At 46.0% G+C, this 223618-nt stretch carries 166 protein-coding genes, 2 tRNA genes, 1 rRNA gene and 11 pseudogenes (2 of these 180 cut by a window edge); 90 read left to right on the forward strand and 90 right to left on the reverse strand.

Going from position 1 to position 223618, the window contains the following annotated elements:
* Positions 1-1271: the final stretch of a DNA helicase gene (locus tag D0A34_19620; GenBank protein ID UNU20789.1), read on the forward strand. 3034 nt of this gene lie to the left of the window's left edge; only the last 1271 of its 4305 coding nucleotides appear in the window; its start codon lies off the left edge, out of view; it ends in the stop codon at positions 1269-1271.
* Positions 1249-2139 carry a hypothetical protein gene (locus D0A34_19625; GenBank protein UNU20790.1) on the forward strand — a complete coding sequence of 297 codons (891 nt, stop codon included), beginning with the start codon at positions 1249-1251 and terminating at the stop codon, positions 2137-2139. Before D0A34_19620 ends, D0A34_19625 begins: the two co-directional genes overlap by 23 nt.
* Before the next feature lie 258 nt (positions 2140-2397).
* On the opposite strand, the pseudogene D0A34_19630 reads toward D0A34_19625, so the two are convergent.
* The 3 genes and pseudogenes from D0A34_19630 to D0A34_19640 all read right to left on the reverse strand — a co-directional run bounded on the left by D0A34_19630 (position 2398) and on the right by D0A34_19640 (position 5180).
* Positions 2398-2982: pseudogene (locus D0A34_19630) on the reverse strand (S-layer homology domain-containing protein).
* Between the two features lie 220 nt (positions 2983-3202).
* Positions 3203-3754, reverse strand: a pseudogene (locus D0A34_19635) (DUF3747 domain-containing protein).
* Positions 3755-4187: 433 nt separating this feature from the next.
* Entirely contained in the window at positions 4188-5180 is a 993-nt protein-coding gene (locus D0A34_19640; protein UNU20791.1) for a ribose-phosphate pyrophosphokinase, read from the reverse strand.
* A gap of 607 nt (positions 5181-5787) precedes the next feature.
* On the opposite strand from D0A34_19640, the gene D0A34_19645 reads away from it, so the two are divergent.
* The 4 genes from D0A34_19645 to D0A34_19660 all read left to right on the forward strand — a co-directional run bounded on the left by D0A34_19645 (position 5788) and on the right by D0A34_19660 (position 10565).
* The gene (locus D0A34_19645) at positions 5788-6246 is read left to right on the forward strand and encodes a GatB/YqeY domain-containing protein (protein ID UNU20792.1); all 459 of its coding nucleotides are present in this window, start codon (positions 5788-5790) and stop codon (positions 6244-6246) included.
* A gap of 374 nt (positions 6247-6620) precedes the next feature.
* Complete coding sequence (locus tag D0A34_19650) at positions 6621-8327, forward strand: serine/threonine protein kinase (protein ID UNU20793.1); 1707 nt, start codon at positions 6621-6623, stop codon at positions 8325-8327.
* A gap of 60 nt (positions 8328-8387) precedes the next feature.
* Positions 8388-9095 (forward strand): ATP-dependent dethiobiotin synthetase BioD, encoded by a 708-nt coding sequence (gene bioD / locus D0A34_19655; GenBank protein UNU20794.1) that lies wholly within the window; start codon positions 8388-8390, stop codon positions 9093-9095.
* Between the two features lie 255 nt (positions 9096-9350).
* Positions 9351-10565, forward strand: coding sequence for an amidohydrolase (locus tag D0A34_19660; protein UNU20795.1), 1215 nt, complete (start codon positions 9351-9353; stop codon positions 10563-10565).
* 128 nt (positions 10566-10693) lie between these two features.
* Here D0A34_19660 and D0A34_19665 read toward each other — a convergent pair whose 3' ends face one another.
* From D0A34_19665 to D0A34_19675, 3 genes are all read right to left on the reverse strand, one after another.
* Positions 10694-11674: an aldo/keto reductase gene (locus D0A34_19665; protein UNU20796.1), complete on the reverse strand. Its 981-nt coding sequence runs from the start codon at positions 11672-11674 to the stop codon at positions 10694-10696.
* Between the two features lie 475 nt (positions 11675-12149).
* The gene (locus D0A34_19670) at positions 12150-13541 is read right to left on the reverse strand and encodes a glycoside hydrolase family 10 protein (protein UNU20797.1); all 1392 of its coding nucleotides are present in this window, start codon (positions 13539-13541) and stop codon (positions 12150-12152) included.
* Positions 13532-13762: a hypothetical protein gene (locus D0A34_19675; protein UNU20798.1), complete on the reverse strand. Its 231-nt coding sequence runs from the start codon at positions 13760-13762 to the stop codon at positions 13532-13534. Before D0A34_19675 ends, D0A34_19670 begins: the two co-directional genes overlap by 10 nt.
* A 26-nt stretch (positions 13763-13788) precedes the next feature.
* Between D0A34_19675 and D0A34_19680 the strand changes: the two genes are divergently transcribed.
* The 3 genes from D0A34_19680 to D0A34_19690 all read left to right on the forward strand — a co-directional run bounded on the left by D0A34_19680 (position 13789) and on the right by D0A34_19690 (position 16789).
* Positions 13789-15060, forward strand: a complete 1272-nt coding sequence (locus tag D0A34_19680; GenBank protein ID UNU20799.1) for an FAD-dependent oxidoreductase — start codon at positions 13789-13791, stop codon at positions 15058-15060.
* A 127-nt stretch (positions 15061-15187) separates the two neighbouring features.
* Positions 15188-15847 (forward strand): DUF2834 domain-containing protein, encoded by a 660-nt coding sequence (locus D0A34_19685; GenBank protein UNU20800.1) that lies wholly within the window; start codon positions 15188-15190, stop codon positions 15845-15847.
* Positions 15848-16039: 192 nt separating this feature from the next.
* Positions 16040-16789, forward strand: coding sequence for a gamma-glutamyl-gamma-aminobutyrate hydrolase family protein (locus tag D0A34_19690; protein UNU20801.1), 750 nt, complete (start codon positions 16040-16042; stop codon positions 16787-16789).
* A gap of 7 nt (positions 16790-16796) precedes the next feature.
* Here D0A34_19690 and D0A34_19695 read toward each other — a convergent pair whose 3' ends face one another.
* The 5 genes from D0A34_19695 to D0A34_19715 form a co-directional block, all read right to left on the reverse strand.
* Complete coding sequence (locus tag D0A34_19695; protein ID UNU20802.1) at positions 16797-16985, reverse strand: CPXCG motif-containing cysteine-rich protein; 189 nt, start codon at positions 16983-16985, stop codon at positions 16797-16799.
* The gene (locus D0A34_19700) at positions 16969-17430 is read right to left on the reverse strand and encodes a cyclase (GenBank protein ID UNU20803.1); all 462 of its coding nucleotides are present in this window, start codon (positions 17428-17430) and stop codon (positions 16969-16971) included. Before D0A34_19700 ends, D0A34_19695 begins: the two co-directional genes overlap by 17 nt.
* A 111-nt stretch (positions 17431-17541) precedes the next feature.
* Positions 17542-19179: a radical SAM protein gene (locus D0A34_19705; GenBank protein ID UNU22377.1), complete on the reverse strand. Its 1638-nt coding sequence runs from the start codon at positions 19177-19179 to the stop codon at positions 17542-17544.
* Between the two features lie 205 nt (positions 19180-19384).
* The gene (locus D0A34_19710; protein ID UNU20804.1) at positions 19385-19906 is read right to left on the reverse strand and encodes a lipoprotein signal peptidase; all 522 of its coding nucleotides are present in this window, start codon (positions 19904-19906) and stop codon (positions 19385-19387) included.
* A 215-nt stretch (positions 19907-20121) separates the two neighbouring features.
* A complete protein-coding gene (locus tag D0A34_19715) occupies positions 20122-20700 on the reverse strand; it encodes a biotin transporter BioY (protein UNU20805.1) in 579 nt (192 codons plus the stop codon).
* 455 nt (positions 20701-21155) lie between these two features.
* On the opposite strand from D0A34_19715, the gene pstS reads away from it, so the two are divergent.
* From pstS to pstB, 4 genes are all read left to right on the forward strand, one after another.
* Positions 21156-22352 carry a phosphate ABC transporter substrate-binding protein PstS gene (pstS, locus tag D0A34_19720; GenBank protein UNU20806.1) on the forward strand — a complete coding sequence of 399 codons (1197 nt, stop codon included), beginning with the start codon at positions 21156-21158 and terminating at the stop codon, positions 22350-22352.
* Positions 22353-22589: 237 nt separating this feature from the next.
* Positions 22590-23546 carry a phosphate ABC transporter permease subunit PstC gene (gene pstC / locus D0A34_19725; GenBank protein ID UNU22378.1) on the forward strand — a complete coding sequence of 319 codons (957 nt, stop codon included), beginning with the start codon at positions 22590-22592 and terminating at the stop codon, positions 23544-23546.
* A gap of 34 nt (positions 23547-23580) precedes the next feature.
* Positions 23581-24477 (forward strand): phosphate ABC transporter permease PstA, encoded by an 897-nt coding sequence (gene pstA / locus D0A34_19730; GenBank protein ID UNU20807.1) that lies wholly within the window; start codon positions 23581-23583, stop codon positions 24475-24477.
* Between the two features lie 125 nt (positions 24478-24602).
* Positions 24603-25403, forward strand: coding sequence for a phosphate ABC transporter ATP-binding protein (gene pstB, locus D0A34_19735; protein ID UNU20808.1), 801 nt, complete (start codon positions 24603-24605; stop codon positions 25401-25403).
* Between the two features lie 231 nt (positions 25404-25634).
* Here the strand turns inward: pstB and D0A34_19740 are convergent, their stop codons facing one another.
* A complete protein-coding gene (locus D0A34_19740; protein UNU22379.1) occupies positions 25635-25805 on the reverse strand; it encodes a phycobilisome degradation protein nblA in 171 nt (56 codons plus the stop codon).
* Positions 25806-26033: 228 nt separating this feature from the next.
* Between D0A34_19740 and D0A34_19745 the strand changes: the two genes are divergently transcribed.
* Positions 26034-26630: a phycobiliprotein lyase gene (locus tag D0A34_19745; protein ID UNU20809.1), complete on the forward strand. Its 597-nt coding sequence runs from the start codon at positions 26034-26036 to the stop codon at positions 26628-26630.
* 23 nt (positions 26631-26653) lie between these two features.
* Here D0A34_19745 and D0A34_19750 read toward each other — a convergent pair whose 3' ends face one another.
* Complete coding sequence (locus D0A34_19750; GenBank protein ID UNU20810.1) at positions 26654-26878, reverse strand: hypothetical protein; 225 nt, start codon at positions 26876-26878, stop codon at positions 26654-26656.
* A 126-nt stretch (positions 26879-27004) separates the two neighbouring features.
* On the opposite strand from D0A34_19750, the gene D0A34_19755 reads away from it, so the two are divergent.
* The 3 genes from D0A34_19755 (at position 27005) to D0A34_19765 (ending at position 28804) form a co-directional block, all read left to right on the forward strand.
* Positions 27005-27763 carry a phycobilisome rod-core linker polypeptide CpcG gene (locus D0A34_19755; protein ID UNU20811.1) on the forward strand — a complete coding sequence of 253 codons (759 nt, stop codon included), beginning with the start codon at positions 27005-27007 and terminating at the stop codon, positions 27761-27763.
* 143 nt (positions 27764-27906) lie between these two features.
* Positions 27907-28110 (forward strand): hypothetical protein, encoded by a 204-nt coding sequence (locus D0A34_19760; protein UNU20812.1) that lies wholly within the window; start codon positions 27907-27909, stop codon positions 28108-28110.
* A gap of 16 nt (positions 28111-28126) precedes the next feature.
* Positions 28127-28804, forward strand: a complete 678-nt coding sequence (locus D0A34_19765) for a hypothetical protein (GenBank protein UNU20813.1) — start codon at positions 28127-28129, stop codon at positions 28802-28804.
* A 236-nt stretch (positions 28805-29040) separates the two neighbouring features.
* On the opposite strand, the gene D0A34_19770 is transcribed toward D0A34_19765, so the two are convergent.
* From D0A34_19770 to D0A34_19780, 3 genes are all read right to left on the reverse strand, one after another.
* On the reverse strand, positions 29041-30006 hold the full coding sequence (locus tag D0A34_19770) for an RluA family pseudouridine synthase (protein UNU20814.1): 966 nt from the start codon (positions 30004-30006) through the stop codon (positions 29041-29043).
* Between the two features lie 196 nt (positions 30007-30202).
* On the reverse strand, positions 30203-31651 hold the full coding sequence (locus tag D0A34_19775) for an ATP-dependent DNA helicase RecQ (GenBank protein UNU20815.1): 1449 nt from the start codon (positions 31649-31651) through the stop codon (positions 30203-30205).
* 337 nt (positions 31652-31988) lie between these two features.
* Positions 31989-32369: a hypothetical protein gene (locus D0A34_19780; protein UNU20816.1), complete on the reverse strand. Its 381-nt coding sequence runs from the start codon at positions 32367-32369 to the stop codon at positions 31989-31991.
* Between the two features lie 6 nt (positions 32370-32375).
* Between D0A34_19780 and D0A34_19785 the strand changes: the two genes are divergently transcribed.
* A complete protein-coding gene (locus tag D0A34_19785) occupies positions 32376-32588 on the forward strand; it encodes a hypothetical protein (protein UNU20817.1) in 213 nt (70 codons plus the stop codon).
* A gap of 170 nt (positions 32589-32758) precedes the next feature.
* Positions 32759-33367: a M23 family peptidase gene (locus D0A34_19790; protein ID UNU22380.1), complete on the forward strand. Its 609-nt coding sequence runs from the start codon at positions 32759-32761 to the stop codon at positions 33365-33367.
* Positions 33368-33630: 263 nt separating this feature from the next.
* Here D0A34_19790 and hflB read toward each other — a convergent pair whose 3' ends face one another.
* Positions 33631-35565 (reverse strand): ATP-dependent zinc metalloprotease FtsH, encoded by a 1935-nt coding sequence (gene hflB, locus D0A34_19795; GenBank protein UNU22381.1) that lies wholly within the window; start codon positions 35563-35565, stop codon positions 33631-33633.
* Between the two features lie 326 nt (positions 35566-35891).
* Between hflB and D0A34_19800 the strand changes: the two genes are divergently transcribed.
* On the forward strand, positions 35892-36437 hold the full coding sequence (locus D0A34_19800; protein ID UNU20818.1) for an NAD(P)H-dependent oxidoreductase: 546 nt from the start codon (positions 35892-35894) through the stop codon (positions 36435-36437).
* Between the two features lie 152 nt (positions 36438-36589).
* On the opposite strand, the gene D0A34_19805 is transcribed toward D0A34_19800, so the two are convergent.
* Positions 36590-36820, reverse strand: a complete 231-nt coding sequence (locus D0A34_19805; protein UNU20819.1) for a hypothetical protein — start codon at positions 36818-36820, stop codon at positions 36590-36592.
* 132 nt (positions 36821-36952) lie between these two features.
* Here D0A34_19805 and D0A34_19810 point away from each other — a divergent pair, with 132 nt between their 5' ends.
* Positions 36953-37675 carry a YgcG family protein gene (locus D0A34_19810; GenBank protein UNU20820.1) on the forward strand — a complete coding sequence of 241 codons (723 nt, stop codon included), beginning with the start codon at positions 36953-36955 and terminating at the stop codon, positions 37673-37675.
* Between the two features lie 59 nt (positions 37676-37734).
* Here D0A34_19810 and D0A34_19815 read toward each other — a convergent pair whose 3' ends face one another.
* Positions 37735-38118, reverse strand: coding sequence for a DUF4346 domain-containing protein (locus D0A34_19815; GenBank protein ID UNU20821.1), 384 nt, complete (start codon positions 38116-38118; stop codon positions 37735-37737).
* A 337-nt stretch (positions 38119-38455) separates the two neighbouring features.
* Between D0A34_19815 and dcm (D0A34_19820) the strand changes: the two genes are divergently transcribed.
* Complete coding sequence (gene dcm / locus D0A34_19820) at positions 38456-39487, forward strand: DNA (cytosine-5-)-methyltransferase (protein UNU20822.1); 1032 nt, start codon at positions 38456-38458, stop codon at positions 39485-39487.
* Positions 39488-39863: 376 nt separating this feature from the next.
* Here dcm (D0A34_19820) and D0A34_19825 read toward each other — a convergent pair whose 3' ends face one another.
* Entirely contained in the window at positions 39864-41672 is a 1809-nt protein-coding gene (locus tag D0A34_19825; GenBank protein ID UNU20823.1) for an aspartate kinase, read from the reverse strand.
* Positions 41673-41965: 293 nt separating this feature from the next.
* Positions 41966-42751 carry a Uma2 family endonuclease gene (locus D0A34_19830; protein ID UNU20824.1) on the reverse strand — a complete coding sequence of 262 codons (786 nt, stop codon included), beginning with the start codon at positions 42749-42751 and terminating at the stop codon, positions 41966-41968.
* 111 nt (positions 42752-42862) lie between these two features.
* Between D0A34_19830 and D0A34_19835 the strand changes: the two genes are divergently transcribed.
* A complete protein-coding gene (locus D0A34_19835; GenBank protein ID UNU20825.1) occupies positions 42863-43522 on the forward strand; it encodes an HAD family hydrolase in 660 nt (219 codons plus the stop codon).
* A gap of 407 nt (positions 43523-43929) precedes the next feature.
* The gene (locus D0A34_19840; protein ID UNU20826.1) at positions 43930-47271 is read left to right on the forward strand and encodes a PAS domain-containing sensor histidine kinase; all 3342 of its coding nucleotides are present in this window, start codon (positions 43930-43932) and stop codon (positions 47269-47271) included.
* A gap of 691 nt (positions 47272-47962) precedes the next feature.
* Here D0A34_19840 and D0A34_19845 read toward each other — a convergent pair.
* Entirely contained in the window at positions 47963-50212 is a 2250-nt protein-coding gene (locus tag D0A34_19845) for a porin (GenBank protein UNU20827.1), read from the reverse strand.
* 164 nt (positions 50213-50376) lie between these two features.
* Between D0A34_19845 and D0A34_19850 the strand changes: the two genes are divergently transcribed.
* Both D0A34_19850 and D0A34_19855 read left to right on the forward strand, forming a co-directional pair.
* Entirely contained in the window at positions 50377-51108 is a 732-nt protein-coding gene (locus D0A34_19850) for a sucrose-phosphate phosphatase (protein UNU20828.1), read from the forward strand.
* Positions 51109-51519: 411 nt separating this feature from the next.
* A complete protein-coding gene (locus tag D0A34_19855; GenBank protein ID UNU20829.1) occupies positions 51520-51873 on the forward strand; it encodes a hypothetical protein in 354 nt (117 codons plus the stop codon).
* An 82-nt stretch (positions 51874-51955) separates the two neighbouring features.
* Here D0A34_19855 and D0A34_19860 read toward each other — a convergent pair whose 3' ends face one another.
* The 6 genes from D0A34_19860 to D0A34_19885 all read right to left on the reverse strand — a co-directional run bounded on the left by D0A34_19860 (position 51956) and on the right by D0A34_19885 (position 61688).
* On the reverse strand, positions 51956-52306 hold the full coding sequence (locus tag D0A34_19860; GenBank protein ID UNU22382.1) for a hypothetical protein: 351 nt from the start codon (positions 52304-52306) through the stop codon (positions 51956-51958).
* Between the two features lie 74 nt (positions 52307-52380).
* Positions 52381-52689: a DUF1830 domain-containing protein gene (locus D0A34_19865; protein UNU20830.1), complete on the reverse strand. Its 309-nt coding sequence runs from the start codon at positions 52687-52689 to the stop codon at positions 52381-52383.
* Positions 52690-53752: 1063 nt separating this feature from the next.
* Positions 53753-54139, reverse strand: a complete 387-nt coding sequence (locus D0A34_19870; GenBank protein ID UNU20831.1) for a response regulator — start codon at positions 54137-54139, stop codon at positions 53753-53755.
* A 421-nt stretch (positions 54140-54560) separates the two neighbouring features.
* Positions 54561-57998, reverse strand: coding sequence for a PAS domain S-box protein (locus D0A34_19875; protein ID UNU22383.1), 3438 nt, complete (start codon positions 57996-57998; stop codon positions 54561-54563).
* Positions 57999-58276: 278 nt separating this feature from the next.
* Entirely contained in the window at positions 58277-60199 is a 1923-nt protein-coding gene (locus D0A34_19880; GenBank protein UNU20832.1) for a two-component system response regulator CreB, read from the reverse strand.
* Between the two features lie 202 nt (positions 60200-60401).
* Positions 60402-61688, reverse strand: a complete 1287-nt coding sequence (locus D0A34_19885) for a chemotaxis protein (GenBank protein UNU20833.1) — start codon at positions 61686-61688, stop codon at positions 60402-60404.
* A gap of 601 nt (positions 61689-62289) precedes the next feature.
* On the opposite strand from D0A34_19885, the gene D0A34_19890 reads away from it, so the two are divergent.
* The 3 genes from D0A34_19890 (at position 62290) to D0A34_19900 (ending at position 66092) form a co-directional block, all read left to right on the forward strand.
* On the forward strand, positions 62290-64869 hold the full coding sequence (locus tag D0A34_19890) for a response regulator (GenBank protein ID UNU20834.1): 2580 nt from the start codon (positions 62290-62292) through the stop codon (positions 64867-64869).
* A 113-nt stretch (positions 64870-64982) separates the two neighbouring features.
* Positions 64983-65348 (forward strand): four helix bundle protein, encoded by a 366-nt coding sequence (locus D0A34_19895; GenBank protein ID UNU20835.1) that lies wholly within the window; start codon positions 64983-64985, stop codon positions 65346-65348.
* Positions 65349-65414: 66 nt separating this feature from the next.
* A complete protein-coding gene (locus D0A34_19900) occupies positions 65415-66092 on the forward strand; it encodes an N-acetylmannosamine-6-phosphate 2-epimerase (protein ID UNU22384.1) in 678 nt (225 codons plus the stop codon).
* Positions 66093-66264: 172 nt separating this feature from the next.
* Here D0A34_19900 and D0A34_19905 read toward each other — a convergent pair whose 3' ends face one another.
* Positions 66265-66624, reverse strand: a complete 360-nt coding sequence (locus D0A34_19905) for a phage holin family protein (protein ID UNU20836.1) — start codon at positions 66622-66624, stop codon at positions 66265-66267.
* Between the two features lie 214 nt (positions 66625-66838).
* On the opposite strand from D0A34_19905, the gene mrdA reads away from it, so the two are divergent.
* The gene (gene mrdA, locus D0A34_19910) at positions 66839-68653 is read left to right on the forward strand and encodes a penicillin-binding protein 2 (protein UNU20837.1); all 1815 of its coding nucleotides are present in this window, start codon (positions 66839-66841) and stop codon (positions 68651-68653) included.
* A 96-nt stretch (positions 68654-68749) separates the two neighbouring features.
* On the opposite strand, the pseudogene D0A34_19915 reads toward mrdA, so the two are convergent.
* Positions 68750-69490, reverse strand: a pseudogene (locus D0A34_19915) (Uma2 family endonuclease).
* Between the two features lie 309 nt (positions 69491-69799).
* On the reverse strand, positions 69800-70831 hold the full coding sequence (locus D0A34_19920; GenBank protein UNU22385.1) for a hypothetical protein: 1032 nt from the start codon (positions 70829-70831) through the stop codon (positions 69800-69802).
* A 103-nt stretch (positions 70832-70934) separates the two neighbouring features.
* Between D0A34_19920 and D0A34_19925 the strand changes: the two genes are divergently transcribed.
* A complete protein-coding gene (locus D0A34_19925; protein UNU20838.1) occupies positions 70935-71870 on the forward strand; it encodes a metallophosphoesterase in 936 nt (311 codons plus the stop codon).
* Positions 71871-71897: 27 nt separating this feature from the next.
* Positions 71898-72380: a hypothetical protein gene (locus tag D0A34_19930; GenBank protein UNU20839.1), complete on the forward strand. Its 483-nt coding sequence runs from the start codon at positions 71898-71900 to the stop codon at positions 72378-72380.
* An 88-nt stretch (positions 72381-72468) separates the two neighbouring features.
* On the opposite strand, the gene D0A34_19935 is transcribed toward D0A34_19930, so the two are convergent.
* Positions 72469-73344 (reverse strand): DNA adenine methylase, encoded by an 876-nt coding sequence (locus D0A34_19935; protein UNU20840.1) that lies wholly within the window; start codon positions 73342-73344, stop codon positions 72469-72471.
* A gap of 274 nt (positions 73345-73618) precedes the next feature.
* Between D0A34_19935 and D0A34_19940 the strand changes: the two genes are divergently transcribed.
* The 3 genes from D0A34_19940 (at position 73619) to D0A34_19950 (ending at position 75410) form a co-directional block, all read left to right on the forward strand.
* Positions 73619-73822 (forward strand): DUF751 family protein, encoded by a 204-nt coding sequence (locus tag D0A34_19940; GenBank protein ID UNU22386.1) that lies wholly within the window; start codon positions 73619-73621, stop codon positions 73820-73822.
* Positions 73823-74164: 342 nt separating this feature from the next.
* A complete protein-coding gene (locus D0A34_19945) occupies positions 74165-74557 on the forward strand; it encodes a PadR family transcriptional regulator (GenBank protein UNU20841.1) in 393 nt (130 codons plus the stop codon).
* A gap of 319 nt (positions 74558-74876) precedes the next feature.
* Complete coding sequence (locus D0A34_19950; GenBank protein ID UNU20842.1) at positions 74877-75410, forward strand: cofactor assembly of complex C subunit B; 534 nt, start codon at positions 74877-74879, stop codon at positions 75408-75410.
* Positions 75411-75748: 338 nt separating this feature from the next.
* On the opposite strand, the gene D0A34_19955 is transcribed toward D0A34_19950, so the two are convergent.
* The gene (locus D0A34_19955) at positions 75749-76072 is read right to left on the reverse strand and encodes a DUF3155 domain-containing protein (protein UNU20843.1); all 324 of its coding nucleotides are present in this window, start codon (positions 76070-76072) and stop codon (positions 75749-75751) included.
* Between the two features lie 389 nt (positions 76073-76461).
* Between D0A34_19955 and D0A34_19960 the strand changes: the two genes are divergently transcribed.
* Positions 76462-77853 (forward strand): sensor histidine kinase, encoded by a 1392-nt coding sequence (locus D0A34_19960; GenBank protein ID UNU20844.1) that lies wholly within the window; start codon positions 76462-76464, stop codon positions 77851-77853.
* Positions 77854-77881: 28 nt separating this feature from the next.
* Positions 77882-78574: a hypothetical protein gene (locus D0A34_19965; GenBank protein ID UNU20845.1), complete on the forward strand. Its 693-nt coding sequence runs from the start codon at positions 77882-77884 to the stop codon at positions 78572-78574.
* A gap of 24 nt (positions 78575-78598) precedes the next feature.
* Here the strand turns inward: D0A34_19965 and D0A34_19970 are convergent.
* The 4 genes and pseudogenes from D0A34_19970 to D0A34_19985 all read right to left on the reverse strand — a co-directional run bounded on the left by D0A34_19970 (position 78599) and on the right by D0A34_19985 (position 93176).
* Positions 78599-79742, reverse strand: a pseudogene (locus tag D0A34_19970) (IS4 family transposase).
* A 741-nt stretch (positions 79743-80483) separates the two neighbouring features.
* The gene (locus D0A34_19975) at positions 80484-82016 is read right to left on the reverse strand and encodes a hybrid sensor histidine kinase/response regulator (protein ID UNU20846.1); all 1533 of its coding nucleotides are present in this window, start codon (positions 82014-82016) and stop codon (positions 80484-80486) included.
* Between the two features lie 43 nt (positions 82017-82059).
* On the reverse strand, positions 82060-87408 hold the full coding sequence (locus tag D0A34_19980) for a GAF domain-containing protein (GenBank protein ID UNU20847.1): 5349 nt from the start codon (positions 87406-87408) through the stop codon (positions 82060-82062).
* Between the two features lie 428 nt (positions 87409-87836).
* Entirely contained in the window at positions 87837-93176 is a 5340-nt protein-coding gene (locus D0A34_19985) for a GAF domain-containing protein (GenBank protein UNU20848.1), read from the reverse strand.
* A 278-nt stretch (positions 93177-93454) separates the two neighbouring features.
* Between D0A34_19985 and D0A34_19990 the strand changes: the two genes are divergently transcribed.
* The gene (locus tag D0A34_19990; protein UNU20849.1) at positions 93455-93697 is read left to right on the forward strand and encodes a hypothetical protein; all 243 of its coding nucleotides are present in this window, start codon (positions 93455-93457) and stop codon (positions 93695-93697) included.
* A gap of 330 nt (positions 93698-94027) precedes the next feature.
* Here D0A34_19990 and D0A34_19995 read toward each other — a convergent pair whose 3' ends face one another.
* Positions 94028-98926, reverse strand: a complete 4899-nt coding sequence (locus D0A34_19995; GenBank protein UNU20850.1) for a CHAT domain-containing protein — start codon at positions 98924-98926, stop codon at positions 94028-94030.
* Positions 98927-99483: 557 nt separating this feature from the next.
* On the opposite strand from D0A34_19995, the gene D0A34_20000 reads away from it, so the two are divergent.
* The gene (locus D0A34_20000) at positions 99484-99678 is read left to right on the forward strand and encodes a hypothetical protein (protein UNU20851.1); all 195 of its coding nucleotides are present in this window, start codon (positions 99484-99486) and stop codon (positions 99676-99678) included.
* Positions 99679-99783: 105 nt separating this feature from the next.
* Here the strand turns inward: D0A34_20000 and D0A34_20005 are convergent, their stop codons facing one another.
* Positions 99784-100074: a hypothetical protein gene (locus D0A34_20005; protein ID UNU20852.1), complete on the reverse strand. Its 291-nt coding sequence runs from the start codon at positions 100072-100074 to the stop codon at positions 99784-99786.
* Between the two features lie 220 nt (positions 100075-100294).
* On the opposite strand from D0A34_20005, the gene D0A34_20010 reads away from it, so the two are divergent.
* The 4 genes and pseudogenes from D0A34_20010 (at position 100295) to D0A34_20025 (ending at position 103149) form a co-directional block, all read left to right on the forward strand.
* Positions 100295-101869: a nucleoside:proton symporter gene (locus D0A34_20010; GenBank protein UNU20853.1), complete on the forward strand. Its 1575-nt coding sequence runs from the start codon at positions 100295-100297 to the stop codon at positions 101867-101869.
* A gap of 262 nt (positions 101870-102131) precedes the next feature.
* Positions 102132-102737 (forward strand): DUF3318 domain-containing protein, encoded by a 606-nt coding sequence (locus D0A34_20015; GenBank protein UNU22387.1) that lies wholly within the window; start codon positions 102132-102134, stop codon positions 102735-102737.
* 47 nt (positions 102738-102784) lie between these two features.
* Positions 102785-103057, forward strand: a pseudogene (locus D0A34_20020) (hypothetical protein).
* A gap of 2 nt (positions 103058-103059) precedes the next feature.
* Positions 103060-103149: pseudogene (locus D0A34_20025) on the forward strand (HNH endonuclease).
* 61 nt (positions 103150-103210) lie between these two features.
* Here D0A34_20025 and D0A34_20030 read toward each other — a convergent pair.
* The gene (locus tag D0A34_20030) at positions 103211-104995 is read right to left on the reverse strand and encodes a glycosyltransferase (protein ID UNU20854.1); all 1785 of its coding nucleotides are present in this window, start codon (positions 104993-104995) and stop codon (positions 103211-103213) included.
* A gap of 114 nt (positions 104996-105109) precedes the next feature.
* The gene (locus D0A34_20035) at positions 105110-106324 is read right to left on the reverse strand and encodes a glycosyltransferase (protein ID UNU20855.1); all 1215 of its coding nucleotides are present in this window, start codon (positions 106322-106324) and stop codon (positions 105110-105112) included.
* A gap of 140 nt (positions 106325-106464) precedes the next feature.
* Here D0A34_20035 and cofH point away from each other — a divergent pair, with 140 nt between their 5' ends.
* Complete coding sequence (gene cofH / locus D0A34_20040; protein UNU20856.1) at positions 106465-107610, forward strand: 7,8-didemethyl-8-hydroxy-5-deazariboflavin synthase subunit CofH; 1146 nt, start codon at positions 106465-106467, stop codon at positions 107608-107610.
* Positions 107611-107654: 44 nt separating this feature from the next.
* Here the strand turns inward: cofH and D0A34_20045 are convergent, their stop codons facing one another.
* Together D0A34_20045 and D0A34_20050 are read right to left on the reverse strand one after the other, a co-directional pair.
* Positions 107655-108296: a Uma2 family endonuclease gene (locus tag D0A34_20045; protein ID UNU20857.1), complete on the reverse strand. Its 642-nt coding sequence runs from the start codon at positions 108294-108296 to the stop codon at positions 107655-107657.
* Positions 108297-108505: 209 nt separating this feature from the next.
* The gene (locus tag D0A34_20050) at positions 108506-108769 is read right to left on the reverse strand and encodes a hypothetical protein (protein ID UNU20858.1); all 264 of its coding nucleotides are present in this window, start codon (positions 108767-108769) and stop codon (positions 108506-108508) included.
* Positions 108770-108984: 215 nt separating this feature from the next.
* Here D0A34_20050 and D0A34_20055 point away from each other — a divergent pair, with 215 nt between their 5' ends.
* Positions 108985-109227, forward strand: coding sequence for an XRE family transcriptional regulator (locus tag D0A34_20055; GenBank protein UNU20859.1), 243 nt, complete (start codon positions 108985-108987; stop codon positions 109225-109227).
* A gap of 31 nt (positions 109228-109258) precedes the next feature.
* Here the strand turns inward: D0A34_20055 and D0A34_20060 are convergent, their stop codons facing one another.
* The 3 genes from D0A34_20060 to D0A34_20070 all read right to left on the reverse strand — a co-directional run bounded on the left by D0A34_20060 (position 109259) and on the right by D0A34_20070 (position 113052).
* A complete protein-coding gene (locus D0A34_20060) occupies positions 109259-110200 on the reverse strand; it encodes a hypothetical protein (GenBank protein UNU20860.1) in 942 nt (313 codons plus the stop codon).
* Positions 110190-111509: an ATP-binding protein gene (locus tag D0A34_20065; GenBank protein ID UNU20861.1), complete on the reverse strand. Its 1320-nt coding sequence runs from the start codon at positions 111507-111509 to the stop codon at positions 110190-110192. Before D0A34_20065 ends, D0A34_20060 begins: the two co-directional genes overlap by 11 nt.
* 304 nt (positions 111510-111813) lie before the next feature.
* Positions 111814-113052 carry an LL-diaminopimelate aminotransferase gene (locus D0A34_20070; protein UNU20862.1) on the reverse strand — a complete coding sequence of 413 codons (1239 nt, stop codon included), beginning with the start codon at positions 113050-113052 and terminating at the stop codon, positions 111814-111816.
* 263 nt (positions 113053-113315) lie between these two features.
* Between D0A34_20070 and D0A34_20075 the strand changes: the two genes are divergently transcribed.
* The 6 genes from D0A34_20075 (at position 113316) to tilS (ending at position 125087) form a co-directional block, all read left to right on the forward strand.
* Positions 113316-114407: a hypothetical protein gene (locus D0A34_20075; protein UNU22388.1), complete on the forward strand. Its 1092-nt coding sequence runs from the start codon at positions 113316-113318 to the stop codon at positions 114405-114407.
* Between the two features lie 228 nt (positions 114408-114635).
* The gene (locus D0A34_20080; protein UNU20863.1) at positions 114636-116393 is read left to right on the forward strand and encodes a DUF3352 domain-containing protein; all 1758 of its coding nucleotides are present in this window, start codon (positions 114636-114638) and stop codon (positions 116391-116393) included.
* A 1216-nt stretch (positions 116394-117609) separates the two neighbouring features.
* A complete protein-coding gene (locus tag D0A34_20085; protein UNU20864.1) occupies positions 117610-121893 on the forward strand; it encodes a CHAT domain-containing protein in 4284 nt (1427 codons plus the stop codon).
* 144 nt (positions 121894-122037) lie between these two features.
* Complete coding sequence (gene ccsB, locus D0A34_20090) at positions 122038-123108, forward strand: c-type cytochrome biogenesis protein CcsB (GenBank protein UNU20865.1); 1071 nt, start codon at positions 122038-122040, stop codon at positions 123106-123108.
* 280 nt (positions 123109-123388) lie between these two features.
* Positions 123389-123814 carry a KGK family protein gene (locus D0A34_20095; protein UNU20866.1) on the forward strand — a complete coding sequence of 142 codons (426 nt, stop codon included), beginning with the start codon at positions 123389-123391 and terminating at the stop codon, positions 123812-123814.
* Positions 123815-123941: 127 nt separating this feature from the next.
* Positions 123942-125087: a tRNA lysidine(34) synthetase TilS gene (tilS, locus tag D0A34_20100; protein UNU20867.1), complete on the forward strand. Its 1146-nt coding sequence runs from the start codon at positions 123942-123944 to the stop codon at positions 125085-125087.
* On the opposite strand, the gene D0A34_20105 is transcribed toward tilS, so the two are convergent.
* Positions 125084-126829: a hypothetical protein gene (locus D0A34_20105; protein ID UNU20868.1), complete on the reverse strand. Its 1746-nt coding sequence runs from the start codon at positions 126827-126829 to the stop codon at positions 125084-125086. The genes tilS and D0A34_20105 overlap by 4 nt on opposite strands.
* A gap of 1183 nt (positions 126830-128012) precedes the next feature.
* Between D0A34_20105 and D0A34_20110 the strand changes: the two genes are divergently transcribed.
* The 7 genes from D0A34_20110 (at position 128013) to D0A34_20140 (ending at position 141999) form a co-directional block, all read left to right on the forward strand.
* Positions 128013-128252 carry a hypothetical protein gene (locus D0A34_20110; GenBank protein UNU20869.1) on the forward strand — a complete coding sequence of 80 codons (240 nt, stop codon included), beginning with the start codon at positions 128013-128015 and terminating at the stop codon, positions 128250-128252.
* A 206-nt stretch (positions 128253-128458) separates the two neighbouring features.
* The gene (locus tag D0A34_20115; GenBank protein UNU20870.1) at positions 128459-129697 is read left to right on the forward strand and encodes a response regulator; all 1239 of its coding nucleotides are present in this window, start codon (positions 128459-128461) and stop codon (positions 129695-129697) included.
* Positions 129698-130394: 697 nt separating this feature from the next.
* The gene (locus D0A34_20120) at positions 130395-130928 is read left to right on the forward strand and encodes a chemotaxis protein CheW (GenBank protein ID UNU22389.1); all 534 of its coding nucleotides are present in this window, start codon (positions 130395-130397) and stop codon (positions 130926-130928) included.
* A gap of 150 nt (positions 130929-131078) precedes the next feature.
* Positions 131079-134171, forward strand: a complete 3093-nt coding sequence (locus D0A34_20125; GenBank protein ID UNU20871.1) for a methyl-accepting chemotaxis protein — start codon at positions 131079-131081, stop codon at positions 134169-134171.
* A 15-nt stretch (positions 134172-134186) separates the two neighbouring features.
* A complete protein-coding gene (locus D0A34_20130; GenBank protein ID UNU20872.1) occupies positions 134187-135026 on the forward strand; it encodes an HNH endonuclease in 840 nt (279 codons plus the stop codon).
* A 148-nt stretch (positions 135027-135174) separates the two neighbouring features.
* On the forward strand, positions 135175-140484 hold the full coding sequence (locus tag D0A34_20135; GenBank protein UNU20873.1) for a response regulator: 5310 nt from the start codon (positions 135175-135177) through the stop codon (positions 140482-140484).
* 264 nt (positions 140485-140748) lie between these two features.
* Positions 140749-141999: an endoribonuclease L-PSP gene (locus tag D0A34_20140; GenBank protein ID UNU20874.1), complete on the forward strand. Its 1251-nt coding sequence runs from the start codon at positions 140749-140751 to the stop codon at positions 141997-141999.
* Positions 142000-142358: 359 nt separating this feature from the next.
* On the opposite strand, the gene D0A34_20145 is transcribed toward D0A34_20140, so the two are convergent.
* Together D0A34_20145 and D0A34_20150 are read right to left on the reverse strand one after the other, a co-directional pair.
* Positions 142359-144512 carry a polyribonucleotide nucleotidyltransferase gene (locus tag D0A34_20145; protein ID UNU20875.1) on the reverse strand — a complete coding sequence of 718 codons (2154 nt, stop codon included), beginning with the start codon at positions 144510-144512 and terminating at the stop codon, positions 142359-142361.
* The gene (locus D0A34_20150) at positions 144466-144648 is read right to left on the reverse strand and encodes a hypothetical protein (protein ID UNU20876.1); all 183 of its coding nucleotides are present in this window, start codon (positions 144646-144648) and stop codon (positions 144466-144468) included. Before D0A34_20150 ends, D0A34_20145 begins: the two co-directional genes overlap by 47 nt.
* A gap of 313 nt (positions 144649-144961) precedes the next feature.
* Here D0A34_20150 and D0A34_20155 point away from each other — a divergent pair, with 313 nt between their 5' ends.
* Together D0A34_20155 and D0A34_20160 are read left to right on the forward strand one after the other, a co-directional pair.
* Positions 144962-149704, forward strand: a complete 4743-nt coding sequence (locus D0A34_20155; GenBank protein ID UNU20877.1) for a helicase — start codon at positions 144962-144964, stop codon at positions 149702-149704.
* Between the two features lie 142 nt (positions 149705-149846).
* Positions 149847-150674, forward strand: coding sequence for a hypothetical protein (locus D0A34_20160; GenBank protein ID UNU20878.1), 828 nt, complete (start codon positions 149847-149849; stop codon positions 150672-150674).
* 151 nt (positions 150675-150825) lie between these two features.
* On the opposite strand, the gene D0A34_20165 is transcribed toward D0A34_20160, so the two are convergent.
* Both D0A34_20165 and queG read right to left on the reverse strand, forming a co-directional pair.
* Positions 150826-151464 (reverse strand): HAD family hydrolase, encoded by a 639-nt coding sequence (locus D0A34_20165; protein ID UNU20879.1) that lies wholly within the window; start codon positions 151462-151464, stop codon positions 150826-150828.
* Positions 151465-151636: 172 nt separating this feature from the next.
* Entirely contained in the window at positions 151637-152572 is a 936-nt protein-coding gene (queG, locus tag D0A34_20170; protein UNU20880.1) for a tRNA epoxyqueuosine(34) reductase QueG, read from the reverse strand.
* 277 nt (positions 152573-152849) lie between these two features.
* Here queG and D0A34_20175 point away from each other — a divergent pair, with 277 nt between their 5' ends.
* Entirely contained in the window at positions 152850-153812 is a 963-nt protein-coding gene (locus tag D0A34_20175) for a Red carotenoid-binding protein (protein ID UNU20881.1), read from the forward strand.
* A 347-nt stretch (positions 153813-154159) separates the two neighbouring features.
* Positions 154160-154594, forward strand: coding sequence for a nuclear transport factor 2 family protein (locus D0A34_20180; GenBank protein ID UNU20882.1), 435 nt, complete (start codon positions 154160-154162; stop codon positions 154592-154594).
* Between the two features lie 345 nt (positions 154595-154939).
* On the opposite strand, the gene D0A34_20185 is transcribed toward D0A34_20180, so the two are convergent.
* From D0A34_20185 to rsmH, 3 genes are all read right to left on the reverse strand, one after another.
* Positions 154940-155362: an anti-sigma regulatory factor gene (locus tag D0A34_20185; protein UNU20883.1), complete on the reverse strand. Its 423-nt coding sequence runs from the start codon at positions 155360-155362 to the stop codon at positions 154940-154942.
* 496 nt (positions 155363-155858) lie between these two features.
* Positions 155859-157532, reverse strand: a complete 1674-nt coding sequence (locus tag D0A34_20190; GenBank protein UNU20884.1) for a response regulator — start codon at positions 157530-157532, stop codon at positions 155859-155861.
* 568 nt (positions 157533-158100) lie between these two features.
* On the reverse strand, positions 158101-159003 hold the full coding sequence (gene rsmH, locus D0A34_20195; protein UNU20885.1) for a 16S rRNA (cytosine(1402)-N(4))-methyltransferase RsmH: 903 nt from the start codon (positions 159001-159003) through the stop codon (positions 158101-158103).
* A 58-nt stretch (positions 159004-159061) separates the two neighbouring features.
* Between rsmH and D0A34_20200 the strand changes: the two genes are divergently transcribed.
* Together D0A34_20200 and D0A34_20205 are read left to right on the forward strand one after the other, a co-directional pair.
* Positions 159062-160246 carry an NAD(P)H-quinone oxidoreductase subunit H gene (locus D0A34_20200; protein UNU20886.1) on the forward strand — a complete coding sequence of 395 codons (1185 nt, stop codon included), beginning with the start codon at positions 159062-159064 and terminating at the stop codon, positions 160244-160246.
* 222 nt (positions 160247-160468) lie between these two features.
* The gene (locus tag D0A34_20205) at positions 160469-161680 is read left to right on the forward strand and encodes a class I SAM-dependent methyltransferase (protein UNU20887.1); all 1212 of its coding nucleotides are present in this window, start codon (positions 160469-160471) and stop codon (positions 161678-161680) included.
* A gap of 51 nt (positions 161681-161731) precedes the next feature.
* On the opposite strand, the gene D0A34_20210 is transcribed toward D0A34_20205, so the two are convergent.
* Together D0A34_20210 and dcm (D0A34_20215) are read right to left on the reverse strand one after the other, a co-directional pair.
* Positions 161732-162376: a hypothetical protein gene (locus D0A34_20210; protein ID UNU22390.1), complete on the reverse strand. Its 645-nt coding sequence runs from the start codon at positions 162374-162376 to the stop codon at positions 161732-161734.
* An 83-nt stretch (positions 162377-162459) separates the two neighbouring features.
* Positions 162460-163593 (reverse strand): DNA (cytosine-5-)-methyltransferase, encoded by a 1134-nt coding sequence (gene dcm, locus D0A34_20215; protein UNU20888.1) that lies wholly within the window; start codon positions 163591-163593, stop codon positions 162460-162462.
* A 175-nt stretch (positions 163594-163768) separates the two neighbouring features.
* Here dcm (D0A34_20215) and D0A34_20220 point away from each other — a divergent pair, with 175 nt between their 5' ends.
* From D0A34_20220 to D0A34_20235, 4 genes and pseudogenes are all read left to right on the forward strand, one after another.
* Complete coding sequence (locus D0A34_20220) at positions 163769-165352, forward strand: ATP-binding protein (protein ID UNU20889.1); 1584 nt, start codon at positions 163769-163771, stop codon at positions 165350-165352.
* Positions 165328-167490, forward strand: coding sequence for a hypothetical protein (locus tag D0A34_20225; GenBank protein UNU20890.1), 2163 nt, complete (start codon positions 165328-165330; stop codon positions 167488-167490). The genes D0A34_20220 and D0A34_20225 overlap by 25 nt, the downstream gene beginning before the upstream one ends.
* A 298-nt stretch (positions 167491-167788) precedes the next feature.
* The gene (locus D0A34_20230) at positions 167789-167998 is read left to right on the forward strand and encodes a hypothetical protein (protein ID UNU20891.1); all 210 of its coding nucleotides are present in this window, start codon (positions 167789-167791) and stop codon (positions 167996-167998) included.
* 38 nt (positions 167999-168036) lie between these two features.
* Positions 168037-168884: pseudogene (locus tag D0A34_20235) on the forward strand (IS630 family transposase).
* 290 nt (positions 168885-169174) lie between these two features.
* Here D0A34_20235 and D0A34_20240 read toward each other — a convergent pair.
* The 4 genes from D0A34_20240 to D0A34_20255 all read right to left on the reverse strand — a co-directional run bounded on the left by D0A34_20240 (position 169175) and on the right by D0A34_20255 (position 172052).
* Positions 169175-169945, reverse strand: coding sequence for a Uma2 family endonuclease (locus D0A34_20240; GenBank protein ID UNU20892.1), 771 nt, complete (start codon positions 169943-169945; stop codon positions 169175-169177).
* Between the two features lie 138 nt (positions 169946-170083).
* Positions 170084-171358 carry a histidine--tRNA ligase gene (locus D0A34_20245; GenBank protein ID UNU20893.1) on the reverse strand — a complete coding sequence of 425 codons (1275 nt, stop codon included), beginning with the start codon at positions 171356-171358 and terminating at the stop codon, positions 170084-170086.
* Between the two features lie 102 nt (positions 171359-171460).
* Positions 171461-171742 carry a hypothetical protein gene (locus D0A34_20250; protein ID UNU20894.1) on the reverse strand — a complete coding sequence of 94 codons (282 nt, stop codon included), beginning with the start codon at positions 171740-171742 and terminating at the stop codon, positions 171461-171463.
* A gap of 34 nt (positions 171743-171776) precedes the next feature.
* Positions 171777-172052: a LuxR family transcriptional regulator gene (locus D0A34_20255; GenBank protein UNU20895.1), complete on the reverse strand. Its 276-nt coding sequence runs from the start codon at positions 172050-172052 to the stop codon at positions 171777-171779.
* Positions 172053-172494: 442 nt separating this feature from the next.
* On the opposite strand from D0A34_20255, the gene D0A34_20260 reads away from it, so the two are divergent.
* Positions 172495-173472 (forward strand): carbohydrate kinase, encoded by a 978-nt coding sequence (locus D0A34_20260; GenBank protein UNU20896.1) that lies wholly within the window; start codon positions 172495-172497, stop codon positions 173470-173472.
* A 222-nt stretch (positions 173473-173694) separates the two neighbouring features.
* Here the strand turns inward: D0A34_20260 and D0A34_20265 are convergent, their stop codons facing one another.
* From D0A34_20265 to D0A34_20280, 4 genes and pseudogenes are all read right to left on the reverse strand, one after another.
* Positions 173695-174183, reverse strand: coding sequence for a gluconokinase (locus tag D0A34_20265; GenBank protein ID UNU20897.1), 489 nt, complete (start codon positions 174181-174183; stop codon positions 173695-173697).
* 222 nt (positions 174184-174405) lie between these two features.
* Complete coding sequence (locus tag D0A34_20270) at positions 174406-175164, reverse strand: DNA-binding protein (GenBank protein UNU20898.1); 759 nt, start codon at positions 175162-175164, stop codon at positions 174406-174408.
* Between the two features lie 75 nt (positions 175165-175239).
* Positions 175240-175858 (reverse strand): annotated as a pseudogene (locus D0A34_20275) (transposase).
* 152 nt (positions 175859-176010) lie between these two features.
* Positions 176011-177333 carry a 3-isopropylmalate dehydratase large subunit gene (locus tag D0A34_20280; protein ID UNU20899.1) on the reverse strand — a complete coding sequence of 441 codons (1323 nt, stop codon included), beginning with the start codon at positions 177331-177333 and terminating at the stop codon, positions 176011-176013.
* Positions 177334-177434: 101 nt separating this feature from the next.
* Between D0A34_20280 and D0A34_20285 the strand changes: the two are divergent.
* Positions 177435-177828, forward strand: a pseudogene (locus tag D0A34_20285) (Uma2 family endonuclease).
* A 116-nt stretch (positions 177829-177944) separates the two neighbouring features.
* Here the strand turns inward: D0A34_20285 and sfsA are convergent.
* A complete protein-coding gene (sfsA, locus tag D0A34_20290) occupies positions 177945-178667 on the reverse strand; it encodes a DNA/RNA nuclease SfsA (protein UNU20900.1) in 723 nt (240 codons plus the stop codon).
* An 81-nt stretch (positions 178668-178748) separates the two neighbouring features.
* On the reverse strand, positions 178749-179921 hold the full coding sequence (locus D0A34_20295; protein ID UNU20901.1) for a DUF3095 domain-containing protein: 1173 nt from the start codon (positions 179919-179921) through the stop codon (positions 178749-178751).
* Positions 179922-179988: 67 nt separating this feature from the next.
* On the opposite strand from D0A34_20295, the gene murJ reads away from it, so the two are divergent.
* Positions 179989-181602, forward strand: coding sequence for a murein biosynthesis integral membrane protein MurJ (gene murJ / locus D0A34_20300; protein UNU20902.1), 1614 nt, complete (start codon positions 179989-179991; stop codon positions 181600-181602).
* A gap of 73 nt (positions 181603-181675) precedes the next feature.
* Here murJ and D0A34_20305 read toward each other — a convergent pair whose 3' ends face one another.
* The 3 genes from D0A34_20305 to moaC form a co-directional block, all read right to left on the reverse strand.
* A complete protein-coding gene (locus D0A34_20305; protein UNU20903.1) occupies positions 181676-181978 on the reverse strand; it encodes a DUF3181 family protein in 303 nt (100 codons plus the stop codon).
* A 64-nt stretch (positions 181979-182042) separates the two neighbouring features.
* Positions 182043-182300, reverse strand: a complete 258-nt coding sequence (locus D0A34_20310) for a hypothetical protein (protein ID UNU20904.1) — start codon at positions 182298-182300, stop codon at positions 182043-182045.
* Between the two features lie 88 nt (positions 182301-182388).
* Entirely contained in the window at positions 182389-182910 is a 522-nt protein-coding gene (moaC, locus tag D0A34_20315; protein ID UNU20905.1) for a cyclic pyranopterin monophosphate synthase MoaC, read from the reverse strand.
* A 78-nt stretch (positions 182911-182988) separates the two neighbouring features.
* Between moaC and D0A34_20320 the strand changes: the two genes are divergently transcribed.
* Positions 182989-183065: transfer RNA gene (locus D0A34_20320), tRNA-Arg, on the forward strand.
* Positions 183066-183211: 146 nt separating this feature from the next.
* Here D0A34_20320 and D0A34_20325 read toward each other — a convergent pair.
* The 3 genes from D0A34_20325 to D0A34_20335 form a co-directional block, all read right to left on the reverse strand.
* The gene (locus D0A34_20325) at positions 183212-184456 is read right to left on the reverse strand and encodes an MFS transporter (GenBank protein ID UNU20906.1); all 1245 of its coding nucleotides are present in this window, start codon (positions 184454-184456) and stop codon (positions 183212-183214) included.
* 154 nt (positions 184457-184610) lie between these two features.
* On the reverse strand, positions 184611-185798 hold the full coding sequence (locus D0A34_20330; protein UNU22391.1) for a glycosyltransferase family 1 protein: 1188 nt from the start codon (positions 185796-185798) through the stop codon (positions 184611-184613).
* A 251-nt stretch (positions 185799-186049) separates the two neighbouring features.
* The gene (locus D0A34_20335; protein ID UNU20907.1) at positions 186050-187774 is read right to left on the reverse strand and encodes a DUF2079 domain-containing protein; all 1725 of its coding nucleotides are present in this window, start codon (positions 187772-187774) and stop codon (positions 186050-186052) included.
* A gap of 53 nt (positions 187775-187827) precedes the next feature.
* Between D0A34_20335 and D0A34_20340 the strand changes: the two genes are divergently transcribed.
* Entirely contained in the window at positions 187828-189066 is a 1239-nt protein-coding gene (locus D0A34_20340; protein UNU20908.1) for a histidine kinase, read from the forward strand.
* 54 nt (positions 189067-189120) lie between these two features.
* Here D0A34_20340 and mutT read toward each other — a convergent pair whose 3' ends face one another.
* The 3 genes from mutT to D0A34_20355 form a co-directional block, all read right to left on the reverse strand.
* Positions 189121-189525: an 8-oxo-dGTP diphosphatase MutT gene (mutT, locus tag D0A34_20345; protein UNU20909.1), complete on the reverse strand. Its 405-nt coding sequence runs from the start codon at positions 189523-189525 to the stop codon at positions 189121-189123.
* A gap of 181 nt (positions 189526-189706) precedes the next feature.
* On the reverse strand, positions 189707-190048 hold the full coding sequence (locus D0A34_20350) for a DUF760 domain-containing protein (GenBank protein UNU22392.1): 342 nt from the start codon (positions 190046-190048) through the stop codon (positions 189707-189709).
* 221 nt (positions 190049-190269) lie between these two features.
* A complete protein-coding gene (locus D0A34_20355) occupies positions 190270-191229 on the reverse strand; it encodes an RNA polymerase sigma factor, RpoD/SigA family (GenBank protein ID UNU20910.1) in 960 nt (319 codons plus the stop codon).
* Positions 191230-191353: 124 nt separating this feature from the next.
* Between D0A34_20355 and D0A34_20360 the strand changes: the two genes are divergently transcribed.
* On the forward strand, positions 191354-191551 hold the full coding sequence (locus D0A34_20360) for a hypothetical protein (protein ID UNU22393.1): 198 nt from the start codon (positions 191354-191356) through the stop codon (positions 191549-191551).
* Between the two features lie 415 nt (positions 191552-191966).
* On the opposite strand, the gene D0A34_20365 is transcribed toward D0A34_20360, so the two are convergent.
* From D0A34_20365 to D0A34_20380, 4 genes are all read right to left on the reverse strand, one after another.
* On the reverse strand, positions 191967-192743 hold the full coding sequence (locus D0A34_20365) for an RNA methyltransferase (GenBank protein ID UNU20911.1): 777 nt from the start codon (positions 192741-192743) through the stop codon (positions 191967-191969).
* Between the two features lie 73 nt (positions 192744-192816).
* Positions 192817-192898 (reverse strand) — tRNA-Leu (locus tag D0A34_20370).
* A 264-nt stretch (positions 192899-193162) separates the two neighbouring features.
* Positions 193163-194251: an alanine dehydrogenase gene (ald, locus tag D0A34_20375; GenBank protein UNU20912.1), complete on the reverse strand. Its 1089-nt coding sequence runs from the start codon at positions 194249-194251 to the stop codon at positions 193163-193165.
* Positions 194252-194354: 103 nt separating this feature from the next.
* Positions 194355-195200: a class I SAM-dependent methyltransferase gene (locus D0A34_20380; protein ID UNU20913.1), complete on the reverse strand. Its 846-nt coding sequence runs from the start codon at positions 195198-195200 to the stop codon at positions 194355-194357.
* A 434-nt stretch (positions 195201-195634) separates the two neighbouring features.
* Here D0A34_20380 and D0A34_20385 point away from each other — a divergent pair, with 434 nt between their 5' ends.
* The 4 genes from D0A34_20385 (at position 195635) to D0A34_20400 (ending at position 200062) form a co-directional block, all read left to right on the forward strand.
* Positions 195635-197173 carry a DEAD/DEAH box helicase gene (locus D0A34_20385; GenBank protein UNU20914.1) on the forward strand — a complete coding sequence of 513 codons (1539 nt, stop codon included), beginning with the start codon at positions 195635-195637 and terminating at the stop codon, positions 197171-197173.
* A gap of 246 nt (positions 197174-197419) precedes the next feature.
* On the forward strand, positions 197420-197881 hold the full coding sequence (locus tag D0A34_20390; GenBank protein UNU20915.1) for a hypothetical protein: 462 nt from the start codon (positions 197420-197422) through the stop codon (positions 197879-197881).
* Positions 197882-197896: 15 nt separating this feature from the next.
* Positions 197897-199111 carry a DUF790 family protein gene (locus D0A34_20395; protein UNU20916.1) on the forward strand — a complete coding sequence of 405 codons (1215 nt, stop codon included), beginning with the start codon at positions 197897-197899 and terminating at the stop codon, positions 199109-199111.
* 231 nt (positions 199112-199342) lie between these two features.
* A complete protein-coding gene (locus tag D0A34_20400; protein ID UNU20917.1) occupies positions 199343-200062 on the forward strand; it encodes a DUF2786 domain-containing protein in 720 nt (239 codons plus the stop codon).
* Positions 200063-200153: 91 nt separating this feature from the next.
* Here the strand turns inward: D0A34_20400 and D0A34_20405 are convergent, their stop codons facing one another.
* Both D0A34_20405 and D0A34_20410 read right to left on the reverse strand, forming a co-directional pair.
* A complete protein-coding gene (locus D0A34_20405; protein ID UNU20918.1) occupies positions 200154-201992 on the reverse strand; it encodes a tetratricopeptide repeat protein in 1839 nt (612 codons plus the stop codon).
* A 26-nt stretch (positions 201993-202018) separates the two neighbouring features.
* A complete protein-coding gene (locus tag D0A34_20410; protein UNU20919.1) occupies positions 202019-203419 on the reverse strand; it encodes an ATP-binding protein in 1401 nt (466 codons plus the stop codon).
* Positions 203420-203552: 133 nt separating this feature from the next.
* On the opposite strand from D0A34_20410, the gene D0A34_20415 reads away from it, so the two are divergent.
* Positions 203553-203870 carry a hypothetical protein gene (locus tag D0A34_20415; GenBank protein UNU20920.1) on the forward strand — a complete coding sequence of 106 codons (318 nt, stop codon included), beginning with the start codon at positions 203553-203555 and terminating at the stop codon, positions 203868-203870.
* 149 nt (positions 203871-204019) lie between these two features.
* On the opposite strand, the gene D0A34_20420 is transcribed toward D0A34_20415, so the two are convergent.
* The 4 genes from D0A34_20420 to D0A34_20435 form a co-directional block, all read right to left on the reverse strand.
* Positions 204020-204580 carry a Uma2 family endonuclease gene (locus D0A34_20420; GenBank protein ID UNU20921.1) on the reverse strand — a complete coding sequence of 187 codons (561 nt, stop codon included), beginning with the start codon at positions 204578-204580 and terminating at the stop codon, positions 204020-204022.
* A gap of 228 nt (positions 204581-204808) precedes the next feature.
* Positions 204809-205525 carry a GUN4 domain-containing protein gene (locus D0A34_20425; GenBank protein UNU20922.1) on the reverse strand — a complete coding sequence of 239 codons (717 nt, stop codon included), beginning with the start codon at positions 205523-205525 and terminating at the stop codon, positions 204809-204811.
* 232 nt (positions 205526-205757) lie between these two features.
* Complete coding sequence (locus tag D0A34_20430; GenBank protein UNU20923.1) at positions 205758-206330, reverse strand: hypothetical protein; 573 nt, start codon at positions 206328-206330, stop codon at positions 205758-205760.
* A 275-nt stretch (positions 206331-206605) separates the two neighbouring features.
* A complete protein-coding gene (locus D0A34_20435; GenBank protein UNU20924.1) occupies positions 206606-206815 on the reverse strand; it encodes a hypothetical protein in 210 nt (69 codons plus the stop codon).
* A gap of 955 nt (positions 206816-207770) precedes the next feature.
* On the opposite strand from D0A34_20435, the gene D0A34_20440 reads away from it, so the two are divergent.
* From D0A34_20440 to aroF, 6 genes are all read left to right on the forward strand, one after another.
* Positions 207771-210419 carry a hypothetical protein gene (locus D0A34_20440; protein UNU20925.1) on the forward strand — a complete coding sequence of 883 codons (2649 nt, stop codon included), beginning with the start codon at positions 207771-207773 and terminating at the stop codon, positions 210417-210419.
* Between the two features lie 66 nt (positions 210420-210485).
* Positions 210486-210740 carry a hypothetical protein gene (locus D0A34_20445; GenBank protein UNU20926.1) on the forward strand — a complete coding sequence of 85 codons (255 nt, stop codon included), beginning with the start codon at positions 210486-210488 and terminating at the stop codon, positions 210738-210740.
* A 198-nt stretch (positions 210741-210938) separates the two neighbouring features.
* Positions 210939-211562, forward strand: coding sequence for a Holliday junction branch migration protein RuvA (ruvA, locus tag D0A34_20450; GenBank protein ID UNU20927.1), 624 nt, complete (start codon positions 210939-210941; stop codon positions 211560-211562).
* A 150-nt stretch (positions 211563-211712) separates the two neighbouring features.
* Positions 211713-211982, forward strand: coding sequence for a 30S ribosomal protein S15 (locus D0A34_20455; GenBank protein UNU20928.1), 270 nt, complete (start codon positions 211713-211715; stop codon positions 211980-211982).
* Positions 211983-212077: 95 nt separating this feature from the next.
* Positions 212078-212551 (forward strand): DUF3464 family protein, encoded by a 474-nt coding sequence (locus D0A34_20460; protein ID UNU20929.1) that lies wholly within the window; start codon positions 212078-212080, stop codon positions 212549-212551.
* Positions 212552-212756: 205 nt separating this feature from the next.
* Positions 212757-213818: a 3-deoxy-7-phosphoheptulonate synthase gene (gene aroF / locus D0A34_20465; protein UNU20930.1), complete on the forward strand. Its 1062-nt coding sequence runs from the start codon at positions 212757-212759 to the stop codon at positions 213816-213818.
* Between the two features lie 307 nt (positions 213819-214125).
* Here the strand turns inward: aroF and D0A34_20470 are convergent.
* From D0A34_20470 to D0A34_20485, 4 genes and pseudogenes are all read right to left on the reverse strand, one after another.
* A protein-coding gene (locus D0A34_20470; protein UNU20931.1) for an ISKra4-like element ISMiva1 family transposase occupies positions 214126-215192 on the reverse strand; the annotation gives its coding sequence in 2 pieces (ribosomal slippage) (positions 214126-215024 and positions 215024-215192; 1068 coding nt in all).
* 268 nt (positions 215193-215460) lie between these two features.
* Positions 215461-215676: a hypothetical protein gene (locus tag D0A34_20475; GenBank protein UNU20932.1), complete on the reverse strand. Its 216-nt coding sequence runs from the start codon at positions 215674-215676 to the stop codon at positions 215461-215463.
* Positions 215677-215884: 208 nt separating this feature from the next.
* Positions 215885-217106, reverse strand: a pseudogene (locus D0A34_20480) (IS1634 family transposase).
* Entirely contained in the window at positions 217093-217326 is a 234-nt protein-coding gene (locus D0A34_20485) for a hypothetical protein (GenBank protein UNU20933.1), read from the reverse strand. Before D0A34_20485 ends, D0A34_20480 begins: the two are co-directional and overlap by 14 nt.
* Positions 217327-217609: 283 nt before the next feature.
* Between D0A34_20485 and D0A34_20490 the strand changes: the two genes are divergently transcribed.
* Both D0A34_20490 and D0A34_20495 read left to right on the forward strand, forming a co-directional pair.
* Positions 217610-218251 (forward strand): hypothetical protein, encoded by a 642-nt coding sequence (locus tag D0A34_20490; protein UNU20934.1) that lies wholly within the window; start codon positions 217610-217612, stop codon positions 218249-218251.
* A gap of 148 nt (positions 218252-218399) precedes the next feature.
* The gene (locus D0A34_20495) at positions 218400-218636 is read left to right on the forward strand and encodes a hypothetical protein (GenBank protein UNU20935.1); all 237 of its coding nucleotides are present in this window, start codon (positions 218400-218402) and stop codon (positions 218634-218636) included.
* Positions 218637-218679: 43 nt separating this feature from the next.
* Here D0A34_20495 and D0A34_20500 read toward each other — a convergent pair.
* Positions 218680-219295 (reverse strand): annotated as a pseudogene (locus D0A34_20500) (transposase).
* 800 nt (positions 219296-220095) lie between these two features.
* On the opposite strand from D0A34_20500, the gene ltrA reads away from it, so the two are divergent.
* The 3 genes from ltrA to D0A34_20515 all read left to right on the forward strand — a co-directional run.
* On the forward strand, positions 220096-221754 hold the full coding sequence (gene ltrA, locus D0A34_20505) for a group II intron reverse transcriptase/maturase (GenBank protein UNU20936.1): 1659 nt from the start codon (positions 220096-220098) through the stop codon (positions 221752-221754).
* Between the two features lie 122 nt (positions 221755-221876).
* A complete protein-coding gene (locus D0A34_20510) occupies positions 221877-222248 on the forward strand; it encodes a hypothetical protein (GenBank protein ID UNU20937.1) in 372 nt (123 codons plus the stop codon).
* Between the two features lie 315 nt (positions 222249-222563).
* Positions 222564-223618, forward strand: a 16S ribosomal RNA gene (locus tag D0A34_20515); it runs 453 nt beyond the window's last position.

Raw genomic sequence — 223618 nt, forward strand, 5'->3', positions numbered from 1 at the left:
AAATTACCGCTCAACTGCAACAGCAGCAACCAACAGCAGCATTACTTGTTGAGAGAAATTGGTGGGAGTCAGCATGGCAAAGTATCCCGACTCAATATCAGCCAGAAGTTCCGAATACAGGATTATTCACCGTAGCTTTTTTAAACAAAATTAAGCGTTTATTCAAAACTTGGCAGCGGAAATTAGAACAAGAAGAAACAGCCCTAAATCGTTCTCAAAACTTTGTGACAGATTGGATTCAAAAACTTCGCAATCCCTCAGAAAAAGACCGAAACGATTTAAAGCAAATTTATATTGACAATGCCAACGTGATCGGCATTACTTGCGTGCAAGCTGCTAGCTTCGATTTTACTAAAAACTTTCCCAGCTTTGATGCAGTCATCATTGACGAAGTTAGCAAATGCACTCCCCCAGAGTTATTAATTCCCGCTTTGAAAGGCAGAAAGTTAGTATTAGTGGGCGATCACAGGCAATTGCCGCCGATGTTTAATCAAAGTACGATCGACGATATTGCCGAAGACATCGGCTGTACCGGAGACGAACTTAGCTTTATCAAAGAATCTTTGTTCAAAGTTTTGTTTGAAAATGCCAACGACAGCATCAAAAAAATGCTGACAACTCAGTATCGAATGCACCCGCAAATCATGGGTGCAATCAATCAGTTTTACCAGCAAAAACTCAACTGTGGCATTCAGGAAGCTGACACCAAGCGCGCCCACAACCTCGCAGGTAGAATCATTCAAGAAAATAATCACATTCTGTGGGTGAAAACGCCCATCGGACAAGGATTTGAAGAGGAAAAACAGGGTACTTCGCGGTTGAATGTCAAGGAGATTGATGCGATCGAGAGTTTGTGCGAACAAATGGAGATAGCTTGGCGGCCCAAAGTTGCCGACGGTGAACCACCGAAAGAAATCGGAATTATCACTTTTTATGCTGCTCAATTAAATGCAATTAAAGACAGAATCGAAGGCGAAAGATTTCCTGCTTTGAGCATCCGCACTGGTACAGTTGACATATTTCAAGGCATGGAAAGACCTGTAATTATTGTCAGCACCGTGTGCAATAATGTTAGGGGCGATATTGGATTTGCTAAGGAACCGGAACGGGTGAATGTGGCATTTTCCCGGGCTCAAGAATTGCTGATTGTTGTCGGCTGCCACGATTTATTTACCCAACAAACAGGTACAGTGGGAAAAATGTATCAGGAAGTTTCAAAAACGGTGCGTCACTGCGGAGGTTTTGTAGATGTTTCTAGCGTCCTCAACTAAACCAATAGACTCGAATTTAAGTTCGCTAGCCGAACAAATTGAGCAACAAAATCCGGGCTTGTCTGTGTTGGCGGCGCGTCAATTCCGCTTTGCAATCCGGCAAACTCCGCTGGAGGTAGCGGTTAGTGAACCGCGCGAGTTTAACGTGTTGGAAGAGTTCATTTTGCGGGCGGGTGTTGAGTTTGAACCTGCGCCAACTTTGAAGGAATTGGCGGATTTGCTGGGGTTGGACGAGATTTTTGTGAAGACTACGGCGGCGACTCTGGTTAGTTTGGAAAGCTTGGAGGTGGCTGAAAATGGGCAAATTGCGATCGCCCCGCAAGGTAGAGATTTTTTCGAGAAAGGTGCGGTTAGTCGATCGCAAATTCAATCAATTTACGCCATTTCCGATCCTTTAAATCAAACTCTTACCTTTAAATTCGATGCTTTAGCGGCAGAATCGGTCAACTTACCCGATTTAGCAGATTTAGTATCCCTCGAACATAAAATTAGCGACCTTGCTAATTTAAGTCTAGCAGAAATCCAGCCGTTAATTCAAGATTCCGGCTTAGGAATTCACGCCCCACAAAACGGCAAAATTGTCTCTGCTTGCGATGTCGTCGGCGACGATTTAGATATTTGGCAAACAGTCTCGATTTTTGTGTTGCTAGATGCGATCGAAAATAAAACTACTATTCAAGTCAGACAGGGAAAGCAAATATTAGAAACAGCTTCAAACTTGCTAAACGAACTTGAATCGCAACAAAAACTTTCCTTGAACGACTTGTGTAAAGTAACCCCAGACATCGCACAGCAAGAATCCGAGACAATCCCCGTCCATAAAAATCCTAAAAAGCCATCTAAGAAGAAACCCAAGGAAACGATATGATGAGGACTAAAGTCCTGATTACCAACGGGTTTATAGTAAGGACTTTAGTCCTGATTAACTGATATCTTGCACCATTCTCAATTACTTGTTTAGGAACGGGCAAGATGCCCGTTCCACAATAAAATTAAGTTTTGTGGAACGGGCATCTTGCCCGTTCTTGACAAGAGTACAACATATAACTATTAACCAAAAAATGAGGTAATTGTGCAATATACTCGGATACCCAACTTCTGGAAGAAGTCGGGTATCTAATTCGCCCTACTGAGCCTTAACGCATTTCAGCACCCACCAAGTAGCCGCCGCCGCGTAATTCCGCTGTGCAGAATCATCGAAAGCAAACCGATCGCCAATTTCCTTAAAAGCGGCAGCAACAGAACAATAAGCAGACATTTGAGTAATAATAGAAGCAACCCAATAATTCTGAGTGTCTGAAAAAGTTTTAGACGGCTCTTTAACAACTACATTCGGCTGCTTTCCCGGCGACAAACCGAATTCCGCCCCTCTTGGCAGCACCGCTATCAATTCAGCGCGAGTGACGGGCTGGGTAGGTTTAAAAGTTCCATGTTGATAGTAGCTAACTATCTTGTTGTTCCGCGCCAATAGAAGTTTTCCGGCACTCCAGCGGGAAATATCAACGTCGCTAAATGGACGGATAGAAACATGGCTAGGAAAGGTGATATTAGCACCTTGTATTCATTTCAAAGATTCCCAAACTAAAGATACCAATTGCTCTCTGGTAACAGCAAGTTGCGGTCGAAAGGTATTCTTTTGAGAAAACCGGGCTACAAACCCAAAGCCCACAGCTTCTTTAATTTCGGAAGCGTAGATATCATCGGTAGCTATCTCCGAATTGTAGAAAAGCCTGTATTGCCTACGGTATTGGTATTTCCTGCGGTATTGGCTGGGGTAATGGCGGCGGTGATGGCTGCGGTAATGGCTGCGGTGATGGCTGCGGTAATGGCGGCGGTGATGGCTGCGGTAATGGCGGCGGTATTGGTATTGGTATTGGCTGCGGTATTGGCTGCGGTATTGCTTCGGTATTGCCTCCGGTATTGCCAATTTCTCCCGGTGCGGATTGATTGGTAGTGAAATAAAAGTGGCCTAATGTGCGGCCTTGGTAAGCTCTTTTACTCAAGCGCCAAGCAGGATCGAGACTGATTTTCATGAAGTCGTTAACATCGCCGTTTGTGCGACCGATAATCACCGATTTACCTTGGTAATCTACCGGAGTTCCCATTAGAAGAACATTGCCATCAACAGTTTCCAAAGTTAGGGTGTATTTTAATGCTAAATCGGTGCCTGCCATGCGAATTGAAAAGCCGTTGCTGTCAGTTGCGCGGCCACAAATACCCGTGAAATCAAAACTAACTAATAATGGATCGACTTTCACGGGATTAGAGCCACTTTCGCTCCAGCATTTTCGCCTGTCAGAGACTTGTTCTAGAATTAGCAATTGGTAGCCGCCGGAAGGGCGGGGTTGGGCGATGACAATTACTCGCTCTTGGTTAATTTCGGTTTCGTCAAAAGTAAATGCTTTAGCCGAACCGATCGCCCCAAGTGTTAAAATTGCTGAACCTGCCAGTGCGGCCACTGTTCGTACAAGTGAATGTTTCATGATTTTTCCCTATGGGCTCCTTATTGTGATGAGACTTATCTAGAATATAAAAAATTCGCCCTCTTCCAACAACAAGATAGAATTTTACCATCTCTTGTTCCGGTGGTACCAAGTGCGAGCGATCGCCGATCGTCACCTTGGTTTGTAGTGAGAACTAAAGTCCGAGCGAATTTTTAGGAGGACTTTAGTCCTCACTACAAAGTTATAACGGTTATTTTACCGAGGAACTTGATAAGCTGTTGGGCATCTAAATTGTATTTTCCGGGCGGGCGGGACGCCCACTCCACAAGAATTTGATGGGACTTGACAGTAAAATTTAGATGTGCCTGGGCTTATTACTTGCGGGAAACGATCGCACTATTGAGCAAAAAAACGGTGCGTTACACTTGGTTAACGCACCCTAAAACAAACATTCAAAAAGCGCCTTTCCTGTCTAGCGGAACATACTGCTAACAGAACTATCTTCGTGAATCCGCCAAATAGTTTCTCCGAGCAAATTGGCTACCGAAAGCACCGTCAACTGCTTAAAACGGTTCTCTTCCGGCACAGGAATTGTATTCGTAACAATTACCTCTTCCAACACCCCGCTAGACAAACGCTCGATCGCCGGAGGCGAAAACACCGCATGAGTAGCACAAGCATAAACCTGCCTCGCACCCTCGCGGCGCAACAATCTCGCACCTTCAGAAATCGTGCCGGCAGTATCGATCATGTCGTCTACCAACACCGCAGTTTTGCCCCTGACATCACCGATAAGATTCATCACTTCTGCCACGTTGTGAGCTTGGCGGCGCTTGTCAATAATTGCCAGGGGAGCATCGCCAAGCTTTTTGGCAAAAGCTCTCGCCCTAGCGACTCCGCCAACATCCGGCGAAACCACAACAATATCCGTCAATTGCTTGCTCGCCAGATAATCCAAAAGCACCGGCGAACCGTAAACGTGATCGAAAGGAATGTCAAAATAACCTTGAATCTGAGCCGAGTGCAAATCCATCGCCAAAATGCGACCGGCCCCAGCTTCCGTAATCAAATTAGCCACTAATTTTGCAGTAATCGACTCTCTTCCGGCCGTTTTGCGGTCAGCCCTAGCATATCCGTAATAGGGGATGACGGCAGTAATTTGTCTGGCCGAAGCGCGGCGACAAGCATCGATCATAATTAACAATTCCATGAGGCGATCGTTTACCGGACAGCAAGTTGGCTGAATCAAGTAAACATCGCAACCCCGAATCGATTCTTGAATTTGAACGTAGAGTTCCCCATCAGCAAACCGCTTGCGAACCATCGGCCCCAAATCTATCCCCAGATAGCGAGCCACCTCTTGGGCGAGGGGAACATTAGCAGAACCGGAGAACAGCCGCAGACGGTCATGAGCGGAAACCGGCGGCTCGGGAAGCGGAAGCGGTAAAGTAGCAGAACGGATCACAGCAGGCCTCTTGCAGGACGTTTATTCCATCGCTATCTTACCATCTGAAACTAGAAATATTCAGCCAATTTTTTAATAGATTTAACTTTCGGGGCGGCCACAAGTGTTAAGTTCGGCGAATTGAATAGGACTTGCAAAAATATGTCCGAGAAACTGGGTTTCTAGCTCACATTCGGCACCCTTAATGGTCACAATCGGTTTTTACTTATTTTTATCCAGCAATAAAACTATGAATTATACTTGGATACCGTATATCAACGTATATATTTTTTATATAGGCATAATTTATTACTTTAAAGATAGAGTTTTCTGCGTAATTATGCTGTGTGACACCCCAGGGTGTGGAATGTGGGATCTAGCGAACTCTGTACTGGCAGAAGTACGATCGCACTTCTGCCCCTGCGTCTAAAAGTTCTGGCGTGAGTCAATTTGGGGCCCAGGCTGGAAGTGGAGCCACCCCAAATTCAGTCGAAAGCCGAAGGCATCCGGGTTCAATGCGATAAAAATGCCACCAACAGGCAATAAACTTGAAAAATACTGTAAAAAAAGTTAAGAATCGGAAGCATACTCCAGATTTTTGATATCGGGCAAAGCAAGGTAGAAATCGATGAGCTTAAGAGAACGCATTGACGAAGAAATCAAAGCAGCCATGAAGTCCAAGGACAAAGTTCGCTTGGAAACAGTTCGTGGCATCAAGAAATTTATTCTCGAAAAAGAAGTCAGCCTTCGTCCCTCCGGCCAAGAGACGCTGACAGAAGCTCAAGAAATGGAAATTTTGATGCAAATAGCCAAACAGCGCCGGGATTCGATCGAACAATACCGCAAAGGTGGCCGCGAAGATTTAGTGGCACAAGAGGAGGCGGAGTTGGCAATTGTTGAAGAGTATTTGCCGCCGCAGATGTCAGACGAAGAGGTGAGTCAAGTCGTTGACGAAGTGATTGCTTCGGTTGGCGCTACTTCTGCAAAAGATATGGGCAAGGTGATGGGCAAGGCAATGCAGCAGCTTAAGGGCAAAGCAGACGGTAACAGAATTCAAGACATGGTGAAAGCAAAGCTTAACAGCTAGTTAGCTCGAACTCAAATCTTGCAGCATTTGCGATCGGCATTTCAGGGGCGGGCTATTCGCACCACAAGAATATGGAACTTTGAACCCAACAGGAATCCAGGCTGTTGCTCAAAGTTGCTCCAACAGTCCTGGACTCATCAACACTAAAGAAACCGGGTTTTTGAGCGGATTTGCGGGTTGCAACCTGTGTATTTTCGTGAAAAAACCCGGTTTCTGACCATCCTTGCGTCCAAGAATGTCAAAAAAATGTAAAATACTAACTTTGGTCGGGACTGGGGACTACAGATAGTGAAGTATGCTCAAGAGCATTAAAGACATAGCATTACTAAGTCTGTGAGCGATCGTCTATTTTTTAACAGTTTCAACTTAAACTTATGCAGCCACCTATTGCTATTGGAACTCTCCTACAAAACCGCTACCGCTTGGTGAATATTTTAGGTCAAGGGGGATTTGGCCGGACTTATTTAGTAGAAGATTTGGGACGGTTTCAAGAACGCTGCGCCCTGAAGGAATTGATTCCGGTGCAAAGCGGGCCTTACGTTTTGGAAAAATCGAAGGAATTGTTTCAAAGAGAGGCGGCAATACTTTACCAAATTGGGCACCCACAAATTCCCCAGTTTCGGGCAATATTTGAAGAGAACCAGCGTTTGTTTTTAGTGCAGGATTACGTGGAAGGGATGACTTACCGCGAACTGCTGCTCGATCGAACTTCAAATGGTCGCAGCTTCACTGAAGCCGAAGTCTTGGTATTTATCCGGCAAATGCTGCCGATACTCGCTCACATCCACGCCCGCGGCATCATCCACCGCGACATCTCCCCAGAAAATATAATTCGGCGGGAAAACGACCAAATGCCGGTGCTGATTGACTTTGGAGTGGTGAAGGAACTCGCCACCAAAGTCCAGTCTCCCGAAGGAACAGCCCAGGCGACAACTGTCGGTAAAATCGGCTACGCACCGATGGAACAGTTGCAAAGCGGGCGGGCCACTGCCAGCAGCGACCTCTACGCTTTAGCTGTAACGGCGATCGTCCTGCTGACAGGCAAAGAACCGCAGGAATTGCTCGATCAAACAACGCTGCAGTGGAATTGGCAGCAGCGAGTGCAGGTGAGCACGGGTTTGGCTTTGGTGCTGAATCGGATGTTGAGTCGCTCTCCGGGCGATCGATATCAATCTGTCAGCGAAGTCGCCCAAGCACTCGACGCCCAAACTAATCCTAAGCCTAGCCAGCCAACTGTACCGCCCGCGCCGCCAGCAGTGGTGCCGACAAACCCTTCGCTAATAGCAACGGTGGCCGTGGGCCGGCCGCCAGAGCCAGCCGCCCGGAGTTCCCCCCCGCCAAACCAGCCAGCCGCCCGGAGCTCCCCCCCGCCAAACCAGCCAGACCCGTTAAGTGAGCCTGCTGGCGACACTTTTTGGGACAATCCCATCGCTGCGATCGGACTGCTGGCGGGCTTAGTAATCTTGACTGGCTTCGGTTCCTGGGCCTTAGTAGGCTCATTTCTCAACAATTCGCGCCCAAAACCCACTCCGACGCCGCCAGCACTTACAAATCCGACGCCGACACTAACTCCGATACCCAACCCGCTACCTTTGCCAACCCCAACCCCGCAACCTTTGGTAACCCCAACCCCGCAACCTTTGCCGGAACCCAGCCCAGAACCTTTGCCGGAACCCAGCCCAGAACCTTTGCCAGAACCCAGCCCAGAGCCTTTGCCGGAACCCAGCCCAGAACCTTTGCCGGAACCCAGCCCAGAACCTTTGCCGGAGCCCAGCCCAGAACCCAGCCCAGCGCCAACTCCGACACCAAAACCGACGCCCGCGCCGACTCCAGCGCCCAAACCGACGCCCAAACCGACGCCCGCACCAACTCCCGCACCCAAACCGACGCCCGCGCCGTCGCCAACACCAGCACCGACACCGGAACCGGCCCCAACACCCGCACCATCGCCGGAACCGGCCCCAACACCCGCACCGTCACCGGAACCGGCCCCAACTCCTGCACCGTCGCCGGAACCGGAACCGGAACCCGCGCCGGAACCCGAACCAGCACCAACACCCGCACCATCGCCAGAACTCTAAACTTCTGGCAAAATTCCCCTAGACTGAGGTTGAGGCCAATTACTTGTTAGCTATTTGCCAATGAACTCGCTGCTAATTGCTGGAACTGATACCGACGCGGGCAAAACTGTTTTGACCAGCGCTCTGGCTGCTTATTGGCAAATGTATTTTCCCGATCGCAGTTTGGGAATTATGAAGCTGTTGCAAACGGGAACGGGCGATCGCGAACTCTACACCCGTTTGTTTTCCCTCGACCAATCCCCCGAAGAACTCAATCCGCTGCACTTTGATGCGCCTCTAGCACCGCCGATTGCTGCGGAACGGGAGGGGAGACATATCGAACTCGAAAAGGTCTGGACGGCTTGGCAAAGCCTCTCGCAGCGCAAGGATTTTGTGTTGGTGGAAGCTTTGGGAGGATTGGGCTCGCCTGTAACGCGGGAACTGACGGTGGCCGATATTGCCAGGGATTGGCGGCTGAGAGGGGTTTTGGTAGTACCTGTGAGGTTGGGCGCGATCGGGCAAGCTGTGGCGAATGTTGCTCTCGCCAGACACACTGGTTTTAAGCTGAGAGGAATTGTGCTCAATTGCGTTAAAGCTTATTCGGAACAAGAAATTGCCGATCTAGCGTCCGTTGATTTGATCCAGTCACTGACTCAAATACCTGTGTTGGGTATTTTGCCGCATTTAGATGACCCGACTGACCTTGCTAAATTAGCTAAAATTGCTTCAGATTTAGATTTAGAGCGGTTACTGCCAGGGGTTAATTTAGTTGCTCAGACTTCTAAATAACCCTATTCTAAACACCTCTGTTTCTCATTCTTCTCTTCCTCTGCGTACTCTGCGCCCTCTGCGGTTCATAAAAAAAATCTCCGGCCCAACTCAGATAGGATTGAAGAAGATTTTATTTTAACCGCAGAGACCGCCGAGACCGCCGAGAAAGAGCAGAGAGAGTATCACAACTTATTCGGGGTTGCTATAATTAGTGATTACCATTTATTAAGTGATTAAATCTAAAACCTAATCAAAAAAAAAGGAGAATAAAACATGGTTTCTACTTTACCGAATTTAACCTCTGTCGATTTATCTCAATTGCGGCTGGAGATTAGAAATTTGCAGCCTCAGCTAGTCGAATGGCGTCGCCTTTTGCACCAAAAGCCGGAGTTGAGTTTTGATGAAAATTTAACGGCGCAGTTTGTATCGCAAAAGTTGCAGGAATGGGGCATAGATCATGAAACTAATATTGCTAAAACTGGTATTGTCGCAACTATAGACAGTGGCAAACCGGGACGGGTTTTGGCAATTCGAGCTGATATGGATGCTTTGCCTATTCAAGAAGAAAATGAGGTGGATTATCGATCGCAGCATGATGGAATTATGCACGCTTGCGGCCACGACGGCCACACTGCGATCGCCCTCGGTACTGTCTGTTATCTGGCCAAGCACAAACACAGCTTTTCGGGTAAGGTAAAATTTATCTTTCAGCCCGCTGAAGAAGGGCCAGGCGGCGCAAAACCGATGATTGAAGCGGGAGTTTTGAAGAATCCTGATGTTGATGCGATCGTCGGCTTGCATTTGTGGAACAATCTACCTTTGGGCACTGTAGGCGTCCGCAGCGGCGCTTTGATGGCGGCTGTCGAAGTTTTTGACTGCACGATTTTTGGCAAAGGTGGACACGGCGCAATGCCACATCAGACTGTGGACTCGATCGTAGTTACAGCCCAAATTGTCAGCGCTTTGCAGGCAATTGTCGCGCGGAACATTGACCCGATCGACTCAGCGGTAGTAAGTGTTGGCAAATTCCACGCAGGCCACACCCACAACGTCATTGCCGATACCGCTCAAATCGGTGGCACGGTGCGCTATTTCAACCCAGCATATCAAGGTTATTTTGCCAAGCGAATCGAGCAATTAATTGCCGGAATTTGTCAGAGTCACGGGGCAAATTACCAATTAGATTATTGTGCCCTTTATCCGCCAGTTATTAATGATTCGAGAATAGCTGAATTGGTACGCAGCGTAGCAGAATCTGTGGTAGAAACTCCTGCGGGAATCGTTCCCGAATGCCAAACAATGGGCGGCGAGGATATGTCGTTCTTTTTGCAAGAAGTCCCAGGTTGCTATTTCTTCTTGGGTTCAGCAAATCCAGAGAAAAACTTAGCTTACCCGCACCATCACCCGCGTTTTGATTTTGATGAAACTGCGTTGGGGATGGGTGTAGAAATGTTTGTGCGGTGTGTCGAAAATTTTTGTGCGATGTAAATCAGTCTTTCAGGGGGGGGCTAGAAGCCTACCCCACAAGAAAATTTAGTTTTTGTGGAACAAGCAAATTCATGTCTGGTGGAACAGGCATCTTCCCTGTTCATGAGAAGGGTACAGCATCTCAGATATTACCGAGTTTGAAAGATATTCTGCACCATTTTCTTATCTACACTCCCCGCCGCCTTATCCAATTCGGCAATCTCCCCGGAGTCTAACTCCCAGCCCAAAGCACCAATATTATCCCTCGCCTGTTCCACAGATTTAGCCCCCGGAATCGGAATAGTTTCTTTGCAGATGCACCAGTTGATTGCTACCTGCGAAACAGTCTTGTTTTTGAATGCCGCTATTTCTCGCAAACATTCCAAAAGCGATCGCATTCCCGGAAGTAGCTGCTTGCACGCCAAACCTCGAATACCTTTAGGAAGAGAGCCATTTTCCGAGTATTTACCCGTCAGCAAACCCAAGGCTAGAGGACTGTAAGCAATCAATTTTATCCCCAATTCATCGCAAACATCTTTCAATCCGAGTTCTGTCACCGGATAGGTAGAAAGTAGCGAATATTGCACTTGTAAAGTAACAATAGGAATTTGGCGATCGCTAAATTTCCGATGCACCCATTTCAGCCGTTTCGGCCCGTAATTAGACAAGCCCACTCCCTTAACCAATCCTTGCTCATAAAGGTCAGCCAAACCGTCCAAAAGAGCGCCCTCTTGCCAAGGAGCGTAATTAGCTGTAGACCAGTGCATTTGTACCAAATCTACATTTTTTCCGAGGCGCGCAGCAGAGGCTTTGCAAGCCGATATCATTGATTGTCGCGTCAGCCTCCAAGGATAAGCAGCCAGTTTTGTCGCAATACAAATACTGTCTTTATTTGCACCTTGATATTGTTGAGAAAACTGCCCCAAAAGCTGCTCGCTGCGTCCGTTTAATTTCCCTGTTCCGTAAGAGTCGCCGGTATCGAATAAAGTGACGCCGTTACTAACACAAAGATTGAAAACGGCTTGCAATTCCTCGTCCATACTTTCATTGTAGCCCCAGAGGAATCTGTTACCCCAGGCCCAAGTGCCGCAGCCCATTTTTGGCAGTAAAATTTTTTGGTTAGTTGGCATTTTTTTGATGGTAGTTATTGGTAATACGGATATTTTATAGGAACATAACTCGGTATCCCCTATCCCCCAGTAGAGCTGTTTTATTCTGCCACGGGCCGCCAGGGACTCAAGTCCCTGTCTAATAGCATAAGTCGGTTAAAACTGAGATGTTGCACCCTTGTCAAGAACAGGCAAGATGCCTGTTCCACAAGAGATGAATTTTATTGTGGAACAGGCATCTTGCCTGTTCCTAAACAAGTAATTGAGAATGGTGCAACATCTCAGTTTTAACCGACTCAAATAGTAATCTCAATTTTCAAAAGTAGAGTTACACATATATTCTGCGCTAACTCTATACAAAAACAGCTTTGATAGAAGTGCTACAGTCGTCTTTAGACGACTTCAGCTATGAGACAGGGGTTTAAACCCCTGTTGGACTGTCGGACTAATGGCACACCCTACAAAATTACCAATGACTGATGACTCTTTAATTCTTTTACGTGGTTGGCGAGGGCGAAGGTGCCGTGTTTTTAATAGGTTGCTCTGGCTTAGCTTTCGGGTCTGGTTTGGGTGGCGCCGGCGGAGGGAAAGTCGCCGCGCGTCTGGGTATTTGTAGCGCTGTTCGGAATGCAGAAGACGGGAAGAAAGCACTAAATTGAGAAAGTCGATGGGCGAGGGGTTCGGGTGCATATTCCCACAAGCTTTCGTAGTAGAAGAAAGCGACGCCTAAGCCGTATCCTTGGACTGCTTGCACCTGAGATTTAATTTGCTGAATCGGTACTGGGTTATTTCTCAAACCTGTCATAATCCCAACTCCGGTGGGAATTTTTTGCTGGGCTTCTTGCATTTCTGGACGGTTAATCTTGTCCACAAATGATTCTAAATTCGGACGGTACACTTGCACGATTAGCTCGTCGGCAATATCCAAACGCACCCAAGCCAGCCAATCTTGTAGGTGATGTTTGTAAGCAAAATCGTAGTAATTGGGAGAAATCGAGAAAATTGCATTGGGTTTGACTGCTTTGACGGCTTGATTTAGCTGCGACATAAAAGCGGTAATTTTATTGGCTCGCCATTGCACCCATGCTGGATTTTGAAAATCTTTTGGGGGAGCTTTTTTGGTTTCTTTGGTATACAAAGCAACTGTGTATTCATCATATCCAAATTCCGACGGCAAACTCATATGATCGTCAAATTGTATGCCGTCGGCGTTATACTGAGTGGTGATTTCTAGTACGAGTTCGGTAATGAATTGCTGCACTTCTGGATGAAAGGGATTGAGCCAAACTACTTCCCCGCCCGCGTCGTTTGATGTTTGGCTGCCGTCCTGTTTTTGTGTCAGCCACTCGGGATGATTTAAGGCTAATTCTGAGGTGGGAGGAGCCATGAAACCAAACTCAAACCAAGGAATCACTAACAGGCCTTGGCGGTGAGCTTTATCAATTAAATCTGCGATCATATCTTGTCCGTCTAACCCTCTGTAAACAAAGGGTTGAATGTCTCTTTGCTGCGCTACATAGCTGGGATACATTGCATAGCCAGAATTCCAGACTACAGGATAAATAGTGTTGAAATTTAACCGCTTTAATTGGCTGACAGCATCTCCTAGTTTGCGACGATCTCTGAGGATGTCTTTGTCGTTTGTCGTCATCCAAACGCCGCGAATTTCCTGGCGGGGTTGCTGGGCGATCGCCGGAATGGAGTTGTTCGCCAGCAATACTATAATGAATGAGAGGGCAAACAGAAGCGGGAAAAGAGTTTTAATCGATCGCTGCCAACTGCGCGGAATGATGCGTAATGTCATAGTTTTGAATGGTGAGTTAGCTATTGAAACACACCCCGGCATAATTTGGTGATAAAATTTGCTCGCTCTACAGTCTACAGCCATTTGCGCGGAATATGGAATAGGTTAAGCGAAATCGGTGGATTGATGTGCTCCGATCGCAACTGAGCTAAGTATAATCTCTGAGACAGAGGGTAAGTGACAGCATTCTGTCTAACTGCTGGGAAATCATTAATTACCCGCTGCCAGCTATCCTTACCGTACTTTGTGGCCCAAGGAGTGCGAGTGCTGTACAATATTGGTGCTGGAATATTTAGATCGAACATCTGTAATTGTGAAACATTTAGTGTTAATGGGCGGCGGTCACAGTCACGCTATTGTATTAAAAATGTTCGGCATCAAACCGCTGCCAGGAGTGCGTTTAACTCTGATTAGCGACGTGCTCCACGCGCCTTATTCCGGGATGCTGCCGGGGCACGTTGCCGGGTTTTACGATTATGATGAATGTCACATCGATTTGCGATCGCTCGCTGAATTTGCCCGGTGTCAAATATTGGTCGATCGGGCGATCGCGATCGACCTTAACAAAAATTTAGTTATTTGTCAAACTCGCCCTCCGGTTAATTTTGACTTGCTTTCTGTGGATATCGGCAGCACTCCTGCGACTTTATCTGTACCGGGTGCTGCAGAATATGCAATCGCCGCTAAACCCGTACCGGAGTTTTTAGCTAGCTGGAATCAGTTAATTTCCCAAAGGCAAAACCCTCCCGAAAAACCGCTGCGGATCGCCATTGTCGGCGGCGGTGCAGGTGGCGTAGAATTAGCATTAAATATGCAATCTCGATTGGGGAAGGAAGAGGGAAGAAGGAAGAGGGAAGAAGGAAGAGGGAAGAAGGAAGAGGGAAGAAGGAAGAGGGAAGAAGGAAGAGGGAAGAAGGAAGAGGGAAGAAGGAAGAGGGAAGAAAAATTAGAAAACTTATCATCAGAAATTCATTTGTTTCACAGCGGTGCTGAATTGATGCAGGGACACAATCAGCGGGCGCGCCGACGCCTTCAAGAAATTCTCATCAGTCGCGGCATTCAATTGCATTTAAAGGAAAAAGTCTGTGCTGTAAAAAAATTTGAGAGGAAAACCAATCCTCAATTCTCTACCGATTACCAAATTTCCTGTAAATCAGGTTTAGAATTAGAGTGCGATCGCATTTTTTGGGTGACACAAGCATCGGCAGCCAATTGGATCAGAGAATCCGGTTTAGCAGCCGACTCAAGCGGCTTTATCCAAGTCAACGATTGTCTACAATCAGTCTCTCACCCCAACGTATTTGCGGCTGGAGATATCGCTGCGATGGTTAATTATCCCCGTCCCAAAGCAGGCGTGTTTGCCGTGCGTCAGGGCAAACCGCTGTTTGAAAATTTGCAGCAGTTTTTATTGGAAAAACCGCTGAAACCCTTTGCACCGCAGGAACAATACTTAGGGTTAATTGGTACTGGGAATAAAAGGGCGATCGCATCTCGCGGATCTTTCATGTGGGAATCACGGTTGTTCTGGTATTGGAAAGATTGGCTCGATCGCCAATTTATGCAAAAATTTAGCAAGGTGCCAAAAACAGGTGATACCAAATAACAATACATTCAAAGCTAACCTTCTCTTCCTCTGTGTCAATAGCGCCATCGGCGGTTAATTTTAAAAAGTATTATTCAAAAACCCTTTAAGATTGTTATAGTAATATCAGAAGTAAAGAAAACTAACTATGTTCAGAAAAATTGGATTTGGGCTGCTTTGGATTGCATTTAGCACCTACGCCTTTGTATTTGCACCACCCAATAGCCCAGACACTATCACACTAATTACAGACCTTTCCACAGGGAAAATAGCAGACATCAACCCTTTAATTGTAGCCTTGTTCTACATCATGGGAGTTTGGCCGCTCATCTACAGTTGCGTCTTATTTGCTGACGGCAGGGGGCAGAAAATACCTGCATGGTTGTTTGCCACTTTATCTTTTGGTGTCGGCGCCTTTGCCTTATTGCCTTATTTAGCCCTGCGCGAAGCGAATCCTGAATTTCCCGGTCATAAAAATATCTTTTTAAAGATATTAGACTCCCGTTTTACTGCCATTGTCCTAACATTGGGCGCTGCTGCTTTAGTTTCCTTTGGGTGGACAAAAGGCGATTGGTCTGATTTTATTGGGCAGTGGCAGACTAGCCGCTTTATTCATGTAATGAGTTTAGATTTTTGTATGCTTTGCCTGCTATTCCCTGCCTTATTAGGAGACGATATGGCGCGCCGAGGAATGCAGAACTCTACCGCATTTTGGCCAGTGACATTAGTGCCACTGTTCGGGCCACTGGCTTATCTGTGCACGCGCAAACCGCTGCCAGAAACTAATACTGAAACTGTTACAAATTAGACAGCAGCGCAGGGAATGCTCAGTTTAATCTAGGAATCACAAGAAATCCGGCAAAAAACAGGGAAGATGCCTGTTCCACAATAACTAAGTTTTATTGTGGGCCGTTTCTCCTAGCCCGCCCATGAAACACTGATTACAAATAGTGCCAAATCTGAGTATTACTCTAATTAATTATCTCCCCGTTTCTAGCAAATGAAAAAATTTCCTATCGTTGGCATCACAACATACAACCGCTGTTCAGCAGGCGAATATCGTTTAAATGGAGCTTATATTGATGCAGTTCAGGCGGCTGGTGGCATTCCGATTTTACTGCCGCCCAATCAATTAGATCCGGCTAGTATTTTTGATGCAGTAGACGGTTTGATTTTTTCCGGGGGCGGAGATATTAACCCCGAACTTTATGGCGGTTATGTCGATCGCACAGTTTACTCGGTTAATGCAGAACGCGACAATTTTGAATTAAACTTAGCAAAGCTAGCTTTGAAAGCTGACATACCGGTGTTGGGGATTTGCCGGGGAATGCAAATGCTGAACGTAGCCAGCGGTGGCAGTTTGGTGATTCACGTACCGGATGCTTACGGAGACGAGGTTAATCACGGATCGGGAATCCCCCCGCGTGCGATCAAGCATACCATTGAAATTGAGCCAAACAGTCGGCTAGCAAAAATTATGGGAAAAACTTCAACAACAGTTGTTTCCTGGCATCATCAAGCAGTGAGGAAGGTAACATCCGATTGGCGAATTGTAGCCGATGCACCTGACACTTTGGTAGAAGCAATGGAACACTGCTATCACCCTTGGATGATAGCAATTCAATGGCACCCGGAAATGTCGCCAAACTGTTCGTTCAACTCTCGAATTTTTAAGGCTTTCGTAGAAGCAGCAGCTTCAAGATTTATGAATTCTACCAAGCCTGGATCCAAGGCAATTCATACATTTTGACAGTCACTTATTCTTGATAGTCAGTATCTATTTCAATATCCAGGGTATCTTCATCTATTCTGACATACAGAACATTCGGGCGACAGCAAACCTGACAATCTTCGATATAAGATTGTTCCATACCACCGCTGATATCAACAAAAGTTGTACTCGGTTCGCCGCAGAAAGCACAGTAATATTCAGCCGTTGTTTGCATCTTTCTCGCACTCTCTTTTTGTGACTTCGTGGCGGTAGCGAAACATATCTGTTAACCGCATTTCCACCCACCAACCTAACAACAAATCCACAATCGGGCCGCCCGGTATCGAAAATGCGATCGCATCTGTCAATCTAGTCTTGCCATTTTCTGAGGTAAACTCGTGTCGGTGAACCCAACGTGCCATCGGCCCCTCAGTTTGTTCATCAACAAACAACCGATATTGTTCGCACTGAGTGTGAGTCGCCACCCATTTTACAGGAATCGGCCCCAATAACAGGCGAAATTCTGATACAGCACCCACATCGAGTCCCCCTTCGCGGCGAATGATTTTCACCGGTTGCCAAGGCGGAGTCAAAAGTTGCAGAATATCCGGCCTTTCGTGAAAGTTCCAGACTGTTTCAACAGTGGCATTAATCAGCGACGAATATTTAAAATTGGGCATTGTATCGTTTGGCTAGACAGTTAAGTGCGATCTTTCAGCATTTGCAGTATTATCCTCTGTATCAGTACAAACAGCAACAGTTAGTTTCAATCTTTTGCATCCCGCTATTTCCTAAGTCGTCAACTGCAAATCCTTCGTCCTAAAATGACTGGTTGCCTCAGCCAAATGCTTCTTCAAAGTCGCCTCCGGTAGCGGCCCTTTTAAATGACTCCAAGGCAAAACCTGATCCAATTCCCACTCTTGAAAAACATAAAAATCCATCTCAGGCAACTGTCCCCGCAACTCCTTAAAGGCCCGCCGATAACTGCCCAAAGTATCGCCGTAATGTCGCACTAATTCCAACAGCCGAGCCAACCGCCGATCGCCCTTTGACAACAAACCCTGAATCACAGACCAGTTATAGCTTTCGGGTCTAAATTCTAAACCCAACTTCCGCAATTCTTTATCTAAAAACTTCAGCCTCTTCTCCGCATCTTTATTCACTCCAAACCACTGAAAAGGAGTGTGAGATTTCGGGACAAAAGTGCTGCATCCCAGAGTCAACCGCAAACCGGGAGCGGCTTTTCTAATCGCCCGCATCATCTCCACCGTCTCCTCTAAATCCTCCATTTCTTCGCCGGGAATTCCCGCCATTCCGTAAAGTTTAATTCCCTTTAACCCGCCCGCCTTAGCATTGATAGCAGCTTGGATAATTTCGTCATTTGTGAGTTTTTTGTTAACGATTTTGCGGAGGCGATCGCTCCCGCTTTCCACCGCAATCGTCACAGATTTGCTGTCTCTGTTTGTCAAGATTTCTGCCAATTTAACTGTCACCGTATTCGTCCGTACTGAAGAAAGACTCAGCCGCACCCCGTCGTATTTCGGATGATTCAAATGATCCAGCAACGCTTCAAATTCCGGGTGCTGAGTGACAGAAGCACCCAACAAACCCAAACGATTAGTCACAGCTAAACCGCGATCGATCGCCGGAATTAGCGAACTCTCCAAACTCGCAGTTCTAAACGGCAAAGTCAGATAACTTGCCAAACAAAAACGGCACATTTCTGGACAACTCCGAACCACTTCCACCATGTAAATATTTTCCCAAGCCGCTTTTTCTGTCACCACAGTGGAAGCAGATAAAGTATTGCCGCGATAAGTCTGTTTTTCAACCATACTGGGAATTCCCGAATCGACAGGCTGAATCGATTTAATACCCTCAGCCGCATCCAGATAAGTTACTTCGTACAAACTGGGGACGTAAACTCCCGGAACTTGCGCTAAATGCCGCAATTTAGTTTGTCTGTCTGCTTTACGGACTTCTTTACAAGCATTAATAAAATTGTCAATGAGATGTTCGCCATCTCCCAGCAAAATCACATCAAAAAAATCGGCAAATGGTTCTGGATTAGCAGTAAAAACCGGGCCACCGCCGAATACGATCGGATGATTATCAGTTCGTTTTGACGCCCAAATCGGAATTTCTAGAGATTCCAATAAATTGAGAATATTTACATAGTCTAGTTCCCAAGAAAGCGAAAATCCCAGTAATTCTGGATCTCGGGGAAGTTGTTCCCGGATATCAGTAAATAAACGGCCCACTTCAATATCCGATCGTACCGCCAAAGTTGCCCACACTATCTGATAGCCGAGACTGGTAATACCCACCGTGTACTCGTTGGGGAAAGCAAAAATAGTCGGGATAGCATCAGCATCGGGCGTTGCTGGGGCAAATAGCAAGCGTTCTTGAGCAAAGGGATTAGGAGTCACGGGCAAATTTAGTTTTAACAATAGGTCTGTTCTGATCTCATTTTAAGCCATTACCAAAGTCATTGTAGGGTGCGTCAGGGTTGAATGTGGCCACCACAAACTAAGAATCTCCCCCCGGACGCACCCTACCGTTAGTTAGCTGTTACATCCGTGACATCCCAATAATGCCAATCCGTTGGCGAACTTCCTTCTTGCTTCTTGAAAGTTACTCTGAAATAGAATTGCGATCGTCCTGAGTTCTCGGAGTAGTCGGAGTAGGCGGTGTACTGTGAAAAGTTGCAATCAGCAAACAGATAATCCCAGCATTAATAAACACATCGGCTAGATTAAATACCGGGAACCGAATGAGCCGAAAATCGATAAAATCTACAACGTGGCCCGAAACAAATCGATCGATCCCATTTCCCAGTGCTCCCCCCAAAATCAAACCGTAGCCAGCTTGTTCCCAGCGGTTAATTCGCGGCCCGAACCAAGCCAGCACCATCAATCCCACACTAACGCCCAAAGACAGCCAGCGCAACCAAATCGCCCCGCCATTGCTGAACATACTAAAAGCGGCACCAGTATTAACCACATAAGTGAAGTGAAACACCCCAGGTAACAGCGGCTGCGTCTGCGGAGGAAGTGTCAAGTCAAAATTTTGTACCACCCAAAACTTAGTCAGGTGGTCTAAAACTAAACTGATAACCGCAGCAATCCAGAACAAGGGATTTCTTTTAAAACGCATGAATTAAGCAATAGAAAATGGGGCATCGGGCATGAGAGAATTTACTCCAATCTCACTTGTCATCGCGAGCAGAATGCAGTGCAGCAAAGCAATCCGAGCCGCAGCGAGATGACTCTCCCGTTTCGCAATGTATAGTATAACCTTATTTTGCACAATTACCCGTTACCTCTTCGTTCTTCCTTCTTCCTTCTTCCTTCTTCCTTCTTCCTTCGCAATTAATAAAACATCAAACGGCGTAAAGTAAATGACAGCACTGCGATCGCACAAACTACCGCCAATTGTCCCGGTAGGGGATAAACCGAATATTTAAGAATCTCATCGAATAAAGGTGTTTTTTTTGCCGGAGGCAGCCAGTAAGTAAAAATTAGATAAATTAAGCCGATCGCGTGCACAGTGAACAAACCGCACAAACAGCTAAAAGCCATAGATTCCAGCCGCGAAGCCACCTTAAAAGCCACCCAGCCGCACACCCAAGCACCAGGCACAAAACCCAGCAAATACCCAAAACTCGCTTCTTTGAGATAGCCGATGCCGCCGCCTTGAGAAAAAACTGGCCACAAAGTTAATCCTAATGCCAAATAGGCAATTTGCGAGAGAGCCGCAGCATTTTTCCCCCCCATGCAGCCTACTAGCAAGACGGCTCCAATTTGATAGGTAACACCTAAAGAGTAGGCCTGAAGTCCTCGATCGTCCCACAACCCAATCGGAATTGTGACAGATGCAGGCAAAAAAGTGCCTCCTATCGTCAGGAGCAAACCAATAACGGCCCAGATTAGTTCAATAGGAGCAGGCATTATAGCAGAAGAAAGAAGGAAGACCGAAGTGGCAATCGACCGTTTATGTTTGTGCAATTAAGAACGTCCTAACCGTCAGGGCGGTTGCTATATCATCAAACAGCATTCGTCAGAATGTATTTGTCAGATGCAAGCTTCAATGCCCGCAGCTTTTAAATTCTTAATACTAGCACTACTGTCAAAATAACCACCATTGTATGGTTTTCTGGTTCTCAAGCCTGGATCTTGTGATAATTTAATGGGGACTTTTTCGCGATCGGGCGATCGACTGCTTGTTTCCGTAGCTATTTCTCTGCCCTATATCTTATAAATCCACAATCGTCAAGCTCATAAATAACATTCATAATATTAATTAATATTAATTTGCGATTAAGTGTAAAGATTCTTAACCTAACCTTTACTTTTGCGCGCTATGCTGATGCGGGACACCCATATAACGCAGATTTTTTATACCTATGCTTTTTCGTCTCAACTTGATTAATCCAAAGCGTCTGACTACAGCAATTACCGTAATGGCGATCGCCCTCAGTGTAGCAGCTTGCCGCAGTGACAGCCCAAACACGAGCAGCAGCCCCAGCCCCGGCGACACCGCAGCATCACCCGGCGCTTCCCCCGTTGCAGCCACGGGCACCGCGGAAAACACCAAACTCGCCCTAGCCTCCGACGTAGCCATCACCGCAGCCGGCGCGTCATTCCCCGCCCCCCTGTACCAGCGTTGGTTTCAAGACTTCAACAAAATCAACCCCAAAGTACAAATTAACTATCAATCCGTAGGCAGCGGCGCCGGAGTCGAACAATTTACCAAAGGCACAGTAGACTTTGGGGCCAGCGACACCGCCATGAAAGACGACGAAATCGCCAAAGTTCCAGCAGACAAAGGCGTCATCTTGCTGCCCATGACAGCCGGCAGTATCGTCATGGGCTACAATTTACCAGACTTAACCGAACCATTGAAACTGCCGCGGGATGTTTACGCAGATATCTTCGCCGGTAAAATTACCAACTGGAACGACCCCAAAATTGCAGCGGCCAACCCGGGCGCTAAATTGCCAGCAGACCAAGCAATCACAGTTGTCCACCGTTCCGACGGCAGCGGTACCACCGCCGTATTTACCAAACACCTGAGTACCATCAGCCCCGACTGGAAAAGTTCAGTAGGCGACGGCAAAACAGTACAGTGGCCCACAACTGGTACTTTTCTCGGTGCAAAAGGCAACGAAGGCGTCACAGCCCAAGTCCTGCAAACCGTCGGCAGCATCGGCTACGTAGAATACGGCTACGCCAAAAACAACAATCTCAAATTTGCATCTTTGGAAAACAAAGCAGGCACATTTGTAGTACCTACCGACGAGTCAGCTTCTCAAGCTCTAGCGACTGTGCCCATGCCGGAAAACCTGCGAGCATTTATCGAAGACCCCGAAGGCGCTCAATCCTATCCAATTGTCACCTACACTTGGATGCTCGTACCCAAAACAGTTGCTGACCCCAACAAAGCTAAAGCAATCGAGGCGATGGTTGAATACGGCTTAACTGAAGGTCAAAAAGTTAGCTCCGAATTGGGCTACGTTCCTCTGCCCCAAAGCGTTAAAGAAAAAGTAGCCGCGGCCGCGGACGGCATCAGCCCAGACTACAAGATTGAGGTTGCCCAATAGTAATTGAAGGAAGACGGAAGACGGAAGAAGGAAGAAGGAAGACGGAAGACGGAAGACGGAAGAAAAAAAGAGAGATATTTCTGTAGGGGCGGGTTTTATCAGAAATATTTGTTGAAAAGTCAGGGGATTAATAAACCCGCCCCTCTTGGATTTTATTTATGGTCTTTCTTTCTGCTTCCTTCTAGCTTTTTCGGAAACAGGCTATTTTCGGCTACTATATATTTGGTTTTTTTTTCTATGATTTCAGATAATAACAGCGCTCAACCACAGAGCCGATCGCGCTCTGGGGCAGAAAAGTCTTTAGACCAAGGCTTTATCTGGCTCACGCGGATTTTGGGCATAGGAGTTGGTGTAATTTTGCTGGTAATCGCGCTCACCGTTGGTTACAGGGCTTTACCGGCGATTCAACAGTACGGTTTGGGCTTTCTATTTGGCAGTAGCTGGAATCCGGTTAAAGAAGAGTACGGCGCGCTGCCGATGATTTACGGGACGATCGTCAGTTCGGCGATCGCGCTCCTAATTGCAGTACCATTAGGAGTAGGGACTGCCATCTTCTTGAGTGAAGATTTTTTGCCGCTGCCAGTGCGTACAGCTTTGGTTTTTTTAGTAGAACTTTTAGCCGCCATTCCCAGCGTAGTCTACGGTTTGTGGGGAATTGCTGTATTGATTCCCATTATTAGCACTATCGGAAAGTTTCTCAACGGTAACTTCGGATGGCTGCCGATTTTTAGCACTCCGCCAGTCGGCCCGGGAATGTTGCCAGCCGGAGTAATTTTGGGAATCATGACTTTGCCCATTATTACTGCTATCTCCCGCGACTCTTTGGTAAGTCTCCCGCCCGAATTGCGGCAAGCATCTCTAGGTTTAGGAGCTACTCGCTGGACAACAATTTTTAGAGTGCTCGTACCAGCGGCTTTTTCCGGCATTGTCGGCGGAATTATGCTCGGGCTTGGTCGCGCCATGGGAGAAACAATGGCTGCAACTCTGTTAATTGGCAATTCCAATCAGTTAAGTCTTTCAGTGCTAGCTCCGGCAAATACTATTGCTTCTTTGATGGCAAATCAGTTTGCGGAAGCCTCCGGGTTGCAAGTAGCAGCTCTGATGTACACGGGGCTAATTCTGTTTATTCTGACATTGATTGTTAATATTTTGGCAGAGTGGATTGTTTCTCAAGTCAGAGCGAAGTATAACTAAACGTTTGCCGCAAATCCCCATACATTGTTGATTTATGTCAAATATCTCATCGGACGATCGCAATCCTTATGCCTCGAATCCAGGCAGTTTGAAGAAGGTTAAAGGCAGTCCGCAATCGCTGTTCAATATCGCGATGACGGTACTAGCAGGAGCCTGTTTAGCAATTAGTCTTTTGCCTTTGTTTGCAGTGCTTTCCTACGTCACCGTACAAGGTTTCAATCGCCTGAATTTAGACTTGTTTACCAAGCTGCCACCTCCGCCCGGACTATCGGGAGGCGGTATTGCTAATGCAATTGTCGGTACGTTAATGACCGTAGGAATTGCTTCTCTAATTGCTGTTCCTTTTGGCGTGTTGGCAGCAGTTTATTTGTCTGAATTTAGCAAAGGCCAAATCGCTCGCTGGGTGCGCTTTGCTACTAATGTCCTCAGCGGAGTTCCTTCGATTATTGCAGGGGTATTTGCCTACGGTTTGTTCGTGGTAAATATGGGAGGTTTTTCGGCAATTGCGGGGGGCGCGGCGCTGGCCGTGCTGATGTTGCCGACGATTGTGCGGACTACTGACGAAGCTCTACAAATAGTCCCGCAAGATATTAGATGGGCGTCGGTTGGTGTGGGTGCTTCTAATTATCAAACGGTATTGCAGGTGGTTTTGCCTGCGGCAATTCCCGCTATTTTAACGGGTGTGACTCTGGCAATTGCTCGCGCTGCTGGAGAAACTGCTCCTTTGATTTTCACGGCGCTCAATTCGCCTTTTTGGCCGGCAGGATTTGATAAACCAACTCCGAGTCTTTCGGTTTTGGTGTACAACTTTGCAACGGTTCCTTTTAAGGCCCAGAAAGAATTGGCTTGGGCTGCATCTTTGATTTTGGTGTTGATGGTTTTGCTGACGAGTATTCTTTCTCGCTGGGCTACTCACAAAAAAGTGTATTGAAGGAAGAAGACCCTTCGACTTGGCGAACGGGTAAAAAGAAGGAAGAAGGAAGATTTTTCCCATCTCCAACTTTCCCACTCTCATCTTCTCCTTATTTTGTAAAATTCGATTGGATAGTTAGCTGTATGATGATGGATTTAGACAAGCAAACCGAAACAGTTTTACGGACAGAAAATATCAATATTTTTTACGGCGGTTTTCACGCGGTTAAAAATGTTTCAATGGAGATTCCTAAAAATCGCATTACTGCCTTGATTGGGCCGTCGGGCTGCGGTAAAAGTACAATTCTGCGATGTTTTAACCGCCTCAACGATTTAGTTAGCGGTTTTCGTTTAGAGGGTAGAATTGATTACCAGGGTCAAAATCTTTACGATCCTGATATTGATGCTGTGGAGGTGCGCCGCAAGATTGGGATGGTGTTTCAAAAGCCGAATCCTTTCCCCAAGTCGATTTATGACAACATTGCTTACGGTGCGAGGGTCAACAATTATAAGGGGGATATGGATGAGCTGGTGGAAAAATCGCTCAGCCAAGCTTATTTGTGGGATGAGGTGAAGGATAAGTTGAAGCAAAGCGGTTTTTCTCTTTCGGGTGGCCAGCAGCAGCGTTTGTGTATTGCTAGGGCGATCGCGATTAATCCTGATGTAGTGTTAATGGATGAACCTTGCGCTTCTCTTGACCCGATTTCTACGATTAAGATTGAGGAGTTGATGCGGGAACTCAAGGAGAAGTATACGATCGTGATCGTTACTCACAATATGCAGCAGGCTTCTCGGGTTTCTGACCTGACTGCTTTTTTCAATGCAAAACTTTCTGACGATGGGAAGCGGTTTGGCTATCTTGTGGAGTGTGATAAGACTGAGGTAATTTTCCAAAGTCCGAAGGAAGAGTCTACTTTAGATTATGTGAGCGGCCGTTTTGGTTGAGTCCCCGACAGGTTAAAACCTGTCGCTACACAAACGAAGTCCCTTTCTAAGAGATTAAAAATATTTAATTTGCTGAGTCTGGTAGCGACAAAAAAAACCACCTAAAACTTTTGTAAATTTAGAATCCCGCTTTCTTGGAGAAAGCGGGATTCTGGATTTTATGATTAAAAGCTCGATCGCACTTTTTGCAGATACAAGCCACTGATTTTTGTGAAGAAATGCTCGAAGAGTTCACATTTTCTTCATCCAATACTTGAACAGGTTTTCTTTGACCATGTTTTGCCGCATAACTTCGAGCAAGTATTCCTGAGCTTGGTCTTGGCTTAACCTTTTGACTTCTTCGCGCAGCACTTGAAGTTTGAACTGCTGTTCCATGCTGAGGCTGGTTGTAGGCATATCCATAAATCGCTCCTCCAGTTTGCTGAGATTGATGCGAAATTGATCGGAATGACGTTTCGCAGGATTTGTTGTGTCTCCTACATTGTAAACTATCATAACATTCCCTTGACAATATGTCCAAAGTAGACATTTTAAGACTAATTTGTGTAGCAAAAGTACATCTAAGTGAGGGGAGCTTTATCATAAAAAGGCGTAAAGACAGGGAAGCCTAAGCCAAAGGAGCTAGTTCGTATGGATGCCATGGAGTTTTTTCAAAGCAGTGCTGGGGAGTGGCGTTCTCAGCGCAGCACTCACCATCTCGCTTTTCGTCAAGCGGAGATTGGGGATTCAAATATTCAGGTAACAGCCCTGGCTGCGGATGACGCGAGAGTCGCGGAGATTTGCAAGATGCACGAAGTCGATCCGAGCCGGGCTGCTGGGGGGGCTTTTGTGACTTGGCACGGCTCGATGGCGTGGGATAAGGATGATGAGAATCATAAAGGGTCTACGGTGTTCGCGATCGTCCCCGATCCTGAAAATCCCCGGCAGGGTTTGATGTTGCGCGAACGGGGCTATGCGGAAATTGTGCCGGTGGCTGGCCGTTTTGAGATGGATGATGAGGATGGGCTGCTGCTGATTACGGAATACGAGACGATGAGTTCGATCGAGCGTTTCTGGTTTGCTAATCCGAACGTGCGGATGCGGACGAGTAGCGTAAAACGCTTTGGCGGTTTCAGCACATCGACTTTTTGTACCGAAATTCGGGTGCAACCAGACTCGGATGCAACATCAGAACCCGCAGCAGCTCAAGTGGCCGCCAGCGAGTTTTATTCGGCTCTGGGCTGGTAATTTGTAAGCTCGTTCCCCAGCTCTTAAGCTCGTTCCCCCAGCTTGCCTGGGAATGCTTGGCGGGAGTCGTTTGCCTCCTGTTTGACGAGCCAGAGCCTCGCCGAGCGACGTTCCTGCCCGCTTCCGGGGAACGAGCCTTCTTTCTGCATAACTTCCCTCTCCCCTCTTCCTTCTTCCTTCTTCCCTCTTCCCTCTTCCTTCTTCCTTCTTCCTTCCCCAAAGTCAACAAATGTTACAGATTGTTGCAAAAATTCAGGAAAATCAGATTTAGATTGCTGGAATCCCCTAATCTGTATGTTGGTTAGTTGTATCCGTTATGCTGGCAGCTCACGGTGTCAACTATTTCTGAAATTTGAGATAACGGAGATTTTAACGTGGCGCTACCTTTATTAAGCTACGCCCCCAAGAGCCAAAACCAGCGCGTTGCTGGTTTTGAAGTGGGGGGCGACGAGCAGCCGAGAATTTTCACAACTGAAAATGTGCTCTCGCCTGGAGACATGGACAATTTGATTTGGGCTGGATATCGCCAGATTTACAGCGAACACCAAATCCTCAAGAGCAACCGCCAAAAGTCTTTGGAGTCGCAACTTAAGTTCGGCCAAATTACTGTGCGGGACTTTATTCGCGGTTTGGCGACTTCTGCTCCTTTCCTAGAGCGGAATTACCAAACTAACAGCAACTATCGGTTTGTGGAAATGTGCGTGCAGCGCATTTTGGGCCGGGATGTGTACAGCGAGCGCGAAAAGATTGCTTGGTCGATCGTAGTAGCCAATAAGGGGCCTCAAGGCTTTATTGACGAGTTGGTCAATAGCGAAGAGTACCTCGAAAAGTTCGGCTATGACACAATACCTTACCAGCAGCGCCGAATTTTGCCTCAGCGAGTTGGAGGGGACACTCCTTTCAATTTGAAGACGCCCCGCTACAGCGAATACCACCGTTCGCAGCTTGGCTTCCCGCAAATCATCTGGCAGACAAGTGTCCGCCGTTTTGTTCCTCAAGAACAGCAGCCGAAGGCTGGCGATCCGTCGAACTATTTGGGTATGGCGCGCAATATGCCCATTCCTACTACTCCGCCGCCGCGCGTGCCTCTGGCTAATATCAATATCGACTCGATGGTTCCCCGTCGCCGGTAATTGATAGTGCCCTGATGCAATTATTTGTGTCGGGCGATCGACTGAATCGATCGGCTTTTAGGCTGAGAGAGTTTTGAGTCTTGAGTTTTGAGGTTTGAGTTTTTTACTAAACTTGGAATCCAAAACTCGGGACTCATAATTTTTTGTCATTAGGAAGAAGGAAGAAGGAAGAAGGAAGAGGGAAGAAGGAAGAAGGAAGAAGGAAGAGGGAAGAAGGAAGAAGGAAGAGGGAAGAAGGAAGAGGGAAGAAGGAAGAAGGAAGAGGGAAGAAGGAAGAAGGAAGAGGGAAGAAGGAAGAGGGAAGAAGGAAGAAAAATAATTCGACCTTTTCTCATTGTCAACTCTAAGTGCATAGGTGCATTTATGCAGCCGCAATATAACGAAGGTGCTGGAAAACCATTGCGCCGCCATGCTAAACAGCTTCGTACCAAAGCCTTATACAGGTACGGTGCCGCGACAGGGCTAGTGTTGTTGCCACTGCTGGTATACGCGGTAGCACCTTTTGCTCCTTTATTTTTGGTCGCAGCTATTGTGATAGGGGCATTAATCGCCCTTCCGTTCATTGAGGACGGGAAAACGTTTTGGAAGTCGTCTCAGAGATTTGACCAAGGGGCCTGTGGTGAAGAAAAGATTCAGCAAGTTTTGGAGTCCCTAATCCAATCTGGATGGATAGCTGAGTACAACTTAAGATTGCCGGAAGTAGGCGATATCGATGTGTGGCTGCGATCGCCTAAAGGAGTCAATTTTATCCTTGATGTGAAGTCTCACTCAACCGTAGTTCTGTTGGATGGGGATGTGCTCAAGCGTCTATCTTACGGGAAATTGAGAGATTTTGAGAAAGATTTTCTGGCACAGATTGCCAAAGAAGTCACAGCTATCAAAAAAGCTAAGAAGTTAACCAAGGTCACTCCAGTAGTTGTATTTAGCGATGCCAAGGTGAGTTTTAGCAACACAAAGAAGATTAGGGGTGCTTACGTCATGGAACTGGGCAATCTGGTGTCAGGGTTGCAAGAACTCGATCGCTCCTATAAAAGTAGATAAGATGGGGAGAAATGAGACAAACCGCTACCTTGATATGTTTGACATCAACAAATTTGCACAGACCAGTAACATCCCAGACTTGCACTAGCATCTAAGTGATACTTGTGCTATTAAAAAAAGTTAAGGTAGAAACAATATCCTGGAGGGAATGTTGAACAAAGCAATCAAGGTAGATAAAATTCTCAACGCCTGATGGCGACTTGCCCTAAAAGCTTTTGTGACTGCTATACCAATTATCAAATATTAGCCCGCAACCGCAATATTTTTAGCAGGGTGTTGAATTGATCGGGCAAAGGTGCGATCGCCTCTATTAATTCTCCTGTTACGGGATGCTGCAATGTCAGCCGCCATGCGTGGAGGGCTTGTCCTGTTAAATTGACGCCGATGGAACGGTTGGAACTGTACATCGGGTCGCCCACAATCGGATGTTTTATTTCGGCTGTATGCACGCGAATTTGATGAGTGCGGCCGGTTTCTAATTGATAGTGCATTAAGCAATAGTTGCCGATTTTTTCTTTGATTTTCCAGTGAGTAACTGCGGGGCGACCGCCTTTTTCTACTGGTACTACTGCCATTTTTTTGCGGTCTGTGGGATGTCGCCCGATGGGTAGGTCTATTGTGCCTGTTTCGCTGTTGGGAGCACCGTAAACTATGCCTAAATATTCGCGGCGGGCGGTTTTGGTTTTGAGTTGGGCTTGCAGGTGTTGGTGGGCTATGTCGGTTTTGGCGATCGCGATCGCACCCGTTGTATCTTTGTCTAATCTGTGTACGATTCCCGGCCGCTGAACTCCGCCTATTTCTGCTAGGGGACAGTGGGCTAACAGGGCGTTGACTAATGTACCGTCTTGGTGTCCGGCGGCTGGGTGGACGACTAATCCGGCTGGTTTGTTGATGATAATTAGGCTGTCGTCTTCGTAGAGAATGTCGAGGGGAATTGCTTCGGGCTGCAAGTTTGTGGCTTGGATTTCAGGTAGGATAATTTGGATGCGATCGCCCGTTTTTACTGATATTTTTTTCGAGGTGCAGGTTTCGTCGTTGACTTTGACGTTGCCTTGTGATATGAGAGTTTGGATTCGCGATCGGGATAAGTCCGGTATCTGGTTTGACAGCCAAATATCTAATCGCTGATTGACATTACTGCGATCGAATTCCTCTGTATTTTCTACTGTGTAAATCTGTGCCGCAGTGTCTGTTTCTATCATTTACTTTTTACTATTTTTTGCCAAGTGTGTAAAGCAAATATGTTAATCATAACATCTGTGAGTTCGTTCGCGAGCGCACCGATACGTCGAAACCCCGGTTTTTTCACAGTAATACTTCCTTTGGGTCTGCAGATTCGGTAAAAAATCCGGTTTCTTGGATGGGAGTGGTTAAGTCGTTTGAGTATAATCGTCAATTCTATCGACAATTATCGCAGTGGCCGCAGCGCATTGATGTAGCTTCCTTGGCAAACCCAAAAGCTTGCAGCAAAAATTGCCACCTGCACTCGCGATGTTTGAGATATTTTGCCATTTCTTCCGCTGCGGTAAAACTTAATTTTTCCGCTTTTTGCTGTGGAGATTTATTGATCGCATAATTAAAAGGATCTTGCCATGTTAATTGTCCGCTGCTGTGCAAGATTGAAAGGGCGAGATCGCTTTCAGGAAATTCACGGGAAACTGCTTCTATATCGCCTTTAACTGGCAGTTTTTTTGCTAATTGCTGAGCTTCTCGGTATTGCGATCGCAATTTATCTTGAAAAAATTGTGCTCTTTGTTTATCTTCAGGATAAAGCAAACCCGTAGGTTCGCTAATCAATGTCAGGGCGATCGCCGATTTGCCGTCGCGTCCGCCTCTACCAATTTCCTGAATGTATTCCGATAATAGCAAAGGTGCTTGAAAGTGAACAACCCACCGGACATCTGGCTTATTAATTCCCATCCCGAATGCTGACGTACAAGTCACGAATTTAAGCTCATTGTTCAGCCAAGCTGTTTCTATTTTTCGTCGTGATTCTGGACTCAAACCTGCATGATATGCTGCTGTTTCATAACCTGCTGCGTCCAACAAATCCGCCAAATTTTCGCTATCTTTTCTGGTGCGGACATAGACTAAACCTGCTTGTTTTTGTCGCTCTTTGATAAAATTTAATAATTGCTGCTTGCGTCCTCTCGGCGTCCAGACAGTCTGCACTTGCAGGTGCAGGTTAGAACGGTACGGACTTAGCAGAAAGGCTTCTGGTTTTCGCAGTTGCAATACATTTTTGATTGTCTGCTGTGCTTCCGGGTTGGCGGTAGCGGTGAAAGCGGCGATCGCAATTTTACTTCCTTCGGGTTTAGCTTTCAACAAAGCCGGCCGCACTGTTCCCAAACGGCGGTAAGCTGGTCGAAAAGTATCACCCCACTGCACTAAACAGTGAGCTTCATCTAATATTAAACCGTTGATTTGGATGTGCGGCTGACTGATAATTTCCCAAACAGGTTTGCTGAGTAACGTTTCAGGAGACAGGTACAGCAATCTTAATTTGTTTTGTTGCAGCGATTGCATAGTTTGTCGGCGCTGCGCTGTAGGCAATTGACTGTGGAGGAGGGAAGCAGGAAGATTGCGATCGCGCAATTCTTGCACTTGATTTTCCATCAGTGCAACTAACGGCGAAACAACCAAAGTTAAGCCTGTTTGCAACAAAGCTGGCAGTTGAAAGCAGATTGATTTGCCACCACCTGTCGGCATAATTATAATTGTATCTTTTCCGGCTAATAAACTACCGACAATTTCTCCTTGGGGTGGTCGAAAGTCGTCGTATCCCCAGATTTTTTGGAAGGCGGCGCGGGCTTGATTTAATGATATTGGTTCTGGTTGGTATTTCATTGGATTTATCCCCAAATCAGACGTAAGGTGAGCAGTGCGTGCCCTACATAATTAGTGAATCTGAGGCCGTAGGGTGCGTCAGCAACAATACGCTCTGTATTTAGCGAAGATTGTACAACTGACGCACCCTACAATAACTATTCTTAAAATTATCTGCGTTTATCTGTGTTTATCTGCCTTACATCTGCGGTTGACCGGCCCTATCAAAGATTTATGTAATTGCTCGTCTATTTTAGATTTTGAGTTTTGGATTTGAGACGATCGTCCATTCTAGAACCCTGCGAATCCCCGAATATCTTCAGCAATCCAAAATCCAAAATCCAAAATCTAAAATCCTTTAAGATTGAGCGTCTCGGCGGCCGAGTTCGTAAACGCCGCCGCCAATACAGGCGATCGTACCCATAGATACCGCCCAACCAGTACCCAGAGACAATTCGACCCCCCAATTGCACAATCCGCCCACAATTAAAAAGGGCAAAATGCTCAACAGCGAAGCGTAAAAGGCATTTTGAGCTTCTCTGGCTTGGCGGGTTCTTTCAAACTCGGCTTCCGAGGTGTAGAGGGATCTCTCGGCAAAATTCATCCAGCGGTTGAGTTGCAGGATTACCCATTCTGTCAGGGGCGACAGACCCCAGTACAGGGCCAAAGACCACAAGGACGCACCGGCGATCGCAGTTGCGTCTATGGCAAAACTAAACGGAAAAATTTCAGTAAGCATTGCTTGATGTTTGTGATGAATATGAGATTTTGGATGTTATCCAAAATCTCCGAACTTAACTATAGTGTCAAGCAAAAGCTTGATCGAATTCAACCGCAGCAGCAATTCCTCGGCCAATTTTTTTTTATCACCCCTGGGCATTTACCCGGAAGCCTTGACACGGGTTTTGGATGGAGTAAGATACACGTTGTTATTAAACTGATTCGCGATCGCGGGTAGAGCTCAAAGCCAATCTTGCAGCGAATTGGCACAACTTACATCTTGCACCCTTCTCAGAAACTGGTCGGAAAGCCCGCCCCTGAAAGCTTTATTGGCATTGGTGCAAGATGTGAGCCTAACAGACAACGCACACTCGCACACACATTTAACTTTGAGCCGTGAAAAAAATCCTGCAAAACTCTAGAGGCCCGCTGACGGCAAAACGCTTTTTTCGTCTCAGACAGATGCTGCTGCTGGCACTTTCGATCGGCATTGTTTTGATCAGCCCTTATTTACAGCAGCAGGTGGTCAAAGCTCAGTCAGGCTTACCAAACAGAGTAGCGACGGGTAATTTGTGGCAAGAAGCTTCTTTTCCAGTCGAAAACTTTGAAACATACACTTCCGCCTTCGGCCCCCGTGGCGGCGATTTTCATTACGGTTTGGACTTGGCCGCCCCGGAAGGCAGCTATATCCGCAATTGGTGGGGCGGGCAAATTGTGGAAGTTTGGGAAGATGGCCGGTGCGGCACTGGTATGGTGGTGCGATCGGGAAATTGGGAACACATCTACTGTCACCTCAGAGGCCGAGTGCTAACAGCTAACGGCGGGCGTTATTATACCGATCGCGAAGGTACCGTGCAAATTTGGCAAGGTCAAACAGTGCCTGCGGGTGCGAGAATTGCCAGAGTTGGGATGACGGGCCGCACGAGTGGGCCTCACTTGCACTGGGGATTGAAGTACGGCGGCCGCTGGGTAGACCCGGCTTTGGTACTTCGGGAAATGTACGCGCAACAATCTTAATTTCTCATTAGTTAGTAGTGATAGCAATCCTCGCATCATTTGTTAATTTCTTACTCCCTCCCCTTCGTAAGGGGAGGGTTGGGGTGGGGTAAAAATTTACGACTCTTGCAAGGATTGCTATAGTAGTCATTAGTAATTAGTTAAAAGTCATTTTTTTTGGTTTGTAGTAAGGACTAAAGTCCTTATTTTTTGGAGAATGAGGAATAAAGTCCTCACTACAAACTTGAATAACTACTGACTAATGACCAATGACTAATGACTCTTTACGTTGGGGCTAACTCTTTTTTGGTCAACTGGGTGTACCGCTCGACAATTTGGCGGAATTCGTCGCCGTCGATCGTTTCTTCATCCAACAGCGCTTCAACAAGTTTGTCTACCAAAGCCCGATTTTCGCGGATTATTCGGCGAGCTTCTTCGTAGCAGTCAAAGGCAATTTCCCGGACTTGCCGATCGATCTTGATTGCCATGTCTTCGGAATACTCGGATCGCGAATTCCAGTTCTGGCCCAAAAACACCTCATTGTTCGGACTTTCCAAAGCCACAGGCCCCAAATCCGACATTCCGTAAAGCGTTACCATCTCCCTCGCGAGACTGCTAACTTTTCTGAGATCACTACCGGCACCGGTGTCGATTTCAGCATCGCCATAAATTTCGGCCTCCGCCGCTCGTCCCCCCAAAGCTACTTTAATTCGGTTTAACAGCAAAGCCCGACTCCTTAAACCTTCGCTGTCGAGCATTTCGTCGTCGAGCACAAAGCTAGTAAAGCCTTCGATGCCGCCGGAACGGGGAATAATCGTTACTTTTTCCACCGGGTCAGCATTTTTGAGCATGGTCGCGACTAGGGCGTGTCCAACTTCGTGGTATGCTGTCATCCACTTTTTCTTGCTGTCCAGCAGCGGGTTGAGGGTAAGCCCGATCGTGATCCGGTCGATCGCGTCGTGAACTTCTAAGTTAGTAATCGTGTCTTTACGACGCCTCGCTGTGAGAATAGCTGCTTCGTTGAGCAAGTTTGCCAAGTCGGCACCGGAAAAGCCGGGAGTGCGACGGGCGATCGTGTCTAGGGCAACTTCTGGGTCGAGTTTTTTGTTGCGGGCGTGAACTTGCAAAATCCCCAAACGCCCTTTGTAACTGGGTAAATCTACCGTTACTTGCCGATCGAACCTGCCGGGCCGCAGCAGGGCGGTATCGAGCACGTCGGGCCGGTTAGTAGCTGCAATCACAATCACGCCACTGTTACCCTCAAAGCCGTCCATCTCTGTCAGCAACTGGTTGAGAGTTTGTTCGCGTTCGTCGTTGCCGCCGCCGATACCAGCGCCGCGCTGCCTTCCTACGGCGTCTATTTCGTCGATGAAGACGATGCAGGGCGAATTTTCTTTAGCTTTGCGGAACAAGTCGCGGACGCGGGAGGCGCCGACTCCGACAAACATTTCGACAAATTCGGAACCGGAGATGCTGAAGAAGGGGACGGCTGCTTCGCCTGCGATGGCTTTTGCCAGCATTGTTTTGCCGGTTCCTGGAGGCCCGATTAACAGAACTCCTCTGGGAATTTTGGCGCCGATGGCGTTGAAGCGTTCGGGTTTTTTGAGGAAGGTTACGACTTCTTGCAGTTCTTCTTTAGCTTCTTCGATGCCTGCTACGTCGTCGAACATCACGCCGGTTTTAGCTTCCATTTGGAAACGAGCTCTGGATTTGCCGAAGTTCATGGCATTTCCTTGAGATTGGGTCGATCGGCGCAGGATTGCCATCAGCACTGCCAAGACTGCAAAAATCACTAGCAAGTTTACTACTAAACTGACTGCGGCGGTGTTGTCGGCTGTTTGTTTGACTTCAAAGTCAATCTTTTTGGCGCGGATTTGCGAGTACAGTTCTCGGTTGTTGTAATCGAAGAGACTAACTGATTGGGTTAGATCGCTTTTTTGATTTTTTAGCCTAACCTTGGCAGTTTTTTGAGTTTCGTCTACTTCGATTTTACTGACTTGGCCTTTTTCTATGTTGTCGATCAGTTGGCTGTAACTCATGGTGTTTGGCGCGCTGTCGGCAAACACCGGGGTCGAGAGCAATATTCCTTGAGAAATCACCAAACTGCCCAGGATGCGCCAAAGATTCCGTCCTGGAATTGATTTTTTAGGATTCTGGCTCGACTTGTCTTTGTTTACAGCTAGATGCCCCAGCCATGCGTGTTTCCAAGAATTTTTCATATTGCTTTGCCCAATGTTGAAGACTGCCAAGATTGACCGCTTTTGGTTTGCTACGTTCATTTATTTTAACAAGATGGCGGGTGTTGGACGGGTTTATCTCTCGCGGGCATCTTAAGAGGCCCCTCAAAATAGCGGCTTGTGAACGATCCGAGTCTGTTTTCCCTGACCGGGCTTATGAGCACTCACCCCTCCTACCCATAACCTTCTGTTCTTCCTTCTATTTTCTACATCGGAAACTTTACTTGACAGTTGCCGATCGAACTTGCTATGTTAATCATACTCGTAATGAGTACGTTTTAGGAAAGCAGTTATTGTTTTTAAGCTTTATGGTAAAAATTGTCGGCATTGGTGGAAGTTTGCGGGCTGGCTCCTACAGCCAGTTAGCGTTGAATGTGGCCGCAGAACGGGCGCAAGCCCTGGGCGCGGAAGTTGAAATATTCGATTTGCGATCGCTCAATCTGCCATTCTGCAATGGTGAGAATGATTATATCGATTACCCCGATGTGGAAAAGCTGCAGAATGCGGTTAAGCAAGCCGACGCCTTGATTTTGGCAACGCCGGAGTATCACGGTAGCATCAGCGGTGCTCTCAAGAATGCCCTGGATTTGATGAGTTTTGAGCATTTGGACGGGAAAGTTGCGGGTGGGATTAGCGTTTTGGGAGGGCAAGTTAACAACAACGCACTCAACGATTTGCGCGTGATTTTGAGATGGGTGCACGCTTGGGTAATTCCCGAACAAATTGCGATCGGACAAGCTTGGAAAGCTTTTAGTCCTGAGGGTAAATTGTTGGATGAAAAACTCTCTGAAAGGTTCGACGAATTTGCTCGGAGTTTAGTAGAAAATACGCGGAAATTGCGAGGAATTTCGTAATTTTATCTCATGACAAATGCAGTCCGGGACGCAACTGCCATAGTCTTTGGCTGCGTCAGTTCCAATAATTTCTCGATTAGAAGAGGTTTTGTCTCTAGCAGAGTACCCTACAAGCTGTAATGTTAACTGTTAACAGTCAACAGTCAACTGAGTTAAAAGGGCATATCGATCATGTCTCCGAAAGGATGGGGTACGTCGATCGGCATTCTTCCGGGTTTTGACTCATATTTGTCTATCCACTTTTTGGCCAATTCCAAAGCTTCCTCCTCAGTCTTGGCATTTTGGACGGCGACGTGGCGGTTGCCGCGACTATCCCAAACCTCGACGTAGAAGACTTTCTGGGATTGAATAATCCAACCTTTATAAGTGTCTGCTGGTTCCATAGTTAGAATCCTAAAATAATCGGGCGGGGAGTTCCAGTGGCGAGCTAATTGTAAATATTGCCCTGCATAAAATGAATTTTACGGGGGTTTCTATAGTATTTTTGGAAAAAAGTCAGTTTTACGGTTAACCTCATGACCCGACTCCTGAAGCAATTATTTAACTGGAGAAAATATCTCCAACCTTTGGCGGCGACGATCGCGATCGCCCTAATCGCATCCCAGATGGCAGTATTGCCGGCATTGGCGACTGGCGTTTACGAAATGCCCGTGTTGTCGGCGGGCGATCGAACTTGGGTGTTCGACAAAGGCGACGTGCTCAGCCGCAGCAGCGAAAGCAATATCAGCAGCGTGCTCGACAACCTGGAAAACAAAACAGGGAAACAAGTCAGGTTTGTCACCATCCACCGCTTAGACTACGGCGAAACGACTGCCACTTTCACCGACCAACTGTTTGAACAGTGGTTTCCCGAAAAAGAAGACCAGACTAATCAAATTTTACTCGTTCTCGACACTGTTACCAACAGCGCGGCAATTCGGACGGGGGAAGGGGTGAAATCCCTGCTACCCGATGAAATTGCCCAGAGTGTAGCTGGGGAAACCGTGCAAGTGCCCCTGCGGGAAGCCAATAAATACAACGAGGCATTTGCGGCTGCAAGTACGCGCATTGCAACTGTTTTGTCGGGCGAACCCGATCCGGGTCCTCCTGAAGTTGTTGACAACATTCAAGTTGAAGGCACGTTTAAAAAAGCTGAAGAAACAGACCAAGGCAATGCCACAGTTGTTGTGGTTGTGCTGTTGGTGTTGGCGACAGTGATTCCGATGGTGACTTATTTCTGGTATCAAGGTTTTTCGTGATCGGGTGCTGATAAATTCGATCGGTTGCCGTTTTGTCAAGAAATTAAGGCAGGGCTGCACTAATCTTGAACGTATTCTCGATCGCTCAACAATGCGATTTCTGCCCGCACAAATTCCCGTCCCAGATAAGCCGCGTGATCTAACATTGTCACCGGACAGGGGCGGGTTTCTTCTAGGATTTTGACGCAAAGTTCTTTGGCGGTTCTGCCGGTAAAAAGTGTGGATTGGGTGCGTTCTACTTTGCCGCGGGCGGGGATGGGTTTACCAGTTTCGGGATCGACGGCGAGGCCGCGATCGTCGATGATGTTGGTGAAATGTTTGGCACAAATTAAGCTGGTTTCGCGATCGAGATAGATGATGAAGTAGCCGCCTGGATCGAGGTCGATGTGGCGTTTGGATAGCTTGTCATCGATGGCGGTGAGATTTTCTAAGGTTTGACTCATGGTTGGTGAAAGGAAGTAAACAATAGCTATATTTTTTTTGCTATTTCTAGTTTAGTCGGCTGCGGGACAAGTTTGGCAGGTTGGTTGGTTGAATGCGGGGGAAGTTTCGGGCGATCGACAATCCCTGCAATTTGCCGATCGCTCCTATGCTAGAGTCGATCGGACTGGACAGAGAAATTGATGAGTTAACTTAAGAGGCGATCGCTGTTAGAGCCCCGACTTTTTCAAGAAGTCGGGGCTCTGGGTATTGTGTTTTTTTAGTCGTTGCTCACTTATATATGATGCAAAATCGGTTATTATTGTATATAGAATTTGTTGGTATTAAAGCTAAGCAAAAATGAAATTTATAGATTTGTTTTCAGGAATAGGAGGTTTCAGACAAGGCTTTGAAAAGATAGGCTTTGAATGCGTTTTTTCATGCGAAATTAACAGCAAATGCCGAGAAGCTTACCAGAAAAATTTCGGTGAGGTTCCTTTTGCAGACATCAGTAACATCAATCCAGCCGATTTAGCCGACTTTGATATTTTAGTCGCCGGGTTTCCGTGCCAACCTTTTAGCATTTGCGGAAAAAAGTTGGGTTTTGAAGATACTAGAGGCACGCTATTTTTCGAGATTTGTAAAATTATAAAAATCAAGCAGCCTAAAGTTATCGTTCTCGAAAATGTCAAGCACTTAATCCATCACGACAAGGGAAATACCTTAAAAGTAATTATTGCCAGTCTTGAAGATTTGGGATACAGGGTGAATTACCAAATGCTGAATGCTAAAGACTTTGGAATTCCTCAACATCGTGAAAGAATATTCATTATTGCAACTCAAGGTCAACCATTCAATTTTTCTCGGCTTAAAACCCAGTTGACTCCAAAACTCAGGGAATTTCTAGACAAGACAGGGGATTTTGAAATATTGGACAAATCCGAGTATACTTTAATTGATTCTCCGAGAAAGCAAGATTCGGGACTTTTGTTTGTAGGTTACAGAAATAAAGGTACTTGGAAAACTGGCGTGAGGCCAAATACAGAACATTTATCGAGGGTTCACAGACAGCCTAATCGCATTTATTCGGTAGAGGGAGTGCATCCCACAATTCCTTCGCAAGAAACATCGGGCAGGTTTTTTATCTACATTCCTGAGCAAGATATGGTAAGAAAGTTGACGCTGAAGGAATGTTACCGTCTTATGGGTTTTCCTGAAGATTTTAAAAGTTATCCAAGTGCGGGGGAAAGTTACAAGCAAATTGGGAATTCGGTTTGTGTACCTGTGGTGGAGGCGATCGCGCAAGAAATATTAAGTCAAAATTTATTGTATGATGAAATGAAGGGATTGCCCAGAGAAATAAATGAATATTTAGAGCTTGCTATTTTCTAACAGCACTTACGCAAGTGTGCCACTCCAATTGACTTGTAAGGTGCGTCAGACGGATTTAGAGAGCGATAAGCGAGGATTTTGGTTCTGACGCACTCTACTAATACAGGACTAAAATTAAATTCCTTAATTCGATCGCCAGTTTCATTTTAACACAGCCTCATGCTGTGAAATTTGCACTCAAAACTCCCATAGTTGACAGTCGATCGATATTTGTATGAACACGGCAGTACGGTGTCCAAATCCGAATACATTTGTAGGGATACACCACTGCTGTGTCCGCGATATTTGCAAGGACACGGCACTGCCGTGTCCCTACCGAAAACCGCCATACAACAACGGATCGGACGCAATCTTAATTCCTGACTGCAAACAATAATTAGGCGGGAACTTGGATTTTTTCGGTGCCGGCAAGTTCAAAGGCTGCGTGAATTGCTTTCAAAGCAGTTACTCCTTGTCCTTCATCCACAACGCAGCTAATTTTAATCTCAGAAGTTGCAATCATTTGAATGTTGATTTGCTGGCGGGAAAGCGCTTCAAACATCTTTGCCGCTACTCCCGGATGCGCTACCATCCCGGAACCGACAACACTAACTTTGGCTATTTGTGTATCGACTGCTACTTCGCCCCATCCAAATTCGGGGGCGGCTTTTTCGAGGGCGTTTTTAGCAGCTTCGGCGTCAATTTGTGCTACGGTGAATGCAATGTCGCGAGTTAATATGCCGTCAATATTGTGACAGCGCTGCGACTGAATGATTGTATCTACGCTGATATTTTCCTCGGCTAAAAGTCCGAACAGTTTTGCTGCTACTCCGGGGCGATCGGGCAATTGGCGAATTGCTAGACGCGCTTGATTGATATCCAACGCAACGGCGCGGACTGCGGGCGGTTTTTGGGATGATGAACGCAGCCCAATAGGGGAGTTGGCAACATCAAATGTTTTGCAGAGTTCGGCAACTGCCCGATCGCAATCTTCGGCATCGATCGCACAACTAACTTTCACCTCGGAAGTGGAAATCATTTGAATGTTAATTCCTGCATCCGCTAAAGTCTTAAACATCTGCGCGGCTACCCTCGGACGACCGATCATTCCCGCACCCGCAATGCTAACTTTAGCTATTGGCCGCTCTTCTGCTTTCACTTCCGGTTCTCCCAATTCTGCGCGAGAATTCTTGCCGAGGGCGGGGATAATTGCATCTGCAACCGCAGTAGCTTGTTGGAGAGATTTTCGCGTCACTGTAAAGGCAATATCGTTAGTATTTCCTTCATGAATTGACTGAATAATTAAGTCTACATCGAGGTTTTGCTGCGCGATCGCACCAAACAACCGCGCTGCTACGCCGGGGCGATCGGGCAAACGCAGTAGCGACACCCCTGCCTGATCTAAGTCAAATTCCACCGCATCCACCGCTGTTGCGAGCTCCAAACCCTCCAAAGGCCGAAGTTTGGGGGGTGGGGACACTACACGGGTACCGGGGGCGTCACTCCAGCTAGAAAGCACTACCAGCGGCACGCCGTAATTCTTGGCAATTTCTACAGCGCGCGGATGCAGGACTTTTGCGCCCAAACTCGCCAATTCCAGCATTTCGTCGCAAGTGATTTCGTCCATCAATTGCGCGTCGGCAACCAAGCGCGGATCTGTAGTCAGAATTCCGGGCACGTCGGTATAAATTTCGCATCTGTCGGCCCGCAGGGCTGCAGCCAAGGCTACTGCGGTTGTGTCGGAACCGCCACGGCCCAAAGTGGTAATTTCCAATTCTCCGGCATCGGCGATACCTTGGAAACCAGCAACCACAACGACTTTACCGCTTTTTAACTGGCTCTGGAGCCGATTCGGGTCGATTCGCAAAATCCGGGCGCGGGTGTGGGCGGCTTCGGTGACAATGCCGACTTGGGCGCCGGTGAGGGAAATTGCGGGCTGTCCCATTTCCTGCAATGCCATGCTCAAAAGTGCGATCGAGACTTGTTCCCCAGTGGAGAGCAACATATCCATTTCCCGCTTGTTGGGATTTGCGGAAATTTCCTTGGCGAGTTTAACTAAACCGTCGGTGGTTTTGCCCATCGCTGAAAGTACGACAACGAGAGAGTTGCCGAGCTGTGCTGTTTTTACTACTCGTCGGGCTACTTCCAAAATGCGATCGACTGTGCCAACCGAGGTTCCGCCATATTTCTGAACAATTAGTGCCATAGGACTTACACAAAAAGTGATGCAATACTTAAGTTAATATACGCAAATTTTTGATAATAACCGATGAATGTTTATATCGTTTCTGAGGAGGCTGCTAGGCGATCGGGTTTTTACAGCACATTATATTCCTAGGGACAGGGCAATGCCGTGTCCCTACCGGAATCTGCGACTTATGCGAATTTAGATTGTTGATTGAAGAATTGAAGAATTGCGAATGACTTATGAAGAACCCAACCCCGATAATCATCTGTCATCCCCAATCTAAAATCTAAAATCTAAAATCTAAAATCGAATTACCGTCCTTCTAACTCTCGCAAACGCGCTTCTAAAGCTTGAATTCGCAACTCAGCTTCTATGCGCCTTTGTCGTTCTTGGTCTGCTTCTGACTGCGCTTGTTCTGCTGCCAATTGGGCTTGTTCTGCCCGCTCTTCGGCGGCCGGCAGCAAATTCCCAGAGGCATCCCACCAGCGCAGCCAAGGCAGTTCTACACCCTGATAAACCCCTTGCCAAATGCCTAATTCCACTCCTATTTGTGCGATCTGGTAATGTCCGCGCTCATTTTGTGGGACTAACTCGAACCGATCTTCTACCAAATGATATACTTCTACTTGTGCCTTTTTGACTTCATAAATGCCGTAAAAAGCAGGTCGAATTATCCGTTCGTAAATCCAGAATTTGCCCTGGCGAGGAGTCCTATCTCTTTCTTCACTGCCATCACCAGAAACAAATTCAAGTACAATCCGAGGCGGCATTAATTCCTGCCACATTACATAGGAGCGGCGAAGATTTCCGTCAAGAGTTGGCGGCACGTCGGGCACGTAAAACCAATCAGGTGCTTCGGCTCCTCTTTCTGGCGGTTCTGGGGGCCTGGCCACTCGCCAGTAAATACCGGAATCTTGACCGATGCAGTATTGTCCGTCGGGATGAATTTGGTCTAAAATGGGTCGAATTGATGTTGTTAACAGGATGCTTTGAGGATGTTCTTGAAAGTTTTTCACAAAAGTACCGTCGGAGTCTGGTAATTGAGTGTGGTCTGGGAAATCTGTGGCTATAATTTCGGCTTTTTCGGTGACACTCATGTTGACCTCTTGAATGTTTAAAGATTATACTTATAAGTGGTGACGTAGAGATTAATAATGCTATTAGGTCATTGGAAACCTCCGATTGCTATATAGAAAGTTTTCAGAAATATGAGTAAGTACAAATTAATTATTTTTGACTTCGACGGCACCTTAGCAATTACTCACAAAGCTATTGTATTTTGCTTTACCAAAACTTTTGAAACTTTCCATATTGCCCCGCCTGCTGCTGATACTATTATAGGTACGATAGGCATCAATTTACCAAATTCTTTTAAAATCCTCCATCCGGCGATCGAGGAAAGCGCAATTCCCGAATGGGTTGAAACTTACCGCTCTTATTATCGGACTGAAGGTGAAAAGCAGGTAGATTTATTTCCCGGGACAAAGCAAATGTTGCAGTTGGTGAGCAAGTCTGGCTTGAGCCTGGGACTTTTTAGCAACAAACACGTTAGTTTTGTTAATTTGTTCCTGAGAACTTTGAAGATTCACAGTTTTTTTGATTTAATTTTAGGTGATAACGGAGAAATAATTCCGAAACCTAATCCGACTGTTTTTCACTCGATTATTAAACCGCTGTTCCCGGAATTGGATAACAGTCAAATTTTAATGGTTGGCGATACAGCGATTGATTTGCTGTTTGCTAAAAATGCTGGGATAGATGTTTGTTGGGCGGCTTACGGATATGGCGATCGCGCTCAGTGTCTCGCCCTAGAACCGACTTTCGCGATCGACGATATTTCAGAACTTGCTGTGTTCGTTCAAAATTAATTTTTCCTCGGTTTGTTTGAGAGAAGAGTTTGAATCATTTAACTAAAAAGTATTTAATTAATTTATTTTTACTAGAGCCGGATGAGGAATTTTTTATTTAATTAAAAAAATAAATGCCCGAACTTGTAATCCGCCCAAACCCTGCCAAGCAAACCATACCAAAGATAGAGTGATCCCTGGAACAGCTATTATAAATTAACAAGTAGGATTCCTTTGAAGGTAGAAGGCACAAGGCAGAAGCAAAGAGGAAAAAAACGAGGGAAGCCAGATTTTTTTTAGGTAGGATTTACCGCCCAAATGCTGCATAATAGCCTTCTAACTTCTGCCTGTGGAAAACAGGCAATTCTGTTAAAGTCTAGGGTGTGCTGCCAGTCGGGATCTACAATAAACTCAATTTATAGAAACTCATGCAGATCGATATAAGCATTCCTTCTGAAACGCTATCGCCGGCTCGTACTGGCGGCACACCGAATTTAATAGAAGAAGTATTTCGGCTGTACGATCGCGCCCTGGCAGCTACCAGCAACGGCATCGCGATCGCGGACGCTACCCGGCCGGACAAGCCTATAGTGTACTGCAACGGGGCTTTCGAGCGGATTACAGGCTACGATCGCAGCGAAATAATCGGGCAGAACTGCCGCTTCCTGCAAGGCCCGGATACCGATGGCGCTGCCGTCGATCAAATCCGTGTGGCCCTGAAAGAACAGCATGACTGCAAAGTAGTTCTGAAAAACTACCGCAAAGACGGCACCCCTTTCTGGAACGAACTCACCATCTCGCCGGTGCGCGACAGCAGCGGGATCGTCACCCACTTCATCGGCGTCCAAGCTGATATCACCGATCGTAAACAAGCAGAAGAAGCCCTCAAACAAGCCGAGGCAAAATACCGCAGCATCTTTGAAAACGCCACCGAAGGCATATTTCAAACCGCCCCAGACGGGCGCTACCTCAGCGCCAACCAGGCACTCGCCCGAATGTACGGCTACGATTCCCCGTCAGAACTGATCGCAAAATGTTCGGCAAAAAACCTTTACGCCGATCGCACCCGCCGCGCTTCCTTCATTGCAGAAATCAGCAAAAATGGCTCCCTGAAAGAGTTTGAGTCCTGCGTCCGCCGCAAAGACGGCAGCACTACCTGGATCTCGGAAAACGTGCGCGAAGTCCGCGGCGAAGGCGGCGAACTCCTTTACTACGAAGGAACCGTCGCCGAAATCGCCGCCCGCAAACAAGCCGAAGCAGCGCTGCGAAATCAACAATACTGGCTGAAAACCGCGATTAACGCCGTGCCCGACGCGATCAACCTCACAGACAGCGAGGGGCGCTGGCTGATTGCCAACGACTGCGCCCTCCAACTTTTGGGCTGGGAAACCTCAGACTACCAGGGTAAAACTACTGCCGAACTAGCTGCCGCCGCCGATCCGAGAGTTAGAGAAATCCTGCTAACTTGGCAGGAAACCGACGAAACCACCTGGGAAGCAGGCACTCTTACCTCCAGCCGCCAAATTGTCTCCTTGCCCACAGGCGGCAGCAATTTGTTTGAAGTGCGGAAAGTGCCGCTGTTCAACCCCGACGGTTCGCGCAAAGGTTTGGCAGTGGCGGGGCGGGACATCACCCAGGAAGTGGAAGCGGACGCAGCTTTGCGAGACAGCGAACAGCGGTTTCGGGCAATTTTTGAACGCGCTGCGATCGGCATGGTAGTCGCTACCCTCGAAGGTGTTGCGATCGCCACTAATCCGGCCTTTCAAGCTATGCTAGGGCGATCGGAAGCTCAACTGCGGGGTGTCGGCCTCGACGACTGCGCGCACCCAGAAGACGCACCAGTTTCGCGCCAGTTGCGCCAACAGTTGGTCGCGGGCTCCCGCGAAGCTTACCAAATCGAGAAGCGCTACCTCCGCCAAGACGGCAGCATCAGGTGGGGACGCCTCAGCGCCTCTGTCATCGACAGCAGTCAGGGAACGCCACAGTTTATTTTGCAAATGGTAGAGGATATTACCGATCGCAAACAAGCCGAGTCAGCTTTGTTCCAAAATGAGGCTAAGTGGCGATCGCTAATTCTCAATAGTTCCGACATCATTACTATTCTCGACGCCAGTGGTCACATTGTTTACGAAAGCCCGTCTGTAGAAAGAGTTTTAGGCTACGAACCCTATGAACTCGCCGGTCAAATTGCTCTCGATTTGATCCACCCGGACGACCTGCCCTCGGTGATTTCCGACGGCGAAAAACTGATCGCAAATCCAGGCGATCCGATCGCCCTAGAAGGTCGGTTCCGGCGCGCTGACGGTTCTTGGTGTTTTCTTGAAGGTGTCGGCATCAACTTGCTAGCAGACCCCGCTGTGAAAGGAATTGTGATCAACTCCCGCGACATGACGGCGCGCAGGCAAGCAGAGTACCGCCTCAGCAAAATCAACGAGTGCTTTTTGGGATTCACCACCGACGCCGCTGAGAACATCCAGCGTCTGACATCCTTAGCCGGCGAGCTTTTGGGGGGAAGCAGCGCCATTTACAGCCGCTTAGGTGGCGGACTGCTGCACGCAATCACGACTTGGCAAGCGCCGCCGGACTACCCGCTGGTCGATCGCGCCGAGGGCCACATCTGCACCGACGTATGCAGCAAAGGAAGCGATCGGGCTGTTGCCATTCCTGACTTGCAGAACACGATCTACGCCCAAACCGATCCCGCTGTCATCCGCTACCAACTGCAAAGCTATCTGGGACAAGCAGTGCGGCTGGGCGACAATTATGTGGGTGCGGTGTGCGTTGTCTACACCGAGTCGATCGCGCCCACAGAAGCCGACTGCAAGCTGATCGGAATTATTGCCGGGGCGATCGGAGTTGAGGAAGAACGGGCCGCCGCCGCCGATCGCGATCGACAAAAATCCCAAGAACTGCAAACAGCTTTGAGCGACTTGCAGCAAACTCAAATGCAGTTAGTACAAACCGAAAAAATGTCTTCCCTCGGACAGGTGCTAGCAGGAATTGCCCACGAAATTAACAACCCAGTTGGCTTTGTCGCTGGCAACCTCTGCCACGTCCGAGGCTACGTTCTAGACTTATTAGAAATCGTACAGGTGTATCGAGAAGAGTACCCGAATCCCCCAGCAAAACTTCAGCAACAAGCCGATGATATAGACTTAGAATTTCTAGCAGAAGACCTGCCCAAGTTGCTCAGTTCGATGCAGACAGGATGCGAGCGCATTGTAGAAATTATTCAAACTCTTCGCAATTTCTCGCGGGCAGACGAAGCTAAAATCAAGACTGCCGACATTCACGAAGGTTTAGAAAGTACCTTGTTAATGTTGAACACCCGGCTGAAAGCCAAGGCAAAATGGCAGGGCATTAAAGTGATCAAAGAATACGGAGAACTGCCGCAAATAAACTGTCATCCCGGACTGTTAAATCAGGTATTTATGAATGTATTGGCAAATGCGATCGACGCCTTGGAAGAAAGCAGCAGCCAAGCCAAAGACACTGCAAATTCTATCTGTCCTACTATTACCATTCAAACTGAAACGATTGATGACAAGAGCATTTTAATTCGGATCAAAGACAACGGTCAGGGCATTCCCGAAGATCAGATTGTGCGTTTGTTTGACCCGTTTTTTACCACAAAACCCGTAGGTAAAGGCACAGGTTTGGGTTTATCAATTTCGCACCAAATTGTCGTTGAAAAACACAACGGCAAATTGCAGTGCCTCTCAGAACCCGGTAAAGGCACTGAATTTATCATCGAAATTCCAATTCGTTGACATCAGGACGACGCTAATCAGGATCTCATGCTTGATATGATGGGTATTTATCCGAATCCGCTTTAAAAACCCCTTGATAAGACTGGTTGAAACCGCTCCTACCTAATCGAAGTTCGAGTCCAGACTGACTAAGAAATCAACGGGGTATTTAAGCCGGATTTGGTATTAGACGAACATGAGAGGCAACAAGTGGTTTGATATCAAATCTGTTAGCATCGTAATTATTCCTACCTCTTCTTTTCATCTGCGGGAATCAGCGCCAAGCCATTGTCATGTGCGGTGAATAAATTCTCTTTTTTTAACCGCAGCTACAGGCAGATAAACACACATTAACGTAGATGAATTCTATCAATTTCGGTTGCACCCTCCATGCGTGAGTGTTGACTGTTGACTGGATTTGACTATTCCGAGGCAACCGGAATTGATATAACACCCTACCCTAACGCGGTAAGGTTTTTCAGGCGTACCTTACATATAGCAGTTTTCAACTTAATCAGGTAATCTACACTCAGGGCCCCCTTACCCATTATTAATGTGTACCTGACTTAACTGAAAAATATTATAGCAATCCTAAATCATTTGTGAATTTCTTACTTCCTACCCTTGGTAAGGGGAGGGTTGGGGTGGGGTAAAAAATTTATGACTCATTGAGGATTGCTATATAATTATGTTCAACTCAGCCCTAATTTAATTAAAAACTAAACTGCGTCCGCAAATTGCCCACAAAAATTGTCGGGTTGTTATCGAAATTATTGGCATTCCAGATCGCATAAAATGCTGGCACGATCGAAATATAGTCGGTGAGAGGCAAATAATAAGTTGCCTCTATTTCGTACTGCGTGCCGCCATTCCCTCCGCCAGAAACCAGAAACCTCCGACCGCCAGTAAAGTCAAAAGGTACTAAATATGACACCGTAAGCAAAGCTCCTTCTTTGAACAAATCGGGAAATGCAAGTCCTAACTGATAAGATTGATTTGTGATCGTGCCGTCGGGTCGGTTAGTCTTGGGAAATATATTGGTTTCGGCGTAGCCATAGCGGCCGAAAAGACCAAAGCGGCGAGTGACTAACCAATCGAAATTGAAACTATAAGTATTCGCAGTCGCATTCCCCACGCGGCCACCAAAACCGTCATCTGCCACACCGTTTAACGGCTTGCTGTTAGGAGATCCAATTAAGCCACCGATTTGCTGGATGTTGGAACGGCTGTACAAAAAGCGCAAATTAGTCCGATCGCTCGGACTGAATGTTAATTCTGCTGTAGTCGTATTTGTCCCACCAAACAAGCCTTGAGACGGATTGGAAGCGGAATTAAAGACGGAAGTGGGCAAAAATTCCGTACTCTCGCCCAAATAGCCAAAACGCAGTCTCAATGCACGGCCGATATCCCACAAAACCAGAGCACCGGCACCGCGTCTGGTAGCGCTTAACAAAGGGCTGTTGTTAGAATTAAAGCTGCTGGCACCCTCTACGAAAAAGTTAAACCTATTGTTGTCAAAGTAGCGGTAGAAATTAATCCTCGGCCCGACTACTACTTGCAAGCTGTTGCTAAGGGGGAACCGATAGGAAAGTTCCCTCAGGACAACTTCATTAGGATTTCCTCCCGCAGTTTGATCGAGAAAAGGAGTGCCGAATGTATTGAAAAAACCCACCGAAGTAAACTGGTTGGCTGGGGAATTGCCGTTACCTACAGCTAGCTGTGTAATCAATTCGTCTTTCCCTGTAAAGGAAGTAGTGAGGGTCAACCAAACTAACTGGCTGAAAGTGATTTCGGGGTCGTCCACTCTCTGCACAATTGGTCTGTTGGTGACAGGATCGCGTCCGGCTACTCGATCGAGCGGAGCAGCGTTTCCATTTGTTGCTTCAACTCGGACTCGCTCGCCCGCAAAAGCTCCAGTCAGGTTAAACCAAGCAAATCCGTTTAATTTAGTCGTAGTTGAAAATTGGTTGGCTTCTAATTCGGCAGTGCGGGCTTCTAAACCATCGACTCGACCGCGCAAAGTAGCTAATTCTGCTGCAAATTCTTCTTGCAATCTTTGCAAAGCAAGTAAATCTTCTCGCTGGACTAAATTACCAGTAGAACCGCCAAGTTGTTTGGTAATTTGGTCTAAGCAAGCGTTTAATCCGGCGGCGAATTCATACCGAGTCATTGCTCGATTGCCTCGGAATGTGCCGTCTGGATATCCCGCAATGCAGCCGTATCTTTCTACTAGGGATTGCAAGGCTTGAAAAGCCCAATCAGTGGGGCGCACGTCGGAGAGTTGGGAAACAGAGGTGACTTGTGCTGCGTCTTCTTGTATGCTGAGGTCATCAGCCGTGCCCGTCTCGCTGCTGATGTCGGCAACTGTGTTGGCTTCAGCAACTTGTTGAGACTGAGGAGAGTTTGCAATTTCTAACTCCTGGGGGGGCAATTCGCGAATTGCCCCCGTTATTTCTGGGGCTGTTGTGGCACGATCGACTGTTGCTATATCTTGTTTGGGTAAAGCACGATCGACTGTTGCTATATCTGTTTCGGGTAAAGCACGATCGACTGTTGCTATATCTTGTTTGGGTAAAGCACGATCGACTGTTGCTATATCTGTTTGAGGTAAAGCACGATCGACTGTTGCTATATCTGTTTGAGGTAAAGCACGATCGACTGCTGCTATATCTGTTTCGGGTAAAGCACGATTCACCCATGCTGCATCTGTTTCGGGTAAAGGGCGATCGACTGCTGAGTTAGTCTCTGCGGTAATCGCCGCTAACGGCGGTATCTCAATCTTACCTGCTGCCAGCGCTGCGTCTGGGTTAGCCTCCGGGACGGCACTCGCTTCTAGCGCAACTTCTGGAGTTGAGGTATCCTGAATTTGAGCTGTTGCTGCGATCGGCCCCAAAGGCACCGCCGCACCAGAAATTAAGAAAGACAGCCAAAAAGCTTTAAGGGAGGTTGAATTATTCACCATACCACTCACACCACTTGTTGAAAATTAAATTTGGCCAATCTTAAACGATAAGCTTGCTTATAAATGTGTTTGGTTTAACAAATTCTTATAAATATTTAAAATTATTTTAGGAAGCAAGCGATTCCCAATCACTAATCACTACGGACTACTGACTAATTCCCAAAATGAAGTTTTTATTAGTTACAGATTTAGACCACACGCTAGTCGGAGATGACGAAGCAACTCAAGTTTTAAACCAGCGCTTGCAATCAAAACGATCGCAAATTTGTTTGGTTTACGCTACCGGGCGTTCTTATGCTTCAACTTGCGAATTAATTGCCCAAAAGCAACTGCTAGAACCCGACTATTTGCTCGCAGGTGTAGGCAGCGAAATTTACCAAGACGGAACCCTGGACTTAGATTGGGCGGAATATCTTTCTCAAGACTGGGATAAAATGGCAATCGCCTCTTTAGCTCAGCAGTTTTCCCAGCTTAAACCCCAATCCCTAAAAGAACAGAATCCTTGGAAAATCAGTTATTGTTTGGAACCAGCAGCAGAAAATAGTTCGACTCTCCAGACTTTGCAGCAAAAGTTAACTGAATCGCGACTACCAGCTCAAATCATTTTTAGCAGCAATCGCGATGTGGATATTTTGCCGAAAACTAGCAATAAAGGCAATGCCCTTACTTATTTACAAAAGCGCCTGCAAATTCCATCTGAGGCAACATTAGTTTGCGGTGATTCTGGCAATGATATCAATATGTTTGAACAGGATGTCCGGGGAGTAATCGTCGCTAATGCTATGTCAGAACTCTTAGAATGGCATCGCGAATGTGGCACTGAAAATCATTATTTAGCAGGTTCTGCTTGCGCTTGGGGAATCATGGAAGGAATGGCATATTTTTGGGAATTTTGATTGCCGAAAATCCGGTTTGGTTTGTAGTGAGGGCTAAAGTTATCATAAAAATCAGAAGACTGAATTCCTCACTAAAAACGCACCCCAAGCACCCCAAGTCCTGCAAACCCTTAAAATATGTTCAGCAATCTCAACCGCGTATCGATCGAAACTGCGAGTTGCGATATCATCAGCGTGTACTGCTTTATAAAACCTAATCGAACTTAACTTTAGTTACCTCAAGCGAGTTGAAGTTTATTTCCTAGCCGTGTTGGTTAGTCGGCTATCCGCCGATCGCCAAAGGTTCTATAGTTAAGTTTAGCGCCTCAACCTAAATTACTCTCTCTAGAAAAACTTATCTTTCTAGATGAAGAAGATGTAGGTTTAGTCTACTATGTGCCCCTTTAGTTCAGTTCGCGAACGCACCGCCACATGGAACAAAATACTTTACCCGTAGAGGTGATTCTCTCTCACCCCCGCCAATATTTAGGTAGCATTCGGCTGGATTGGACGCCACAACCGGGGAACTATCTAGATTTAGAGGGACAAACCTATGCTGTCTTGGAACGCCACCACCGCTATCAACTCAAATCCGGCCGCTACCAACTGCAAAAAATTGCCCTCTACGTGCAGTCGGCCACACCGCCGACGGAAAGAACTTTTGTAAGCGGCATCTGGGTTCTCGGAGATGCTAGCTGCCGTTTTAATGCTCGATCGGAAATTCTGCGCTGTGCTGTCAATCCCAATGGCCCGTGCAACTGCTGCTGCGATTACGAAAAGTCTTGAACCATCGAGTCAGTACACAATTCTACCTCGCCCAACTGAGAGTGCCGAGAATCTCGGCGTCTCCCTCATTTACAAGAAACTATCAAAACCAACTAGCAACTCTCGAATCCAATTTAACTTCTTCAGGCAGGCGGTAATCTATCTTCTGATAGCTGTGCAGCACCTCGCGAATTCCAGTATGAATCAAATTTTCTATGTGCAGCAATTGCTCTGAAGAACAGCGAACCTGAACTGTTTGGTTTGACACACACTCGCCGGAGTCGATCGCAGTATATCTATTAGGAACTCGGCTGAGTACATAAGCAATTAAATCTTGTCGCAATCCCGAAGGCGAAAAAGCTTGTTGGTAGGGGTGCTTCGGATAAGACTCCAAGATAATTTCTACTTCCTCTGTGACTACAGCTAAGGTAATATTGACAAGATTTTTCTGCATTTTCCCCGTCCCCAAACACTCGTTAACTAATATTTTTGTGGCCGTTCTCGATCTCGTCTGATTTCTCATGAATTTTAACCGGCTAATACCGCCAATCGTTCTTCGGTCATCACCAGCTCGCACTCGGAACTTACCTCTTCTATAACCCGCAGCACGTAGCAGGGAATCTTGTCCGATAAAATAGCACTTGGCACCGCACCACTGTGAATTTCTAAGACTGCTTCCGCAGCAGCTTCAAACATCACTCGCTGTCCGGGAAACATCACTCTTTCAAAGTACCAATTAGGAATGTTCCCAATCCGAACCACCTGAACTAGGTTGGTAACATTTGCGTAATAGCACAGAATCTGGTTGTTACCTTTATAAGATAGCTGATCAGACATTTAAAAATCTCCACACTCTTTCAAAACTGACTGAGACTTGACTTGGCCGGTTAGTGGCAATTGCGAGTTGGGCTCTGGACAAAACGACCGACTTATTTGTGGGGTGTTATTCGAGAGCGCGAATCACATCTTCAGTTATTAATTTTTTTACCCTTGAGTTCTCCTGCCAACACTTAGATGACTGGCGCACAAACCCCGTTTTTCCCCGTTAAAAACCGGGTTTTTGTGGTAGGCACTGCCTAACCCCTGACTTATTCAGGCTGGTTGTTCTGTAGCACCAGTTAATCGAAAGTACCGTCACTGCCCCGAACTCTCCTGACAACAGGTTCGCTCTTTGGCAGTGGAATGGTGCTGAGATGGCAGAGACTTTCAACTCAAGAGCTTGGACTAAATATTATCTAAAAAATATGAGGAAATTATGAAGACCATAATTTTTTTTGATAAATATACTTTTGCCGAAGCAGGGATTACAACACTTAGGCAAAAACCGGGTTTTTTACCAAAAAACTTGGCTTAATCTGTGATCCTAGGTTAAAAAACCCGGTTTCTGAGGGAACTCTGCGTAACTCTTGGATTAGCACCCAGAAACCGAGTTTTTTACCAAAAAACTTCGCTGCCTCTGTGATCCCGGCTTAAAAAAAACCGTTCTTGAGGCAAGTGTGCGTAACTTCTGGAGGAGTTATTCTGCCTGTAAATACGGTGATAGCCGATCGGCTTTGCAGGTAACAAAAAACCCCGACTCCCTGAGATCATCTGTAGAACTTCTAGGGAATCAGAGTTTAAATTAACCAATCACCGATCCATCTCAAAGCTAAATCAAAAAAATGAGGAAATTCTGAAAACAGCAGGAAAAACTAGGAATTTCCTGAACGCACAAACCAGGTTTAATAACATAATTGCGTGATTTTTGCAAGAATCCAGGGAACGAGAAAGCGGATTTTTGATCGTCGTCCGGCTTTAAGGCCCCATTAATTCTTGCGTCGGGCTGGGCTGACTTTGTGTGTGTAGTAACGGTTTGAACCGCCGAGTTTGATATGCTATCTGCGATGTATTTTACCCGGGTTTAAAGCAACGGTTCCCAACCCAGAATTTCCGCCACTTGCTGTGCCAAACTCAAAGGATCGAAAGGCTTTGCAATCACCCCCGCTACCCCCAAATCAGCAAATTGGCTCAAATCCATCGCCTGCACCTTAGCCGTCAAGAAAATCACCGGAATCCTCCGAGTAGCCGTATTATTTTGTAGGAAACCAAACAGAGTAAGTCCGTCCATATCCGGCATCATCACATCTAACAAAATAGCGTCAGGGAGGTGAGTTTCAGCTAAAAGCAATCCTTGGCTGCCGTCGGGCGCGCTTAGTACCGTCCAGCCACCTAAATGTTCCAGACAGGCCTGAATCACGCTGCAGAGGTTTTTTTCATCATCGATGACCAGAATGCGCTTTGCTGACATAATTAAAACTCTAATTTTAAATTAATCATGGTAAACCGAAAAAAAACTTACGCACGCTGCCTCATCAACCGGGTTTCTTGACAGATATAGCAGAAGGAAGAAGCAATAAAATTAAGAGTTTCAGCACTTAAGAACGTCCTAATCGAGCGAGGTTGCTATATTTTGCCACTCACCTACTGAAACCCTGACCAGCAAAATCGGGCGTTCCATAATAGCGGGATGATTTTGATTGTTTTGTGGGATGGGCCCATGAGCCCGTCCGGTATATTTTCACCGCAGGCGGGACGCCTAACCCTACTCCCCACAAGCATCATCCTCCAATTGTGCAACGCCAAAAATCGACATATCCGCCTCCCAAAATCATCCTACCCGCGTGGGTTGCCAGGAACTTGAGCTTTCGCGGGCTCTGATCGAAGCAATCTCAAACCTCCAAACTTTTTCCCCCTTCGCCTTCCAACGGTGCGGGCATTGTGAAATAGAAACTGCTTCCTTCTGAGACAACACTTTCGGCCCAAATTCTGCCGCCGTGTTGCTGTACTATGCTGCGACAGATAGCCAAACCCAAACCAGTACCTCCTTTTTGGCGGGAGTCAGAAGCATCGACCTGTTGAAACCGTCCAAAGATTGTTTCTAGTTTATCCGCAGGAATCCCCCGCCCTCTATCTTTGACTTCAAATAAAACCCGATCGCCCAAATCTTCAACCCTGACAGTTACTGTACTCCCTGGAGCCGAGAATTTAATCGCATTGCTCAACAAATTTACCAACAGTTGAACGATCCTGTCGGGGTCAGCCCAAATTTGGGCTGTTTCGGGCATAATCGACAAATCAATGTTACTTTCGGCAGCCAAAGAAAGTACAGCTTCTGCAGACTTCCGCATCAAAACCTGGGCCTCGCACCACTGCTTGACGAGGATAACTTGGCTCGAATCGAGCCGTTCTAAGTCTAGAATATCGTTGACCAAACGCACTAACCGTTCGGTATCGCTCGAAGCGATTTCTAACATCTGTTTGGCAGTTTCCGGTTTATTTTTCAGTACCCCAGCCGCCAGCAAACCTAAAGAACCGCGAATGGAGGCAAGCGGCGTTCGCAGTTCGTGGCTGACAATCGAAATAAACTCATTTTTCATTTTTTCAATTGCCCGACTTTCTGTGATATCTGTGACTGTGCCGACGTGACCAATCAGTTGAGATCTGTCGGAAAAAATCGGAGCTGTTTTAAGCCGACAAAACCGGATGGTTCCGTCTCGCTGGATGTGGCGGAATTCGCAGGAAAATTCCCCATCTAGCGATTGTGATTCCGACCACTTAGACAGAATTAGTTTGATGTCTTCGCGGTGAACAAACCGCATCCAGCCGTTTCCTAAAGCTGCTGTCGGTGTGAAGCCACCAATTGCTTGACAGCGAGGATTTGTATAGGTACATTTCCCCTCACTATCGATTTTGAAAATGCCCACGGGGGAACTCTCGCTCAGAGAGCGAAATAAAGCTTCGCTTTCCCGGAGTTCTGCTTGAGAGCTTTCTAGTTCTCTGGTTCGCTGCAAAACTCGCATTTCTAACCGTTCGTTGAGCTGTTGGAGGGCGGCTTCAGCAAGTTTGCGATCGCTAATATCGCGGTGCACTGATACCCAGTGGGTAAACTCACCATTTTCGTCCGCTATGGGCACAATGCTCATTTCTACCCAAAATTCCGTCCCGTCTTTGCGGTAATTGATCGAGTCAACCCGCACCGGCTGCCAGGTTTCCAAAGCTGTCCGAATTCGATGGAGACTGGCGCGGTCTGTTTTTTGTCCTTGCAAGATGCGGGGCGTTTTGCCCACAACTTCTTCTAGCGTATAGCCGGTCATCCGCGTGAAAGCTGGGTTGACATAAAGAATTCGCGGGCCCGGTTCGTGAATCGGTTCAGCTTCGGTAATTAATACGGCATCGTTAGTGGTGGTGACTACTGATTCCAACAGGCGCAACTGTAATTCTCTAGCTTTGCGATCGGTAATTTCTCTAACTGTCCCCACCATCCGCACTGCATGGCCGGCTTCATTGTAAAAAAACTTACCTTTCCCCTCCATCCAGTGAATGCTGCCGTCGGGCCAAACCACGCGGGTTTCGTGACAGAAATCTCCTCGCTGGGCGATCGCCTGATTTATAGCATTCTCTATACTTTTTAAATCTTCTGGGTGAATGCAAGTTGCAAAACTTTGATAAGTTCCGGCAAAAGTGCCCGGGGTCAACCCAAACAACTCTTCGTGTTCCCTCGACCAAACTAGGCGATTTTTCTGCACGTCCCAGTCCCAAAATCCAATTTTGGTAGCCGACAAAGCTAAGCTAAGCTGCTGATTGGTTTTCCGCAACTCCATGCTAGTAATAGCAACTCGAAGTTCTCGGGCTATTTCGATTTCGCACCGCTGCCAAGGCAAAGATTTTAACCTCACAGTTTCTTGCCACAAGTCAAAGGAGTTGCGAGGAGACAGCGGCCGGTTGCCATCCGGTTTAACTTCAATTTCCCCGTCTGGTTGACCGGCCCAGTTGACAGTTTGAATTGTTTCTGGACGGAACCACAAAATGTAATAATTTTGCATCTCGGACATGGCCAGTACCAGCAAACCGCTAGCAACTTCTTTAAACTTCTCAGATGGCGGATACAGTTTTGATAGAGAATCTGTATGAAAAATATCATTATTTTTTTGAGTTTTTATCCAAGCAATTAAGCTTTCGATTTCTACCAATTCCGGGGTTTTGCCGATGGTTGTTAAATTTTCATTGGCACACACAACTCCACCGGTAGCGCCCACTAGGGTCAGCAATTCATCTGGGGATTTAAGTAAACCTTCTATAAACCAGTGTGATTGAGAAATTTTGGTGACAAATTTATGGCAATTTTCTTTTAAATAAAGTGTATATTCCCAATTTTCGCTATCTTGTTTGTAGCTGAGTTCTAGATTCACAAACTTGGCTAGCAGTTCGCAAGCCTTTCTTGTTTCGTAGCTGACATACTTTCGTGTTTGGTGGTGACACGCGATCAATCCCCAGAGTTTTTTATCTTTGATTAATGTCAAGGTCATGCTAGCACCAATGTTCATGTTTTTGAGGTATTGAACATGGCAAGGGGAAACTGCTCTCAACAAAGAGAAGCCTAGATCCAAGGGGCGACCGGTCAGCGGATTGCAGTGAGGAATGAGTTCTACAGGCTTACAGTTAATATCGGGAATAAACCGAATTAAACTCATGGTGAACAGGTTTCTTGCCTGGGGGGGAATATCGCCAGCCGGATAGTGCAGTCCCAATAAAGGAGCCAAACTTTTTACTTTGTCTTCGGCGACAACTTCTCCCGCACCTGTGGCATCAAATTGATAGACGATCGCTCGATCGAAACCAATCATCCTCCGCACTTCTTCAACTGCTGTCTGACACAGCACTTGCAGGTTTGGTGTTCTGTGGATTTTGTCTATCGGCTCTTGGACTAAATGATAAAAATTGAAAGAATCGCTAGGTTTTGGGGAAACAGCCGACTCGAGTTCAAGAATTACTGCTGAACTAGATTGATGCAGGGTCCCCTGAAAAAAAGACTGGCGGTTTTGACTTTTGAATGATAATCTGATACCGTTAGATTGATGGCAGTCTTCAAATAAAGCTTTTTCTATAGCCTCAATTTCCTCAGTTTCGACAAATTCCTGTAAAAATTTGCCCAAAAGTTCTTCGGGATAAATGCCGATATCCTCAAAAATATTGTTACTAACTTGCAAAATTTTCAACTCAGGAGATTTCAGCACTAAAAGGATGCCATGAGGTTGGATGGCAGCCGGGGCGTAAATTAGTTCGCCGTCGCTGTCATTGAGATTGTCTGTGTCGGAGGGCAATACCATTGCTTTCATCTGATTAATACTTCTCTAAATTAGCCTGTGTTCTTGATCAGCGGGCCAGCATCAATCAAAAGCACCGCGTCGGAATCACACAATCTAACAATCCCTAGTCTGGCTAAGGCTTCCTGATTTGTTTCGTACACGCACTGCATATTTGCTCCTAGTTATCCCATTAAAAAAAAAGAATACAACTGTAGGTACGTGCTCGAAACCCATATCTCATAAGTCATTCCCAGTTATTCAATTCTTTAATTCTTTAATTCTTTAATTCTAAAATGGGATTAGCGCTGTGCCTGAGCCAGTCTGTTTCTGAGTTGAGTTCGCTCCAAACGATTCAAGAGGCGAGCAATTAATTCCGGTTTCACGATCGGCTTGTTCACGTAGTCGTCAGCACCTGCGACAAACATTTGGCGCACTGTTTCCGATTCGGAATGAGCTGTCAAAAATAGCACTGGGAGCTTGCTCCAGCGCAAATCGTTGCGAACTGCCAAACACAGCTCGATACCGCTGTAACCGGGCATCTCCACATCTAAAATTAGCAAATCCGGACAAGTCGTTTCGAGTACCTCCCAGAACTTTTCGGGATCGTCCAAGGTTGTTACTTGAAATCCCCAAGGTTGTAGAATCACTTGCAGTGCAGCCAATAGATGCACGTCATCGTCTACCACCATAACTTTAGCTTCAGCAGGGCCAGTCTGGTCGATTAGTTGGGCGACTGCTTTGAGTATATCTGCTGGGGGCATAGATTTGTGTAAAAAGCCCGAAGCTCCCAAACGAGCAACTTCTATTCGATCGCTCAATTGATTGTGTCCGCTAAAAACCATCACCGGAATTTCGGGCTTTTCACTGCGGAGTTCGGCTAAGAGAGAAAGTCCGTTTTCCTGAGATCGGGAAAATGTCAAATCCAGCAAAATCGCGTCGGGAGGCTGTTGAGAAATCGCATTTCTTGCCGCTTGCGGAGAGTTGGCAACTTCTATCTGGAAGCCGGAACCGGATGCTAATGTTTTCAGTTGATCGCTCCCAAAAGTATCATCATCAACAATCAGCATTCGGCGCTTTTGGGAAACCGCAGGAACCAAATCGCCTTCTGGTTCGGGCGACGGGTGATCGAATATCTGTTTGAGCTTATGCAGAAATCCCTCAATCTGCTGAGCCGTCCCCGGTTTCAAGATGTTTTCAGCCTTGAACAAATGTTCTATCTGGCGTGCAAACTCCGAACCTTTCGGCAGGCCTAACGTTCCCAAAGAACCGACTAATTTGTGAGCTTGAGCCTGGGCTTCCTCGCGCACTTCGCCCTCCAAGCTTCCGTTTTTCAGTTGAGCGATTGCGCGATCAAATATCGCCACCTTTTCTATAAAATTAGCTTTTAAATTGCCCCGCATTTGGGCAATCGCATTCAAGACTTTGAGACGGCGTTCGTCTTTGTTTAATTCCTGGCTCGACCCGCTGGATTCAGTCGATAAAGTCTCTTGAGTTTTAGCAGTTTCTGCCGTTTCCTGCCCAACTTGTTGGCTCTCAATCTCCTCCGGCAGACTTTTGAGCCGATAGCCCAATCCGTACACGGTTTCCACTAAATCTACTGTCATCCCGGCTGCTTTCAGCTTCTGCCGCAGCCCCTTGATGTGAGCGGTAACGGCTTCTTCTTGAGGAAATTCGCCGGCCGACCAAATGCGATCGAGGATGGCGCTGCGACTGAAAATGCGCCGGGGATTTCTCAGGAAAAGTTCTAGCAAATTGTACTCTTTGGGAGTCAGGTGCAGCACTTTTTCGGCATAAGTTACTTCCGTAGTGTCCGGGTTGACTTGCAGTTTTTCCCATGTCAAATTTGTACTCGACAAAGTTGTCTTACCCCGGCGCAGCAAAGCCCGAATTCGAGCGATTAATTCTTCGAGATTAAAGGGTTTGACCACATAATCGTCTGCACCCGCCTCTAAACCTTGCACTCGATCGTTGCTGCTATCTAGCGCTGTCAGCAGTAAAATCGGCATTTGGCAGCCGGACGATCGCAATTTTCGACACAAACTAATGCCGTCGAGTTTAGGAATCAGCACATCCAAAACAATCAGGTCGTAATCGTATGCCTGCACCAAATGCAACGCTGTTTCACCGTCTGCGGCCGCATTCACATTGTAATTGTGAGAGTTCAGCGCTTGAGTCAGCAAACTGACTGTAACTGTGTCATCTTCTACCAGCAGGATTTTCATAAACGTCACCTGTCCTTCCAACTATTTTTGGAATTTTTTATCGGTTTTTGGGGCTAATTAAATAGCCTTTTTACAACTGATTTTAAAAATCCCCACCTTCAGTATAACAAATAGTATTCTTGAAATAGAATAATGGTAAATTATTATTTTACTTTTATTTTTTTTTCCTCTCCAAATACCTCATTAGATTCTGGCTGGGATTTTATGGTTTTTTGGACTTCAGCGCCTGCTGAATTTTTTGAATCAGATATTGCGAGGAATCTTGATGTTTAACTAAGTCTTTCAACTCGGAAACCGCTACTTCGGCGTGTTCTCTCTCTCGAACTAAAGAATCAGCGGTAACATTTTTTATGACTCTCAAAGGTTCTTGGATAGCGGTCAATGAATTGAAATTTTTTTCCGCTATTAATTCTTCCAACTCTAACAGAGCCATTTCTGCGCGATCGATCTTGATCGTCACGGATTTAGCCACATTAGCACCCGCTCTTGCTGCCTCCGTGAGTTCGTGAACTCGAAGTTTAAACCGACTGGCAATTTGCTCCATTTGAGTCCCCAATTCAAAAGTTTTACTTGCCAGTCTGCCAATTTCTAGACTCACTTTGCTCAGACCGCTGGGCTGACTTCCCATTTGATTGGTAACTACAGCTACCTGTACTGCTAAATGCCTGACTTGTTCGATCGCCTCCCGGATGGTTCGGGAAGTGCGGTTAACCGTTTCTAAATCATTAGCTATTGCTTTGCCCACGCCCAAAATTTTATCTGTATTGTTGCAAATAGAATTAGCACCTTGAAAAGTAGCTTGAAATGCTTGGCGACCTTCCGAAGAAATCAGTTTCGCAATCCTCACAAATCGCTGATTCATTTGAGCAATTTCTTCAGCTTGTTTAACCAGTGCCACTTGCTGGGAACTAGGATTGGTATGCAATTTTTCGGTTTGACGTTGTTGAAATTTTAAAAGCTCATTACATTCGTGAACCTTAGCCTGTTCTTGTTGAAGTAGCGCCAAATACTTGTGTCTTTCTACTCGGTATCTTTGAATAACTTTGTTAGCTTGCGCTAAAATTCTCGACTGGGCAATTACCAGAGTTTGAACGTCCAAAAGGCGGTGGCTTTGGTTTTCCATTACCACAATAATCGGTTCATAAATCAAGTCTTTGTGCCTGTTGAAAGAGGCTTGCACGGCATCGTCAACTTTCCAGTTTTCCGAAAGCACCAAAGGCGGAATTCTAATAAAATCTAATAAGGCTCGAATCGGGTGTGACCCGTAAAGTTTTACGCGATCGGGAAAACTCATTTGCTCTCGAAATTTGACGCGAGAAATCATGCCCAATACTTGTGATTCATGAGTAATAATGACTCCCGGCAGGTCTGGTTCTTGCTCAAATCTTTCAGCCACTACCTGTCCTGGAGTTGCAGCGCTCACTTGGAAGTCGTGACACGGCAGATGTCCGATCGTGAAATCGGGGGTGAGTTGAGTTGGATTGCTCATTTACCCGGATAGTGTTAAGTACAAGTTAACAAATTATATATTAATATTATACTGGAATAAGATTGTTGAAAGTAGTCAACGACCCAGCACGGAAGTAACTGGGCTTCGCGCCTAAAACTTCATTTTCAGTTGACCAGCCGGAGACCTTTGATGTCTAGGTTTTGTGAGTAATGACACCAAGCGGATACGTAGGTAGTCCCCTGTTATGTCGTTAAGGGTTAAACATCTTTATTTGGGTTAAGGACGTGCCATTAGCCGAATTAGCTCAGAAAACAAAGGCGCGTGCTAACTTCATCACCCCAGCAATGGGAGTGGAATTCCTTAGTTTCCATCAACAACCCGGTTCACAAACACGACCACAAGCGATCGATTATATAGCCGTATCCCTTCCGCCCGTTTCCTCCTACCGCTTTCGCGCTCGTAAAGCGCTGGATCGGGGGTCACTCGCCCAGAAGAAAGATGACAACTATAGGGAGAAATTAGCTCTCTGGCTCCGGGGCCTTCTATTACCTACTTTCTGACTACTGTCATCTCAAGTCTGTTGGATCGGCCGCGCCTGCTATGTCCCAGGTTCCGTCTTTACAACAGGGGCATTCATATTTTGTTCTTTAAAACAACCGGGAAAATATCTAGATTGAAACCAAAAACCTTAAATAGGACTTTGCCACTAGCAACCTTTGAGGCTGTTTACCAGTTGTTACAGCAAATGGCTGAAATCCCAGGGGCGATTTGGCTGACCGACGATGCGATCGCTGATTCTCAAAATCGGGAAAATTCGTCGGAAAGGTTTGCAGCAGTGATATCAGATCATTTTAGCGCGCTGCTGCGGGGCAATCTATTAGATGAGTTCGCAACAAACGGACACAAGCACAGCGAAAAAAATCTCCATTCGCAATTGAATGTGCAGTTGACTTTCGACCCCGGGGCGATCGCCCATTTCCTGTCTCCCCTCGCAGACAAACTGGCAGAAATAACCCCCGCACCCTCGTGGCAAAAAGACGTTCGCGCCCTCAAACAAGGAATTAAAAATATACAGCCTAACTCGGCCCTTATTCAAAGCGAATTCACCCTAAATTTGCTGGATATTCTAGCTGCCAATGCCAGCCCAAATAATCGCCTGCACCTACACAGCCAAACAGAAATAGAGGGAAAATCAGCGCCCAAAGTTATAGATCCAGAAACGCTACAGAGCCAGATTGCCGAAGCCGTCAATCAATTACAAATTGCCAGTCCCTGCATTTCATTTTGTCAGCCAGTGGAAGATGCTTTGCAGCAGCAGCTCGAACAAGAGCGACTTTTGAATCAGGTGACAACTCAAATCCGCCAGAGTTTGGAATTGCCTGTAATTTTGTCAAAAGCAGTCGAGCGAGTGCGAGAGTTTTTGGAGGTCGATCGCCTGTTAATCTATCAATTTGAAAAAGTGCCAGCGCCCCACAATGGTGAGTTAGCTAAAGAAATACCTGCGGCGGTTTCTGGGTCTGGCGAAATCCAAAAAATTTCCGGGTCTTACTTGTATTTAGGTCGCGTCACCTACGAAGCTTTAGCCAACGATTCTATCTCGTCTGTACTGAATTTTAGTGAAGGCGCGCAGTGTTTTACCAATGGAGTCATTGACAGAGAGAAATATCGCAAAGGCTTGGCTTTGTGCGTCGCGGATGTGGAAACAACTTACTCTTCGCAGCCTTGTTTTTTAGAGTTGATGCGGCGGGCGAAGGTGCGCGCGAAGTTGCTAGTGCCGATCGTAGTTCAAGACGACTTGTGGGGCCTGCTAATTGCCCACCAGTGTACTTTTCGGGAGTGGGAAGAAAGCAAAAAAACTTTTTTGCGGCAAATAGCAGAACATTTGGCGATCGCCATTTACCAAGCCGAACTTTATGCACAAGTCCAGCAGCAAAAGCGCACCTCAGAACAACGCGTAATAGAGCGCACGCGAGAACTGCGCGATGCACTGGTCGCCGCCCAGTCTGCCAGCCTCGCCAAGAGCGAGTTTTTGGCAGCTATGAGCCACGAATTGCGGACTCCCCTCACCTGCGTCATCGGCATTTCCGACACGCTACTGCGGTGGTCTTACGGCAAAGTTGGCAGCAAAGAAGTGCCAGTGCAAAAGCAGCGGCAGTACCTGCAAACTATCCGAGACAGCGGCGACCACTTATTAGAATTAATTAACGATATTTTAGATTTATCGCAAGTAGAAGCGGGAAAAGCAGTATTAAAAATTAGTGAATTTTCACTTTCTAAATTAGCTTCTCAGAGCCTGCACGCTCTCAAAGAAAAAGCTGCGACTAAAGGCGTGGAACTGCTGCAAGAACAGCGGATAAAACGAGAGTGCGATCGCTTTATCGCTGACCCGCGCCGCTTGAGACAAATTCTCTTCAATCTTTTAGGCAATGCGATTAAATTTACTCCCGAAGGTGGGCGAGTCATCCTGCGAGTTTGGGTGACAGAAGATAAAAATCGAACGCCTGCAGTGCGGCAGCCCGGTACTGCACCTGCTGGCAGTACCGCTGTTTTTCAAATCAAAGATACCGGAATTGGAATTCCCGAAAATCAGCGATCGCTTTTGTTTCAAAAATTCCAGCAGTTGGATTCCCCCTACTGCCGCGAATACGGCGGCACCGGTCTGGGATTGGCCTTAACTAAACAGTTAGTAGAGCTTCACGGCGGCGCGATCGAAGTCAACTCTAAAGTTGATGTCGGCTCTACTTTTACCGTTTTTATACCCATCCAAACTCTAGCCAAAGATGAATCCACAAAATTTACCTATGAAAACTCTAATTCATCTTTACCGCTGCATTATTCCTCGCGGGGCAGCCTCGTACTCGTGGAAGAAGATGAAGAAACTGCCATGCTGATTTGCGATATCCTGACAGCCGCAGGACTGCAAGTGGTGTGGATGATTGAAGGTTCGGCGGCGGTGGAACAAATTGAACTTTTGCAGCCAAATGCTGTGATTGTCGATATGCGTTTGCCCGGTATGAATGGCTGCGAAATAATTTACCAACTGCGCCAAAAACCCGCTACTGAAAATATCAAGATTCTCGCTTTAAGCGTTAATGAAATTCCGCCCGATCAGATATCTTTCGTGACGGCGGGAGCTAACGATTGTTTGGCTAAACCGATTCACCCGGAGCAATTGCTGGACAAAATTATTTCTTTAATGGCCGGGATTGGTAATGGGTAATTGGGGAGGGGGCATTGGGGAGGGGGCATTGGGCATTGGGCATTGGGCATTGGGCATTGGGCATTGGGCATTGGGCATTGGGCATTTAATATAAGTGAGTTTTTGAGGTAATTATGGGAAGACCGGATTTTGAGGAATTAGAGGTTTATAAGTTGGCGGAAAGTTTGGCGAATCAGATTTGGGAGATTGTTAAAAAATGGGATTACTTCACAAAAGATATGATGGGCAAACAGATAGTTCGGTCTGCGAATAGTTTCTGTGCTAATATTGCTGAAGGAAGAGGTCGTTATAATGACCAAGATAATCGACGTTTTGTAAAAATTGCTAGAGGCTCTTTGTACGAAACAGTAAACTGGTTAAGATTAGCCTATGCTAGACACCTTATCACCAGCGAAGAAGTAAGCAAATTTAAACCAATTGTCGATAAACTACTACCAAAACTTAACGCTTATTTGAGTTCAATAGGGCACAGGGAATAAATTACAAAAAAAGCCCCATGCCCGATGCCCGATGCCCGATGCCCCATTCCCCATTCGCCATTCGCCATGATTAATTGTCAAATTCCTACAGGATTAATTGTTTCTTGTCAAGCACCTGCTGATTCGCCGCTGCACGATCCGATCGTAATTGCGGCAATGGCTCGAACCGCCATCAATCGAGGTGCATCGGGCGTGCGGATTGACACTCCGGCTCACATTGCAGCGGTGCGAAAACATATATCCGCTCCCATAATTGGGATTTGGAAGCAGCAATTGCCGGGATGCGAGATTTACATTACTCCTCGGTTTGAAGACGCGCGGGCGATCGCCGCTTCTGGAGCCGATATTATCGCCGTTGATGCTACTCTGAGAAACCGTCCTGCTGGTGGCGAAGACTTAAAGACATTAATCGGGCGAATTCACAATGAATTGGGCAAATTAGTGATGGCGGATGTAGATACAATAGAAGCTGCGATCGCGGCAACCGAAGCTGGTGCAGATAGTGTAGCAACTACTCTTTTTGGCTATACTGCCCAGACGGAAAATTTTTCGCCGCCGGGATTTGATTTGCTTGCGGAAATGGTAGAAAAGCTTAAGGTTCCCGTTATCTGCGAAGGCGGGATATCGGCGCCGGAAATGGCTAAAAAAGCCTTGGATTTAGGAGCGGCGGCTGTTGTTGTGGGGACAGATATTACTGGAATTGATCTTAAGGTGACAGCCTATAAGTCCCTGATGGGGAAGTAAGTTCGGCAACGGATTGTTTAACGGATTTAACTAATGTAACGGATGTAACCGATTGAAGGAAGAAGCCAGAAGAAATATTGGGCGATAGAAATCGCTTGTAGGCACACGAAACGCGCCAGCTAAGGATGGGAAATATCCGGCAATTTCAATCGCCCTTTTTCAGGGGAAGTTGCTAAATCAGTGCGCCGTTGATAAAGCTGCTAACTACAGCCAAGGCGATCGCCCCCAGTACCGCGCTCCAAAGGCCCATCCGCAAACTAAATCCTTCAACTAACTTCGCAGCCGAGGCAAAAACAATCACGTTCATGACAAAAGCAAACACGCCGGAAAGCAACCCCAGCGTCAGTAGGTTCGGCACGAAAAAAACTGCTTTCAGAATTGGCAAAATTAAAACGTTCAACATTCCCAAAACCGCAGCGGAAATTACTGCTTTCGGTGTGCTGTCAATTTCTACGCCGATCGGCAGTTGAGAAATTAGCAGCAAGCTGCTGCCCGTCACGAGCCAAGCAATCAAAAAATCGATCGGTTCCACAGCGCCCTTACCTCCTTAACAGTTGAATTGTCAGAAAAACCTGATATGTAAGGTATACCTTAATCAAACAATCCCGCTGATTCGTCTGCCAATCGACAGAATTTATGTCTGTTACTAAAGACTTAGAAGTTATAATTCCTGTATCATCTGCCAAAGAATCCGGATGGGAACCGTATCAACCTGTTAGTTGAATAAAAAGAGCAGATTAATTAATATGGCTGGCGATTTTTCTTTTAACTCTAAAATCCGCTTCGACAAAAATGGCTTGGACAATCCTGCACGGCAACGCAGCCGCTCGCTCCAAGTTATGATTTTTATGCTGCTCGTCACTACCTTGGTGACGCTACCAATATTTCGTCTAGCCGAACTGCAACTGGTACAGGGTGCCTACAACCGACAACGGGCGGAAAATAACCGCATTCGCCCTGTTTCAGTCCCAGCGAATCGCGGTCAAATTTTAGACCGCAACGGCAAAATTTTTGCGGCCAACCGCGTATCTCGATCGGTCTATGTGTGGCCAAAAGAGCGCTCTGCCCAGGACTGGCAAGAGATCGCCGCTACACTGGGCCCGATCGTCAAACTTCCCCCAGCCGAAATTATCAAAAAAATCGATGGAGTGGGCTACAGATCAGCCCTGCCAGTGCGAATTAGTAAAGATATCGATGTCGGTACTTTCGTCGCGTTGGGAGAACAAGCTAATACTTTGCGGGGAGTGGAAATTCGCGTAGAATCGAGCCGAGACAATCCCCACCAGCAATTAGCAGCTCACCTCTTGGGATACGTCGGCGAAGCTAGTTTAGAGCAATTAAAAGCTAATCCTGCATATCCGATGGGGATGCTCGTCGGTCAAATGGGAGTTGAAAAATTAGCCAATTCAACTTTAGAGGGCGTTTGGGGAAACCGTTTAATCGAGGTGAATGCTAAGGGCGAGGAAATCCAAGATTTAGGTGTAAAAGACCCTATTCCCGGCAAACCGGTGCAGCTAACTTTAGATTTAGATATGCAGAAAACTGCGGAAAAAGCTTTGGGCGATCGCTTAGGTGCAGTTGTGGCGATCGACGTAAAAACCGGAGCTCTTTTAACAATGGCTAGTTGGCCGACATTTGATCCCAATATTTTCACCCGCAAGGTAACTCAAAAAGAATGGGATCGGCTGCAAGGGCCAGAAAAACCGTTTTTAAATCGAGCCGTTCAAGGTTATCCAGTTGGTAGCACTTTTAAAATTGTCACTGCTGTAGCCGGGATGGAGTCGGGCAAGTTTTCTCCTGACTCTACTTTGGTAAGTTCTTCTTCAATTAACATCGGCGGAATTTCCTTTAACGAACACGGCGCCGGTTACGGCACGATCGGTTTCCGCGATGCTTTGGCCTACAGCAGCAATACGTTTTTCTATCAAGTAGGCATGGCAGCCGGGCCGGAAGAAATGGCGAAATGGGCTAAGAAAATGGGCATTGGCGGTACTCTTAATTTAGAGCTTTTGGGCTTGGAATCCGCCAATCACGGTCAAGTTCCGATCCCAGCAGAGAAACAGAAAATGTATGGGGAAGATTGGTATGTGGGCGATACGGTAACAATGGCGATCGGTCAAGGTTTGGTACTTTGTACTCCCTTAGAATTGGCTGTGATGGTGTCAACTATTGCCAATGGCGGTTGGCGAGTGCAGCCACATTTGTTGGCTTCTCAAACCAATACGCCTGTTACTCAAAAAATTTCAACAGGTATTAAGCCGGCAACTTTAAATGTCATTAAACAAGGATTGATTGAGGTGGTGAAAAAAGGTACAGGCCGCGGCTTAAATGATGGTACTATTCCTTTAAGTGCGGGCAAAACTGGAACGGTGGAAATGCCCGGTCATCCTGACAATTCTATGTATGTGGGTTTTGCTCCTGCTGACAAACCTGAAGTTGCGATCGCAGTTATAGTTGAAGGCGGCGGATATGGTGCTGTAGCGGCGGCACCAATTGCTCACGAGGTATTTAGAACCTATTTTCAAAAGCAGGGTTTTAAACCTACTAATAAGCCTCTCTAGTCATTAGTTAATTGTTGACTGTTGACTGTTGACTGTTCACATTTTGTCCCATACTTCGATCGCACTATCCTTGATATCTGGGAAAAGTGCGATCGATCACAAATCTTCCCCTACCAATCGTCTCACTTCCACGGTCGATAAATTCATCATTTGCGCTACCTGTTCCAGACTCATTCCAGAATTTAAGAGTTGAGTTACGAGCTGGCGCAATGTTGACTCCGCCGCCAGTCGTCCCAGGTTTTCTTCCTTGTGAGTCTTCACAAACTCACCCGTTTCAGGAACTCTAAACCTCAATTCTCCTGAAACTAGATGCAATTCCAGTCCCAGCACTTCACTGAACAACCACAGCGTATCGAAAGCGATATTGTTGGCTGCAATCGGCTCCTGCTGATTGTTTATCAAACCTACTCCCTGTAAAATCGGATTCAGATAATCTGGCGACGTATCGTACTGAAAATATCCCCTAACTCCCAAAGCCCGATAAATTTCCGGTTTAGTTTGTTGGTCTTTCGTCGGAGTTGTTTGCGAAGTAATTTCTAACACAAAATCGGAACCCCTTCCGCCTTATTCCCAAACTTTATAATTGTCCCTTTTGTGGTTGGCAACTCCAAACACCACATAAATATCCGGAGCAACAACCGCTGGGTTGTTCCCTTGTTCATAATAAATGAAAGAATTAGCGGACACGTAAACATCAGAACCTGCTTGAAAGTAAAGCTTGACAGCTTCTACGCTGTAAGTCATGTAATCGCCCGTGATGTCGCTTTCAGCCATCGGCTATCCGTCGCTGCTGGGATATTCAATTTCTACTTGTTCGACTTGAGTTAAAATTGTTATTTTTCAATTTTCCTCAAAGTTAATTAATTTAATGTCGGGTAAATAAGCGTTCTAAGGTTTCTAGTGAGAACTTCATTCCTAGTAGTTTTATGAGGACTGAAGTCCTCACTACAAACCTATTTAATTGTGGTCGTGACCGCTGACATGATATGATTTAATGCTAGCATTCTGTCGGAGCTTGGAAAAGTTCGATGTTTCTTAAACAAATCAACAGCCGTAAGGTACGCAGGGAGCACGCTACATAATTAGGTTATGCGTCCTGGACTTTAAGGCTGGTAAGATGGTGTACAGATACAGAGTATTTAAATTCTAATTAATCCCTCTATCTAAAATAATCATTTCCGAACCAACAACCGGACTTCTAGCTATTAACTTGCCTTCCATATTCGCAATTTGTAACTTGCTGAAATCGAGTGAGTTAGCCTCCTTCCACATATTCGTTGCTAGCTGATTTTGCTCAGCTTCGCTGAGTGTGTACCAATCTTCAGCGACTTTTACTGTCAAAATGCTGCTGGAAAAATTAGCTTGAACAGACTCAACTAAACTGCCGCCCAGTCGATTCTTAATGTCAGTAACTTGATTTTGAATCGCAGCAATCAGAGACTGTTCGGGCGTCAGCGGTGGCGGTGGGATAATTTCTACTGGTTGCGGTTTTTCCGGAGCCACTAAATCGGGCAACTTGCTTTTGAATTTAGCAGAGATTGGCTCAGATGGTACGATCGCCTCTGGGGGTTTCGGCGTTCCCGGCCCCACAAAATCGTCAAAGGTTGGCGGCGATTGCGGCGCTGCTGGCACAGGCACTTTTGCTACTTTCTCCGGCGGTTTTGCTGAGAAACTGTTGAAAGTTAAACCGACTGCAACGATCAGAATTGCTGCTATGGCGGCGTTTAAAATTGGATCGGAGAGCTTCTGGTTCGTAGATGGTGGCAGTAGCGATCGCACTAGCCGCACTATACTTTGCCAAAGTACACCGACGTTCTCTAAAAAGCTCCCTTCCCTGCGTTGGGATACAGGCTTTTTATCAAATTTTACAGCAACTTTTGGTGGCACGCTGTTAACTTCCGCAGCAACAGCGGGAGGAGTTACTGTTGCTGAGTCAGAAGCGGTGGGCGCGATCGGCTTTTGGGGCTGCAACGGGGGTTCGGCTGGTAATTTTTTGCCTTTTTTTCCCAAATTCCCAATCGAGGCAATCAAAGCATTGATTCTCTGATTTTTGGGAACCGCGCTGCTGGCCTTTTGAGTTTTGCTGCCAGCGGGGGCAGACTTTGCAGCCGAATCAACCTGCGGTGTCGGAGATTGAGACGGTTCTGGAGTTGACTGGTCTAGTTGTTCTTCTGACATTTTCTCTGCCTTGGGGCGTTGCAAATATATCTAAAAGCGATAAATTTTTAGTTGAGCCATCTCAACCTTAATTTATCATTTCATTAGTTGTAACTGAATCAAAATGAGCATCAAACGCCGTCACTTTCTAGTTTTAGGCAGTCTCAGCAGCTTAGGTTTGGCCGGAGTCTGGAAAATGTTTCAGCTTCGGACTGCCTGGGGTACAGAGGCCAACGCTGCTGTGCCTTCTAACGTTGAGGAAGAAAGGGCGATCGTCCCATTGCCGGCCTCACCGCCTATTTTACGCTTTATTTCGGTGGCCGACACCGGTACGGGCGCTGAAGGTCAGTATGCTGTCGCTGAGGCGATGGCGCAATATCACCGGGGAAACCCTTTTAATGTTGCTGTTCTCGCCGGCGACAATATCTACAATAACGGCGAAATTGAAAAAATTAATGCTGTTTTCGAGCGGCCTTATCAGCCCTTATTACAGCAAGGTGTAAAATTTTATGCTTGTCTGGGAAATCACGACATCCGCACTGCTAACGGCGACCCGCAAGTTAAATATGCGGGTTTTAATATGCAAGGTCGCTACTATACTTTTCGCCGCGATCCGGTACAGTTTTTTGCTTTAGATACCAATCACAATGCTGACTGGGAAAATCAGCTTGCTTGGCTGGAAAAAGAGTTGAGTCAGAGCACGGCACCGTGGAAAGTTGTGTTCGGTCACCACCCGATTTATTCCTCTGGCGTCTACGGATCGAATCAATCTTTTATTAAGAGTTTGGCGCCTTTGTTTCAAAAGTACGGCGTGCAGCTTTATATCAACGGACACGAACACAGTTACGAACGCACTCGCTCGATTAACGGTACGACTTATTTAATTTGCGGTGCCGGCGCGGGTACTCGTCCGGTGGGGCGTTCTGAGTGGACGGAGTATTCTGCTAGCCGCCTGAGTTTTGCGACGTTTGATGTCTATGATGACCGGATGTTTGTCAGTTCTATCGGTACTGACAAACGGGTTTTTGACCGAGGGGTGATTCAAGTGCGATCGGCTTAATTCAGATTATATTCAGGAGCCAACAAAATGAATAGGGGTTGTAGAGCCAATAAAACTGGTTTTGTTTTAGAAACAACTGTAGAAGGTACGTTGAGAGGGCACGGATATCTCGAAATATGTCCGCAGTTGCCGAAAAAGCGCAAGCGAGAGTGGCTCTTAATCTCTACTGAAAATCCCAAGCGATATGCTAAACAGGTTTATATCGGGTCTAGCATTTATGAAACTGAAATAAATGTCGATTTTTACATTGTTAATTCCGGTGGATTTCCTTTGGGTCTAATTGTTGAGTGCAAGTGGCAAGAAGACAAAGGTTCAGTAGACGAGAAGTATCCTTACCTCAATTTAAATATTAAAAATTGTTATCAGGTGCCAACTATTGTTATAGTGGGCGGTGACGGTATGAGGCAAGGTTCGATCGACTGGTTTAAAAAACAAATTCCTGACAATCAAAATCTGTTGGCAGTTCACAAGCTCGAAGGTTTCATTACCTGGGCTAACAAATATCTGTAAAAGGACTTACGCAACTTTGCCGCGTGTGGGGCTACCACGTATTGCTCCTACCAAATATGCTTAATTAGAGACTTTGCTTAAGTAAGATTTAAAATGAACGTATTAATAATTCTTTGATTTTTCCGCGTTTAAAACTATTAGAATTAATTCCCCTAGATGCTGAGATTTCCATGAGTTTTGGAAGAAATTTATTTGGGAAGATTTGAGTATCGCTATAATTTTTTTCGATAAAATCGCAGTTAGAATTAGACAGCATAACTTTCACGCCCCGTTCTACAAGTTCTGCAAAAATATCTCTCAGTTTAAGCTGTTCCGATTCTTTGAAATTATCCCGGCTGTAAGTCGTGAAGTTACTGGTGGCACTGATTGGATAATAAGGCGGGTCAAAATAAACAAAGTCTTCGCTGCTTGTAGCAAAATCCAAAATTTCCTCGAATTTTCTGACTTCAATTTGAGCGGGCGCGAGTAAAGATGAAACAGATCGCAGTAAATCTGCTTGACAAATGTTAGGATTTTTGTATCGACCTATGGGAACATTAAATTCACCTTTTGAGTTTTCTCTGTAGAGGCCGTTGTAACAAGTTTTATTTAGGTAAATCAGGCGTGCTGCTTTTTCTGTATCTGTTTTGTAGGAGCGCGATCGCACCCAGTAATAATAATCTTTATTGTCCCTACTATGTTCTAACTGATGCTCCTCTAAAAGTAGAATCAGTTCCTCAACTTTATCCCTGACACAGCGATAAGCATTAATCAACTCAGGATTAATATCTGTTAAAACAGCTTGCAAACCAGGGTGCTGCTGTGCTAAGTAAAAAAATACAGCTCCGCCACCCAAAAAAGGCTCGTAGTAAGTTGTGAACTTTTCAGGAAAATAAGGTTGATATTGTCCAATCAACCTAGTTTTGCCTCCTGCCCATTTCAGAAAGGGACGTGGCAAGACGAAAGAAGGTGCGGCAGCAGACATTTATCTAGAAATAACGGCCCTATAATATTTATCACAACTAGAACTCAATAGAAATACTTCTGAAGTTCTTACCGGAGGTCGCGTGGCATTAAACACGCAGTGCCGGAGCCATCGGCGAAAAGTTTTCGTTAGAATTATATATGTCAGCCTCGGCGGCAAAAATGCCCGATCGCCCGATCTGCAGATTTAGCTTCGGCTGTGCCAAAATTGTCTAACTCGCTCACAAGTGTTACCAGTCAAAGATGGTGCTGTGACACTTTACCCCACCAAGCTCATGCAAGATTTTATTAATAACGTCTCTCGCTACCCGCGCTTTCTCATTACGATATGTCTGGGAATTTTCTTTTTCCTGTTCCAGCAACTCAAACCCCTGCTCGATCGACCGGCAACTGCGATCGCCCTGATTAGTTCGATTGTAGCGACTTTTGTCTTTCTAACTTTTACACTGCGCGCCATGTTAGGCCTGAGTTCGGTTTGAAGCCAAGCTAAAGCGCAAATATCAACGGCAAATTCAGTTAAAACACTAACTTCCAAAGTAACTGCCAACTCTTGCAGGCGATCGCACACTTGACAAGAGTCGCTGCGATAGATTGGAAGAGGAAAAAATTGCGCTAGTTACGGCAGTGCTCCTCAACCAAGGGGCAGGCAAACATTACCGAAGTGCAGGACAAGCCTTTGGGGCCATCAACATTCACTGGGGAAATACTGCACCTCTGTTTCCCCGATGTCCCACTTAATCCTTAGGAAGCGGCATCCCCCGCCCCGCTTTCCTCTCCCGTTAACCTGACGGTATCACGAGAGTTTCCAGCGGATAAGACAGATGAAGTTTGAACATATCTATCAATTTTTTCAAGACCCCCCTCCTGTTTATCTAAACAAGGAACTAGCTGTGTGCTATATTCTCTCGGTGTTATTGCGCGGAGATTCCTACGGTACAGAACTGATTGGCCAACTAGAGAGGGAATTCCCCATCTACCGACTTTCTGATACCGTGCTCTACAGCGCTCTGAAATTCCTCGAAGATGAAGGCGTGATCACCGGTTACTGGAAAAAAGTAGAAGGACGCGGCCGCCCCCGCCGGATGTATCAAATCCTCCCTGAGTGGCGGCACCAAGCTCAAGACCTCGCTCGTCTCTGGCATGAGTACATCGGTCAGGGAAACGGCGCGTCAGAGCGTCGTTCCCGCGCCTTAGAAACTGGTCAGACGGGTTAACCGAGTTTGAATCGGATGCCTACACCCAAGAGAAGCTGGCGCTACTTGCAAAGCGATTTGCCCGATTGCCTTCGCTTTGCTCGATCGCCCGCCGCACAGCGATTAAAGCAGCTACACTACGTCAGGACTTACGCATTGTCACTTGAGAATTAGCGACGATGGGGAGATATGGGAATTGGGTGATGAAGAGCAAAACGCCTTGCTACAAAGCTTTCTGCGAATCTTGGTAAAAAAGTGTCTGCGTAAGTCCTCGATCGCTTTCGTATGTCAAGTTCTGTAAAGTAATAGTAGAGAATTTCAATTACACAAACTTCTACCGATGGATACTGCTGTTCTTCCTTCAACATTTGTGCTAACGCTACTGCTGGCTGTTGGCTTGTTTTTCTTCATCAAGGCTTCAGTCAAAGATCGAATCGAACAAGTCAAGCTGGCTTCCGAGAGCGCCCAAGAGTCACTGTTAGCCGACTTACAACAGTATTTTGCCGATAGAGCTTACCGAGTTGCAGCCGTCGATGCCCCCAACTATAAAGTCACGTTTGAGGGTTTTGTGCGGCCGAGTTGGTTTCTAGCTATTTTTCTAACTCTGCTGAGTGCAGGCGGCGCTCTGTGCTTGGGACTGGTTTTGGGAATGCTAGTTCCCCAACAGGGTCAAATTTTCCTAGCTTTGGTACTGCTGTCCCCGCTGGCGGGGGTATTTTACTGGAAAAAAGCTGGACGCTCTGAGCAAGTCTCCCTCAAACTCGAATCAGTTGCTGAGTCTGGAAGCCAAACCAAGAGCTTTGTTACTGTCAGAGCTCACCGCGATGAACTAGCAGCCATGCAAAAAGCTTTAGATTTGAAACCGCTCGATTAAAAGTTTGACGCGGAACGTTTTTTGATATGCTAGATGCCGTAGTTAGACTTCGAGCTGACAAACCGATGACTCAAGAGCGGCTCTCTCGTTGGCTGTTTTTTTGATCTACTTGTTCGATCGACCAAACAGTCAAAAAAAAACCATTATCGTGAAAGTGCCAATTGTGGCGATCGCCCGTTGCAGCGATCAACCCTGTTGCGATGGCTCCTTATACCCAAATTCCTAAGGACTTTTCGCATAAATTCAGTTGGCACTCTCCAGACAATGAGAACTCTAGCGCTTTTGTTAAAAGAGTTAGAAAAACATTGCTGTCAATGTTTTGAGCTAAACATTTTGATCTATGCGCGACTGGCTGACACCACAGGAATTTTTTCTGTGGTAGCTTCCAACATCACCTTTAAGCTGGGAAACAAGAAATGATTCTCTTCTACGTATTGGGCTCCAAATAAACCTTTTTCAGCCCAGAAGTATCTGTCAGTGGTATGCTCGTTACGCTTGACTAACAGCAAAGCTGGGGGAGCAATGCCTTCAGCATGGATGAACTTGCGAGCGGCTGTTACGGGTTTATCTTCGCCGCTCTCGATGCTATATTGAGGCACACACTCTAAAATTCTGCGTCCTTCTTGTCGGCGGCGACTCTTGCGTTTGCGTCTCCTGGCCAATTTCTTTACCTCCTCTGTGAGCAGACAGTATGAGCAGACAGGTTGTAATGATAGCTACCAAATCCGAGGTCAGTATATCCGTTCTCGCTCAAAAGTTCAACTGTTTTTAATATATCGACATAATCTTAACATTCGTGCCGATCGACAAAAATGTAGCGGTTGTGGTAGGGTGGGCCGCAAGTTCCGGCGAGAGCCAAGCTTGGGGATCGGTGGAAACTACGCGGACGGCGATGCGGGGCAATTTTGGTTCATGAAAGCCCCATGCCTTCAACATAGCTGCCTTCTATTAAAGGGATGAAACCTGAAATCTAGAAGTGTCTCATCAGTAATCGGTGGTCGATCATTTGTAATTTACTTAGAATTCCGTTAGATATCTTAATGTGGCGCTCATGTTAATGCCAGCCAGTTCAGAATTTGTCAAACTTTGCCGCTCGCAGGTGGCCATCGCCGTTAGTTTGGGAGCGAAATTCAGCGCGGTATACCTGACACAAGAGTTGGTAGAAGGCAGCGAAGCAAAGTTAGTGCAGATCGCAGTTTACCCAGAAACCTCAGCCGAATCGGAAGAAAATCAGGGGTTGAGGTTACAATCTTCCGAAAGCTCGACAGTGAAACCGGTACCGCGACTGCTGGCGCCGCCTGTTCTGGCGGAAGAATCGACGGTAGGGGCGATCGCACCCGAGCGACTTCCGGGTAAGGAGCGCAGTTCCCATCAGTGTCAAGGCCCGGAGAATGTGTGGCAGCAGCGCAGGCAAATTGTGACGCCTCTGATACACGAGGGAGCTGTAATGGGACTCCTAGTCAGCGGTAGGCAAGACAGGCCTTGGAACGAGCGAGAGGAGGCTCAGATACAACAAATTGCTCGCACCTTAGCCCTAGCCTGCATTTTAGACCAGCGATCGCAGTGGATGCAGCAGGAATTGGGTACGAGTCGGCAAATCCAGGCTCAGGTTTACGACACGATGCACAATTTGCTGCACCAGTTCAAAAGTCCGCTGACAGCGTTGCGAACTTTTGGCAAGTTGTTAGCGCGGCGGCTGGTACCGGAAGACAAAAACCGCAATGTGGCTTTTAGTATTGTCCGAGAGAGCGATCGGCTCCAAGAGTTGCTGGGCCAGTTCGATCGAACCGTTGACACCGGCGAAGCACATCTAAAACTGCGATCGGGCACTTCAGAAAAAGCAATCTCCAACGTGGAATCAATCCGGCATTCTCCTCTTTCGCTGTCACCTGCTGCCAATTTGCAGGAATCCTGTTTTGTGGCAGAAGTCTTAAAACCGCTGTTAATTTCCGCCGAAGCGATGGCATCTGAAAGGAATCTGAAATTGGTAGCCGACCTAGAGGCGGATTTGCCACCAGTCCGGGCGAACGATCGAGCTTTGCGCGAGGTTTTGAGCAATTTAATTGACAATGCTTTGAAATATACCCCTGCCGGCCGCCAAATTTATATTAAAGTAAGGTACAAAGCAGCGGATGGCGATCGGGCAGGATACAGCCAATTGCCTGCCATAGCAGTTGCAGTCAGCGACACTGGTTCCGGCATTCCCCCCCAGGATTTAGAGCATTTATTTGAGCGGCACTACCGGGGAGAAAAAGCGCAGACCGAAATTCCTGGCACAGGATTGGGTTTGGCGATCGCCCGGGATTTAGTCCGCCAAATGCAAGGAGAAATAGAAGTATTTTCCCCAGTCAATCCTGAATGGCTGCCCTCTGCAGAAACTAATTTATTATATCCAACGGATCGTGGCACTACCTTTGTGGTTTGGCTACCAGTGAATAATTAACGCACTCTATTGCTTAGAGACATTTTTTATGAAGCATCTGCCTTTATTGGATCAAATTCCCAACTTTTCAAATTCTTTAGAATTTTTTAAAAAAAAGTTTTTGTGTGTCCCGTTTTTAGCTGCTTTCAACACTCTGACTGTCCTGATTCTAGTCGCCCTGAGCCTATACGCCAAACTCAACAACCAGGGAGACGCAGTTGAACGCCTGTTTAGCGATCCTTTTAATTTCTGGTTCCCTTACGAAGGCATTCTAACCGGAGTTTCCGAAATCCTCTGGTGTACGCCAGTCGCAATTTGTGCATTTACTTTCGGAGTGTTGCGCCAAAAAGAGCTGCGGAGTCGATCGGGGATATTCTTATTTTTTAGTGCTTTACTACTCGGAGCCTTTTTCCTGGATGACAGGTTTCGGATGACTTTGATTCTTTCTCGGTTGGGCATATCTATCAAATTTATTTATTTGTGTTATGGTACGGCTGTTTTCCTTTACGGAGTTAAGTTTTGGCGATACATCAAAACCACTCCTTACCTGCCATTAGTCGCAGCATTCTTCTTGTTTGCTATCTCACGGTTTGAGGATATTTTTGTGTCTCAAAGTCTAGGAGTACACGCGATGTTAGAAGATGGGACTAAATTATTAGCTCTTCTGAATTTATCGCTGTATTTTTGGCACATATGTCATCAAGAAATCGGGCGGCATTTACGGCAAAGCGAAAAGCGTTGATCCCCTGACGGGGTGACAACCCCGTCAAAACATTGATAAAATCAAGGACATAGCTCTCATACCCCTCTGAAAAAATGGTAGTTTATTACGCCTAATTCTCATTAATTCACTAATAATATCTTGACAAAATTCCATTCCAACCGCCCAACAGTGACCATATAATCCAATCCAAAAACTACTATGGCGACGTATCGAGCGCCCGCACTCAGTTAACCTAGCCACATATTTTTGCACTCCCATTGCCTTGATTTTTTGACCTTGTACGAGCGCACAAGTGTAGGCGAGCGCTATCAATAATATTAAACTGCTTAATCGCTGGTTATTAGCGTGGCTTTTCTCGCTTATTATAACCACCTGTTTTACAATCTTTAAACATCGCTTCAATTCCACTGCGACATTTGAAAGTCTCGATCGATTGCCGTAAATTCCCAACATTCGTCAAAAGATACCAAGCTTCATCCTCCTGGCACCCCCGATATTTGCGCCGCCAATAACCCGCAATATCAAAGTTCCCAAATCCTTTTTGTTTGGTAACTTTTATCTCTGATAAATAAAAGCTGGTTCCCGGCACTAAACCCATGTCAGACAAGCGGATGTAATCTGAACTTTCCTTTTGGATATACCGCTCTTGTTTGACTCTCAGAATAAACTTTACTTGTTTCTGACAGAGCCAGGATGCGAGCTTGACGCTACCAAATTCCCGATCGCCCAATACAATCACTTCATAATCTGATAGTAACTCTAAAACAGGAGTGATTAGAGCTTTTTGTTCGTCAATATTACTACATCCTCTCTTGTCTAGCAGTTGCCAGTATAAAGGGATACTTCGTTTTTCCAAAACCAGGCTAAGCATAAATACATTATGAGTCCGCCCGAAGAGTCCGATCGATGACGAGTTTCAAAGGTTTAGATTTCTGAAACTTAGCTTTCAAGATTTCTTTAACCAGCGGAAACCACAGACTTTCTATTTTGAGGCAGTCTAATTGCAGAAATCTTTGTAAGCTGCGCCTTCGACTCTCAAATTGAATTGGGTAAGGCCTATTGAAGCCAATAATTCAATGCTAACTTGTTTATGGCTTTGTAAGATATATACCAAAGACTTGAGTGTATGGTATTGGGCCGGTTTGAGTTGTTTTTCTAGATGGTTTTGGTAAAATTGAGGAAACATAATTATGTAGATGGGGACACTTAAACAATTCTGACCCCATCTTTTTTTAGCTCAAGTTGACCAAATCCGCCACCAGTGGGACTTTTGACGGGGTTGTCACCCCGTCAGGTTGATCCCCTCAATGATATTACTACAAAAAAAGCCGTTTCTGAATTAGGGTATCACTAAGCAACGCCGGCGATCGCATAAAACCAAAATAATCTCTTTGATTTTGATAGGGCATTGGAAGATCAGCAAATTTTAGAGAGTAAATTAATAATCGGATGGAATGTCTGAGCAACTTGTTGCCTGATTTAGAATAACAAAAAGTTTTGCCTGTCAAACGAGCTATCAGGATGTGTTAATCTTTTATTTACGCGCTCAACAATTCAGCAACCCCCTAATTGATGTATCACCGGGTTCATAGGCTTTAACTATTTTTTTACGAAACTCGATCGAATAAAGTGTTATTTGATCCGCTTATCTACTGAATGCAGTGTACTACATATACATGGAATAGGCTGTATTTTTAGGGCACAGTGGGTAACGCCTCGGAAGAGATTGTTAAAAAATATATTGGAAACCCACACAATTAAGTTAGAAGAAGGTGGCTTTAGCCACAAGGCCTAGCCCGACTTTTGAAGGGGTGGACTTGCTGGGCGAAAAAAGTGTGTCATAATTCAGATTAATTAGCAATTAGCACTTACCCTGTTTTTATGAAACTGAAAACAGCTATACGATCAATTCAGCCCGATGAATTTTCTAGGTCATAGCTAGCGCAAGATTGGTTACTATACAGATAGTAGGTATCTCAATAATAAACTGCGTTCCCTCCTCTGGCGTAGAAATACAATCCAATTGACCGCAGTGTTTTTCTAGCAGAATTTTTTTGCTGATAGACAATCCCATGCCTGTACCTTTTCCTATTGGTTTAGTAGTAAAAAATGGAGTGAAAAGTTTAGCACGAACTTTCTCGGTCATGCCAGCGCCATTATCGGCAATTGTTACCCGAATGCCTGAACCCGTGCTAATGTTCTCCTGCGAACTACCCGGTATGACTTCAGTACGAATCAAAATCTGCGGTTGAAAAACTTTACCATCTTCTCTACTTACCCGCTCTTCTAAAGCATCTATAGCATTCGCTAAAAGGTTCATAAACACCTGATTAAGCTGACCTGCATAACAGGTCACAAGCGGCAATGGACTATAGTCTTTAATCACATCAATAGCAGGGCGATCTGCCCTAGCTTTTAGTCGGTGCTGTAAGATCATCAAACTGCTATTAATCCCTTCGTGGATATCTACTGATTTGATTTCGGTTTCATCCAACCGCGAAAAATTGCGTAGAGACTGCACAATCATACGAATGCGGTCGATGCCTAACTGCAAGGAAGAAAGCAACTTTGGCAAATCGTCCATGATAAATGACAACTCTCCATCTTCTATTGCCTGGAGAATTTCTGCTTCGGGTTGCGGGTAATGCCGTTGGTAGAGATTTAACATATAGATGAGTTCTTTAATATAATCTTTGGCATAGGAGACATTGCCGTAAATAAAGTTAACCGGATTGTTAATTTCATGAGCGACACCTGCAACTAATTGACCAAGACTAGACATTTTTTCACTTTGAACTAGCTGGAGTTGTGTGTCTTGCAGTTCTTGGACAAAATGCTCTAAGGCAAGAGCTTTTTGGTGTTCTTTTTCTTCACTGATACGCAGTGCTTTTTCTACTTGTTCGCGCCGCTCTATTTCTGACTGCAATTTATGACCTAGACAAAAACTTCTCAAAGCTGTTAGCACTGTAGTATATAGCTTTGATGTCGTTAATTCAGTTTTAGTTTTATAGTCATTAATATCGTAATTGATAATAATACTTTTTTCGGGGACTTGGCCGGGTTGACCGGTGCGTAAAATAATTCGCACTAACTGATTCCCTAACACTTGGCGGACATATTTCACAAACTCTAAGCCAGCATCATCCGTTTCCATGATTACATCAAGCAGGATGATAGCCACATCAGGATGTTCTTGAATTAACTCTTTAGCTTCCTTAGCAGAATAAGCATTAATAAATTTTAAAGATTTATTTTCATAAACAAACTTTCTTAAGGCAATATCGGTAGCTGTGTGAACTTGAGCCTCATCATCTACAATCAAAATTTTCCAGCTCTCGGTCGGAGAATCTTCTGATACTTCATCGGCAAAAAATAACTCTTCATCTGAGTTAACTTCATCGGCAAATAACACTTCTTCAGATGATTTTTCCTTTGAAAAGCCGTAAATATTCTTGTCCATTGCTGCTCACCTTTCTGTGTTACTGATGTTTGGATTTAGGAAACTAGGGTTGTGAATCGATTTGGAGGGGTAGCTTAATAATAAATTTGGTGCCTACTCCGAGCTCACTTTTACATTCTATTTCACCCAGAAGTTTTTGGGTAACTAAATTGTAGACAATATGCAATCCCAACCCGCTACCACCCTGACCGCGTTTAGTAGTAAAGAATGGCTCGAAAATTTTACTTAAATTTTCAGGGGGAATGCCTTGACCATCATCGGAATATTCAAATCTAACTCGATTGCCCTCTTGCTGACAATCAAAAGCCAGCTTTCCAGTAGCGCCCGGTTCGTAAGCGTGAATCAGAGAGTTCATCAGTAAATTTGTGACAACTTGGGATAAAGCACCTGGATAAGAATCTATGGCAATCTTGGTGTCTCCTTTAATTTCGATCGAATGTTTGCTATTTCTCAATTTTGGTTTTAATTGGATTAAAATTTCATCCAGATAATTTCTGACGCCGAAAGTTCGTCGTTCTTCGCTAGAGCGATCGACTGCCACTTCTTTAAAGCTCCGAATCAACGCTGCTGCCTGATTTAGATTAGTTAGAAGAGAGTTGCTGCTAGTGGTGGCTATCTCTAAAAATTCTTCGAGTTCCGAGCGTTTCATTTTGCCACTGTTATAAGTAGAAGCAAATTCTGTAGTATGTTCTGCTAAAGCTGACGCAACGGTGACACCAACGCCGATGGGAGTATTAATTTCGTGGGCGACGCCTGCAACTAATCCTCCCAGCGATGCCATTTTTTCTGCTTCCACTAGCTTACTTTGAGTAGCTTTTAAGTTATCTAAGGCGTTAGATAATTCGTGGGTGCGATCGCTGACTAATTGCTCTAAGTTTTGATTGAACTCCTGCAAGTTATTGTAGAGTTGGGCATTTTCAATGGAAATGGCTATTTGGGCCGATAACAATTTTAACAGTTCTAGTCTATCTGTAGTGAAAGCTCCTTCTGTGAGGTTATTTTCTAGGTAAAGAATGCCTGTCAGTTTGCAGGAGTGCAGCAGAGGTGTGCAGAGAATCGATTTGGGTTGAGTGGCTGCTATATAAGGATCGCGGGTAAATTGTCCCTCTTGGGTGGCGTTATTTAAAACTACGTTTTCCTGGGTGCGGATGACGTAGTGGGCGATCGCACTTGCGAGTTTTGGCGTTTCCCCAGAAGCTGCTTCTGCATTGAGGGGATGCGAGCGCAGCACGCTAATTTCATCCTCGTTCACGGAACCTTCAGCCTCGATGGCCCAGTTTCCTGCTTTTTCTAAAATTAAAAATCCTTTTTGGGCGCCTGCATTTTCGATGGCAATTTTCATCAATCTTTCTAGTAGCTTACTCAAAACTATTTCACCTGAAATTGCTTGGGAAGCTTTCATTACTGTGGCTAAATCTAGCGTTTCTCCCAAATTAGTGCTAGTGGTAGTAGGCGTGGTAGTTGTTTTTCGGTTAGCTTTTGTTTGAGTTGTTGTCTTGGCTGATGTTCGAGTTAGTAATTGGGGGTATTTTTCTTCTAAATGCTCGACTTTAGCTACAGCACCCCAAACTTGGTAGCTATAATGAGCGTTTTGCATATAAACTTGGGCGATCGTTTCTTTACCCCATGACAGGTAGAATTTGGCAGCAAGTTCGTGAGCAAGTGCTTCCTCGTTGATATACTCGTTTTCTTTGGCAAGGGCAATAGCCTTGTCGTACATCTCAATCGCTTCTATTTTTTCGTCTAAAACCCGATGCCGTTCTGCCTCTACTAGATAGAATTTGTGCAGATAATTCATTGGAGCATGATGCGCCCAGTTCTGCATTTTTTCTTGATTAGCTTTTACTCTGTCAAGAATACCCTCTTGCTCTGACTGTGGAGTATCATAATACACCGCGAACCTTACTAAAGAATCGTAAAAATGGAAGACAGGAACAACGGGCATTCCTACCATTGCATCTAAATACTTCTCTATTCTAGCAGTATTCTCAATTGCTTCCGAGTAATTTTCCAACCAATAACAAAGTAAAATTTTATTCAAATATATGTATGCAACTCCCACTTTGTCGTTTGCTTGCTCGTACAATGGCAACTTCAGATCCTCATCGCAGGCTTCACCCTTTAGAAGGAAGGGATTTTCACTTTTTCCCAGCAAGTTTAAGGTAGTCTGCCAATAGGTTTCTATATAATTAAGCGCTGTTTTTTGCTTGATTTTATGAGCAGCATCTCTGTAAGTTCCCATCTCTTTTTCAAGGACAGTCAGTTCTTTGCCGCTAAAGTAAGCGAAATAGGAGTACACCATTAAACCATAGCCTGCATATTCTAAATCTCCCGTCTCCAGTCCGCTAGAGTAAACTGATACTAAAGGCTCTAAGGTTTCTCTCAGATTCTCTTTGCAATGTCGGATAAATAGATTTACTATGAAGGCTGTCTTGGCTTTGATTTCTTGAGCATTTAACTTGGAGACTAGACTTAAAGCTAATTGACCGAACTGATAACCTGAGTCAATATCTCCTAAAACTCCACAAAGAAGAAAACCATAATTGGCATAGGCAAAGGGAGAAACGGAAGCATTGCCATATTGGACGGATAAATCTACTTGTTTGCATACCGTCAAGGGCAACAGTGCAGGAGCAACAATGTATGCAGGAGCAAAGATACTTGATAAAAGTTTCATGGCTGCTAGTTTATACGGATCGCTCATTTGAGGCAAGTCAATTAAATCCTCAATTCGCTTCCCGTTCAAAATTGTCGCAGTTTCCCCTACTGCCTGCCCAATATCTGACGGGTTCGGCTCTTGGGGAAACTCCACCCCTAACAGCTTTAAAACTTGTAGCGCTGTATTAACGGCTTCTAGCACCCTGTTCTGTCCCACGTAAGCTTGAATCTGGACTTCATACACTTTTACTGTGTCCAGTAGCGTTTTAGCGCAGTTTTGCACCCTCTCAACAAATCTCAGCATTACTTCAAAATCACCGCTCAAAAAAGCTGTCTCTGCTGCTTCCTCATGCAGCGCTAATGTTAATTTATACTGATAAGTCCAGCTATCTTCTACTAACAGTCCCAACCCTGCTTGCAAATATTTAAGCGCAGACTCATGGGCTGTAGCTGCTTTGGCTTTTTGACCGGCAATTAAATTGAGTTTAGCAATTTCAGTTCGTTCGGATTGATCGGCCACCCCTTCAATTCCTAGATTCAAATGATCGACGATCGCAAATATGTCTTCCGTTCGCTTCTCTGTCGAGGTATTTTGCCAAAGCAGGCGACCGATTTGTAAGTGAACTGTTTTTTTAGAACTTTCCTCAATCAGAGCATAGGCTGCTTGTTGCACGCGATCGTGCAAAAACTTGTAAGTAGTAATGATTAGATGAGACTGAATAATTTCTTCTTCTGTCGTGCCTAATTCAGAAGTGGCTAAAATTAACCCATCTTGGATCGCGGACACTAGCTCTTTAAAAGTTTCGGCGGTAGATTTTTCATTAACAATTGACAGAGTGTTTAAGTCAAAACTATTGCCCACACAAGCGGCTAACCGTAAAATCTGTTGAGTTGAGCCTGGCATCTTTCTCAATTTCCCGACCATCAACTCAACCACGTTATCGGTAATACCTACTGCTTCGATTTCTGAAATTTTCCAATCCCAGCTTCTTTGCTGAAAATGGAAATTTAGTAGTTTTTCTTCATAGAGACTTCTGAGAAACTGATTGACAAAAAAAGGATTGCCTTGAGTTTTTCCAACGACTAACTCAGCTAGGGGTATGACCGCTCCTCTATCTCTACGCACAGTATCAGCAATCAAATTAGCGATATGTTCGATATCTAAGGGAGTTAAGGTAATTTGGTTAATAGTAACATCTTGCTTTTGCAACCCATCCAGCGTCATTATCAGAGGATGCGTGGGGCTCACTTCGTTATCTCGATAAGCTCCAAGTAGAAATAAATATTTCGTTTCCTCATCTGCCATCATTACTTGCAGCAGTTTCAAAGTAGCGGAGTCAGCCCATTGCAAATCGTCTAGAAAAATGACTAAGGGATGCTCGACACAACAAAACACCCGGATAAATTTTTGAAATACTAAATTAAAACGATTTTGCGCTTCCGTAGCACCTAACTCTTGGACGGGTGGCTGTTTGCCAACAATGAGTTCTACGTCGGGAATGACATCTATAATGATTTGACCGTTATCACCAAACGCCGCTAAAAGTTTTTCTTTCCAAGTGGTGAGTTGCGTTTCGCTCTCAGTTAATAGTTGCTTGACTAATGACCCAAAAGCTTTGACAACACCCGCATAAGGAACATTGCGTTGAAATTGATCGAATTTTCCGGCAATAAAATAACCGTTTGCCTTTGTAATAGGTTTATAAACTTCTTGCACTAAGGCGGATTTGCCAATGCCAGAGTAACCCGACACTAACATAATTTCTGTTGGGCCCTTGCTGACGCGCTGGAAGGCTGCTAATAAGGTTTCTATTTCGCGTTCTCTACCATAAAGTTTTTGGGGAATTTGAAACTTATCTGTAATATCTTTTTGGGCGATCGCAAAATCTACAATCGTTCCTTTAGCCTGTAGTTGTTCCAGGCATTCTTCTAAATCTACGATGATTCCCCAAGCACTTTGGTATCTTTTTTCAGCAGTTTTTTCTAACAGCTTCATTACTATATCAGAAACGGCTTTAGGAATTTCTATTTCTGCCTTGATTTCATGGGGCGGTACTGCTTGTTTAGCAATATGCCAATGGACTAATTCCATTGCATCGTTATAATCGCATGGCAGTTGCCCCGTTAGCAGTTCGTAAAAAGTGACTCCTAATGAGTAAAAGTCCGTGCGGTAGTCGATCGCTCGGTTCATTCTGCCTGTTTGTTCCGGCGATATATAGCTCAGAGTGCCTTCTAAAACATTAGGATTTTTTAGGGTAGGATTCTCACGATTTAAAACAGTAGAAATGCCAAAATCTATGATTTGAACTAGGCCTGTTGTCGAGTTAATAATAATATTGCTCGGGTTGATATCTTTATGAATAATATTATGTTGATGAAGGTCGCCTAAAGCTCGGGTTATTTTAATACCGGTTGCCAAAAACTCTTCTAAGGTAAGTTTGTGAGAAGCCAACCACAGGTTAAATGACTTTCCACCAGAATCCTCGAAAATAATAACTAAACTGTTCTGGTATCTTTCTAAGCTGTAGGTTTTAGGTACACTTTCTAGGTTAAGATTGCGTGTAATTTCGTATTCCTGCTTGTATCGGACTAACGAAGCTGGCATCGGATAATCTTGCTTGAGAAATTTGAGAATTACCCGTTGGTTGTCTTGCTTTCTCAATCCTCGGTAAACTAAAGAATTGTTACTTTCATGTATTTGGTTTGTAATCTCGTAGCCAGCTAAGTTAATCATTTTTGCAGCCTATTTTAATAATAAATACACATTTTTTTAGCAAGTATCAATTTCTAAGTAGATGTATCCTCTAATATAAAGACTAGCCTGCACTTGAATCAAAATTTAAATTTCAAATAAAAAAATATTATTTTTTACATTTCTTAAAAAAAGTATAAATAAAGATTTATGTTAGGAGGGATCTCGCTCCACAGCTTCCTCCAAAAGCAGGCAGAACAGAGTGAAGGGATCTCGCCCTTGGCCTTCAGAGGAGATTTGTACGGCTTGTTATAGTTACTAGATCGATCGTCAGATATGCCTAGACCCGCATCTGAGTTAAATCCTTCAGCCCATAGCATTTTTTGAGAGGATTCTTAGTTGAAAAACCGTAAATACTCTTGTCCATTGCTGCTCACCTATTTTTATTAATGAAGTTCTGATTTGGGAAACTACACTTTTGCCTCGATTTGTAGGGGTAACTTAATAATAAATTTGGTGCCTACTCCGAGCTCACTTTTACATTCTATTTCACCGAGAAGTTTTTGGGTAACTAAATTGTAGACAATATGCAATCCCAACCCGCTACCACCCTGGCCGCGTTTTGTAGTAAAGAATGGCTCGAAAATTTTACTTAAATTTTCTGGGGGAATGCCTTGACCATCATCGGAATATTCCAATCTCAGCCGAGCTCCCTCTTGTTGCCAATCAAAAGCTAGCTTTCCACTGGCGCCCGGTTCGTAAGCGTGAATCAGAGAGTTCATCAGCAAGTTTGTGATAACTTGGGATAATGCACCTGGATAAGAATCTAGGGCTATTTTGGTGTCTCCTTTAATTTCGATCGAATGTTTGCTATTTCTCAATTTTGGTTTTAATTGGATTAAAATTTCATGGAGATAATCTCTTACTAAGAAGGTTCGCCGTTCTTCGCTGGAGCGATCGACTGCTACTTCTTTAAAGCTCCGAACTAATGCTGCTGCTTGATTGAGATTGGTGAGAAGGGTGTTGCTGCTAGTGGTGGCTATCTCTAAAAATTCTTCGAGTTCTGAGCGTTTCATTTTGCCACTGTTATAAGTAGAAGCAAATTCTGTGGTATGTTCTGCTAAAGCTGACGCAACGGTGACGCCAACGCCGATGGGAGTATTAATTTCGTGGGCGACGCCTGCTACTAATCCTCCCAGGGATGCCATTTTTTCGGCTTCGACTAGCTTACTTTGAGTAGCTTTTAAGTGCTCTAAGGCGTTGGATAGTTCGTGGGTGCGATCGCTGACTAATTGCTCTAAGTTTTGATTGAACTCCTGCAAGTTATTGTAGAGTTGGGCATTTTCAATGGAAATGGCTATTTGGGCCGATAACAATTTTAACAGTTCTAGTCTATCTGTAGTGAAAGCTCCTTCTGTGAGGTTATTTTCTAGGTAAAGAATGCCTGTCAGTTTGCAGGAGTGCAGCAGAGGTGTGCAGAGAATCGATTTGGGTTGAGTGGCTGCTATATAAGGATCGCGGGTAAATTGTCCCTCTTGGGTGGCGTTATTTAAAACTACGTTTTCCTGGGTGCGGATGACGTAGTGGGCGATCGCACTTGCGAGTTTTGGCGTTTCCCCAGAATCAGCTTTTGCATTCAGGGGAAGCGATCGCAACACGCTAACTTCATCCCCCTTCACCGAACCTTCAGCCTCTATCGCCCAGTTTCCCGCTTTTTCTAAAATTAAAAATCCTTTTTGGGCGCCTGCATTTTCGATCGCAATCTTCATCAACCTTTCCAGCAACTTACTCAAAACGATTTCACCTGAAATCGCTTGAGAAGCTTTCATTACTGTGGCTAAATCTAGCGTCTCTCCCAAATTAGTGCTAGTGGTAGTAGGCGTGGTAGTTGTTTTTCGGTTAGCTTTTGTTTGAGTTGTTGTCTTGGCTGATATTCTAGCTAGGAATTGGGGGTATTTTTCTTCTAAATCCTCAACTTTAGCTATAGCGCCCCAGAGTTGGTAGCTATAATGAGCGTTTTGCATATAAACTTGGGCGATCGTTTCTTTGCCCCATGACAGGTAGAATTTTGCGGCGAGTTCGTGAGCGAGTGCTTCTTCGTTGATATACTCGTTTTCTTTGGCAAGGGCAATAGCCTTGTCGTACATCTCAATCGCTTCTATTTTTTCGTCTAAAACCCGATGCCGTTCTGCCTCTACTAGATAGAATTTGTGCAAGAAATTCATCGGGGCATGATGCGCCCATTTCTGCATTTTTTCTTGATTATCTCGGACGCGATCGAGAATGTCTTGTTGCTCAAGCTGTGAAGTAGTAGGATATATAGCTAGCCGGGTTAAAGAATCATAAAAGGGGACGAGAACGGTATGGATTACTCCCCCAGCACCCAAACAATTCGTTATTTGAGTAATGTTTTCAAGGGCTTGGGAATAATCTTCAAACCAATAACAAAGGATGATTTTATGAAGATATAGATGCTGAAGCGCTACCTGGTCTTTTGTTCGGTGGTGAACCGGTAGCATTTCCTCTTCATCATAGACTTCACCCTTTACCAGACAGGGGTTTTCAGCCTTCCCCATCATCGTTAAAACCGCTTGCCATTGAGCTTTGTGATACTGAAGCCCTGCTTCATGCTTAATTTTTAGGATAGCATCTGTATAAATTGCCATCTCTTGTTCGAGTTGAACAAGGGGTTGGCCAACCAGATAGGCGTGCAAATTGTATATCGGGACACTATAGCCTGCATACTCTAAATCTCCTGTCTCCAAGGCGCTAGAGAAAGTTAACTGCAAAGATTCTAAACTATTTCTGAGAGGTTCTTTCCAATGTCGGATAAAAGTATTAACCATAAAAAGCGCTTTAGCTTCAAATTCTTTGGCATTCAATTTTGAGACGAGATTTAATGCTAATTGCCCGAACTGATAGCCACGCTCAATATCTCCGACAAGTCCACACAAAAGTAGAGCGTAGTTGGCATAAGCCAAAGTAGACACAGGAGCATTACCGTATTGAACTGATAAAATGACTTGTTGGCACGCCACTAAAGGTATGAGTTCTGGTGCAGCAATGTAGACAGAAGCAAATATACGCGATAAAAGCCGCAAAGCTGCCAGTTTATGGCGGTCTGTCATTATAGGTAAATTGATTAAGTCTGAAGGTTCCTTACCACTCCAGATTGCAGCAGTTTCCTCTAGCGCTATCCCAATATCCGAGGGGTTAACTTTGTCTGGAAATTCTACTCCCAATAGCTTTAAGACTTCTAGCGCCGTATTAACTGCTTCTAGTGGCTGGTTTTGAGAGGCATAAGCTTGGATCTGGACTTCATAAACTTTCACTTTGTCCAGTAGCGTTTTAGCTTGTTGCTGCACTCTCTCAACAAATCTCTGCATTCCTTCAAAATCACCTCTTAAAAAAGCTGCCTCTGCTGCTTCCTCATGCAGCGCTAATGTCAGTTCGTAATGATGAGTCCAGCTATCTTTGGCTAAAAGTCGCAACCCTGCTTGCAAATATTCGGTAGCCGCAGCATAAGCCGTTGCTGCTTTGGCTTTTTGGCCTGCGATTAAATTGAGTTTCGCGATTTCATTTCGTTCGGATTCGTCGCTAACCAGTTCAATTCCTAGATTCAAATGATCGACGATCGCAAATATTTCTTCCGATCGCATCTCTGACGAGGTGTTTTGCCACAGCAAGCGACCAATTTGCAAGTGAACTGTTTTTTTAGAACTTTCCTCAATCAGAGTATACGCTGCTTGTTGCACGCGATCGTGCAAAAACTTATAAGCAGTAATAATTAGATGAGACTTAACAATTTCTTCTTCTGTCGTGCCTAATTCAGAAGTAGCTAAAATTAATCCATCCTGAATGGCTGGCAATAGCTCTTGAAACGTTTCGGCGGTAGATTTTTCATTGACTATCGAGAGAGTATTTAAGTCAAAACTATTGCCCACACAAGCGGCTAACCGTAAAGCCTGCTGAGTTGAATCTGGCATTTTTCTCAATTTACCCACCATCAACTCAACGACGTTATCGGTAATCCCTACGGCTTCAATCTCTGAAATATTCCAATCCCAGTTTCTTTGCTGTAAATTGAAATTCAGGAGGTTTTCTTCATAGAGAGTTCTGAGAAACTGATTGACAAAAAAAGGATTGCCTTGAGTTTTACCGACGACTAGCTCAGCTAAGAGGATGACTGAGCCTCTATCCCTACGCACAGTATCAGCTATCAAGTTAGTAATATGTTCGATATCTAAGGGAGTTAAGGTAATGTGGTTAATAGTCGCGCCTTGATTTTGCAGCGCCTCCAGAGTCATGATTAAGGGATGCGTGGGGCTAACTTCGTTATCTCGATAAGCACCCATTAGAAATAAGTATTTTGTTTCCTCATCTGCCATCATTACTTGCAGCAGTTTCAAAGTAGCGGAGTCAGCCCATTGCAAATCGTCTAGAAAAATGACTAAGGGATGCTCGACACAACAAAACACCCGGATAAATTTTTGAAATACTAAATTAAAACGATTTTGCGCTTCCGTAGCACCTAACTCTTGGACGGGTGGCTGTTTGCCAACAATGAGTTCTACGTCGGGAATGACATCTATAATGATTTGACCGTTATCACCAAACGCCGCTAAAAGTTTTTCTTTCCAAGTGGTGAGTTGCGTTTCGCTCTCAGTTAATAGTTGCTTGACTAATGACCCAAAAGCTTTGACAACACCCGCATAAGGAACATTGCGTTGAAATTGATCGAATTTTCCGGCAATAAAATAACCGTTTGCCTTTGTAATAGGTTTATAAACTTCTTGCACTAAGGCGGATTTGCCAATGCCAGAGTAACCCGACACTAACATAATTTCTGTTGGGCCCTTGCTGACGCGCTGGAAGGCTGCTAATAAGGTTTCTATTTCGCGTTCTCTACCATAAAGTTTTTGGGGAATTTGAAACTTATCTGTAATATCTTTTTGGGCGATCGCAAAATCTACAATCGTTCCTTTAGCCTGTAGTTGTTCCAGACATTCTTCTAAATCGGCAATAATTCCCCAAGCACTCTGGTATCTTTTTTCGGCCGTCTTTTCTAAGAGTTTTACTACAATATCAGAAACCGCTTTAGGAATTTCTGGATTAATCTCATGGGGCGACACTGCTTGTTTAGCAATATGACAGTGAACTAATTCCATTGCATCGTTGTAATCGCATGGCAGTTGCCCCGTTAGCAGTTCGTAAAAAGTGACTCCTAATGAGTAAAAATCGGTGCGGTAGTCGATCGCTCGGTTCATTCGGCCTGTTTGTTCCGGCGATATATAGCTAAGAGTGCCTTCTAAAACATTAGGATTTTTTAGGGTAGGATTCTCACAACTTAAAACAGTAGAGATGCCAAAATCTATGATTTGGACTAGCCCTGTTGTCGAGTTAATAATAATATTGCTAGGGTTGATATCTTTATGAATTATTTTATGTTGATGAAGGTCGCCTAACGCCGTGGTTATTTTAATACCGGTTGCCAAAAACTCTTCTAAGGTAAGTTTGTGAGAAGCCAACCACAGCTTTAATGATTTTCCACCACCATCCTTGAAAATAATAACTAAAGTGTTTTGATATCTTTCTAAGCTGTAGGTTTGCGGTACAGTTTCTAGGTTAAGATTGCGTGTAATTTCGTATTCCTGCTTGTATCTGACTAACGAAGCTGGCATCGGATAATCTTGCTTGAGAAATTTGAGAATTACCCGTTGGTTGTCTTGCTTTCTCAGTCCTCGGTAAACTAAAGAATTGTTACTTTCATGAATTTGGTTTGTAATCTCGTAGCCAGCTAAGTTAATCATCCTTGCAGCCTCTTTTAATAATTAATACACGTTTTTTTTAGCAACTTTAAATTGGTAAGTAAATGTACCCTCTAATATAAAGACTAGCCTGCACTTTAAGCAAAATTTAAATTTTAACTAAAAAAATATTAATTTTTACATTTCTTCAAAAAACTACAAATAAATATTTAGGTTGGGAGTCTGAGCGCTCCACAGCTTCCTGCAAAATCCGGCAAAACAGAGTGAAGTGCGATCGCCCTTGAGCTTCCTAGGAGATTGGGGCGTTGCATAATTATAGTATGAATAGGTGGAATCACCATGCAATGAAAGCCAGTGAAAATCAACCCACAGCCGTAAAAACCGTAATAAAAAAGGAAAACAGAAGCACATTTGTGTCAAATCTGGTTGTCAATTTATCGCTGATTATGAATCCCACGCCTGGTTACAGTGAGACGGTGAAACCCGAAGGTATAAAAATGTATGTCAATGGTAGGAATTTTCGCACTATTAACGAATCAAGGGAGTTCATCACATCACCCTAATAACTTGGGTAAGACTTGTGGGAAAACTCCGATCCGATGCTTATCACCCCGAGGTCATTTCAGAAGTCGGTGAACTCGATGAATTACAGACTTATGTAAAAAAAACACACCAAATCTGGCCGTGGACAGCCGTTGACCACTTTGGTTCAGGAATTTTAGAATGGGTATTAGGATATCATCGTTCCGAGACATTTGATAGCGTTTCCGGTTGCATCGGAAACGATATAAGTCCTAAATAAATTACCTAAAATTTCAGGATGTTCCAGTTACTGCACTATTGATACCTTGATTAAGCAACGCCTCTTTTTCCTTCTTCCTTCAACATCTCCATTACCAAGGATTGCCAATCATTGTAAAGGCGGCCCAATAATAAGGATGCAAAAGCACTCGATCGCCCCGCGCCGCAATTTCCGGAGGCAAAGTTAGACTCATAGAAAGCCCTTCGACTCGCAGCATCCCGTCTTGAATCCGCACACGCCCCTGCAGCATCTCCAATTGCGCGCGTCGCAAAGCCTCCGCTTTAATCATCAAATTACCACCGCGTCTGGGGGCCCGCAACTGCCGATAAAACTCAGTCATCAGCCCCAAAGTCCCCTCATCGCTGACTTCCCACAAACTCGCCAAAGCCGATTTAGCACCGCTAGCTACCGCCAAACCCGCAAACCCTAACTCCGCCTCTGCATCGCCCAAAGCGGTACTGCACGCGCTTAAAACTAACAGATTCACTGGCGGTTCATTCCATCGCAACTGCCGCATTTGATCGATACGCAATTTAGTATCCCACAACTGAATGTAAGAATTTTTCGGTTCCCCGGGCTGGAATTCGCTGTGAGTTGCTAAGTGAATGATGCCAAAAGGCCGATTTGCCCGCTGAGCTTGCAAATTTCCGAGAGTAAAATCTTGATTCAAAAATGATTTTCCGCGATCGGGCGGCGCGATCGACTCTAACTCCACCGGTACCGCCGGTAATGGCGCTTTATCTTCAAATACCGACGCCCCCATCGCCAAAATTTCATCATCCGCAATATTGTCGTAGCCGATATCAGTTAAACTCAGACTCGGCATCACGCTAAGGCTGTATTTCTCAACTAAAAAGCCTTTGCCGTCGTGAAGGGCCGCAAACGGCACGCTCCGCAAACCTGCTGCCGGAATTATAATTAAATTGTCAATCTTTAAAGCTGTCAATTCTGCGGCAACTGGCGCAATTAACCACTGATAAAGTTTTTGCGCCGTATCCAAATAACTAATGCTGCTTCTTTTTCGGGGATTAGTTATTTCGCTTTGCAGGGCGTCAGCTAGTTGCAACACCTGCCAGCGCGTTGTCGCCGGAATTAAAACGCGCTGGGGTTGAGCGTTAGCTGTTACTAACACTAATTCTAAATGCTCGCCGTTAGGAACATCGGAAACTTCTTTGCCATCCGGCTGCAACCTCTGGGTCAACTTATTTTCTAAGGGATGAGGGGGCTGGGATGCCAGGTTTGTTCTCACAGGCAATACATTAGATAAATCCTGACTTGCCACCAGTACAGAATCATTTTCTTTGGTGGCGCCTGCATCCGCTCGGCTGACCCAATTCATATAAATAATGGCAGATTTTATCCCAGTAGTTTGTTCATTTTTGCGAAGAGCTTCGTAAATTACCGACATATTACTAATCGGCGTTCTTGCGGGCAAGTCTAGATATTTTTCGTACTCGCGAGTAAAGGTTTGCTCAAATGCTAAAACTCCCGAACCTGCCGCATCTAATCTGCGAGAAGGAGCGAAAATATCCGGGCTAATTTGGGGAGTTTTATATCGAGTTGGCGAGCGCAATTCTACTTGCATAGATGCAGGAAATGACAGCGCAGGATCAGGATTTACGGGGACTACTGGCACTACAGGCGGTGCGGGAATTGGTGCGGGAATTGGTGCGGGAATTGGTGCGGGAATTGGTGCGGGAATTGGTACGGGAATTGGTGCGGGAATTGGTGCGGGAATTGGTGCCCGAGCAGAGGGCGGGCCCGGCGTAACCAGGGAAATCTGATTTGGTAAACTTCCTTGGGTGTAAGTTTGTCCAAAAGAAAAAGTGGGCAAAATGGCGTTTCCCGCGCCAGCATTAATACTTCCCAGGGTTCCATTGTCGATCGCGCCGCCAACTACAAACGGTCGATCGATACCGCCTCCGTGGCCAATTGCGACTGCCCCCGCCCCCGCACCTCCGGCAGTAGAAATACTCGAAGAATTGCCCGATATATCGTTGAAAACATTGTTCGAGCGAAACAAACCGAGTGTTGTCACATTAACGCTGCCACCAGTGCCACCAGTGCCACCTTGAGCATTGATAAAGCCCAACTGAATGTTATCAGTCGCGCTCAGGGAAACGCCTCCGCCGTTGCCGTTTGAAGTGCTGCTGGAGTTAAGATCCAGAGCCGAAATGCCCGATGAAGAGGTGACAGCAATATTTCCGCCGATCGCCCCCGAAGCGTTCAAAGTTCCGGTAGTTAAAGGGCCAGCATTGCTTTGGAGAGCGATCGCGCCTCCTGTGCCCGCCGATGACGAGTCGATCGCACCCGCAGCAACAGTATTCCCCTCAACCCGAATCCTCCCACCATTCGAGGTAATATTACCAGTCCGAACCTCGCCGCTTCCTTGCAGATTCACGCTGCCGCCATCCGTCCTTAAATTACCCTCTAGAAGGACATTTGCTGCCTTGATCTCGGCTCCCAAAGCGGCCGTGCTGTCCCCCCCGAAAATAACAGAATCTCGCGCGTTAAGGCTCAAACTGCGGGCTGTAATTGTGGAAGCAGCCGTCACGTTAGCAGCATCAGCCGAGAGTCGGCCAAACCTCTGAGTTTGACCGACTAGGCCGTCAAAAGTAATGTTGCCGCCAGCCCGCAGCGTCAAATTATTTGCGCGGCCCGGGATGCTGTCGAGGGTATTGGCAAAAGCAATATTGCCCGTAGTGGCGGTTAGGGCGGCACTGCGATCGACTGTGACGTTACTATTGAAAGTCATGTCGCCAGATGTCGCAATATTGCCCGAAACCTGGGTACTACCGGCGTTGACAGTCAAACTAGCAAGCGGTGCAGCTTGACCGACTGTAGCGCCGAACAGCACTCGCTGAGCGTCTAGTCTCAGGGCGCGAGATCCGTCTACGCTACCGGAGAACAGAATGTTGCCGGTAACTTCCGTACTCAAAGCCACGTCAGCATTGAGGGATGCGTTTCCTGTAAAAGTGAGATCGCCACCGGATGTCGCAATGTTGGCGTTGAGATCAGTTTGAGGCGCGTCGAGAGTCAAGCTAGCGCTGCCACTTGTACTCAGGGGATTATTGATCGCGATCGAGCTGCCTTGAAGTGTCAGCGGGCTGTTGAAGGTAATGGGTGCGACGATCGCGATCGACGAGCTGCTACCGTTTTCGCGCCCGATCGCGATCGAACTAAAACCCCCCGCCAAAGCGCCGAGATCCGTTGCCGTCAAATCTAAAATGCCCAAAATATCGCCGATGCCACCGATCCGAATTGCTCGGCTGTCGTTGGGTTGCAAGCGAATTGTTCCCCCCGCACTGCTGACAGAATTGCTGCCGCCCCTCAAGTCAATGCCGTTAGCAGTGAGAGCGATATTGCCACCGTTAGCATTAAGTCCGCCCAGAGAGATGCTGCTGGCGAAAATGTTGATGTTGCCACCTTGAGTCTCAATTAAATCCTTGGGATCATTGACAAAAAACACTCCGCCGGATCTAAATGTTACGCTGTCTCCCGTTATCGCTTGCAGGGAAAGTTGGTTATCGGGCAAGTCTTGGAGGGTGATGTAGCCGGGGGTTTCTAGAACTACGTTGCTGCCGGCCGCCATCTGTTCCAACTGCACTTCTGAGATCGATGTTTCATTCGGTTCTGGTGCCACTTCGAGTCCGCCACCGCTTGATGGCGGGCTGGTGTCGCCGTTACCGCTGACGATCGTAATATTTGCCGGATCGAGGAACAAATTGCCGATCGCACCGTTAGTCGCGCGGGTATCGACCTGTCCTTGGAAAGTTAAAGCATTTTTGCCCGAAACTTCTACTTTTCCGCCGTTACCTGTGGCGATGCCCCCGCGAGCACTAATATTGCCGAAGAAGCGAGTAGTATTGTCTGACCAAATTACCGCAGTGCCGCCATTGCCACGGTCGATCGCGTTGGCTGCGATCGTAGAATCAGGACTAACATAAGTTACCAGTGCGTTCGGCACTGGTTCGATCCCCCGGAAACCGCCTCCGACGCGCACAGTACCTCCGCCGTCAGTCCCGGAAGCATTGATATTTGCGCCAAAGAGTCCAACTTTTTCCCCTAAAATATTGACTGTGCCGCCAGCATTCCCAGAAGGAGCAAATACATTTAAAGAACCCGAGACGATCGCACTTCCCGGAACTGCCGACACTGTTTGGCCGCCAGTCAGTACCAATTGACCTTGTTCGTTAGTCGTTAAACCTGTGGCTGACGCTACGCCCGGACCCGTTAGCAACTGAGGCAAAGAAACCGGGGCGATCGCCGAGTTTTCTGACTGCAAAGACGGAGTAATTTCTAAACTTAATAAATTGCCAACTTGACTGATACGGACTGCATTTTCTCCCTGAACAGCAGCCACAGTAATTTGACCGTTGGGAGCGGATAATTGTCCTGTATTAATAACGGTGCCACCGAGCAAAGTTAAACTTTGCCCGCTGCCAACTGCCAAGTTCCCCGCATTGACAATTGCACCCACTTGTGAATTATTAAAATTAAATTGATTGGGATTCCCCAGTAAAGCTTTGTAATTATTAATTCCTGCCGAATTGAACCAGCGATCGCCGAAACCAATACCTGTAGCAGTTGTCGCCAAAAACGACCCCGGCACGTTTAATCTAGCATTTTGACCGAAGACAATTCCGGCAGGATTCATTAAGAATAAATTCGAGTTGCCACCGCTTACAGAAATCAGACCGTTAATTACGGAAACATTGTCGCCGGAAATCCGGCCTAAAATATTTTGAATATTTGGATTAGTTAGAAAATTAGCTATTTGACCTTCGCTGAGATTAAATTGGCTGAAGCTGTGAAAAAGATTTGCCCCGTTTCCTGAGAGTTGCCCGCCGCTAATGTCTATGCGATTTTGCTCGGACTTAACAACAGTATTCGTGCCGTCAGTAGCAGGAACTACAGGTTGTGATCGCACTGCTAGCGGTAGCAGCCCAAAACCTAATGTCAAAATTAGAGCAGAACGAAAATAGGTCATTGGAGGAAGCCATTAGTCATTAGTCATTATTCATTAGTCATTAAGTAGATCCGCACAAAAAAGCAATAATATCTTGGCGGGTGGAGCCAGTATCTTTACTTGTAAGCAGTTTATTGCTGCACTCACCCACCCTCCCATGTAATGTTTATTTGTAACCACCTACTTAGTCATTAGTCATTAGTCCCAGGAAACAAGGAAAAGCCACTTTCCCATTACCAATTACCAATTCCCGATTACCAATTCTCCATTACCAATTCTAATCTCTTCTCGTTTTGATTTTTTTTGAGCTGTAATGTTCCGCCAAAGTGCCAATAAACTTAAAAAGGTCGATCGAACACCGCCACCCCCGGAGGTCGATCGCACTCCAAAACCACCCGTTGCCAGAATGTCGGAAATCTAAGGGAAATTTTGTATTTATCTGTCGCCAGTGTATTGACAAAATCCCCCCAGAGTCCTATGATGGGAGCACTAATTGGGTGGGACAGCAACAACCCACACCATAACTGGTTCCTCTAATAAAGTTAAAAACAAAATATTGATGCTTTTAGAGACCAACCATGCAAACTCCAGCTTTCCCATTTCTAACTGAACACATAGTAGAGCGGATATTTTCGTCAGGCGAACTGACTCGCGATGACAGACAGCGAATTCAGTCAATGCTCTTAAATGAGTCGATCGGTGAAAATGAATTGAGCTTAATTGAAAGAGTCATGGAAGGCGTAGTCAAGGGAATACTTGACGTGATGAATTAGTTGATAACTGGCGCTAACATATCTAAATGTAGGGTGCGCCTCGGCGCACCTTAGCCTAATTTTAAATAAAATCGAAAATCGAAAATCGAAAATTCTGTCACCGTTCTAAAAATCATCATCCGGGCCGTCATCCGGGTCGTCATCCGAACTCTGATCACGACGCACAAGTTCAGAAGGAGGCCTATCGTTACTCCAGGCCCACCACACGCCATCGCACTGGCAGCGATAAAATTCTTGCCACTTGCGGCGGTTGAACTCGGTGTATACTGGCGATCGGCGATTAATCCAGACCTCAGCGGCATCCGTGCAGCTAGCGCCGCACTTGGGACAGCAAAACTCATTAGCGTGAACCGCCGTCGCAGTCCATTCAGGAGGATGTGGAGCAAAAGCTTCCATGTGTTAGAGTTTCTATCTAAACTGCTGGTAATTACGGCAAATCAAGGGTTGGTAAAGATCCGCAGAGTTCGGAATGACCTAAGCAATGACATCAGTACGCTGTTGAGTGCGTAATTCATCTGCCCGTTATTTTTTTTAGCATTTGCCGTCAGATGAATAGTATAACTGATGTGGTGCAAACCGTCGATCGGCATTCTCAACTATTTCAAGGACTAGCCTCATGTCTATCTACAATCTTATCTCGTTTCTGGGCATCTTTGGCCTGTGTGCGATCGCCTGGGTTTTTTCAGAAAATCGCAAAGTTCAGTATATTCCATGGCGCGTCATCATCTGGGGCATTGGCTTGCAATTAGTCTTAGGATTTTTAGTATTCCTGTTCCCCCCAACTCGCATCGCTTTAGAATGGTTTACTGGCTTACTGGATGGAGTATTCACCGCTGCTGACGCTGGAGCGAGATTTGTATTCGGGAGCAATGTTGTACCGATACCTGGTAAAGATCCGGCAGTTAATTTAGGATATATTTTTGCCTTTAGAGCTTTACCGACAGTCATCTTTTTTTCTGGCCTCATGGCCTTGCTATACAACATCGGCGTGATTCAAATTATCACCGATTTTTTTGCCAAAATCTTTTATAGGACAATGCGGTTGAGTGGCGCGGAAGCCCTCAGCGGCGCTGCTAATATTTTCGTAGGAATTGAAGCGGCCATTGTCGTCAAGCCTTATTTGCCAAAAATGACTCGTTCGGAAATTTGTGCAATCCTCTCTTGCTGTTTTGGGACGGCAGCTTCTTCAACTTTAGCAATTTACGTTAGTTTTCTAAAGCCAGTTTTTCCAAATATTTTAGGGCATTTAGTTTCAGCCTCAATTATCGCCATTCCCGCTTGTTTTGTCCTCTCCAAAATCTTAGTACCGGAAACAGGCGTACCCCTGACAATGGGCGGCATTCCCAAGGAAGAGCCGAAGCCTAAAGGCCGCGAATTTGTGGGCGAAGAAATTTCCGAAAGGGAGGGTGAAGAATTCAAACAAGAGACTGTTGGGGGAGAACCCATCGAACGAGTCAGCCCTTTGGATGCAGCAATTGTTGGCGCCTTGGACGGTGTAAAAATGGCGGTAGCCATTGCCGCTGTTTTGATTTTAATCTTAGGCTTAGTTTCCTTAATCAATCAATTCTTTGGCTGGCTGGCAATTTTGCCAAGTCCAATTGGTGACTTGTTCAAAGTTGTCACCTTAGCCAACATTATGGGAGTCTTATTTTATCCCCTGACGCTATTAACAGGAGTTCCCTTAGAGGACTCTTGGCCAGCGTCAGTAATTATCGGTCGCAGGTTGTTAGAAACAGCCATTCCCCCCTATCAAAGTTTAGCAGAAGCGGGGGCAAAAGGACTGGTGAGCGATCGTACAGTTTTAATTGTCAGTTACGCCCTTTCTGGCTTTGCCCACTTAGCCTCCGTCGGCATATTTGTCGGCGGTACGATCGCCCTAATTCCATCCCGCCGCAAAGACATTTCCGAACTCGGTTGGAAAGCATTATTTGTCGGCACTTTAGCGACAATGATGATCGCTTGCATCGCCGGCACCTTCGACACCGGAGACGCCAGCATTTTAGGCGCTAAAACAGCCCCTGCTGCACCGCTAACAGCCCCTGATTCTCCGAAACCGCTATCCTCCCCAGCCGCGAATTCAAAGCCGTCAGTTGCCCCAGCAATTGCCAGTCCGAAGCCTTCGCCCAACGCCGAAAAAGCGGCTCCGAAAGCTCAAAAATCTCCCTCTCCCGAATCCAAGAAAAACCCTTAATTATCTTTTAGGGACTTGTAGGGGCGGGTTTTACGAACAATATTTAACTCCCGTCAAAACTCTACAGAAACCCGCCCCCACAGAACCAATAACCTACATCAACTTTGATTTTGATCGCATCAGCTCTTGGGTGGGGGCGCGTTTACGAGATTGTAGGTTTTAGGCAATTATTGTCGGTAAAACCCGCCTCTACCAGGCCCTGACCAATATGATTGTTTTTTTATCTAGATGCAATTACCAATTACTAATTCCCCCAAAAATTATGAATCCCGATCCAGAAATTCGCCGCCTGTTAGATGTGATGCCTGCTTCCGGTCGCATGATGTGTAAAATTATTAATAAGCCACAACAATCAACGATAATTGACTGCGATTTTCCTTTGCCTTGGAATCAATCTCGCCCGATTTATATTAATTTTGATTTGTGGCGGCTGCTATCTAAGCCGCAGCGGGATTTACTGCTATTGCGGAATGTAACTTTTCTGTGCAATGTTAAGTGGTTTAAACCGGATATCTATCAAGGTGCGGCTCTGGCGGGAATTGTCGGAACTGTTGTAGAATTGTTGCAGGGAGATGCGATCGGCACTGCGATCGCGGGCGGTTTGACAGGACTCGCCATGACTCGAATTTGGCGCGACAACCGCAGTTCCCAAGTAGAGTTAGATGCTGACGAGGGGGCGATTAGAGTAGCGGGAAGGCGTGGCTACAACGAAGCGGAAGCGGCCGGACATTTGCTTGGGGCGATCGAGGCTGTGGCGCAGATAGAAAAGCGCAGTTTGGATTTTAATGAGTTGATTCGGTGTCAGAATTTAAGAGCGATATCGGGTATTTCTGCGGTGGGCGTGCCCGATAGTATTAGGAAAGATTGAAAAAAACCTAGATATAATCAAGATGGAAACTCATAAAATCCACAACTATGCTAATCCTGCCCCAACTGGAAAACCCGCGCTATCTTCTACCTATAGAAGGAGCTGTCCGAATTGAATTAGTGGAAGGTCTACCAATTTTTAAAGCCTCCACTGCTGTCAAAAATCGCATCCAAGAACTGTTGGACAAACAATAAACTTTGCCCCTCAATCCTGAGGAAGAACAAGAACTCAATCTTTACGAAGAAATCGACGATTACCTGAGTTTTGTCAATCGGACTGTCCGCAATATTTTGTTGGGGCAGATTCAGCCTACTGTGTAGAAATGTCAGCTCGCCGTCAAATCCCTGAAAATATCCAAAATCAAGTTCGTCAGAGAGCAAAAGGTCTGTGCGAATATTGTCATGCCTCCGAGTCATAAATTTATCGATCGATCTCCTTATTCGAGCGAACCTTAGCTGCGGGCGCTCGCCAACTCAGGAACAATGATAAACTTGATATTCATACCCATCCACCGCAGGCAACTCGCGCGATTCAACCTGACATTTTTGTGCTTCTAGATTGACAGGTACGCGAAAATTAACCAACCACAAATCAAGCGGGCGTTCTAATTGACTGAGTGTTTTGTCAAGTGTCCCTGCCGCTATTTCCGGCCCATCCCTTCTGTGATTAGCCAAAAGAAACAGCGGAGAATCAAAGGCTTTAACTTCTTCTTTCTTCCTAACATCCGTTACATCCGTTACATCCGCTACAAAATCCGTTGCCGAACTTCTTTCCCATTCCCACCCTACCCCCATCAACTCTCCTATTTCTACATGAGTCTTTTGAGTAGTGGCAATTAACACGGGAACTTTCGATAATTCGCGGATAATCGGAATTAAAAGGTCTGGTTTGTAATATTTGCGATAGCCGAGATTGGAATTTACTGTGACACCGCTAAAAAAACCCATTGCTAAAATTAGCACCACTGCTTTTTTGCCCGGAACTTCGATCGCCCGTAAATTAAACCATTGAGTTTTTACTGTAGGTGTGTTAAAAATAACCGCCAAGGTTGCTCCTAAAAGCAATATCACCCCCGGAAAGTAGACGAAATTGTATCGAGCCCCGCGAGTTAGGTCAATCCCTAGAATATATGCAAAGCTGAAAAATAGGAAAATTGCTCCTAGCACAAATCCGCAGAAAATAACAGTACCTAAACGAGTATCGGGCGTTGTTAAGGAATTTTTAAAAGCGCTAAACAGGATGGGAAGCACCAATATAAAAAATATTGTCATTGCGATCGCCGATGCAACTACTACTGCCAAATTTGGTGATTCCACGGGCAGCAGAGACATGACAGTGATCCATCCCGCTAAAGCTTGAAAAATCGGCGCGATCCAATTTAAAAATGTGCGATCGCCGCTGACAATCCAATTAGTTAGTTCGCTGCCGTATTTATTGGAAAAAAATACTGGCAGCCAAACTAAACCGCCTGCTAAAGTCCCCATCGCTACTGCGAAAAGCCGCCACAGAATTTGAAATGGCAAAATATTAGGCTTCTGGCTGTTTGACCTTGGCAAATTTTCCTTAACCTCCTGCCAGATTACAGCACTTAATGCTATTGCTTCGGCACACAAAGCCAGTGTAAAAAAGTAGTGAATGGCAATTCCCAAACAGTTAACAACTACCCAAAGCAGCACCGCCCAAATAGGCAGGGGAGCGCGCTGTTGCAGCTTTTTTGCGGCTAAGACTAGACAAAAAAGAGAGGCAATAACTAATAAGATTCCTAAAGTGTAATGGCGAGCTTCTTGAGCGAGATAAATGCCGTAGGGAGAAACTGCCATCATCGCGGCCGCACATTGACCGACTAAACGAGAACTAAAAGCAAATTTGCCCACAAAGTAGATAGCTGGAACTGAAATCACGCCCAATAATGCAGGAAGAGCTCGCCCAATCCAAACTAAACTATCCTCGGTCGGCCCAAACAGTCGCATCCACCAGTGGGCGAGCATAAAATACACTGGTGGATGATTGCTTTCTAGCAGCAAATTGCGGAGCACGTCGGCGGTGTCAGCATCGGGGCGCAATTGTAGCGGTTGTAATAATGTAGAAAGATCGATCGCGCGATCGATCGGCACCCCTCGAAAACTGTTGCCCAAACTAAACACTAGAGTGGAAAACTCGTCTGTCCACAGCGGTTTCGAGTCCAAATTGGCAAAGCGCAAAATAAACGCGATCGCCGTCCACAGAAATAGCAACAACAGTTGTTTGTTCTTAATCATTAATTCAGTCAGCAGTCACTTGTCAGTTGTCAGTAGTCAGTAGTCAGTTGTCATCACTCAACGCCGTCAACAGTCAACAGTCAACAGTCAACGCCGTCAACAATTCCCCATTACCTACTTCACATCCGTCACCCGCCAACTCAGCTTCATGTTGATCCAGAAATTCCACAGAGTCACAGTTGCGATCGCAATTAAATTAGCCAAATATTCATTCATCCCAAAAACATTAAACAGCACATTCACCAGCAGCACATTCAAAATCAAACCCATCAAGCAAATGGTATTAAATTTCAACAGCCGTTTCAATCGCTGGCGCTTTCCTGGCTGCCGCTTAGAAATATCCCCAAAAGTCCACAAATCATTCCACAAAAAGTTACTGATAATTGCCAATTCAGCAGCAACGATCAGACTGCGAGTCAGCTCCCAATTGAGGATATCCCGCAGCACGTACAAAACCCCCATATTCACAAACACGCCGCTGAAACCCACAATGCCAAACCGGAGAAACTTGCCCATCGGCCAGCGGGCAAACCGCAACCGCAGCAAATGTCGCAAATACTCAATATACTGTTTCCAAGTAACTTTGCTCTCGCCTTCTTGCCGCTCCTGAAACACGTAACCCACTTCTCCAATCCAGCGGATATCGCCTCTGCCGAGCACTTCAATCAATATTTTGTAACCAGCAGGATTCATGGTTTTGCCCGCAATGCAAGTGCGACGCACCATAAAATAGCCGCTCATCGGATCGGAAACTCGGCCCACGACTCCCGGCAGGATCACCAACCCCACGGTTTGAGCGCCCCGCGATAAAAATCGCCTGACAACGCTCCAGTCGCTCACCCCGCCCTCGCCAACGTGACGACTCGCAGCAGCTAAATCGGCTCCCCGCTGAATTTCTGCTAAAAGCTGCAATAGCGTCTCCGGGGGATGCTGCAAGTCGGCATCGATGACGCCCAAAACCTCACCCTGAGCGGCTTGCCAGCCGCGAATTACCGCTGTGGAAAGTCCCCGCTCCTCTTCCCGGCGCATTACCCGCAATTGCGGATATTCCGGTGTCAGGGACAGGGCGACTTCCCAGGTGCGATCGGGGCTGTCGTCATCGACTACAATTAATTCGTAGTTGCCGGGAAGGATACCATCGAGCAATTGGCTCAATTTTTCCACAATACTCTGGATATTCCTGCACTCGTTGTAGGTGGGAATTACCAGGGAAAAATAAATTGGCGGTGTGCCTGCGTTTACAAAAGTTGAACCCAAAGTCTGTATAGCAGGAATTTGCAAAGGCCCCGAGGGCACTGGCAAGACCTGATTTGGTTGGTAGCTGCCCATAATTTCAGTGTTCAGAAAGTCAAGAATAGTTTGGTAGCACTTGAGATTGTAAAAGATCGTTCCTCCATAATTGATTAGTTAAAATATAAAAACGCCTTAATTCTAGTCAGTAATTCTGTAATTGAGTTAAAAAGAAAACTGTGGATGCAATTCTCGATCGAGCTTTACAAGGTTATAACATCTCTTCGGCAGAAGCCTTGGTACTTTTGCAGCAAAGAGATCCAGACGCGCGAGCTTCTATTCAAACAACCGCTGACTTGCTCCGCCGCCGACAATCTGGGGATACTGTCACCTACGTTATCAATCGAAATATTAATTTTACTAACATTTGCGAGCAGCATTGCAGTTTTTGTGCATTCCGCCGCGACGAGGGAGATGAGGGCGCTTTTTGGTTAGATGCAGCCCAAATTCAGGAAAAGGCAACTGATGCAGTGCAGCGGGGTGCAACGGAAATTTGTATGCAGGGTGGCTTAAATCTTCAAGCTAAGCTGAACGGCGCATCTTTGCCTTATTATCTGCAATTGGTGAAAACTATTAAGGATAAATTTCCTCAGTTGCACTTGCACGCTTTTTCACCTCAAGAGATAGAATTTATTGCCAGAGAAGATAATCTTACTTTCAGCTATGTAATTTCGGCTTTGCAGGATGCGGGAGTCGGTTCGATGCCGGGAACCGCGGCGGAAGTTCTCGACGATTCTGTGCGACGGGTGATTTGCCCGGAAAAACTAAATTCGGCAACTTGGCTGGAAATTGTGGGAACTGCTCACAGTCTGGGTTTGCCGACAACGAGTACCATGCTTTGCGGGCATATTGAGACGGCCCAACAGCAGGTTTTGCATTTAGAAAAAGTGCGATCGCTCCAACAAACTGCGATCGACCAAGACTATCGGGCACGCATTACAGAATTTATTTTACTACCATTTGTCGGGCAAGAAGCACCGGCACCTTTGCGGAGTCGAGTCGGTCGCGACCAACCAATTTTAGCAGATACATTGTTACTCACCGCTGTATCGAGAATCTTCTTAGGCAATTTGATTTCCAATCACCAACCCAGTTGGGTGAAATTAGGTTTAGATGGAGCTACAGAAGCCCTGAAATGGGGCTGCAACGACATCGGCGGTACATTGATGGAAGAGCACATTACAACGATGGCCGGTGCGGTTGGCGGCAGTTGTCAATCTGTGGAAGATTTGCAAAATGCGATTCGTTCTTTGGGGCGGGATTATCAGCAAAGAGATACAATTTATCGACCTTTAGGGGTTGACAATTTGGCAGGAATTGTGTAAATTTTCGGAGCCGGAGTGCGAAGTGCGTAACGTATCCTACGAGTTTAGCCGATCGCACTTTCAAATTCTTCTAGCGCTTGACAACTTCCTACCTGCAAAGCACGTTCCACTGTAGCAGGAATCAGTTGGGCGATCGCGATTTCTGGAAAATTCGGACTAATATCGGATTCTACATACTCTCCATCTTGCAGCAAATAAATGAGAAGTCTGCCGCTGTCGTAAACCCACACTTCTGGAACTCCAATAATTTTATAGGCATCGATCTTAGTTTTAGAAGTAACATCCGTCTCAATTGCTAAATCCGGCGGCGGATCGTCCGGTAAAAGTCGGCGGCGGTTAATCATCCGCTGATAATTTAGAATATAAAAGCAAGCATCAGGTTCAACTCCTGCTGCACCTTCCCGTTTGAAAGTAGTAGAACCAAAGGGTTCATATCTTCGGCCCGCTGACTTGAGTAAAATTTTTACAATATCGGAAATTAAATCTTTCGGAATTTCGCGATCTAGTAAGGGAACCCTAATTTCTAAGGTACTGTTGTTGTAGGCAATTCTGCTTCTTCGTTTTTCCCCTAATTCCTGCAAAATCGACTCAAATTCCAGCCAAGTTATATTGGGAATAGTTACGACACTACCGGGAGTAAGCTCGATCTGGCTAACGGGTTTGAGCACTGGAGCCATAACAATCATAAGCTGAATAGGGAGCTAGTTGTTAAATTTGTGCCAAGGGCAGGCATGATGCCTACCCCACAAGAAAACTGATTCTTTGTGGAACAGGCATCTTGCCTGTTCTTGATAATGGTACAAGATATCTGTTGAGTGTAGCAGGGGCAACGAGAAGAGATTCGCGATCGCACTTTTGACTGAATTCTAGAAACATCGATCGCACATTTATGACTTCATTGCAGCCGGATTAATTTGACTAACAGACTCATGATTTCTCCCTGTTCCGGTGTAATAATGATGCGATTGTCGGGAATGGCGATCGGATGAGTCCAACGAACAGCTTCCTCGTAGCGCAATGCGTGCAGTTGGTGGATAGTTCGCCGTACCCCCAGCGGCGAACCGATGATGACGTGACGGACTGCTTCGCGATCGCCCTCAAAGGTTTGGTTCGTTAAAACATTGGGCGATGTTTGGTTCGATGATGAATCTTGCAACATAGCTTTGACTAATAATTTTGGATAGGTTTGATGCTTTGTAACGGTAAAACCGCGTACAATAACAAGTTGAAGAAAAGACAGCAATTCCCCTACAGCACAAGTGGCTTAGCTGGTGCTGTCTAATCTCTCTTGCTATAAGCGTAAATGAAATAACGGTATACGTCAACGTATTTAATAAAGCCGTGCATTATTTAACATAAAGTAACAAATAGCCTATGGAAATCTCAGAAAGAGCCGAGCGATCGCCCCTAATGCGCCTGAGAGTTCAGCGGTTTATGACTCAAAAGCAGCTAGCAGAAGCACTTGGAGTTACGGAAGCGACGGTAAGGAATTGGGAATCCGGGCGATCGGTACCGAAGCTAACGCCTGTTCAATACAAGAAGTTGCTAGAGATTCTGCAAATTACCTCTGCTGAATTACCAGACCAATTTGGTTTTCCTAGCGATGCTGATGGATAGAAAATGGAATATTATAATTGAGGCGTTTTATTTAAAGGAACTCATACAAGGTCTTGAAAAAAAAAGGAATATGAGACTTAACATCGCTACTTTGCTCTGAATAAAATCTCCCAATTTCTAACGATAGTTGCTCTCTAAATACCCAATCTTCCCGGCTAAAGTGACCGGATGGCTTAATTTGATGCCAATAATCCTTAGCTTTTTTAATTGTCAGCAAAACTGCAATCGACTGATTCCTATGCGTTTCATCTACAGCATTGTGAAACCGCTCTTTCCACGAAGCCTGAAAGTTTTTAACTTCGGTACAATCCAATCCCGAACAGTAACTAATGCGATCGAACGCTCTCTGTAGGTTTTTCTGTAAATCCAAGTCGCTACAAATTGCATCAGCCATATCCAGATAAATCTTTGCGAGTACCGCAGGATTCCCCTGATAAATCGGCTTGTTACAACAATTGTCAAATATTGCTTGAAGTTCAGGTGTCAGAAAGTATGCTTCTTTATGAATCAAACCTGTAATCCAGATCCGGTGCTTTGCTGCGTTTTGCTCTTTCACCTGCGATTTTTCGTAAAGGTTGCGAAAAATTGCTTCTGTATCGGTAAAAATATAATTGTCGATCGTTTGCAGTTGCAAGTCTAAATCTATCATTGCAAAAAGTCGATCGGGATCTAAATATGAATTAGTGTTATCTTTTTCGTGTAATGTTAAAAGAGTAGAGTAGGTGTCTAATACATCCTTGCGATCGCCACAGTTGAAAAATTCCGGTAACTTCTGTCTCCACCATGTCGGAACGCAAGCCTTATAAAAGTTGGCATCAGGCATTTGCTCCATTGCTTTATAAGCTTGAGGTGACTCTCTACCTTGCGTTTTCCGAATATCACCTTCGCACAACACAACAATTTTGTTTTTAATCCTTGGCGATTGCAGAATGGCCTTGCAATGCTTTTTTAGCTGTTCTGGATTAAGACTCATTTGTAATATTAGATTCTTGTTTGATTAGTTTTGGCTCAATTTCTTTAACATGAGCTGGTGTCAGAGCTTCACACAATGCGTAGGAGTGAGTTGCGAGAATATATTGATTGCTGGGAGCCCACTCTTTGAGGTCTGATATAATTTGATATTGCCAATCTGGATGAAAAGCAATTTCAACTTCATCCATCAACACAATAGCATCTTCTATGTTGCGAGACTTGAGCCATATATAAATGCTGAGTCTTTTGAGTTCGCCGTGACTTAAATCTTCTGGATATAGTTCTATAGCTTCCCCATTATTATACAATTGAAAGTTGACTCCCGAAAAATCTACATCTAAATTTATCCTTTTATTTCCCAACAGCAGATTTAAGTCCTTAATTAGAGTTTGATAGTTATTGCCGTAGTTACCTGTTTTTATCGCTTCTCTGAAATCGCGATCGCGAGCAGCTTTAAATGATTCAATAAGTAGCTCTACAGCAAGAAAGTCATAGGTAAACAAGCCTTGTAATTTAGATCGTGCAGATTCGAGTATCCCGTAATAATTCTTATCTCCGTTACTTGAGTTGCCAAACAAAAATCTTATAAGAGTCGGCGAAAGAAATAGAAAAACTTGCGTGGCTGGAGCTGCCAAAAATATTTTTTGTGAAATTTTATTTAAACAATTTTCTGTTTCTTTCCTATCTATATTATTTAAAATACAGAGTAAAGCTTCATCTTGCTTATTATTTAAATTTCTGTCTGTTGAATAGTTACATATATATCTCATATGTTGTGATTGTAAATATTCAATGATTTTTCCATAAATTTTCTCAAATTTGTCGTATTTTTTATACATTTTTACTATTTCATCTTGACCGTACATATCTGGATCTTGGATTATTTCAAAATCATCAATATCATTTTTAACTTTTTCTAATTGTTTCACACCCGAAAAACAGAGAGCGGTTTCATCGATAGTTCCATTTTTACTGTCTAAAGGTAATAAATTCTTTAGATAAGAATCTTTATAAGAAATGAATTGAAGTTTGACAATTTTTTCTCCATCCCAAATGTCAATAATGGCTAAGACTCTTTTGTCTTCGCCGTCATTAATTTTAAATCCGTGAAGCAGATTTTCTAAAAACGGTTTTTTATCCTCATCAACAGAACAATGCAGCAACACAAAAATTAATTGCAACAGCGTACTTTTCCCGCCACCATTTTGACTACCCAGCGGAAAAATCTTAGGGACAAAATCCTTTTCAAAAGTGATGTCAATATCTTTTAAACCGCGAAAATCAGGAACTTGAACTCGTAGCAAGTGCATAAAAAACTCCTGGTGTTGGGTTGCATTTTTTATTTAAACGCTGAGCCACAATCATTTTAGATTATAACTCACATCTTTTACTATTTTCATGAACAGGCTTTCCGGCCTGTTCCACAACATATTAAATTAATGCTTTTTCGCTGATTCCGGCAGTCCGCCAGGGGTTGAAACCCCTGTCTCAAAGCTAAAGTCCTCTGAAGAGGACTGAAGAACTCATTAGTCCTCTTCAGAGGACTTTCGCTATTAGCCAGGGAATTCATTCCCTGGCGGGCTGGCGGCCTTTCGGTTTAAGCAGGAGATGAGATTAAACCTTAAACTTCTCCACAATTCGTCTCATCGCTTCTTCCACATTCTCCCGACTATTAAACGCCGAAATGCGGAAATAACCCTCGCCCGCGGCACCAAAACCAGAACCCGGAGTTCCCACCACATTGCAAGTTTCCAGCAACTTCTGAAAGAAATCCCAACTCGACAAACCGTGAGGCGTTTTCACCCACACATAAGGTGCATTTTCGCCACCAAAAACCTCGATTCCCGCCGCTGTCAATTTCTCGCGAATAATCGCAGCATTTTCCAGGTAAAAATTGACTAATGCCTGAATCTGTGCCTTGCCAGCCTCCGAATAAACCGCCTCAGCACCGCGCTGCACGATGTAAGAAACACCGTTAAACTTAGTAGATTGGCGGCGGTTCCACAGCTTCCAAATTTCGACATCGGAACCATCTGCTGCTTTTCCAGTCAACGTCTTCGGTACAACTGTCAGCGCGCAGCGAGTACCCGTGAAACCAGCATTCTTGGAAAAAGAACGAAATTCGATCGCACAATCCCGCGCCCCTTCAATTTCGTAGATAGAATGCGGTAAACTCGGATCGGTAATATACGCTTCGTAAGCCGCATCGAAGAAAATAATCGAACCGTTAGCTTTAGCATAATTTACCCAAGCTTGCAAGTGTTCCTTGGTTGCAGTTGCCCCTGTCGGGTTATTCGGAAAACACAAGTAAATTAAATCGACTTTTTTGTCGGTGGGAATTTCCGCAGTAAAATTGTTTTCTGCTGTAATTGGCAGGTAAACTAAGCCGCCGTATTCGCCATTTTCGTTGGCATCTCCCGTGTGTCCAGCCATCACGTTAGTGTCTACATACACCGGATAAACTGGATCGGTAACTGCGATCGTGTTATTGTTGCCAAAGATATCGAGAATATTGCCACAATCGCACTTAGAACCATCCGAAATAAAGATTTCCGAAGCATCAACATCGCATCCCCGCGACTTAAAATCGTGCTCGGCAATTTTCTCCCGCAGCCACTCATAACCTTGTTCCGGGCCGTATCCTTTAAAGGTATCCCGCGAGCCCATATCTTCCACCGCCTTCACCATCGCCTCCCGGCAAGCTTCCGGTAGTGGTTCAGTCACGTCGCCAATCCCCAGCCGGATGATGGGCGCTTCGGGATTCGCCTCCGCAAAGGCTTTCACCCTGCGCCCAATCTCGGGAAACAGGTAGCCGGCTTTGAGTTTGAGGTAGTTGTCGTTGATAGTTGCCATAGTTCGATCGCTACAAATGTCGTAGAATAGCTTACTCCCAATTGTCTCTCTCAAGCAGGAGCAAGTTCGGCAACCAGCAGTGTAGGGGATTTAAGGGATGTAACCGATGGATGTTCGGCCAAGACAAAGATTTTCCCCACTCGCACACTCGAATACTCTGCCAATCCGCCATTACAAGCAATCTGCCTAGTTGCTCGCCAGCCATTGACCAAAAAATCAAATCTGCTTGTATAATCAGAATAGTAGGCAGCGCAGAAACAATTATGGACGAGATCGAGTACGCCAAACTCTATCAAGAACTGGCCGCAATTCTGGATGAGTTGAATTTGGGTTGGGTAGTTCAACAAGTAGCGGATACTGTAGAGATAGGCAAAGTAATAGAAGAGCGATCGCTCAAAAGAAAAACACCCCTGCTCAAGATAGAAGATTATACCGCAAAAGAACAACTTTTGCTGTTAATTGATGCTGTCGAGCAAGCGACTGTGAACACTTCCGAAATGGAAGACGAAATTGCTTATTTCTTGAAAGTAGAATCAGAAACCTCTCCCCTCGGCACAAAAATTACATTTGCGAATTCAGGTGCAGAAACAGCCCAAACAATCGAGTTTACTTCCAGCGTCACAGCCCCCCGTCACAAACAGGCGATCGCCCTCAAGCACTTGCTGGAAAAACTGCCTGCCGGGCCCAGCAACTACGCCATCAATTCCGAAATTAAAAGCAAATTAAAAAGCTCGATCGATCCAGATTTCAACGGACTGGCAGAACAAGCCATAATTTTTGACGCTTACCTATTCACCATCCTGCTCAAAGCAGTTGCGAATGAAGGCGGCAATATTTATTATAACAATGTTTTAGACGACGAAACACCGAAATATTTAACATTTAGAAAAACAGCGGGAAAAATCCACGGAACTGCACATCCATACACTCATGCTGTCGTGGAATTTCCCGACAAACCAGCCCTAGAAGTTCACCTAGGAGTAAAAGTACAAGGTAGAGCCGGAGTTCTGCACAACTGTAACGTTTTAATTTTGTACCAAAAAGAAGCGAATATCTGCCGCTTGCTCAACCGCGAGCCCCGGCACTCGCAAGTAATTTTAGCAGTAAAATCTCAGCACTGCACCTCAGAACTTAAACTAGAAATGGCTGGTGCTTTTATCGGCTTAGCCTCAGACATTCGCTACGAAGGCGGCAGCTATTTCATTTCTAACAGTTACTCCCAACCCATAGCAAAACTGCTAACTACCGCTCGCAAAAAATGGGAACTCAACATTTTTCCTAGAGCCACAAACGATGTCCACCGGCTGATGTACTCGTTTCAAACTATCTTTAAAGACTTTAAGGCCAGAAACTGATTCAGTTAATATCATTTCACCAAAGTCTTGCTACATTTTTTGTGTGGGGTTTCGTTCCACGGGTCTAACCTACTGGCTGATTAAAAAAAAAACTGTTTTTCCGGTAGGGCTGGGAGGGCTAAATTCGAGTTTCCTAGATTGGCCCGGTTATATGTATCGGCTAATGTATCTGTTACATGAGCCAAGAAAATAATCTATCATGTTGCGAGCACCCGAACCTTACGAATAATGTTTAAGAAAGATAAATCTTCCCTGCTGTTTACGATCGGAGCCGCCACACTTCTGATCGGTTTAGGCTTTGTCACCTACTACCTCGTCATCTCCCGTGGGCCCGCCAAAGATTTGCCGGCGGGGGCAACGGTTGTCCCGCAAGATACGATGATGGCCCTCTCCATCAGCACCGATGAATCGCAGTGGAATAGACTGCGAGAGTTTGGCACGCCCGAGTCAAAAGCTTCGTTTGAGAGGTTTTTAAGCGAAATGCGCGATCGCCTCCTCACAAGCAACGGCTACGCCTACCAGCAAGACATTCAACCCTGGGTGGGTAACACAGCAATGGTAGCCTTTCTCCGCAACAAAATAGCTATACCAGCCCCCTCGCCGGCACCCAACGCGCCCCCATCTCCGCCAATTCAACAGTCAGTAGCAATTATCCTGCCAATTGCCAACCCGGTCAAAGCCAAAGAATTATTAACAAAACCCAGACCCCTCAGCCAAGGCAAAATAGTTGAGCGTAATTATAAAGGCGTGCAAGTCACAGAAACTAAAGGCGTACCCGATCGCAATTTCTCCGTCGCGGTATTGGGAACCAAGTATCTAGCAGTCACCACAGATCCTAGCGCTACAGACAGAATAATCGACACCTACAAAGGCGAACCTTCCCTAGCAAAAACCCCTGGCTATGCAGACGCCATAGACAAAATAAAAAGTCCGGGCGCCTTCGGTCAAATCTACGTCAATATGCCCGTTGCCGCCGCCTATGCCGCCGCCAACTCAGCCCGTGAAATTTCGCCAGAAAACCTCGAAAAACTGCAACAAAATCAGGGATTTGCCACCACAGCGACGCTCGATCCAGAAGGGATTGGATTCAAATCAGTCTCTTGGCTAAAACCAGATTCTACCAGAAGGATAGCAGTAGAAAACAATGCTCTAAAAATGGTTAACCGCCTGCCAAACAATACAATAATGATGGTATCCGGCGGCAACTTGCAGCGTTTGTGGCAAGACTACGTATTGGGAGCCGAGGCAAACCCGATTTCCCCGATTAATCCCCAAGTTTTACGCACAGGTTTAAAATCCACTACCGGCATGGATTTAGATAAAGACTTGATGAACTGGATGGCGGGAGAATTTTCTCTATCATTAATACCAGCGCCCGCCCAGAATCCCAGAGACAAATTTGCTGCCGGGTTTGTATTTATGGTGGAAACAAACAACCAGGGCGCCGCCAACAAATCCCTGAAACAGCTTGATGAAACGATGAAAATGAAAGGGTTTAGAGTGGAGGAAATTCAAGTCGGCGGCAAACCGGCGATTAAATGGACATCGCCGTTTGGAGGGATTACGGTAACTCGCGGTTGGATGAACGATGTAGCATTTATGACAGTAGGAGCTCCCATAGTTGATGCGATCGTTCCGGCACCGAAAAGTCCGCTTTTAAGCAGCGAACTGTTCCAGAAAACTGTACGATCGCAACTTAAACCCCACAACGGCAATTTCTTCATCGACATCGAGAGTGCGTTTAACCCGAAAAACCTAGCTTTACCGGAGTTTCCTCCCAGCCAAAAAATGTGGATAGACGCCACGCGGTCGATCGGCGTTACAGCGGCCGTCATTGGCGATCGTACCACCCGTTATGACGCTTTTGTCGGTCTCAAAAAATCCACCCAATCCACTCCTTCACCGCGCCCTGCTTCACCGCGTCCTGCTTCACCGCGCCCTGCTTCTCCCAGTCCCTCGCCCACTGTCCAAACTTCACCCAATTAACTCCTAAATCCTTCCACAAATCCGCCTGCACACCCCCTTAAACACCAACAGGGCGATCGATTAAAACCGAAAAGCAGCCGAGCGAAATCGGCAATAGTGCAGTTGACTACAAGAGGGCAATAGAGCGGGATTTAAGTAGTTTTACTTCACAAAACCTCACACAAAAAAACCCAAAAACCCGGTTTTTTATTTAAATAAACCGGGTTCCTGAACACCCTAACAATTTAAATTACTGAAGAAAAATTTAGAATTCAGGAGCCAGAATCCAGAAGGGATTCTGTGCGACAGGATGGAGAATCGAGGTTTAAAGCCCCCGATTTTAATCGTGGGTCACAAAAAAATATTTCCGTGACCGTTAACCCTCACTTCAGGCATGGGGTATTCTGAATTCAGAATTCTGTCTTCTGACCCCTTCTCATTTCTTCTTTTCATAATTTTAATTTTTGGCAAGTGTATAGTATTTTTTGTTTTGTATAAAATATTTTGGGATGTTTCCGGGTCAGTCTTGGAGGCAGAAACCTAGTTTTTGAACCCCGATACTTCCTTCATACTCTCAATAATAGTTAAAAAACCCGGTTTTTAGGGGTGGGAGTGCCTCTAGGAAGGTCGTTTTTGTTTTTTTTAATATGTCATGCGGAAGAGACAGATCCGATGCCTTTCGAGTTATATTGAGATTGTGGAAAAGATACGCTGAGAAAATTGCAAAAGCAGAGGCAAATTCTACCCATTGACTCCTGAATGCACTGGCAGTCAGAAACCCGGTTGCTTCCTAAATATAGCGTCTTCAACCGTTCCGAACAACCTATGGAGATCGTGGCATTCCTAGTCAGCACCTGTACAACATCGGAACGTGCAGTCAAGCCTCTTAACTGACTACGTTCATCGATGACACTGTGATCTAAATGCCCGCCTTTTGCACTGTCGAAGGCGATTAAGGAACGAGTGGACAGGTTTATAGCTAAGCGTATCGCTTTCCTAACAAGGGAACGTGAACATTGACGATGCAAACCTTACTTAGCAATAAGACCACCAGAATAGCTCACAAATACCCCCTGTAAAAATGAGGGGTAGCTTTCCAATCTTCTACGCAAATTGACCAGACACAGCACAGATGTGCAGATATTTAGTGACACAGCCGTCAACCAACTTTTTTCTACCAAGTCGGTTTCTTTACCTCATTTCTGTGATTTATATTTATTTTACCCATTAAAAACACATGAAAACCGTCACAAATATTCAAAAAAAGTCTAAATTCCTCTCAAAAGCCAGAATAAGCAAACTGACAGTTGCTCTGCAAATAGTCTTAATAAATATTTACTTTTTGCAAGCAAAAGCCGAAGCTCAAACAATTGTTCCAGCGGCGGACGCAACAGGCACTACCGTCACTCCCGCAGCCCAAAACGGAACTCCTGGGCAGCCAAGTCGCTTCGATATTCAAGGCGGAAAATTATCGAGCGATCAACAAAATCTTTTCCACAGCTTTAAAGAATTCGGCTTGTCGGAAAATCAGATTGCCAACTTTATATCAAACCCCAACATTCGCAACATTTTAGCGGGCATAGGCGGCGGCAACCCCTCGATTATTAACGGCTTAATTCAAGTAACCGGCGGCAATTCTAACTTGTTTCTGATGAATCCATCCGGCATCATATTTGGCAACAGTGCTAGTTTAAACGTGCCGGCCTCTTTCACAGCAACCACCGCCACCGCTATTGGATTTGGTGGTTCAAACTCGTTTAACGCCAACGGTAGTAGCACTTACACATCTCTGACAGGCGCGCCGAATTCCTTTACTTTTGGAGCCGATCAAGCAGGGGCAATTATCAGCACGGCAGACTTAGCAGTCAAGTCAGGGCAGAACTTAACCTTGCTCGGCGGTACCGTTGTCAGCACAGGCAGCCTTTCTGCCCCAGACGGTCAAATTACCGTAGCCTCAGTTTTGGGGACAAATTTAGTGCGCGTCAGCCAGCGAGGCAATTTGCTGAGTTTAGAAATCGAGCCGCCCTCAGCGACTAGCAGCACTGAAACAGCGGTAACAGCTTCGGCATTGCCGATCGCATTATTGCCCGAACTGCTCACAGGCATCGGTGAAACAAACGCTACAGGCCTCAGCGTCAATGCCAGCGGTGAAGTGGTACTCACGGCCTCTAACCGAGCAGTAGCTGCGGGGGACGTGGCACTAAAAGATGCAAACGCTCGGGCGATCGACATTCAAGCAGCCAACAGCATTGCAGTCAGCGGAAACCTGACAAGTTCCCAAGGCGGTGCGATCGCCCTAGAAGCTAGTGGTGATATTAGCACTGTCGATATTGACTCCCAATCCGACACCACCGCAGGCGGCAACATCACCGTCACCAGCAGTACAGGAAAAGTAGAAACAGGCAATCTCAACGCAAGCTCGAACGACAAAAACAGCAACGCCGGAGACGTTAGTATTGCAGCACCCTCAAGCAGCATTCAAACAGGGTTCATAGACGCCAACTCCGAAGAAAAACAAGGTGGCGAAGTCACCCTCAACGCCCGCAACGATATCCAAGTAACCCATATCAACACCGAAGGCCGAACAGGCGGAGGAGATATTGACATTACAGCCGGCGGTAATTTCCGAGCTACAGGCACTTTCACAAACGATAACAACTGCTTGTCGCAAGCTTGCAGCATTTCCGCATCCACGACTGGTAGCGCTAATGGTGGAGATATCACCATTCGCCACGGCGGCGAAGCCTCGAACACTCCTTTCGCCGTCGGGCCAGACTATAACAGAGTCAACGGTACTGCTGGCAGCATTGCCACTGGGGGTCCAAAGAAGGAAAATGTGATTACACAGGGAAGTTATTTCAGCCCCGGCCCTCAGATAGTACAGCCGACTCAAATTAACATTACGGCTTCTTCAGTATCGCCAGCACCAACAGCAGCACCAACAGCAGCACCAACAGCAGCACCGACACCAGCGCCAACAGCAGCACCGACACCAGCACCAACACCAGCACCGACGCCAGCACCAACACCAGCACCGACGCCAGCACCGACACCAGCGCCAGCACCAGCACCAGCGCCGGCACCAGCACCAGCGCCGGCACCAGCGCCAGCACCAGCGCCCGCGCCAGCACCAGCACCAACACCAGCACCGACACCCGCACCAGCGCCCGCACCCGCGCCCGCGCCCGCGCCCGCGCCCGCACCCGCGCCCGCGCCCGCACCCGCACCTATCTTTGCACCTGTACCACCGCCGGCACCAGCACCAGCACCCACACCCGCACCAGCGCCGACTCCCCCACAAGCATCCCTACCAGCACCAGCGCCAGCACCAGCACCAGCGCCCGCACCCGCTCCTGAACCAGCGCCAGCACCAGCACCAGCACCCGCTCCTGAACCAGCACCAGCATCCCTACCAGCACCAGCACCCGCTCCTGAACCAGCACCAGCACCAGCACCCGCTCCTGAACCAGCACCAGCACCAGCACCCGCTCCTGAACCAGCGCCAGCATCCCTACCAGCACCAGCACCCGCTCCTGAACCAGCACCAGCACCAGCACCCGCTCCTGAACCAGCGCCAGCACCAGCACCCGCTCCTGAACCAGCGCCAGCACCAGCACCAGCACCCGCTCCTGAACCAGCACCAGCGCCAGCGCCAGCGCCAGCACCGGTCTCAAATTTGCCACCAGCACCGACTATTACTCAAAATCCAGCGGCGGTCTCAAATTTGCCACCAGCGCCGACTATTACTCAAAATCCAGCGTCGGTTTCAAATTTGACACCAGCGCCGACTATTACTCAAAATCCAGCGTCGGTCTCAAATTTGACACCAGCGCCGACTATTACTCAAAATCCAGCGTCGGTCTCAAATTTGCCACCAGCGCCGACTATTACTCAAAATCCAGCGTCGGTTTCAAATTTGACACCAGCGCCGACTATTACTCAAAATCCAGCGTCGGTCTCAAATTTGCCACCAGCACCGACTATTACTCAAAATCCAGCGGCGGTCTCAAATTTGCCACCAGCACCGACTATTACTCAAAATCCAGTGGTTGCGCCTGCTGCTGCGCCGATAAATCTCGCACCGATACCGACACCGGAGATCGCACCCAACCAGCCGCCCAGCACAAATCGTTTATTTTCCGCCAGCTTGCAACAGCAAAACCAGATATCTAATTCCTTGCAACAGCGCAATTCACCTCCCACGTCTCCGAATCTTGAGGCTTCCAAGTTGCCCACCAACGTCGGCGCCGTTATTTTTCCCGTCGAGGAGAGATTTACCAGTGAGTTTGTCGATTACCTAAATTTGCCATCAACAACTGCGATCGCCACCCTAGAAGATGCCCAAAATACCCTTCGCGGTGTCCAACAAGCCACAGGCATCAAACCAGCTCTCATTTATATCAGCTTTGTACCCAGGGGTTCTACAGTCGAGCGGCCTTACAGCAGTTCGTCCATCTTGCGCGTAGAACAGCAAATTCAAGCCTCTGACGAACTGGAAATGATGGTGATCACCCCGGAAGGTGTGCCCGTTCGCCAGCGCATCCCTGGAACCTCTCGCGCCCAGGTAATGGAAGCTGTTCGGAAATTTCGCGATGAACTGACTAATCCGGTAAAGCGCAACACTAAAAGTTATTTGCCCTTGGCTCAGCAACTCTACCAGTGGATGCTAGCGCCGCTCGAAGCAGAACTCCAAGCCAAAGGCATTGAGAATTTATCTTTTATCTCCGATAGGGGGTTGCGATCGATACCGATGGGCGCCCTACACGACGGCAAAGGCTTTCTGGTAGAGCGTTACAGTGTTGGCTCGATGCCGAGTCTGAGTTTGACAGATAGCAGCCCCGCCAATTTCAAAAATACCCAAGTTCTGGCAATGGGGGCGTCGCAATTTCCAGATATGAGTCCTTTACCTGCGGTGGAAATAGAAGTATCGACAATCACGCCGCAGCAGTGGCCGGGTAAGTCTTTCTTGAATGAAGCTTTCACCCTGGCCAATTTGAAATCGCAGCGCCAGCAGCAGCCTTTTGGGATGATTCACTTGGCTACTCACGCCGAATTTCGATCGGGAGATCCTAGCGAATCCTTTATTCAGTTGTGGGAGACTAAATTGCGTTTGGATCAGTTGCGGCAAATGAATTGGCACAGCCCGCAAGTTGAAATGTTAGTTTTGAGCGCTTGCAGGACTGCTGTGGGCGATCGAGAAGCCGAGTTGGGCTTTGGCGGGTTAGCCGTGCAAGCAGGGGTGAAATCGGCTATGGCGACTCTCTGGTATGTCAGCGACGAGGGCAGTTTGGGATTGATGTCGGAGTTTTACGCGCAGTTAAAAACTGCTCCGATTAAAGCAGAAGCGCTGCGGCAAGCGCAATTAGCCATGTTGCGCCAAGAGGTGCGAATTGAAGGGGGGATGCTGCACACTTCTGGTGGGAATCTGCCGCTACCTCCGGAATTGGCAAAGGTGGGGAGTCAGAATTTCTCTCATCCTTATTATTGGTCTGCTTTTAGAATGATTGGCAATCCTTGGTGAGTCGATCGCCCACTCGCACATAAACAACCGTCAACCACTCATAATTGCCACAAAAATTCAAAATCCCAAACCCAAAACTGCCCAACCCCAGTACGATCGATCTAGTTAGCAAAAATAAGTAAAAACACTACCGGAGTAATTTTTATGGATCTGGTCGTACTCCAGAACTGGCTGGACAACATCTCCTTTGCCGTTTTGTTCTCCACAATGCTCATTTACTGGGTTGGCGCAGCATTCCCCGGCATTCCCTACCTGGGGGCCCTAGGCACCGCAGGAATGGCCGTCGCCAACCTATCCATCGCCGCTTTACTCGGTTCTCGATGGATAGAAGCCGGCTACTTCCCCTTAAGCAATCTCTACGAATCCCTATTTTTCCTAGTTTGGGGAATCACCGCCATCCACCTAGTCGCGGAAAACATGAGTCGTTCCCGTTTAGTAGGAGTAGCCACATCCCCCGTAGCAATGGCAATATCCGCCTTTGCAGCCCTGACTCTGCCGGCAACCATGCAATCTGCAGAGCCCCTAGTACCCGCCCTCAAATCAAACTGGCTGATGATGCACGTTAGCGTCATGATGCTCAGTTACTCAACTTTAATGGTAGGAGCGCTACTGGCGATCGCCTTTTTAATCGTCACCCGCGGCCAAAAAATCGAACTCACCGGTAGTTCCTTCGGCACCAACAGCAACCGCAACACCAACTACCGCCTCCAACGCCCTCAAAACCCCGAACCTCAAATTGCAGAAACCAGCGCCGACAGCGCATTAGTTTTCAGCGAACCCTCTTTCAACTCCAACAATAATGGTTTGGGCACCACCGCAGTGCTCGAATTAGCAACCGTTCAAACCCCATCAACCGCCCCAACTCAAACCGCAGAACTTCTCTCGCCCCAGCGATTGAATCTAGCAGAAACTCTTGATAACATTAGCTATCGCATCATCGGTTTAGGATTCCCCTTACTGACAGTTGGCATTATTGCCGGTGCGGTTTGGGCTAACGAAGCTTGGGGTTCATACTGGAGTTGGGACCCGAAAGAAACTTGGGCGCTAATTACTTGGTTGGTATTTGCTGCCTACTTGCACGCCCGCATTACTCGTGGCTGGCAGGGAAGACGCCCAGCAATTTTAGCAGCCACAGGTTTTGTGGTAGTTTGGATTTGCTATCTAGGCGTTAATCTGTTAGGCAAAGGTTTACATTCCTACGGTTGGTTTTTCTAATTCCTGATCCACCAATCAGCTACAGAAGAACAGGATAAGTCAAAGAATCGGGATTAATATCATCTCCGGTTGTAGGGTGGGCAATTCCCACCTTACTCAACCAGCGAGATTCTAATAATTAATTCCCTCTTCCTTCTTCCCTTTTTTTACCCGCTCGCGAAGTCGAAGGGCCTTCTTCCTTCTTATAACTTCGGTCTTCCTCACCTCCGTTACATCCGTTACATCCGTTACAAAATCCGTTGCCGAACTTCCTTCATTCATTAAAATAAGGACAATTAATATGGACGAATCGAAAATATTTCCCCAAGAAAACGATGTTGTGTCTGCCCCTACCAGCGCTTTGATGTATCAATGTACATTCAAAGTCAGCGAATTTATGGCCATTATGCAGTCAAAATTGGTAGACGAAAAATTATTTTCAGACGGTCTGGATTGCGAGCTATTAAGTGCTGGCAAAGACTGGACTAAAGGAAAACTTAGAATGCGTCTGGAGTTCATTCCGCTCGAACCTGAAATCAAAGAACAAAAAGCCCTTCCTGCCGCTGCTGAAAGATCAGACACCGTTCAAAACTACGCCGTAGATACCTCAACTCAAACCGATATAGATGAGCCATTAAATCAATGTGACTCAACACAAATAAGTAATCATTTTCCTATTTCTAGGTATCCAGACCGCGATCCCCAAAGTATAGGAATGTGGAGCTAGGAAGGCAAAGACTGAGAGATTGGGAGAGGGGGATGCTTCCCCTTCTTTGCTCAAAATCCATCGGTTAAATCCAGTACACTGCTCGTTGTCTAACTTCCTTATTTTTGCTTAATGAAAAACTACTCTCATGGCTGAATCTTCCAATTGGATCCACCTGCACGCTCAAGTTCACAGGACGCTGCTTTACCGACAAATATTGCCATCAAATCAGCGCTTGCTAGTAGCAGTATCCGGCGGACAAGATTCTCTGTGTTTAATTAAATTACTCCTAGATTTGCAGCCAAAATGGGGGTGGAACCTAGCGATTGTTCACTGCGATCATCGTTGGCGTTCTGACTCCCAAGCGTCGGCCAATCATGTAGAACAATTAGCTAGAAACTGGGGAATATCCTACTATGTGGAAACAGCCTCGGACATCCCCACAACAGAAGCCGCCGCCAGAAAGTGGCGATATCAAGCTTTAACCGAAATTGCGATCGCCCATAACTACCCCTACATTGTTACAGGCCACACAGCCAGCGATCGCGCCGAAACACTTCTCTACAACCTGATTCGCGGCAGTGGCGCCGACGGACTTTCTGCCCTCACCTGGAGGCGGCCACTGCTCGATTTTCGATTGCCGATTTTAGATTTTAGATTGGGGAATGCCGGCGAAAATCCCAACTCCCAAATATCTGCCGATTTGAGATTGGAAAATCAGGCGGAAAATTCCCAATCGAAAATCCAAAATCTAAAATCTAAAATCTATTTAGTTCGTCCCTTGCTGGAAATAACTCGATTGCAAACAGGTCAATTTTGTCAAGAGCAAAAATTACCAATTTGGGAAGATTCCACAAATCAAAACTTGCAATATAGTCGCAACCGGATTCGAGCGGAATTATTGCCTTATTTGGAAACTCATTTCAACCCAAAAGCCCAACAAGCGCTAGCTCAAACAGCCGAACTCCTCCGTGCGGACGTAGAATATCTCGAACTTGCAGCCAGCGACTTGCTACAGCGAGCAATGTCTCCAGTTGCAGACAGCCCGCAGGTGAATTTTCAACTTCCCGTCAAGTTAAATCGCCCGATTTTGCGGGAAGCACCCCTGGCCTTGCAGCGACGCGCAATGCGGCAACTACTGCAACAAATATTGCCCTCAGCACCCAGCTTTGAAAGCGTAGAAAAACTTACCCACTTAATCGTAGCGCCCAACCGATCGCAAACTGATCCATTTCCTGGAGGAGCGATCGGTCGAGTCGAACACCCTTCGATAATTTTAGATATTAAATTTTAAGCTGTTATCAAAGCCGAAAGGACTTGCCGTAGATCAGAAACTACCCGATCTTGCTCGTCTCCCGTCTGCTGCACCCGATCGAGTTCCCCCGCTACCGCTTCGAGCTTTTGGCGTAGCCCATTCAAATTGTCCTGCACGGGCTGCAACATTTCTTGATAAACATTCACTCTGCCCCAGAGTTGCGCCACTGCACCTTTCTGGTTGAACAAATTCTGCTCTAACTGCTTGAGTTCGTAGCGTTTCGCCTCACTTTCCCCATTTTGGCGGTTGACATTTGCCTCAATTTGGGATACGGCTTCCCGCACCTGCTGAATTTCGTTTTCCAGTCTTTGCAATTCTTGGCTTTGCTGCTGCCGCTGAGTATTGAGCTGTGCCACAATCGGCCCCAAATCAATATCTCCTCGCTCCTGTTTTGGAGCATTAGCAGTACCCAGTCGCCGCCACAGCACCGCCTGATGCTGCTTTAAAACATCTTCCCGTTCCTGCAACCGGAGGCGCTGTCCCACCAGAGTTTCGTTTAACATCTGATAACTTTCGAGTTCATCTGCCATTTCGTTTTCTAAAGCCATGCGATCGTACTCGCTAGCAGCTTGAATTTTCCCTTGCAGTTCCTCGATTGTCTCCCGCTGCAGAGTCAACTCCTCCTCTTGATCGTTAACAAACCGGAACACCTTTTCCAAATCCTCTTGCAGGTGTTGCACCAGCCCCTGTAACTCATCAACAGGCATCTTCTCCAAAGCTGACACATCTACTTTTTGCTCCGTACCAGCAGCACCCGAAGCAGATGCGAGCCTGGAAACTTGCTGGTAAAGCTCCTCAACAGCCCGCACCTGCAAAGACACGGACTGAGCCTGGTCCTGCTTAGCGCTAAGGGTACTTTGCTGCCCTTTAAGCTCCGCCCGAGCTTGCGCCAAAGCTTCTTGAGATTGGTACCACTCTTGCCAGCGGTTTTGGAGGCTCTGATTTTGTCGATCGACCTCTTCTTGTTGCTGTTGAGCTATGCTCTGTTTTTGCTCCAACTGCTGCCAGTGCTGATCCAGAATTGCCTGCTGAGCGCCCACCGCACCAAAAGACTGATTCAGTTGTTCCCGCACCCCTTGGGCCGAAGCAATTGCCCCTCCCAGCTTCTGCATCAACTCCTGAATCCTCTGCGTCTGCTGCTCATCAACTACTGCCCCCTGCGGAACCTCAGACTGCTGCTGGGCCACCCGTTGCTGCTCGCCCCGCAACTGTTCCCAAGCCGTCTCAATTTCCACGCGACTGCGATCGACTTCTTCTCGCAGTCGGTTAGCTTCATCTCGAGTATTTTCAATTTCCGAGCGCTGAGCCTCCAGCCGCTCCAACTCCTCTTCCATTTGAGCTAACTGCTCTTCGCGGGCTTGCATTTCCATTTCCCGGCGATTGAGTTCCTGACTCGAAAACGTCAGAGAAGCCTTCCACTGTTCAATTTCCTCTTCCTTATCCTTAAACTTGTCCTGCAATCGCGAGAAATTTTGCAGAATGCTCACCAACTGGCGGGCCGCCTCCTGAATCCGCTGCACTTGCTTGTTAGCGCTCAACTCAACCAGCACCAGCGTGCCGTCGTTAAACTTATTAGCTTCCTCAACTGGGATCGCGTCATCGCCTGGTACGGCGCTCCAGTTATGTTCGCCCCGCTGACAAGCTAGCAGTTTCAGTTCAGCCTTACCGCCACCGAGACCAAAGCCGCTTCTCTGTTTTTGTACTTCCGCTAGATACAGCACACTAATAGTCCTCTGCTTCGTAAAACCTATCCCAACTTACTTTAAGTTACTTAAAGGCCTAAAAGATAAGTGGTGTTTACTTCCTACGCTGTTGGGTAGACGGCTAATCCCAACATAAGTAGGCTATCCCCCTTAAGCCAAAGGTTCTTGACTAAACATAACACTGCGTGTGATCTTTAGTCAACTTACCTAAAGTAAACAAGTATAGGCAAGTAAGGATAACTTTTTGCCACTTAAGTCTTACTTTTTGGTATCGTTTGCCCAATCGGGGGATAGCATTTTTTTCTAACTTTAGCAGCAATCAGGCATAGCAGGTTCTCACGGGAGAACTTCCAGAAAGTACGGCCGTCGCCAGTTGTCTGGAGGAATGAGAGACCAGTACCAATGCCGCTTGATTAAAGACTAGTAAAACTGCGGAGACTGCCATAGCCCAAACCTGAGAAAGGTCAGTCCTTGAACCTCCCCACGTCTAAAGCCTGGAGATTCTTGCCCACCTTCAAGACGACAACGGGACATTCAAATATCCCTCTCTTGACTCAAAGAACTTTACTTCTCCCGGAGTGCAGACTTGGTGAGTTCTTCATATTTTTAAGGTAACGTGACCTATGCTGCAATTATTTGCCCTTTAACTATTCCGAATTAATCGGATTAGTGCGTTGCCGGGGTTGCTCGCCGTCTAGGATATTTCAATGGGTTGAAAGTTATTCTTTCTCTGGCGAATCGCTCTGTGCCAATTATACCACTGTGGTTTTAGCAACACAATCGTTTCACGAGACTTAAAAGTCCCTACCTACTGGTCGCTAGGTCTAAATCCCCATGTCGTTAGCCCAGGGCTTGCCTCTGGCCTTTCGATTCAAAATTTTGTATTGATTTTACAACGCTTCTTTAGTTATGGGTGGATCGTGAGAAAAGCCGTTGCAGCCCCCAAGCCTGCGCCCTGCTTCGGCGGACTAGGGATTTGAACCGCGCTGCCTTAGAATAGGGTAATGACGCGAGCCTATGACGCTCGCCGCAGGCGAGCAAAAAGGTCGATCGGCACTGAGGGTTTTCCTGACAATTGCCAACCAAGGTTCATTTTGACTGCACCTGATTTTAGGGCTGTGGCAAACCCAAAAAAACCTCGATCGCAACTCATCCAACCCAACAGACTAGCCTCAAGTTCCCATCGGACCTTGATCGGCACTTGCTGCTGGTAGCAGCGGTAAAACCAGAAAATCCTCGGTATTTTGAAGTTGACCTACGCCAAGATGTGTTGGATAAACTGACGGCATACTCAGCCAAAAACTTCAAAACTTTGGCCATCGAAGACTTGAACCAGTCGGGAATGCCAGCGTTGCACACTCGAAGAACCCGTGCAATCGTGCGATGTGGATTCTACGAGTTTAGGCAACAGTGGGAATACAAGGTGAAACTCTACACTTAGAGAAGGCCGCGAGTTTCGCGGTTTCAGCTTGTGGACTGGTAGCGCGACCGAGGAGCGGCAGCAAGTATCGCCCTTTCGTCAATTCCCAATTGTGAGATCGGCATCAGCGCGTAAATTATTGACGGAAACTAAAGTCAATTTTTTCGCCAGCACACAGTCTTTCCGAGCTCAGACGCCAACGGTTTTAAGGAGGACACTTTAGCTGCATGCAGGGAAATTTGAGTGAAATAGACATCCGCAGCATCCTGCAATTGATTGAGTTAGGTCAGCGAACCGGAGAACTGTTCGTAGAGGCCTACACCTCCACCGGCAGCAGCACGGGTACTCAACCTACCCAGCGCTCCCTTGCAGGACAATCCTGGTATGTCTTCTGCTTCAACGGTCAGATTATTTACGCTACCCAGAGTGCGGGCAGTTTGTTTCGGTTGCGCGACTACCTGCGCCGCTACAAAGCAGATACCGCCCTCGACAAAATCCAAGTTCCCTATATGGCATCTACCAATGCCCCAGAATACGGCTACCTATGGGCCCTGCTAGAAAACCACATCCTCACCCCAGCTCAAGGGCGCAACATCATCCAGAGCATGATCCACGAAACCCTATTTGACTTGCTGAGTCTCCACCAGGGTTCCTTCACTTTTGAAATGGGCCCAGCTTTGGCTCCTCAACTGACCAGCTTAGAAATTAGCTCGCTGCTGGCCAAGATTGTCAAACAGGTGCAGCAGTGGAAGCAGTTTCACCCTCACATTCAGTCGCCCAACCAATGCCCGGTGATTTCCGACCCCTCCGAGCTGCGAGTCGCGCTGCCTGTCAATACCTTTAATACTCTCAGACGCTGGGCCGACGGGCACACTTCGATCCGCCAAATGGCGCGCTACCTCAACCGAGACGTGCTCACTGTCGCTAAGGCGATTTACCCATTTGTGCAGCAGGGATTGGTGCAAGTATTTTACGAACCCTCTGTTACCCCGACCAACAACAAAAAAGAATGGTCGTCCCCAGAAACCAAGGTTCCCAGAGTTGTCTGTATTGACGACGACAATATTATTCGCAAAACAGTCGAGTCAATTTTAAATGAATACGGTTACGAAGCTACTACGATCGGCAATCCCCTCCAAGCATTGAGTTTGGTGTTTCAACTCAAACCCGATTTAATTCTGTGTGACATCGCCATGCCGGAACTCGATGGCTACGAAATTTGCGCTATGCTGCGTAGTTCTAGCGCTTTCCGGCAGACGCCGATCGTTATGCTGACGGGCATCGACGGATTTATCGACCGCGTTAAAGCCCGCATGGCCGGAGCTACAGACTTTTACACCAAACCTTTTGGTGAAAGCGAGTTATTGATGCTGGTAGAAAAATATGTGGGACCGGGCTACCCTCGGGTCAATCTCTCGGAAAGATTATTAGACCGCTCACTAGAAGACCAATTAGAAGAAAAATAAATTTTGCACCGATGGCATTATTGGAGCTTTCTTGTACCTGCAGTTAAATCAAGTCTTGGCCGCCACAAAGAGAAAGCTCGCGGACAGGATTGGCGATCGCACCATAAACTAGAATGTATAAATCCGCGCCCTGGCATGAGGGCGTCGGTAAAACTCTGTTCAATTTCTCGACCCAAGTGGGTCTAACACGCTCAAAGTGCAAATATAATATACTTGTTCTCCACTTGCAGCCGCTCCGAAAAACTGATGGGCAGAGCTACTCATTACTAGGTATTTCTGTACAAAGTCAGAGAGTGCATTCTCAGTCTTAAGTGACTCCGTTCATGATTGTCGCGACACTAGCCATGTCAACAACTCCTCGCTAATCCGAGTATCGGTTTAGCATTTATCGCAAAAATTACCCAGAGTTTTACCACTTGAGACGGCGGTGGGAGTACAAAGAGAAGTTTTAGGGGTTCCCAATTAATTGTTCGTAGTCGATTTGAGCTAATTTGTAAGCAAAGGTCGCGCGAATTATTGATTGCAGTCAATTATGGACGGAGCAAATTTATTGCCAAGCACCTCCGGCAGTCGCGCCATTCACCCCTTGGCTGTGTCAAGCTTGGCTGTGTCAAGTTTCGACCATCGAAGTTTCGATCGGGTTCTTCTTGGCGGGAAGCCTCAACAATTTGCTAGAAATGCAGGTGTCAGAATTATGATTAGCGGTAGCCCAGACTTTATATTACCAGGACTAGGGGTAGATCCGGCTCCGGAATTCCAAGAACTAGAAACTCCCGAAGGTGAGCTGCACCTGCGGTTCTACGTTCCTTCGGGGAACGAGTTCGCACTGCCAGCGACAGGGATTAGAGAGGTACTATCCCCGTCCCCAGACCGTATGACACCGATCCCCAACGTTTCCTCTTTGCTTTTAGGTACGCTAAATATGAGAGGACGAGTGATTTGGGTGGCAGACCTCGGCCAATTTCTGGGAGACCAAACACCTCTGAACACAGATAGACCCGAAATCCCGATCGTGGCTGTGGAAGACCAAGACACGATTTTGGGGCTGGCAGTCGATCGAATTGTGGGGATGGACTGGCTCGACGTAGAGCAACTGCACTCTCAGAACAATGCACCAGACGGCATGATTCCATTTCTGAGGGGAGAATGGATGTTAGGTGCACCAGCTCAGAAAGTGCTCCGACTGCTAGATCAAGTGAAAATTCTGCGCTCGGCGCGGTGGGCAGCGTGAAATCGATTTTAGATTTGCGATTTGCGATTTTCGATTGGGGTCTAACCATCAACAGTCACACGACTTGAGGCGGGCATCTAAACATTCAATTCAAGATAATAAAAATCAAAAATCTCAAATCTAAAATCTAAAATCCAAAGAGGGCGGCAAATGGCAACAAGTACCAACTTTCAGCAGGACTACCAACGGGCAGAAGCGGCCTACATGGATGGCAATTATTCAGAAGCCGCAGCCCTAGTTTATCAATTAGTAGAAGATTTTCCCGAAGATCCCAGCGCTCGCCTGCTGTGCGGACACATTTACTGCTACGGACTGCAACAGTATGAGGTGGCGCGGGAACAGTACACGGTTGTGCTAGGCCTGAGTGACGACCCGAGTTTGGTGGAACACGCTCACAACGGAATTACCTACACAGACCAATTTTTATCTGGAGAGCTGCAAACGGAAAATTTCGAGGCTTTGTCTGCTGAAACTGAATTAGAATTCTACCCAGACTTATCTCTTGATGAAGGGTTAGAAGACCCGGATTTGGGACTTTTCCAAGGAAATTCCCCATCCCTTTCCTATAGAAGTCAATCCTCAGACGACATGGAAAACGAGGACTTGGCAGACTTGGGCATGAGTGGCTTGGGGTGGGAAGCAGAAGACGACGATCGCGCCGGCCCTGTCTCAGATTTAACCTCACATTCTAACCCGTTTGCTGGCGACAGCGGCGGAATGGCAGCTTATGCTGAGACCTCCGACTCGCTAGACATAGACGAGTTTGCCGACTCGGACTTTGGAGACCCTTTTGCCTTAGATGATGGAGGGTTTGATGCTGCTGACGTGTCTAGCAGCAAAGTGTCTGGGAAAAGCGGACCTTACTCAGGAGATTCGTTTTCAGAAGCTCCGACTCAGATGCTCAACGGTCAAAGTTTTGCCTCTTCAGAAACCGGGAATTCCTTCGACTCGAACCAACTAGACTCCCCCATCGGGCCCTCGGACAATTTTGGCGAACCTTTTGCTGCGCTCGATTTGCCAGACGAATTCGACGATAACTCCGACTACGACTACCAATCCCCGCCCCAGAGTGGCCAAAATTACGGTCATAACGCACCTCTGGCCGAAGAAGAAGACCCGTTCGCCGAAGCGATGCCCTCGTCGGGTTTCGGGTCTTCTCGACCTCAAAACAAGCAGCCGAATAACGGGTCGGACTACTCGTCAAACTATTCCTTGGCGGAAGACGAAACGCTGTTGATGGGAGGTGCTGTCCCTAACTCTCAAAGTCAAAGGTCGAGCCGCGGACAATTTAATTCAGTCGATCAACCTTCCGCCAACAGCAACGGTTACAGCGACTCGGAACCCCCGGCATTTGGCTCTAGAGACAACTTCGAGTTAGATGCTTTTGATGATGATGCTTTTAGCGATTCTTTCTCTTTCGACGAAAACGAACAAGCGACAGCTTTCGGAGCGTCCGACAAGAACAACAGCGGCTGGTCGTCAAAAGCTGGGAACGCTCAAGAACACAGCGACTTTTTAGACGAATTTGACGAATTTGACGATTTGGGCAATTTGCCGGACTTTGATATCTCAGAAGATGCCACCAGTTCGATCTTGACTAGAGGTAACACCAATTTCGGCAACTCGACCAGCGGCATGATGGGAACGACAGGCAGCAGCCTGGACTTTGACAACAGCGATGGCTCAGCAATTCGGGATGACGAGATATTTAGCATAAACGGCCCGGCTGATGCGTCTGTGCCGAGTTTTGCTCCCACAGAAACAGAAGCGGTCGATACTTCGGTCACGGTAGAACAGGGGGGACTGGCTTTCTTGGAAAATGCCCCTTTGTTTACAAAACAGTTGTACACCGCAATCGGGGCGGGACTGGTTTCTCTGGTAGCTGTGGCTTTCGTCACCAACATTGCCTCCTATCAAGCTCTGCGGCAAGACAAACCCGAGGCGATCGTTTACCTGCGCCAAACAGGCTGGGTAATGACCGCAGCCGCAGGCTTTACGAGCTTTTTAACTTCTTGGGGTATCGGCCAGTTGATCGCCAAGCAGGTACGCAAGTCGTCGGATAATTTGCAAGCTCAGTTCGATGCCGTATCTCAAGGAACTTTGGATGCTCGAGCTACGGTTTACTCGGAAGATGAATTTGGTAAAATGGCTGCTAAATTCAACCACATGGCCAAGGTCATCCAAACCACGATTAGCGATACCAGGCGCAAGTCTGACGAGCAGGAACAGGCAAAAGAAGACTTGCAGCGCCAAGTGATTCGCTTGCTAGACGACGTGGAAGGAGCAGCCCGGGGTGACTTGACGGTGACTGCGGAAGTGACCGCAGACGTTTTGGGTGCTGTTGCTGACTCGTTTAACTTGACAATTCAAAATCTGCGCGAAATTGTCCATCAGGTGAAGCAGGCGGCTCGGGAGGTCAGCAAAGGCGCTACGGATAGTGCTAAGTTTGCGGGCGATTTGTCTTCCGACGCGCTGCGGCAAGCTGAGGAACTGGCGGCAACGCTGAATTCCGTGCAAGTCCTCACCGACGCGATTCAGCGGGTCGCAGAGAGCGCTAGAGAGGCGGAAGAAGTAGCCCGGGGCGCCGCGGCAACGGCTCTGAAAGGGGGCGAGGCTGTGGAGCGGACGGTGGCCGGGATTTTGGAAATTCGAGAAACAGTAGCAGAAACCACCAGAAAAGTCAAGAGGTTGGCAGAAGCTTCTCAAGAAATTTCTAAGATTGTGGCTTTAATTGCGACGATCGCCTCCCGGACGAATTTGTTGGCCCTCAACGCCAGTATTGAGGCGGCGAGAGCTGGCGAAGCGGGCAGGGGTTTCGCGATCGTGGCAGACGAGGTGCGACAATTGGCAGACCGATCGGCGAAGTCTTTGAAAGAAATCGAACAGATCGTGATGCAAATTCAAAGCGAAACCGGCGCGGTAATGACGGCGATGGAAGAAGGGACGCAGCAGGTTATTGAGGGAACAAGATTGGCAGAACAGGCGAAGCGATCGCTTGAAGATATCATTCAAGTAACTAACCGAATTGACGTGCTAGTGCGATCGATTACTGCCGATACTGTAGAGCAAAACGAAACAGCTCGCGCCGTAGCTTCTGTGATGCAGGCTGTCGAGTTGACAGCTCAGGAAACGTCACAAGAAGCGCAGCGAGTTTCCGGTGCTTTGCAAAACTTGGTAGGCGTTGCTCGTGACCTTTTGACATCGGTGGAAAGATTCCGAGTAGAAACAGCAGAAAGACAATAATTAAGTGTCTAATGCTTGTTTTGCTGCCTGATTTACCAGCACGTTGGTCGGACAACGATGCCAGACCAAAAGCAACCTCGCAGTCTTGAAACCGCTGTGAGGCTGCTAATTCAACACCTAAACAAAGTAGGAGTTGCACAGATGGACGATAACAGAGTAGAGGTAATACCGGGCATCTTGGGTGAAGTTAAGCCGACGGGCTGTATTATCTCTACCTTAACTAAATCAAGCAGGGGCTATGGCAATAAAAGACTTAGCATTAACTGTGAAGGGAAAACGTTTACTGTCCACCGTTTAGTATTAGAAGATTCATTAGGTCGGCGGATCAGCTCCGAATACTTTGCTTGCCCTACTGGCGAGGTTCGCAACTCCATTAATCATAACCCTTTGGGGGAAGGCTTTAGGCGGAAAAATTCTCAACCTAGGTTGAAAAAAGGACGTATTAAAAATGTCAGAAGTACATCAGCGCCGAAACCTCAAAAACAACTGCGAGACCAAGAAATAATTCCCGGTATTCGACCCCAAATACAGCCCAACGGCTGCATGATTTGTACCTGGGCTAAAACAAGTGATGGTTACGCCATTAAAGGTACTAAAATTAAGGGCCAAACAAAAAGTTTCTACGCTCACAGACTTGTACGGGAACACAAACTGGGAAAGCCTGTCAAACCCAGTTATTTTGCTTGGCACAGTTGCGACGATCGCGGTTGTATCAATCCCGACCATTTGCGGGAAAAAACCCCCGCCGATAACTCCCGCGATGCCAAGCGAAAAAAACCGCTTTCCTTTCCTTCCATCTGTCCACCGCAAACTAAAACCCGAAAAGGTGCGGGAGATTCGCTATCTTTTAAGTGAGGGCATATCGAAAACAAAAAAAGCCAGGACATTTGCCATATCTCGCAGTCAGATTATTCTCTTGGCAAGGGGCGAGATCTACAAAGAGCTTCTCTAGAATTACTAACATAGACCCAATACAATAACGCTTAAAATCAGGAATAAAACTATGCTGCCGGAGCAACAACAGAGGATAATGGGCTACTTTATTGAGGAGGCAAAAGACCACCTCAATACGATCGAACAAGGCTTGCTGAATCTGCAAACCACGATCGAAGACCCAGAACTGGTCAACGAAGTATTTAGGGCCGCTCACTCTGTCAAAGGAGGAGCAGCTATGCTGGGGCTGACCAGCATTCAGCAAACAGCTCACCGACTAGAAGATAGTTTTAAAGTTTTAAAAGAGTGCAGCGTTAAAGTAGACCAACAGCTAGAATCCCTTTTCCTGCGAATATTTGATACATTACAAGGGCTGTTAGAGCAACTGTCGGGGCCTTTTGGACTGACAGAGGAATTGGGAGAACAGATGGTTCGAGAATTAGAACCAGTATTTGAAGAACTCAACGGGCACTTGGGGGGACTCGTCGGACACGGAGAACACCATGCAGACGATAGCTACGCGATGCCAGTCGCCGAACCAGTTATGGCGGGGATGGGAGTCGGGGCGTTTGCCTCATCAAGGAGTTTTCCGGATTCGCGGTCAGTTTACGCACCTCCGGCCAGAGCAACAGAAGACAGCGCGCTGCTGCTAGTATTTGACTCAGACGTGCCCGCGAGGATGCGGGAACTCCTGCAAGAGTTCAAACAGCCCGAAGGGCCAGAAAGCAGGCGACAACTCAAGAATATTTGTCGGAATTTGCTCAGGGCGGGGGAAGAATTTGAACTGCCTTGCTGGATAGAATTGATCCAAGCTGTATCCAAGGCGATCGCCAACCCAGAAAATACCTACCGCACCTTAGCCCCAACGGTGATCAAAGACATCAAACAAGCGCAAGAACTTGTAATTTCTGGTCTAGAATCGTCGATCGTACCAAGCGCAAAACTTCTGGCGCTGCAGCCTGCTGTTCTGGTTCCAGAAACGGATTTTGAAGATTTGCTGGCCTTCGCTCAACCGAGTAAATCCCGGAAAAATGTGGTTTCTGTTGAGGATGAGGCCTGGGATCTGGTGGGATCGGGCGATGCCCCGGATGGATTGAACAAGTTGCTGCCGACTATTTCTGGGCTGAGTATAGACGAGCTCTTCGACCAACTCGACAGCGGCGACAGCAACGATGACAGTGGCCTTCGATCCGCCCAGTTCGACGATTCCGCCGGATTCGCAGAATCCGATATGGAGACGGGTGCTTTTAGAGGCTCGACCCGCACCGGCCCGGAAGTGGGTGCTGCAGAACTCAACACTTTAGCTGACTTGTTTGACGGCGAGTCCCCGGATCTCGACGGCGCTTGGGAAGAAGAAGAAGACCTCGACTATGCACAGTCTTCTGGGATATCGGCGGCGGGAATGCTGGGGTCAGACGATGACAATTCCGGCGATTTTACTGATTTGTTGTTTGACGAATACGATTCGGAAAGTTCCGAAACGAACACGAAGCCTCCGATTGATGACCTGACGAGTTTGTTTGGGGAGGATTTGCTATTTGGAGAAGAGGCAGAGGGATCGGCAGTAGCTGCCGGTCAGAAAAATGCGGGTTCGAGCCAGCGGTTAACTCGCAAACAGGTTAAAACGGGTAACGGTAGGGGCGGTTTGGAGCGGCGAGACGACACGGTTGCCCCAGCCAGGGGACAAGCTGACGAAGATGCTCTCGGTACGCTTTTGGACGAAGTGGCCGCCCAAACTTCTGCTGGTGTTACAGACAATGCTGATTTCGATAACTTGTTCGGCGATTTAGGCTTATCTGAGGCAACGGGTGTGCCTGCAGTCTCTTCGGAGTATTCCCTGAACTCGGAGGCTTTAGACGGAGAATCGAAGCAGCCTGCAGCAGGGGGGGGCAATAATGATTCAGCGGATGCCGAAGCGCTTGCTCTCCCTGAAATGGATGATTTCGAGTTGTTCTCTGAGCTTGGCGAGGACTCGGATTTGAGCGAGCTGTTAGGGATTACTTCTAATTTCCTTTCTTCAGAAGACGAAGGTACGGAGAACGGGGGCGATCGAGATCAAGCTGCAGGCATCGCACAAAATGAGGAAATGGGCAACATTCTTAACATGACATCAAATTCTGATTTAGATATCTCTGCGGATGAAAACTGGCTAGAAGATGCTTTCGGCCTGGAAGACGAGTCTGTGCAATCGCTCAACCTGGAGCTGGACGATACTGATTTAGATGCGCTGTTTGGGGATATGACCTCGGGTTCGATTTCTGAGGATGAACAGACTGTGCGCGGGCAAGGAGTAGCTACATCCCGAGAAGCGGCAGATTTGGCTGAGCTGTTCGGTTCTGTACCTACCGGTACTGAGTATGACGGAGAAGCTTCGGGGCAAGCCCGTGCGGGTTGGCTGAATGATGGGGATTCACAATTGCTCCGTGCCGGTGTCGGAGTTGATGAGGGCGACTTGGGGAATTTGTTCGATAACAATGGTGCGACTGTTTCCGACCAAGGCTTGGCAAATTCGGCAGAGGTTAAACTTGGGCCTTTGTCCGAGGATCGTCCTGAGTCAGAAATTTCAAATGTCGAATCTGATGAGGGCGCAGCTTTCGATTTCTTGGAGGATATGTTTGCCGAAGGCATCGTGCAGCAGGGCGATGCTGGATCGGCGCCAGATGACGGCGCGACTGTGGATGTGAAGGAGTTGTCTGCCCGGCCTGCCGAGGGTTTGTTCGACGAGGTGGGTGCGGATTTGTTTGATCGAGGCGAAACAGATGCCGCCGGGGAGTCTGAGGGCGAAGATGATTTGTTTGATGCCCTGGAAACGGATTTTTTGAGTGCGGATTTAGAGCCACTCCCTGCGGAATCTCTCGATGGTATGTTTGAGGGCGATGCTGACTTGCTCTCGGCGATGGAAACCGGGGCTACTCTCAACAACGAAGAGTTGGAGGGTTTTGACGATTTGTTGGATTCCCTCGATGCTGAGGTGCTGGTGACTTCGGAACTGACGACGGGCTTTTGGGACGCTGAGGACGAGTCGGCCCAGGCCGATTCCTCGGAGTTGGAAGAGGGGTCGCTGGCAGACTTTTTTGCCGAAGACGAATCAGGCGCTGAGGATGACGAAGGCAATTTTGACGATTTAGAAGCACTGTTAATTGCAGGGGGTGCTGGAGCTGTCATAGCAGCTTCTGGGAGCACAAATCAGAGTCCGGTAAATACAGAAGTTTTCTCGGATCTCGAAGAACTCCTCAGCGAGAGCGCAACTATGCCGGAAATTCCTGCACCGACGACAACTGCTAGTAAAGCTTCCCGCGCTGCAGCCGAGGAGAGCGACGACGAATTTGGCGATTTGGAAAAACTGTTGGAAGATCCCAAGGAAAGTGGCCGCCAAGGGGAAGCCAATATGGGGCCGTCGGCGATCAACAGACCCAGGCGGAATGCCCGCGCGGGCGGGTTCGGCGACCAGACGATGCGGGTGCCGATCAAGCAACTGGATAACCTCAGCAATTTGATGGGGGAACTGGTGGTAAACCGCAACAGTTTGGAGCAAGACCAAGAACGGATGCGGCAGTTTTTGGACAATTTGCTGCACCAGGTAGCGCTACTGAGCGATGTGAGCCAGCGGACTCAGGATTTCTACGAGCGGAGTCTTTTGGAGATTGCTTTGCTGGCAAACCGCCAGGGACACCGATCGGCATGGCGCTCTGAGGATTCGGCCCACACGCGGGAAAGTGCCTGGAGACCAGAGGAAATGGACAGGTTTACTCCTTTCCACAGTTTGGCTCAGGAGATTATTGAGCTGATCGTGCGGGTGCGGGAGTCGGCGGCGGACATTGAGTTTTTGGTGGATGAGGCGGATCAGGTGACTCGCCAACTGCGGCAAGTTACTACTCAACTGCAAGAAGGTTTGACTCGCGCCCGGATGAAGCCGTTTGCGGAGACGACGGACAGGCTGTTCCGGGCGGTGCGGGAAATTGCGATTAAGTGCGGGAAGCAGGCTCAGTTGCAGGTTGAGGGTAAGGATATTCAGATCGACAAGATGATTGTGGATCAACTGTATGACCCGATGACTCATTTGGTGAACAATGCCATTACTCACGGGATCGAACCGCCCGAAGTGCGTCTGGCGGCTGGGAAGCCTGCTGTCGGCAGGATTACGATTCGCGCTTTCCACCAAGGAAACCAAACCGTGGTTTCGGTTTCTGACGACGGGGCGGGAATTGACCCGCAAAGGGTGAAGGCGAAGGCGATTAAGCAGGGTATGCTGACGGCGGCTCAGGCTCAGAGGATGTCTCGCTCGGAAGTTTACGATTTGCTGTTTATGCCGGGTTTCAGCACTCAGGAACAGGCGACGGAGTATGCCGGCCGGGGGGTCGGTATGAATGTGGTGCAGACTTCGTTGCAGGAGATTCGCGGTACTGTGTCGATCGATTCAACCATCGGCAAGGGGACTGTGTTTACCATCCGTTTACCTCTGGTGTTGAGCATTTCTAAGGCTCTGACTTGCATTAGCGATCGAGCTCGCATTGCTTTCCCGATGGATGGGGTGGAGGATATGATCGATGTGCCTCGCGATCAGGTGACGACGGGGGCGGACGGTTTGCCTTGCATTGAGTGGCGGGGTCAAAGCTTGCCGTTCCGGCCGCTGCGGGATTTGCTGGCTTACAACCGCCATTTGGGCCGGGGCAGTGTTTACGGGTTTAATACTGACGATGACATGATTTCGGTGATCGTGCTGCGGTCTGCCGGCAATTTCTTAGCCGTGCAGGTGGATCAGGTTTCGACGGAACAGGAAATTGTGATCAAGCCGTTGGAGGGGCCGGTGCCGAAGCCGATCGGGATTGCTGGGGCCACGGTGCTCGGGGACGGTCGGATCGTCGCGATTGCGGACGTTCTGGAACTGATCGATTTGGCTACCGGAAGGCTGCGGAAGGATGCTGGCGGTACGCTTTGGGATGAGAGCGAGAGGGCTACTAAGGAGGCGGAAATCGAGAAGACTGAGCCGACTGTGCTGATTGTCGATGACTCGATTACGGTGCGATCGCTATTGTCGATTACTTTCGAGAAGTCTGGCTATCGTGTGGAAGAAGCTCGCGACGGTAAGGAAGCTTGGGAAAAGATGAAATCTGGTCTGCCTTGCGATATCGTTTTCTGCGATATTGAGATGCCGAGAATGGACGGTTTGGAACTACTTTCTCGGATGCAGAAGGATGCCGTTTTGTGTGAATTGCCGATCGCGATGCTAACTTCTCGCGGTGCTGACAGACACCGCCAAATGGCTTACAGTTTGGGCGCCAAAGGCTATTTCACTAAGCCTTATTTGGAGGAGCAATTGCTTGATGCTGCTTCTCGGATGTTGAAAGGTGAGGTTGTTGGTGCTCCGGTTGCTGTGTAATGTGTAAATCTGCGTTTCTCTGCGGTGAAAAAAGGTAATTTCTTAACCGCAGATGAAAATGGATTGACGCCGGTTAACGCAGATAATCTCTAATTCATCTGCGTTAATCTGTGTTTATCTGCCTATATCTGCGGTGAAAAAAGGGGAATTTCTTAACCGCAGATGAAGATGGATTGACGCAGATTAACGCAGATTTAGATCGCGCTTTCGGTTTTGGTGGTAGGCTGGGAAAGTGGGGTGTAGCGGAAGGGCGAGGGGTTATTAATGAACGGTGAAGAACTTTTAGAAAAATATGCAGCAGGACAACGCGACTTTAAGAACACACAGTTAAGTGGGGTAGACCTTAAAGGTGCCGATCTGAGTGGGATAAACCTACAGGGTGCTGATTTGACTGGGGCTGATTTGAGTGCTACAGACCTAACAAAAGCGCATCTTTACGGTGCTAATCTGAGTCGGGCATCTCTGACCAGTGCAAACTTGAGTGAAATACGTTGTGATTCAGCTAATCTAAGTTTAGCAGAACTCAACGGTGCAAATTTGAGTAAAGCAAATCTGAGTAGCTCAAACTTGACTAATACTAATCTTGACCAAGCAAATTTGAGTGGGGCAAACCTAACTGCTACTAACTTAAGTAGAGCCTCCTTGTTTCACGCAGACTTAAATAGAGCGGACTTGACTAACGCTAATCTGACTGAAGCCAACATAATTCAAGCAGATTTAACTTCTGCAATTTTAAGTGGTGTAAAACTCTTAGAGGTAAATCTCCACGGTTCTAAACTTAGGGCAGTCAAATTGCCCGAAAGCAATTTGTCAGGAATGAAGTTGATAGATGTAGATTTAAGTGTGGCAAACTTGGCAAAAGCTAACCTTAAAAAAGCTTGCTTGCAAGGCTCGAATCTAGAAAGAGCTAATCTGCGAGGAGCCAATTTAAGTAGAGCAGATTTAAGTAGAGCCAACTTGAAAAGGGCAGACTTAACTGATGCAATAACCTATGGCTGGAATATCGAAAATGCCGACTTAACTGGTGCTATAATGCCCGATGGAGAAATCTACGAGCCAGAAACCTCTGACGCAAAAATCTACCAGCCAGAAAATTCTCAAAAATTATTCCAAAAAGTGATATCTATGACGCGCAAAATTATTCGTACTGACAAAGCACCGGCACCCGTGGGCCCTTACAATCAAGCCATTGCCGCTACGGGCACTATGCTGTTTGTAGCTGGTCAAATTGCGATCGACATTAGACTAAACGATATTGTCTACACCGACGATGTGGCAAAACAAACCGAACAAGTTATGGCAAATCTAGAAGCCATTCTCACAGAAGCCGGCGCTACTTGGTTGGATGTGGTAAAAACTACGGTTTTCCTCAAAGATATGAATGATTTTGCCGCTGTGAATGCGGTGTATGCGAAATATTTTGATGCGGAAACTGCACCGGCGCGCGCTTGTGTGGAGGTTTCGCGTTTGCCGAAAGATGTGTTAGTAGAGATTGATTGTATTGCTGTGATTTGATTTCATCTTCTTTGAGAAACCAGGCTTTTTCAATAAGTCTGGTTTCTGGATATTTTGTTTTTTTTAATATTTATGAGTGATTTAACCGCAGAGGGCGCTGAGGGGGTTGAGGAAGAGGGGAGAGAGATGAATAATTTGAAAGTTTATTTATAGCAACCGCCGAGGGTAAAGTGCGCGAGTGTATTAACTTCTACAGCCGATCGCACTCTTGTCGATCTGTCGCTGTCGCGCACCTACTCCCAAATCAATCTGAAACAATCAGATTTAATCTCAATTAGCAATTAGCAATTACTAATTACGAGTTAGCAATTAGCAATTAGCAATTACTCTACAAGTAATTACCAATTACCAACTGTAAACTATTTATTCAACGCTTCGCGGGCGGCTACCGCTTCGTCGGGATGAATATTCAAGCGGGTCAAATTAATTCGACCTTTATTGTCAATTTCTCGCACTTTGACAATCACTTCATCGTTTACAGCTAACTCGTCTTCCACTTTGCCAACGCGGTAGTCCGCTAACTGGGAAATGTGAATCATGCCTTCTTTTCCGGGCAAAATTTCCACAAAAGCGCCGATCGGAATAATTCGAGTTACGCGGCCGACATACACGTCTCCTGCATTCAACTTGCGCGTCATGCCTTGGACAATGTTGTAAGCCCGCTGAGCTTTTTCGCTGTCGTTGCCAGCAATTGTCACGGTTCCGTCGTCTTCGATGTCAATTTTGACACCAGTTTCTTCGGTGATGGCTTTGATCGTTTTCCCACCTGGCCCAATTACCAAACCGATAAATTCCGGATCGATTTTCAGGGTTAGCAAACGCGGTGCAAACGGCGACATTTCCTTGCGGGGAGTGTCGATGGTTGCCAGCATTCTTTCTAAAATTTGCAGTCTGGCCGGTTTGGCTTGGCGGATGGCATTGGCAATCACATCTAAGGGCAAACCTTTGATTTTCATGTCCATCTGCAAAGCGGTAATGCCGGTGTCGGTACCAGCTACTTTGAAGTCCATATCGCCTAAAAAGTCTTCAATTGCCTGAATGTCAGTCAAAATTCGGACTTCATCGCCTTCTTTAATTAAGCCCATTGCCGCGCCGCTGACGGGTTGGGAAAGGGGAACGCCTGCATCCATTAATGCTAGCGTTGAGGCGCAAACTGAACCCATTGAGGTCGAACCGTCGGAAGAAAGGACTTCTGAAACTACGCGAATCACGTAGGGGAAATCTTCTTTGGATGGCAAAACCGGCAGCAAAGCGCGTTCTGCGAGGGCTCCGTGACCGATTTCTCGGCGTCCGGGCGATCGCATCGGCTTGGTTTCTCCTACCGAAAACGGCGGGAAATTGTAGTGGTGGAGGTAGCGTTTGTCTTGCTGCGGGTGCAAGTCGTCTCCTAAGTCTTGGGCGTCGCCTGGGGTTCCCAGGGTAGCTGCGGACAAGACTTGAGTCAACCCGCGATTAAACAACCCACTGCCGTGTACTCGCGACGGCAGCACGCCTACGCGACAAGAAACTTGTCGCACCTCGTCTAGCTTGCGACCGTCTACACGGACGCCATCATCGAGGATTTGCTGGCGCATGATTTTTTTGGTAACGTCTTTGAAAACGTTGCCGATCGCCTTGCTGTTGGCGGTGGCTGCTAGTTTTACCGGGTCCTCTTCCGAGAGTTCGGCGATCGCAGATTCGACTTCATTTGCCTTAACTTCGTCCAAAGCTGCATTCCGCTGGTTTTTGTCTTGTTCAAATTTAGACAAAATAAAGCGGATTGGGGCTTCAGCGCGATCGCGAATAAAGTTTTCCAGGGCAGAGTCTAGGGATGGCCGTTCTTCTACCACCAAATCGATCCCCAATTCCGCCATAATTTCGCGCTGGGCTTGAATCAAGTCACAGGCTGCTTCATAGCCGAAGTCGATCGCCTCGATGATATCCTGTTCCGGCAATTGGTTAGCGCCGGCTTCTACCATGATTACTCCGTCAGGAGAACCAGCTACCACGAGATCCAACTCGCCTTCTCTGATTTCGCTGTAGGTTGGGTTGATGATGAAATCGTCCCCTACCAAACCGACTCGCACCGCCGCCATCGGCCCGTAAAACGGCATTTTCGCCAGCAGTATCGCCACCGAAGCCCCCGTCACCGCCAAAACGTCCGGTGGCACTTGTTCGTCCATCGAAACCGTTGTGGCTACAACTTGGATGTCATCTCGCAGCCAGCTTGGAAATAGCGGGCGCAGCGGTCGATCGATCAAACGACCAGTCAAAGTCACTTTTTCTGGGGGACGCCCTTCCCGTCGCAAAAATCCACCGGGAATTTTACCGCCAGCGTACAGTCTCTCTTCGTAATCCACCAACAGGGGCAGGAAATCAATTCCTTCTCTCCCCTGCGATCGAGTCGCTGTCACTAAAACCGCCGTGTCACCCGACTGAATCAAAACTGCACCGCCTGCTTGAGGCGCTAGTAAACCAATCTTCAGTCTAATATCCCGTCCATCGAAGGATATTGACTTGTCTATCTCTACCATGTAGCACTGCTTCCTTATCTACCACATTCTTTCTCTGTCGGGATCGTAACATTACCACAGGATGTTTGAGAGTCCGACGCCAAAAGACAGGGATAATCGCCTCGCGATCCACTGTCTGTGTCTGGCTTATAAGCATTTATACTCTAGAATTATTTTTGGCAGTCAGGGGTCGATTCTCCGGTCGATCGCCCGCTAAAAGCCTTCCATAGATGGTACGATGAATTTTCGTTTGGGAATTGGGACGTTGAAGGAAAAAGGAAGAGGGATTTAGTTATCTAGGACAGGGAATAAGCCGTAAGGTGGTTAGGGCGCACCCTACATATACAGGTTCTACCTAAGTCCTGTCTGGCGCAAAATATCCTCGGTTTGTTTTAAATAAAATTTTCATAAATTCCATATAAATGTAGTAGTCAACATCCCACTTAAATAAAAATACCAGGATTAAAAAAATGGCAATTTTACACGGCAGTTGGCTAGTTGAAAATGAGAAAAGTTGCTTATTTATTTGGGGAGAAACTTGGCGAAAAGTTGGGACTATTGACACCATACAATCGGGGAGGCATTTACCGCATCCCTTAGCAATGACCGAAGCTGAATTTAAGACTTTCCTAAATTCCTTGCAGCAGTCGGGAAAACTGGATTGGCAATTACCGGAAACCGCAGAAACTCCCCCGGAAAAAAGCAAAAAAACTAGGCGCTCACCCAAAACTCCCAACGCAGAAATTCCCGCCCGAGACTCCTCAATTCAAAAGGAAATTCGGGCGATCGCACTTCCCACCCAAATCTCAGAAGCGAACGCAAATCTGATGCCGCAGCACTCAGCAGCAGCACTTGAGGAACCCGCTAAAACCGAGGAAATTTACCTTTATCCCTGGCAAGTGGAGGGTTTTTGTCTTAACCCTCAAGCAGCTTTTGTTTTCTTGCAATCACTACCGCTTAACAGCACGGAACCAGACTATTTTGTCGGATCAGATTTGCGTTTTTGGTCTCATATTGCTAGGTGGAGTTTGGATTTGTTGGCAAGATGCAAATTTTTGCCTGGATTGGAGAAACAGTCCGACGGTTCTGCTATTGCCAAATGGCAACCGTTGTTAGATAGTTCTACAGATACACTCCGCCTCGCCACTTTTGTCAAGCAAATGCCCACGGCTTGCAGAACGTATCAATCGAAGGAAGAAGGAAGAGGGAAGAAGGAAGAAGGAAGAGGGAAGAAGGAAGAAGGAAGAGGGGAAAAAGAAGAAGGAAGAGGGGAAAAGGAAGAAGAATCCAGTCAATTGCCTTTAGTGGTGGATTTGCCGATGGGGGCGGAGGAATTGGTGTTAGGCTTTTTGAGTAGTATTGTAGATAGTCAAGTGCGATCTGCTGGTAGCTCTACTTTAGACATCAAAACAGTTTCTCCTGTGCGCGAGTGGCTGCAAGCTTTGCAGCAGGAATCTGGGATTGTGCAAGTAGAAACAGCACCATTGGAAAACTTGGCAACCAAGCTGAGTGCTTGGACTGCACCCCTGCAAAACCAATTATCTCAACAAAGTCAATTTCGCACTTGCTTTCAACTCATACCACCAGCGCCCGGTAAAGCCAACTGGAATTTAAATTATTGCTTGCAAGCAGCAGATGAAAACGAATTTTTGGTGGACGCGACAACTGTTTGGAACAACTCTGTCGAGCGTTTGGCTTATGCGGGGCGGACAATAGAATTGCCTCAAGAAACTTTGCTGAGCGGCTTGGGTTTAGCCTCGAAACTTTATCCGTTAATTGAACCGAGTTTGCAAGCACAGCGGCCTCAATCTTGCCAATTAAATCCGCTGCAAGCTTACGAGTTTATTAAGTCTGTAGCTTGGCGGTTTGCTGATAGCGGATTGGGCGTAGTTTTGCCGCCGAGTTTGACAAAGACGGATGGTTGGGCGAGTCGTTTGGGTTTGAGCATTCAAGCGGAAACTCCCAAAGTGACTCCGGCGAAAGGTGGGTTGGGATTGCAAAGTCTGCTAAATTTTAAGTGGGAATTGACGATCGGCGGACAGCGTATTTCTAAGGCAGAATTTGACAGATTGACCGCGTTGAATTCGCCTTTGGTGGAAATTAACGGCGAGTGGGTGGAGTTGCGCGCACCGGATGTGAAAGCGGCTCAAACTTTTTTTGCCAGCCGCAAAGAGCAAATGACTCTTTCTTTGGAGGATGCTTTGCGTTTGGCGTCGGGCGATACTCAGATGATCGAAAAATTGCCTGTGGTGAATTTTGAGGCTACGGGTCAGCTTCAGGAATTGTTGAATACTTTGAGCGATAATCAAGCGGTAAGTGCGATCGCAACTCCGGCTACTTTCCAGGGACAATTGCGGCCTTATCAAGCCCTAGGAGCAGGCTGGTTAGCATTTTTAGAACGCTGGGGTTTGGGTGCTTGTCTCGCGGACGATATGGGGCTCGGTAAATGCTTGTTACCACAAAGTTTGCTTTTTGTTAATGGTTTTTTACAAAAAGCTGAAAAAATATGGGAAGCTTATGCCGGAAAAACCGAATTCGACGGTGAGGGCTTTTGGTCTGAACCTAACGAGCAATTACTGGTAAATTCCATAAATCAGGAAACAGGCAAAATTGTACAGGCGACTATTCGACGACTTTACCGGCAGCAAGTGCAAGAAAAGTTGCGAACCATCAAACTACAAGATGGTAGCAGCATCACAATTACCCGCCGCCACAAATTGTTAGGACGCGATGGCTGGACAAATGAGCTCAAGGTTGGAGATTATGTTTGCGTTCCTGCTAAATTGTATTGGGAAGGAAAGCCGGAAGATCCTGATTTGGTCAAGTTTCTGGCTTGGCAGATTGCTGAGGGATATGAGCAGCGCGATCGAGCAATACTCACAATAACGCAGAAAGATGTGGCAGTTCTTGAAGAATTGCGTTTCACACTTCACCGTTTAAGCAACAAGTATGGGATAGAAATAAATAATCCTGCTGTTCGTAATCCCGGTAAGCCAAGAGCAGCATATTTAGCTGTGTGTAGTCGATCGTACCAAAGCTTTCTTGAGTCTAAAGGCTACGAGTGGGGAAAGCTGTCAGCCGAGAAAAGCTTCCCGCAATTCATCATGCAAGCCAATCTTGACACCATACGAATTTTTCTCAAAAACTACTTCGATGCTGAAGGATCTGTCTTTCTTAACACGCGAAATATCGAAATTAGCACCGCTTCGCCTTTAATCATCCAACAACTTTCTACACTGCTGCGGCGCTTTGGAATTTGGCTGCGAATCGCCACTAAGCAGAAACGGGCCACCAATGGCAGCGGGATTTTTCGCACCTATTATATTGGCACTTTCGGCGGTAACTCAGCGCGCATATTTTTGCAGGAAATTGGCTTCGGTTATCCCGAAAAACAGCGTAAATTAGAGCAAATTTGCGAATCGGCTTGCAACACCAATGTTGAGGGAATTCCTGCTTCCGATATCGTCGCTCGTGCAGTGGAAATTACAAAATTACCATTGCGCCATTTGGGAATGCACAACCCCGTTTACATCAACGGTTCTCAGGAGTTTTCCCACAGGAGTCTGGCAAGGGTAGTCGCTGGGATGGAAAATATTTTAAATGGGTCGGCCCAACAAGAATACCGTCAGTTAAAGCCTTCAAACTGGACGAATCAGACTCTAGAAGCTTATGCAAATTTAGACACACAACAGCTAAATACAATCAGAGAAGGCTTACAACTTTTTCTAGACCAAGAAGTATTTTATTGCCGAATAGAGGAAATTGAGGATTTTGAGTACAGCGGGTGGGTTTATGATTTTGAGGTGAGCAAGCATCACAATTTTGTTGCCAATAATATCTTGTGCCACAATACTATTCAGCTAATTACTTTTCTCCTGCATTTACAAGAACAAGATTCTCTAGAAGCGCCAACATTACTGGTTTGTCCGACATCAGTATTGGGCAATTGGGAGCGCGAAGTCAAGAAATTTGGCCCGACGCTAAAAGTGTTAGTTCACCACGGAGACAAGCGCGCTAAAGGCAAAGCATTTGCGGCTGAAATTAAAGGAAAGGATTTAATAATTACCAGTTATGCCCTGGTGTTTCGCGATGCGAAGGAATTTCAAGGCATTAAATGGCAAGGATTAGTTTTAGATGAAGCGCAAAATATTAAAAATTCCGAGGCGAAGCAGTCGCAAGCGGTGCGACAAATCGAGGCATCTTTTAGAATTGCGCTGACAGGAACTCCGGTGGAAAATAGACTGCAAGAATTGTGGTCAATTTTAGAATTTCTGAATCCTGGCTATTTGGGGCCGCGCAATTTCTTTCAGCGCCGATTTGCAATTCCGATCGAGAAATACGGAGATCGAGAATCATTGCAGACTTTGCGATCGCTCGTTCGGCCTTTCATCCTCCGCCGCCTCAAAACTGACAAAGAAATCATCCAAGATTTGCCCGAAAAACAGGAGATGACTGTATTTTGCGGGCTGGCGGCTCAACAGGCGGTATTATATCAGAAAATAGTCGAAGAGTCAATAGCTGAATTAGACTCAGCCGAAGGTATTCAGCGCCGGGGAATGATTCTGGCTTTGCTGGTAAAACTCAAGCAACTTTGCAACCATCCGGCTCTTGTGAAAGCAGAAGCTAAGCCGAAAGAATTGGGGATTAAGAGTCAGGAATCGGGGAAATTGCAGCGGTTGGTGGAAATGTTAGAAGAGGTGCTCGCTGAGGGCGATCGGGCTTTAATTTTTACTCAATTTGCCGAATGGGGAAAACTCCTGAAACCGCATCTAGAACAGCATTTAGGGCGAGAAGTTTTGTTCTTGTACGGAGGAATTCGGCAACAGCAGCGCGAAGAAATGATCGATCGCTTCCAGCACGACCCCCAAGGCCCGCCGATTATGATTTTATCTTTAAAAGCTGGCGGTACAGGTTTGAACTTAACCAGAGCAACCCACGTTTTCCACTATGACAGATGGTGGAATCCCGCAGTAGAAAATCAGGCAACTGACCGCGTATTTCGCATCGGTCAAACTCGCAACGTGCAAGTGCATAAATTTGTCTGCACGGGTACGTTAGAGGAGAAAATACACGATATGATCGAAAGCAAAAAAGCTCTAGCCGAACAAGTAGTCAGCGCCGGCGAAAACTGGCTCACCGAACTCGATACAGACCAACTTCGGAATTTACTAATTCTCGATCGCAATGCTATTATAGAAAACGAAGAAGAATAATGTGCTTAATTTTCTTCGGCTTGTACTGAAGACTTCAGCCCTCAAAAATCAGAGGACTTTAGTCCTCACTACAAACCTTCGGACTTCCATCCGTTACATCCGTTACAGAATGCGTTGCTGAACTTCCTTTTTTCTTCCGCTTATGATTGACAGAGAATGGTGGACCCAACAGTGGTTAGATTTAATCAATACCTACCGCTTCAAAAAGCGCTTAGAACGTGGCTGGCAGTACGCGCGCGAAGGTAAAGTTCTCAGCATTAAATTTCCCAATCAAGAAGTAATTGCCATAGTTCAAGGAACCGATCCAAAACCCTATCAAGTTTCTTTAGGACTTGATACGTTGACTGATGAAGATTGGGATTATGTGATTGAAAATATGTCGCAAAGAGCAGTTTTTTCAGCTAAACTCTTAGCAGGAGAAATGCCGCACAATATTGAAGATGTATTTGCAGCAGCAGGCAAAACGCTATTTCCGTTAAGCTTATCTGATATTCGATCGCGCTGTAGCTGTCCTGACCCCAAAAACCCTTGCAAACACATCAGTGCAGTATACTACTTATTGGGCGATCGCTTCAGCGAAGACCCCTTCGTACTATTTCAATTGCGGGGTCGAACCAAAGAGCAAATCTTGACAGCACTTCGTCAGAGACGAGGTACCCAAGGAGAGGAAAATTCCCAACTCAACTCCGGCGAAAATGCCCCCACTACGAATCCTAAATTGCCGAAGGTCGATCGCTTTTGGGAATACAATCAGCAGCTAGAATCATCTTTAGTAGTTATTGTACCGCCACCCAGCAGCGAAACAGTATTAGATATCTTAGGCCCAATTGCCCTCGCAACCGACGGAAAAGGAACCGCTAGCAAATCCTCGCCCGCATCTGACGCACTCAAGCAGCATTTTAACAAAATCTACCAAGCAGTTAGCCAGCAAGCAGTTTTAGCAGCACTGAAACGGGGCGAAGGAGAGTAACATAATTTACTCGCAGAGATGATACTAGGGACTCTGGCTGATAACAAATCAGGCTTTGATACCCCTTTTATTCTTTAGTCCCTCTCTGGTGGAACGAGAGTTTGTGTAGAATAGATTTCAACCGACGAGTCTTACTTTTTGCAATTTCAGTTTACACTTCCCACAAATTACTCATAATCTCTATCAATTCCTGGGGGCGTTTAATCAAAAAATCGGGATTGTGTGCAGCCAAAGCCTCCTGAGAATTAAAACCCCAAGCTACAGCAATTACCTTAATTCCTGTTTTTCGAGCAGCTTCAATATCTCTAATCTCATCTCCCACATAAACGACTTGTTTAGGATTTATATGTTCTGTTTTTAGCCAGCTATTAATAACTTTATGTTTGCCAAAAGTTGAACCAGAGTAAATAAATGTGAAAGTGTCTTGCACACCATTTGTTTCCAGCGAGGCTAAGACGTTTTCTCGGGAATTAGATGTGATAATGCCCAGTTGAAAGCCAAGTTTTTTTAACTCCAGTAAAACTTCTTTAATTCCCGCAAATAATTGAATGTTGGGAATTTCGCTGCGTAACTCTGCTTTCAACCTTCTAATCAACAGCGGGAATTTGAAGATAGAAATGCCAGAATACTGAAGGAGTTGCCAAGAAGTTAAATTGCTCAGTTGAGCGATTTGCTCTTTGGTCGCAGACTTAAAGCCCAATTCGGCTGACAAACGGTTGGTGATGCTCAGGAGAATATCGATTGTATCTGCTAAAGTACCGTCAAAATCAAAAATAATTACTTGGGTCATTGGACAATAGCAAATAAGGAACGGGGAATCATACAATTTTAGATTTTAGATTTTAGATGGGGAATGACTTACTTCATAATGTATTGGCTCTTGGCGAGCCGTACATACCCTACGGTTATTATCTGTAGGGTAAGGTGTCGCCTAAGCACCCTGAGCGCGAACATCTCAACTTTTAAGGGTTAATTTGATTAGCTTTCGCATTTCGCCGCAACATTTCTGGTTTAATGCGCCGCAGCGCCGAAGCTGTAAATCTGCGGTTCCATTCTTCGTCGGAGATGTCGGCTAATTCTGCAAGTGTCGGCGCTATATTTTCAGGATAAGGCTCAAAGTCGGCAACATCAGTTGGTTTAGCAAATCGCTGATTCCAAGGACAAACATCCTGACAAATATCGCAACCTGCTACCCAACCTTGTAAATTAGATCCAATTTCGTCGGGCAATTTTTCGGCTCGATTCTCGATCGTGTGATAAGCTATACATCGATCGGCATTCACCACAAAAGGCTCAGTAATTGCCCCCGTCGGACACGCCTCAATGCAGCGAGTGCAAGTACCGCAATGTTCCGTATGGGGTTCATCGGACGCTAACTCCAAATTAGTCAAGATTTCTCCCAAAAACACCCAAGAACCGTATTCGCGCGAAATTACATTACCATTTTTGGCAATCCACCCAATCCCCGCACGCTGCGCCCACATTTTATCTTGAATCGGCCCGGTATCAGCATAATACCGCGCTTCAATTCCCTCGCCTTGCGATCGCACCCAATTTGCCAAAACCTTCAGTTTTTTGTGCAGGATTTTATGATAATCCCTTCCCCAGCCGTAGCGAGAGATTTTGGCATATTCGGAACCGCCCGGGCGTTGGTGAGGCGTGTAGTAATTGATGGCGACACATATTAAGGACTTAACCTCTGGCATTGCCGCGCGAATATCCTGACGTTTCGGGTTAGCCATCCATGCCATATCCGCCTGATAGCCTTTATTCAACCATGCCTGCAACCTTTGTGCATCCTTGTCAGTGCCCTCGTCTACCAAGGCTATCCCAACCTTGTGAAATCCCAGTTCAAGGGCTTTTTGCTTAACCAAAATGCTGCTAATTGGCGCTTTCATTTGACACCAGGCAAATATTTACCTTTGGTATTGACTATTTTTAGTTTATATGATATGCCAAGCGATTTTAACGATCGGTTTCCTGAATAAACTAATTCGGCGCACAGTCTAGTGACGGCGATCGCAATTTACCAAACCATTCATCATAATTTTATAACTCAGCTATATGTAATTTATATTTGCAATTTTTAACAAAACGTTACATAATTTAATCAAGGGAGCTTGACGTTTCCTAACTCCAGTAGCTCACTACAACCACAAATCCCACAGCATACACATGGCAGTTAGTATTCAATCAGCTCAATCTATTTTCTCCAACATGGAGATTGCTAGCGCTGTTCCGGCTACCACCGAAGCATTTTACAAACTCAGCGTTGAAGACCAACTAGCCTTGCTCTGGTATGCCTACACCGAAATGGGTATTTCCATCACCCCAGCAGCTCCCGGAGTAGCCAGCATGGCGCTTGTTGAAGGCATACTGAGCGAAATCAAGCAAATGTCGCCGGCTGCTCAAAGCAAAACCATGTTTGACCTAGCCAGCAACGCCGACACAACGATCGGGCGGATTTACACTTCCTTGCGCGTCAACACCAAACTCGGTTTCTGGTACGAGTTGGGACAGTTGATGAAACAGGGCCTTGTCGCTCCGATCCCCGCTGGCTATCAAATGTCTCCCGAAGCCACCACAGTTCTAGAAACCATCAAGAAACTAGATCCCAGTCAGCAAATTACCGTACTTCGCAATACCGTAGTTAACATGGGCTATGACCCTGCTTTTAGCCAAGAGTACGGCAAACGCTCAGCCCCCCGCAGCACTCCCACCGCTCCAGAAGAGCGGGTGAAAACCAAAATTGAGGGTATCAGCGAGCAGACTGTCCTCAACTACATCGACTACATGAACGCCTTCGACTTCACCCCAGCCATCGCTTTATTTGCCGAAGAAGGTGCCCTACAACCACCTTTCCAAAAGCCGATCGTCGGTCGCGAAGCTATCCTCAACTATATGCGGGAAGAGTGCATCGGACTGAAAATGATGCCCCAGCAAGGCGTATCGGAACCCACAGAAGATGGCTACCGCCAAGTGAAAGTCACCGGCAAAGTCGAAACTCCCTGGTTCGGAGCGAATGTGGGAATGAACATCGCGTGGCGGTTTTTGTTAGATCCCCAAGGTCAAATTTTCTTTGTGGCGATCGACTTGTTGGCATCTCCTAAGGAATTGCTCAATTTGATCCGCCAATAGAATATCCTTGTTTGCTCTGTTAAACAGGCTTGCCCAGAAACCCAGATGCCATTAGGTGTCTGGGTTTATATCATTTTAGATTTTAGATTTTAAATTTTAGATTCAAGAATGAAAGGATGGAAAATGACAGATGGTATCCGGGCTTGCAGCTTGGCTACACTTGTATTGTTTGAAAGTAGTATTGATTTTGGTCGATCGCTTTGAAAGCTGCGCTCGACGCTCTCCCGTTCCCGGTTCCTCCTTTTTTGGGAGAATTATTTTCCTACCTCTACTTATATCTTTTGAGGGATTTGCTGCGACAAAGAGAATGATTACAGTATACTCATTCATTTGAAATCACTTGTTTTATGACCGCAACAACTCAACCTATTTTAACTCACTCTATAAAGATTCCAGGCATCACAATGCCAGGGATACTGCAATATTTTGAAACTTTAAACGCGGGCGATTTTGAAGCGACGGCTAATTTATTTGCCGATGATGGGGTTCTGCACGCGCCGTTTGAAGATCCAATTATCGGCAGCCTCTTGATCGCCACTTATCTCAAAAAAGAAGCACGAGGAATGCAGCTCGAACCCGAGCAAGGTGTCAGCCAAATTTTAGAAGATGGCAATGTAGAAGTTCAGGTAAGCGGCCGGGTGCAAACTTCCGCATTTGGTGTTAATGTCGGATGGCAGTTCTTGCTCAATTCTGACCAAAAAATCCTTTCTGTCACGGTCAAACTGTTAGCTTCTCCCCAAGAATTGCTAAATCTGCGGTCACAGAAGAAATTAGATGTTTGATAAGGTGTTTCACATTTAAATTGTCTATTTTGGTTTGACCTGTCGATCGCACGTAATAGCTAAAGTCGTGCGATCGACAGGTTAATCGGCTTTTTCTGGCAAGAATGAGGCAGAAACCGGGTTTTTATCCAAATTTTTGGTGAAGTGCCACTCACCGTATAAAAATCCCGTTTCTTCGGTATTTGTGCGATCGGGACTGTACCCCTACAATCTTACAGTCGGGCGTTGCGCGGACGATACTCAACGACAAAGTGGCTGTCACCGCAGCGTGCGACAGACAGCCAAAGCGAGTCAAAAAGTGCATTGCCAATCACTAATCACTCATGACTAATGACTAACGACTAATTAAGATTTTTCCGGCAAACTCGCTTCCAACTTTAGACAGTTGCGACCGTCTATTTGCAAAGTGTAGTCCACCCGATCCATAAGTCTGCTCATAATCAGCCAGCCGTAGCCGCTTTCCTGTTTAGCTTCCGGTCTCGGGGGATTGTAAGTATCCATTTCGTAACCTTTACCGTAATCCCAAATTTCTAAACCAATATCCCTATTTTTTAAATTCAAGCGAATTAACACGGGCAAATTGGGTTGATCTTTGTGAGCATGGCGGATCACGTTAGAATAGGCTTCTGCTAACACCAAGCGCAAACGATTCGACTGACGTGGCCAATCGACGTGCTCTCCTAGCTCTACTTCTAAACTGCTCAGCAACCAATTTTCAACAATTGTTAAAAATCGCAAGTCGCTTGGCACATGAAGCTCAGTATTCATAAAAAAATCCCGTAAGTTTGAAAACCCTGTGTCTTCACACCAGGTATGAAACACGACGCGCCGAATGGATTCGGCCTCAATACTTGTCGCTACTCGGGGGATACCAGCCCTTTCTGTTTAAAAATCAGGCATTCATGATTCGGTAGAAGGCAGAGGTTAAGAGTATATTTGAAAACTTTAGTTATGGGCCTAAAGCCCATTAACAATTGATAATTATACCGAGACTGCAAGCAGCGAGGTATAAAAAATCTGTGTTTCAATCCCTGGCTTTTAAGCGTTGGTTTTTTCTCACGAATGCCTTCTACGTTAACCTTTTACAGGCCTTTAATCCCCCAGGAAAGCGATTCAGGAAACTAGCTGCGCCATCGCCGGCTAGGTTTTTTACTGTTGACGATAACGCCGTCCTTTACAGGACTACTCTGTGGGCCGTCAATCAGCAGGGCTTAAGTTTTTTCGGCTCTCACCCCCGACTATGCGTCGGGAGTCGCTGACAGATTCAAAGAACCTCCAGAGAGAGTATGGTTTGGTCGTCTTCCTGAACCGGATTGTCCGCTCGGATGTGAGCCAACAAATTGTCCAAGTTGAAAGAACCAGGTTCCTGAATCAAGAGTTGCCAAAGCCCTTCTTGTTGTAGCATAGAACGGGTTGGTACACCCCCTGCGACCGCTTCAGTGGTCACGCTAGCTTCAGTAATTCCGTCACTCGTCAGCAGAAATACATCTCCTGACTTTAATTCGATCGTACCTGCTTTGCCTCTCCAAACTGGTAGTATCCCCAAGGGAATGCCACGAGCTTTCAGGAAATTCGGCTCGACTGGCGTTTTACCGCTAGCGGCTTGAGCTTTCACCTCCGAGTGAGACCAAACAATCGGGTAAATGTGACCGGCATTAGCAAACGCGAGGTGTCCCGTTGACGGAGTGTAACGAGCTACAACCATTGTAATAAAATGGTTGTTGCCGATCAGGTCGTCAGACATACTGCTATTCATGTTCTGCATAACTTGATCTGGCTCTGGAGAAACTTCTTGGGAAAGTTCCCGCCGCATCACCGAAATCGCGCTCGCCATAAATAGAGCAGCCGGAACTCCCTTACCCGAAACATCTCCCACCGCTATCCAAATATCCCCTTGGGAGTGGACGTAGACTTCAAAAAAGTCGCCACCAACTTCCCGCGCGGGATAACAGCAAGCTTGCACCCTGACAGTTTCAAAATCCGGCCAACTTTGGCGCAACAAGTTTGTTTGGATTTGGCGAGCCACTTCCAACTCGTTTTGCATCTGCTTGGCTAAATCCAGAGTGCGCTGGTAGAGCTTAGCTTGAGACAGAGCGAGAGCAGCTTGAGCTGCTACACCTTCTATTAACTCTATATCTTCTGCCGACCAAGGGTTAGTGCCGCCAATCTGGGACAAAGCCAGTACCGCCAGCAATTCTTGCTGGTAAGTCAGGGGCACGGCAATCTCAACCGAGTTACCCTGCCCCCCACTGTTTGAGTTCACTTGAGTTTGGCGGGTAGCTACAGCTTGAACCAGCAAATTTTCATCAAAAGAAAAGCTACTGGCATCGTCGGTTTGGGCTTGGTAGGGGAAGGTACTCGGCAATAGTCGATCGCTCTCTACCGGCCGCAGCATACAATAGTTGGCCTCAAAAGTTTGACCTACGGTTTGAACAATAGTTTGTACCATACTAGAGTAATCTAGCGACCCGCGAATCACGCTCATTACCTCATTGAAAAGAGATTCCTTGCGTAAAGCGCGGCGCAATGCAACGCTGCGCTGCTTGTAGTATTTGTAAGTGTCTGAGGCTTGATTGATCACCAACTTGAGTTCTTCTGGATTCCACGGTTTGGTGATGTATTTGAAAACTTGACCTGAGTTGATGGCCTCAACCAAATCTTCAACATCGGTGTATCCCGTTAGCAGAATCCGAATCGTATCGGGAAATCGCTCGACTGTTTTCCCCAAAAACTCGGTGCCATTCATTTCTGGCATCCGCTGGTCAGATATAATCACCGCCATCTCGCCCTGTTCGTCTAGAACTTCCAGGGCGCTGAGGGCGCTATCTGCTTTGTAAACCTGAAAGTCGCGTCGAAACGTCCGGTACAATAAATCCAAGTTGTCGGGTTCGTCATCGACTACCATCAGTTTCAGCTTGCTTCCATCTCCCCGACTCATCTTTCTTCCCCCTTGAAAACCCCCACCATAGCTGTAATCAGCAAGGTGGCGGGAGGAAAAGGGGGGCTGGATATATGCAACATATCAGTTACGTCAAGTTGAGTTAAAGAAACCCGTTTTACCTCAAGGTGAGCATTCCTTTCGCACCATCTGTTCGCACAACAGATGAGAGGCTTTCGATACTGTAACCCGCCTCGGTAGGCCGCTTCAATAGGGAAAATTCCCGAGTCAGCTTTCACGCTGTGATACGAGCAATCACCTTGTTAGCAGTCGGTACTTTTCTAAACACACCAGCATTCAAAACGGCTAATTAATGCTCTGATTGCAGAGTTCTTAACTAGCTGGGCACTGTCCTCGGTGTGAATTTTAACACTTACTACTAACGCAGGTATTGCTACCTAAGTCTGGTCAACACCGGCTGTATTTCAAGCCGCACTGTACCCGGAGGGTTAGTGGTGGGTTGTTGGCGCTATTCCCTACATCTTTGCCGAATCGCACTTGATTGCTGCATTCAAGTCCCCTTAATCTCTGAACTTTTTGCAGCAAGCATATTACTACGACTGCCGAATCAAGTTAATCTTTCTGCCAGTCTGAGCTTAGCAGAACGAGAGCGGGGATTTCTAGCGACTTCTTCGGATTGCGGCCCGATCGGCTTTTTTGTCAGTACCTGCAAATTGGGTGTTCCTCTGAGTTGGTGCTTGACTGGTCGGTCTTCCAGACTGTGAAATGTAATGATTCCGATTCTCCCACCTGGTTTTAACCACCCTGGCGCTTGGTGGAGGAAAGTTTCTAAAGAAGCGAGTTCGGAGTTGACAGCTATCCTTAAAGCTTGGAAGGTGCGGGTGGCTGGATGAATTCTGCCGTTGCGCTGCTTGGGGGGGAAGCTGGAAGCGATCGCCCCTGCAAGTTCTGTTGTAGTTTGAAAAGGACGCCCTTGCACAATCCGCCTCGCGATGCGCCGCGACAGTCGCTCCTCGCCGTACTTGTAAATAATATCTGCTAGTTTAACTTCTTCCCAGTGGTTGATAATCTCTTCTGCCGTCAAAGATTGCTGCTGGTTCATACGCATATCTAGTTGAGCTGGGTGGCGAAAACTAAATCCTCGTTCCGGTGTATCGAACTGAGCAGAGCTGACGCCCAAGTCTGCTATGATACCATCAAATTCGGCCTCTGAGGACTGATAGTCAGCAAAGTTGCCGTGCCAAAACTCAACGGGCGAGTTGGCAAATCTGGCTTGGCAAAAACGGATGGCTTGTTCATCGCGGTCGATCGCCACCACTGTAACATCTGGCGCCGCCGCTAAAATCAAACTCGTGTGTCCGCCGCCCCCAAGCGTCGCGTCCAAATAGTGTCCGCCTGGACGCACAGCCAAACCCGCAATTAATTCTTGACCCAAAACTGGAACGTGATAGGTGTCAATACTGACATCTGATCCAGGGGTATCCTTCTCACAGAGCTCGATATCCTTCATAATCTATAACAGCGAAACAAAAATCAACAATAGTCAGTAATCATTAATTCATTTAATTATGTCAAGAATTGAGACTAGAACCGAACCGATGGTGCTCAACATGGGGCCGCACCACCCTTCCATGCACGGGGTACTCCGGTTAATTGTCACCCTGGACGGGGAAGATGTGGTGGACTGCGAGCCAGTTTTGGGCTATCTGCACCGGGGGATGGAAAAAATTGCCGAAAATCGCACCAACGTGATGTACGTGCCCTACGTGAGCCGCTGGGACTATGCCGAGGGGATGTTTAACGAAGCGGTGACAGTCAATGCACCGGAAAAGTTGGCGAATATTGCTGTCCCCAGACGGGCGAGTTACATTCGGGTAATCATGCTGGAGTTGAACCGGATTGCTAACCATTTGTTGTGGTTGGGGCCGTTTTTGGCGGACGTGGGGGCGCAAACTCCTTTTTTCTATACAATGCGCGATCGCGAGATGATTTTAGATTTGTGGGAAGCAGCCACAGGTTATCGCATGGTGAATAATAACTATTTCCGCATCGGCGGAGTTGCCGCAGATTTGCCCTACGGTTGGGTAGATAAGTGCCAAGATTACTGCGATTATTTCGTTCCCAAAATTGACGAGTACGAACGTTTAATTACCAACAACCCAATCTTCCGCCGCCGGATTGAAGGCCTGGGTACTATTTCTCGCGAAGAAGCGATTAACTGGGGACTTTCCGGCCCCATGTTGCGCGCTTCCGGCGTTAAGTGGGATTTGCGGAAAGTTGACCATTACGAATGTTACGACGACTTCGACTGGGAAGTTTGTACCGAAGCTGCTGGCGATTGTTTGGCCCGGTATGTGGTGCGGATTCGGGAGATGCGCGAGTCGGTTAAGATTATCTATCAAGCCTTGAAAGGACTCCCCGGTGGCTCTTACGAGAATTTGGAAGCGAAGCGACTCGAAAGCGGGCCAAAATCTGAATGGAATGGTTTTGACTATCAGTTTATTGGCAAAAAAGTTGCGCCGACTTTTAAGATTCCCAAGGGCGAACATTATGTCCGCGTTGAAAGCGGCAAGGGTGAGTTGGGGATTTATATTATCGGGGATGATACTGTGTTTCCCTGGCGCTGGAAGATTCGGACTGCGGATTTTAATAATTTGCAGATTTTGCCTCACATTGTGCGCGGTGTGAAGATTGCGGATTTGGTGGCAATTTTGGGTAGTATCGACATTATTATGGGATCGGTTGACAGGTAGGTTTTGTCGATTTTTATTTGAGGATTTAACCCGGTTTTTTTAGGGAACCGGGTTGATTTTTTTTAACAGCCGATAAACGCGGATAGATATCGATTAATTTTGCTGTTAAGGTAGCTAAAATGTACCTTGTTTCTCTCTTGTCTCTTCCTCTGTGCCCTCTGCGGTTAATAAAAAAATCTCTTCTTCACAAATGAAATAACATCAACTTTGATTCGATAAATTATGAAAGTTCAGCAATCAGATATCGATGACAGCAACTCGCAGCTCTGTGCTTTAATCTGCGAAAGAATTGTCGCCAGCCCGCAGCGGCGTATTACTTTTGCTGAATATATGGATTTGGCATTATATCATCCGCAGCACGGATATTATAATAGCGATCGCCCCTCGATTGGCAAACAAGGCGATTTTATCACGTCGTCTCATTGGGGTGCTGATTTTGCGGAGGTTTTGGCAGAGCAATTTGTGGAAATGTGGGAATTGCTCGATCGCCCTCAAAACTTCGCGATCATAGAAATGGGCGCTGGGCGGGGAAATTTTGCCGAAAATGTGCTGCAATATCTGCAAATACAATATCCCAATTTCTTTCAGATTTTAGAATATATCATTATTGAAGTTTCCCCTGTACTCCAAGCGGAGCAGCGGCAAATGTTAGCCGACATCAAGTGTGTTAAGTGGTGTAAGTGGGATGAGATAATTAATAACTCAATTGTCGGTTGTTGCTTTTCTAATGAGTTAGTAGATGCTTTACCCGTGCATCAATTTATTCTGGAACAAGGGCAAGTTAGGGAGATTTACGTTACCGCCGAAACACCCAAAAATGTACAAAAAGAAATAAAATTTGTTGAGGTAGTTGGCGAAGTTTCCACACCTAAAATTGCTCAATATTTTGATTTGGTGGGACTCGATTTGTCGGCGAGTGTTTATGGGAATGGTTATCGCAGCGAGGTGAATTTGGCGGCTTTGGACTGGATGAGTACAGTTGCTCAAAAGTTGCAACGGGGATATTTATTAACTATTGATTACGGTTATCCGGCGCACCGCTATTACAATCCGAGGCGCAGGGAGGGGACGCTACAGTGTTATTATCGCCACCGATATCACAGCAATCCTTATATTAATGTGGGGCGGCAGGATTTAACGGCTCATGTTGATTTTACGGCGTTAGAAAAGCAGGGGGAATTGTGCGGTTTGGATGTGGTAGGGTTTACTCAACAGGCTTTGTTTTTGATGGCGTTGGGTTTGGGCGATCGTATTGCTTCTCTGTCTACAAATGATGCGGAAGTATTGGATTTGGCAACGTTTTTGCGCCGACGGGAGGCTTTGCATCAGTTGATCGATCCGATGGGTTTGGGGGGTTTTGGGGTTTTGGTGCAGTGTAAGGGGTTGAGGGAGGAGGAAAAGGGGAGAATTCTGAAGGGTTTGATGGTGCCTTAAGTTAACTACAATCAGCAACACGCACTCTTTTCCAATTACTTTTGTCATCACTTAAGCGCACTGACTCAGTGGCGGAAATTCCCATTTTCCCGAATATAAAGTAGATGGCAGCTTTAAACAATAAGCAGCCGGAATCACCTCAATTAGCCACCAATTAAACATATCTCGTCTGGCTTCAGTAAAACCAGAAATGGCATCACCAGTAATGCCATCATACAAAATATCCAAGATGGCATTATAGGCTGTTTTGGTGTTGAGTGTTTGCAGCAAGCCGTAGAAGATATTATAAGCTTCGTTACTAGCTTGATATTTTCCACTTTTGTTGATATTAGGAAACAAGGTATCAGCCCAAGTTTCTGGGATTTCACAGCCATCCTTAAGCCAACAAGATACAATTGCTTCAACGATATCAGCTTTGTGTTCTTCAGGAAAGTAATGTTTAATGGTCGGTTTAGCTGCTAATGCTATTCCATAAGCCATATAGACGTATCGCTGATGGGATATTGCATCATTAGCCATTCCAAAGGCTGTCATTACTTCTACAAAAGCTTCTTCTACATTGCACTTTCCACCTGTTTCGTATAAATCGTCATATTTTCTGTCCCACACCGTCTGAAGTGTTTGCTGTAATTGCTCTGGAATAGTTGAGTTGCTGGGCAATTTAAAATCGGTGTAGTGACCTAGATCAAACTTTATCATTGACTTTCTATCCTGATGTATTTTATTTAATTATAAACAAAGAAAAAGCTACTCTTAAGCTTCCTATCTACCGCCCCATTTTAAATTAACTGCAAACTCTGCTCGAATCCCTCGGATTCAGCCCATTTTAATCGTTGTTGAATTGACATCCCCTGCAACGTTTTACTCATTTCATATAAATCAACTTTAATATAATCCTCCTGAAATAGCGGAATCAGAGACTTAACAACAGCAGCAATTCCATCGGGCGGAACTGCATTACCTATTTGTCTTCTCACCTCAGTTATCGAACCTTCAAATATGAAGTTATCAGGAAATGTTTGCAACCTTGCTCTCTCTCGGTTAGTCAATGCTCTCGGTTCTTTATAATGATATCCCCAAGTGCCACCGCCGCCACCAGCAATGATTGTGCTAGAGGGTTGATTCGGATCTAATCTCCGATAAACGTGACTGATCAAGCCTTTAACGTAGAGTGGACTATTTCTGGGAATATCACTAAAATTTCCACCGGGTTTTATCTGTGCCAATCTTTGTTGAGTTTTTGGATGAATTTTATGATTTTCATTGTTTTCTCGTACTTTCTCGACACCTTTAAGTGCTGCAGCAGCAGTTCGGTAAGGCTTACGATTTAGTCCATATTCAGGTTGAGGATGAATAAAGTTAAATCCTGTATCCTTCCGAATTCCGACTAATAACACTCTTTCCCGAAATTGCGGAACTCCGTAATCTGCAAAGTTGTATAGCTTAGGCTTGACTAAGTATCCAGGTTCTACTATGTTTTCAAAATCCTGTATAATCTGCTTGATAGCCTGATGATTATTAGCACTCAACAAACCTTTGACATTTTCAGCCACAAATGCTTTAGGCTGTTTCTGTTTAACAAACTCTCGGAAGTATGTGTACAAATTTCCTCTCTCTACATCCAGTCCGTAACGCTTCCAAATCAGAGAAAAATCTTGACAGGGAAAACCTCCAATAATAAGATCTGCATCGGGAACTTCTTGTTTAATATTAATTTTTTCTATTGAGTTATGGGTAATTACCCGAGAAATATTATTTTTGAAAGTCTCGCAAGCATATTTATTTGAGTCTATTGCCCAAACTACTTCAAATCCCGCCATCTTAAATGGCAAATCCATGCCACCGCAACCTGAAAACAAGGATATCAGTTTTGGTGGCTTCTCCCAGGTAGGCTTGAGACGTTCGAGTGACATAGAGGCGATCGCTTCCTTTTAGCCTCCTTTCCTACTGAGGCAGTAACAGCTTTTTCATCATAGATGAGGGATCACAGCCTAAATGTAAAGCTTTGTAACAGAAAATTTGTGGGGTGGTCGCAGCCGGGAGAGCCGGCTATAATCACAATACAGGTAAAATTACAACAAATAATTTATGCAGGTAGCCGCTCGAAGTGACACTGGCACAGGCATCAAAGCAATACTGGGTTTGACAGAGGAGATGCGGATTGGGACAACCTCCTCAGACCCCTATTTGGGTTCTCCAACCTTTGACGAGGTGCCGTTTCACGTTCATGTAGGATGCAGGCCCGCTTTGGGTACGTATATCATTATCGTGGGTGATGCTGACGAGTTTGTTCACTACGGACGCATCATCAGCGGTACGGAAGATAACCCGCGTGCCAACCCATCATCCTTGCAACAAAATCAGGCTTATCAAGTAGGTTCGAGAGATCCGAGACCAACGGATAAAGCACCTCACGTTACCCGCGTGATGGCCGCCGAAGTATTGGGCGAAATACACCTGCACGATGACAAAAATATAACTGTCAAAGAGCCAAATCAGTTAGCACAAACTGGCAAAGGTGTCTATGAATTACCAGCAAATAAGATTCCGCAGTTGCTCAATATTCCCGACTCATCCGATCAGGGATTTCACATTGGGCGAGTCGAATCGGGGAATAGTTCAGTAGACTTTATATTGCCAATGGAGGCGATTGCGCGACACCTGGCAGTAGTGGGAAAAACTGGTGTAGGTAAAAGCTATTTTGTCGGGGTTTTGGTGGAGGAATTGGTACGACATGGCATTCCCGTCATTGCCTTTGACGTGCTCGGCGATATGGTCAAAGCAACAGAAGATTTGGGAGGTTGCAACTTTAAAGCCGGAGAAAACTTTCGAGTACCCTATTCAGTTATTGGAGTGAAGGAATTTCTGGGATTTGTCCCAAATTTGACACCCGACCAAATGGAGATAGTGTCTTTTGCTTATGATGCTCTGTTCAACAAAGCATTCAAAACTTTAGACGAGACAGCAGCAGTCAACATTCCCATTAAAAATCTACTCGGCGAAATTCAGAACCTAGCGACAGAATTTGGTCAAACTGCCGTAGGAGGGCGGGCGACAAAGAAGGTTGAAACTGCTTTCAACCGTAACTCGCTTTTAACTGCCAAAACCGAAGAATGGTTGAGCGAATTTGTAAAGAAACCGATAACTAACATCTTTGTCGGACATTTGAGCCAACAGCAGCGGAACTTAATAGTAGGAGCAACAGCCCGAATGCTGCAAGCACTCCGAAAGCGAGAACAAGTTCCGCCCTTTGTATTTGTTCTGGATGAAGCTCATTTCTTCTTGCCGTCAGGAGGAGAAACAACGCCATCAACTTTGGTGATTCGAGAGATGATCCGCACTGCCCGCCACGACGGAATCGGGATCGCATTAATTACTCAAAGTCCAGCATCTATGGACAAACAAGTCATTTTAACGTGCAATACGCGGGTAGTTTTTGCCCTCGATCCAGATGACCTCAGATTAGTGTCCGGTACGATGGGAGATGTTTCAGAAGAGATGAAAGCCCGCATTCCCAAATTAGCAAAAGGAACTGCCATTATCTCGTCTGCTACCGATATCATGCGCCATCCAGCGCTTATTAAAGTTCGCCAGCGCCAAACCAGGCACGGCGCGCCAACGCCCAACTTAGCAGAGGAGGTAATGAAATGGCGAAAGATGCAGGAATTCTAATTCAAAATGTTATGGAATTGCTGGAGAAAGAGCCAGATGGATTAGAATTTGCAGAGATTGTCGAACAACTCAGTCGAGTCCAAGATGTAGGCTCAGAAAGAGGTGTACGCAATCTCTTAAACAGACTTGCAAAAGAAGGAAAGCTAATTAGACGCAAAGGTTGGAGTACAAAACCGGGCGCACAGCCTTATATTTACTGTCACCCTAAAACCCAACCGCGCCAACTTGAAATTCCTGGTATTAAAGAGTATCGAATTTATACGAAAACAGAGTTTGAAATTGGGGAATTAAATCAGGAAGAACGGCAGCAACAGCAAAAAGCAGTTTCTGTTTTAGAAAGTATCGCCAGCGGTCATTTACATCAAGAATTTTACGCGCGAGCAATTATTGAAGCTGCACCTAAGTTAGCAGCAGAAAATCCGGTAGAGTTAGTAGTTGGGATGGCGCGTTGGGTAGTTGACGATCTGAACACACTGGCGACTGAAATAGAGCGCAAATTGAAACGCGGGGCAGTAGATGAATCGAAAAAAATGGCTGTGAAACTAGATTCGCAGTTAGGATGGGCAAAGCGTTATTTTCAAGAATTCTGGAAGCTGTACGATCGCGTCGAAGAACTGCCTGGTATTTTGGAATTGCCGTCTCAAGCCAAGCGCTTTCGCTTGTACGGGGAAACTGCTAAATTAGATGAAAAAAAAGCTAGGGAGCAACTAAAAAAACGCATTTTTGGCGATCGGCTAATACAGGAACAACTGCTGCCAACAGACTTGCACAAATCAGCAGCAGGTACAGACGCATCTGTAGCAGACCTGTTTTTAGAACATACAGCGGGCAGTTTTATTCCCCCCGATCCTGTTATAGTTCCCTGTTCGGCGGCGGCCTTAGTAACTAACTCCAAAAATGGGTTTCCAGATGAATACCAAGATTTTGATATTTTCCCCGATAAACTTAGAGAATATGACGACCATACTGCTGCTGTAAACGGCTTAGTATTGTCAGCAACTTTGGCAAGAAACTTTGTGGAAGAGAGTAATTTACAGCATACCCGCAAGGCTGCGATGGATCTCCGCCAATACTTGCAGGATTTTCGCATTGCTACTAAACAAGCTGACTGGCGACCAATGGGCGATTCGCCCGAGTTGGGAACTAAAAATAGACCGAAATTGATTATGCGTGACGGTCGAATATTCCCCTTGGTACATAGATTAAGAGATTATGAAACTGGTGGCTTGTACGGCCAAATTGTACGCAGCGAGATTGAAATTTTTCAGCAAGTTTTTCACAATACTCTATTAGGTTCAGGATTAGATACTGTCTACGGTGCTGCTGTTAAAAACCCGGGGATGTCTTGGCTTGCACCTTTGGTATTCTGGTATCTGTATTCTAATCAATCTCCCGTAGACGGAAGAGTTGCAGTTAGCAATGCTGAGGAAGTTTATCAATATCCTTTTGCAGATACGGCAGTATCGCATCTCCTGTTCCTGGGTGTCGCAAAGAATGCAAGCAACTTCTCCCCTGAGCGGTTATTCATCACCTGCCGAGTTCTGAGGCGTTTCTCAGATATTGCTCTAGAAGGTGAAGAAATGTCTCCGATAATATCACAAGGCGATGAAATTAGGCGGGTGCGCGAAAACAATCTAAAAGATTGGAAGGAGTTTATCGAGCAGCACATTGCTAAGAAGAGAAAGCATTACCAGTTAAATAATCTGGATATAGACGATTACGAATCGTTTATTTATCTTTGTTCTAAAGTTGGCGTTTCTATGTGCTACGCGGCTCCCACATCTGCTTACGAATTCTTGTCTCGCAACAGCAGTGTTTCAGCACATTTCTTGCTGCCTCGCTTGGAGGTTGCTATCAATATGGAGCGGTTAGGAAGCGATCGAGAACATGAACAAGAGTGTTTGGACGGTTTGCTTTCTTGGTTGGCAGCGGGGCATATAGAGCTCGATCGCAGCCATACACAATCAGGGTTTGATACGGGAAATCCAGAACACAGTCTTCCTATATTAGTGCCTGATGTTATTGTCCGCGCTCACGAGGCAGCAACCTTTACCCGCGACAAATTGGGTGAAGAGGTACAGGATAAAATTAGAGCATTAATTGCAGAATTGAGAAAACGTCTTGAAAAGGGACGCTGAGGAGGTAGCTGCCTGATTTTCTAAGTATTGATGCTTAAAAGCGGGCGCCATACAGCCAGTGTCCATGCTGTCAGGGTTTTGAGAAATCCGCAGTTACAAGGGCAAACAGACTTGACATTTACATCAATTTCTGCAATAATTATTTCTTGTAAGTGATATTGAAGCAGCCAGCGACAAATAGCTTCCGAAAAGCGATTGTCCGATCTGTGGCAGCTTGGCAATGAAAAAGCCAGCCCTAGCGATTGCCGTCGCGGGTGTCTGGCTGAAGTTCAATTAATTAACTTAAAAGGAGTTTACCATGTCTAAACACAAGGTAGCTGACTCGGCTTTGCTGTCAAATGTCGATTTGACTCCAACGCAAATTGCCACCAAACTCAGCCAGCAGACAAGAAAAAAGATTTCCTGCATTAAAGTCAACGAGACTTTGGAAAAACTGGGCTTGCAGCAAAAATTAAAGAGCACAGGAGGTATAGTCATTTCAAATAAATCTGAGACAAATGCAAGATGATGTAAAATCAAGAAAAATTGTTAACTCGGAGCCGAAAAATGGCATACAGTCTAGATTTAAGAAAAAGAGTAGTGGATTATGTGGAAAATGGAGGGGGTATAACTAAAGCCGCCGCCCTGTTTAAAGTAGGAAGAGCAACAATATACAGATGGCTAGGGAGGGAAGACCTTCGAGCCACTAAGGTAGAACACCGTGAGCGAAAGATAGACTGGGAAGCGCTCAGAAAAGATGTAGAAGAAAATCCCGAAGCAAGATTAATAGAAAGAGCAAGGAAATTCGGGGTGAGAGCGAGTGCCATATGCTATGCCTTAAAGAAAATGAAAATTACGAGAAAAAAAAAGAATATCGTTATAGAGAAAGGAATAGAGAAGAAAGAATACAATACTACCAAACACTGAGAAATTTAATTAAAGCTCATGGGAGTAAAAGCCTTGTATTTATTGATGAGTCAGGGTTTGAAGAGTTTCATGCTTGTGTTTATGCGTGGTCAAAAAAAGGAAAAAAAGTATATGGGGATAGACAAGGAAAACGCGGAAAAAGAGAAAATTTAGTAGCAGGAAGAAGAAAAGGAAACAAGGACTTGATTGCACCTATGGTCTTTACAGGGAGCTTGAATGCAGAAAGTTTTGAAGGGTGGTTAGCTTTATATTTATTGCCATCTTTAACAATACCATCAATATTAATCATGGATAATGCACCGATTCATCGTAAGACAGCAATTAGACTGCTGGTGGAGGAAGCAGGCCATCAGATACTTTTTTTACCAAAATACTCTCCTGACTTAAATGATATTGAGCATGATTTTAGTGCATTAAAGAGAGCTATAATGTATTCGCATTCTGCCACATCTCTTGATGAGATTATTCGCGCTTATTGTGCAACTTAGTGTCTCATTTTTATTTGAAATAACTATAAGTGGCAGTGGCAACTGACAGCAGAAGGCAAAAAATACGGACGAGTCTATAAAGTAGAATCCAGTTATAGCAACTGGAGCGGCAATCAAGTTAAGTGGGGCGAAGAAATTATCGAGCTACTTAAGCAAAACCTCTTAAAGGTGACTGTTTAGCGATCGCTCTCTACGTTCACTCGACAAAGGCGATCGCTCCTTTCTATTCTAAAGGGGCGATCTGCTCAAGAGTTATTTGAAGATATTAATCTGGCAACCAAAATTGTTGGTCACTCTTCGTCATCTAATTCGATTCCCGCTTGACGCAATTTTTCTGCCAATCTTTCAGCGCGGAGTCGTTCGCGATCGCCCCGCTGGCGTTCTTGTTCTACTCGTTCTTCTGACCAAAGCAACAACTCGCCTTCAGGATTCCACCACCTCAACCAACAGCCTGTCCTTCCTTCGTGCGTTCCTTCCCAAATACCTAAAAATAGGTTTAATCCCGGTATCCAATAACGTCCGTTTTCATCAGGTTTTTGCAAGTTGTAGTGTTCTGATTCTAAAGCGTAAACTTCTAAATGAGCTGTTTTGGCTCGGAATATGACGTATCGGGGGACTTTGATTACTTGCTCGTAAAAATACCACTTTCCCACCCGCGAGGTAAACTCTACAGAGTATTCTTCTCCATAGGTTTCTGAAAGAAATTCCATCACGATTTGGGGGATGGTTCCTTCTGTGTGCGGGGTGTAACTGCGGCGGACTTGAGAGACATTTTTTGGATTGACGGGTTTCACGTACATCCAATCTGGTGCTTTGCAGATAATACGCTGTTCGTCGCTGCTTGAACCTGGGAAACTTATGCCGGCACACAAGGCAAAGTTGGAAACAATTAAAGCATCCTGCATTAATTCTGGAAATCCTGTTAGCGGCTGGCGCAAAGCGGCGGCTAATAATGGTTGGCTTTCGTCTTCCACGGGGTCGTCTGGTAGTTGAAAATCTTCTGGTAGTAGCGGCCAGGTGATTGTGAGTTTTGTTTCAGGATTTTTAGTGGCTACAGACATAGTTTATCAGAGGTTAAATGTTTTAATGTTTAAATTATATCTCTTGGTTTTTGGGATTAATGTTAATGGCTTAATGATGAGGCCGAGCCTCTGGATATGCGTTACCGGGCAGAGCCTGGTAACGAGGAACCGAGAGTTTTAAGGGTTGTTAATTTTCTGCTGTAGTTCGGTGGTCATTGCTAGTAGTTCTGATTGGGCGATCGCACTTTGTTCACCACTCGCCAACCACTTCAATTGTACCGTCTCGTTTTCAGCTTCCGCATCTCCCAAAACTAAACACGCAACCGCACCGCTGCGATCGGCTCTTTTAAACTGTTTCCCGAAAGCACTAGCGCTCAAATCTATCTCTACACTAAACCCGGCACTTCGCAATTTTTGAGCTAACAATACCGATTGCTGTTCTGCTTTTTCGCCCCTGGATACCAAATAAAAATCCAATTTGGGCGCGGGCAAAGGTTGCAACTTTTGCAGCAGGATAATCAACCTTTCGATACCCATTGCCCAACCGACTGCCGCCGTATCTGGGCCGCCCAATTCCTTTACTAAACCGTCGTAGCGGCCACCTCCACAAACTGTTGCTTGCGCTCCCAAATCGTCGGAGATAATTTCAAATGCGGTGTAGGTATAGTAATCTAAACCGCGCACTAATCTGGGATTTAACTGATAGCTAATTCCTAAATTTTTGAGCATAAGCTGCACTTGCTCGAAGTGCGATCGCGATTCCTCTCCCAAATATTCTAAAATGCTAGGCGCACCAGCTACAATTTCTTGAGTGCGCTGATTTTTGCTGTCCAATATCCGCAGCGGGTTTCGAGTCAAGCGGTCTTGAGAATCCGCGTCTAATTCGTCTTTGTGCGGTGTAAAATAATCGATCAAAGCTTGTCGGTAATTTTGTCTGTCTTGCTTATTTCCGACAGAATTAATATCGAGGCGCAAATTTTTTAAACCCAGGGTTTGCAGGATGTCGCAGGCGATCGCAATTACCTCGACATCCGCACGAGGATTCGCACTCCCCAAGACTTCCACGCCAATTTGATTGAACTGCCGCTGCCTTCCTTCTTGCGCGCGTTCGTAGCGAAACATCGGCCCCGTATACCACAGACGCTGCACGTCTCCCGCCGCGTACAAACTGTTTTGAATAAAAGCTCGGACTACCCCGGCTGTGCCTTCTGGACGCAAAGTAGTCGATCGATCGCCCTTATCCTTAAAAGTGTACATTTCTTTGCCCACAACATCGGTAGCTTCGCCGATGCCGCGTTCAAATAAAGATGTCTGTTCAAAAATTGGCGTCCGAATTTCTCGATAAGCCGCTTTTTTCAAAATTGTTCTAGCGACTTCTTCTATATTTTGCCAATATTGAATTTCAGCGGGCAAAATATCCCGCGTTCCCGGTAAAGTTTTAATTGCACTCATTTTGTTAGTCAGTTGTCAGTTGGCAGTTGTCATTAGTAATTAGTCATTAGTTCTTAGTTATTAGTTAACAGTCAACATTCAACAGTTAACAATTCCTAATAACTAATGACTTAATAATTCCCACGCTCCATAACGATCGCCATAATAAGCCAAAATGCGATCGACCCGCTCGCGACCTGCCAAATCGAACCCTTCAGGATACTGTATCCACAAACCCCCAACTTGGCTGTCGCCGTAATCAAACCGCTGCGACTGCTGCGGAATTAAACCGGTTTGCACCCCTTCAACTTGACGCAAATGGGTCGCCACTTCGTGATACACCGCCAGCGGCAATCCAGGGCTTTGAATTTGATAGCGGAGTTGTTTTTCTTGTGCCGTTTGCATCATTTCTTTGCCTGTCCCCAACCAGAATCCCTACTTAAGATACTTCTTTATCGATCGGCCGCGGTAAAGGGCAGCAGTTAATATTATCCAAACATACCTTTCCCCACTGCAACGCCCAGCGTACAAGGGTAACTCGATTGTCAGCGCGCGTCTTGTTCAAGATATTGCTAATGTGGTTGTCAACTGTACGCTTGCTAATCTCTAACTTTTCGGCAATTTTCTCATTAGTCAATCCCGCCGCTACTAACTCTACCACTTGCAATTCTCTGTCCGACAGGGTGACAGGGGTTCCAGAGACAATCCCACTCATAAATTTTTCCTATGTCTGCATATTTACCTATCTACAATTCTAAAGGATGAGGGTTCGAGTATGAAGAGAAAATTAAATTTGTTGTGCTACTCTTTCGGGCCCGAAGCACCAACTCGCTTGCAGAATCGCCAGGAGTACCAACCCAGCGCTGACACAGCAAGACGCACAGCCGCTTGCACTGCTTGTGCCTCGGGTGGCGGATGCTGCCTTTACCTACCCCCATCTGACATCCGGGTCAAACCCGCAGATGTTTTCAGGTAAAACAACTGATACGCCCGCACTGCACTTGTGCGTTGAGCGAGTAACTACCAGTAACAATAAGTCTGATATTATAGGAGCAGCCATAAAAAAATAGCTTGCAATTTTTCTGGGATGGGTTAAAAATCATTATTGACCTGTCTAGTGCAGGTCTAAAATCTAAAATCTAAAATCTAAAATTTCTATGACTTATCCTCGCGTTCTGTGTCTGGGTGAAGTTTTATTTGATTGTTTAGCAGACAAACCAGGAGTATCTCTCGAAGAGGTAGAATCTTGGACGGCATATCCCGGCGGTGCTCCTGCTAATGTTGCCTGTGCTTTGGTTAAATTGGGGACGGCGGCGGGATTTATCGGTGCTGTAGGTGGGGATGAATTGGGGAATTCTCTAGTGCAGGTATTGCAAGAAGTAGGGGTTGATATCGCTGGAGTGCAGCGGCATCCAAGTGCGCCGACGCGGCAAGTTTATGTCTTGCGGAATGAAGCGGGCGATCGAAATTTTGCCGGTTTTGGTGAATTTGATACTGCGGATTTTGCCGACACCCACCTCCTCGCTGCACAACTACCCGAGGTGCTGTTTGAAAATGCCGATTTTTTAGTGCTAGGCACTTTAGAATTAGCTTATCCTGAAAGTCGAGAAGCGATCGCCAGAGCGATCGAACTAGCAGAACGGTACGACGTTAAAATTATACTTGACATCAATTGGCGTCCAGTGTTTTGGTCAAATCCAGAGGAAGCAAAAGACCGCATTAGAAAAATATTAAAAAATGTTGATTTTGTCAAGTTATCTGACGAAGAAGCGGAATGGTTGTTTGACACTACCGACGCAGGAGCTATTACCTACCGCCTCGATTCTGTAGAAGGCGTTTTGGTGACTGCAGGCGAGAAAGGTTGCGCCTATTGTATCTCGGAAAATGAAGGAAAAATTCCCGCCTTTGCAGTAGATGTTGAGGATACAACAGGTGCCGGCGACGCATTTCTGGCTGGTTTTGTACGCCAGTTGTGCAAACATGGAATTAAGAATTTAGCAGATCCAGAAATAGCCCAAAAAATTGTAACTTATGCGAGCGCGGTAGGTGCGATGACAGCCATGAAACCCGGGGCTATTAGATCTCAACCAACCGCCGCTGAAGTAGAAGCTTTCTTGTATTTGTACAAACATTAGCACGCCCAAACTCTCCCCCGGAAACGGACAGGGGGCTAAATTTGGTTCAGAAACCCGGAATCTCAAAAAAAATACTTCTTATACTAAACCCCCGTTAAAAAGCTTCGATAAGACTCGGCGTTTGGACTCCCTACTATACAAACTCTCGTCCGGGCTGAGAGGGCCTAACAAATAAACAGGTATTTAAGCCAGGTTTGGTATTAGAGGTTTTATTGTGGGCCATTAACCGCACATCAGATGATTTCTAATTTGGCGCACGATTACCTCTAGCGGCTGCGAAGCATCTATGATAATTGCATCTTCTGGCTCTTCGAGAGTGCCTAACTGACTTAACAACAAGTCTGCTTTCATGTAGTGATTTTCGCGACTTGTTAACCGGGCTGCCAATAGCTGAAAAGAACATTTGAGATAAACTATTTTCATCCCCTGTTGGTCGCGGTAGAGCATTGCGCGGTAAGATGCTTTTAAAGCAGAACAAGCCAAAACCACATTTTTATTTTCTAACAGCCACGTATCTATTGCAGCTTGCAATTGTAATAGCCAAGGAAGGCGATCCGCATCTTCTAAAGGAATGCCGCGACTCATTTTCTGGATATTAGCTGATGGGTGAAAATCGTCGGCATCGCTGAAATCCCAATTGAGAGATTGTGCTAGCAACTTGCCAACAGTAGTTTTGCCAGAACCTGAGACTCCCATCACGATTGTAATCATCACGTTTATTTACCGAATACTTGCAATTTTATCGAGTTGTGCGATCGAGAAACCGGCTTTCTTAAGTTGCCCGATGAATCCTACAATTATAAACAATTCAACAAACCCAGTCTATTTCTAATTCTAGAGCAATTTTATTCCCGAGTGGGTTTAATGAATTCACAATAATTAACTTGGGTTCTTCCCTAACTTTGTGATGAGAATTTTACTTATTGTTGCTGATTATCCGATCGCACTTGTCGCTAAAACATCACTGCTAACCGACTGGTACATCGCACTGGAGAAGGGGCGAAAGTCTCGCCAATCCACGATCATCTTGCACAGCAAGCGAAACTGTAGCGGCGTTGGGGGTTGATTGAGGCGATCGACTTCTACGCGAACCACTTCTGGATGCTGCGAAATAATTTCAAAAATATCCTCCACAAGATAGCGCTGACAATAGCCGACAATCCAGTGATCTTTAGTACACAGAAGCAGACGGGAAACGCCCGGATTTTGAAATTCATGGGCTAAGTACAAAAATTCCCCCACTTGAAGCCGATTAATCCGTTCAATTGCCGACTTTGATAGGTATCGCAGTCCATCTGCAAAAAAATGGATACAGTAACATCCATTTTCATCTGGTTCGGGACAAGGGAACACCTCAAATTTATCAGTTGCCCGTTTGCCTCCGCTGCGCGCCAATAAAGCAATTGGGTCATGTTCGTGTTCAGGGATATTCAACCACTGTACAAATTCATGGTAGTCAGGGCGCGCTCGCGACATCACTCGATTAGAAAACAACGAAAACAGTTTCTGTGAAGTGTAAACATTATTGAAATTCGGGAAAGATGGCAAGGGTTGAAACCCGCACTTAAGTTTAGCTTCGAGAACACCATTTGTATAATTGAACTGGTATTCTTTACCGTTAAATGTCAATCGACCAATCGGAAACCAAGAACCGCTGCCTGGGCTTTGCCAAGCCAAAAATAGTGTTTTCAAAGCAAATCTCCTGTCAATTCAAGCAGTGCACACCTTACACAATGATAGGGTTGCGCTCTGCGGCGCACCTTACCGCTATAAGTAGCCTGTCAAACCAATTTTTACATAAGCCCTGTGAATGTATTCTCCTAGTCTATAGGAAATGGCATCAAAATTTGGTATTTTTGGCTTTTTGCCAGGACGATAGCAGCACCAATCAACTGAATAAACATCTTTTTTAACCAGAAGCTAAAGCTATAATAATACCACCAATGCGGACAATAACTTAAATTGTACTTAACAGGATTATAGTGAATATAGTTTAAATGCTGTTCAAAATTATCTTGTTTGCAAATAGGATATCCCCAAAAACGCCGCTCCCAAACCTCACTTTCTCGACGCTGGTGCCCAGAAAATGAGGCATTTTGAGCCAAAGTTCCTTGACCTTGCAAAGATTGTGTAAATACAACTTTTATCTCTCCCAGACGCTTGGCATAGGCACTATGATTAGAAGGTAATTTTCACAAATAATGGATGTAGTCGGGCAATACAACTGCCCAATAATTTCCCAAGGTTATTCTGATTTAATCGCCCCTACAGCATTGCGGAGTGGCCAGACATTTTCTGACTCGGAAAATAGCGGTGTACGATTGTAGGTAACAAGCGTTAGGAATAAACTTCCACCAGGAAGCTAAAATCGGCGATAGTTGGGCATTAATATCGTCCTCCTACTTTTTTATAGGTCATTTTACACTCATTTTTGCGGGTGCGCCGAAGCACACCTTACATTCATCTCGTAGGGTACTCTGCGGCGTACCTTCCAGGGGCCTTCGGGGGCGCCGCAGAGCACCTTACATCAGCTACTTTCTAACACAGGAATTCGCGTGGATCGGTGACATACCCAGTCAGGGCAGAAGCCGCCGCCGTATAAGGCGAAGCTAGATAAACTTGCGCTTCTTTATTCCCCATGCGGCCGGGGAAATTGCGGTTAGTTGTAGACACGCAAATTTCGGGTTCATTCATCCGCCCGAAAGTATCTTTCGGCCCGCCCAAACAAGCGGCGCAAGAAGGCGCTGCGGGTTCGATGCAGCCTGCAGCTAAGAAGATTTCGGAAAGCGTTTGACCTTCGTATTTTGTGACAAACAAATCTTCGTAAACTTTCTGAGTTGCTGGTACTAAATAAGTCGGAACTTTGACTTGATTTCCTTTCAGAATGCGGGCAGCATTCTGAAAGTCGGAGGTTTTGCCACCGGTGCAGGAACCGATGTAAACTCGATCGATCTTGACATCGCGGCAGTTGCGGGCTAAGTCGCGGTTGTCGGGAGAGTGCGGTTTGGCAACGACTGGTTCTAATTTGCTGACATCGTAGGTGCGATCGCTATAAAATTTAGCATCGCCATCGCTGTAAAATGAATCGAAGGGTTTATCAGTCCGAGAAGTAACGTAATCAAACGTAGTTTTGTCGGGCGCAACCGTGCCGTTTTTACCACCAGCTTCAATCACCATATTGCACAGCGTCATCCGTTCTTCCATCGTCAAACGCTCAACTGTATCGCCAGCAAATTCCATTGTCCGGTAGTTAGCACCGGCCACGCTAATATCACCAATAATCTGCAAAATCAGGTCTTTTGCTAACAAATAATCCGGCAGTTCACCGTTGAACACAAAGCGCATAGTTGCGGGAACTTTGATTAACAGTTTGCCGGTTCCCATGATAAAAGCCGCGTCTGTATTGCCGATACCGGTGGCGAATTGTCCGAAAGCGCCGGCATTGCAGGTGTGGGAATCTGTGCCGAAGAGCACTTCGCCCGGTCTGGTGTGGCCTTCTTGTGCTAGCGCGATGTGGCAAACTCCTTTGTAGTCGGGATTTGCTTTGAAGTCCGATCGATCCGTGATGTCGTAAAAGTATTTTATCCCTTGTTCTTGGGCAAAATCGCGGAGAATATCGACGTTGCGGTTAGCGCGTTCGTCGTTGGTGAAAATGTAGTGGTCGGGAATGAGGACGATTTTGTCTGGGTTCCAGACTTTAGCATTCTCACCGAATTCGCGTTTGAAAACGCCGATGGTGCCGGGCCCACAGACATCGTGGGTCATCAACACATCTGTTTCTACCCAGATATTTTCTCCGGGCTCGACTTTAGTGCGGCCTGATGCTTTGGCTAATATTTTTTCGGTCAGAGTCATTCCCATAGTGCGATCGCTCTTTTTTATTAGATGCTACAAGTGTATTGTAAGCGAAACATTCTATTAAAATAGAAATTATCAGGTCTCAAAAATCGGGATTAATGACGATGACCTTGCTGACGTTACCCCTAAAAGTTAATCTCGATCGCGTTCAATTTACCGATGAGCAGTTTTATCAACTCTGTCTCAGTTGTAGCATGGGTGGAATTGTCTCGCTGGGAAGCACTGACTCCAGAACAACGACAGAAATTTCCCCCCATAGCGCCGGATTTTGTAATTGAAGTGCGATCGCGATCGGATAATTTGCAAACCTTACAAGATAAAATGCTGGAATACCTGCAAAGTGGGGTGCGGTTGGGTTGGTTGTTTAATCCACAGAATCAGCAGGTAGAAATTTATCGACAGGGACAAACAAAAGAGGTTCGCTCTTTACCAACACAACTTTCGGGAGAAGATGTTTTACCTGGATTTGTGCTGGAAGTTCCATTATTTACAGATTGAACTATAAGAGGCGATCGCTCTTGGTTAAATGATAGTTTTACCAAACCCGGTTGTTGATGGCGATCGCCTTTTAATTGTGGATGCAAAAAATCTAATAATATAAGACGATCGTCTCCTCACACATCAAGCTTTGCTAACCCCAAATAGCGAATGCCTTCTGGTGTCACATCAAACCGACAGGGCAAAATCTCTACACCTGCATTAATCGCCTGTCTGAACAATTCTCCGTAAAGGCGATCGGCACTATCCCCCGGAGCAAAATCAGTACAATCCCCGCGATTAATAAAATACAGCATTACAGCCCTCGAACCCTGCCGCACCACTTCCATCAATTCTTTCAAATGTTTCTGTCCCCTTTCCGTCACTGTATCGGGAAATAAAGCCAACTCCTCTTTTACCCAAGTTGTATTTTTCACTTCCAGAAAAATCGGTTTTTCCTCACCAGTTAGCCAAAAATCCACTCTACTTTTTTTATCAGTGCCGTAAACAACCTCCGGTTGAATTAAACTGTAATTGCCCAACTCGGGAAACAATTTCAATTCCAAAGCTAATTTAACTACTCGATTTGGCAGCCCAGTATTAACTCCCACCCAAGTTGGCACAGTATCGCAAACTTTAATTAATTCCCAAGTATAAGCTAACTTGCGTTTGGGATTGTCGCTGGGAGATACTAGCACTGGATTGCCCGGAATGTAAACACCAGTCATCGGGCCAGTATTCGGACAGTGCGCGGTGATTATTTCTCCCGAATCTAGTTCAATTTCGGCAAAAAATCGCTTGTAACGTTTGATGAGAATTCCGGGTAAAAGAGGAGGATATTTGTAAATTAAGTCAGTCATTCGATTTGAGATTTTCAATTTTAGATTTTAGATTGAGGCATCATAGCATGAAACGACGGTTTGTAGTTTAGGTAGGCTTACTTATTCATTCATTCTTTGTTTCATATCCTTTGCAGCTAAAGTATAACCTCCATCAGCACCGTCTATAAAATGTACTTGGCGACCGCTGCGTTCAAACACCAAACAAGTCATCAACGCTCTGTCAGCAACGTGCAAACCATACACCAGCTTGCCTTCTCGGTAATTATTTTCCAAGTACGCCGTCAATTTTTTTCGCTGCCACCCATTCCCCGAAATTACCATTCTCAACATATCATCAAATTTGCGGTAATCCGTAGCGGCGATCGCAATATCTTTATAAACTCCCCAATCTAACTCTTCTGTCTTAACTTTTAAATTCATTAGCAGCGAGCCAAGTGCCGTTTCTAACTGTATTTTTGATAAATCTCTCTGGCGGTCAAACCAACTAGCATTGTACGCTTTAACTTGAATTTCTTTAATCAGCTTTTTGCTATTTAAGGTCAAATTAAGATTTTTACCATTAATAGGATTTAAACAATCTTCGTTGCCGTAAATGGATTCGATTTTTTCTAAAATATTTCTATAACGTTGATGGTTCTGCTGACCCAAATCTGAAGGAACCATTACCAGCAGCGTTACTATTTCCCCGTACTTGCTGGGAATATCCTGCCATCGGCATTCCAATCCCGAAAAATCGGCGGTTTCAGAAATGCCATTATTTTTAATACTGTAAATATTACCACCAGCAGCGTCTTTAATAAGTTCAGTAGCACGGGTTAATCCGCCGCCAATAAAAACAGCTTGGCTATAATTTTCCGAAACTTTAAACTTAGCTATTTTAACTGGGTAATTAGCTGCTACCACAAGTTTAATCGGCACAGCCCCAACTCGCAAATCCATGTCAAATTCAGTCTTAGCCATTTGTTGAGTGGCCAGCAAAACTTTCTGGGCAGCGGGTAAAAGCGATGGGCCCATTAAAAGAGTAGCGCCGTCGCCACCAAAGACAAAGGGAATTTCTATTTTACCCGCGATATTCAAAACAGCAGCGATCGAACTAGCCCCCAATAAGTTAACTTCTTTGTAGCGTCCAGCTTCGATCGCTTTGGTAGAACCGCGAATATCTGTGACAATAATGTACCAGTCATCGGGTACATCCACAAAGTTCCGCAAGTCAGTAATATCGATAAAATTGTCCAGTAAACGCAATTCGGAATAGAAGTTTTCTGAGTTCATGATATGATTCTCCCGATTCGCGATTAAAATAAGTGAATCCTTTTAGCATTAGCGTTTGTAACCATTTGTGTCCCAATTACAGAAGCCCTCTCGTTCCCTCGCAGGGATTGCCGGCATTGTCGCAGTCGCCACTCTAATTAGCAAAGTCTTTGGATTGGTGCGCCAAATTGCGATCGCCGCAGCCTTTGGAGTCGGTGTCGCCGTCGATGCCTACAACTACGCCTACGTCATCCCTGGTTTCTTATTTATTTTGCTCGGAGGGATTAACGGGCCATTTCACAGCGCCATAGTCAGTGTTTTAGCCCGCCGGGATAAAAAAGAAGCAGCACCCTTAGTCGAGACTATCACCACCTTAGTCGGGGGCTTGTTGCTGTTGGTCACGATCGCTTTAATTATTTTTGCCGATCCGCTGATCGATTTGGTAGCACCTGGATTAAATAGAACAGCAGAAGGTTTAGAAATCAAAGCAATTGCCGTCCAGCAATTTCGGATTATGGCACCGATGGCATTACTTTCAGGCTTGATCGGCATTGGTTTCGGCACTCTCAACGCGGCCGATATGTACTGGTTGCCTTCGATTAGTCCTTTATTTTCCAGCGTTGCACTTGTCGGCGGTTTGGGGATTCTCGCACTGCAACTCGGAGACAAAATTATTCAACCAGAATACGCACTAATTGGCGGCTTAGTGTTAGCTTGGGGAACTTTAGCGGGGGCAGTTTTGCAGTGGTTGGTGCAACTGGTGGCGCAGTGGCGCGCGGGCCTGGGAACATTGCGTTTGCGGTTTAATTTTAAACGCCCCGGAGTGCAAGAAGTAATTAAGGTGATGGTTCCTGCTACCTTATCATCGGGAATGCTGCAAATTAACGTCTATACTGACCTATTTTTTGCATCCTACATCCCTCAAGCTGCCTCTGCGCTGGGTTACAGTGGCTTGTTAGTTATGACTCCTTTAGGCATCATTTCTAATGTAATTTTAGTGCCATTTTTGCCGATATTTTCTCGCCTCACCGAACCCAAAGACTGGCCGGAATTAAAAGATAAAATTCGTCAATCTTTAGTTTTGACCGGGATTACGATGCTGCCGCTGAGCGCTTTAATGGTAACGCTGGCTGGGCCGATCGTCCGCGTGGTTTACGAACGCTATGCTTTTGATCGGTCAGCGTCGCAGTTTGTCACGCCGATATTGATGGCTTACAGTATTGGAATGTTTGTGTATTTGGGACGCGACGTTGTGGTACGGGTATTCTACGCTTTGGGAGACGGAGAAACCCCTTTTCGTGTCAGTATTATCAATATCTTTTTGAATGGACTACTGGATTATTTATTAGTAGGAGCTTTTGGCGCGCCCGGATTAGTTTTGGCGACGGTGGGAGTGAATCTTACTTCGATGGTTATGCTTTTGTACTTATTAGATAAAAAGCTGGGTGGCCTGCCTTGGGGGGAGTGGAGTTTGACTTTTCTGGGGTTAACTTCTGGCAGTTCTCTAACTGCATTCGTTACCTTGGCTACTCTGCAAGCCTGTCAAAGAGTTTTGGGTACTGAAGGTTTGGTAATTCAATTAGTGCAGTTGAGTGTGGCAAGTTTTGTAGGGTTAGGAGTTTTTGCCGTGTTTGTCAGTCAGATGAAGTTGCCGGAAGTTGATATGTTTGTCGCTCGCATTCGGGGGCGTTTTCGCAAATAAAATTTTCGGGGCGGGTTAAAGGCCAAACACCAGACACAACGCCCACAATCTGCGTACAAAACCCGCCCTTTCTTTACATTTTGCGCTGAAATTCCTCAAGAACATCCATCAATTGAACTTGACACTGCATCGGAATTAAATCTGCCAGTGGCACTTCCCGCTTGCCACCGCCCAACTTGACTGGAATTCCTTGCAAAACTTGTCCAACTTTGTCAGCATCTAAATTGCCATCTTCCAGCATTGAATAAAGTTGTTGGGCAACAACGGTATGCAGGTGGGCGTCATTGAGATACAAATGCCACTTGGCAATGTCAATGTAGACATTTTCGCCGATTTCGGCTGCTAAGGATTCGATCGCCTGTGTAGTATTAGCCATATCAAAAAAGCCGAAAGTTATTTGTTATCAATCAAAAGACTTAACAAATCGCCGCCAACTGCCTTCAGCCAGAATCTTTGGTGAGTGGCGAATAATCGGCGATCGCAAAATGGTAAATCGCGTGGGCCAAAACTACTAGAGCCCATCCACCCGTTACCGAAATTGCCCAAGGCCAATCAGCCTTTTGCAAATTGTGAACAAACCACAAACCTGAATTGGTAGCAGAAAAAAGACCGACGTGGATAGCAAAATTCATCCGGTCATCTAAGCGGCGGTACTCGGGATCATTGCGATCGGGTTTGCGGGGCCAACGAGGAGGCATAGTTTTTCACTTCATATTAGTAGTTCAGTGCCTATTTTAATCATAAGTGCAGCTTTTTTAATGCTGCATCCCTCTTTCGGCAGGAAACTTATGCCTCTACATTTTCATAGTCTCCAGACTTGCCGCCACTTTTACTCACCAGTCGAATTGACTCAATGGCGATCGACTTTTCCAATCCTTTAGCCATATCATACAAAGTCAGCGCGGCCACCGAAACCGCCGTCAGCGCCTCCATTTCCACCCCAGTTTCCGCCTTAATTTTCACCGTCGCCCGAATTTGATACCCCGGCAAATCAGCATCCGCTATCACCTGCACCTCCACGCTACTCAGCGGTAGAGGGTGACACAGAGGAATCAAATGCGCCGTCTGTTTCGCCGCCATAATTCCAGCCAGCCTTGCAGTGCCCAACACATCACCTTTCGGCGCATTCCCCGCTTCAATCGCCGCAAACGTCTCCGGTAACATCCGCACCCGGCCCGCAGCCACAGCTTGCCGCACAGTCGGCACCTTCGCTGAAACGTCCACCATTTGGGCTTCCCCGCTGTTGTCGAGGTGAGTTAGCTGTGCCACATCGGGCAATTTAGAAAAAGTTTGGGAAAGGTCTTGCATTATTTTGGTAATGGTGTTACTGTTAGATTCTGTGAGAAAAGAACTTAATCAATTTTAGATTAAATCTGAACTCAACAGGGGCTTGTAGCTTAGTTGGATAGAGTGCATGGCTACGAACCATGAGGTCGGGGGTTCGAATCCCTCCAAGCCCACTACTAAAGGTTATGAATTTTGAGTTATGAGTTTTGAATTAAGAAATTAATTCAACTCAACATTCAAGATTCATAACTTTTTTAATGGGTATTTTACAAGAAATCTCACTCTTTGTGCAATAGGCCCGAAAGCCTGTTTTTTTGCTAACTCATCGATTCAAAGCATAAATATCTTCGCCTCGACCGATCGCAAATTTCATCGAATTAGATAAGCCCTTGCTAGACTGAGTAATAAAAACCACCAAAGCCAAACCAGCGAGTCCAGCCGCAAAACCAAACATATTTCTGTAGCCAACTTGTTCCGCAACAAAGCCTAAAGTCGGCCCTGCAACCGCAATCCCCAAATCAAATCCGCCAATACAAAGCGAAAACAAGCGGCCCCTTTCATAAGGCTCGCACCTGTCCGACATCAGCGTTACCATCATCGGCAAAACCGTACCGCCCGCGCAACCTTCAACCAAAGCTGCTATTAAAAAAGCACTGCTGTTGTTAGCAAAATACAACAATAACATAGATACGGCATAACAGATTAAGCCGCCAGAAATAAACAAGCCGCGGCCGTATTTGTCCGAAGCCCGTCCCGTGAGCAACCGTATACCGAAACTGGCGATAGCCGCCGTAGAATAAAATAATCCAGGATTCAAATTAGCCTTGGTTTCTTGGATAAACAAAGGCATAAAAGTGCTCAAAGTTCCAAATACTAAACCAACCACCAATAACACTAAAGCCGGAATCCGCACTCTCGGATTCCAGAGCATTTGCCAGTATTTTTGGTTATTTTTGTCCTCAGATAGCGAGTCCGAGAGTGTTAAATCTGCCAAATTAGGTTCCGCAACTTTGGCGGTAAAAAATACAGCCATTGCAGCGAAAGCTGCCGACATCGCAAACAGAGGAGTATAACCAACCCAAGCTTGCACAAATCCGCCAATAGCCGGCCCAACTGCTTGACCAATAGGATTCACCAAGCTCATGTAACCGATTAATTCGCCCCGCTTTCCTGGCGGGGATAAATCTGTTACCAAAGCGCTGTAAGCTGTAGTAAAAGCGGCGATACTAAGGCCGTGAAAAACGCGAATAAGTAAGAGTAAGGGGATAGATTGAGCTAACAGGTAGCCCAAAGGGGCGATCGCAGCGACTGACGCACCTAGAAGCAAAACTTGTTTTCGTCCCCTGCTATCGGCTATTTTACCCAATTGCGGCCTCGATAGCAAAAGTCCGATCGCAAATGCACCCATCACAAAGCCAATTTGCTGTTTTGTGCCGCCCACAAATTGAACGTACAACGGCAAAGTTGGCAGTAGCGAAGCCAAACTCGACCAGAATAGCAGGCCTGCGGTGAATAAAGTTAGTAAGCTGCGTCTGGGTTGGGGATCGATGTCCCTAAAAATATTCAAGATGCGAATTCCCTTTAAATCTTCTGAGTGCGCTCAAGTTGAGGTCGAGTGTATCTATATCATTGTGTTACAATTTCTTAATATTTGCAACAAAAAAACTTGATATTCTACTCACAGTCAACCGTGAACAGCCAACAATCAACAGTCAGCATTCTTACCAATCAACCTCAGCCCTTTCCTCCACCACCCGTTTATAAACCCACTCGGTTTCTATCGCCAACTTCGGCCAACTAAATCGGCGTTCCAAATCTTGAGAAGCATTGTCAACCAACCACTGCGCGTAACCCGGATTTTTGAGCACCTCCAAAATTCCCCAGGCCAAAGAATCCCGATTGTTTGCCTCAGTAACAACGCCAGTTTTAGTGTGCAGCACCACCTCTGGAAGTCCGCCCGCATCCGAAACCACCACCGGCACTCTTGCAGCAAAGCTTTCTAACGCTACAATCCCAAAAGGTTCGTAAAGACTGGGAAAAACCGCGCAGTCAGCCACCGTCTGGAATTTGTCGAGATTTTCTTCAAACATGAACCCAGTAAAATAACACTTATTCCAAATTCCTAAATGCCAAGCCAAATGTTTGAGATGGTCTGTATTGCCGCCGCCAACAATTACAATTTTCGCTTTACCGCCCATTTCCCAAATTACTTTAGGTGCAGCATTCAGAAATACAGCAATACCTTTTTCGTAGCTAATTCTTCCTACATAATAGACTATTTTTTCGTCGTCTGCCGCAAACTGGCGGCGGAAGTTCATCGCGTCAAATTCGTGCCACCTGGGCTTTTTATCTGGTCTAATTCCGTTGTAAATTACCTCTATTTTGTTCCACGGAGTCGATAGTACCCGTTCGGCTTCCCGCCGCATATAATCACTGCAAACAATTACTCGCCAAGCATTGTAGGCGAGGTCGTTTTCCTTGGCGTTAATGTAGCGCTGCCCTTCATTGTGGATGCCGTTGAAGCGCCCATATTCGGTGGCATGGATGGTGGCAATTAGCGGTACTTTAAAGGTATGCTTGAGAGCGATCGCCGCATCTCCCACCAACCAATCATGAGCGTGGATGATATCAAAGGGGCCTTCCTCCAGCATCAGTTTCCCGCCTTGGTGACCCATGCTTTGGTTGAGATTCGCCACCCAGTGAAAAAAGTCCCTGGCCTGCCCCACCAACACCCGATGCACCCGTATTCCTTCCACCACTTCGTACATCGGTGCGTGGCCGAACTCTACTGTAATTAAGTGAATTTCGTGGCCCACCTTCACCAATTCTGGATATAGTTCCGATACGTGGCGGGCGATACCGCCTACGATTCTGGGAGGAAACTCCCATGCCAATACCAAAATTTTCATCTTTCTCCCTCCAAATAATTTATATAACTTAATGCTTAGGATTAACAGATTTATTGTAAAATGATCAGCCTCAAATTTGAGTTGATCGTAAGTTGATGCCCAATGCCTGACTTTTGGCAGCAACAAAGACAGAAAATCATGCCTAAACCTGGTTTTTGCACGAAATTGCTCGATCGCCATTGCTGCCAAAAAAACACGTTTCCTCAAGATTTGAGCCACTGAAGGAAGCAATGGCGATCGTAGCTACCCGCTTACCGTTTCTTCAAAATCGGCTCCCATTCGCCGCGAAAACGGGTCCAAGCAGCAGCCGATGCAGAATTAGAAACAGCACCCTGACGCATCAAAATCGTGCCATCTTCAAAGCCAACAATTCCGTACTCTCCCGATTTGGACATTCGATCGATCGCCGGTACGATCTCCCGCAACTGTCCCCGTTCCCCGCGAAACGCAGCCTGATACTGCTGCAACTGCCAGAGATCGGCAATTACATATTGCATCTTCACTGCCTTCCCCGCATCATTGCGGAGTTCAAACATCGGAAACCTGAGAATTTCCCGCCTGCCTGACAAAATCGGCACAATAGTATTCGTCGCTGCCACGCTAGCATCAGCAGGAATTTGAGCCAACAGCGGCCGCACTTGAGATACGTGCTGCCATTGTCTGACGAGAGGAACCTGCACCCAAGGATCGATCGCATCGGGCAAAATCAAAGAAAAAGTCCGATTTGGGTTAGAGGTGAAGGTAAAAAATAGCGACAAGCAAATGCAAAACGCCCAAAAGCGGCGAAACTTTGAAGACGAAGGCAGAGGAAATAAAGCAGAAGGAAAACGCAAAAACATTCTTTCCTCTCTCACCATTCTATCTTCTTCCTTTTGACGGTCAGCCCACCACAGAATCGCCCCGTAAAAAAGCCCTGGAACCACAGTCATCGCATAGCGAATATTAATCGCCAGCACCGACTCTCCTTTCGCTAAAAATAGCTTCAGTAGCGGAAATCCAGCTATCATCCAAGACGCAGGCGCGAAAGCGGGAACCAAAGCTAATGGCAACCACTGACCAAGGAGGTATCTAATCTTACCAAAAAACGGCGTAAATAATTGAGCCACCAACCGCCCGGGATTGCTCACCATTCCCCAAATAATTTCTAGAGTCGAAGCTTCATCTCCATCGGCATATTGGCCGAAGCGCTCCATCATAAACCGCTGGGATATATCAGCAGAAAACAAAGGCATAATCAGATTGGTCAGGACGATCGTGTAAGCAAAACTGAGGATGCAGACAGCCAAGCCAGTCCGAGGGTAGCGCCGACTGAAAATCATGTAAAATCCGACGCCAAATAAAATAATTCCCGCATCTTCTCGCACGGCCAAAATTAAAGTTGCCAGAATCCCAAACAGTGGCCACCAGCGCTTCTCCATCGCCAACAGCAAGCCAAAGACATACAGCGGAATTTGACAAACATCGTGAAAATTGCCCATAGTCGGGCCGATGACCGCGTTAGCGCAGTAATAGCTCACAACAATTGTCGCCGACAGCCTCGGTTCCAGATAGTGTCTGGCGAGAGCATAGAGCACTCCTCCAGCCGCCGTAATTAAAGTCACCTGCAACACCGTCAAAGTGACGGGCGAGGGAAACAGCGAGTAAATTGGCAACCACAGCATTAGCGCCGGGGTGAAATGCTGCCCCAACCGATAGTAAGATACTTCCGGGAGCTGATTTTGGTGAACCACATTAGTGGACAAAGCCGAAGAGAGGGAACTCTCAAACAAGTGACCCCGAGTGCCGTTCCAAAAAAGTTGATTGAAAATGCCTTGGTCGTAAGTAGCGTAAAAGCTGTAGTAGCGGTGCAGCGTCAGCAACAGGCACAACACAAAAAAGGTGGCCGCCACTTGAACCACCACCCGCAGCGACTCATTTTTCTTCCATCTCAAAAATATCATCTGCCCGCTTGTAATGAAATTATCGGACAATAGCATAAATCTAAAGTAAGTATTAAATTAAAGTAGAAGTGAAATAACTCGGCTCGGCAATGCTCAATTATTTTCACCCGATCGAAAAGCTCAACAGCGTCCATCCAACACCCGGCACCAGTGGCACTGACTGTTCTCCCGAACAGCAGGTCAATTCCGCACCGCTTTTACAGCTCTTGCTGTTTGTAGACAAGCGTTCCTCTTCCCGGGAACAGACCAGACACATCCGCAAGTCCCTAAAGGATTTGAAGGCAGAGTGCGACTTTGAGCTTCAAATTATCGACGTAGGAGAACAGCCCGATTTAGCCGAACACTTTAAACTTGTAGCCACTCCCTCGCTGCTCAAAATTCATCCCGAGCCGCGACAAACTCTCGCCGGCAGCAATTTGATCGCCCAACTCGAACACTGGTGGCCCCGCTGGAAGCGTTCTGTAGAAGAATACGCAGCTCAGCAGCAGTCAGCCCCAGCATTTGCTGACAGCCTGACTGACCCAAAACCCATCTATTCCGTTGCTTGCGCCGCCGAACTTGTGCAGCTTTCGGATGAAGTTTTTCGCCTCAAACAGGAAAAAGAACACCTGCAAGAGCAGTTGCAGTTGAAAGACCGGATTATTGCGATGCTAGCTCACGACTTGCGTAATCCCTTGACGGCAGCATCTTTGGCTTTGGAGACTTTGGAGTCAAGTCAGAAGGTGAAAGAGGGGGAAAAGTCGCGTTTGACACCGAGTCTGGCGGCTCATTTGATGAAACAAGCCCGCCGCCAAATCCGAATTGTCGATCGAATGATTACAGATATCCTGCAAGCAGCCCGGGGTACAAACGCTCAACTCCACATTGAACCAAAAAGAATCGAACTGGGGGGGATTTGTCAAGATGTAATCTTGCAGTTTCAAGACAAATTTCAGGCGAAAAGTCTGAACTTAGAAACAGACATTCCCGCAGATTTGCCCTTGGTGTATGCCGATCCCGATCGCATCAAACAAGTCATAGTCAACCTGCTTGACAACGCCAGCAAGTACACACCAGACCGAGGAACTGTTAATCTTTCAATTCTCCACCGCACCGCTTACAAAGTTCAAGTCAGCATTTGCAACAGCGGCCCGGGAATTCCTGAAGAAGATTGCGCGAGCATTTTTGAAGACAGCTTTCGCTTACAGCGAGATAAATCAACAGACGGTTACGGCATTGGACTGTCTCTGTGTCAAGGCATCATCCGCGCCCACTACGGTCAAATTTGGGTAGATTCTGTACCCGATAGAGGCAGTTGTTTTCACTTTACTCTGCCCGTCCAAAAATAAAAGTTAGCTGTCATTTGGCAGTTGTTCAGTAGCAACCGAATTTTATATTACAGCTCAACTTTTCCGCAGTGCCGCAATAATCTGTGCGTTTGCCTTGGGAAAAGTAAATTGGTCAATTTCGTCGAGTGTCACCCAGCGAATTTCATCGCATTCGATCGTTTGCGGTTCCCCGCTGACGTGGCGGCACTGGTGCACGTAGAGTCTAACTGTAAATTTAGTGTAGTCGTGGTCAATTGTAATTAAGCGATCGCCAACTTCTACGACAATCCCCAACTCCTCCATAATTTCCCGTTTGATGCAAGCTTCGATTGTTTCCCCAGGCTCTATTTTTCCGCCCGGAAACTCCCAGAAACCCCCGTGCAGTCCATGTTGTCGGCGCTTGTCAATCAAAATTTGTTGGCGATCATTCCAGATTGCAGCAACGCCGATAACTTTGTGGACCAAAGGAGGAAAAGACATATTAATTGGGAATTGGGTATTGGGAATTTAAGAATAATATCAATAATTATTCAATTATTTAATCTAAAATCTAAAATCTAAAATCTAAAATCTAAAATCTAAAATTCAAAATCTAAAATATTAAGCCCCCATCTTGCGAGGGGGGGCTTGACACTTGGACCACTTAAATGTTAAGAATCTACTAATCGTCCGAGCCGTGTCTCTCACTGGCTTGTATGGACTTTTCAAAAGTCATTCGCTGTTCGGCATTTTTCAGAAAATAACCGCTAATCATAGCCGAGGCGAGCAATCTACCCAAATGTTCGCGACTGGTAGTCACTGTCACCCCGAAGTGTTCCGAAGGCAAATTCCCCAAAAGTCCAACAATATTTCGCTCCATTACTTGAAACACTTCGTGAGAAGTCGGCTTAGACAACTGAGAAACTGTGTCCGGAGCCATTGACTGCACGTATTGCCATAATAAGTTGGTATTTTCTCCGTCTTCTTCAAAGAATTCTGGGGATTTATTAGATGAGTTGCTCACGAGTACCTCCGTTTCAGACACAGCTTGTTATGTTAGACGCGGGCAGTTAAATTAAATAACCCTTATCTGATCGCTGCTGATCTTTATTACTAAGTAATTACTAATGTAGCAGGACAGTCATAGCAACCAAGTGGGCACAACCGAATTAAAAGCGGCGGTTTTTACGATTTTAGATTGGGGATTGCAAGTGGGGGGAACCCGATCGCCAATCCCCAATCTAGCTAGCTGGCTAGATAATCGTTGATATCTTGCTTGCGCTTGCGGAGCTTGGTCAAAGCTTCCCGTTCTATTTGCCGCACTCGTTCCCGACTGATGTTGAGACGATCGCCTATTTTTGCCAAGGTTAAGGTTTGCCCGTCTTCTAAACCGAACCGCAAGGCGAGGACTTCTCGCTGTTGCTGAGTCAGTTCCGCCATCAGGTGGTCTAAGTCAGTCCGCAGGGAAGATTGCAGGGCAAAATCTTCCGGGGTAGTACCCGTATCTTCCAACAAATCGCCCAACTCTGTATCTTGATTGTCTCCCACGCGCAAGTCCAGGGAAAGTGGCAGGCGCGCGCGATCGAGATATTCGCGAATCTGTTTGGGAGTCAATTCTAGCTCTGATGCCAATTCAGCAGCCGTGGCCGCGCGACCGAGCTGTTGAGCAAGTTGGCGCTGAGCCTTTTTAATTTTGTTGAGCTTTTCGGTGATGTGGATCGGCAAGCGGATGGTGCGGCCTTTTTCGGCGATCGCCCGGGTAATTGCCTGACGAATCCACCAATAAGCATAAGTAGAAAATCTGTAGCCCTTAGTCGGGTCAAATTTTTCTACTCCCCGCTGCATCCCGATCGTGCCTTCCTGAATTAGATCCAGTAAATCTACGTTGCGCTTGATATATTTTTTGGCAACAGACACTACCAGGCGGAGATTCGCTTCCACCATTTGGCGCTTTGCCCTTTCCCCCTGCTCGATCGTCCGCTGCAACTGTGCCTCAGACAGCCCAACTGCCTGTGCCCATTCAGCCGCCGTCGGGTCGCGGCCTAACTCTTCGGCTAAAATATCTTTCTCCTGATGCAGTGCGGTTGAGCGCTGTACCTGTTTCCCGTAGAGTATTTCTTGCTCGTGGGTCAACAAGGGAACGCGGCCGATTTCCCGCAAGTAAGCGCGAACAGAATCTGTATCTGAGGACTTAAGAGTTTTCATGAGCTTTTCCCGCTGAGGATCTGTGCCTCTAAAGGTTTGCGGTAGTCGCAAACCCCTAGCTTTAGCTGGGAAGGAAAGCGGGCGGGGACTTGCGCTTTCCTTCCATTTAAAGAGGCTTAATTTTATGGTAGCTAGCTACTACTCCCAGTTAGCACCGTCTCAGGTTAGGTTTTGGTTGGGGCGAGCACAATACTACGTTATGTTAAGAATCTTAACATTTGTGAGAGCAGTTGCCTACAGTTCTTCATATTTATTTCATGTAAGCCTGGACTGTTGGTACGAGAGTACCCGCTTTCCTAGCTTCACAGTTGCATCAATATAAACAAAATCGGCCAAATCTCAGAGGGGGAGAGGGGCACAGGGGCAGAGGGGGATATGGGGAGGGAACACTGTGGGCACAGCGCAAGTGAAAAATACCAAGTGAAAAATACAATTTAAATGCCCGGCCGCTTCAGTTGGCGATCGCACTCCGACCCAAGAAACCGGGCTTTTTAGCGAATCTGCGGTCTGTAACGAGGTATTTTGGTTAAAAAACCCGATTTCAGGCCACCCGTGCCTCCAAGACTATAAATGTGAAGTTACAGATATTGATGAACCCGTCCTACAGATAAGGATTAATTAACAATTAAATAAGAGATTTGAATTGCAGGCATTCGCTCTCCTATCTGGAAAGGAATCTGCGTTCCATCTGCGTTTATCTGCGGTTTCCCTATCAATCAAAAATTTATGCAATAAGTCTAATCAGTTCTTTGCCGTTGAGCTTCGTACAACATGAGGGCTGCGGCGATCGACACATTTAAAGATTCTACGCCACGACTCAGGGGGATTTGGATTTGTCGATCGGCCAAACTCCTCAATTCTTCCGACAAACCAGAGCCTTCGTTGCCCAAAACTATCAGAGTCGGCACTCGCAAATCTACTTCCCAATAACTTAAACTGGCCCCGGCGACGGTTGCTAAAATTTGCATTCCTCGATTTTTATACCCGGAGACTTCGGCGCTTAAATCTGGACTGACTGACATTGGCAGCTTAAACCAAGCTCCTGCCGAGGCGCGCAGCACTTTGGGATGGTCTAAATCGGCGCTGTCTGCGCTCAGCAGCAAACCGTCGGCATTAGCAGCCGCAGCCGTGCGGACGATCGCCCCCAAGTTGCCCGGATCTTGGATTGTTTCTAGGGCTATTCCTAAAGTTGACAATTTTGCTGGTTCTGTTGCAGTGCGGGGTGCGGTGGCGACAATGCCGTCGGGTTGGACTGTAGTGGCGATCGACTCTAACACTTTTGCACTTACTAATTCTGTGCGATCGGCTAAATTACCAACTTGCTCCCACAGTTTCCCGTGCTGATCCAGCCATTCGGGAGTGCAGCAAACAGTTGCTAGCTGGTATTTGGCAGCGCAAGCTTCTTCGAGCAAGTGCGTCCCTTCGAGTAAAAATAATTGTTGTTCCCTGCGTCCCTTCGAGCTGTGCAGCTTGCGAATTTCTTTAACTAGGGGGTTTTGAAGACTTGTCAGCATTGTTTAATTCAGCAGAGCGAATGGGGTTATTGCCTTTACCGGGTTAACCCCAAACTTCCTTCTGCCTTTGGAATGCGGAACCCGGGACTTGAACCCGGAAGGCTTGCACCACATGAACCTGAATCATGCGCGTCTACCAATTCCGCCAGTTCCGCATCGGTCACGAATTAATACTTTGCCATAAGTTCGCGAATCTGTCAAGTGTTTTGGGGAATTTATTTTTTTTCTGGACGGCGAGTAATATTTTGCACCAATTACTGTTCGGGTTGAGAAATGCTTTAGTTTCGAGGATTTACTGTTAGCCAAACATCGCAAAACGCTGTGTAGTTGAGTAGGGTGCGTCAGAGCGCGTCCCGTTATTAATAATCCACAAGCTTTGATCTGACGCACCCTACGGGATTTGCTGAAAAAAGGGGAATCTAATCGGCCAAATCGGGGAAAACCTCGCGCACGGCCGGATGCACCAATCGGTGATTCTGCACGTTCAATCCTTTCGCCAAACTCGGATTCATTTCCAAAGCTTTAATCCCGTTATTTGCCAACTGCAAAACATAAGGCAAAGTGCTGTTATTCAAAGCTTGAGTCGCAGTCCAAGGCACAGCCCCGGGCATATTGGGCACGCCGTAATGCACGACTCCTTCCTCAACATAAGTAGGATTTGTGTGAGAAGTTACCCGCAAAGTTTCCACGCAGCCGCCTTGGTCAACGGCTACGTCAACAATCACAGAACCGGGGTGCATCTTCGCAACAAATTCGCGAGAAACCAGCACTGGAGCTTTTTTACCTAAGACCAAAACCGCACCGATTAACAAATCAGCATCGGGAACAACTGCTTCAATTTGCAAAGGACTGCTGTAGAGGTATTCTACTCGGGAACCGAACAGAGTTTCTAAATAGGCTAAGCGATCGACATTTACGTCTAAAATCTGCACTCTCGCGCCCATTCCTACAGCAATTCGCGCTGCTTCTGTGCCGACAATTCCGCCGCCCAAAATCACAACTTTACCCGGTCTCACCCCCGGTACGCCGCCCAAAAGTACTCCTCTGCCACCTTGCTGTCGTTCCAGAAACCGAGCTCCGAACTGCACGGCCAAACGCCCTGCAATAATACTCATCGGCGTCAGCAGCGGCAATTTTCTGTCCGGGAGTTCGACGGTTTCGTAGGCGATGGCCTGGACTCCGCTGCTGATTAAATGCTCGGTTAATGTGCGATCGGCTGCCAAGTGCAAATATGTAAACAGCAACTGCTCTTTTTGCATCAGCGGATACTCAGCAGGCAGCGGTTCTTTAACTTTAACAATTAGTTCGCGATTCCAGACATCTGAAGCCTTTAAAACAATCTTAGCGCCTGCTTCAACGTAGTCCTCGTCCGCGAAACCGGCCCCAGCACCAGCATTCGTTTCCACAAAAACTGTGTGGCCTTTGTCCGAACAAGCCCGGACACTTGTGGGGCTAAGCCCGACTCGAAACTCTAAATCCTTGATTTCCTTGGGGACGCCTATTTCCATCTATAACCTCTAATCTCAGCCATACGTAGATCGAATCTAACCTAAAAACCATCCCCAGCGGGACAATACTCTTGTAGATTTTAGATTTGGCAATCCGGCTGGGCTAGGATAATTTTTGTTGGATTTTTTGCCAGATCGATCGCAATTTCGCAAATCGATCATTTTCCAGACACTCGATCGTCTTTTTAGCTTGTTCCAACTGTAACTGTAGCTGTTGAATTTGATATTGGTAATTCTGCAATTCGGAATTGGCTTCCTGCAACGGAATTCGCACTGCCGTTTCCCCAGTATTTTTCCTTATTGCAACATCGTGATAGCCTAGGGATTGAAAGGCAAAAAATACGAGTTCCCAGTTATTGGCAATACAAAACTCATTGACTGCTTTCGCCACACCGTAAGGCATTACCTCGCATACCGACCAATTCGTGTAATCGTTAAAAACCATCATTCCTTCGGCTTTAACTTTTGTATAACCTTGCTGAATATCTTTGCATACACCTTGATATGCGTGGTCGGCATCGATATACATCCAGTCAAAATACTCATCAGGAAAGCTCCTTAAAATTGTCGAAGAATCGCCTTCGTGAAGCTCTACAGTTCCATTTTCTATCCCTTCTTGAACTAGACTTTTTTGTTTGTTGCTGATTTCAGCTTTGAATAAATCAAAATTATAATCGATCAAATGCAGCTTTTTGGGCTTGGCAATAGCCATAATTTTTTCGGCAAAGCGCCCGTATTGAGTTCCCACCTCAGCCACCACACTATTTTTAGGCAGATATTCCAATATCTTTAATCGACTTTCAACAAAACGACAATTCTTAACGTGACAATCTTGAAGCCTTGGGGCCGAAAGCAGGAAGGGATTGTCATCAAAATTATTCCACTTCTCGTTATTCCAGTCCTTAGTCGCTTGTAAAAATCTTTTCTTGTATTCTATAAAATCAAACATATTATTCCGATGATAATTGAACTCGCAGCCTTGGAAAAAATATCTAATCAATACCAAGCATTTTGTCGTGAGTACCTACGTCCTTTTGTCAATTCATAAGCAATGATTAAAGTACCTACTACATTTTTGTTACATTTTTGATATGTGGAAAATTTTGTCGATCACAAAAAATACCAGGGTAATTCTCTTTGATTTGTGAACGATATTTTTTATAAAGGAACCCCTAATGATGTACAGAAGGAGAAAAAAGAAATATTGACTTTGACAATCGTGAAAGGATGACTCTTTAATTTTAAGTTAACGCTATTTAAGTTTAAAATACATTAGCGTTTAATAGATGTGATTAAATAATAGCTGATAGAGATTCTGCTGTCAATATATTGTATCGGTCACTTATAATTTAACAGGCTTGCACTCAGCGGGTCTCAAAACAAATGCCACGAATACCTACCTTAACATTCGATCGCGGAACGCTACTGCTACACCCGCCGCCCAAAGGCAGAGACTGGGTGGACTTTGCGACATGGGACGATCGCGTGGAAAAATACCGGATTCGAGCCATTCACTACCGCCCGCTGGTAGAATGCCTCCAAGCCGAGTGCATTCACTTCACCGACGAAGCTAGGGGATACGAACTACTCGAACTCGTACCCAGCGTGGAAATGCAGCCTTACCCACATCAAGAACAGGCCCTCGCAGCTTGGCAGGAAGCAGGAAGCCAAGGAGTAGTCGTCCTCCCCACCGCTTCCGGCAAAACTTATCTGGCACAATTAGCCATGCAAGTCACTGGTCGCAGTACATTAATTGTAGTACCAACTCTCGATTTAATGCACCAGTGGTATGCTAATTTAAAAGCAGCTTTTCCCGACATCGAAATCGGATTGTTGGGCGGAGGTTCGCGAGACAAAACGCCAATTTTAGTGGCAACCTACGACAGTGCAAGTATTCATGCAGAAACCTTGGGCAATAAATACGGTTTGCTGGTTTTTGACGAATGCCACCATTTGCCAACGGACTTTTATCGAGTAATTTCCGAATATGCGATCGCGCCTTTTAAACTCGGACTGACAGCTACACCCGATCGCACAGATGGCCGCCACAGCGATTTGCATTTCCTCATCGGCCCCACAGTATTTAGCAAAAGACCCGAAGATTTGGCAGGCGATGCTTTAGCCGACCATAAAATAGTTCAAATTATGGTAAAACTGTCAACAGAAGAAACCGACCGCTACGCCGAATTAATCAACATTCGCAACGACTTCTTAAAACAGTCTAACATCAGAATATCCAGCCTCGATGGTTGGAAACAGTTTATCATGGCAAGCGCGCGATCGCCCTTGGGACGGCGCGCCATGCTAGCCCACCGCCAAGCCAAAGAAATCGCCCTTTGTACCGAAGGCAAACTGCGAATCTTAGCCCAAATACTAGCAGAACACTCTCCCCAGCGCACCCTAATTTTCACCGGTGACAACGCCACAGTTTACCGAATTTCCCAAGAATTTCTCATCCCTACAATTACCCACCAAACCCCAGTCAAAGAACGCCACGAAATCCTCGATCGCTTTCGCAGCGGCGAATACAAAACCCTCGTCGCCTCCCACGTTCTCAACGAAGGAGTGGACGTTCCCGACGCCAGAATTGCTATCATATTGTCAGGTACGGGCAGCGAACGCGAATACATTCAGCGATTGGGTCGAGTTCTCCGCAAAAGCAGCGATGTAAATAAGTTAGCCATTCTCTACGAAGTCGTCACGGAAGACACCAGCGAAGAAAGAACTTCTCAACGCCGCCGAGGAGGAATGCAGCCTCACAAACCCCAACCACAAACACAAATAGAACCGCCAAAGCCAGAATATCAGAAATTAGAAACTGTCAAACCGACACCCATTTACGGAGTCAACCGAGAGACAACCAAAAAAGCAGCAGAATCACCCGCCAAATGGGGAGAAGACAATGATGAAATTCCCTGGTAGTAAGCCTAAATAAGTTAGTTGTGGGATGGGTAGTCTTAGCGAAAAGATGGCTAGATAATTAAATCACTCCTAGGTCTATTTAAAAACTACAATCTACAATCGATTTACGGAGTCAACCGAGAGGCGACTAAAAAGCAGTCGCATCGCCAGCAAAATGGGGAGAAAAAAAATGCTGATTATAAGGAAGATTGAAGATTGCCAAAGTAGAGTATAATCTCAACATCAACTAATTTACATTACCTAAAAATGAGCGAAACTGCACAAATAACTAACTTTAAAGTCTTCCCCAAACATACAGGAGTATGGGAGGGAGACTGGACAATACTCGATGCCGACTGCAAGGAAACCGTGCGTTTTACAGCAGTGTTAACCCAGAAAATAGTTGACAACGAGTGGAGGCAAACTAACGTTCAAACTTATGCCAATGGCAAGAGTGAAACCCAAAATTTTGTGGGTCATGTTGTCGGTGAAGGGCAAGTGCAAATTGAAGGTTTAGAGTCGGTTTTTTCCAACTACAAGACACTAGCGACAGAAGTTGGAGATAATTTGATAATTTTTCAAATATGGGACAAAGCAACTGGCATTCTGAGGGCGGTTGAAACAATCAATCTTGTCAGTTCCGAACGCCGAATTAGGACTACCCAAAGCTTGACAGAAGAGGGAAAACTTAGGGGAGTTATGGTGATTGTTGAACAAAAAATTGAGTAAAACTTTTCACTGCTTATGCTACCCACTGATTTATTAAGTCACCGCCAAAACGGGGAATCAATTATTCCGCTACGCCTCAAGATAGATGCTAAAAACTTAGAGGTAGCTACAGAAATGATCGACTGCTTTCAAGAGTCGATCGGCAAAACCCAGGGCGAACTCGACGGACGCTTGTTAGAATTAGAAGGCGACAGCCCGGATTATCGGCTGAAACGGGGATTAGCGCACCTGCTAAAAAGCGGTTTCTGCACCTTGGAAGTCATCAGTCCCCTAGAACCCTCAGAGTTGAGACAGCGGGTTTTTGCATTGTCCGCCCGATCGACTCCCAGCCCTCAATCCACCCAATTAACCCTGGAAAAAGTAGCAAGTGAACTCAGCCAAGAGTTAAACAGAGAAGTTTTACGCAGCGAAATCACTACAGGTTTATACGCGGATTTAAACGAAAACAAAATCCTCACTGAGTTTAATGCACCAACACCCGAAAACTTGCTTCACAAATACAATCTTTCTCAAGTTCAAGGCATATTTTACCGAGCAAGTCAAGTCCAATTAACCGCCCACCGCAACGATCCAGGAGAATACAAACTCTTATTTCGCTATCTGAAACTATTTCAATTAATGACTTACATCGAAGGCGATGCAGACCACGGTTTTACACTGACAATAGACGGCCCTACAAGCTTATTCAAACCCAGCACCCGCTACGGCTTAGCCCTGGCGAAAATGCTGCCCGCACTGCTGCACGTCACTAAATGGAGTATGCACTCGACACTGCACACAAAAGACCCTTTTAGTGGCGTTTTGAAAACAGGTAAATTCACCCTAGATTCCGACTGCGGTTTAGTCAGCCACTATCCCCCTGGCAAGCCTTATGATAGTATGTTAGAAGCCGCATTTGCTGAAAGATGGAATTCCACAAAAACCGAGTGGCAACTAGAGCGAGAAGTTGATTTAATTCCGATTCCAGGTAGTGTGATGATTCCCGACTTTCGGTTGGTGCATCCCGATGGGCGAGTATTTTTATTAGAAATAGTTGGCTATTGGCGGCCTGAGTATTTGCAAAAGAAATTTGCACAAGTACAGAAGTCTGAATGCGATAACTTGATTTTAGCTATTTCCGAACGGCTGAATTTAGAAAAAGCGGGGGTGAATGTAAATGACGTGCCAGCAAAAGTAGTCTGGTTTAAAGATAAATTGCTGCCCAAATCAGTCCTGGAAGTCCTCGAATAGTTAAGTTATTCTGCATTTAAAATTAACTTTTAGGGCGCTGCTCAAAGCCCACCCCACAAGAGTTTAAAGAAAAATAAATCTACTGTTTTGTTTCTCTCTCTGCGCCCTCTGCGCCCTCTGCGGTTCAAAAAAATCCTCCTCAAAAAACCTCGTACATTCCCAGCTATACTAAAATGAGAATATCCCCGCATCCTTGCCACCGCTTACTCTCACCCTAAAATTGATTGAAAAATGGCAGACACAAGTATTGTCGAAAGAATCAAAAAGCTTTTAGCCCTCGCCACCTCATCCAATGAAAACGAATCGACTGCGGCAGCCGAAAAAGCTTCCCTTTTACTGGCACAGTACAATCTCAGCCTAGCGGATTTAGGGCCAAATCACCAAGAAGAGATTGACGAAAACTCAGTTGAAACAACATCGAAATTTGTCACTTGGAAAATGATGCTGCTTTCGGGAATTGCCGACGCTAACGGTTGCAATGCCATGCGAAATACTTATACGGGCAGTATGTTTTTGGTGGGAACTTCTACCAACCTGATTGTTTGCAAACATCTGTACGAGTATTTGAGTTCGGCAATTGAAAAAAGAGCAAATTACCGCAAAGGAAACGGCAGGGGGTTGGCGTATCTGAATGCTTTTCGGGTTGGATGCGCGACAAGGTTGAGACAAAGATTGTTGGAACAAAAACAGGAGATGGAAGAGTCGGGGATTCCGGGTTCGGGAGATGTGGCGGCGACTCCAGGGATTGTAGTGCGATCGATGTTTGAGAAAAATCAACAGGCGATCGCGGATTATCTAGAGGGCCGAGGGGTTAAAATCAAAACGAGAACAGATTCTCAAGTCAGCAGCGAGGCCGGTTTTAATTCGGGGTATGAAGTGGGCGATAAAATTAGTTTGCACAAGCAAGTGCAGCCGCAAGGGGATCTGAAGCAACTTAATGAAAGTCTTTGAGTTCTGGATAGTAATTGATGGATAATCAAAACAGCGATAAAATTAAAGCAAATTACAAATTAGGTCAGTTTGTACACTAAAAAGTTGCGTATCACTCACCTTTATCCTGACTATTTTTAATACTTTGGAAAACTTGCCACAAGATAAATGTAACCATTACGCTGAGGAAAAGTGCAATCAATCCCCAAATTATCACTGATAGAATAACAGAAAATATTCCTATTAAGGCTAAGGCAAATAATAATCCAATAAATATTGGTATAACCAACCAATGTTTAAATGCCAGTCGAATTAAAGATTTAAATAACTTGGAATATCTTTGCTGTTCTAAATACAAAAAAACCAATTTAATCAGTATTAATATCTCTCGTTCATATTCCCCAAGTTCCTTGGCAATTGGCAATGTCTGCTCGTATAACTCAATAGCTTGTGGTTTGTATCCTAGTTTTAAATTGGTAGCTCCTAAACGAGTTAATGCTACCATTTCCATGTCACGAGTGCCTGTTGTTTGTGCCAATAATATAATCTGCTCGTAACAACTTTTTGCTTTTACGTGATCTTCTTGCTGAGAGTAAATCTCTCCCACACTAACCAGAGCCAAGATTTCGGCTTCACTGTTATTGACTTCACTTAGAAGAATTAATATTAGCTGATAATACTCTATAGCCTTAGGATAACTTTTTAGTTCCTTATAAGCTTCCGCAATACCCAATAATACAGCTATTTCTATCGGGTTGCCAATCTGTCGCACAATTGGTAAAGCCTGCTGATAGCACTCAATTGCTTTGATATAATTTTTTAAAGCTGTGTAAGTTATTCCCAAACCAAACAAGGCCAAAAACTCTCCTTCAATGTCACTTTTTGTTTGTCGCGCAATGCTCAAACTTTGCTGGTAAAAGTTAATAGCTCGATTGTAATCTTCTTGTCGGTAATAAATCCATGCCAAATCTGCTAGTGCCTGTCTCTGACCCAATGGGTCTTGTATTTCTTTTGCTATTGATAAATGCTGATTGTGACACTCAACCGCATTAGTATAATCTTTGAGACGACGGTAAACTGCACCCACATTCATAAAAGACTTTTCCACACCTTTACTGTATTGAATGTCTTGCATAAGATTCAAGCTTTTCAGTAGGCATTGCATAGCTGTAGCATATTCTTTACGAGAGCGGTAAACCACTCCTAAACCTCCTAATGCGGCTCCTTCAAGTTGGCGATCGTAAATTTCTTGTGCAATGAGCAAACCTTGCTTTAAATACTCTATTGCTTGAGTAGAGTTACCCTGGATATGGTAAAAACCGCCCAAATTTGTTAGTGCCACGCCTTCCATACGACGGTCTGGGATTTGCTGTGCAATAGCTAAACTATCCTGATAGCAATTCATTGTTTTGGAAAACTTTCTTTGAGATAAATAAGTATTTCCGAGACTTACCAAAACTATGCCTTCTAGATGGCGGTCTTGAGTTTCCAGTGCAATACTCAAGGCTTGCTGATTGTATTCCATCGCTCTTTCATAGTTTCCTAAAGCTTGATACGCATTGCCCAGACCATTTAAAAAACTAAAATTTTTTATACCGTTTAACTTATGTAAAATCCGGCTATAAACTTCAATCTGTTGTAAATAGTATCCCCAATTACCCAATTGATTGTGTAAATTTTGATGTGTTTGTTTATCTAAAGAAGTAAAAAGGATTTCACTAGCTCTTTTCCAGTCTTCGACTTCACAAAGATGGTAAAACGCTTCCAAATATCCCCGGACTTTCTCAAGATTGGAAGCATCTGACTTCGGTTTATAATCAGTTAGCCACTGTACAACTGCTCTGTACTGAAGCCGCTGCTCGCGAGTTGGAAATTGGGCCCGGAGATCATGAGAATTGATACCTAACTTTTCCACAATCAACTCACCAGATGGGAGCAGGTTATTTTGCATAGTAAGTTTCTCCGATTTTTTTATTTTTATGGAAGGATTAATCTGTGAGCGATCGCCACACTGCGAATCAAATTATGTTGTCCCACCAGCCTATTATCTTCATCGTCAATTCCTCCATCTTCAACTAAATACCGATCGCGCAGAGTTTGCATTGCATCCTGTTGCTGCTTCTCACTGTAACCCTCGTCTTCTAAATTAATCAGCCACCACTTTTCTTTTACGTCGCAGCGATATATTGAGGCAGTGCAAAGCAAAACATAGGCATCATAAACATCATTTTTTAAGCGATCAAATATATTGTCAATCCGTTCCTTAACTTTTCTTCGCAAGACTTTCGTGTATGATGCTAACTGCCACCTATCCTCATCGCCTTTAACTATTCCTTGGTTACGAGCTTCGTCAATAGCCTCTTTTACCTCTTCAATGTAACGACTGTTATCTTTCCAGTAAGCTCTAACTTTCCCACCATAAGAACCCTTAATTTCTCCGGCAATTGTCCGCAAGGCTAAAGGATGCCCGTCATAAACTTCCCCAATTACTCCCAGGGGACTATGTGGTGATTGTATATCGCCATCTAGTTCAGCTTTTTGGAATAACGCTATTTGCTCAGTTCTTTCTAATCCTCTCAAGAGTTGGCAATGCCAGAGATTTTTGTAGCGATCGCACTCTGCTGTCTCAAATTTAGTTGGCAAATCTTGAGATGTGAGGATGAACCGACTTTTACAAGATGGTTCATACAACAAACTTACAAAGAACTTCCCCCACTCCTCATCCGCAAAATCACCCCATCCATCATCTGGAGTTCCCGTAAGTAAGTATTCAATAGAATCCATTAAGATTAGATGCTGATGATTACATAAGTGTTCGACTAAGCGTTGTCGCAGATGCTGTGGCTGACGCTGATCTTGTGGAACATCTACTTTCCACTTCTCCAGCCATTTAAGCGCAACACTGGCAAAATCTGGAACTTGCTCCCTGCTTTCAAAATTCTCCTTGTCTTCCCTCCAGTTTCCCCGCAACTCCTCAACTAACCTCTCAGCAAGGGCAGTTTTGCCAATCCCTGTGATGCCAACCAGGATCAAGACGCGACAAGACTTGCACACCTTAGTGCTCAAGGCTTCAATCAGTTTCTCCCTTTCTTCCCCTACCCAGTTATCGTCATAGACCGAAAAATCTATGTATGAAGCTGTTGGCTGAATTGGACTGTCATCCACCATTTGTTGCCAGTCTTCTAAACCTACAGCCCTACAAATATCGACAAAGTGTTCTTGCACAATTGGTTTGCGCGCCCAAAACTTTATCAACGCGTCTTGTCCAACCTTAGCAGTCAGATACCAAGCAGGAGCCCTTTTTGTCCAGCCCTTCTTCTTTCTAGCCTGATCAACTTTTTCTCGCCCTTGTATGGATAATCTCAGAGAGCTGGCCATTATACCACCTACTTGGCTGTTTATGTGGCGTACTTTTGGGGGTACTGGCCCCGTGTGAAAAAAGTACAGCCATAGAACTTTTATACCTCAAGGATTCTAGAGATGTACACAACTCCAAATCAGGATTAAGGCTATGCAAGCACAAAATTTCGTTCAACTGGAACTACCAGGCGTTTTACCTAAAAAAAACGACACCCTCAAACAAATAGAAGAAGCAATGCAAGGAATACTAGACCTAACATGGAAAACTGTGCTACTTCACATATCACCACGCAGCGCTAAAGAACTGATGCGACAGCACGGTAAACTGATTGCTATCCATGATGGCGAAGCCCGGATTAAAGTCTCCTCAACACCACTTTTGCTAATAGCAATTCAAAAACTTCCCGATGTTGAATCAGCCTTCAGAAAAGCTTTTGGCACTACAGTCAAAATCCGTCTCGAAGTGTAAGTGAGCTTGTTTCCCGTGACAGCGTATTATTCAATGCTTTGCCCGCGTGCGGTGCGTGACAGTCAATAGTCCCACCGCCGCGAGTTAAAGTTTTTCCGCTGTCACCCACCCTACCACTGATATCTTGCACAGAGTACGATCGCCCTCAATTAATCAATCAATTCCGCTTCTTCAAAAATCTGTCTAGTCGTCAAGTCCAAACCAGGCAGCAACTCATCCACAATCAATGTATTATCCGTATAAACTTGACTCGAACCATCGGTCAAAAAACTTCTAATTAAAATAGCCTCTGGATCGATTACCCAAACTCGCGGAACTCCCGCCGCCAAATAATCTTTTGCCTTCTCTTCAAATTCCTGCATGGTTTGACCAGGAGAGATAATCTCAATCACCAGTTCAGGAATTGCGGGACAAGCTTCATTTTGCCGCCAAGTTTTCGGCAGACGCGCATAAGAAATATAGGTCAAATCGGGAACAGGTACCCAATCTTTATCCTGACGTTTTAACAAAATTGCCCATTCTGGAAGCACTCGCCCGCGTCCTTTACACCATACACGAATCAGGCGACACAAAGCTCCCTGTAAACTGGAATGAAAAAATTTTGGAGACACTTTAGGAACCGCTTCACCATCTACAAACTCACAATATACATCTCCGTCGGGCAAAGCTAGATATTCTGCTAAAGTGAGTTTGGTTCCGATGCCTACCATGACTCCCAGCCCTCTCGCTAATTAACTCAAATATCAATTATACAAAATTTCCCAACTTTCCTAGAAGTACGATCGCCCTTCTCCCTCTATGCCAAAAGTGGAACAGGCGTCCCGCCTGTGAATTTCTGTGAATTTCTGCGCGTCAAAACTCAAAATCCCAATTCCCCAAAAACAATAGCGGGGCCGGCCATCCAGCCGCCCCACATTCCCCAAAAGCCCCAAAACCATTCACTTCAACCAGGCAGGATGAGCCATCAAAGCCGCAAACGGCTGCACTCCTCGCAACTGATTTGACAGCGGCAAATGCCCTCTCGGCGCGCTCAAGTTCCAGATAAACTCTTGCGGGTAGCGCGTCCAATTATTCCCCTTTTTCCAGCCAATTAGCGGCCACAATTTATCCCAATTCTTGCCCGAACTCAGCCAAATTTCCCGCTGCACTGAAAAGCCGAATTTGCCTTCGGAATGAACTTTCCACAGCGTGTTAATTGTTTGCAAATCCACCACCGGCAAACTCTCAACTTGCGTAAAATACAGCCACTTTCTCACGGAAGCTGTATCACCCGCCAATTCACAAAGCTTGTCTAAAGTCATGCGATCGGCTTCTTGAAATTCCTGTAACGCCAATAATTGTTGCAGTGGAGTGTAATCAATGTTAGAGTCTGATCGCAGTGGCACAAGCCCAGTCGGAAAATTCGCTTGCAAAAACTCCATCGCTCTCGGAGAATTAGCACTGTAAAGAATTTGGTAAGCTTTACCCATTACCGCAGTCGGTGCATCTGACTTGCGCTCTAATAAAAATTCCATCAATACATCCCAACCGGAATCTGCTATTTGTTGTTGCAGCAGTTGCAGTTGAGTTTTTTCCGAACCCGACCTCAACTGAGAGCGGAGTTCGGCTGTCTCGGCCGCCGAGTCTAGAGGAGAAGTAGAAATCGAGTCAGTCATGAGAAACTATCAGCTATCAGCTATCAGCTATCAGCGATTAGCTGAAGCCCTGGTTTTCCCCCATTGTACAATGGTACTGACTCCGATTCACTTCTCTGTACTCGGATGCCTGCGCGCAACGCCGTCTGGTTTAGCCGATCGCCCCCACCCTCTTCGCCAATGGCAGCAATAGCAAATAAGTCTACCATCTGAATTTTACGATCGATGCCATGTCAAAGAGTTTTTCTTGAACCTAGTCGTCCACGATCGAAACCCATGCAGGGAACGAAGGCGGAAAAAAGTTTATGTCATATTCCGAGTCTTCCCACTCTTTGACCCAAAGCGGCACGGCGCCGGGGCGAGGAGTTGCAGAAAAGGTACGTTCTTTGACTTCGATCGAGTGAAATAGCTGTTTTAAAGTATCTCCCCGATCCAAAGCTTCGCTGAGGATGTCGTCCAACTCAGGATCGACCCGTTTGACACGGTTTTTGTCCTCCTCCAGCCACAGAAGTTTCAAAGACTTCAGATCTCTCGGACTGAGGATGCTCTTGTAGTACACGCGCTTAAGGGTCGCTACGGGCTCCAATGAGCGTTCGATCCGGCGAATTTGCTGAACTCGCAGGTAGTGCCATTCCGCTAAACGCTTGCGTTCCGAAGGCGGGAGGGTGCCCTTCCCGGCTGCGTGTTTGTAGTCGTATTTAATCAAACTGCAAGCCATATTGGCTAGCAGGTGAATCAACTGTTTTTCTTTAGGTGTAGCCTGACGCCGTTCCTGGGTTCGTGTCAATACGCGCTGTCTGCGGGTAGTTTCGAGAGTATTTTCCATTGGGTTTTTACGATATCAAATACGATTGTGCCAGATCCGAATCCCGAACATCAGAAGGTAAGGAAGTTGATAGGCGGGGAAACTCCACCGACAGACTCGCCTTACCTGTTTATTTTCCCATTCACCGTTCTCTGAAACTGACCCCTACCCCCGGGATTAGGTAGACTGATATTGGGATCGAGTTTTAACCGCCTCGATCAGAGGCGGTTGCGACAACAAATGCCACCACAACCACAACCACAACCGCACAAGAGCAAACCCCACAAGAGCGCCAATTATTTCCTGCCTTTACCGGTTTTTACCTCTTCTGCCTCCCCATCCTCATTCGTTCCAGTGTAGTTAAAGTCGGGACGACTCTCCCAAGCCGTCAAACTACTGGCTGATGAAGGTTGTGGGGCGATCGCTGAAGCGCTGGCGCTGCCTGCCTGGAAAAAGCCGAAGCCAGCCGAGGCAATTACCCCTAATACTAAGATGCTGTTTTTCATGTTCGATGACCCTGATTTCCGTAGATTGACACTTTTTGGCTAACCCGATCTGTCAGAAATGGGTTGATGCAATAGCCCACTTGTCTTCTGATAAATCTGCCTGCCATAATCAATTCAGACAGGCACACCCGCTTGTGATCGGAAACGCCGGAAGTGACGTGTTACTAACGTCCACGATCATCCATCAACCCGAATTTTTTGGGTAGTGGAGCGAAAGCCATCAGGGCGTCGATCCATCAGGGAGTTATGCCATCAGGGTGCTAATCCATCGGGTAGTTAAGCCATCAGGGCGCATCTTCTACAATTAGCCACCGACTTAACTTTTATAGTTGAGTAAGTGGTTAGCCTGGTACTGACAAAGCCTTTAAGAATTAAACTTTTTGTGGATGCATCCTGAAAAGTTTGTTCTTAGGAATCCCCGAACGCGAAAGCCCGGGGAAAGTCAGCAGCATGGAATTCCATGCAATCTAAGTCAACTAAAAAAACGCAGATTAACGATATCTCCCACTCAAGCAGTCCTCAGCAAAACGCTGGGGTTTTTTATTGGCAGCCATTGCGAGCGCGTTTTTCTCCGGCATCCGGTAGGCGGATCTGAAGGCAGAAGGTTGACGGCGCTGTGGTTATGAGTTTCCCTCCCAACATCATACCACCGGGTGATATTTAAAGTATTATTGTAAAAAAATGTGAAAAAAAGGGCGTTTTAGCGTTCTCAATCCCATCGAGTGAAAATTCATCAATTATGTGAACGAGTGTAAAAAATCAAGTGGCGAGCTACGATTGAGCCGATCGTAGGATTTGGGGCGAACGCTTGCAAAGATACGGTAAAGATTGACAAGGAGAAAGCTGAGCTAGTAGACAATAGAGAAAGAGGAACAAAAATTTTCCACCATAGTAAGCTGGCAATAATTCCAATTTGTAACCTTTCGATCGCACAGCATAGGGGCGTAAAATCTTGATGAATTCCCAGATGACAGCAGAACTCAACTCAACGTACCAATATCAAGTCGGAGGATATTTGCCTGCCGGTGCGCCCACCTATGTCAGGCGATCGGCAGACAGCGAGCTCTACGAAGGACTCAAAGCCGGAGACTTCTGCTACGTGTTGAGTTCGCCACAAATGGGCAAGTCCAGCCTGCTAGTGCAAACGGCCAAAAGGTTGCAAGCCGAAGGTACAGTTTTTGCTGCCATCAACTTGAGAAGCATCAGCAGCCCAGATATCTCCCCCCAAAAGTGGTACGCAGGAATCATGTACCGCATGGCAAGCAGTTTACACATCACAAACAGGTTTGATGCCATCAAGTGGTGGAACGATCGCGAACTGCTATCGCCGGTGCAGCGATTGGAGATATTTATCGAAAAAGTTTTGCTCAAGTCACTTCAGCAAAATCTGGTAATTTTTTTAGATGACATTGACAGCATCAGCAGCCTAACTTTCAGTACCAGCGATTTTTTTGCTTTGATCCGGGCTTGTTACTCCAAGCGGGCAGAGCAACCGGAATACAATCGCCTGACTTTTGCTGTTATGGGAGTAGCAGCCCCCTCAGAATTGATCCGAGATCCAAGATGCAACCCTTTTAATATTGGACGGCAGATTCATTTAAGTCGATTCCAACTGCACGAAAGTTTGCCGCTAGCCAAAGGATTAGCCCTGAAAGCTTTTCGCCCCCAAAAAGTGCTCCAAGAAATATTAGCTTGGACGGGTGGTCAACCGTTTCTAACTCACAAACTTTGCCACTTGGTACTTGAATACGGGCCTTTCATTGGCAGAAATTCCGAAGCTCAGCAGGTTGAAAAACTGGTCAAACACAGAATTATTAAAAATTGGGAAGAAGAAGACGAACCCCAACATTTGATACCCATACGCGATCACATTTTCCATAGCCACTGCGACCTCACGCGGCTGTTAACGCTGTACCAGCAAGCTTTGCAATCGGTCAAGGCAACAAAACCGGGCGAATCGCAGGGACTACCAGCAGATTACTCTCCCGAAAAAATTGAATTGCAACTGTCAGGACTGGTGGTTAAATCTCACGGTAAATTAATAGTTGCCAACCTAATTTATCAGTCTGTTTTTAATCCATTCTGGGTGGAAAAAGAGCTAGGAAAATTGGCTCCCTACCACTCGGCCCTAGCAGCATGGCTGGCTTCAGACCGCGAAGATGAATCCCTGTTATTGACAGGGGAAAGTTTGCAGTCAGCTTTGGATTGGGCTGCGAACAAACAATTAAGCCAAGAACACTATTGGTTCTTGAATCCCGATCGAACTTTTGGGGAACAACCGACAGTGGTTGTCGCACAAGTTGCAGACAGCAGCGTAGACACAGATGCAGACAGCCGCATCCTCACCCCGCCCTCAGATAGTGTTCCAACTGGCAGCAACGAACAGATATTGTACGATCACATCGTCTCCTGCGTGGAAACAGAATCCCCCGCACAGGTGATCGAGCGGTTCCGAAAGCTATTTATCGACGGCATGGGGTATCCCGATCGAGAGATTGAAGCAACTTTGTACAGTATAGTCTCCGTCAAGCGATTGGATCAGCACTTTAAATATATCCTACACCGCTGCTGCTACATCCCGATCAACCGCTGGCAATTGCAATCACACAACCAGTTCGCGATTGCAAATTTAGTAGCTTTATTTAAGCAGAGTTCTCCCCGATTCGGGACGGAATTTTACATAGTCAAGCGCTTGCAAGAACAAATAGCTTTCTTTACTAAAAGTGAAGAATTTCAGACCCTAGAGCGCTTAGTAAAAGCCCTAGATAGAGAGGCGGAACCGCAGCAACAAGATACTGATTCTCCTTTAGGCGAATTGATATGTCGGTATCCTTATTTGTACGGCTATTCTCTACTGAGCAAGGGCAGCATTGAGGAAGACCAACAAACCATTCAAAAACTGGCATTTCAAAGACAGCAACAGTTTGAAACACACTTGTCTCAATATTTAAATTATTTGGTTGAGCCGAGAAATACAGAAATAGGAATTGTGCAGCGAGCGCCTAATCCCACACTTTTGAACGATGCAGAACTGCACTTAGCGGTCAGGGAATTTGCCGGGAAAGTAGCAGGCGATCGCAGCTACAAAGAAGCCGCTCAATTTTTCCTGAGAGATTCCAGACAAACTCCATCTTACGGCTCATTTAAAGTTGATTTATATGAATATTTAATAGCGTCTATCGAACCAGAATACGGGGGGCGTCAATTCAATGACCGTTTGTACAAACAAATCAAAAATACATTGCGAGAACATGACTCGGTAAAATTCAATAATCCATTGTTAGTTCGGACTTGCCACCAGTTGTTCAACTTCTTAGTAGTGGAAAATTCCCAACATCCCAGCCACTACGTTTTTTACGATTTGGTGTACAACCTCGGCGCCAGCAGAACAATGGGTTTACTGCTGAAACTTGTACTGCTTTCGGGCAAAGTCAAACCAGAGCTGGAAAAGCGATTTTCTATTTTGTTTAATCACTATGAAGGTAAAGCTTCTAATGAAATTATGTGGTTTGTCAAATCCTTGGAAAATTTCAATGTGGCTTTGGTTGTGAATTTTGGTAAAACGGATTTGTCTTTGGTTAAACAACATCTTATTTTGAATTAAAAACTCACAAAATCGCTGGCTCAGCGTTAGAGCTTAGTATTAATTAAAAAAGTCACGGGAAAACAAATAAAAGCCTTGGAAGTCCCAGCAAGAATCCACGAAAAAGGTCAATTAATTCTCGATCGACCTTTAACACTAGACACTCCGGGCCCCGTGCGAATTATCGTCCTTCTTCCCGAACCTACAGATGAAGCTGAAGACGACCCCGACGATACTCCAGTTGAAGAAGTAAAAGCTAGTCTCAAAAGATCGTTGCAGGAAGCCAAAGCCGGACAGCGAATACCTCTTTCTCAAATGTGGGAGGGCATCGATCGATTTTAGATTTTAGATTTTAGATTTTAGACGATCGCACGATCGCTCAACTTGAATAGCCGTCGATCGTACTTTTGTTAACCATAATACTCAAAATCCGTGAAGCGAAGCTATCCCGAACGGAATCGCACAGACATCAGTCTCAACGAAATCCGCAGCATCATCGCCGAGTTTGATGAAAGCCAATAGCGGTGTATTATTAACTCTATGATTAGCTATCTCAAAGGCACAGTCGCCGATATCGCCAAAGGCAGCAACCGCGTCATATTGACTCTCGAAGTCAATCAAATCGGCTATGAAATCCAAATTTTGCCCCGCGTGACCGGTCAATTGCCAGCATCCGGCGAAGTCGCCCAAATTTTTACCCACCAGCAAGTTAAGGAAGACCAAATCGTATTGTACGGTTTTGGCAGCGCGGCAGAACGCGATTTGTTTCGGCAGTTGACGAGTGTTAGCGGTGTGGGTGCTCAACTGGCGATCGCACTTCTCGATACTTTAGGATTGCAAGATTTAGTCCAGGCGATCGTCGGCGGTAACACCCGCATCCTCGCCAAAACTCCGGGCGTGGGAACAAAAACCGCAGAACGTCTCGCCCTAGAACTCAAAAGCAAACTCTCCGAATGGCGACAGCAAGCAGGTTTGACAACTTCAGTCGCCGCCGGAGTCCCCCCAGCTATTCAAGAAGAAGTCGAGATGATCTTGCTGGCGATGGGATACACTGCGGCTGAAGTCTTGCAAGCGCTGCAAACCCTTAGTCAAGACAGCACTTTATCCGCCAAAGCGAATGCCGATGAATGGATACGTGAGGCGATCGCCTATTTGAGCCGATAATCGCCTACCCGATCCCGAAACCGGGAATAAAAACCAACATTCGGCCGGGTCAACAAACCAATCCGTGGCAAAAATTTTATCGTTTTTATGCTTCCCCTGTGATAACATAGGAGATTGTGACAATCGTACAAAAAAAACTAAAATCAATTCATGGCTCTTACACAACAGCGCAAACAAGAAATCATGGGCGACTTCCAAACCCATGAAACCGATACCGGCTCAGCAGATGTCCAAGTCGCCATGCTGACCGATCGCATCACAAAACTCAGCGCCCACCTGAAAATCAACCAAAAAGACTTCGCCTCCCGGCGCGGTTTGATGATGATGATCAGCCGCCGCAAGCGCCTGCTGGCATACATCCAAAAGCAAAATGTCGATCGCTACAAAGCATTGATTGCCCGTCTAGGCATTCGCGGCTAAACACCAAAGCCAAAATTTGCGACAATATTCTTTAATCTTGGACAAACACCAAGACTTATTGAAAAATGTTCGAGATTTCAGGTTAGAGATAAAATATGTCCTCCGAACCACCCCGCAAGCGCTTGCCCTTTGAACCGGCAACAAATCGTAAAAAAACGCCTAAAAAGCCCCCAGAACCCCAAGCAAGCGTAGCCTTAGAGTCGGATTCTGCCGACAAGCAACCGAAAGCTAACAAAACCGGAAAACAGTCGCAATCCATCCCAGAAGTAGTCAGCCAACGCATGATATCCCGCATAGCGGTATTCTGTGGCATACCGACAATGCTGGGAATTTGCACATTTTTTGTCAGCTATTTGGTAGTCAGCAAGGGCTTGTTTGATCTGCCCAACACAGCAGTATTGCTGGTAAGCATGGGCTGTTTTGGTCTAGGCGTTCTGGGATTAAGCTACGGAGTCCTCTCGGCTTCCTGGGATGAAGAAATTTCAGGAAGCACTCTGGGGTGGGAAGAATTTAATACCAATTTTGGACGGATGCGAGAAGCGTGGCGCGCCGCCAAGCCAAAAAGTTAGTCATTAGTTATTAGTCATTAGTCATTAGCTAAAAACTAAGCTGTTAACCATTAGCGAGTTTGTCCTTGGGGAGGGAACAAGAACCCGCCCCACAACAATGCTAATAATACTGATATAAATAGATTCTCGATCGCCATTGCATCTATTTTTCTCAGTGCATCAGAGTCATCATCCGTTTCTAGCCCAACTAAAAAGGCAAAAAAATATGATTATTGTAATGAAAGCCGGCACTCCAGAAGCCGAGATCGATAGACTAGACGAAGACCTCCGCACTAACTGGGGTTTGATACCAGAAAAAATAGTCGGCCGTTACAAGGTCGTCATGGGTTTGGTAGGGGACACCGCAGAGCTCGAACCCATGCAACTGCGCGAAATGAGCACCTGGATTGAAGAAGTCCTGCGCGTGGAAAAACCCTACAAACGCGCTTCTCTGGAGTACCGCCAAGGAGAAGCCAGCGAAGTAGCGGTTGCTACTCCTTTAGGAACTGTAATGATCGGCTTGCATCACCCGATCGCGATCGTAGCAGGCCCTTGCTCGGTCGAAAACGAAGAAATGATTGTCGAAACAGCAATGCGCGTCAAAGCTGCTGGAGCTCATTTTCTCCGTGGTGGGGCGTACAAACCGAGAACTTCCCCCTACGCTTTCCAAGGCCACGGCGAGAGTGCTTTGGGATTGCTAGCTGCGGCGCGGGAAGCTAGCGGTTTGGGAATTATCACAGAAGTTATGGATGCGGCGGACTTAAGTGCGATCGTGGAAGTAGCCGACGTGATCCAAGTCGGGGCGAGAAATATGCAGAATTTCTCACTGTTAAAGAAAGTCGGAGCTCAAGACAAACCCGTTTTGCTGAAGCGCGGCATCTCGGCCACCATTGAAGAATGGTTGATGGCTGCTGAGTATATCATGGCTTCTGGCAATCCGAACGTGATTTTGTGCGAGCGCGGAATTCGGGGGTATGACAGGCAATATACCCGCAATACGCTAGATTTATCCGCAGTACCAGTATTGCGGACTCTGACTCACTTACCGATTATGGTTGACCCGAGTCACGGCACCGGTTGGGCGCAGTTTGTACCCTCGATGGCGTTTGCTTCGATCGCCTCTGGTACTGATTCGCTGATGATTGAAGTGCACCCGAATCCGAAAAAAGCTTTGTCTGACGGGCCACAATCTTTAACACCGGATCAGTTCGACAAGTTGATGGAAGAATTGGCGGTGATTGGTAAAGTCATGAACCGTTGGCCGCAACCGGTGCCAGTTTTGGCATAAAAACAGGCGAAACGCTTAACCTAAAATGCGATCGCAGTTAAATCCCCGACTTCTTAAAGAAGTCGGGGATTTTGTTATTCGGTTTTTGGAATAGAGCCTGAGGGGCGAGCGTACTTCTAGCGGGACTAAACAAAAATTAAGCCCAAATTAAGTCCAAAGTCTCTTTATAAGTGGAAAATACGTCCATATTTTCTTTTGGAGTTTAGACTAAGCACAAATTTACTCAGCTAAGGCTGAGTAGAAATTGTGGTGAATTTAGAGAGAGCTGACAAGGTTAACTAGGGTGCATCTCAGTTTGGCAAATACATCAAGTGGAAAGTTGGCCATTGAGATAAGCACAGCGCAGAGAAAGGATAGAGGCAACACTCTCGATATTCCACTGCGCTCCCGATAATTTCACCCTGATCCCAATGCGTTTAATCGTTGATTCAACTGTTCCAGAACCGATAGAACTCAGGGACTCTTCTTGATAGTATTGGTAGTTAACTATTCGGTTGCGATGGGTTTCTAAATAAGTGCAAAATGTTTTAAATGCTTTTCTTTTCAAGTCTTTAAATAAATTTATCACTTGATTAACTTGACCTGACCACAACAGACTTTCTGCTTGCTTTGAGCGTTTCAGTGAGCCCCCTGCTTTATAGAAATTTTCTTTCAGATGATACCAATCTAAGATTTGTTGCCTTTGTTCAGTCACTCCAATTTCTTGAAATAAGTTCCAAATTCCGGGATGACCATCTCCTACCCAATACATAGGGTGTAGTAATTTTTGGCTATTAGTCCAATCAATTAAATCTTGATCATTTTGAAAGAATGCTCCGCAATAAACATTATCTAAACACAGGGCTTTATAATCTTTCCAATAACATGGCTCGCCCTTGTTTTCGTTGCGTAGCCTGACTTTGCCTCCGTCTAAGAAAATTTCTTGGACTCCTTGCTTAGATGTAGGCAATTCAAATTTTTGGCTCTTTACTAATCTGTGTAATGTACTATGAGACACTGGGATTCCTATGAATGTTTCTAAATTTTTTTCTCCTTTTTGATAATACTCATTATTTCTGATTATCAGAGCACACTTTTCCATCAGGGGACTGAGTTGACTATAAGGTTTTAACCCGAAATATTTCCCCTGATTATTTGTAATCCTGAGCGACCCAACTACAGATTTTACTGTTCGCGTTCTTCCTGTTTTAATTCCTGATGCTGTTGAAAAAAAAAGCTACCTAATTCTGGTCCCACTTCTGATAATATTTTTTGACGCAGAGATTTTTCGATACTTTCAAAATTGGACAGTTCCGTTGAATCTGTATTTCTGTAAAGAATGGATGCTACCTCTTTTAAGTGTGCTTTTAGGCGCTTTTGGTCTTCGGGTGTCATTTTTTTTCACAGTTTTACTAGCTTTTTTATTTTCGCCCTTTTTTCAGAGATTTGCAATAGTGAGATGCACCCCATCAAATCCCCCTATCGGTTGAGTCTTTCTGACTTTGACTCCAGGGGAATAGAGAGAAATTCCGGGAACTAATCCTACCTGCTTCAACGGCTGCCAGATTTGAGGTTCGGTTTCGATACAAAGAGAGCTTTAAGCCGTAAACAAAAATATACACCTGCCTCAGGGAGGCACTTAACCAGCTCGACTAAGGAAAATTTAGGCGTCTCCTAAAACCACTACTTTATAATCTTTCAAGAGCGGTAAAATTTCTGCGATTGCGTCCCTTTGTGCTGTCAAATTACTACTTCCTAGCTTGGGTAACAGCGACCAGGATAAAGGGATAGCTTTCTTCTCCCACACCAGGCTTACCATGAGTATGTTTATATATCCCCATTGGGTGCGCTCGATGATAATGGATAAAGTCTGACCCACTTGGCAATAGGTGGTTAATCAATAAGTTATGAGGGGGTACCAAACCTGGTGGAGGGTTAATTGAGGTAAATTCAAGAACCTTTGTAACCCACATTCCGCAGGTAGCACGATCGTCCGGGAATTTTTTCAATTGAGATGGCACAGCAGCTCAAGAGAGAAGATAATATTTACGGCAAGGAGCGCCAAAGAATTGGATAATCTACAATCGTTATTGCGTCAGATTGGCAATGTGCTTGACACCATTAATTGTCAACAAATGAATCGACATAAAACATTGAAACACCCACCGCAGAGTTGGTTTGGTCGTAGGCTTACCTACTTGATTATCAATGGTTTGTTGAGCCCGACGTCTGGCATATTCAACTATTTCGATCGCTTGCAGGTCGTGCAATTGATGGTAAGGTAACTGTTGCGAAAATGCGCTCGCAGCAGAAGTGGCATCTGGTTGACAAGCAAACCGTTGGCTTTCTAATTGCTTGAGTGCGGAAGTGGCGAGTGTGAAATGTTTGGCTAACCGTTTCTCCAATTGTTTTAAATCAGATGCCACCCGCATCTGACTCTTAACCACTAACCATCGTTGTGGCACGTCGGCATAACGATTCCCACTCTTCAGCAATCTGGTAGTCGGTTAGCGAACTATTCACCAATGCGTCTGGGTGAATCTGCTGCAACAATTCTTTAGCCGAGGACAAGGTAGCAGGGACTCTTGATACCCATCGCCATTGTGCCATCTGTTGCAGATTTACGGAAGTATAGAGAGCAGCATCGGCCACAAACAGTGCATCCACATCCCATTGCTGTCTGAATTCAAGAATCAGTTGGGCAAATAAAGATGAGTCGGTTTCATTGCCATCTCCCACTCTCAAGTACAAGGGGATGTCTCCATCCCCACTGCACATCAGATCCACCATAAATTGCTTTAAATCGGGGCGGTGATCTCTGGAATAGCCGTAGGTGATGTCAATTGTACCTAGTTCTCCTGTCTCACTTTGATCGCTTAAGTAATCACCATCAACGTGTAGGGAACTCGAATCTAGCTGTAGGCTGTGCAAGTCTACACCAAAGCGTCGTGCAGCAGACAGTGCTACTGTGACAAATAGTTCTGTCAGTCCTGCGGCATATAATTTGTCTAGGATGCGCCCTAACCTGTCATCATTTAAGTGTTCTGGTCTGATGCCTTCTCCCAACAAGTGCTCTGTGGCTTTACCGAAAAAAAATTTTTCAAATAGATACAGTGGGGCACTGACAAAGCCCAATCCATTCAAAATCATGGCTTTGACTGCTTGCCCTAGTGTGATGATGGACTGTGGGTGAGTCCCCAGTAGTTGATCGATCTGTTCTACTAATCCCATTTCATCACAGATACCGGCAATGAGTCCGCAGTGGTCAATATCCTGTACTCTTATATTTGACGCTTCAATATTTCTCATTTCTTAAAAATACTGGATTTTCCGCTCGCACCTGCGGAATGTGGGTTTGTAATTTCCAACGTCGGCTTTCGGCGGTAATCGGGTAGAGAAACCAGAGGGCTAATTGCTCCAACTTAACTTGTCTTTCCGATTGCCGTAGATTGAGCAGGATACTTAATACTAAAAACTGACTACGAGTTAAGTGTTGTTGGAGATGCGTCTGATAAAATAGAGGTAACATAATTTGTGATAGGTCGTCGCTACTTTGAACGGGCCTATCTTTTTTTACCACAAATGGGTCAACGCCTTACCTTGTCTAGCTTCTAACGGGGTTGTCACCCCCCAGCTTTTCTTGCTAGGTTACGGTAGGTTCTTGGTTTTTTATGTATGGGTTTTTTCTTTGATTTGTTTATACAGGATGTCTATGATTTTTTCTTTATGAACTCTGGCTCTGTTTAATAGTCCTAATACCAATTCACTATGAAGTTACACTAAATTTAGGCTAAAAGTAGAGGAGATCCAATATGGCAAACAAATTTAAGGTAGAAATCCAGGAAACGGTTGAGGAACTAGAGCATCGACTCGAACGGGCTATAACCGCAGTAAGTAAAGAAAAATTACTGCTATTATACTGGATTGCCCCCAAAAAAATCAAAACAAGAGAAGAATTAGCCACGATGCTGAAGCGAGACTCTTCAACAATATATCGTTGGTTAAGAGCTTACAAACAAGGTGGAATTACCTCATTACTCACAGTTAAAAAAGCTCCCGGGAAGACTCCACATATACCACCCGAAGTCAGAGAAAAATTAATCAGAAAACTGCAAGAACTAGAGGGGGAAACAAGTTATGGCAAATTACAGATATGGTTAGAAAAAGAATGCGGGATAAAAGTGAGCTATAAAGTCGTACATGACCTAGTTCATTATAAATTAAAATCTTACCTCCAAGTCCCAAGACCCCAAAGCAATAAGGTGAACGAAGTTGCACAGACAAACTTCAAAAAAAAACTGTGGGAGATTATCAAAGTAATGATTAAATATTTCGGACCAGGACAGCCTGTAAGGATATGGTGTCAGGACGAGAGTAGATTTGGATTGATTACGATGCAGGGCAGGATGATTACATTGAAGGGGATAAAACCCGTCGGCAAAAAGCTTTCTTAAGCGAGGAAACTTCTATGTTTATGGAGTTGTACATCCATCAACAGGTGAACAATATTATCAAGAATTTTGTCAGCTCAATCACAACTCCTTTCAAGAGTTTTTAAATGGATTTGCTCAAAAATACTCAGACTATTTCAATCTAATTATCATGGATAATGGTAGCTTTCATAAAGCTCTCTTATTAGACTGGCATGACCATGTAATGCCAATATATTTACCTGCCTATAGTCCTGAATGGAATCCGATTGAAAGATTGTGGGAACATACAAAAAAAGACCTCAACTGGGAAAACTATTCGAGTTTAGATAAACTCAAAGAACAGGTAGATAGAATTATCAAATCTCTCACGAATGAAGAAGTTTTATCTCTCGGTGGTTGGGACTAGATCCTTGAAGCTATATTAAGTGCAGGTTCATAGTGAATTGGTATAAGTCGGTAGGATAACTAATGTCGGCTGGGGCAAAGAGTCATCTACGATCAACTTTTCGCGATTAGACGACTCATTTTTGGCGTCCAAATCCTTTTTTTTCGCTTCGATTGGGGTGTGTAACGCATTTTTTCGACCAGGCGTTCGTTGACTTTATTAATTAGGTCTGGACTAATTTATTGCCGAAAGTGAACTAATAGAGATGAGTCAAATGGTAGTCCATTGCTGTAACTTGATTGACCGCTAAAGTATTGCAGATATGGTTTTCCCGGATACGTTCTACCGTTTCGCGATCGCTAATTCCAAGCTTTTATTTGATAATTAATGCTCCCAGTGCCATCCGAAAGGATTTAGCTGGTACCCCCATAACTGTCTACCGTTTCGCGATCGCTGATTCCAAGCTTCTCTTTGATAATTAATGCTCCCAGTGCCATCCGAAAGGATTTAGCTGGTGTCCCCATAACTGTCGGGAAGTTTGCCGCGTATTGTGATTCAAATTCATCCCACGGGGTTATTTGGACTATTTTTACCCAACGGTTGAGGGCTGACAATTTACATCCGTTGGCTAGTTCAAAGTCTAAGGGTTGGAGGGGAGCAAGCTCAGCTTTTTTGTACACCCTCGCAGGTGGCTATGCACGGCTTTTGATCTACTTTACCTGTTTTTCTTGCACGCTGATCTCGATAGCACGATCTCTTCACCCAGGCCAGATAACATGTGATCGATTATTCAGCAAACCCCATTTAGAAAATCTGCTGGTTTATCCTTGTCAGAAAATTAGGGAGCAACACAGACTTATTCAGGGGTTGCGCGACCTGAAATGGTCGTTTAGTACGGGAAGGCGACTTCCCTGGAGGATTCACACCCTCCACCCTCACGTAAAAGACTCTCAAAGAAGAGTTTGGTCACGACCTAGTAGGTAACGAAACAGTCGGAGTGCAGACCACGAAAGTAGCCGAAGCTAGCAGCCTAAGCTGGTTAGGAGCAAGGGGGAAAATCTCCAATGGTGAAAACAAGTTAACTATCGATTAAACTGCGTCATTAAGCTAAGAGCCAAATAAGGCTGATAGGCTCTAACCAAAAGGTACGTGGAAGGATTCAAGATTTAACCCCTCTCTGAATCGTGTGAACAAAAAACCCACCGCAGAATAGATAGCACCTAAAGGAAGATAGAAAAACTAAATGACACAACAGGGTAAACCCCACAGAGTCTAAAAGAAGTCGATAACTTTTAGTAGGTCTGAGGCAACAAGGACGGAACTCTCTGGAGGGTAAAGGATGGAGGAAAAAGCGAATGCTGGCTTGTAATGAGTCAGATAGGGGTTGAAACATTACTTCTGACCGAAAGGAACAGCAGACTTCCTCTGGGTCTTATGCGGAAGAAACCAGATTAAGGAATCCAATCTAAGGACAAGTTAGATGATGTCTTCTGAGACAACAAACGGACTGAAGAGACGACTTGAAGACTGGAACCAAATCAATTGGTATAAGGTTAACAAGCTCGTTAGAAACCTACGTCAAAGAATCTTTCGTGCGAGAAAACTTGGTGACTTCCGTAAGATACGAAGCTTGCAGAAGTTAATGTTACGAAGCTACGCCAACTTACTGCTGTCAGTTCGACGTATCACCCAGACCAATCAAGGTAAAGCAACGGCAGGAATTGACAAAGAAGTAATCAATACCCCAAAGCAAAGGGTGATTCTGGTAAACAATTGGGATGGGGGCAACCTCAAACCAACTCGTAGGGTGGAAATACCGAAACCTAACGGAAAGAAACGACCGCTCGGCATCCCTACCGTGCGCGACAGAATCGAACAGGCAATAGTAAAGAACGCACTAGAACCCGAATGGGAAGCCGTATTCGAGGCACACTCGTATGGTTTCCGACCGGGAAGAAGCTGTCATGATGCTATAGCCCAATGCTTCAACAGGATAAGAATTGGATATAGAGGCGGTGACACTTGGGTTCTAGAAGCTGACATCAAGGGATTCTTCGACAACATCGCCCATGAATCCATCCTGACTATGGTGAGCAATTTTCCAAAAATAGAACTCATCAAAGGATGGTTAAAAGCGGGTTTTGTGTTCCAAGGGAAATTCAACCCGACAGAACTAGGCACACCACAGGGCGGTGTTATTTCGCCGTTACTTGCCAACATCGGTTTGCATGGCTTAGAAAGCCTTATAAAAGCCACCAATCCGAAGCTTGGAGTGGTACGATACGCCGATGACTTCATCGTTACGGCTAGAGACAAATACAGTCTCGAAACTGCCCAGAACCTAATTCAAGCATGGATGTCTGAACGAGGTCTTGAACTCAGTGCTGAGAAGACGGTCATTACGTCAATGGAAGATGGCTTCGACTTCCTGGGGTTCAACTCCCGGCACTACGATGGAAAACTCCTAATCAAACCGTCCAAAAGGAAGGTGTTAGCCTTCTGTAAACGAATTGGTAAGGAAATCAAAAACCTGAATGGTGTAGAACAGGAAGTTCTAATTAAAAAGCTCAATCCAATTCTCAGGGGTTTTGCGAACTACTATAAAGGTGTAGTAAGCAAAGAAACCTTCTGCTATATCTCACACCGAGTATGGCAATACCTTTGGCGTTGGGCAAAGCGTAGACACCCCAACAAAAGCACTAAATGGGTAAGAAAGCGCTACTTCAAAACCATTAAAGGCAATAAATGGATGTTCGCCTGCACAACAAGCGACCGCCGAGGGAAGGATAAAGAACTTGTCCTTTACCAGATAGCATATACAGCCATTGAACGCCATATAAAGGTCAAGGGTGACGCAAGTCCCGATGACCCCTCACTAAAAGGATACTGGGAAAAGCGCCACCAGAAGTATGGTAAATCTCGCTTTGAAAAAGGCTCCAAGCTATATAAGATAGCAGAAAACCAGAACTGGAAATGTCCAGAATGTGGCGAACTCTTATTCAACGGAGAGGAAATCGAAACCCATCACATAGTATCTGTGGCAGAAGGTGGAACTGACGACATGGAAAATCTTCTGCACCTGCACTCTTCGTGTCATAAGCAGATACACAAAACCCAAGTCAAATCTCGCTTGAAGTAAGGCTTGAGCCGTATGAGTGCGAAAGTCTCATGTACGGTTCTTAGGGGAGGGGAGAGTGGCAACGCTCGAACCTTACCCGACACCTGTTTTCATTGGTGGCCTAAAACTAGGGGAACTTAATCATCACTAATCAACCGGACATAATATTAGAAAGCCATCACAGAGTACCTGTGGGTCAAGGGGGACTAGACGACGTAGAAAATCTTGAACACCTTCACAAAACGTGCCCTAAGCAGGTAGGTACATTCAAAAACCAAGTTGAAACGGGCTTGAAGCAAAGCTTGAGCGCAGTGAGCTGGAAACTCTCATGCTGCGTTCTTAGGGGAGGGGAAAGAGGTGACTCTCGAACCTTACCCGCCTACCTTCCATCGACTCAACCAAGTCCGCGCCCAAAGCGTATTTCCGGGGTCAAAAAGCAGATCCAAGCCCTAAATAGGAGTCAGCGCTCGGATACCGGAGCGGTGAAGGACAGGCGAAAGCCTTGGTGTGTATAGGTTCAAAAAAAATCAAAAATATTTTCACAAAACGCTTGACAACTCTGGGGAGAGTTGATACATTAATAAAGCGCCAGAAGAGAAGCGGTTCACTGAACCGCGGACTAAAGGCAAAAAAGCAAGACAAAAAACTGAACCTAGAAAAAAGAATAGTTTGAAAGCTTAAAGCACTATTAACCTCGTCAAAAAATTAAGATCGAGAGTAGAAGCGAGAGCTAATACTCAATATCACAAACAACGAGAAAAAAGTCAAGGGAAAAAAACCAGCTTAAGGGCTGAGTGGAAAGAACTTGATTGTAGCCAAAAAAACTCAACAACACGGAGAGTTTGATCCTGGCTCAGGATGAACGCTGGCGGTCTGCTTAACACATGCAAGTCGAACGGAGTAGAAATACTTAGTGGCGGACGGGTGAGTAACGCGTGAGAATCTGCCTTCAGGACGGAGACAACAGTTGGAAACGACTGCTAAGCCCCGATGTACCGAAAGGGAAAATATTTATAGCCTGAAGATGAGCTCGCGTCCGATTAGCTAGTTGGCGGAGTAAAAGCCCACCAAGGCGACGATCGGTAGCTGGTCTGAGAGGACGATCAGCCACACTGGGACTGAGACACGGCCCAGACTCCTACGGGAGGCAGCAGTGGGGAATTTTCCGCAATGGGCGAAAGCCTGACGGAGCAAGACCGCGTGGGGGAAGAAGGCTCTTGGGTTGTAAACCCCTTTTCTCTGGGAAGAAAGTTGTGAAAGCAACCTGACGGTACCAGAGGAATCAGCATCGGCTAACTCCGTGCCAGCAGCCGCGGTAAGACGGAGGATGCAAGCGTTATCCGGAATGATTGGGCGTAAAGCGTCCGCAGGTGGCAGTTCAAGTCTGCTGTCAAAGACCGGGGCTTAACTTCGGAAAGGCAGTGGAAACTGAACAGCTAGAGTATGGTAGGGGCAGAGGGAATTCCTGGTGTAGCGGTGAAATGCGTAGAGATCAGGAAGAACATCGGTGGCGAAGGCGCTCTGCTGGACCATAACTGACACTCAGGGACGAAAGCTAGGGGAGCGAATGGGATTAGATACCCCAGTAGTCCTAGCCGTAAACGATGGATACTAGGTGTTGTCTGTATCGACCCGGACAGTGCCGTAGCTAACGCGTTAAGTATCCCGCCTGGGGAGTACGCACGCAAGTGTGAAACTCAAAGGAATTGACGGGGGCCCGCACAAGCGGTGGAGTATGTGGTTTAATTCGATGCAACGCGAAGAACCTTACCAGGACTTGACATGTCGCGAATCTTCTGGAAACAGAGGAGTGCCTTCGGGAGCGCGAACACAGGTGGTGCATGGCTGTCGTCAGCTCGTGTCGTGAGATGTTGGGTTAAGTCCC

Origin of the sequence: Microcoleus vaginatus PCC 9802, from assembly GCA_022701275.1 — a bacterium.
Taxonomy (GTDB): Bacteria; Cyanobacteriota; Cyanobacteriia; order Cyanobacteriales; family Microcoleaceae; genus Microcoleus; species Microcoleus vaginatus_A.

Coding starts and splice junctions, on each gene's coding strand:
- D0A34_19625 (UNU20790.1), top strand. CDS start 1,249: ATGTTTCTAGCGTCCTCAACTAAACCAATAGACTCGAATTTAAGTTCG.
- D0A34_19645 (UNU20792.1), top strand. CDS start 5,788: ATGAGCTTAAGAGAACGCATTGACGAAGAAATCAAAGCAGCCATGAAG.
- D0A34_19650 (UNU20793.1), top strand. CDS start 6,621: ATGCAGCCACCTATTGCTATTGGAACTCTCCTACAAAACCGCTACCGC.
- bioD (UNU20794.1), top strand. CDS start 8,388: ATGAACTCGCTGCTAATTGCTGGAACTGATACCGACGCGGGCAAAACT.
- D0A34_19660 (UNU20795.1), top strand. CDS start 9,351: ATGGTTTCTACTTTACCGAATTTAACCTCTGTCGATTTATCTCAATTG.
- D0A34_19665 (UNU20796.1), bottom strand. CDS start 11,674: ATGCCAACTAACCAAAAAATTTTACTGCCAAAAATGGGCTGCGGCACT.
- D0A34_19670 (UNU20797.1), bottom strand. CDS start 13,541: ATGGCTGTAGACTGTAGAGCGAGCAAATTTTATCACCAAATTATGCCG.
- D0A34_19675 (UNU20798.1), bottom strand. CDS start 13,762: ATGTTCGATCTAAATATTCCAGCACCAATATTGTACAGCACTCGCACT.
- D0A34_19680 (UNU20799.1), top strand. CDS start 13,789: ATGGGCGGCGGTCACAGTCACGCTATTGTATTAAAAATGTTCGGCATC.
- D0A34_19685 (UNU20800.1), top strand. CDS start 15,188: ATGTTCAGAAAAATTGGATTTGGGCTGCTTTGGATTGCATTTAGCACC.
- D0A34_19690 (UNU20801.1), top strand. CDS start 16,040: ATGAAAAAATTTCCTATCGTTGGCATCACAACATACAACCGCTGTTCA.
- D0A34_19695 (UNU20802.1), bottom strand. CDS start 16,985: ATGCAAACAACGGCTGAATATTACTGTGCTTTCTGCGGCGAACCGAGT.
- D0A34_19700 (UNU20803.1), bottom strand. CDS start 17,430: ATGCCCAATTTTAAATATTCGTCGCTGATTAATGCCACTGTTGAAACA.
- D0A34_19710 (UNU20804.1), bottom strand. CDS start 19,906: ATGCGTTTTAAAAGAAATCCCTTGTTCTGGATTGCTGCGGTTATCAGT.
- D0A34_19715 (UNU20805.1), bottom strand. CDS start 20,700: ATGCCTGCTCCTATTGAACTAATCTGGGCCGTTATTGGTTTGCTCCTG.
- pstS (UNU20806.1), top strand. CDS start 21,156: ATGCTTTTTCGTCTCAACTTGATTAATCCAAAGCGTCTGACTACAGCA.
- pstC (UNU22378.1), top strand. CDS start 22,590: ATGATTTCAGATAATAACAGCGCTCAACCACAGAGCCGATCGCGCTCT.
- pstA (UNU20807.1), top strand. CDS start 23,581: ATGTCAAATATCTCATCGGACGATCGCAATCCTTATGCCTCGAATCCA.
- pstB (UNU20808.1), top strand. CDS start 24,603: ATGATGATGGATTTAGACAAGCAAACCGAAACAGTTTTACGGACAGAA.
- D0A34_19740 (UNU22379.1), bottom strand. CDS start 25,805: ATGGATATGCCTACAACCAGCCTCAGCATGGAACAGCAGTTCAAACTT.
- D0A34_19745 (UNU20809.1), top strand. CDS start 26,034: ATGGATGCCATGGAGTTTTTTCAAAGCAGTGCTGGGGAGTGGCGTTCT.
- D0A34_19765 (UNU20813.1), top strand. CDS start 28,127: ATGCAGCCGCAATATAACGAAGGTGCTGGAAAACCATTGCGCCGCCAT.
- D0A34_19770 (UNU20814.1), bottom strand. CDS start 30,006: ATGATAGAAACAGACACTGCGGCACAGATTTACACAGTAGAAAATACA.
- D0A34_19775 (UNU20815.1), bottom strand. CDS start 31,651: ATGAAATACCAACCAGAACCAATATCATTAAATCAAGCCCGCGCCGCC.
- D0A34_19780 (UNU20816.1), bottom strand. CDS start 32,369: ATGCTTACTGAAATTTTTCCGTTTAGTTTTGCCATAGACGCAACTGCG.
- D0A34_19785 (UNU20817.1), top strand. CDS start 32,376: ATGTTTGTGATGAATATGAGATTTTGGATGTTATCCAAAATCTCCGAA.
- hflB (UNU22381.1), bottom strand. CDS start 35,565: ATGAAAAATTCTTGGAAACACGCATGGCTGGGGCATCTAGCTGTAAAC.
- D0A34_19800 (UNU20818.1), top strand. CDS start 35,892: ATGGTAAAAATTGTCGGCATTGGTGGAAGTTTGCGGGCTGGCTCCTAC.
- D0A34_19805 (UNU20819.1), bottom strand. CDS start 36,820: ATGGAACCAGCAGACACTTATAAAGGTTGGATTATTCAATCCCAGAAA.
- D0A34_19810 (UNU20820.1), top strand. CDS start 36,953: ATGACCCGACTCCTGAAGCAATTATTTAACTGGAGAAAATATCTCCAA.
- D0A34_19815 (UNU20821.1), bottom strand. CDS start 38,118: ATGAGTCAAACCTTAGAAAATCTCACCGCCATCGATGACAAGCTATCC.
- dcm (UNU20822.1), top strand. CDS start 38,456: ATGAAATTTATAGATTTGTTTTCAGGAATAGGAGGTTTCAGACAAGGC.
- D0A34_19825 (UNU20823.1), bottom strand. CDS start 41,672: ATGGCACTAATTGTTCAGAAATATGGCGGAACCTCGGTTGGCACAGTC.
- D0A34_19830 (UNU20824.1), bottom strand. CDS start 42,751: ATGAGTGTCACCGAAAAAGCCGAAATTATAGCCACAGATTTCCCAGAC.
- D0A34_19835 (UNU20825.1), top strand. CDS start 42,863: ATGAGTAAGTACAAATTAATTATTTTTGACTTCGACGGCACCTTAGCA.
- D0A34_19840 (UNU20826.1), top strand. CDS start 43,930: ATGCAGATCGATATAAGCATTCCTTCTGAAACGCTATCGCCGGCTCGT.
- D0A34_19845 (UNU20827.1), bottom strand. CDS start 50,212: ATGGTGAATAATTCAACCTCCCTTAAAGCTTTTTGGCTGTCTTTCTTA.
- D0A34_19850 (UNU20828.1), top strand. CDS start 50,377: ATGAAGTTTTTATTAGTTACAGATTTAGACCACACGCTAGTCGGAGAT.
- D0A34_19855 (UNU20829.1), top strand. CDS start 51,520: ATGGAACAAAATACTTTACCCGTAGAGGTGATTCTCTCTCACCCCCGC.
- D0A34_19860 (UNU22382.1), bottom strand. CDS start 52,306: ATGCAGAAAAATCTTGTCAATATTACCTTAGCTGTAGTCACAGAGGAA.
- D0A34_19865 (UNU20830.1), bottom strand. CDS start 52,689: ATGTCTGATCAGCTATCTTATAAAGGTAACAACCAGATTCTGTGCTAT.
- D0A34_19870 (UNU20831.1), bottom strand. CDS start 54,139: ATGTCAGCAAAGCGCATTCTGGTCATCGATGATGAAAAAAACCTCTGC.
- D0A34_19875 (UNU22383.1), bottom strand. CDS start 57,998: ATGGTATTGCCCTCCGACACAGACAATCTCAATGACAGCGACGGCGAA.
- D0A34_19880 (UNU20832.1), bottom strand. CDS start 60,199: ATGAAAATCCTGCTGGTAGAAGATGACACAGTTACAGTCAGTTTGCTG.
- D0A34_19885 (UNU20833.1), bottom strand. CDS start 61,688: ATGAGCAATCCAACTCAACTCACCCCCGATTTCACGATCGGACATCTG.
- D0A34_19895 (UNU20835.1), top strand. CDS start 64,983: ATGGGAAGACCGGATTTTGAGGAATTAGAGGTTTATAAGTTGGCGGAA.
- D0A34_19900 (UNU22384.1), top strand. CDS start 65,415: ATGATTAATTGTCAAATTCCTACAGGATTAATTGTTTCTTGTCAAGCA.
- mrdA (UNU20837.1), top strand. CDS start 66,839: ATGGCTGGCGATTTTTCTTTTAACTCTAAAATCCGCTTCGACAAAAAT.
- D0A34_19920 (UNU22385.1), bottom strand. CDS start 70,831: ATGTCAGAAGAACAACTAGACCAGTCAACTCCAGAACCGTCTCAATCT.
- D0A34_19925 (UNU20838.1), top strand. CDS start 70,935: ATGAGCATCAAACGCCGTCACTTTCTAGTTTTAGGCAGTCTCAGCAGC.
- D0A34_19930 (UNU20839.1), top strand. CDS start 71,898: ATGAATAGGGGTTGTAGAGCCAATAAAACTGGTTTTGTTTTAGAAACA.
- D0A34_19935 (UNU20840.1), bottom strand. CDS start 73,344: ATGTCTGCTGCCGCACCTTCTTTCGTCTTGCCACGTCCCTTTCTGAAA.
- D0A34_19940 (UNU22386.1), top strand. CDS start 73,619: ATGCAAGATTTTATTAATAACGTCTCTCGCTACCCGCGCTTTCTCATT.
- D0A34_19945 (UNU20841.1), top strand. CDS start 74,165: ATGAAGTTTGAACATATCTATCAATTTTTTCAAGACCCCCCTCCTGTT.
- D0A34_19950 (UNU20842.1), top strand. CDS start 74,877: ATGGATACTGCTGTTCTTCCTTCAACATTTGTGCTAACGCTACTGCTG.
- D0A34_19960 (UNU20844.1), top strand. CDS start 76,462: ATGTTAATGCCAGCCAGTTCAGAATTTGTCAAACTTTGCCGCTCGCAG.
- D0A34_19965 (UNU20845.1), top strand. CDS start 77,882: ATGAAGCATCTGCCTTTATTGGATCAAATTCCCAACTTTTCAAATTCT.
- D0A34_19975 (UNU20846.1), bottom strand. CDS start 82,016: ATGGACAAGAATATTTACGGCTTTTCAAAGGAAAAATCATCTGAAGAA.
- D0A34_19980 (UNU20847.1), bottom strand. CDS start 87,408: ATGATTAACTTAGCTGGCTACGAGATTACAAACCAAATACATGAAAGT.
- D0A34_19985 (UNU20848.1), bottom strand. CDS start 93,176: ATGATTAACTTAGCTGGCTACGAGATTACAAACCAAATTCATGAAAGT.
- D0A34_19990 (UNU20849.1), top strand. CDS start 93,455: ATGAATAGGTGGAATCACCATGCAATGAAAGCCAGTGAAAATCAACCC.
- D0A34_19995 (UNU20850.1), bottom strand. CDS start 98,926: ATGACCTATTTTCGTTCTGCTCTAATTTTGACATTAGGTTTTGGGCTG.
- D0A34_20000 (UNU20851.1), top strand. CDS start 99,484: ATGCAAACTCCAGCTTTCCCATTTCTAACTGAACACATAGTAGAGCGG.
- D0A34_20005 (UNU20852.1), bottom strand. CDS start 100,074: ATGGAAGCTTTTGCTCCACATCCTCCTGAATGGACTGCGACGGCGGTT.
- D0A34_20010 (UNU20853.1), top strand. CDS start 100,295: ATGTCTATCTACAATCTTATCTCGTTTCTGGGCATCTTTGGCCTGTGT.
- D0A34_20015 (UNU22387.1), top strand. CDS start 102,132: ATGAATCCCGATCCAGAAATTCGCCGCCTGTTAGATGTGATGCCTGCT.
- D0A34_20030 (UNU20854.1), bottom strand. CDS start 104,995: ATGATTAAGAACAAACAACTGTTGTTGCTATTTCTGTGGACGGCGATC.
- D0A34_20035 (UNU20855.1), bottom strand. CDS start 106,324: ATGGGCAGCTACCAACCAAATCAGGTCTTGCCAGTGCCCTCGGGGCCT.
- D0A34_20045 (UNU20857.1), bottom strand. CDS start 108,296: ATGATTGTTATGGCTCCAGTGCTCAAACCCGTTAGCCAGATCGAGCTT.
- D0A34_20050 (UNU20858.1), bottom strand. CDS start 108,769: ATGTTGCAAGATTCATCATCGAACCAAACATCGCCCAATGTTTTAACG.
- D0A34_20055 (UNU20859.1), top strand. CDS start 108,985: ATGGAAATCTCAGAAAGAGCCGAGCGATCGCCCCTAATGCGCCTGAGA.
- D0A34_20060 (UNU20860.1), bottom strand. CDS start 110,200: ATGAGTCTTAATCCAGAACAGCTAAAAAAGCATTGCAAGGCCATTCTG.
- D0A34_20065 (UNU20861.1), bottom strand. CDS start 111,509: ATGCACTTGCTACGAGTTCAAGTTCCTGATTTTCGCGGTTTAAAAGAT.
- D0A34_20070 (UNU20862.1), bottom strand. CDS start 113,052: ATGGCAACTATCAACGACAACTACCTCAAACTCAAAGCCGGCTACCTG.
- D0A34_20075 (UNU22388.1), top strand. CDS start 113,316: ATGGACGAGATCGAGTACGCCAAACTCTATCAAGAACTGGCCGCAATT.
- D0A34_20080 (UNU20863.1), top strand. CDS start 114,636: ATGTTTAAGAAAGATAAATCTTCCCTGCTGTTTACGATCGGAGCCGCC.
- D0A34_20085 (UNU20864.1), top strand. CDS start 117,610: ATGAAAACCGTCACAAATATTCAAAAAAAGTCTAAATTCCTCTCAAAA.
- ccsB (UNU20865.1), top strand. CDS start 122,038: ATGGATCTGGTCGTACTCCAGAACTGGCTGGACAACATCTCCTTTGCC.
- D0A34_20095 (UNU20866.1), top strand. CDS start 123,389: ATGGACGAATCGAAAATATTTCCCCAAGAAAACGATGTTGTGTCTGCC.
- tilS (UNU20867.1), top strand. CDS start 123,942: ATGGCTGAATCTTCCAATTGGATCCACCTGCACGCTCAAGTTCACAGG.
- D0A34_20115 (UNU20870.1), top strand. CDS start 128,459: ATGCAGGGAAATTTGAGTGAAATAGACATCCGCAGCATCCTGCAATTG.
- D0A34_20125 (UNU20871.1), top strand. CDS start 131,079: ATGGCAACAAGTACCAACTTTCAGCAGGACTACCAACGGGCAGAAGCG.
- D0A34_20135 (UNU20873.1), top strand. CDS start 135,175: ATGCTGCCGGAGCAACAACAGAGGATAATGGGCTACTTTATTGAGGAG.
- D0A34_20140 (UNU20874.1), top strand. CDS start 140,749: ATGAACGGTGAAGAACTTTTAGAAAAATATGCAGCAGGACAACGCGAC.
- D0A34_20145 (UNU20875.1), bottom strand. CDS start 144,512: ATGGTAGAGATAGACAAGTCAATATCCTTCGATGGACGGGATATTAGA.
- D0A34_20150 (UNU20876.1), bottom strand. CDS start 144,648: ATGCTTATAAGCCAGACACAGACAGTGGATCGCGAGGCGATTATCCCT.
- D0A34_20155 (UNU20877.1), top strand. CDS start 144,962: ATGGCAATTTTACACGGCAGTTGGCTAGTTGAAAATGAGAAAAGTTGC.
- D0A34_20160 (UNU20878.1), top strand. CDS start 149,847: ATGATTGACAGAGAATGGTGGACCCAACAGTGGTTAGATTTAATCAAT.
- D0A34_20165 (UNU20879.1), bottom strand. CDS start 151,464: ATGACCCAAGTAATTATTTTTGATTTTGACGGTACTTTAGCAGATACA.
- queG (UNU20880.1), bottom strand. CDS start 152,572: ATGAAAGCGCCAATTAGCAGCATTTTGGTTAAGCAAAAAGCCCTTGAA.
- D0A34_20175 (UNU20881.1), top strand. CDS start 152,850: ATGGCAGTTAGTATTCAATCAGCTCAATCTATTTTCTCCAACATGGAG.
- D0A34_20180 (UNU20882.1), top strand. CDS start 154,160: ATGACCGCAACAACTCAACCTATTTTAACTCACTCTATAAAGATTCCA.
- D0A34_20185 (UNU20883.1), bottom strand. CDS start 155,362: ATGAATACTGAGCTTCATGTGCCAAGCGACTTGCGATTTTTAACAATT.
- D0A34_20190 (UNU20884.1), bottom strand. CDS start 157,532: ATGAGTCGGGGAGATGGAAGCAAGCTGAAACTGATGGTAGTCGATGAC.
- rsmH (UNU20885.1), bottom strand. CDS start 159,003: ATGAAGGATATCGAGCTCTGTGAGAAGGATACCCCTGGATCAGATGTC.
- D0A34_20200 (UNU20886.1), top strand. CDS start 159,062: ATGTCAAGAATTGAGACTAGAACCGAACCGATGGTGCTCAACATGGGG.
- D0A34_20205 (UNU20887.1), top strand. CDS start 160,469: ATGAAAGTTCAGCAATCAGATATCGATGACAGCAACTCGCAGCTCTGT.
- dcm (UNU20888.1), bottom strand. CDS start 163,593: ATGTCACTCGAACGTCTCAAGCCTACCTGGGAGAAGCCACCAAAACTG.
- D0A34_20220 (UNU20889.1), top strand. CDS start 163,769: ATGCAGGTAGCCGCTCGAAGTGACACTGGCACAGGCATCAAAGCAATA.
- D0A34_20225 (UNU20890.1), top strand. CDS start 165,328: ATGGCGAAAGATGCAGGAATTCTAATTCAAAATGTTATGGAATTGCTG.
- D0A34_20230 (UNU20891.1), top strand. CDS start 167,789: ATGTCTAAACACAAGGTAGCTGACTCGGCTTTGCTGTCAAATGTCGAT.
- D0A34_20240 (UNU20892.1), bottom strand. CDS start 169,945: ATGTCTGTAGCCACTAAAAATCCTGAAACAAAACTCACAATCACCTGG.
- D0A34_20245 (UNU20893.1), bottom strand. CDS start 171,358: ATGAGTGCAATTAAAACTTTACCGGGAACGCGGGATATTTTGCCCGCT.
- D0A34_20250 (UNU20894.1), bottom strand. CDS start 171,742: ATGCAAACGGCACAAGAAAAACAACTCCGCTATCAAATTCAAAGCCCT.
- D0A34_20255 (UNU20895.1), bottom strand. CDS start 172,052: ATGAGTGGGATTGTCTCTGGAACCCCTGTCACCCTGTCGGACAGAGAA.
- D0A34_20260 (UNU20896.1), top strand. CDS start 172,495: ATGACTTATCCTCGCGTTCTGTGTCTGGGTGAAGTTTTATTTGATTGT.
- D0A34_20265 (UNU20897.1), bottom strand. CDS start 174,183: ATGATTACAATCGTGATGGGAGTCTCAGGTTCTGGCAAAACTACTGTT.
- D0A34_20280 (UNU20899.1), bottom strand. CDS start 177,333: ATGGGAATGACTCTGACCGAAAAAATATTAGCCAAAGCATCAGGCCGC.
- sfsA (UNU20900.1), bottom strand. CDS start 178,667: ATGACTGACTTAATTTACAAATATCCTCCTCTTTTACCCGGAATTCTC.
- D0A34_20295 (UNU20901.1), bottom strand. CDS start 179,921: ATGAACTCAGAAAACTTCTATTCCGAATTGCGTTTACTGGACAATTTT.
- D0A34_20305 (UNU20903.1), bottom strand. CDS start 181,978: ATGGCTAATACTACACAGGCGATCGAATCCTTAGCAGCCGAAATCGGC.
- D0A34_20310 (UNU20904.1), bottom strand. CDS start 182,300: ATGCCTCCTCGTTGGCCCCGCAAACCCGATCGCAATGATCCCGAGTAC.
- moaC (UNU20905.1), bottom strand. CDS start 182,910: ATGCAAGACCTTTCCCAAACTTTTTCTAAATTGCCCGATGTGGCACAG.
- D0A34_20330 (UNU22391.1), bottom strand. CDS start 185,798: ATGAAAATTTTGGTATTGGCATGGGAGTTTCCTCCCAGAATCGTAGGC.
- D0A34_20335 (UNU20907.1), bottom strand. CDS start 187,774: ATGCTATTGTCCGATAATTTCATTACAAGCGGGCAGATGATATTTTTG.
- D0A34_20340 (UNU20908.1), top strand. CDS start 187,828: ATGCTCAATTATTTTCACCCGATCGAAAAGCTCAACAGCGTCCATCCA.
- mutT (UNU20909.1), bottom strand. CDS start 189,525: ATGTCTTTTCCTCCTTTGGTCCACAAAGTTATCGGCGTTGCTGCAATC.
- D0A34_20355 (UNU20910.1), bottom strand. CDS start 191,229: ATGAAAACTCTTAAGTCCTCAGATACAGATTCTGTTCGCGCTTACTTG.
- D0A34_20360 (UNU22393.1), top strand. CDS start 191,354: ATGGTAGCTAGCTACTACTCCCAGTTAGCACCGTCTCAGGTTAGGTTT.
- D0A34_20365 (UNU20911.1), bottom strand. CDS start 192,743: ATGCTGACAAGTCTTCAAAACCCCCTAGTTAAAGAAATTCGCAAGCTG.
- ald (UNU20912.1), bottom strand. CDS start 194,251: ATGGAAATAGGCGTCCCCAAGGAAATCAAGGATTTAGAGTTTCGAGTC.
- D0A34_20380 (UNU20913.1), bottom strand. CDS start 195,200: ATGTTTGATTTTATAGAATACAAGAAAAGATTTTTACAAGCGACTAAG.
- D0A34_20385 (UNU20914.1), top strand. CDS start 195,635: ATGCCACGAATACCTACCTTAACATTCGATCGCGGAACGCTACTGCTA.
- D0A34_20390 (UNU20915.1), top strand. CDS start 197,420: ATGAGCGAAACTGCACAAATAACTAACTTTAAAGTCTTCCCCAAACAT.
- D0A34_20395 (UNU20916.1), top strand. CDS start 197,897: ATGCTACCCACTGATTTATTAAGTCACCGCCAAAACGGGGAATCAATT.
- D0A34_20400 (UNU20917.1), top strand. CDS start 199,343: ATGGCAGACACAAGTATTGTCGAAAGAATCAAAAAGCTTTTAGCCCTC.
- D0A34_20405 (UNU20918.1), bottom strand. CDS start 201,992: ATGCAAAATAACCTGCTCCCATCTGGTGAGTTGATTGTGGAAAAGTTA.
- D0A34_20410 (UNU20919.1), bottom strand. CDS start 203,419: ATGGCCAGCTCTCTGAGATTATCCATACAAGGGCGAGAAAAAGTTGAT.
- D0A34_20415 (UNU20920.1), top strand. CDS start 203,553: ATGCAAGCACAAAATTTCGTTCAACTGGAACTACCAGGCGTTTTACCT.
- D0A34_20420 (UNU20921.1), bottom strand. CDS start 204,580: ATGGTAGGCATCGGAACCAAACTCACTTTAGCAGAATATCTAGCTTTG.
- D0A34_20425 (UNU20922.1), bottom strand. CDS start 205,525: ATGACTGACTCGATTTCTACTTCTCCTCTAGACTCGGCGGCCGAGACA.
- D0A34_20430 (UNU20923.1), bottom strand. CDS start 206,330: ATGGAAAATACTCTCGAAACTACCCGCAGACAGCGCGTATTGACACGA.
- D0A34_20435 (UNU20924.1), bottom strand. CDS start 206,815: ATGAAAAACAGCATCTTAGTATTAGGGGTAATTGCCTCGGCTGGCTTC.
- D0A34_20440 (UNU20925.1), top strand. CDS start 207,771: ATGAATTCCCAGATGACAGCAGAACTCAACTCAACGTACCAATATCAA.
- ruvA (UNU20927.1), top strand. CDS start 210,939: ATGATTAGCTATCTCAAAGGCACAGTCGCCGATATCGCCAAAGGCAGC.
- D0A34_20455 (UNU20928.1), top strand. CDS start 211,713: ATGGCTCTTACACAACAGCGCAAACAAGAAATCATGGGCGACTTCCAA.
- D0A34_20460 (UNU20929.1), top strand. CDS start 212,078: ATGTCCTCCGAACCACCCCGCAAGCGCTTGCCCTTTGAACCGGCAACA.
- aroF (UNU20930.1), top strand. CDS start 212,757: ATGATTATTGTAATGAAAGCCGGCACTCCAGAAGCCGAGATCGATAGA.
- D0A34_20485 (UNU20933.1), bottom strand. CDS start 217,326: ATGTTACCTCTATTTTATCAGACGCATCTCCAACAACACTTAACTCGT.
- D0A34_20490 (UNU20934.1), top strand. CDS start 217,610: ATGGCAAACAAATTTAAGGTAGAAATCCAGGAAACGGTTGAGGAACTA.
- D0A34_20495 (UNU20935.1), top strand. CDS start 218,400: ATGGATAATGGTAGCTTTCATAAAGCTCTCTTATTAGACTGGCATGAC.
- ltrA (UNU20936.1), top strand. CDS start 220,096: ATGATGTCTTCTGAGACAACAAACGGACTGAAGAGACGACTTGAAGAC.